Genomic DNA, 226,745 nt, shown 5'->3' with positions numbered 1-226,745 from the left:
TCCACCAAATTCAGAGTGATTCAGTGTCACTCACACACATCGGGGTTATAGCTCAGCTGGGAGAGCGCTTGCATGGCATGCAAGAGGTCCGCGGTTCGATCCCGCGTAGCTCCACCATCTTTCTCAAGAAAGCACCAAGGCCACCGCATCGCGGTGGCCTTTTTGTTTGCCTGTCATTTGGATTTCCCATGATCTCGCCCTTTGCATTTGTCTGGCAAATGGCGCTTCATCCTGTCCGCGAAGGCATCAGCGGCCCTGGCCGCCGCTGACGGGGGTGAGGGGGGGGATTGGCGCCGATGCCGCCATGGCCATGGCGCGGGCTGCACGATGCCATCCTCTGCCGCGTGGCGGTTGGCTCGTTCGGCAGCCTGCGATGGTGCTTCACCCTGTCCGCGAGGGCGTCAGCGGCCCTGGCCGCCGCTGACGGGGGGGAGGGTGGGGATTGGCGCCGATGCCGCCATGGCCATGGCGCGGGCTGCGCGATGCCATCCTCTGCCGTGCGGCGGTTGGCTCGTTCGGCAACCTGCGGGATACGCTATCCGGTCCCTGATGTCAGCACCGGGTTTCCCCGTCGGCAGGGTGCCAGCCCCCCGGGAAAGGGGTGAGACGGGGCAACAGGGCATTTATTAATCCCATGATGTGGCCTTTTGCATTTGTTTTTCAAATGGCCCTGGCACAAAAAAAGCCCGCGATCATCGCGGGCTTTGCACCTGGCATCGAGGATGCCGCGTCTTAGCGACGGCGCCGCCAGGCGAGCGGCAACAGGGCCAGCAGCAGGGCGCCCATGGCGCCACCCCCCCCCTGGCTCGCTTCCTTGAGCTTGAGGTCGACGATGACGGGGTCGTGGTCCGAGGCGCTGAAGGGGTTGTCCGACTTGATGAGATCGCCGGTGTAGGCGCTGCCATATTCGAACAGGTTGCTCTCGAAGGAGTTGATGTGCCAGTCGGCCACCGCCACCACCTTGTCAGCCAGCGCCGGGTTGGCGAGGGCGTAATCCAGGGTGCCGAGCTCGGCCTCGTAGCTGTAGGAGATGGCCTTCTCCTGGTTGAACTTGACGTTCAGATCCACCAGGCCGTAACCCTTGGCCACCGTCTGGCCCATCTGTTCATAGGGCTTGTCGCCGATGTAGGTGTGGGAGGCGGAGCGGATCTGGCGCTCCCCCGCGACCGGCGCATAGTCGGTCAGCACCCGGATGGGATCCTCCTTGGCGTAGGAGTTGAAGTCCCCCACCAGCAGCACCTGCCCCGGCATCTTGCTCACCGCCTCCCCCAGCACCTTGGCGGCGCTCACCCGAAACTCGGTGCACTTGCCCTGCAGATCCGCAGGCTCCGTCTTGCCATCCCCATTTTCATAGCAGCCCGACCCCTTGGACTTGAGGTGGTTGACCACCAGGGTCAGGGGGGCGTCGCTGCCCGCCACAGTGAAGCGCTGGACCAGGGAGTCCCGCTGACCGGCGCTCTTGGTGACGCCGCCCGTGGTGTAGCGCTGCTGGGGCAGGGGGATGACGTCGGCATCCCCGCTCGGGGTGAGCAGGGCGGGGCGGTAGATCATGGCCACCATGATGGCGTCGCCGCCAAAGAAGCGATCCTCCGTGAGCAGGGCCTTGGGCAGGGTGACGAAGGCGTAGTGCTTGCTCGCCTCCTTCTGCCTGGCGTTGAGGCTCTCCACCAGATCGTGGAGGGCGGCGTGCTCGTCAAAGCCGTTGTTCTCCATCTCCATCAGGCCGAGCAGGTCGGCGTCCATTTCGGTGATGGCGTTGACGATCTTGGCGCGCTGCAACTGGAACTCCTCCAGGCTCTTGGCGCCGCGGTTGCAGCCCTTGGCGCTGTCTGCATCCGCCTGATCCGCGCAGAGCACGTTGAGGGCACCCCCCACGCTGGAGTGGCTGGTGAAGTAGTTGAGCACGTTGAAGCTGCCGATGCGAAGGTCAGTGCCATCCAGGCGGGCCGGGGCGCTCTGGCGGTCGTTGTCGCCGGTGCGCAGCAGATCCCCCGCGGTGATGGTCTGATCCCGGGGCACGATCAGGCGGTACTCGTTGTAGCTGTAGCCGACCATGGCCTCCAGATTGACCGGGGCATCGCCGATGCGCAGGTAACCCTGCTCCGGCTCCCAGGCGGGCAGCCAGGGGAGCTTGCCGTCCCCCGCCTTGACGTCCGACTCGAGGAAGACGCGGTTGCTGGCGTTGGCTTCGGCCAGCGCCACGGCCTCGGGGCTGCTTGCCACATGGAGCTGGGTCGGCTTCATCAGCGGGGCGCCGTGAGCGAGCACCAGGTTGTTGCGCCGGGCGGCATAGTCGTAGCTGAAGTTGCGGCTTATCTTGAGGGCGCTGTCGGCGTCAAGGCGCACCCGCATCCCTTCGTGACGCTCAAGGGCCCGGGCCAGGGTTTCCCCCTCCAGTACCCGCAGCGCCGTGGCGGCCGGGGCGGTGCCCTGGGCCAGGGTCGTCAGGCGCGGCGTGCTGCCGTCAAACAGGGGCTTGAGCTGGGTGTGGCCGTAATACTCCTCGACCTTGGCCTCCAGACAGACCAGGGCGCCCGGCTGGATATCCGGGTACTTGCTGGTGAAGTTCTTGTCGTTGAGGTAGACGAAAATGCCGTCCGACGTCTCGGGGTTGCCGTCCCCCTGCACATCCAGCAGGTAGAAGCCCTTGTTGAGGCTTTCCCCCAGACCCGAGACCACCGCCTTGACCGAGACGCTCTGGGCGCTTTCGAACTGATCGTCCGGGACGAGGGGGCTCTTGTCGCCGCTGCCCTGGATGGCGGGGATGGGGGTGAGGGCACTGTCGGCCGGGCAACTGAAGCCGGCGGCGTAGAGAGAGGGGGACGCGAGCGCGAGCCCCACGGCCAGCGACAGCAGGGTAGGTGTTCCTTTCATGGGTATTCCTTTTTTTATTTTTGCCAGTGTTTCCATAGCCTTGGCATCGTGGCCAAGGGCGCGCATTGTCACATTTCTGGCAGCTCTGACCAGTGAACCAACGCACATTATGAGGAGACAAAGGAGCCCATTTGCCATTTTTTGACGTGGCTAACAGTTTGATATTGATGATCTATTTGTCATCAGGTGGGAGCGAAAAGTGTGAGGCGGCCAGCATTCACATATTTTCCTTCGAGAATAAAGATTGAGCAGTGGTCACTTGCTTCCTATACTCGAGCCGTTCCTCACGGAACCCAGGCAAAGGGCAAACCGGCAGTGATGCCGGGACGCAAAGCCTCCGATCTGTCCCATCCGGGCCAGACAGCGGGGTTACCCAGGGTGACTTGAGGGTTTGTGGCCCGTCCATGGCCTGTTGTCGCTCCCTTGTTCCCTGTTGCGATTGCGCTTTTCCCGGCATTGAAGCCAAGACAAAACAAGGAAGATAACAATATGCAACAGATCTTGAGGCCCAGCAGGCTTGCCATGCTGGTCGCCCTTGCGGCCGTCCCTGCCTGGGCGCAGGCCGCTTACCCCGCCTATCAGGCCGGCACCGCCTACAAGGCTGGCGACATCGTCAGCAACGCAGGCGCCCTCTATGAATGCAAGGAATTCCCTTACTCCGGTTGGTGCGGCGCGTCCCCCTATCACTATGCCCCCGGGGTGGGGGTGGTCTGGGCCGATGCCTGGAAGCTGTATGGTGGCGAGGTGCCGCCACCGTCCCTGGTCGTCGCCATCGGCTCCCCCGCCGTGGGTGCCAGCGTCAGCGAGGGGGCCAGTGTGGCCCTGGCGGTGACGCTGAGCGGCCCGGTCACGGCGCTCGCCCGGGTGGAATACCTCATCGACGGCGCTCTGGTCGCCACCGCCACGGCTTCTCCCTGGAGTGCCAGCTGGTCTGCTGCCGGTGCGGGCAATCACGCCCTCAAGGCCCGGGCGCTGGATAAAGACGGCAAGGTGCTGAGCGAGGCGGATTCGAGCTTCAAGGTCGCCGCCGTAGTGGCGCCAGAGGCGCCCAGGGTGAGCATCGCAAGCCCCGCCGCCGGTGCCAGGGTGACCCTGGGCCGCGCCCTCACCGTGAGCGGCAATGTCACCGACGCCAATGACGACGTCGCCAAGGTCGAGCTCTTCGTGAATGGCCAGAAGGTGGGCGAGGACACCAGCGCCCCCTGGCAGCTGAGCTGGACGCCCCAGAACAAGGGGCTGACCGGCCTCAAGCTGGTGGCGACCGACAAGACCAACCGCTCTGGCGAGTCGGCCCAGGTGGACGTGCAGGTGGAAGAGGCGGCGCTGCCCCCCACCGGCGGCAACCTCTCCTGCGACGTGCGCCAGATCTACCGCGCTGACGGCAGCGAGTGCATGGGGGATGACCACGGCCGCCGCGTCATCGGGTATTTCACCTCCTGGCGCACCGGCAAGAACGGCCTGCCCGCCTACCTGGTGAGCGACATTCCCTGGGACAAGATCACCCACATCAACTACGCCTTCGCGGCGGTGGACGAGCAGAGTCACACCATCAAGGTGGATGACGCCGCCACCAAGCTGACCTGGAACGGGGTGCCGGGCGCCGAGATGGATCCGGAGTTTGCCTATCAGGGTCACTTCAACCTGCTGTCGAAGTACAAGAAGCAGTACCCGGACGTGAAGACCCTCATCTCCGTCGGGGGCTGGGCCGATACCCGCGGCTTCTACGCCGCCACCACCAAGGGCGACTGCTCGGTCAACACCGCCGGCATCAACGCCTTTGCCGACTCGGCGGTGGGCTTCATCCGCCAGTACGGCTTCGATGGGGTGGATATCGACTACGAGTACCCCACCTCCATGAAGGATGCGGGCAACCCCAACGATTTCCCGCTCTCCAACCAGTGTCGCGGCAAGCTCTTTGCGAACTATGAAGTGCTGATGAAGACCCTGCGCAACAAGCTCGACAGCGCCGGCACCGAGGACGGTCGCAAGTACATGCTGACCATCGCCTCGCCGGCCTCGGCCTACCTGCTGCGCGGCATGGAGAACTTCCAGGTCACCCAGTACCTCGACTACGTCAACCTGATGACCTATGACTTCCACGGTGCCTGGAACCACTTCGTCGGTCACAACGCCGCCCTGTTCGACAACAAGGCGGATCCCGAGTTGTCCCAGTGGGGGGTCTACACCCAGGCCCAGTTTGGCGGCATCGGCTATCTCAACTCCGCCTGGGCGGCCCACTACTTCCGTGGTGCCCTGGCGGCGGGCAAGATCAACATAGGGGTGCCCTATTACACCCGTGGCTGGCAGGGGGTCACCGGTGGCACCCACGGTCTGGGTGGCAAGGCGGCGCTGCCGAGCCAGAGCGATTGCCAGCCTGGCACCGGTGGCAGCACCATTCCGTGCGGCAACGGGGCGGTGGGCATCGACAACATCTGGCATGACCTTGACAAGAACGGCAAGGAGATTGGCGGTGGCGCTGTGCCCATGTGGCATGCCAAGAACCTGGAGCACGCGGCCAGCCTCGGCATCACCACCCTGCCGAGCTACGGCCAGGCCTGGGGTCTGGATCCCAACAACCCGGCCCACGTGATGCAAGGCCAGTATGTGCGTTACTACGACGACAAGGCCCATGCGCCCTGGCTCTGGAACGAGCAGAAGAAGGTGTTCCTCTCCACCGAAGATGAAGAGTCCATGGGTCACAAGCTCGACTACATCGTCAAGCGGGGCCTGGGGGGCGTCATGTTCTGGGAGATGGCGGGGGACTATGACTTCGACGCGGCCAAGAACGAGTACGTGATGGGCAGCACCCTCACCAGCCTGGCGTATGAGAAGTTCAGCAAGGCCGACAAGGCTGCCCTGAAGCAGAATGATCTGCCGGCTCCGGCCGCCCAGCTCGACATCGGCGTGAGCCTCTCCGGCTTCAAGGAAGGGGACTCCAACTACCCGATCAACCCGACCCTCAAGCTCACCAACAAGTCGACCCAGACCATTCCGGGCGGCACCCGCATCGAGTTCCTGGTCCCCACCTCCACCTCAGACACCATCACCGACCAGAGCGGCATGGGGCTGAAAGTGGTGGAGAGCGGTGGCAACCAGAACTCGGACGGCATCGCCAATGAGAAGGACTTCCACAAGGTGGCTCTGACGCTGCCGGCCTGGAAAGCCTGGACGCCGGGCACCGACGTGGAAGTGGCCATGACCTACTACCTGCCGGCCGCCGGCGTGCCGAGTGGCATGCGCCTGATTGCCGGCAGCCAGACCATAGGCCTGAAGTCCGACTTCCCGGCCCTGGCCGAGGCGGTGCTGGGCAGCAGTGGCGGTGGTGACGGCGGCAGCGGTGGCACCACCTGTGCCAGCCAGAACGTCAACCCGGCGGACTACAATGCCTATCCGACCTGGCCGCGCGGGGATCACGCCAATGGCAACGACCGCATGACCAACGGCAAGGCGGTGTGGCAGGCCAACTGGTGGACCAGCAGCGAGCCCAAGGCGGGCGATGGCAGCTGGAAGCTGGTGTGCAGCTACTGAGTTGTCCCGGCTGCTGTACCAGCAGCGAACTCAGAGTGGGCGACGGCAGCTGGAAGCTGATGTGCAACTACTGAGTTGTCCCGGCTGCTGTACCAGCCGCGAGCTCAGAGCGGGCGACGGCAGCTGGAAGCTGGTGTGCAGTGACTGATGACCTGTTGAAGGGGTTGCCCCCTCCCAACGCAACGATCCAATCCGGAGCCCAGGCTCCGGATTTTTTTGTGCCTTGTATCAGGAGAAGGAGGGGGAAAAGGGCAGGGGAGTGACCATAAAAAAGACCGCTCCGAAGAGCGGCCAATTGCCACCAAGGCAATCTGCGGGGTGACCCCCTTGTCGATGTGTCGCGGCCCGGATGCCGAGTCGGGGAGATCCCCGCCCCGCCCCGCCAGCCGGGCCGCGCAGCTTTATTGGGTGACGGCGCCGCCCTGCTGCTCTTTCAAGAAGCTGATCCAGGGGGAAGCGCGACCACTGACGTTGCCGTTCTGGGCGGCCTGAGTGAAGGCGGAGAGCGCCTCCTTGGGCTTTTGCTGCTCAAAATAGGCGACCCCGGTCAGGAACTTCAGGTCCGCCCGCTGCTCGCCGCTGGCGTTGGCGGCAGGTTTGGCGGCGAAGGCCACCAGATCCTGGTAGCGCTTGCTCTGGATCATCATGCGCGCCATCTTGAGCTGCAGCTCGGCATTGGGGGCCAGCTTGTAGGACTTGGCCAGGGTGTCGATGGCCGGGTCCAGCTCCTTGGCCTGATGCCAGTAGTTGGCCAGCGTCTTGTAGTTGGCCGCGGTGCTCTCGATCTGCCCCTCCTTCATGGCCTTCTCCATCACGCGGGCGGCGCGGTGGGGAATGCCGGCGAAGGCGAGGTAGTTGGCGAGCCGCTGCAACTCGTTGGCTTCGGTCAGCATGCCGAGGTTGTAGGCCCCTTCCAGTGCCGCCAGGGCCTTGGCATCATTGCCCGCCTGCATGTGCATGGCCGAGAGCTGGGTCCAGTACTTCTTCTTCTCCGGGTAGCGGTCCACCAGGGCGGTCAGCACCTCGGTGGCCGGCTTGTACTGTTTCAGCTCGTAGTGGGCCGCCATCTTCAGCAGGTACCAGGACTCCGGCGCCTTGCCCGCGGAGAGCTTGATCGCGTTGTCCACCGCCGGAATGGCTTCCCGGTACTGCTTGAGCTGCACATGGGCGTTGGCCAGGGTGATGTAGGCGTGCGGGGTCGGCTTCTCGTCCTTGCCGAGGTTTGCGAACCACTCCTTCATGGTGTTGATGGAACCCTTGAAGTTCCCCTCCGCCATGTAGAGCTGGGCCAGGTTGTAGCGCACCTGCTGGGCCACCGGGGGCGGCAGGCCGCCGGTGGCGATGGCGTCGGCGAAGTACTTGGTCGCCTGACCGTACTTCTCCTGCTGCGCCGCCACGAAGCCCAGGGTCTGCAAAATGACCCCCTTGTCGTAGACCCGCTCGCCAGCGCCGGACAGCGCCTCCTGCAGCTTGGCATTGGCCTCGCCGTATTTCTTCTCGGTGATCAACGCCTGGGCCTTGTTGACCGCGCGGTAGGCGCGGTCAGACAGGGCGGGTTGTTCGGCGGCCCAGGTGGCGGTGCTGAGCAGCACCGCCATGGCCACCGGGGCGAGGATCAGGGTATGTAACTTTTTCATCGCCACCCTCCTTAGTTGGTCGCAAACTCGATCTCTTGCTGCATGCGACTGGCCTGCGGCTTGCCGTCCACCATGGCCGGCTTGAAGGTCCACTTGGCAATGGTCTGGCGCGCCGCCTTGCCGAGGTCATAGCTGCGGGGCTCTTCCTTGACGATGCGGATGTTGCTCACGGTACCGCGCTCGGTGACGGTGAACTCCACCAGTACCTTGCCGGATGCGAGACCGGCCAGGGCTGCCTTGCGGGGCATCATGGGCTCGAAGGTCGCCATCGGGATGGCGCCGTTGTTGCCGCCCATGCCGCCGCCACCGCCGCCGGTGCTGTAGGCACCCAGGGCGTTGCCGCCACCGATGTTGACCGGGATGTCGAGTTTGGGCATGTCCATGGGGGAGCTCTCCATCTGCGGCCTGTCCGTGCTCGCCACCTCCATCTCGGGCGGGGGCGGCGGGCGGTTCGGGGGCGGCGGCTTGGGCAGTTCCCGTTGTTTCTCTTGCAGGGTCTCCTGAGGCTTGAGGCGGATGAAGTCGGTCATGGTGACGTCCTCCCGCTCCGTCAGCTCCCGGTGATCCGGCGTGATGAGCTTGTTCATTCCCAGAAACAGGAAGAACACCACCACGCAGGAGACCGCCAACGATATCAGGTATCTCATAGGGCTCGCTCCGGCATCAGCTGCTCTTGCTCGCCGCGATGGAGATGTTCTGGACACCGGCCATGCGGATCTGGTCCATGACCTGCACCACCAGCCCGGAACGGGACTCGGTATCGGCCTGAATCACCACGGCGCTCTCCGGGTTCTCCGCCCGCAGCCGCTCGATGTTGGCGCGCACGGCACCCACTTCGACGACCCGTTTGTCGACCCAGACCTGACCGTTCTCGCGGACCGCGACCATGATGTTCCCCTTCTTCACCGTCTCGGCCGTGCTGGCGCTCGGGCGGTTGATCTCCACGCCGGACTCCTTGACGAACGAGGTGGTGACGATGAAGAAGATCAGCATGATGAACACGATGTCCAGCATGGGGGTCAAATCGATGGCCGCCTCGTCAGCACCGCTGTCGCTGTGACGTTTTCTCATGGCAAAAAACTCCTTGCTTGTTCTGTGCCCCGGCGGGCATGGCCCGGCCGGGGATGTGCATCCTGCATCAGCCGTGTTTCAGGTTGTCTTCCAGCTTCTGCACCGCCAACTTGGCCTTGTGATCGAGCTGGTTGACAAAAAACAGGCCGGAAAGGGCGGCAATCATGCCCGCCATGGTCGGTACCGTCGCCTTGGAGATCCCCGAGGCCATCGCCCGCGGTGAGCCGGTGCCGGTAATGGCCAGGGTGTCGAACACCTGCACCATGCCCACCACGGTCCCGAGCAGCCCCATCAGCGGGCAGAGAGCGATCAGCACCTTGATGACCGGCATCCCCTTGTCCACCGCCATGGCGACCCGGGAGACCAGCTCGCGGCGGATCTGCCTGGCAGACCAGGAGAGGTGATCGGTGCGGGCCAGCCAAGTAGCCTTGGTTTGCTTCACCTGTTTGGGGTAGACCGCCATGAAGTAGAACCAGCGCTCCAGCAACAGGGCCCACATCATCAGGGTCAGGAAGAACAGGGCGACCAGCACGTCGCCCCCCAATCCCAGAAACCGGCGGACCGACTCGACTTCTTCAATCAACCAGAACCACATGGGTGACTCCTTAGGCTGCGGCTTTGGCGGCGTGCAGACGTTCCTGGTAGCGGGCGACGAAACCGGCGCTCTGCTCTTCCAGCACCTGGATCAGACGACGGCTCTGGGTCTGCACGATGGTGTAGAGGAACAGCATGGGCACGGCGACCACCAGACCCTGCATGGTGGTGACCAAGGCTTCGGAGATACCACCAGCCATCAGCTTGGGATCGCCGGTACCGAACAGGGTGATGGCCTGGAAGGTGGCAATCATCCCGACCACTGTCCCCAGCAGACCCAGCAGCGGCGCGACCGAGGCGATCAGCTTGATGATGCTGATGCCCTTCTCGAACTTGGGCACGTTGCGCAGGATGATCTCGTCGAGCTTGGATTCCAGATCCTCGATGTTGTCGCCACGATGGCTCTGGTAGGCCCCCAGCATCTCGCCGATGGGATTGCCCTTGATGATCTGATCGGATTTGAGCTGCTTGCGCATGGATCCGCCGATGAGGGAGAGGCGAGCGCCGCAGAACAGGGCCAGCAGGGTACCGAGCACGCCGAGCACCATGATGACATAGCCCACTTCACCACCCTGGTCGATCCGCTCCTTCAGGGTCGGCGACTGCACCAGCAGGGAGAGGATCACGCCGCGGGACGGGTCGACGAAGATCGGCTTGACGCCGCCGCCACCCTGTTCAAAGTCGGCGATGGGTTCCAGCACCCCTTTGTCGGGTTGGCGGGGCAGCTGTTCGAACTTGCCGGTCTCCGGCACGAAGGTGAGGTACTTGCCTTCGGAGACGGTGTTGAACTCACCGATCTGGGTGACGGTCTTCTCGGCCTGGTTGCCTTCGCCATAGACCACGGTGGCCGGGATCTGGCTCACCTTGCCACCGTCGACCATGCGGCTGAGGGTGGTGGTCCAGAAGGCGGTCAGGTCATCGCTGGAGGGCAGCTCCTTGCTTTCGGCCAGGCGGGTCAGCAGGGCGGTCTGCTCCGGATGCTCGACCCGGCGGGCAGAGGCGTTGAAGATCCCCTTGAACTCGCCGGCGAACTGGCGCAGCACGCCAAACATCTCGCCCATGTTGCCGGAGCGCTGGCGCAGGGTCTCGGTCAGCTCGGTGAGCTGCTTGTCGTTGGCATCGAAGGTGGCCTTGAGCTTTTCGCCCCTGGCGACTTCGGCGGCGAGATCCGCCTTGGCCTTGGCGAGCAGGGCCCCTTGTTCGTTCTTGTCAGCCAGGAAGCGGGCTTCCCGCTCCTTGTTGAGCTGGGATTCGCTGGTGCTGGCGGCCTTGACCTGATTGAGCAGGGCGTTGAGATCCACCGGCTTCTCGGCGGCGGTCACCGGCAGGGTGACCAGGGTAGCGCCCGCGATCAGCGAGGCGATGGCAAGTTTGATTCCTTTCATGATGCTTTCTCCGCAGTTTGAACCGGCAGCTTGATGAGGGCGGGGGGCGCCTGCTTCTTCGCGATGCGAAGGCCTTGTTCAACCGCACTGCGATACTCCTGGGGCAGTACTTCCCACTGGCGGGTCTTCTTGTTCCACATGCCGGTCTCGTTGCCATCCGGGGACTGGTAGAGCAGGGCGATGCGGCCGACCCGCAGGAACTCGTAGGTCTTCTCGTCCCCATCCTTGTCCAGGCTCGCCTTGTAGGCTTCGATGGTGCGGCTGAAGCCCTCCTCGATCTGGTAGGCCTCGAGGATCTTGCGGTACTTCTCGGAGATGGTGACATCGGCCCGGTTCATGAGATCGGTCAGGGCCGCCACGCGGTCCTCACGCTCCACCTTCTGGAACGGCAGGTCCAGGGAGACGAACTGCTCGAGGGAGTCGATCATCTTGAGCATCAGGGGCACCACTTCGGTGCTGGTCTGGTCGATCTGGGCGATCTGCTTTTGCATGGAGGCGAGTTCGGCGCTCTGGGAGTCGACCATCTTGCCCACTTGCTCGTTGTAGGTGCGCAGGCTGTCCACCTGGCGCAGGGCGGCCTTGTACTGGGCCAGGGCAGACTCGGCAGACTCGGCGTAGCTGTCGATCTTCTGCTGGGAAACTTTGGATGCATTGTCGGTGGCGGCTTGAGCGTCCACGGCCTGACCTGCGGTGGCGGCACTCAGATTGAAGCTGGTCAGCAAGGCAGCCGAAATCAGGCTGCCGAGGAGCGCTTTCTTCATTGTAGTTGTCCTTGTTTTCATAGGATTACCCTATCTCCGTAACTTCCTTGGGACCTTGGGCAAAGCCGGCCCGAGCGGGCCGGCTTGTGGTTTGCTGGTGGATTAGAACTTCTGGCTGTAGTCGAGGTAGTAGATGCGACCGTCGATGCTGTAGAGCTCGTCGTCATAGGTGAAGCCATCGCTCTCGAGGGACGGGCCCACGTTGAACATGTTCTTCACGCCGACCTGGATCTTGCCGTTCCAGGGCGCTTCCACGCCGACGTTCAGGTTCCAGGTGGTCTGGGACGCGATGTGGCCCACTTCCTCACCGGTATCGGCGATGTAGTCCTGGCTCTGGGAGTCGATGTAGTTCGCGCTCAGGTAGGTATCCATGTTCCACCATTGGGGAACGTTGACACCCACACCGGAGCTGAAGCGCATCTGGGGCAGACCGTTCTGGCCGATCTTGTCGATGATGGGACCACCGGCGTACAGACCTTCCTTGTATTTCAGGATGTAGGTACCGCCCAGGTCATAACGCACGGTGGCGTAGTTCAGGTCGTAGGTGTAATCCACCTTCAGGTCGAGGCCGGAGGTCTCGAGGGTCCCCAGGTTGACCATGGGAGCGATGGCGTTGCTGATCTTGCCCTGGCTGTTGCGGGTGATGCTGCTGGAGCTGCCGCTGTTCAGTTCGTCATAGATGAGAGACTGCAGGGAGTTCAGCTGGATCACGTCCTCGATCTTGATGGTGTAGTAGTCCAGGGAGAGGTTCAGGTCATCCACCGGGCTGTAGGCCACCCCGAAGTTCCAGGTGTCCGCGGTCTCTTCCTTCAGATCCTCGTTGGAGGTACGGGTGGTGTCGTACTGGCGGTTCGGGCAGTCAGCCGCGGAGATGCCGTTGGCCTCGCAGTAGACGTAATCCTTCGCCCAGTCGGCAGAGAAGGAGTCAGCCGAGTAGAGATCGCTCAGGCTGGGGGCGCGGAACGAACGGGACCAGGAGGTGCGCAGCATCAGGTTGTCCAGCGGCTGGTAACGCAGGCTCGCCTTGGGGGAGAAGGCGCTGCCGAAGTCGCTGTACTTGTCGAAGCGACCGGCCACGTTCAGCTCGATCTGCTCGGTGATGGGCACCAGGGACTCGATGTAGGCGGCAGTCACGTCACGCACGCCACCGGAGGAGTTGCCGGAGGAGCCGATGATGTTGCCGGCTTCGGACTGGGCGTCGTATTTGTCGGCATAGACCCAGTCGTTGTACTCGGCACCGGCGTACCAGCTGACCGGACCGGCCGGCAGTTCACCCATGTCCCACTGGACACCGGCGTACCACTGGTAGAAGTCCATGGTGGAGCGGCGGCTGGTGTCGGCGGCCATGGAGGCCGTGGTGGAGGCGTCGAACTCGCCACCGACGAACTTGCCGTCGGCGACCGCCTGCTGGGCAGCGGACTTCAGCACGTAACCGGTGCCGTTCTCCTTGTTGTCGGTCTTGGAGTACATGTAGCCGGCGTTCCACTGCATGTCGCCGACGCTTTCGGTGGCGATGGTGCCTTCGAAGCCGAGGTTCATGCTGCCGGTGGTGTCGGTGACATAGTTGTCACGGGGGCCGACGTTGCTGAAGCGGTAGTAGGCGTAGGCAGCCTCACCCAGACCCTGGGTGGCGGCGGCATCCAGGCCGTTGTCGGCGAAGAACTGGGCGTTCTTCGGGTTGGCCGGGTCAATGGTGAAGGCACCGGCGGCCGGGGCGAAGCGGCCGAAACTCTCGACCCGGGAGCCGATGATCTGCGGCACGAAGTCCACGTTGTCGTTGATGTGGTAGCGACCGTTCACGTACAGGGTGTCACGGCTGCGGGAGGCCGTGGTGGCCGCGACCTGGCCGTAGTTGAAGTTACAGCCGCCCTCGAACCCGACGAAGGGCTCCTTGCATGAGCCGTCGGCATTGGTGGCGCCGGCCAGGGGGCCGTATTTCCAGATGGGGTCGCCGTTGGCGTCAAGACCCGTGATCCCTTCCACGTTGCGGCCGTAGGGGCTGGGGGAGTCGTTGCCCTGTTTGGAGAGATAGTCACGATCCCGAGCGTAGATGACGTCCTTCTTGTCGTGCTCGTAGACCGCCATCAGGGAGCCCTTCTCGCCGGCCACCCCTGCCACGATGGAGCCGCTCTTCTCGTCGCCGCCCTCTTCGCTCGGGGAGCCGATGCGGCCCTGGAAGTCCAGCCCTTCGTAGCCCTCTTTGAGCACCACGTTGATCACGCCACCGATGGCGTCGGAACCATAGATGGCGGAGCCGCCGTCCAGGTTGACCTCGACCCGCTCAACGGCGGCCATGGGGATGGTGTTGAGGTTGATGGAGGTGCCGCCCATGGTGGGGGAACCCGCTACCCGCTTGCCGTTCAGCAGAACCAGGGTACGCTCGGAACCCAGGCCGCGCAGGCCGACGGTGGATTGGGACTGGAAGGAGCTGCCGGAGGCAGGGGAGACGCCGCCAAAGGAGTTGTAGGAGGCTTGCTTGAGGTAATCGGCGACGGTCTGCTGACCGGATTGCTCGATTTTCGCCTTGGTCACGGAGACGACCGGGGTGGCGCCTTCCACATCGACCCGGGAGATCCGCGAGCCGGTGACCTTGATTTTTTGCAGTTTTTCTACGTTCTGGCCCTCTTCGGCCAGGACAGGGGTGGCCACAACTGCCGCGCTCGCCAAGGCAAACGCTACGGCAGCAGAGAGTCTGCTTTTCCTAAGCATCGCTAGTATCCTTCCTGATTGTTTATTGTTTGCTTCCATTACCGCCCTCGTTGGAGCGGTGCGTAAGGCTTATCAAGGTTTGGTGATGGACGTCAAATGGAGCGGCGGGGATGGGGGCAGCAGAGGGAATTAGATGGGAATATGCACTTGATGGAATATTTTTGGCGTTTTATTCCGTAAATGCCGCGTCAAATTATGTAAAGATGTTGTTAAGTTCGATTTTTACAATTTTATTGATTATTTTTGAACTTATCGATAAGTCGCTTGTCACTCCGGTGCCGATATCGAGAAAACGGTTTTTTGCAGTATTTTCATCTGCTTTTATGGCGAGAGCGTTTTCCGGGGAACGGAGGGTGGGGGAGGCTATCCCTCTTCTTTTATAGGTAAATGAGAAAATAACCCAACTTATCCTTAACTTGTTGATTTTATTCTGTTTGATATGGATTAAAACACCTGTGTAATTAATTTTTTAATAATTAAAATCGAGTTTGACGGGTAGGCGTAGCAGTTTTTTATATTGAAGTTGGGTTTTTTGGAAAAAATCATTCGCGGGATATGCTGCGGGGGGACATTCCCGGTCGCAGACAGGGTTCTACTTGATTTTTGTTGCAGAGCTTTTACAGTGACCGAGCCGGATTGTCTGCCAATGCCAGTCAATTCAGTGAGTAATGCCAGGTAAGGATAGGCCCGTCACCGGATGTGACTGGCCATAAAAGAACAACAAGGACGAGGTTCCACCATGCTGTCGTATTTCCTACGTCGGATGCTTTTGATCATCCCGACGTTTCTCGGTATCACCCTGCTCGTCTTCACCATCACCCGCTTCGTGCCGGGCGGCCCGGTCGAGCGCATGCTGCTGCAGGCGCAGGTCTCGCAAAACGAGTCCGGCCGCTCCAGTGGCAGCAAGGGGGCGCAGGCACTCTCCGACGAACAGATTGAAGAGCTCAAGGCGTTCTACGGCCTCGACAAGCCCATGCTGGTCGCCTACTGGGACTGGTTGCAGAAGCTGGCGGTGCTGGATCTCGGGGAATCGACCCGTTATTACGAGCCGGTGTGGGATCTCATCAAGGAGAGGTTGCCGGTGACCGCCTTCTTCGGGCTCGCCACCTTTCTGCTGAGTTATGCCGTCTCCATCCCGCTCGGTGTGGCCAAGGCGCTCAGGCACAACAGCCGCTTCGATTCCCTGAGCTCCATGCTCATCTACATGGCCTATGCGCTGCCCGCCTACGTGGTGGGGATCTTCCTCATCACCGTCTTTGCGTTCCATCTGGAGTGGCTGCCCATGGGGGGCTTCCCGGGGGACGAGTTTGACGGGATGGAGAGCAGCTGGGATCAGATCCGCACCGTCTTCGCCCACGCCCTGCTGCCCCTCATCGCCTACGCCATCGGGGATTTCGCCATCCTCACCATGACCATGAAGAACAGCCTGATGGAGAACCTGTCGGCGGATTATGTGCGCACCGCCGTGGCCAAGGGGTTGCCGTTTCGCAAGGCGGTGACCGATCACGCCATGCGCAACAGCCTGATCCCCATCGCGAGTCACCTGGGGTCTGTGCTCACCGTCTTCTTCGGGGGCTCCTTCCTCATCGAGACCATCTTCAACATCGACGGCATCGGCCTGCTCGGTTACGAGGCCATTGTCGAGCGGGATTACCCCACCGTCATGGGTATTCTGGCCATCACCTCCATGCTGATGCTGGTGGGCAACATTGTCTCCGACATCTGCGTTGCCCTGGTCGATCCTCGCGTGCGGTTTGGAGAGTGAGCATGAACCTGAATCCGGTAACTCTGAAAAAACTCAAGCGCTTCAAGTCGATAAAGCGCGGCTACTACTCCTTTGTCATCTTTTCGGTCCTGGTGGTCATCTCTCTGCTGGCGGAATTGCTGGTCAACAGCCGGGCCCTGGCGGTGAGCTATCAGGGGGAGCTCTATTTCCCCACCTATGGGGATGTGATCCCGGGCCAGCACTTCGGGCTCGACTACGAGTACGAGACCAACTACCGCCAGCTCAAGAGCCAATTTGCGAAGGAAGGGAAGGGGGACTGGGTGTTGCTGCCCCTGGTCCCCTGGAACCCCTATGAGCAGGACTTCAAGGAGGAGGCCTATCCGCCCTATGCCCCGAGCCTGGTGGAGCGCCACTTCCTCGGCACCGACACCAGCGGTCGCGACGTATTGGCACGGCTGGTCTACGGCTTTCGCATCGCCATCGGCTTTGCCTTCATCGCGCTGGTGGCGAGCTATGTCATCGGGGTCAGCATCGGCTGCATGATGGGGTTCCTCGGCGGTCGGTTCGATCTCCTGATGCAGCGTTTCATCGAGATCTGGTCCCAGGTGCCCTTCCTCTACGTCATCATGATCCTGGTCTCCCTGGCCAAGCCGAACTTCGGCCTGTTCGTCGGCATCAACGTGCTGTTCGGCTGGATGGGGATCACCTGGTACATGCGCACCCTCACCTACAAGGAGCGGGCGCGGGACTACGTGATGGCGGCGCGGGCCCAGGGGGCGAGCACCCGGCGCATCATCTTCAACCATATTCTGCCCAATACCCTGATGATGATCGTCACCCTGGCCCCGTTTGCCGTGGTGGGCAACATCTCCACCCTGACGGCGCTGGACTACCTGGGCTTTGGCCTGGCGCCGCCGACCCCGAGCTGGGGGGAGCTGCTCTCCCAGGGGATCAACAACCTCGACGCCATCTGGATCGTGAGTTCGGTGGTGGCGGCGGTGAGCCTGGTGCTCATCATGGTCTCCTTCATCGGGGAGGCCATCCGGGAGGCGTTCGATCCGCGCAAATTTACCCGTTATCAGTGAGCGGTGGCGCCTTGCCAGGGCACATCGACAGGACCCTTAATGAAGACGCCCCCAGTGCAGGGGCATGACCAGGAAGTCAAACATGAACAATAAAATCAAATGGACAGGTGCTCTCTTTCTGCTGTTGAACGGATCCTGGGTGTGGGCAGCCAGCCTGCCCGCGGATCTGACGTGGGAGACCAACGACACCGACCCCGTGTTCGCCTCTCCCAAGGCGCTGCCCGGCGGCAACCTCAATCTCTTCGTCGACAGCTTCCCGCTGACGTTTCGCACAGTGGGGCCGGATTCCAACGGCTCGTTCCGTTCCTTCATCCTCGACAACCAGATGAGGCTCATCAGCTTCCATCCCAACACGGGCAACCCCATTCCGGCCCTGGCGAATGCCTGGGCCATCGCGCCGGACAGCCAGACCGTCTATTTCAGGCTCGACCCGCGCGCCAAGTGGTCCGACGGCAAGCCGGTCACCGCCGATGACTACACCTTCGGCTACGAGATGATGCGCTCCAAGGACATCAAGGGCCCCTGGTTCAACAACTACTACACCACCGAGGTGGTGGCGGTGGAGAAGATTGACGACCACACCATCCTGGTCAAGGCGGGCAGCCGCAAGGCCAAGCTCGATCTCCTCAACACCACCGAACTGTGGCCCCAGCCCAAGCACTACTACAAGATGGGCCCGAACTGGGTGAAGCAGTACAACTGGGCCGTGGTACCCACCACGGGCCCCTACGTGATGAGCGACGTGAAGAAGGGCAAGTCCGTCACCTTCAGCAAGCAGAAGGAGTGGTGGGCAAAAGACGATCGCTACAACCAGCACAGGTTCAACCTCGACACCATCAAGGTGCAGGTGATCCGCGACCACAACATCGCGTTCCGCCACTTCCTCAAGGGGGAGCTGGACACCTTCGAGATGATCCTGCCCAACTGGTGGCATGAGAAGGCGGTCACCCCGGAGTACAAGCAGGGATACGTGCAGAAGGTGATGGCCATGACCGACACCAAGCAGGGGGGGCAGGGGGTTCACCTCAACGTGGCCAATCCCAAGCTGGCGGATCTCAACGTGCGGCTCGGCATTCAGCACGCCTTCAACATCGACAAGATGATAGAGACGGTGCTGCACGGCGACTATGACCGCGCTACCACCTTCGGCTCTGGCTTCGGGGCCTTCACCGACATCGCGCTGCCGGAGCGGGCCTACGACATCGCCAAGGCACGGGAGTACTTCGCCAAGGGCGGCTACGGCAAGCAGGGGCCGGACGGCATCCTGCAAAACGACAAGGGAGAGCGGCTCACCCTGGCCCTCACCTACACCAGCCAGGAGCACTCCAAGCGGCTGACCGTGCTCAAGGAAGAGGCCAAGAAGGCGGGCCTGGAACTGGAGCTCAATCTGGTGGATGGCGCCACCGGCTTCAAGGTGATGCTGGAGAAGAAACACGAGGCGGCCTGGCTTGGCTGGGGGGGCGGCGGTCTCTATCCGCAATACTGGGAGTCCTTCCACTCCGACAACGCCAACAAGCCCCAGACCAACAACCTGTTCAACGTGGCTGACAAAGAGCTCGACAGCCTGATCGACGCCTACAACGTCGAGTTCGACATGGACAAGCGGGCCGCGCTTTCCCACCAGATCCAGCAGCGGATCTATGATCTCGCCATCTTCGTGCCCGGCGTTCAGCTCAACTACGTGCGAGCCAGCAGCTGGCGCTATGTGATGCTGCCGGAGGTGCCCGCCACCCGCAACACCCCGGATCTGCTCTACTGGCCCATGGATGGCTACCCCCACAGCAGTGGCGGCCTGCTCTGGATCGATCCCAAGGTGAAGGAGGAGACCCAGAAGGCCAAGGCTGACGGCAAGGCGCTGGCCCCCATCACCCTGATCGACAAGACCTATGCACATCATTGATGTGGCCCAGAAGGGAGCAGCAGTCATGCCCAACACACAGGCCACCGCCCCCGGCACCAGCGATCATGAGGGGCAGTCTCTGTCCCCCATCCTCGAGGTGCGGGATCTCGAGGTGGAGTTCGCCGTCGACGACGGCAAGATCAAGGTGCTCGACGGGGTCAGCTTCCAGGTCGCCCCGGGCAAGACCCTGGGGATAGTCGGCGAGTCCGGCTGCGGCAAGAGCGTCACCTCGCTGGCCATCATGGGGTTGCTGCCAAGGCCCCACGGTCAGGTGGTGGCGGGCTCCATCCGCTTTCAGGGGGAGGAGCTGCTCAATCTGCCGCCGGAGCAGATGTACAAGGTGCGTGGCAACCGTATCTCCATGATCTTTCAGGAGCCCATGACGGCCCTCAACCCGGTGCAGACGGTCGGCGATCAGCTGATGGAGGTGTTTCGCCTCCACCGCCCCGATTACAGCAAGGCCCAGCGCCGTGACGCCGCCATCGCCATGTTGCAGAAGGTGGGGATCCCCGAGCCTGCCCAGCGTTTCGCGGCTTATCCCCACAATCTTTCCGGCGGCATGCGTCAGCGGGTGATGATCGCCATGGCGCTGGCCTGCGAACCGGCCCTGCTCATCTGCGACGAGCCGACCACGGCGCTCGATGTGACCATCCAGGCCCAGATCCTGGATCTGATGAAGGAGCTGCAAGCCCAGACCGGCATGGCCATCATCTTTATCACCCACGATCTCGGGGTGGTGGCGGAGCTGTGCGACGAGGTGGTGGTGATGTATGCCGGGCGTGCGGTGGAGCGGGCCGATATCTATGAACTGTTTGACCACCCGCGCCATCCCTATACTCATGGTCTGATGGCCTCGATCCCGCGTCTGGAAGATGTGCCAAAGAGCCTGCTCAAGACCATCAAGGGTCAGGTGCCCGCCCTGCACGAGATGCCGGCGGGGTGCCGTTTCTCCAACCGCTGCCCCCATGCCACGCCCCTTTGCGTGGAGACCATACCGGTGACCGAGCAGTTGAGCGAACGCCACGGGGTGGCCTGCCACCACTGGAAGGAGGTGAGCCTATGAGCGGCCTGGTGTGGGGACGGGGTGTCGCAGGACAGCCAGGCGGCGGGAAGGCGACCAGGTCGTTTGCTGCCATGAATCGTCGGGGATGGAAGTCATGACCAGCTTGTTGTCGGTAAGCAATTTAAAGCAGCATTTCAAGATGGGTGGCGGTTTCTTGCGCAAGCAATACACCGTCTACGCGGTGGATGGCATCAACTTTGATCTCAGGCAGGGGGAGACCCTTGGCCTGGTGGGGGAGTCGGGATGCGGCAAGTCCACCCTGGGGCGTTCGTTGCTCAAGCTGTTCGAGCCGACCGCCGGCTCCATCACCTTCGAGGGGCGTGACATCACCCACCTCTCGCCCAAGGAGATGCGATCCCTGCGTCAGGAGATGCAGATCGTGTTCCAGGATCCCGCAGAATCCCTCAACAGCCGCCACACGGTGGGGCAGATCCTGGAGGAGCCCTTCATCATCCACGGCAAGGGCAACGCCGAACAGCGCCGGACATGGGTGCAGGAGCTGCTGGAGAAAGTCGGCTTGCCCGGCAGCGCGGTGGATCGCTACCCCCATGAGTTCTCTGGTGGCCAGCGCCAGCGCATCGGCATCGCCCGCGCCATCGCCCTCAAGCCCAAGCTGCTGGTGTGTGACGAGGCGGTGTCGGCGCTCGACGTGTCGGTGCAGTCCCAGATCGTGAACCTGCTGCTCAATCTGCAGCGGGAGATGAACCTCGCCATCATCTTCATCGCCCATGACCTGTCGGTGGTCAAGCACATCTCGGACCGGATTGCGGTGATGTATCTGGGCCGGATCGTCGAGCTGGCCGAGGCCCAGGCACTCTACCTGGCACCGCGCCATCCCTATACCCAGGCGCTCATCTCCGCCATTCCGGTGCCGGATCCGCGGCGGCGCAGCCAGCGTATCCTGCTGACGGGAGATGTGCCGTCCCCCATCTCGCCGCCGAGTGGCTGCCACTTTCACCAGCGCTGCCCCCATGCAACGGATCTGTGCCGCACCCGCTCGCCCGCCCTTGAGGCGTGCGGCGGGCAGGGGCATCAGGTGGCCTGCCACTTCCCCTTACCCGTGCAGGAGGCGGTGCCGTTGGGAAAGGCGATATGATGCCGGCGCCCGCCACGTCGCGACCGGCATCGCTGCAAGGTGGCACCAAGAAGGCGCAATAGAGGCGGAAACGGGATAAAAAATGGGGCCTGCGGGCCCCATCTTCATGGTTGGAGTTCAGGTTTGGCCGTGGGAATTCTGGCCCGGGCAGGACAGCGCCCCGATGGGGGTGGCTGCTGTGTGGATTGCTGAGTTGTTTTGTAGTTTTATTACGTTGCTAATTTCAACTTCCGGACAGGCGATATCAGGCGCCATAACGGAAGTAGTAATTGCGGGTTGCAGGCGCATAAGTGTCTTTCTCTTCAGCACCTTTCTTGCTGGTTGCACCCTTCAGGTGGAACAGCACTGCCAGATTCTCGAACATATGATAACCTCGTTTCTCTGTGGTTCATGGGTTGTGTGACCTTGGTCACGTTCTGATCCTAGGGGCATATGTGAGCTGGATCAACTTTTTGTGTTGTAAATTTACATAAATCATGGAAAGGGTTTTCAAATGCAGACCTGTTCATGGATACGGTTTCATGCCAGTGCCACGTATGGAGTCGGGGATATGAGAGAGGTGGCCGAGGAGGGAGCACAAAAAAGATGCCCCGCACGGGGCGGGGCATCGGTATGGTCGTGAGCTGGCTTACTTGGCCGGGATATGTTCCAGCACGTGAACCAGCAGTTGCCAGAAACGCTCGACCGCCGGGATGTGTACCTTCTCTCCCGGTGCATGGGCGCCACGGATGGTCGGGCCGAAGGAGACCATGTCCCAGTCCGGGTAGGCGCTCTTGAACAGACCGCACTCGAGGCCTGCGTGGATCACCATGACGTTCGGCATCTCGCCAAACAGGGTCTGGTAGCTGCTTCGCACCAGTGCCATGACCGGTGAGTCAACGTTCGGGGCCCAACCCGGGTAGGCGCCGGTGAACTCGCAGCTGGCGCCGGCCAGGGTGAACAGGGAGCGGGTCATCTGCTCGATGTTCTCGCGACCGGAATCGATGAGGGAGCGGATCAGGCACTGCACATAGACTTCCCCCTCGAGTGTCTTGATGACACCCAGGTTGGTGGAGGTCTCGGTCACGCCCGGGATGGCGTCGCTCATGCGCATCACCCCGTTCGGGCAGGCCATCAGGGCATCCAGCAGGCGGCTTTGCAGGGACTCGCTCATGAGCTGGACCGGTTTCTCCCGGGCGGTGAGCAGCACGGTGAGGTTGGCCTCGGTGGCGGCCAGCTCGCTTTGATAGATGCCGGCGTAGCGGTCTACCAGAGCCTTGAAGTCAGCCACGCTGGCGGCGGGCACCAGCAGGCTGGCGCGGGCCTCGCGGGGGATGGCGTTGCGCAAGGTGCCGCCACTGAGATCGCCAAGGCGCACCCCCAGCGGTTCGGCGGCCTTGAGCAGACGGACCAGCAGCTTGTTGGCGTTGCCGCGGCCGCGATGGATGTCGACCCCGGAGTGGCCGCCGCGCAGGCCCTTGACCTGCAGCTCGAAACCTTCACCCTCGGTGGCAGCGACCCGCTCCAGGGGGAAGCGGATATTGGCATCGACCCCGCCGGCGCAGCCCATGTAGACCTCGCCATCCTCTTCGGAGTCGGTATTGAGCAGGATCTCGCCCTCCAGCCAGCCCGCTTCCAGACCGAAGGCGCCGGTCATGCCGGTCTCCTCGTCGGTGGTCAGCAGCACTTCCAGCGGGCCGTGCTTGATGGTCTTGTCGGCCAGCACGGCCAGGCAACCCGCCATGCCCATGCCGTTGTCGGCACCCAGGGTGGTTCCACGGGCGGTGACCCATTCGCCATCGATGTAGGCATCGATGGGATCGGTGGTGAAGTCGTGCTGGGTGTCGGCGTTGGCCTGGGGCACCATGTCGATGTGGGCCTGCAGCACCACGGCCTTGCGGTTTTCCATCCCCGGCGTGGCCGGTTTCTTGATGATGATGTTGCCGACGGCATCTTGCTTGACCGCCAGGCCTTCTCCCTGGGCCCATGCGACGATCCAGGCGCTCAGCTGGGCTTCGTGCTTGGAGGGGTGGGGGATGGAGCAGATCTGCTCGAAGAATTGCCAAATCAACTTGGGAGACAGAGAACTGAGCTGTGCCACGTCGGGACTCCTTACCAGCATGGAAAATGTCGGGCCCCACTCTGCGGGCCGGGGAAGAGGATAACGATAATACAGTCAATCACGCAAAAATGTGAGCGATCAGCGCAAATGACGCTCTGCTTGTGCTGGGAAAGGGAGCATGGATGGCGAACTTCACTGCCTGCCTTATTCGTGTCAGCACAACATCAACTTTGTGATGTTGGTCACAAAAATATTGTCTTTTTGGCGCCGGGTGGTAAATTAGCCGCAGTGGCCAGCCCACTTGTCAGGATGACAATCAATGCCTCCAGGGAACCGAAGCAAAGCAAGTGCGCCTCCATGGAACCGAGTGTCAGTTCAAGGATGTGAACCCGCATTAAGGTACGTAACTTGTTAAGCAATCAGGAGTTTATGATGTCAGGCAGCAATTCAACCTATTGGTTTGCCCAATCTCTCTATACCCAGGGTTTCAACTACCCGAATCCCTACGCCACCCGCCGTTAAGGCTCGCAGGCGTCACAGGTAACAGCAGCAGGTGTGTGAGGATCCTCTCCTCCCCCTGCTATTTTTTTGCCCGAATGTCATGGAATGTGTGTCAAACGGCTAACCTGTCGGTGTCGCCGGAGCCTTCCCAAAAGGGCGACAGAGCGGAAGATGGCGGACATTTCCTGTTTTTCGCATACGTTTGCCGCTCAATTTATCCATAAAGAGTGCTATCATACCGGCCCAACAGCCGGCCCGAGATCGGGAGTCCACCCGAGATGGCCGCCAGCTACATCCCATCCCTGTTCGCATTGCATCCGTTTTTGCCGCCGAGGCGTCAGCCCCGAGGCCGAAAAAGTGCAAGCAAAATTCGGGAAACGGGGTGCCAGAATTGACCTGAACCCGTCTCTTTGCCGGGTTTCACCTCATAAGTGATTGCTTTATAACTCGTTGAGATCGATAGCATGCCAAAAAAGTTCTATGTATCGTGGGATAACCTGCAACGCGAAGCGCGCCGTCTGGCCCGTCGTCAACTGCCTGTCAGCCAGTGGAAAGGGATCATCGCCGTCAGCCGCGGTGGTCTGGTGCCTGCGGCCCTGATGGCCCGCGAACTTGGCATTCGCAATGTCGAAACCCTCTGCATCTCCAGCTATGACCACGACAACCAGCGCGAGCTGGTGGTGGTGAAGGCTGCCACCACCGCAGGTGACGGCGAAGGCTGGCTGGTGGTGGACGATCTGGTGGACACCGGCGGCACCGCCAAGGCGATCCGCGAGCTCTACCCCAGAGCCAAGTTCATCACCATCTTCGCCAAGCCCATGGGCGAACCCCTGGTGGATGACTTCGAAGTCGCCATTCCGCAGGATACCTGGATTGAACAGCCCTGGGACATGGCGCTGGAGTTCGCCAAGCCGATCTGCGACGAAGCGTAATCGCCGCACCGGTCGCGACCAGTGACTCCCCGGCATTCGGGAGCGGACTGATCCGTCGTGATGCAAGGTTGACCACATTGAGCCCCTTTTGGGGCTCAATGCGTTTCTGGTGTGGCTGCTCGATGTGAAAAGTGGTTAAGATGGGACATTGTTTGAGACAGAAGAGCCACCATTTTGGAACCAAACGACGATACCAATCTGACGGAAAAGCTGTTTACCCGGGTCAAAAAGGTATTGGAAACTTCCGAAGTCTCCAACTCGAGCCCCGTCGACGAGCAAGACAGCGCACTGTCTGACAGCTTCATCGATGGCGCCCTGTCGCCCCGCTGGTATCGCCTGCTGCGCAGACCGACCTGGGCCTGGCAGGGGGCCGATCCCGTCGAGGTGGAGCAGACCCTGGCGCACATCGCCATGGGGCAGGGGGAGCGCAGTCACGAACGCTATCTGGACACCATCAAGGGCTATGTGCCCGGCAACTGGGTCTATGAGTGGAGTCAGCTCGCCGGCCGTTATTTCAATACGGGGAGGACGCTGCTGGGGGAAGGGGATCGCGCCGCGGCGCTGAAGAGCCTGCTCAAGGCAGTGCGCTACTACTCCATCGCAAGCTACCCCCACCTCAAGCACGACGAGCTGGCGGATCAGGCCCAGTTGCTCGGCAACATGGCCTATCGCGAGGCCGGACGCCTGTTCAAGGTGCCCCTCAAGGAGTTGCAGGTCCCGTTTCGGGGCAAGACCATCCAGGGCTACCTGCATCTGCCCACCACCGAGAAACCTGTGCCCCTGGTCATCGTCAGCGGTGGCATCGATTCGCTTCAGGTGGACTTCCTCAACTTCTATTTCAAGTGTCTCGAGCCCCACGGCATCGGGATGCTCTCCCTGGACATGCCGGGCACCGGCTATGCCGAGCACTGGCCCCTGGTGCAGGACACCAGCCGCCTGCACCAGGCGGTGCTCAACTACCTCTCGGAGGTGGCCTGGGTCGATCACCAGCGCATCGCCATGGTGGGGTTCCGCCTCGCCGGCAATGTGGCGGCCCGTCTCGCCTTCGTCGAGCCATTCAAGCTTCGGACTGTGGTCTGCATCGGTGCCGGCATCAACCAGGTGTTCACCAATCAGGAGATGTTCGCCCGCTGCCCGCGCATGATGCGCGACGGGCTGGCGAACCGGCTGGGGGCGGACGCGGCCCAGTGGGATCTGCTGCGCACCAAGTGTCAGGTCTTCTCCCTCAAGACCCAGGGATTACTGGGGAGTCGCACTTCCGTGCCGATATTGAGTATCGGGCACAAGAAAGATTTTATTTGTCCCGAGCAGGATGTCCGGGCATTGGCCGCTGCGAGTCGCAACGGCAAGGCGGTGGTGTTTGACAAGCAGCCACTGCTCGAGGTCTATGATGAGGCACTGAAAGAGACGGTAGATTGGCTCAAAAAGCACTTATGTACATGATATAAAACTAAAAATGTAACATCACCATGTGATGGTATGGCTTGTTCAACAGGGAGGTTAGCATGTCAGAAAGAGTGACTTACAAGCGATTGCTGCGGCAGTTCGCGGCCATTGGCCCCTATTTGCGTGAAGACCTGTGCGAGGAGGGCCGCTACCGCTTTGACTGCCTGTCCGTCTGCGTCAGCGCCAAGCCTGCCCCGGACAAGCGGGAGTTCTGGGGCTGGTGGCTGGTGCTGGAGCAGGAGGATCACAGCTTCAGCTACCACTATCAGACGGGGTTCTACAACGCGGACGGGGAGTGGATCGACAAGGCGCTGCCCAAGAAGCATCAGGCGGAAGTGGAACGCACCCTGCAACATTTCTACAAGCTCATCAGCGGCAAGTTGACCCAGCTGGAGTGCACCCTCTCCCCCGCGAAGCAGGTGACTGCCGAACTGAGCGTGACGGCAGCCTGATCCCCAAGCCCCGCATCTTCCCGGTGCGGGGTACCCCGATGCTTTGTCACCGAGCCCGCAACTGCCTGGCGAGGCTTAATTGCCTTGCAGGGCAGGGGTGCCGTGGGTATAAAGGGATTCCTTACTTTTCTAACCCTTCGTTCCCATGGAAAACAGAACCATAGTCGTCAAACTGGGCACCAGCGTGCTCACCGGGGGATCTGCCCGCCTCAACCGTGCCCACATGGTCGAGCTGGTCAGACAATGTGCCGCCTTGCATCGACACGGGCACCGTGTCGTGCTGGTCACGTCGGGGGCCATCGCCGCCGGTCGTGAGCATCTGGGCCACCCTCCGCTGGCGCCTACCCTGCCGAACAAACAGATGCTGGCGGCGGTGGGTCAGACCCAGCTCATCCGGGTATGGCAGGACCTGTTTAACCTCTACGGGCTGCACATCGGCCAGATGCTGCTGACCCGCGCCGACCTGGAAGACAGGGAGCGCTACCTCAATGCCCGCGACACCCTGCGCACTCTGCTCGATCACCGCATCATCCCCGTCATCAACGAGAACGACGCAGTGGCCACCGCCGAGATCAAGGTGGGGGACAACGACAACCTCTCTGCCCGTGCGGCCATCCTGGCGGATGCGGACTTGCTGGTCCTGCTCACGGATCAGAAGGGGCTCTTCACCGCCGACCCGCGCACCAACCCGGATGCCCAGCTCATCGAAGAGGTGCAGACCATCGACGACACCCTGCGCTCCCTCGCCGGTGACAGCGTGAGCGGTCTTGGCACCGGTGGCATGGCCACCAAGTTGCAGGCGGCCGACGTGGCACGCCGCGCCGGGGTGGACGTGGTGATCGCCACCGGCCAGATCCCGGAAGTGATCGGCCGCCTCGCCGCCGGGGAGCGGGTGGGGACCCTGTTCCCGGCTCTGGCATCCCCCCTGGAAGGGCGCAAGAGCTGGATCCTGGCAGGGCCCCCTCCTCACGGCGAAGTGCAGGTGGATCAGGGGGCCGTGGCCGCCATGCAGGAGAAGGGCTCCAGCCTGCTGCCCAAGGGCATCGTCGCGGTGAAGGGAGATTTCGTGCGTGGCGACGTGGTGCGTATCCTGGATCCCAAGGGGAGCGAGCTGGCTCGCGGTATCTGCCGTTACGACCATCTGGAGCTGGATCGGCTGCGGGGGGTCCACTCGGATCAGATTGAACAGGTATTGGGTTACGGCTATGGGGCCGTGGCCATCCACCGTGATGACATGGTGCTGCTCTGAACAGGGCGGCACCGCATGAACAAAAGGGAACTGTGATGAGTCTGGAGAAAATGGGGCAGGCGGCCCGTGAAGCCGCCTATCAACTGGCCACCGTCAGCACGGCACAGAAGAACCGGGCGCTGGCGGCCATCGCCGATGAACTGGAAGCACGCAGTGCCCAGATCCTGGCGGCCAACGAGAAAGACATCGCCGCCGGGCGCGAGGCGGGGCTCACGGAAGCCATGCTGGATCGCCTGCTGCTCAACCCGGCGCGCCTGGCCGGCATAGTGGCGGATGTGCGCAAGGTGATCACCCTGGATGATCCGGTCGGGGCCGAAATCGACAGCCGGGTGCTGGAGAATGGCCTGCGCCTCTCCCGTCGCCGGGTGCCCATCGGTGTCATCGGCGTCATCTACGAGGCGCGCCCCAATGTCACCATCGACATCGCCAGCCTCTGCCTCAAGACCGGCAACGCCAGCATTCTGCGCGGCGGTCGCGAGACCTTCCACTCCAACCTGGAGCTGGTGCGGGTGATCCAGCATGCCCTGGCAGCGTCCGGCCTGCCCGAGGCGGCGGTGCAGTACATCGACAATCCGGACAGGGCGCTGGTGGCCGAGTTGCTGCGCCTCGACCGTTACGTGGACATGATCATCCCCCGCGGCGGCGCGGGTCTTCACAAGATGTGCAAGGAGAACAGCTCCATCCCCGTCATCATCGGCGGGTTCGGTATCAGTCATATCTTCGTGGACGAGAGCGCCGATCTGGCGCGTTCCCTGGCGGTCATCGAGAACGCCAAGGTGCAGCGCCCCTCCGCCTGCAACGCCCTCGATACCCTGCTGGTACACGAGAAGGTGGCGGCCACCTTGCTGCCGCAACTGGTGGCTCTGATGAACGAGCGCAAGGTGACTCTGGTGGGTGCGCCCAATGCCATGGCGCTGCTGGCTGGCAGCGACAACCTGTGCGACGCGGGGCCGGAAGATTTCGACACCGAGTGGCTGGGGCTGACCCTGGGGGTCAAGGTGGTGGCGGACGTCAACGAGGCGCTCACCCATATGCGCGAGCACAACGCCGGCCACTCCGATGCCATCCTGACCAACTCCCTCGCCAATGCCGAGCGTTTCGTCAACGGGGCCGGTTCGGCGGCGGTCTATGTCAACGCCTCCACCCGCTTCACCGACGGCGGCCAGTTTGGCCTCGGGGCCGAGGTGGCGGTCTCGACCCAGATGCTTCACGCCCGTGGCCCCATGGGGCTGACCGAACTCACCAGCTACAAGTGGGTGGGGCAGGCGGATTATCTCAGCCGTGCCTGATCCAGGCACGCTCAGCAAGCAGGACAATGCCGACTCAGGTCGGCATTTTTGTGCTTTTTTATTGCCCGCAATCAATGGCTTGCATATAACTATCCAGCAGGATGCGGTGTCACCCGGGGCATCAGACCAGCGACAGCAAGGGGAGCAACTTCAAGGATGAAGGGACAGGATAGGAGTGCGTGGTGGGGCAGCCTCTGGCTGAGCCTGCCACTGCTGCTGGGGGCGCTCTGTTTCAGCGGCGCCAGCCACGCCAGCTGGGACCAGGATCTCTATCGTCAGCTCGGGCTGGCGGGCAAACTCGACAGCCGCGTGTTTCGCAAGGCCCTGGACGGTTACCAGAGCGTGCGCCACAAGCGAAAACCCATTCTCACCATCATCGACTACAGCAAGCCCTCGACCATGCGCCGGCTGTTCGTCATCGACGTCAAGCGCCACAAGCTGCTCTACCACACCTGGGTCAGCCACGGCCGCAATTCGGGGGAGCTGGCCGCCCGCCAGTTCTCCAATCAGATGAATTCCCGGCAAAGTTCCCTCGGGGTCTACCGCACCGCCGAGACCTATCAGGGCAAGCACGGTTACTCCCTGCGTCTCGACGGCCTCAGTCCCGGCAAGAACAGCAATGCCCGCAAGCGCGCCATCGTGGTGCACGGGGCGGATTATGCCAGCCCCAGGCATCTGCAGAAGTTTGACAAGCTGGGGCGCAGCTGGGGATGCCCGGCCCTGCCAAGGGAGCAGTCCAGGGCGATCATCGACACCATCAAGGGAGGGAGCGTCATCTATGCCCATGGCTGAGAGCCTGCCCGCGAGTGTGCTGCGATGAGCATCTCATGGCAATGAACAGCAAAAAGGCCAGCATATGCTGGCCTTGGCGCATCAGGTGGGGATTATTTGCGGACCACCAGCACAGGGCAGGGAGCGTGGCGCACCACGGATTCCGCCACGCTGCCCACCAACAGGTGGGTGATGCCGGAGCGGCCATGGCTGCCCATGACCACGAGATCCACCTTGTCTTCCTTCGCCTGGAGGACGATTTCATCGGCGGCGCGGCCAAAACGGACCTCGAATTTGGCCGGAATGGGCAGGCAGGCGACCAGTTCCTTGAGCTGGCTCTTGGCCTGGCGTTCCATCTCGTGGGTGATCTCGATGGCCGTCATGTGCAGGATCTTGTAGCTGTCGAAGCCGTGCAGCTGATCCACCACGTGGACCAGTTTGAGCTCGGCCTGGTGGGTGTTGGCCATGAAGACGGCGTAGTCGAGCACCGCTCTGGACATCTCGGAGAAATCGACGGGGCAGAGCAGGGATTTGATGGTTGGCATGAGAATCTCCCCTCAAGTTGGGCTACTAATGAATCTTGTTTGCCATGATACGCTGTGGGGCGACAATAACCCTCGACCCGCTCGCAAAATGGGGAAAATGTCGGCCGGGACTCTGTTTTTCTATGCTATCTGTATGCCTGAACGGGCCGTCCGGCGGTGAGCATCTGCCGAGTGCCATATCACTGAGGATATTCATGGTTCGTCTTTTTCTGTTCTGTTGCCTGCTGATCACCTCGTTCGTGCGGGCAGACACCATACACGTCTATTGCGACGACTGGCCCGGCTTCTGTCATCGGGACGGCAAGGGGGTCTATCTGGATGTGGTTCGAGCCATCTATGAACCCCTGGGGCACGAGGTGAAGCTTCACATGGTGCCTTACAAACGGGCACTGGCGGTGGTGTCGCAAAAGGAGGGGGACATGGCGATGGGGGTCTATCGGGGAGAGGTGCCCGGGGTCCATCAGCCCGACTACCCCGACTCGGCGGACTACGTGAGCGCGGTGATGCAAAAGCGCTGGCTGCCGCACTGGGCAGGGGAGCACAGCCTCAAGGAGCAGGAGGTGCTCTGGCTGAGGGGGTGGGCCTTTGACAAGTTCATTCCGGAGCCGATGCGCTGGTTCGAGATAGACAGCCACGAGATGGCGCTGCAATTGCTGATCAAGGGGCGTTACCGCTACTACCTGACCGACGGCGCCCTCTACCCCGAAGGCTCCCTTCCCCCCGAGCTGGTACAGGTATTCCTGCGCTGGATCCCGACCTACCCCATCTTCGCCGATACCCCGAAGGGCAGGCAGTTGCACGGGCTCTGGGATCCCGGCATGCGCACCCTGATAAGGCAGGGCAAACTGGCGGAGATCTATCGGCAGAACAAGCTCTACGACTACTACCAGGACTTTCTCAGGGAGCAGGTGGTGCGGGCGAACAAGCCACAGCCCTAGCTGTCGGGCCTGATGCCGTCATCGGGCCCCGCTTGTCCTGCCTCAGCCTTTGGCTCTGAGCGTCTTGGCCAACCGGTCATAGAGGATGACGTTGACCGAGGCGGTGAGGTGCATGCAGCCTGTCGGTCTGGCCACATAGATAACGTCTTGTCCTGCCTCAGCCTTTGGCTCTGAGCGTCTTGGCCAACCGGTCATAGAGGATGACGTTGACCGAGGCGGCCAGGTTCATGCAACCCTGAGTCGGCACATAGATGACCTCCTTCACCGCCGCGAAGCGGGCGGGTTCCAGGGTGCCATCCTCCGGGCCGAAGATGTAGAAGGCTCTCTCGGGGTGCACGTAATCCGGCAGGGGCGTGGCCCCCTCGATCAAATCCACCAGCACAGGGGTGCAGCCCTCGGGCACGAAGTCCAGCAGCTCCTCGACCCCGAGCAGGGGGATCTTCTCCACCATCTGCTTGGTGTCGGTGACAAAACGGCGTGCCAGCTCGAAGCGCAGCCCCGTGTAGTAGACCTCGTCCGCCCCGTAGCAGCCGGCGGCCCGCATCACGGCGCCCACGTTCTCCGGGGATTTGGGATTGACCAGTCCGATGGCGCAATAGTCCTCTCCCTCCCGGGCATCTGCCCGGTGCTGCCCGGTGGCGCCTTCATCTGACACTTTCATCTCTCTCTCCTGTGTGGCGGCGCATTATACCCCCGGTGGGCCCCTTGCCCAGCGTGCGGGGCGGATTCCCGCAAGGCGGGCCCAACAAGGGGGCGGCTGCACCGTGGCGGCGCAGCCCGACCCCCTGATGCGCAATGGCGTCGCCCCTTGCATCCTGGCGCGGGGTTTGCAGTCACTTCCCCATACAAGACGATGAGGCATCCGGACAAAGGCGTCCGTCCCCGCAGGGGGGCGGACGCTTTTTTTATGGGCCCCTCGTCAGACACATGACAAGGAGCAAGGGAATGAAGACCACCTGTGCCTATTGCGGAGTGGGGTGCGGCATCCGGCTGAGCCGGGAGGGTGACAACTGGCAGTTGCAGGGGGATGAGCAGCATCCGGCCAACGGCGGCGCCCTGTGCGTCAAGGGGGCCAGCCTGCTGGAGAGCCTGGCCTTTCCCGACCGCCTGCTCTATCCGCGCTGGATGGGGCAGCGCATCGGCTGGGAGGAGGCCCTGGACACCCTGGCGGAGCGTTTTGCCGCCATCCTGGCCGAGTCCGGGCCGGGTGCCATCGGCATCTATCTGTCGGGCCAGCTCACCACCGAGGATTACTACGTCGCCAACAAGCTGATGAAGGGGTATCTGGGCAGTGCCAACGTGGACACCAACTCCCGGCTCTGCATGTCGTCGGCGGTGGTGGCCCACCAGCGCGCCTTCGGGGAGGATCTGGTGCCCGCCTGTTACGAGGATCTCGAGCTCGCCGATCTGGTGGTGCTCACCGGTGCCAACACCGCCTGGACCCATCCCGTGTTGTTTCGCCGCCTGCAGCAGGCCAGGGCGCGGCGCCCCGAGCTCAAGCTGGTGGTGCTGGATCCCCGCCGCACCATGACGGCGGAGCAGGGAGATCTGCATCTCGCCCTCAAACCCGGCAGCGACGTGACGCTCTGGAACGGCCTGTGCCGCTTCCTGCTCGATGTCGATGGCTGGGACAAGGCTTATGTGGCGCAGCACGTGAGCGGCTTCGAGGCGTTGGCGGGGGCGCTGGACGACCCCGCCTGGCAGTTGGACGAGGTGGCCCGCAGCTGCGGCCTCTCCCGCAGCGATCTGCTCGGTTTCTACCAGCTCTTTGCCCGTACCCCCAAGACCGTCACCCTGTTCTGCCAGGGGATCAACCAGTCCAACCAGGGGGTGGACAAGGCCAACGCCATCATCAACGCCCACCTGATGTGCGGTCGCATCGGCAAGCCGGGGGCGGCTCCCTTCTCCATGACGGGGCAACCCAACGCCATGGGAGGGCGCGAGGTGGGAGGGCTCGCGACTCAGCTCGCCGCCCACATGGGCTTTGGCGAGGCCGAGTGCGATCGGGTACAGCGCTTCTGGGGAAGCCCGACCATGGTGCGCGGGCCGGGGCACAAGGCCGTCGAGCTGTTCGAGGCGGTGCACCGGGGGGAGATCCGCGCGCTCTGGGTGCTCGGCACCAACCCGGCGGTCTCCCTGCCGGACGGCAACCGGGTGCGCGAGGCCCTGAGCCGCTGCGAGCTGCTGGTGGTCTCCGAGGTGACGGCCAACACCGACACGGCGCGCCTCGCCCACCTGCTGTTGCCTGCCGCCGCCTGGGGAGAGAAGAGCGGCACCGTCACCAACTCCGAGCGCACCATCAGCCGCCAGCGCGCCTTCCTGCCCCTGCCGGGGGAGGCCAGGCCCGACTGGTGGGCCCTGACCCGGCTCGCCCGTCGGCTCGGCTTTGGCGAGGGGTTCGCCTATGAGCACGAGCACGAGATCTTCTGCGAGCATGCCGCCCTCTCCGGATTTGAGAACGACGGATCCCGCCAGTTCGACATCTCCGGGCTGGCGGGTCTCACCCGTGCCGAATTCGAGGCCCTTTCTCCCCTGCGCTGGCCCGTCAACGCCGACTGGCCCCGTGGGCGGGATCGCCTGTTCGAGGATGGGCGCTTTGCCACCCCGGATGGTCGGGCCCGCCTGCTGCCCCTGGCCCAGCGCTTCCCCGAGCAGCCAGAAACGCCCCCGCTTGCAGGGGCTGTCTCCCTGCTCCTCAACAGTGGCCGCCTGCGGGATCAGTGGCACACCATGACCCGCACCGGCCACGTGCCCCGGTTGCAGGAGGCCGAGCCCTGGCCCAGGGTGCGAATGGGGGCCGCCAGCCTGCTGGCGCTTGGCGTGAAGGAGGGGGATCTGGTGCGCCTTTGCAACGGGCTTGGGGAGGCGCTGCTGCTGGTGGGGCTGGATGAGGGGCTCAGGGAGGGGGAGGCCTTCCTGCCCATGCACTGGACCGACAGCCAGTGCAGCCAGGGGGCGGTCAACCGCCTCATCGCCCCCGTGGTGGATCCCCTTTCCGGCCAGCCGATGTTCAAACAGGGGCGGGTGCAGGCCAGGGCGCAGCTCACCCGCTGGCAAGGGCTCTGGTGTGGCCGTGGTGAGTGGCGCGAGCCGGTGGACTGGTGGGCCAGGCGCCCCCTGCCCGAGGGTAACTGCACCCTGCTGGCCTCCTGGTCAGAGAGCACAGAGAGCCTGTGGCAACGGCTGGGGGCCGAGGGGCACTGGCTCAGGCTGCCCATGAAGGAGGGGTGGCTGGCCGTGGCCCTGGCAGGGGATCGCATCGAGGGCATCTTGCTGGTGGGGGGGCGGCGCCCGGACATCAAGGTCGACCTGCTGGCCAGTCTGCTCGGCACGCCGCTCCAGGCGGGGGCCCTGAGCCAGACCCTGAGCCAGGCCCTGGCCGGGGAGAGCCGGCTGGTCTGCTCCTGCCTGCGGGTCTCGGAGCAGCGCATCGTCGATGCTATCACCCGGCAGGGGGTGAGCGAGCTGGCGGGGCTGCAGGCCCTGCTCGGCTGTGGCAGCAACTGCGGCACCTGTCTGCCCGAAATCGACAAGCTGTTGATCAAACATGTTTTCCTGGCATCCGCTTAGTGCGGTGCCAGGACACAAGGAGCCTGAGATGAGCCAAATCAGTCTGGTGGGAGCGGGCCCCGGGCCCCTCGAATTGTTGACCCTGCGCGCCCTGCACCGTCTGGAGGCGGCAGAGGTCGTGGTCTATGACCGCCTGGTGGGGAGCGAGATCCTGGCCCGCATTCCCCACGGTGCGGCCCGCTTCGACGTGGGCAAGCGCTGCGGTGAGCCGAGCCCGACCCAGGAGGAGATCAACGCCCTGCTGCTGGCCCTGGCCCGCACGGGCAAGCGGGTGGTGCGCCTCAAGGGAGGGGATCCCCTGGTGTTCGGGCGCGGCGGCGAGGAGGCGCTGCACCTGGCCCGGCACGGCATCGAGGCCGAGCTGGTGCCGGGGATCACGGCGGCCCTGGGGTGCGCCGCCAGCAGCTTCATTCCCCTGACCCACAGGGGGCTGGCCCGCTCTCTGACCCTGGTGACGGGGCACCTGATGGACGAGCGCGACTATCAGGGCTGGCAGGGGCTGACCCGGGCGGGCCACACCCTGGTGTTCTACATGGGGCTGGAGCGGGCGGCCCGCATTCGGGAAGGGATGTTGAGGGCGGGGGCCCCGGGCGCGCTGCCGGTGGCCCTGGTGGTGGCTGGCTGCAGCCCCCGCCAGCAGGTGCACGAGGCCACGCTCGATGGCCTGGAGCAGGCCGCCCGTGCCCTGCTGGGCCAGAGCCCGGTGCTGATCATCATGGGGGAGGTGGTGCGGCTGCGCGCCGAGCTGCAGGGGCTGCTGACGGAGGCCCTGGAACGGGTCGCCTGAGGGGCGATTTTCCCTCTACCCCCACTACCTCCTGATAGATAAAAAGGAGGTAGATTCAAAGAGTTGGCCTTCATGTTGCGGTATTTTCGCCAGACAGAACGCGATCGTCGCCGGCAAGGAGCGCCATGACCACTTTTTCCACCCGGGGCCAGGACGGCCCCGCTTCCCGGCTGTTGATCCACGCCGATGACCCGGGCCAGGCGAACCGCCTGGCCCTGCTGGTCAGTCACTACGGCCATCAGCCCGGGATCCTCGATACCCGCCAGTTGCTGACTCCGACGCAGAGGGGGGATGCCCTGCTCGTCAGTTGCCGCCAGTTCAGCGCCGAGGTACGCCTAGGCCTCTCCCTTTGGCCCGGCCTGCCGCGCCTCTTGTTCTGCGAGCGGCTGGGGGGTGATACCCAGCTCGCCCTGTTGCAGCAGGGGGTGTTGCTGGTGCCCCACCCTTGCGGCGAGCGTGAGCCGGTGGAGCAGTGGCTGCGCCTGGCCCGCAGTCAGCTCGCCATGGTGCAGGCCCTGATGCAGACCGAGAGCGAGCTGCGCCAGAAGCTGGAGGATAGGCGGCTCATCGAGCAGGCCAAGGGACGCCTGATGCGCCATCAGGGGCTGGACGAGGACGAGGCCTATCGCCTGATGCGCAGCACCGCCATGAGCCGTCACCTGAGCCTGGGGGAGCTGGCGCGGCAACTGCTGCAGGCTTTGCCCGCCTGAGCGCTCCCGTGGCCAACCGTTTTGGTGCAACTGCGCCTAATTGAGGCAAATTTGAGGGAGGATCAGGGCTCCACAGGCCGCAAAGGGCCGCCTGATGCACCCTGGAGGAGCTGGCACGGAAAGTGAATAACAAAAACACGATAGCAATGAAGTCACGATGCGCAGTGAGGGGCCGGTCAGGTCACTCACCCGCAACAGGGCAAAGAAGCCCCGCCGATCCCGGATCGGCGGGGCTTTTTTTTGGTCGCGACGCACCTTGGGTCGCAGCGCTGCAACGAGGTGGCACTGCGATTCCAGGCAGCCTGGCGCCATGGCCCTGACCCGGAACCGAGGGAGGAGATGCAATGAACGGACGACAAGGATGTGCGGGGCTGCTGCTGGCGGCGCTGTCGCTGCCGGTGCTGGCACTGGGAGCCCCGGAGCAGGAGGAGCTCAGGCTCGGCTTCATCAAGCTGACCGACATGGCGCCGCTGGCGGTGGCCTACGAGCGGGGCTATTTCGAGGATGAGGGACTCTACGTCACCCTCGAAGCCCAGGCGAACTGGAAGATCCTGCTGGATCGGGTGATAGACGGCGAGCTGGACGGTGCCCAGATGCTGGCGGGCCAGCCCCTGGCGGCCCACATCGGCATCGGCACCCAGGCCGAACTGGTGACGGCGTTTGCCATGGATCTCAACGGCAACGCCATCACGGTGGCCAACAGCGTCTGGGCCGCCATGGCGCCCCAGTTGCCCAGGCCGCAGGCGGGCCAGGTGCCGCCCCCGGTGAGCGCCGCCGCCCTCAAGCCCGTGGTGGCGGAGTATCGCCAGGGGGGCAAGCCCTTCAACATGGGGATGGTCTTCCCCGTCTCCCCCCACAACTACGAGCTGAGGTACTGGCTGGCGGCAGGCGGCCTGCACCCCGGTTTCTATGCACCCAAGCTTGGGGACAACTCGGGCCAGCGCCAGGCGGACGTGCTGCTGTCGGTGACGCCGCCCCCCCAGATGCCCGCCACCCTGGAGGCGGGGACCATCGCCGGCTACAGCGTGGGGGAGCCCTGGAACCAGCAGGCGGTCGCCAGGGGCATAGGGGTGCCCGTCATCACGGATAACGAGATCTGGCGCAACAACCCGGAGAAGGTGTTCGGCGTCACCCGGCAGTGGGCCGAACGTCACCCCAACACCCATGTGCGGCTGGTGAAGGCGCTGCTGCGGGCGGCCTGGTGGCTGGATGCAGACGACAACGGCAACCGGCGCGCGGCGGCCAAGCTGCTGGCCAGACCCGAGTACGTGGGGGCGGACGAGCAGGTGATCGCCAGCTCCATGACCGGCACCTTCGAGTACGCCAGGGGGGACAAGCGCCAGGTGCCGGACTTCAACGTCTTCTTCCGCCACCACGCCACCTATCCCTACTACTCCGACGCCATCTGGTATCTGACCCAGATGCGGCGCTGGGGCCAGATCCCCGAGGCCAGGCCGGACGCCTGGTTCGAGCAGGTGGCCAAGGCCGTCTATCAACCGGATGTCTATCGCCAGGCCGCCGAGGCCCTCATCGCCGAGGGCAAGCTCAAGGCCAGTGACTTCCCCGACTTTGCCAGCGAGCAGGGCTATCGCGGCCCCCAGGATGGCTTCATCGACGGCCTCATCTACGACGGCCGCCACCCCAACGCCTACCTGCAACAGTTCGCCATCGGCCTCAAGGGCGATGAGCGGGTGCAATGAGCAAGGAGATCCCGATGAAACGACACACATGGCCCCTCATCCATTTAAAAGCCATCAACTGGAAAATCATGGTGCAGCCCCTGCTCGGCGTGCTGCTCTTCCTCGGCCTCTGGCAGTGGGGGGCGAGCCAGGTGCAGACCAGTCTGGGCACCCTGCCGGGGCCGCTCGCCACCGCCAGCCAGCTCTGGTCCCTCGGGCAGGAGCATCTGCAGGAGCGGGAGAAGGCGGCGGCCTTCCTCGAACGCCAGCAGGTGCGCAATGCGGCAAGGCAGGCGGCGGATCCGGCGGCCGAGGTGAAGCTGCGTCCCTACACAGGACGCCCCACCTTCTTCGATCAGATAGCCACCAGCCTGCTCACCGTGCTGTGCGGCTTCGCGCTGGCGACCCTGATCGCCATTCCGTGCGGGGTGCTGCTCGGCATGAATCAGGGGCTCTATCGCGCCGCCAACCCGGTGATCCAGTTGCTCAAGCCGGTGTCGCCGCTGGCCTGGCTGCCCCTCATCACGCTAGTGGTGAGCGCTCTGTATGCAAACCCCACCCCCTGGCTCGCCAAGTCCTTCCTCACCTCGGCCCTGACGGTGACCCTCTGCTCCCTCTGGCCGACCCTGATCAACACGGCGGTGGGGGTGGCGGGGCTGGATAGCGACCTGCACAACGTCAGCCGGGTGCTGCGCCTCTCCTTTGTGACCCACGTGCGGCGCATCGTGCTGCCCGGGGCCCTGCCCATGATCTTCACCGGGCTGCGGCTCTCCCTGGGGGTGGCCTGGATGGTGCTGATCGCGGCGGAGATGCTGGCCCAGAACCCGGGGCTCGGCAAGTTCGTGTGGGACGAGTTCCAGAGCGGCGGCTCTGCGTCTCTGGCCCGCATCATGGTGGCGGTGATCACCATAGGCCTCATCGGCTGCGCCCTGGACAGGGGCATGCTGGCCCTGCAGCAGTGGTTGTCCTGGGACAAGCGCCAGGTACTGCGTTAATCACATTTCTATTCAGGCAGGAGAAGAGCCAATGAAGAGTTATCTGGAGATAAGCGACGTCGGCATCTCGTTCGAGACGGAGCAGGGCAGCTTCGAGGCCTTGAGCCGGGTCAACCTGCGCATCGAGAAGGGGGAGTTCGTCTCCCTCATCGGTCACTCGGGCTGCGGCAAGAGCACGGTGCTCAACCTGGTGGCCGGGCTGCTGGAGCCGACCCTGGGCGGCATCATTCTCGATGGTCGCGAGGTGGCGGGCCCGGGGCCCGAGCGGGCCATGGTGTTCCAGAACCACGCCCTGCTGCCCTGGCTCAGCGTCCAGCAGAACGTGGCGCTGGCGGTGGCCCAGGTGGAGTCTGACAAGCGGGCGGTGGCGGAGCGGGTGGACTACTACCTCTCCCTGGTGCAGATGGATCACGCCAGCCAGAAGATGCCCCACGAGCTGTCGGGGGGGATGAAGCAGCGGGTCGGCATCGCCCGCGCCCTCTCGCTCTCCCCCAAGGTGCTGCTGATGGACGAGCCGTTCGGCGCCCTCGATGCCCTGACCCGGGCCCATCTGCAGGACGCGCTGATGGCGATCCAGGCGGAGCTTGGCAACACCGTCATCATGATCACCCACGACGTGGACGAGGCGGTGCTGCTCTCCGATCGCATCGTCATGATGACCAATGGCCCCAGCGCCACGGTCGGGGAGATCCTGACCGTCGACCTGCCAAGGCCCAGAGACAGGGTCGCCCTGGCGGACGATCCCCACTACCACAAGCTGCGCCAGCAGGTGCTGCGCTTCCTCTACGAGAAGCAACGCAAGGTGACCCCCCTCAAGGCAGCCGGGCAGGTGCGCAGCAAGCTGCGCGCCTGAGCCCGCCGGATTCAAGGAAGAGAGACATGACTGACAAAGAGCAACAGTGGGTGACAGAGGACGGCATGGGCCTGCTCGGTTGCCAGAACAGTGGTTCCGCCGAACAGACCGCAAAGCAACGGCTGCTGGTGGTGGGCAACGGCATGGTGGGTCACCACTTCGTCGAACAGCTGGTGGCGGCGGGCGGCCTCGAGCGGTTCGACGTGACGGTGTTTGGCGCCGAGCCTGACGCCGCCTACGACAGGGTGCACCTCTCCGAGGTATTCGGCGGCAAGGCGCCCCAGGCCCTGCGCATGGCCGACCCCGCCTGGTATGAAGAGAGCGGCATTGCGCTGCGGCTGGGGGCCGAGGTGGAGGTGCTCGACCGGGCGGCCCGCACCCTGACGCTGGCCAACGGCGAGCAGTTCCCTTACGACCGTCTGGTGCTGGCGACCGGCTCTGTCCCCTTCGTGCCCCCCATCCCCGGTCATCAGCGGGAGGGCTGCTTCGTCTATCGCACCCTGGGAGATCTCGCTGCCATCCGCGATGCCTGCGCCCAGGCCCGCAGCGGCGTGGTCATCGGTGGCGGCCTGCTGGGGCTGGAGGCGGCCAACGCCCTGCGCCTGCTCGGCCTCAAGACCCAGGTGGTGGAGTTCGCCCCCAGGCTGATGCCAGTGCAGCTCGACGAGAGCGGCGGCGCCGTGCTGCGGGACAAGATCCAGGCCCTCGGGGTCGAGGTGCTGGTGGAGAAAGCCACCGAGTGCATCGAGCAGGGGGAGCAGGCCCGTCATCGCCTGCGCTTCAAGGACGGCACTCACATTGAGACCGACGTGCTGCTGTTCTCCGCCGGTATTCGACCCGCCGACACCCTGGCCCGGCAATCCGGGCTGGAGGTCGGGGAGCGCGGCGGCATCTGCATCGACGACGGCTGCCACAGTTCGGATCCCGCCATCCTCGCCATCGGCGAGTGCGCGCTCTGGCAGGGGCGCATCTTCGGCCTGGTGGCTCCCGGCTACCAGATGGCCCGGGCCGCAGTGGCCAGTCTGTGCGGCGGCGAGACCCGCTTTATCGGGGCCGACATGTCCACCAAGCTCAAGCTGATGGGGGTGGACGTGGGCTCCATCGGCGATGCCCACGCCAACACCGCCGGCGCCCAGGAGTTGCTGCTGCTGGACAGGGTCAAGGGCATCTACAAGAAGCTGGTGACCGACGGCGAGGGCAACCGCCTGCTCGGCGCCATCCTGGTGGGGGACGGGGCCGATTATGAGCGGCTGCTGCAGTACTACCAGAACGGGGTGGCGCTGCCCCAGCCGCCGCTCTCCCTGCTGGTGGGGGAGGCAGGGGCCGCCCCCGCGCCCCTGGTGCTGCCGGACAGCGCCATCCTCTGCTCCTGCCACAACGTCAGCAAGGGGGACGTGGTGGCCGCCGTTCGGGCGGGCAATCACGAGCTGTCGGCGGTGAAGAGCTGCACCAAGGCCGGCACCGGCTGCGGCGGTTGCAGCAACCTGCTCAAGCAGGTGGTGGATCAGACCCTGGCGGACCTTGGCGTCGAGGCGGACAAGGGGTTGTGCGAGCACTTCGCCTACGGCCGTCAGGAGCTCTATCACCTGGCCCGGGTGGGCGAGCTGAAGAGCTTCGAGGCGCTGCGGGACAAGCATGGCCAGGGGCTGGGGTGCGACATCTGCAAGCCAACGGTGGCCTCCATCCTGGCGTCCCTCTGGAACGAGCACGTGCTGGAGAAACCCCACCGCGCGTTGCAGGATACCAACGACGCCTTCCTTGCGAACCTGCAAAAGGACGGCACCTATTCGGTGGTGCCGCGCATCCCGGGGGGAGAGATCACCCCGGAGGGGCTCATCACCATTGGCGAGGTGGCGCGCAAGTACGGCCTCTACACCAAGATCACCGGCGGTCAGCGTATCGACTTGTTCGGCGCCCGGATCGACCAGCTGCCTGCCATCTGGGGCGAGCTGGTGGCGGCGGGCTTCGAGACCGGTCAGGCCTACGGCAAGTCGGTGCGCACCGTGAAGTCCTGCGTGGGTTCCACCTGGTGTCGTTACGGGGTGCAGGACTCCATGACCCTGACCCAGACCCTGGAGCACCGCTACAAGGGGCTGCGGGCACCACACAAGCTGAAGTTTGCGGTCTCCGGCTGCACCCGGGAGTGCGCCGAGGCCCAGAGCAAGGACATCGGCGTCATCGCCACCGAGCGGGGCTGGAACCTCTATGTGTGTGGCAACGGCGGCATGCGGCCGCGCCACGCCGACCTGTTCGCCACGGATCTCGACGAGCAGACCCTGATCCGTTACATCGACCGGCTGCTGATGTTCTATGTGCGCACCGGGGACAGGCTGCAACGCACCTCGGTCTGGATGGAGAACATGGAAGGGGGGCTCGACTATCTCAGGTCGGTGATCATCGAGGACAGGCTCGGCATCGGTGCCGAGCTGGAGGCCATGATGGAGGGGATAGTCGGCACCTGGCAGTGCGAGTGGAAGAGCACATTGGCGGATCCGGACAAGCTCAAGCTGTTCGAGGCCTTCGTCAACCGGCCCGAGGACGAGACGCCGCCGCGCCGTGAGGAGCGGGGGCAATGGGTGCCGGATATCGCTGTCAAGGAGGTGGTATGAGCGGGGGCAACGGGTTGCACGCCCGCCATCAGTATCAAGGAGGTGGTATGAAGGATGACAAGGACGATGCACAGCTCTGCGGGCAGTGGCACCGGGTATGCGAGCTGGCGGCGCTGCCGGAGCAGGCCGGGCGCAGCGCCTGGCTGGAGGGGCGGGTACTGGCGCTGTTTCGCCTCGGGGAGCATGTCTATGCCCTGGACGGGGTGGATCCCCTGGCCGGCGTCGCGGTGCTGGGGCGTGGCCTGGTGGGGGATGCGGGGGGCGAACCCGTGGTGGCCTCGCCGCTGTACAAGCAGCGCTACGCCCTGATGGACGGTCGCTGTCTGGACGATCCTGCCCTGAGCGTTGCCTGCTGGCCGGTGCGGCTGGAGGGGAGCGAGGTCTGGGTACAGCTGGGGTGAGTGGCCCATCTGAAAACCATGTTGTGATCGCCGGGCACTGCCCGGTGATTTTTTGTGCGCGACCCGACATTTCTTGTACAAGAGGATGGCGGGAAAACGTTTTTCGGAAATAATGGACAAACGTTTGCAACTGGATGTTTGTCTATGACGGAACGTGAGCAAGAGATCCTCGCCCTGCTGCGCCAGGATCCCATGATTGCCCAGCAGGAGCTGGCGGACAGGCTCGGCATCAGCCGCTCCGCGCTGGCGAGCCACATCTCCAGCCTGATGCGCCAGGGCTATGTGCAGGGGCGCGGCTATGTGCTGCGCGAAGGCCCCTACGCCGTGGTGATAGGCGGCGCCAACATGGATATCTGTGGCTGCAGCCACGACAACCTGCGCATCGGGGATTCCAACCCGGGCCGGGTACGCACCTCCGCCGGCGGGGTGGGGCGCAACATCGCCGAGAACCTGGCGCGCCTTGGCACCGACACTCGCCTGCTGACTGCGGTGGGCAACGATCAATACGGCCACCACCTGCTGGAGGTGAGCCAGCGCGCCGGGGTCGATGTGCGCCAGGTGCTGGTACTGGAGGGTCAATCGACCTCCTGCTATCTCAGCCTGCACGATGGCAGCGGCGAGATGAGCTGCGCCGTCAACGACATGGGGATCATCGAGCAGCTCACCCCGGCCCGGCTCACCCCCCTGAGCGGTTTTCTTGGCGCGGCCCGGCTCTGGGTGCTCGACACCAACCTCGCCACCCACACCCTGGACTGGCTGTTCGAGCGCCAGGGGGAGCACATCATCTTCGTGGACACAGTGTCGGTGGCCAAGGTGGAGAAGATCCGCCCCTGGCTGCACCGCATCCACACCCTCAAACCCAATCGCACCGAGGCGGAGCAGCTGTGCGGCTTCACCATCGGGGGGCCCGACACCTGGCCCATGGCGGCGGCCTGGTTCCACCGCGCCGGGGTGCAGCGGCTCTTCCTGAGCCTGGGGGATCAGGGGATCTTCTATAGCGACGGGGCCTGCCAGGGCCATCTGCCCGTGCTCGGCAGCCCGGTCGTCAACGTGACCGGCGGCGGCGATGCCTTCATGGCAGGGCTGGCCCACGCCTGGTTGCAGGAGCAGGGCATCATGGAGACAACCCGGTTCGCCCTCGGTTGCGCCGCCCTCACCGTCAATTGTTCCGATACCGTCTTTTCCGGCCTATCCAAGGCCGCCGTTGAACGCATGCTGGAGGAGTACCCATGTTGAACGCTTACCTCGATATCCAACCTGAAGTTGCCGCCGCGCTGGCCGCCGGCAAGCCGGTGGTGGCCCTGGAGTCCACCATCATCTCCCACGGCATGCCCTATCCGCAGAATGTGGAGACGGCGCGCCAGGTGGAGCAGGTGGTGCGGGACAACGGCGCCGTGCCGGCCACCATCGCCATCATCGATGGCCGCCTCAAGGTGGGTCTGGATGCGGGGGCCCTGGAGGCGTTGGGCCGTGCCGGGCACGCCGCCACCAAGTGCAGCCGTCGCGACATCCCCTTCGTGCTGGCCAACAAGGGGCTGGGGGCGACCACGGTGGCCTCCACCATGATCATTGCCGCCATGGCCGGGATCCGGGTGTTCGCCACCGGTGGCATCGGCGGCGTGCATCGCGGCGCCCAGGAGACCTTCGACATCTCGGCTGACCTGCAGGAATTTGCCCAGACCCCGGTGGCCGTGGTCTGCGCCGGTGCCAAGTCGATCCTCGACATCGGTCTGACCCTGGAGTACCTGGAGACCCAAGGGGTGCCGGTGATCGGCTACCAGACCGAGGAGCTGCCCGCCTTCTACACCCGCGAGAGCGGCTTCAAGGTGGATTACCGCCTGGAGAGCCCGGCGGCGATCGCCGAGGCACTGCGTCTGAAGTGGGAGCTGGGGCTGGCGGGGGGCGCCGTGGTGGCCAACCCGATCCCGACCCAGTTTGCCATGCCCAAGGCCGACATCGACGTCGCCATTGCCCAGGCACTGCGAGAGGCGGACGAGCAGGGGGTGAAGGGCAAGGCGTCCACCCCCTTCCTGCTGGCCCGGGTGTGCGAGCTGACCGGTGGCAACTCCCTGGCGGCCAATATCCAGTTGGTGCTGAACAACGCCGCGCTGGGGGCGCGCATCGCTGCCAGCCTGTGATCGGTCGTCCGAGTGTGCGAGCTGACCGGTGGCAACTCCCTGGCAGTTAATGTCCAGCGGGTGCTGAACAACGCCGCGCTGGGGGCGCGCATCGCTGCCAGTCTGTAAACACCTTTGCGAAAGATGCAAAAGAGGGCCGGCAGGCCCTCTTTTTATTGCGTTAATCGGTGAAGTGACCCCCTTATTCCAGCACCAGTCGCCCGTTGAGAGGCTGGACGGGGCGGTTGTTGGGGTGGTGCATCACCGCCTTGAAGGCATCGATCTGGGCCTGGCTGGCCTGTACCGGCTCCTTCATCACCAGCCAGCGCACTCCTTCCGAGCAGGGTGGGGTGGTCAGGGACCCGCTGAAGCGGTAGTAGTCGTGCTGGGCGGGCAGCAGTTGCTCTGCCGAGATGGGTTCCTTGAAGGCATGGATCTCCCCCGCCTTGGCTGGCAGCACCTGCCAGGCCTGGCTCAGGGCCCCATTGGCCTGGCCCGGCTCGAACATCACGGCGACCACCGCCAGCTCCCCCTTGTCATTGGCATGGACCAGGTGACCCTCCAGGGGGTAGGACCTGCCTTCGATGAGGTTTTCGCTGGGGGCGTGGAAGTGGAACTGCTTGAGCTCGAAGTGCATGCCGTCGAGCTCAAGGGTGCTGCCGGGGGCATAGTTGACCTGCACCGTGTGGCCGTTGTTGACCAGCGTCTTGCCACCCGCCTGATAGTGGAACTGCAGGGGGGCCAGATCGGCCTTCACCAGACCCGAGAGGTTGACCGGCGACTGGTTGCTGCCGGCACACTGGCCATATTCCGGGGTCAGGCTGGCCCATTTCGCCGGGCCGGCCTCGCCGCTGTATTCCCAGTGTGTGGTGGCGGCAAAGGCGGCAGGGCAGAGCAGCAGGGCGCCAGCCAGCAGGGACTTTTTCATCATGCATCCTTATCCTGATTGAAAAGCACGGCCATTCCTGGCCTTCCGGCAGGAAGGCCAGGAATGGCATCGTTGGAAACGCAGGGTACGCGGTGCCAGACCGGATTAATTGTTATGAAAGGTCTGTCGTCATCGTTATTTGAAGCGTGGCATGAGGCTGCGTCATGATGTATTCCGGCAACGGGGCACGCTTATTCATGAAGGAGAAATCCTGCGGGCATTTTCGCCATGAACGGCCCCCTTTCATGGCGCCCCAAATAGATGACGGGCTGATTCTAGAGGGCTTTTCATGGCTTCGTTTGATCTCGAGCAAACAAGCGCGGACTAATTATCGGGCTTGAGGATCCCTTATTTCGCTGGGATTTGTTCGATATTCCCTGACCCGGCCAGGGGAGTGCGTGGCGGGAGCCGGGCGCTGCGCTGACAGAGTGCCTCGGTGTTGACCCCTTATCTCTCTGATTGTGCTGGAGAAATTCCTCCCTCAGCACAGTGACGGCGGGATGACAATCCCCCGGTTGGCGGCGCCTTGTTTGCGGTTTTGCCGTCCTCTTCACATTTCCGGATTGCTCGCTATTTGTGCGATTGCCTTACTCATCCGACCTGGTGTCAAATCACTCCGCCTAACACAAGGAGTGGCATAATAATGAATAATATCAATAAATTAGTTCTGGCTATCGGATTCACTCTCACCACCTTCCCGAGCCTGGCGGCGGGATTCCAGTGCGGGGAGCACGTCACCCTGGGGGTACCCGGTCAATCCAGTCAGCTGTTGTGCCGGGAGGGCTATGCCGCCGGGTACAACTACGACACCAAGGTCTCTGACTGGGTCTCTTACCGGATGACGGCCGCCAGCGCCCAGGGTCAGGTGCCGCGCAAGGATGCCTTCGCCGAGGACAAGGAGGTGCCGGTGCAGTTTCGCGCCACCCTGTCGGACTACAAGGGCTCGGGCTATGACCGCGGCCACCAGGCACCGGCGGCGGACATGCGCTCCACCGCCAACACCATGAAGCAGAGCTTCCTGCTCACCAACATGACCCCGCAACTGCCGGCGCTCAACCAGGGGGCATGGCGCATCCTGGAGGAGAAGACCCGGCAGTGGGCCATCACCTACAAGAGCGTGCAGGTGATCACCGGCCCCATCTTCACCCACTCCGATGGCGCCATCGGCAACGGCGTGACCGTGCCCCACGCCTACTACCGGGTGGTGATGGATCTGGCGGGCAAGCGGGCCATCGCTTTCATCCTGCCGCAAGAGAACGTCTCGGCCAGTCGGCTGGCGGACTATGTGGTGACGGTGGATGAGGTGGAGGAGCAGACCGGGCTCGACTTCTTTACCGAGCTGCCTGACGAGGAGGAAGAGGCCATGGAGTCGCGGCTGTCGGCCATGTGGGGCGGTTAGCGCGTCCGGCAGGGGTAACAGGGGCCCAGGCCCCCGTTACCCACACGGGCCTCCGGCCATTGTCATGGCCCCTGGTACAGGGCCAGTACAGCTTGGGTCTGGCATCGGGCCCTTATCATGACTCCTTTTTTCAGGAGGCATCATGTCAGCGCTGTTTTCCCTTCACTCCTCGTCCACTCTTGCCCGCGCGTTGCGCATCTGCGTACCCATGGCGCTGCTGGGGGCTGCTGTTCCCCCGGCCATGGCCGACGAGGATATCCGCTTGGGGCAGACCATTCTGCTCGGGGTCGGCGATCATCCCGCCATCATTCCCATGCTCGCCTGCCGGCCGACCAAATCCATCATGGTCAAGGCAGGGCGGGAGTTGACCCTGGAGCGGGTCAAGGTGTTCTACGGCAACGATCGCAGCAAGACCCTCTATTTCGACAAAGTGTTGAGAGAGGATCAGGAGTCGGGGTGGCAATCCCTCGGCAGCCGACTCTGCATCAAGCGCATCGAGGTGTACGGCAATTCGGAAGGGAGCAGGGCGGGGGTCAAGGTGTACGGGCGCAAATGAGCAAAGGGCGGGGGAAATCCCCGCCCAGTGCTTATTTCTTCGGGCGGAACGGTTTGATGATGGCCTCGTCGCACTCGAGATAGGGCCCTTCCATCAGGTCGATGCAGTAGGGGATGGCGGGGAAGACCGCATCCAGGCACTCGCGGATCGATTTGGGCTTGCCCGGCAGGTTGACGATGAGCGAGCTGCCGCGCAGGCCGGCGGTCTGGCGCGACAGGATGGCGGTCGGCACGAACTTGAGGGACTCGGCCCGCATCAGCTCGCCAAAGCCCGGCATCATGCGATCGCACACCGCCTCGGTGGCCTCCGGGGTCACATCCCGCCTGGCCGGCCCTGTGCCCCCCGTGGTAACGACAAGGCAGCACTGCTCATCGTCCACCAGCCGAACCAGGGTCGCCTCAATCTGATCCTGCTCGTCGGGGATCACCTGATAGACGGACTCCCATTCCGAGGTCAGGTAGGCGTTCAGGGTGTCGATGATGGCCTTGCCGGAGAGATCTTCGTAGATGCCTGCACTGGCGCGATCGCTGACGGTGACGATACCGATTCTTGCCTTGCTCATGGTCTGCCCTTGGTTGCCGCAATAAAGTGGTAAATAAAATAACATAATCAGTGAGATATGTTAAACCGCCGGATGGTACAAGGGGAGGGCATCGAGCCTGGGAGAGAGTCGAATGAAAAACAATTTTGAGAAAAGTCCGTTAATAAGGAATAAGGCCGAGAAAAATGACGCTGAAATTTTATAAAAAAACTGACGCAGGCCGGATTCGGTTAATTTCATGAATCATAAGGAATAAATAATTTTTTCCGCCAACGATGCGCAATTCGTGCCAAAAACCGGACTCCTGTGGCTCGGCGGTGAATGACCCAAAATCGCCACCATCCTATATAACCTTCCCTAGGGACAGTGAAATAGTGATGTGCCCGGCGTCGTTCCATTCCATGGGCGAGGTCCGGCCAGGAGGGTATATGGAGCTGCCTGATTTCGATACCCTGAAGTACTGGGCGCTGGCCGAGCCGGAACGACTCGACGCGCTGCTGCACCAGCAGATAGAGACCCTGATCGCCCAGGTGGGGCCAGAGCGGCAACGTCGGCTGCGAGGTCTGCAATTTCGCATCGACTGCCAGCGCCGCCTGGCCAGAAACAACCTCGACAGCTGCATCCGGATAGCCAACATGATGCATGACTCCGTCTACGCCATGCGCCAGCACATTCTGGATCTGCAGAACGAATCTTGTCAGGAAATGGCAGAGCCCCCGCTGCCGGATAATGTGATAGCGTTTTCCAGTTATCTGAAACGGAAATAATTAAAGGCCCTGTTCAAGATATAAAAAAACAGGGTGTTTATTAATTTGTCTCACCCCTTCTCAAACAAGTTGTTAAGCAAGTTGGGTGAATTGTTTTTTATTTGCTGCAAATATTCCCCTGGCGGCTGAATAATAGTGACCAGTGCCCGCAGTCCGATAGAGATGGATGAAGGTGTATTTATTTTGGGGTAATATCCAGACACATTTCATCTTGCTATGACTCAAAGGGATCATGAGAAGCATCACACCAGGAAGGGTGCTGTCGCGAGAGCAGCAGACGGAGATCACCCGGATCATCGTCAAGGCGGGCCAGATGCTGGCCCAGTTTGGGGCGGAGAGCCGCATCATCGAGCAGACCACGGTCCGCCTGGGCATGGCGCTCGGGCTGGAGAGCGTCGAGATGGCCATCTCTTCCAGCGCCATCGTCCTCACCAGTCTCTACCAGGGCAGTTGCGTCACCACCACCCGCCGGGTGCGGGAGCACGGCATCAACATGCAGGTGGTGTGCGAGATCCAGCGCATCTGCATCATGACGGAAAAGTCGCTTATCGGCGCGCGCGAGGTACGTCAGCGCCTCGAGGCCATCACGCCGTTCCACTATCACCCCTGGCTGGTGGTGCCCATGGTGGGGCTCTCCTGCGGAGCCTTCAGCCTGCTGTTTGGCGGTGACTGGCCCATCTTCCTGGTGACCTGCTGCTCGGCCTCGGTCGCCATGCGGGTGCGCCAGCTCATTGCCCGCCATCACCACAGCCCCCTCATCAACTTTGCCGCCACCGGGTTTATCGCCACCCTGCTCGCCTCCAGCGCCACCTTCTTCGGCTTGGGCGAACAACCCTATCTCGCCATGGCCGCCAGCGTGTTGCTGCTGGTGCCGGGGTTCCCGCTCATCAATGCGGTCTCCGACATGGTGAAGGGTTACTTCAACATGGGGCTGGCCCGCTGGGGCACGGCGACACTGCTGACCATCAGCGCGGCCATAGGGATCATCCTCGCCATGTCGGTGACGGGTATCTGGGGGTGGAAAGTATGAAGATCTTTGACGTTGTATCGACCCTGTTGATCGGGGCAAACCGGCTATCCATCAGCGCGCGGAACCATATCGGGATCATGCTCGCCATGTCGGTGACCGGTATCTGGGGGTGGAAGGTATGATGGAACTGCTCTGGCTGCTGGGCAAGGATGCCTTCTGGTCGGCCATTCCGGCGGTGGGCTTTGCCATGCTGTTCAACGTGCCGCCACGGATGCTCAAATATTGCGCCATGGGGGGCGCGTTGGCCCACAGCCTGCGTACCCTGCTCATCCACTACGGCATGCCCATCGAGTGGGCCACCCTGGCAGCGGCGACCACGGTCGGCTTTGTCTGTGTCTACTGGTCGCGCCGCCTGCTGGCACCACGCCCGGTGTTCAGCGTCGCCTCCATCATCCCCATGATCCCGGGCAGCTATGCGTTCAAGACCATGATCGCCATCGTGGAGCTCAATATCTCCGGGGTGACCATGGAGCTGCTTCAGAGCGCGGTGGAGAACGGCCTCAAGGCGCTCTTTATCGTGGGGGCACTGAGTTTCGGTTTGGCGATCCCCTCTCTGGTCGTGTACCGTAACCGCCCCATTATCTGACGACGGTGCGAGAGGTTGACCCCATGATGATTTCCATGATTGCCGCCATGGCCCAGGACAGGGTGATCGGCCTGGACAACCAGATGCCCTGGCACCTGCCGGCGGATCTGGCCCACTTCAAGCGGGTCACCCTGGGCAAGCCGGTGCTGATGGGGCGCAAGACCTTTGAATCCATCGGACGGCCGCTGCCCGGGCGCCGCAACCTGGTGATCAGCCGCAATCCCGACTACCGGGCCGACGGCGTGGAGGTCATCGACTCGGTGGAAGCGGCGCTGGCGCTGCTGGCGGGCAGCGACGTGGCCGAGCTGATGGTGATCGGGGGGGGACATCTCTACGGCCAGCTGCTGCCACGGGCCGACAGGCTCTATCTGACCCGCATCGATCTGGCGGTGGAAGGGGACACCCGCTTCCCGGCCTTTGACGAGGACGACTGGTCCTGCATCGAGCGCGAGTCCCATCAGCCTGATGAGAAGAACCCCCATCCCTACTGTTTCGAGACCTGGCAGCGGCGCTGAGCCTTCTGATGCCATGAAGAGCCCCTTGCGACAGCCGGGGGCTTTTTTGTGCCCTGTTACTGCAAAGAGAAGGGGGCTGAACCGGCATGGCTGAAGGTGCCTGAAGCAATATCCGGAATGCGTGACATTAAAATGATTAGAAATGTAATTAAATAACCATTTGTCGCTCCGATGGGGGCCGTCCTCCCCACCCTCTCTTTTCGCCTGCTACTAACGCCTTTTAATCATTAATGAAATGTGCTGCAAGTGCATCGCTGCTGTAGCGGTTCTGTCTGTTATAGGCGTTTCTATCGTGATTTAATGGATTTTTATGAATAAAAATAACCAATAAAAATCAATGGCTTAAATTTAAACCTTCCAGGTTGGCTTCAATTGGTTCTTTTGCTTGGGCGTGAAATTGCTTAGTGTTAAAAGCAATTGGCTCACGTTCGACGGTTTGCCAGGCAAGGCGTCGGCCAAGAAAAAAGGACAATATGACAGTCAAACTCGAGGTCAAATCCCTCTACAAAATCTTCGGCGATCAGCCGGATAAAGCGTTCAAATTGCTGGCGAAAGGGCATGATCGCGCCAGTATCCTGAAAAAGACCGGACAGACCCTGGGGGTCCAGGATGTCAATCTGGCCATCAACGAAGGGGAGATCTTCGTGGTGATGGGCCTCTCCGGTTCGGGCAAATCCACCCTGGTGCGTCTTTTCAACCGGCTGATCGAGCCGACCCGCGGCCAGGTGCTGATCGATGGCGAGGACATCGCCGCCATCTCGGAGCGCGAACTGCGCCGGGTGCGCCGCAAGAAGATCAGCATGGTATTCCAGTCCTTCGCCCTGATGCCGCACCTGAGTGTGCTGGAAAATACCGCCTTCGGGCTGGAGCTGGCCGGTGTACCGCTGGCGGAGCGCCAGCAGAGCGCCCGTCAGGCGCTCCATCAGGTGGGGCTGGGGCAGTGGATAGAGGCTTATCCGGATGCCCTCTCCGGCGGCATGAAGCAGCGGGTCGGGCTGGCCCGGGCCCTTGCCAATGACCCCGACATTCTGCTGATGGACGAAGCTTTCTCCGCGCTGGATCCCCTGATCCGCACCGAGATGCAGGATGAGCTGCTCAAGCTGCAGGCCAGCCAGCAGCGCACCATCGTCTTTATCTCCCACGATCTGGACGAGGCAATGCGCATCGGCGATCGCATCGCCATCATGCAGGATGGCCAGCTGGTGCAAGTGGGCACCCCGGACGAGATCCTGAACCAGCCCGCCAACGACTATGTGCGCGCCTTCTTTCGCGGGGTGGATCTGGCCCATGTGTTCAGCGCCCGCGACGTGGCCAGCCGCAAGCAGGTGCCTCTCATCAAGAAACACACCACCGACGGGCCGGGCAACGCCCTGCGCCAGCTCAAGGAGCTTGAGCGGGAGTTCGGGTACGTGGTGGATCGCAGCCGTCGCTTCCTCGGGGTCGTCTCGGTGGAGTCGCTCGGTCAGGCGGTAAGGGCCAAAGGCAGCCTGGAGCAGGCGTTGCTGGCGGACATCCAGCCCATTCTGGCGGACACCGCCCTCAATGAACTGATCAGCCAGGTGGCGGCCGCTCCCTGTCAGGTGCCCGTGGTCGAGGAGGATGGCACTTACCTCGGCCTCATCTCCAAGGCCAATCTGCTCAACACCCTGGACAGGAGTACCCCGGCATGAAGCTGATGAATCCCCATTTCTTGCTGAGCGGGCTGCTGGCCCTGGTGCTGCTGGCGAGCCCTTCCCTGCGGGCCGATGAGGTGGCGGCAGACCCCTGGAGCGCGCCTGCATCCACCGAGGTGTCCGATCCCTGGGGCAGTACCGACACCCAGGCCACCGACTGGCAGAACCAGATCGAAGCCGCCGACACCACAACCGCCATCGACTGGCTGGATCCCTTCCAGCAGGCGCTGGTGCCGCTGGATACCTGGGTGGAAGGGGGCATCGGCTGGCTGGTGGAGAACCTGCGGCCGCTGTTCCAGCTGATCCGCGCACCGGTGGAGCTGACCCTGAACGCCATGACCCATCTGCTGCAGACGGTGCCCTCCACCCTGATGATGGGGCTCCTGGCCCTGCTTGCCTGGCAACTGGTGAACGGCCGCATGGCGCTCGGCACGCTCGTATCTCTTGTGGGGATCGGGCTCATCGGGGCCTGGTCCGATGCCATGGTGACCCTGTCCCTGGTGCTGACCTCGCTGTTCTTCTGCGTGCTGCTGGGGTTGCCCACCGGCATCCTGCTGGCCCGCAGCGAGCGGCTCTCCACCTGGACCCGGCCGCTGCTGGATGCCATGCAGACCACCCCGGCATTCGTCTACCTCATCCCCATCGTGATGCTGTTTGGCATCGGCAACGTGCCCGGGGTGGTGGTGACCGTCATCTTCGCCCTGCCGCCCATGATCCGGCTCACCATGCTGGGCATTCGCCAGGTGCCCACGGATCTGGTGGAGGCGGCCCACTCGTTCGGTGCCAGCCCCTCCCAGTTGCTGTTCAAGGTTCAGCTGCCGCTCGCCATGCCCACCATCATGGCCGGGGTCAACCAGACCCTGATGCTGGCGCTCTCCATGGTGGTGATCGCCTCCATGATCGCGGTGGGGGGCCTCGGCCAGATGGTACTGCGCGGCATCGGCCGGCTCGACATGGGGCTCGCCTCCATCGGCGGCCTCGGCATCGTGCTGCTGGCCATCGTGCTCGACCGCCTCACCCAGGCGATGGGGCAACCGGATCGCACCCGTACCGGCCGCTGGTATCAGCACGGCCCCGCCGCCCTGCTGCTGCGCCTGGCCGGCCGTGACAAGAAAATCGATTACAAAGGAGTAAACGCATGAGACAGACCACCAAAGGATTGACCCTGGGCACATTGCTGCTGAGTGCTCAACTGCTGAGCCCGCTCGCCATGGCCAGCGCCGAGTTGCCGGGGGAGGGGGTTCGCGTTCAGCCCCTGCAGAGCTCCTTGCCGGAAGAGGCCTTCCAGAGCCTGCTGGTGAGCAAGCTGATGGCGCGTCTGGGTTACGATGTCCAGCCCGCCCAGGAGGTGGACTACAACGTGGCTTATGCCTCGGTGGCCCAGGGAGACGGCACCTTCCTCGCGTTCAACTGGGTGCCGCTGCAGGACAACAAGTACGAGCAGGCGGGAGGCGACAAGGTGTTCTTCCGTGAGGGCACCTATGTGGCCGGTGCCGCCCAGGGGTACCTCATCGACAAGAAGACCGCGACCCAATACGGCATCACCAACCTGGGCCAGCTCAAGGATCCCGAGGTGGCGGCGCTGTTTGACGGGGATGGCGACGGCAAGGCCGACCTCATTGGTTGCAACCCCGGCTGGGGCTGCGAGGGGGCGATCAACCATCACCTCGACGCCTTTGGTCTGACCCCCACGGTGGCCCACAAGCAGGGCAACTACGCGGCGCTGATCGCCGATACCCTGGCTCGCTACCAGGCCGGCAAGCCGGTGCTCTATTACACCTGGACCCCCTACTGGCTCAGCAGCGAACTGGTGCCGGGCAAGGATGTGGTGTGGCTGGAAGTCCCCGCCGACGCCCCGGATGCGGCCAAGACCCGTTTGCCGAACGGCAAGAACTACGGCTTTGCGGTGAACACCATGCATATCGTTGCCAACAAGCGGTTTGCCGAGGCCAATCCGGCCGCCGCCAAGCTCTTCTCCATCGTCAAGCTGCCGCTCAATGACATCAACGTGCAGAACGGCCTGATGAACAAGGGGCAGAACAAGCCGGCGGACGTGGAACGTCATGCCGACGCCTGGCTCAAGGGCCACGAGGCACTGGTGAACGACTGGCTGAATCAGGCGCGCGCCGCCGCCATGTAATGAGGGGTACGTCGCCCTTCTGCGCAAAGAAAAACGCCCGGCAGTTGCCGGGCGTTTTTTGTGGGCGGGCGCAGCACATGGCCGGGCCGGGGGATCAGATGCCGGAGCCGTCGCTCTCGCCACCTTCCTCATGCAGGCCGCACTCGCGCTTGAGGCCGAAGAAGCGGGTCTGCTCCTCGCTCATGCCGGGCTCCCACTTGGCGGTGGTGTGCACGTCGCCGACCGAGAGGTAGCCCTGCTCCCACAGCGGGTGGTAGGGGAGGTCGAACTCCTTGAAGTAGTAGAAGACGTCCTTGTTGCTCCAGTCGATCACCGGCAGGAACTTGAAGCGACCGCGCTGGATGGCCAGCACCGGCAGCTTGCCCCGGCTGCCAGACTGCTCACGGCGCAGGCCCGAGAACCAGGTGCGGGCACCCAGCTCGTTCAGGGCGCGGTCCATGGGCTCCACCTTGTTGAGCTGGTTGTAGCGGGTGATCCCCTCCACCCCCTGCTCCCACAGGAGGCCGAAGCGGGCCTCCTGCCAGGCCGGGCTGAGTTCGGCCCGGTAGATTTTGAGGTTGAGCGCGAGACGCTCGGTCAGCTCGTCGATGAAACGGTAGGTCTCGGGGAAGAGGTAACCGGTGTCGGTCAGCACCACGGGTACGTCGGCCCGCTCGCGGCTCACCAGGTGCAGCATGAGCGCCGCCTGGATGCCGAAACTCGACGACAGCACATGCTCCCCCGGCAGGTTGGCCAGGGCCCAGCGCACCCGCTCGGGGGCGCTCATGGCGTCCAGCTCCCGGTTGAGGGGGGCCAGCACCTCGACCTGCTCCTCCCGGCTCAGGGCCAGCAGGTCGTCGAGGTCGAGCCGGCCGTCGGCGGTGCGCGCCAGCCGGGCTGTATCAGTCTGTTCAGGCTGCATAGAAGTCCCTCGCGGAGTCGATAACCGGGGCGATGATGCCGGCGCGAATGACAAAATCGCCGAAGCACTCGTCCGGGTTGCGATCCTTGGCCCAGCGGCCGATCAGGGCGTCCAGTTCGGCCAGGATCTGCGGCTCGGTGATGTTCTCCAGGTGCAGGCGCGGGATGCGGGTCCCCTCAAGGTTGCCCCCCAGGTGCAGGTTGTAGCGACCCGGCGCCTTGCCCACCAGACCCACTTCCGCCAGCATGGCGCGGCCGCAGCCGTTGGGGCAGCCGGTGACCCGGAAGATGATGGCGTCATCCGCCAGGCCGTGCTTGGCCAGCAGCCCCTCGATGTCGGTGACGAAGGCAGGCAGCATGCGCTCGGCCTCGGCCATTGCCAGGGGGCAGGTGGGCAGGGCCACACAGGCCATGGACTGCTTGCGCTGCTCGCTCACGCCGTCATCCAGCAGACCGTACTGGCGCGCCAGCGCCTCAATGCGTGCCTTCTCGCCGGCAGGCACGCCCGCGATGATGAGGTTCTGGTTGGCGGTGAGGCGGAAGTCCCCCTGATGCACCTTGGCGATCTCCAGCATGCCGGTCTTGAGGGGCTTGCCCGGGAAGTCCAGCAGGCGGCCGTTCTCGATAAACAGGGTCAGGTGGTGCTTGCCGTCGATCCCCTCCACCCAGCCGAAGCGATCGCCACGACTGGTGAATTCATAGGGGTGAACCGGCCCGAACTGGATGCCGGCGCGGTTCTCCACCTCGGCCTTGAAGGCCTCGACCCCCACCCGTTCAAGGGTGTACTTGGTCTTGGCGTTCTTGCGGTTGACCCGGTTGCCCCAGTCGCGCTGGGTGCTGACCACGGCGGCCGCCACCTCCAGCACGTGGGAGAGCGGAATGAAGCCAAAGTCGCTCGCCTTGCGCGGGTAGGTGGTGGTGTCGCCGTGGGTCATGGCCAGACCGCCCCCCACCAGCACGTTGAAGCCCACCAGCTTGCCGTGTTCTGCAATGGCCACGAAGTTGAGATCGTTGGCGTGGATGTCCACATCGTTGTGGGGCGGGATGACCACGGTTGTCTTGAATTTGCGCGGCAGGTAGTTGGAGCCCAGGATCGGCTCCTCGTCACCCCCCAGCTTCTCGCCATCCAGCCAGATCTCCACGTAGGCGCGGGTCTTGGGCAGCAGGTGCTCGGAGATCTTCTTGGCCCACTCGTAGGCCTCCTGGTGCAACTCGGACTCCACCGGGTTGCTCGTGCAGAGCACGTTGCGGTTCACGTCCCCCGCGGTGGCGATGGAGTCGATACCTGTGCTGTTGAGGGTCTGGTGCATCAGCTTGATGTCGCGCTTCAGTACCCCGTGGAACTGGAAGGTCTGGCGGGTGGTCAGGCGGATGCTGCCGTACATGCTGTGTTCTTCGGCGAACTTGTCGATCACCTGCCACTGGGCCGGGGTGATGATGCCGCCGGGCAGGCGGGCGCGCAGCATGACGTTGTGCAGGGGCTCCAGCTTCTGGGCGGCGCGCTCCGGGCGGATGTCGCGGTCATCCTGCTGATACATGCCGTGGAAGCGGATCAGCTGGAAGTTGTCGCCGTTGAAGCCGCCGGTGAGCGGGTCCTGCAGATCTTCGGCGATGGTGCCGCGCAGGAAGTTGCTCTCGCGCTTGAGGCGTTCGTTGTCAGCCAGCGGCCCTTCGACCGGTCCCGGAATAAGTTGTTTGCTCATCAATAGACATCCCTTTGATAACGTTTGGCACGACGCAATTCGCTCAGATACTCTTCTGCTTCCTCACGGCTCTTGTGGCCGTGTTCCGCAATCACTTCCAGCAGGGCTTCCTGCACATCCTTCGCCATGTGGTTGGCGTCGCCACACACATAGAAGTGAGCGCCTGCTTCCAGCCACTGGTAGAGCTCAAGCCCTGCCTCGCGCAGGCGGTCCTGCACATAAATCTTGTTGGCCTGATCCCGGCTGAAGGCCAGGGAGATCCTGGACAGCAGGCCCGATTTCACATAACGCTGCCACTCCACCTGATAGAGGAAGTCCTGGGTGAAGTGGGGGTTGCCGAAGAAGAGCCAGTTCTTGCCCTCTGCCCCCTGTGCTTCCCGCTCCTGCAGGAAGGCGCGGAACGGGGCAATGCCGGTGCCCGGCCCCACCATGATGACGGGGGTGTCGGGATTGGCGGGCAGGCGGAAGTTGTCGTTGTGCTCCACGAACACCCGGACCTCGGCATCTTCCGGCAGACGGTCCGCCAGATAGGAGGAGGCGCCGCCGCTTCGCACTGTGCCATCTTCTTGGCGGTAGCGCACCACGCCGACGGTCAGGTGCACCTCTTCTTCCACCTCGCTCTGGGCGGAGGCGATGGAGTAGAGGCGGGGGGTGAGGGGGCGCAGCAGTGCGATCAGTTGATCGGCACTCAAGGAAGCCGGGAAGCGTTTCAGTACGTCCACCACCTGGGCGCTGGCCACCAGGGCGTTGACCTGGGCCTTGTCACCGGCCAGATCTTTGAGCGCCGCGTTGTCCGTGATCTCGGCGAGGCCAGTGATCAGGCCCCCGTGCAGCCGGGTCAGCTCGTAGTGACGGGTCAGCGCCTCGCGCAGGCTGCCATGAGGGGTAGCCTCGTCACCGGTCAGACCGGCCAGGACCAGCACTTCCCCCACGAGATCGGCGTCGTTGTCGAACCAGATGCCGAGCGCATCCCCCGGTTGATAGGTGATGCCGGACTCTTCCAGGTTGATCTCGATGTGACGGATGTCCTTGGTGGAGTCGCGGCCGGTGATCTTCTGGTTCACCGAGAGTCTGGCCGGGAAGGGGTTCTCCTTGTTGTACTGGCTGTGGCCGACGGCGGCCTGCACCGAGCCCGCCACGCTGGCAGTCGCGGCGCCGGCAGAGAGGGTGGCGGCGACCGCCGCAACGGCCTGCTCGCCCCAGGCCTTGGCGGCATCCTGATAATCCACATCGAGGCTAGCTAGCTCATGGATGCGCTCGGCCCCCGCTTTGGCGAGGAAACCATCGAAATCCTTGCCGGTCTGGCAGAAGAACTCATAGGAGCTGTCACCCAGCCCCAGCACGGCAAACTTGAGCCCTTCCAGCTTGCCGACCTTGCCTTTTTTAAGCTGCTCGAACAGATCGACGGCGCTCTCGGGGGGCTCCCCCTCCCCGTAAGTGCTCACTACCACCAGCAGGTGGCTCTCTTTCTTGAGCTGCTTGGGTTTGTAGTCCGCCATGGAGGTGAGGGTCACCGGCAGGCCGCGGGCCTCGGCCTGGGCCTTGATGGCGCTGGCCACGCCCTTGGCATTCCCGGTCTGGGAGCCGTAGAGAATGGTCAGGCTGCCGCCGGGAGCCGCGGCTTCTGCGCCTGCGCTCGCCACGGGCTGGACGCCCGCCTGGGAGAGGCCGTAGAGATAACCGCTGACCCAGGCCAGTTGCTGGGTATTGAGGGTGGTGAGAACTTGGTTGAGCTGGCGCTGCTGTTCGTCAGAGAGCGGGCTCAGGATGGGGGCTGTCAATGGCATCACACATGTCTTCCATGGTCTGATTTTTGGTCAGGGTAAGGGGTGTAATGAATAACAACAAAGAATAAAAATATCTTCTTTATGCGATTTATGAATTTATAAAGCCAAAATCCATCTCAGCCCCGGTGCGCCCGTGATATAAAAATGGCCTTGCCGAGCCCCCTGTCCCGGGGATCTCTCATGTCCCAAGGAGCAACCATGTCCCGTCTCTATCATGTCAACGCCTTCAGCCATCACCCCTTCGCAGGCAACCCCGCCGTGGTGGTGCTGGGGGAAGCGCGGCCCGACGCCGAGCTGCAGGCCATGGCAGCGGAGTTCAACCTCTCTGAGAGCGCCTTTCTGACCCAACTGGGGGAGGGGCATTACGGATTGCGCTGGTTCACCCCGCAAGTGGAGGTGGACTTGTGCGGCCATGGCACCCTGGCGGCGGCCCATGTGCTGTGGCAGACGGGGGAGGTGGCCGAAGCTCAGCCCATCCGCTTCGCGACCCGCAGCGGCGAGCTGGTGGCCAGGCGCGAAGAGAGCTGGATCTGGCTCGACTTCCCGCGCATTGCCCTGGCGCCCCTCGAGCTGGATCCTGCCTATGGGGCGGCTCTTGGCTGCCAGCCGCTGCAAACCCTGGCGGCCGGGGCCAAGTTCCTGCTTGAGCTCGCCAGCGAGGAGGCGGTCCGCGCGCTTACCCCCGATTTTCACGCCCTGCGGGCGCTGCCGGGCCGGGGGATCATGGTGACGGCGCCATCGAGCCGGAAGGAGGACGACTTCGTCTCCCGCTACTTCGCCCCCTGGGTAGGAGTGGACGAGGATCCGGTGACCGGCTCCAACCACTGCGCCCTGGTGCCCTTCTGGGCCGAGCGGCTCGGCAAACGGCAATTGCGGGCCCGCCAGATCTCGGCCCGGGGTGGGGATCTCAGGCTGGAACTGCAGGAGGGGCGAGTGCTGATGGCGGGCCGGGCACTGACCCTGTGGCAGGGGGAGTGGCTGCTGCCGCCGGCCTGATAAGCGGCAAGTTGGTGGCGTATTGAAGGTTCGCCACCGGTTGTGTCCGTCATAAAAAACGCCCCGCAATTGCGGGGCGTTTTGATTGCCATGGACGGCAGCGTTTTGCTGCGGCCCTGTTTCTGCGGCGCTTACTTTTGTGGACGCAAGGCCGGGAACAGGATGACGTCGCGGATGGTGTGGCTGTTGGTGAACAGCATCACCAGACGGTCGATACCGATACCCTGACCGGCGGTCGGCGGCAGACCGTGTTCCAGCGCGGTGACGAAGTCGGCGTCGTAGAACATGGCTTCGTCGTCCCCTGCGGCTTTCTGGTCAACCTGGGCCTGGAAGCGCTCGGCCTGATCTTCCGCATCGTTCAGCTCGGAGAAGCCGTTGGCCAGCTCGCGGCCGCCGATGAAGAATTCGAAGCGGTCGGTGACGTCCGGGTTCTGGTCGTTGCGGCGGGCCAGCGGGGAGACGGCGGCCGGGTACTCGGTGATGAAGGTCGGTTGCAGCAGCATGTGTTCCACGGTCTCTTCGAAGATCGCGGTGATCACGTGGCCCAGCTCCCAGCTCTTCATCAGCTCGATCTTCAGACCCTTGGCGACGGCGGTGGCCTTCTCAAGAGTGGCCAGATCGTCACGGGTCACACCCGGGTTGTACTTCAGGATGGAGTCCACCATGGAGAGGCGCTGGAACGGCTGACCGAAATCGATGGTCAGGCCCTCTTCGCCCTCTTTGGCGTAACGGATCTTGGTGTCGCCCAGGATGTCCTGTGCCAGGGTGCGCAGCATCTCTTCGGTGAGATCCATCAGATCGATGTAATCGGCGTAGGCCATATAGAACTCGAGCATGGTGAACTCGGGGTTATGGCGAACGGAGATGCCTTCGTTGCGGAAGTTGCGGTTGATCTCGTAGACACGCTCGAAACCACCGACCACCAGACGCTTCAGATAGAGTTCCGGAGCGATACGCAGGTACATGTCGATGTCCAGCGCATTGTGGTGGGTGATGAAGGGACGTGCGGAGGCGCCACCCGGGATGACTTGCATCATGGGGGTTTCCACTTCCATGAAGCGCTTGTCATTCAGGAACTTGCGAATGCCGGCCACCACCTTGGTGCGGGTCACGAAGGTCTTGCGGGACTCTTCGTTGGCGATCAGGTCCAGGTAACGCTGGCGGCAGCGGGCTTCCTGGTCGGTCAGACCCTTGTGCTTCTCGGGCAGCGGGCGCAGGGCCTTGGTCAGCAGGCGGATGGTGGAGACGTGTACGGAGAGCTCACCGGCGTTGGTGCGGAACAGGGTGCCCTCGACACCGACGATGTCACCCAGATCCCACTTCTTGAACTGCTCGTTGTAGAAGCCTTCCGGCAGGTCGTCACGGGTCACGTAGATCTGGATCTTGCCAGCCATGTCCTGCAGGGTCGCGAAAGACGCCTTGCCCATGATCCGGCGGGTCATGATGCGACCGGCAATCTTCACCTGTTTACCCAGGGCGACCAGCTCGTCATTGCTCTTGTCGCCGAATTCGGCGTGCAGATCGCCGGAGAGGCTGTCACGACGGAAATCGTTTGGGAAGGGGTTGCCCTGGGCGCGCAAGGCGGCCAGCTTGGAGCGACGCTCAAGCATCTCGTTGTTCAGTTCGAGAGTCTGGTCGACTTCCGGGGTGGTGGTTTGTTCAGACATGGTGATTCCTGCTGCTCTGTTTACAGGCCTGATTTCAGGCTGGCTTCGATAAACTTGTCCAAGTCGCCGTCGAGTACCGATTGGGTATTGCGGGTTTCGACGCCGGTGCGCAGATCCTTGATACGGGAATCATCCAGTACGTAGGAGCGGATCTGGCTGCCCCAGCCGATGTCGGACTTGGTCTCTTCGAGGGCTTGCTTCTCAGCGTTCTGCTTTTGAATTTCCAGCTCGTAGAGCTTGGCCTTCAACTGCTTCATACACTGATCTTTGTTCTTGTGCTGGGAACGGTCGTTCTGGCACTGCACCACCACGCCGGTCGGCACGTGGGTGATACGCACCGCGGACTCGGTCCGGTTGACGTGCTGACCACCGGCACCGGAGGCGCGGTAGACATCGATGCGAAGATCAGCCGGGTTGATCTCGATCTCGATGTCATCATCGATCTCGGGGTAGACGAACACGGAGCAGAACGAGGTGTGGCGACGGCCGCCGGAATCGAACGGCGACTTGCGTACCAGGCGGTGCACGCCGGTCTCGGTGCGCAGCCAGCCGAAGGCATACTCGCCGGTGAACTTGATGGTGGCGGACTTGATGCCGGCCACGTCGCCCTCGGAGCATTCGATGAGCTCGGGCTTGTAGCCGTGGGCATCGCCCCAGCGCAGGTACATGCGCAGCACCATGTTGGCCCAGTCCTGGGCCTCGGTGCCACCGGAACCGGACTGGATATCGATGTAGCAGTCGGAACCGTCGTGCTGACCGGAGAACATGCGACGGAACTCGAGATCCACCAGCTTGGCCTCCAGCTCGTCCGCTTCGACCACGGCTTCGTTGAAGGTCTCTTCGTCTTCGCCTTCGACGGCCAGGCTGACCAGCATCTCGACGTCATCGACGCCCTGGGTCAGGGTATCGATGGTGCTGACGACGTTCTCCAGGGAGACGCGCTCCTTGCCCAGCGCCTGTGCGCGCTCGGGTTCGTTCCAGACATCCGGCTGTTCCAGCTCGGCATTGACCTCTTCTAGACGCTCTTTCTTGGCGTCATAGTCAAAGGTACCCCCTAAGCAGCTCGGTCCTCTCAGACAGCTCCTTAAGCTTGTTTAATACAGGATTGACTTCAAACATCGTGAAAACTCTCGGGGTCGATGTGATTTAAAAACGGGATATTCTAGCCAATTGCAGAAGGAATAAACAGGGTTGGCTGGCCCCGCTCTTTTTCCTGCTCCAATTTTCCGCAGCATTTTTAAAATTTCCGCGTAAAATATCGTCACTCACGCCATTCTCCGCTTCAGTTTTGCGCAGATTGGCCGCTAACAACACACAGTGCCACGCACTCCCGATTGATCCTGTTCCCGACCCCCACAAGAAGAAAACACGATGAAAAACCTATCACTCAAGCAGAAGATACTGTTGTCTGTGGTCATCGCCTTGTCACTGGTGATCCTGCTGCTCTCCTGGCAGAGCTACACCAGCCAGAAATCCATGCTGCTGCAAGGCAGTCAGGAACAGGTGCAGCGCCTTGGCAGCCAGCAGGCCGCCAGCGTCAGCGACTGGCTTGCCGCCCGTCGTGACGTTATCCAGGCCCTTGGCAACAAGGCCGGTGCCGAGCCCCTCAACGCCCTGCAACAGGCCCAGGTGTCCGGCCGTTTCCAGCTCACCTATTTTGGTGAGGGCAGCGGCAAGATGAACGACTCCGACCCCTCCATCAACCGCGACGGTTACGATCCCCGCTCCCGTGGCTGGTATCAGGAAGCCATGGCCAAGGGCGGCATGATCGTCACCAAACCCTACCTCGACGTGGCCTACAACATTCTGGTGGTGACCCTGGCCCAGCCTGCCCAGGGCGGCGTGGTGGGGGGGGATCTCTCCATCGCCTCCCTGGTGGATGACATCACCAAGATGAAGCTGCCTGCGGACGGCTTCGCCATCCTGATGCACAAGGATGGCACCGTCATCGCCTACAAGGATGCGGCCAAGGCGATGAAGCCAGCCAGCGAGATCGACAACGATCTGACCAATGCCCTGATCGAGCAGAGCAAGGCGAGCAACAGCCTGGTGCCTGCTTTCTTCGACAACGAGGGGCGTGACAAGCTGCTGTGGGCGACGGACATTCCGGACACCGACTGGGAGCTGGTGCTGGTACTGGACAAGAGCACCCTGGAGGCGCCGCTCTCCTCCCTGCTGATGACCCAGCTCGGCCTGGCCCTGCTGGTGCTGGTGGGCAGCATTCTCGCCATCTCCTGGCTGGTCAGCCTGCTGCTCGGCCCCCTCACCAAGGTGTCCCAGGCCCTGGCCCGCATCGCCGACGGTAACGGCGATCTGACCCAGCGCATCAAGATCGACGCCAATGACGAAGTGGGCCAGCTCGCTGGCAGCTTCAACCGCTTCGTGGGCAGCCAGCATCAGCTCATCGCCAACATCCGTCAGCTTGCCAACGAGCTGAACGCCGATGCCGAACGCAGTCTGGTGACCAACCAGGCCGCGGTGGAAGAGCTGCAACGCCAGCAACAGGAGGTGACCATGGTCGCCACCGCCGTCACCGAGATGGCGAGTGCCACCATGGAGATCGCGGGCAACGCCGAGAACACCGCTGCCGCCGCCCAGCAATCCGCCCAGAGCAGTGAACAGGGCAAGATCCTGGTAAACCAGACTCGCCAATCCATCAACAACCTGGCCGAGGAAGTGGGGCAGGCGACCGGCGTCATCGGCGAGCTGAGCCGTCACGCTCAGGCCATCTCCGGCATCCTCTCCACCATCCAGGGCATCGCCGAGCAGACCAACCTGCTGGCGCTGAACGCGGCCATCGAAGCGGCCCGTGCCGGCGAACAGGGTCGCGGTTTCGCCGTGGTGGCGGACGAGGTGCGGGTGTTGTCGCGCCGTACCCAGGATTCCACTCAGGAGATCCAGTCCACCATCGAAACCCTGCAACAGACCACGGCCCGCGCGGTGAGCCTGATGCAGACCAGCCAGGGGCTGGCGGACAACAGCGTGAAGGATGCCGACGCTGCCGCTGCGGCCCTGGAGGAGATCACCCAGGCCGTCAGCCTCATCTCCGACATGGCGGGCCAGATCGCCACCGCCGCCGAGGAGCAGACCCAGGTGACCGGTGAAATCACCCAGAACACCACCGCCATCAAGGATGTGAGCGACGAGATCACCGCTTCCGCCATGCGCGACCTGGATCAGGCGCACAACCTCAAGGGGCGTGCCACCAACCTGAACCAGCAGGTGTCGACCTTTATTTTGTAAGGAAGGTCAGGCCGCAGTCCTACCTACCGTGGCGTCAGTAAAAAGCCCCGCACCTTGGTGCGGGGCTTTTTGTTGCCTGTCGTCGGCCCCTTGGTGGGGGTCGGGGCAGCGTCCAGGGACCAGCAAGCAAAGAGCCCACCGCAAGGTGGGCTCTGTCATACGGGACCTGCGTCCGGGATCACAGGAAGGGCAGGGCCAGGAACAGCTTGATCACCACGGCGTTGATGATGTCGATGAAGAAGGCACCGACCATGGGCACCACCAGGAAGGCCAGGTGGGAGGGGCCAAAGCGCTGGGTGATGGCCTGCATGTTGGCAATGGCAGTGGGGGTGGCGCCGAGGCCGAAGCCGCAGTGACCCGCCGCCAGCACGGCCGCATCATAGTTGCGCCCCATGACCCGGAAGGTGACGAAGATGGCGTAGAGCGCCATCGCTACCGTCTGCACGGCCAGCAGTATGAAGATGGGCAGGGCCAGGCTTGCCAGCTCCCACAGCTTGAGGCTCATCAGCGCCATGGCGAGGAAGAGCGACAGGCTGACGTTGCCGAGCAGGGAGACCTCACGGTCGCTCACTTCGTGCCAGTTGAGCAGGGTGAGCAGGTTGCGCAGCAGCACGCCGACGAACAGCACGCAGACGAAGATCGGCAACTCGAAGACGCCGCCCTTGAGGTAGAGGGCCAGCATTTCGCCCCCTTTCAGGCTGATGGCGATGAGTGCCAGGGTCTCGATCAGGCTGAAGGTGGTGAGCGGGCGCTCCATGTCCGGCATCTCGAAGCCCTGGGGGGCGCCGTCACGGTTGTGCTCCTCACCGGGCACCTGCACTTTCTTCACCAGATAACGGGCCACCGGGCCGCCGATGAGGCCCCCCAGCACCAGGCCGAAGGTGGCACAGGCAATCGCCAGCTCGGCGGCGGATTGCACGCCGTATTTCTCGGTGAAGATGGAGCCCCAGGCCGCCCCGGTGCCGTGGCCGCCGGAGAGGGTGATGGAGCCGGCCAGCAGCCCCATGTGGGGATCCAGCCCCAGCAGGGTGGCCAGACCCACCCCCAGGGTGTTCTGCACCAGCAGCAGGCCGGTGACCACCAGCAGGAAGGTGGCCACCGCCTTGCCGCCGCGCTTGAGGCTGCCCAGATCGGCGGAGAGGCCGATGGAGGCGAAGAAGGTCAGCATCAGGGCCGTCTGCAGGCTGGTATCAAATTGCAGTTCGATCTGCAGGGTGGAACGCAGCACCAGCAGCACCAGGGCAACCACCAGGCCACCGGCCACGGGTTTGGGGATGTTGAAAGTGCGCAGGGGTCCTATCTTGTTGACCAGCAGGCGGCCAAGCAGCAGCACCAGGGTCGCGGCGACCAGGGTGGCGTAGGCATCAAGTTGTAGCATTCAGTGCTCCCATGTTGATCGGCTGTGTCTTTGGCGAGAAAGACTCACGGATCCAGCCGGGATGAAACAGAGTGGCGAACGCGCCAGTGACAGAGGGGCCGCAGCCCCGTCCCTCTGCAAAAGAGGGGGTCGACACGAGCCCGTGTTCGTCGGGCGTCCAGATGAGATTTGTGAAAAATCCGCCGGATAATAGCAAAAAACACCAAGTACATCCACATATGTCACATTAATGATTAAAACATGGTGTTAACATGGCATTTAAAACTGCCTCGCCGAGTGTGCTCCGGATCGCAACAATGCTGCTGCCGCTGTCATTTGCAGCGGCACTCTTTATAATTCGCCCGGTTCCGCCCCCACGGGAGGACACAGACCTTCAAGAGGTCTGCTGATGACCGATATTGAGCCCGCCCGCACCATCTGAAGGACGGGGGCTGTATCGGTTGAGCCCTGTTTGATTTGCCGGTTTCCAGTCCAGAGAGAGGAGAGGGTGTGAAGAAGTCCATCTACATTGCCTACACAGGCGGCACCATAGGGATGCAGCGTTCCGACCACGGTTATGTACCGATGGCGGGCTTCATGGAGGACTGTCTGGCACGGATGCCCGAGTTCCATCGACCGGAAATGCCCGATTACCATATCCACGAATATGCCCCCCTCATCGACTCTTCCGACATGACGCCGGCAGACTGGCAGCGCATCGCCGAGGATATCAAGGGCAACTACGACAAGTACGACGGTTTCGTCATTCTGCACGGCACCGACACCATGTCGTTCACCGCGTCTGCGCTCTCCTTCATGCTCGAAGATCTGCACAAGCCGGTCATCATCACCGGCTCCCAGATCCCCCTGGCCGAGCTGCGCTCGGACGGTCAGCAGAACCTGCTCAACGCCCTCTATATCGCGGCCAACTACCCGATCCACGAGGTGACGCTCTTCTTCAACAACCAGCTCTATCGCGGCAACCGCAGCAAGAAGGTGCATGCCGACGGCTTCCACGCCTTCGACTCGCCCAACTACCCGCCCCTGCTCAATGCCGGTATTGCCATCTCCCTGGAGGCAGGTGAGCTGGGCGTGCCGTGCGATCGCCCCCTGGTGCTGCACGACATCACCCCCCAGCCCATCGGGGTGGTGACCCTCTACCCGGGGATCTCGGCTGAGGTGATAGCGAACATCCTGCAACAACCGGTGCGTGCGCTGATCCTGCTCTCCTTCGGGGTGGGCAATGCGCCCCAGAACCCGGCCATGCTGGCGCTGCTCTCCGAGGCATCAGCCCGGGGCGTCATCATCGTCAACCTGAGCCAGTGCCTGCACGGCAAGGTCAACATGGGGGGCTATGCCACCGGCAACGCCCTCTCCCGTGCGGGAGTCATCTCGGGCTTTGACATGACCGCCGAGGCGGCGCTCACCAAGCTGCACTTCCTGCTGAGCCAGGATCTGCCGGCGCCGCGCATCCGCGAGCTGATGCAGCAGTCCCTGCGCGGGGAGCTGACCCCCTGAGAAACTGTCCACGACCTTACTGCGAAGCCGTGATCAAGGCTCATGTGCTGCTCGCGTGTTTGTGAACCAGAGGCTTACGTATATCTATACGCATCGGTTCCTGCGCTGCTCTTCACCTTGCTGACGTCTTCGCGCGACAGGCCGTGAACAGCTGCTGACCTCCCTGCCATGGGGGAGAGGGGAAAAGAAAGGGGAGCCATATTGGCTCCCCTTTTTAGTCGTGGCGGGCGGGTCAGTCTCAGTGGCTAAGGTCGACCCGCACTATCTCTTCCTCATCGCGATACTGGCGCTTGAGCTCGCTCTTGCTCTTCATCACGATCTCGCCGTCACGGCCGATGTTCATGTGCTCGGGGTTCTCAAGGTGCATCGCCTGCCAGGCCATCACGGCCTGCAGGGAGGTGGCCTTCTGCTCCTCGGTCAGGGCCTTGCCATCCGGCCATTTGCCGAGCTCGACCGCAGTCTTGAGCCGCTCGTACACCTCTTTGGGCATCTGCGCTATCGCTTGTTGAAACGTCACTTGCTGAGACGACATCCGGCCTCTCCTTGAAAATTGAGCCATGAACGTGGGGTCAGGCGGGCAGATCCTGTCGGACTATACCGGTAGATCCTGGCGAACTACGCCAGCCATCTGCTCCATCACCCGCACTACCTGACAACTGTACCCGAACTCGTTGTCATACCACACGTAGAGCACGCAGTGATCCCCCTCGGCGATGGTGGCCTGGGAGTCGACGATGCCCGCAAAACGGGAGCCCACCATGTCGGAGGAGACCAGCTCGGTGCTGGCGCTGAAGTCGATCTGGCGATGCAGGGCCGAGCTCAGTGCCATCTGCTGCAGATAGGCGTTGAGGCTCTCCCGATCGGTGGTCTGTTCCAGCGAGAGGTTGATGATGGCCAGGGACACGTTGGGTGTGGGCACCCGGATGGCGTTGCCGGTCAACTTGCCCTTGAGCTCCGGCAGCGCCTTGGCCACCGCCTTGGCGGCGCCGGTGCTGGTCATCACCATGTTGAGGGCTGCGCTGCGACCGCGGCGCTCGCCCTTGTGATAGTTGTCGATGAGGTTCTGATCGTTGGTGTAGGAGTGGACCGTCTCCACGTGGCCGTGGCGGATGCCGTACTTGTCCTGCATCACCTTGAGCACCGGGGTGATGGCGTTGGTGGTGCAGGAGGCGGCGGAGACTATCTTGTCATCCGGGCCTATCACCTCGTGGTTGACCCCGAACACCACGTTCTTCATCTCCCCCTTGCCGGGGGCGGTCAGCAGCACCCGGGCGGCGCCGCGGGCCTTGAGGTGCTCGGACAGCCCCGCCTCGTCACGCCAGACGCCGGTGTTGTCGACGATCAGCGCATTGTCGATGCCGTAGGCGGTGTAGTCGATGTCGGCCGGGCTGTTCGCATAGATCACCTGGATGAAGGTGCCGTTGGCGATGATGGCGCTGCGATCACTATCCACTTCGATGGAGCCGTTGAAGGGGCCGTGCACCGAATCGCGGCGCAGCAGACTGGCACGCTTCTCCAGATCCCCGTCGCGACCGCCGCGCACCACGATGGCGCGCAGGCGCAGGGAGTTGGCGGCGCCGGTGCGCTCGATGAGCAGACGGGCCAGCAGGCGGCCGATGCGACCGAAGCCGTAGAGCACCACGTCGGTCGGGGCGGGCACGGCACTGCGGTTCAGGGCCGGTGCCAGCTTGGCGCGCAGATAGTCCTCGATGCCGGCTTCATCCTGGTGATCCTGCCAGTAGCCCACGGCCAGTTTGCCGAGATCGACTTCGGCGGCGGTGGGGTTCAGGGCGACGATGGCGCGCAGGAGAGGGAAGCTTTGCTGGATGGGCAGCGGGGTGCCCTGGTGGCGGCGAACGACCCGGTGGGCCTTGAGGATATCGATGGTGGAGGCGTTTTGCAGCGGGCGTCCGTAGAGGGTGATCTCTATCCCTTGCTGTCGGTAGAGGCGACCTATCAAGGGTTGCATGGCTTCGGCGAGCTCCTGGCTCTCCTGCCACGCCTGCAAGTAGTGCTCGTGGGTCATTAACCAGATCCTTTTATTTCACGTTGTTGAAGCAAGTTGCCTGGGCAAATTGAAATTCGTCGAAGGCAGATCAGTGTAGGGCTGATGGTTTCGTTATATTATTCTGCAATCGCGGCCTTATACGGCGCGCGCATTGTAATGGATATGTAGCCTGTTTGCTAGTTGGCGGTGGCCGGTGCGGGTTGCGATTGTTATCAACCAGATGTGAACCATGACCCTATTCTCACAGCGTCCGTTACTGCTTTCCCTCGCTTGTTGCCTGACGTTGACGGCCTGCGACGACGACAGGATCCACAACATCTGCTCCCAATATCCCGCCCTGTGCGCGGACCTGGTGGACGACGGCTGGTGTCGCTATGAGCGCAGCGACGTCATTCGCGGTCGTTACTATCTCCAGGAAGAGGGGACGGACAGGCGCAAGTACGATCTGATGCGCGGCCTGGAGCGTTATCTGCAGTGCGCCGAGCACTCCACCAATATCGAGTACAAGCGTGCCAGGGAGCAGAAGAGCCCCAGAGTGGAAGGGATGCTGGCCGCCGGCCGTCAACTGGAGCAACTGGACGCTCAGACCCGGGGTTCCCAGGATCCCTACCTGCTGCTCTGGCACTGGACCAACAACACCAGTCCCGAGGCCCGCGCCAGCTTCCTCGCGCAGGAGGGGACGCCGAGCCTCGAGGAGCCCGAGCTGCAACTGGCGCTCGGCGGCATTTATGCCAAGAGCGAGCCCGAGAAGGCCATCAGGCTGATGCACCATGCGCTCTCCCTCTATCGGGAGGGGGACAAGGTCAACAGCCGGATCCTCACCGCCCTCAGCACCCTCTACATGGGGCAGAAGCGATTTGATCAGGCCTATCTGTGGGGCAAGGTGAGCGAGTCATTCCAGGAGAGCCCCGAGGTCTCCGCCACCCGGCTCGGCATTTACCATGCCATCGGCAAGGAGGAGCAGGAGACGCTGGACGACCAGGCGGCCACCATCGTCGATGCACTCAGGCAGGGGAGCTACCGCACACCATGAATCCGACCCTGTCAGAAGCCCGGGAGTGGGCCCATCCCTTCGATATCCGCCTCGTCCACGGCCAGATCCGCGGCGAGGACAGGGTGCTTGAACGGGCCACGGTGAGGGCCGTGGTGATGCGTGGTGATCAACTGCTGCTGGTGCACTCCCGCGTCAACGGGGATCTCATGTTCCCCGGTGGCGGCATCGAGCACGGGGAGGCGCACGATGCGGCCTTGGCCCGGGAGCTGCGGGAAGAGTGTGGCGCCGAGCTGGTGGCCGTGGGCCCCCTGCTGGGAGAGACCCGGGAGTATCGTGCCGCGCGCGAGCCGGATTACGATGCCTACTGCATCCGATCGTCCTATTACCTCTGCCGGGTCGGGGAGGACTGGAGTGCACCGCGCCCCCAGCCCTACGAGATCCGCCTCGGCTTCACGCCGGGCTGGTTCCCCCTGGCCGAGGCCCTGCAGACCAACAAGACCCAGCTGGCGGGTCCCTGTCCCCAGTGGACGGCGCGAGAGACCCGGGTGCTGGCAGAGTTGCACCGCTGGCAAGCGTCCGGCTTGCTGACCTGACAAGGCCGCTTGCCCCATAAAAAAACCGCCTGTCGGCGGTTTTTTTATGGCTGTCCCCGGCGTCAGGGGAGACAGACCGGGCAGAAGGCGTAGGTGCCCTGGGGATCGTTGAAGCGGGTCAGCGGGTCCAGAGTGCGGTTCATCTCCAGCAGCGCCTTGCCAAGCCCGGCGGGCAGCCAGCTTTGCAGGTGCGGGGCCAGCGCCTGGGCGCTGCTGTCAAACAGCTCGCGCAGGAACTTGTCCCTGGCCGACTCTTCCGGTGCGATGGGGGTGACCTGCCAGCTCTTGAGGTTGGCGAGATCGGCGGCCGCCTTGAGGGCGTCATCCAGATTGCCAAACTCGTCCACCAGCCCCAGTGCCTTGGCATCCTGCCCGGTCCAGACCCGGCCTTCGGCGGCTTTTTCCGCCTCTTCCGGGCTAAGGCCCCGGCCCTTGCCCACCAGGCCGACAAAGCGCTGATAGGTGTCTTCCACACTCAGTTGAATGGCTTCACCCACGTGATCCGGCAGGGCACGGGTCAGCCCGACCCCCACGAAGTCGGTGGTGCCGACGCCGTCGGTGTGTACCCCGTACTGGGAGAGCGCCTTGTCGATGGTGGCGAACATGCCGAACACCCCGATGGAACCGGTGAGGGTGGTGGGGGAGGCGAAGATCTTGTCTGCATCGGCGGAGATCCAGTAGCCACCGGAGGCGGCGTAGCTGCCCATGGAGATGACCACCGGCTTGCCCGCCTGTTTCAGGGCCAGCAATTCGGCGCGGATCTGCTCGGCGGCGAAGGCGCTGCCGCCCGGGCTGTCCACCCGCAGCACCACGGCTTTCACCTGATCGTCACGGCGGGCCTCGGCCAGCAGATCGGCAAGGCTGTCGCCACCGATGGTGCCGGCAGGCTGGACGCCATCCATGATGGCGCCGCTGGCGGTGATGAGGCCAACCTCATCCTTGCCGCTCTGGGGGTACTGCTCCGGGATGGCGGCCAGATACTCTTTCAGGCCCACGCCCTTCCAGCCGTGATCATCGGCCTCGCCCACTTCCTTGATCACCGCCTGGGTCATTTCGTCGCGGGTGGCGAGCTGATCCACCAGACCGTTGTCGAGGGCGTAGCTGGCCGCATTGCCACCGGCCTTGCGCAGCAGTTCGAGGAAGTGATCCTTGTTCGGTGCCACGGCATCCGGTTCGATCTCCCGCTGCTCCGCCACGTCGGCCACATAGGATTGCCACAGCTGATCCAGCCAGCGCTGGTTCGCCTCCTTGCTCTCGGGGGACATTTCGTCCCGGGTGTAGGGCTCGACGAAGGACTTGTAGGTGCCGACCTTGAAGACGTGCGGGGTGATGTTGAGCTTCTCCAGTGCCGACTTGAAGTAGGTCTGGTAGACACCCAGCCCCTCGATAAGCACGGCACCACTCTGGTTGAGCAGCACGTGGTCGGCGTGGGCGGCGAGCAGATAGGCCCCCTGGCTGTAGTAGTCCGCCATGGCGATGACCGGCTTGCCGCTCTCCTTGAAGGCGTCGATGGCGGCAGTCACCTCCTGCAGTTTGGAGAGGCTGGCCCCTTGCAGACCCTGGGGTTTGATCACCAGCGCCTTGATGCGATCGTCATTCCCCGCGCTCTTGATGGCCCACAGCAGATCGGAGAGGACGATTTCGCTTGGCTGCTCGTCCCCCTTGTCCATCTGCCTGAGCAGTTGCACCGTGGGATCGGTCTGGGTGCGTTGTTCTACCAGCACACCGGAGAGATTGAGGGTGAGCGCCCCCTCGATGGGGGTGCTTGGGGTCTCGCTCTGGCTGACGCTGAAGACAATGACCAGCACGACGAGAAGAAACAGCAGGTTGACCAGCATCAAGCGGGTAAAGTTGAGCAGGCGCCAGAGGCTGCGAAAGAGCCATCCCAGACCTTTGAAAATAGACATAGCTGCGTTGTCGCCCTGTTAATGGGTTGAGAGCAGCCATTATTAACCAGTTGCGCAGCCAATTGCCATTTCCCCTTGAGTCGACTGCCCCCCACCACTTCGGAACACGGCTGTTCGCTGAAAAAATGTCCAAACATTTGTTTGAAAAAGAGTTTTCGATTCTTTACTCTAGCTCCAGTTTGATAACAAAAAATTAACTGAAAGGCCCGATGAGCCGACCCCATCTCCACCCACCCCCTTCTTTTTACTGCCCGTCACCCGAGGCAGCCAGGAAGGCTGGAGCATGACCCCGTGCACATCGACCTCGACAAGGAGTGCATCATGAGCCGTTATCCCACGCTGCTGACCCCCCTCGATCTGGGTTTTACCCAGTTGCGCAACCGCGTACTGATGGGGTCCATGCACACCGGCCTCGAGGAGGAAAAGGGGGGCTTTGACAAGTTGGCCGCCTTCTATGGCGAGCGGGCCCGTGGCGGGGTCGGTCTCATCGTGACCGGCGGTATCGCCCCCAATTTGCGGGGGCGGCTGGTGCCCCACGGCTCCCAGCTGAGCTTTCCCTGGCAGGTAGCCAAACACCGCAAGGTGACCGAGGCAGTGCACCGGGAAGGGGGCAAGATAGCGCTGCAGATCCTTCATGCGGGCCGCTACGCCTACCATCCGTTCAGCCTGGCGCCGAGCGCCCTCAAGGCTCCCATCTCCCCGTTCAAGCCGCGGGCCATGAGCGAGCGGCAGATCCGCGGCACCATTCGCGACTTCGCCGCCACTGCGGCGCTGGCCAAGGCGGCCGGTTATGACGGGGTCGAGGTGATGGGCTCGGAAGGCTATCTCATCAACCAGTTCATCTGCGAGCGCACCAACAAGCGCACCGATGGCTGGGGCGGCAGCAGTGAAAACCGCATGCGCTTCCCGGTGGAGATTGTCCGCGCCATGCGGGAGCGGGTGGGCACGGATTTCATCATCATCTTCCGCCTCTCCATGCTGGATCTGGTGGAGCAGGGCTCCTCCCTTGAGGAAGTGATCGCCCTTGGCCGGGCACTGGAGCAGGTGGGGGTCACCCTCATCAACACCGGTATCGGCTGGCACGAGGCGCGCATTCCCACCATCGCCACCAGCGTGCCGCGCGGTGCCTTCAGCTGGGTGACCGCCGAGCTGAAAAAGCACCTCAAGGTGCCCCTCATCACCACTAACCGCATCAACACCCCCGAGGTGGCGGAGCGCATCCTGGCGGGGGGGGAGGCGGACATGGTCTCCATGGCGCGCCCCTTCCTGGCGGACCCCGAGTTCGTCATCAAGGCGGCTGAAGACAGGGCGGACGAGATCAACACCTGCATCGCCTGCAACCAGGCCTGCCTCGACCACGTGTTCAAGCAAAAGCGTGCCTCCTGCCTGGTCAATCCCCGCGCCTGTTTCGAGACCGAGTTGACGTTTGGCCGGGTGCCCCAGCCCAAGAAGCTGGCGGTGGTGGGGGCGGGTCCTGCGGGGCTGGCGTTTGCCTGCTATGCCGCCGAGCGGGGCCATCAGGTGAGCCTGTTCGATCAGGCGAGCGAAATCGGCGGCCAGTTTAACTTTGCCAAGCAGATCCCGGGCAAGGAGGAGTTTCAAGAAACCCTGCGCTACTTCGCCAAACGGCTGGAGAAGTGCGGCGTTGAGCTCTATCTGGGCCAGCGCCAGAGTGCCGAGAGCCTGCTGGGCGGCGGTTTTGACGAGGTGATCCTCGCCACCGGCATCCGCCCGCGCACTCCCAATATCCCGGGTATCGAGCACCCCAAGGTGTTGAGTTATCTGGATGTGCTGCGGGATCACAAACCAGTCGGCCAGGCAGTGGCGGTCATCGGCGCCGGCGGCATCGGCTTTGACGTGGCCGAATACCTGGTTGAGAAGAGAGGATCACCGGATGCCGCAAGCCATCGCGATCACTGGCTCAAGGAGTGGGGCATCGACAAGCAGCTCGGCGAGCGCGGCGGCCTGACTACCCCCGAAATTGATGCGCCCGAGCGCCAGATCTGGTTGCTCCAGCGCAAGGAGAGCAAGGTGGGCGACGGCCTTGGCAAGACCACCGGCTGGATCCATCGCACCGTGCTCAAGAATCGCAAGGTGCAGATGCTCTCCGGCGTCCAGTACCTGCGTATCGACGATGCCGGGCTTCACATCCAGGTGGGCGACCAGCAGCAGTGCCTGCCGGTGGATCAGGTGATCATCTGTGCCGGACAGGAGCCCCTCAAGGAGTTGCAGGCCGGTCTGCAGGCTGCTGGCAAGCCGGTGCACATCATCGGCGGTGCCGACGTGGCCGCCGAGCTGGATGCCAAACGCGCCATCCGGCAAGGGGCGGAGCTGGCTGCCGTCATCTAGCCTCCCGACCCTTTCGTATCCTGACAAACCCCTGAACCTCAGGGGTTTTCTTCATCTGGTGCTGTGCTAAGGTAGCGCCATCATCGCCTTTGACAAGGAACTGCCCCATGGATGCCCTCCATCTGTTACTCAATCGCCACTCTTGTGGTCGTCTGGCCGAGCCTGCCCCGAGTGGCGAAGTGCTCGACAATATCCTCAAGGCCGGGCTGCGGGCGCCGGATCACGGCACTCTGACCCCCTGGCAGTTCATTCTGTTCGAAGGGGAGGGGCGTGAGCGCCTGGGGACATTGCTGGCCGATGCCGCCCATGCCCGTGGCGAGGATGCGGACAGTGTCGAGAAGTGCCGCGCCGCGCCACTGCGTGCTCCCCTGGTGATCGCGGTGGCGACCCGTTATCAGGCGCACCCCAAGGTACCGAAACTGGAGCAGGAGCTCTCTGCCGGTTGCGCCCTGATGGCGATGCAGATGGCGGCCCAGGCCCAGGGCTTCAACGGCATCTGGCGCTCCGGCTGGTTCATCTTCGACGAGCAGATCCATGGTGCACTGGGGCTGGCACCGGAGGATCAACTGGTGGGCTTCCTCTACCTTGGCACCCCCATGCTGGAGGCCCGCAAGCTGCGCGAGTTGCCCATTCAGGACTTCGTGCGCAGCTTCTGAAGCGCAGAACGCCAAAAGCCCTGATTATTCAGGGCTTTTTTGTTTTCTGACAAAGCCGTCAGGCTGTACTGATAAATGCGCACTTGCCAAGAGGGTAGAAGGGGGTTGGCCGGACATTTTTTGAATTGTGAGAGATTCTTCTCACTCCTGGTTTATTACGCTATGTAAAACGTTTGCGTCACGTTATTATCCCACTGCCAGTTTAGAAGGTGACCCCTTCTAATTTTCTGCGATGAGAGTCGCAATTCCGTAGCACCTTTTTAGAGCCCAACGTCTTGATGACATTGGGCTTCATTTTTGCGGGATCGGCACGTCAGCGTTCTTTCTCCTCTGCCTCTCTTCTGCCTCTTCTCTACCTCACCTTGTCTCTTTCCGGCGATCTTTTGCACAGCCATTGATGTGGTCTCGATTGGAATCAGGATCAGGGTCAAATATCCTGCATTTGCAGGTGAAATCCGGCCCGGGATCCGCCAGCATCGGCAGAGACAAGAGAGCCAGAGGCTTCCCTTCAATGTCGACTGCCCGCACCTTTGCCATCCGGAGGCCATATGTGGTTCAACCGCAAGCTTGAAAAAGAGAATCAACAGCTCAGGGAGACGATGCTTCTCAAAGAGCAGCAGCACCAGAGCGAACTGGCCGAATTGCGCGCCACCATCGGTGAATACGAGCACATGCAGCGCACCAGCCGGGAGCGTGGCGATCTCTTCAATCAGGTGATCTCCTGCCAGAACCAGGGAGGTGAGATGCTGCAGAGCGTGCGGGAAGCGCTGGCCGGCAGTGCCGAGCACCTGATGGCGGAAAAGGGAGCGCTCTGCGAGCTGGATCAGCTCTTTGCCCAGACCCGGGGCGCCATCACCCGTCTCTCCAATCGCGCCCATGCCATCACGGATGAGGCGGCTCGCAGCCTCGTAGCCGTCCATCAGCTCGATGCCAGCACATCCGCCATCAACCAGTTCGTGACCGCCATCCAGGGCATTTCGGATCAGACCAACCTGCTGGCACTCAATGCGGCCATTGAGGCGGCCAGGGCCGGTGAGGCTGGCCGTGGATTCGCCGTGGTCGCCGATGAGGTGCGTCAGCTGGCGAGCAAGGCTCATGAAGCCAGCAGCCAGATAGAGGTGCTGGTCAGACAGATAGTGGCCCAGGCGCAGGAGATCAAGTCCATCATCGATGACAACCAGGCCAGTGCCGCCGAGGTGGCGACCTCTTCCTCCCAGATCGATGTGGTGGTGACCCAGGTGCTGGCACAATCAGGCCGGATGCAGCAGGTGATCCACAGTGCTGCCTCCACCTCCTTCCTCAATACCACCAAGCTGGATCACGCCGTCTGGAAGAACACCATCTATCGGCTCATCGATCAGCAGCATTTTCACGAGCCGGTGAGCGACCACGCTCAGTGCAGGCTGGGCAAATGGTATTTCGAGGGGCAGGGTGCGGAGCTCTTCGCCCACAAGCCGGGCTTTCGTGAACTGGACGGGCCCCACAAGCGGGTCCACGAGAGCGGCAAGGCCGCCCTGCACGCGCGCGAGCAGGGGGATATCAAAAGCATGGTCGAGCAGCTCAAGACCATGGAAAACGCCAGCATGCAGGTGGTGCACTGCATCGACCGCTTGCTGGAAAGCGCCTGAGCGAGCCTCGGGCCTTCCGCTCAACCTTTGACTGGCAGCAGCCGTGCCGGGTTGCCTGCCACCCTGGCACCGGCAGGTACATCTCTTGTCACGACCGAGCCCGCACCCACGACGGCTTCCCGCCCTATGGTGACGCCGGGCAGCAGGATGGCGCCGCCGCCAATCCAGACCCTGTCTTCGATGGTGACCGGCAGCGCCGTCTCAACCCCCTGAATACGCTCATCGGCGTCCAGCGCATGGGCGGCGGTGTAGATCTGCACGTTCGGCCCAATCATTACCTCGGCGCCGATGCGAATGGGGGCATTGTCCAGCAGGGTGGCCCCCATGTTGATGTAGCTGCCCTTGCCAAGGTAGATGTGGCGGCCATAGGTGCAGTAGAGGGGTGGGCAGATGAAGGCGCCCTGGGCCAACTCGCCGACGATCTGCTGCAGCAGCGCCAGTTGTTCATCCTCCTCGTCGCTGCGATTGAAGCGGCGGTACAGGCGAGCCGTCTCCCGGCGTAACAGATCCAGCTCTGGTGCCATGCAGTTGTAAGGCTGGCTGGCGATCATCTTCTCGTATTCGGTCATGACTGGGCCTCGATGGGGTGGAGGAAGAGAGGATAAGCCATCGGGGGGCAGAGAAGCGTGAGGCTCTCCCCAGAGTGGGCAGAAGGAGAATGGGCGTCCGGAAACGGCAAGGGCACCCTGGGGTGCCCTTGCCGTTCAGCGACCTAAGTGTTGCCGCCATGGCCTGTTGCTTGTCAGCCGAGTGTGCGGCTGATGGGTTGGCAACTGCCGTGGCTTGTTGTTTATCAGCCGAGTTTGCGGCCGATGGGTTGGCAACTGCCGTGGCTTGTTGTTTATCAGCCGAGTGTGCGGCCGATGGGTTGGCAGCCACCGTGGCTTGTTGTTTATCAGCCGAGTTTGCGGCTGATGGGTTGGCAGCCACCGTGGCTTGTTGTTTATCAGCCGAGTTTGCGGCCGGAGAGGCGGCACCACTCTTCCTTCACCGCAGTCGGGTCCATGTCGAACCACTGGCCATAGATGGTCTCCAGCTCCGGCGCCTGGCTTTCCAGCACGCCGGAGAGGGCCATCAGGCTGCCCGCCTTGCCGTGGCCGGCGATAAGCGGCGCCAGTTCCCGCAGCGGGCCGGCCAGGATGTTGGCGACCACCACGTCCGCTTCGACGTCTTGCGGCTGATCCGCCGGCAGGTAGAGTTCGATCTGGTCGGCAACGCCATTTCGCTCGGCGTTGTCACGGCTGGCCTGGATGGCCTGAGGATCGATGTCGATGCCGATGACCCGGGCAGCCCCCAGTTTCAGGGCGGCGATGCCGAGGATGCCGGAGCCGCAACCAAAGTCGACGACGGTTTTGCCGGCCAGATCCAGCCCGTCCAGCCACTGCAGGCAGAGCGCCGTGGTGGGGTGGGTACCGGTGCCGAAGGCCAGGCCCGGGTCCAGCATGACGTTGACCGCATCGGGGTTCGGCACGTCTCGCCAGCTCGGGCAGATCCAGAGCCGCTCGCCGAACTGCATGGGGTGGAAGTGATCCATCCACTCGCGCACCCAGTCCTTGTCTTCCAGCTGTTCGACCTTGTAGCCCACGTCTTCGCCGAAGATCTGCTGGAAGAAGGCGATGGTGGGAGCCGGATCGGTTTCGGCGTCGAACAGCCCCATCACTTCGGTCTCGCCCCAGAGCGGGGTTTCACCGGGCATGGGCTCATAGACGGGCACATCCTTGGCATCCATAAAGGTCACCGCCTGGGCCCCACGCCCCAGCAGCATGTTGCTCACCTTGTCTGCGGTCTTGGCAGTGGCGTTGATTCGAATTTGTATCCAGGGCATGGCGTCGGCTCTTCATAAATGTGAAACCGCGGGATTCTATCATCATGGGCCCGTGCTGTCGTGGTTTGACCATGGCCTCATGGGGAAGGGAGGCAACCCTGCCAAGTTGGCACGGTTAATGTATTCCTTCATGGGTGACGGGAAGCAACTTGTTCCCGCTGAATGCTTTGCTCTATGAAGTTCCGTCATCTTTTTTCAGCCACCTTCGGGTGGCTTTTTTTATGCCGGTGCGCTGAAAAGCGGTTAATTGGGAGGGAAAAGCAGAGATTGGCACGCTATCTGCAAAGTTACAGATGTCCTGCATAAGGATATGTGTGTGATTGTTACCCCAACGTTCAGGTTTTTAGGGCCATCCCGACGGGATGGCCTCTTTTTTTATGGTTTTTTCGGGGGAGATGCCCCGTCAGGGACAAAGGTTACCTGCGAGGCTGTGCACTCTTGGGGCTTGTCACTGGTGATTTCACCCCATGATGGTGCATTTATTTACCTAAAAGGGAATAGGCTGGACGGTAAGGCCCGCCTGGGCTGTGCCTCAGCGATGGAAGCCGCTCATGTCGATCACCAGCTTGCCCACCATGCGACCCGCTTCCAGCTCGGCATGAGCCCGGGCCAGGGTGAGGGGCGTCAGTTCGGGCACCACCTTGCTGAGGGTGGTCTTGAGCACCCCTTCATCGACCAGGGCCGCGACCCGGCCGAGCAGGTTGTGCTGCTCTATCATGTCCGGGGTCTGGAACAGGGAGCGGGTAAACATGAACTCCTGGCTGAAGGTGACGCTCTTGGGTTTGAGCAGACCCAGATCCCAGGGTTCACTGGACTCGGCGATGGTGCAGATGTGGCCAAACGGACGGATGAGGCTGGCCATGGTGTTCCAGTGCTGCTCGGTGGCGTTGGTGCAGAAGATGGCATCCACCTCGCTGATGCCGAGTGCCTTGAGCTCCGCCTGCAGATGGTGATGGCTCACCACCTGGTGGGCCCCCATGTCCAGGCACCATTCCCGGGTTTCGGGGCGCGATGCGGTGGCGATCACCTCCATGTCGGTGAGCTGGCGGGCGAGCTGGATGGCGATGGAACCGACTCCGCCGGCGCCCCCGATAATCAGCAGTCGCCCGGTGCTTTCGCGGGTGAGGCTCATGCGCTCGAACAGGGTTTCCCAGGCGGTGATGGCGGTGAGCGGCAGGGCGGCGGCTTCCAGATCGGTCAGGGTGACTGGGGCGATGGCGGCGATGCGCTCGTCCACCAGTTGCAGGGCGCTGTTGCTGCCCGGGCGGCTGATGTCGCCGGCATACCAGACCCTGTCACCGGCCTTGAACAGGGTGACGTCGCTACCGACGGCGATCACCTCGCCCACGGCGTCCCAGCCCAGCACGCGAGGGTTGCTTTCGACCTTGTCCTTGGGGGCACGTACCTTGGTGTCGACCGGATTGATGGAGGTGGCGTTGACCCGTACCAGCAGATCCCGCGGGCCCGGTGTCGGATCGGGCAGATCGCTCTCGATGAAGCAGTGGGGGTGGTTGCTTGGCAGATAGTGAGTCAGGGCGATGGCTTTCATGGCTTTTCCTTTCAAATAGCAGTGTTCGGGATTGCCACTCACTCTAGTCTGGATGATTATCAAGATTAAGATGGGTAATTGGTAAAGACTGTTTGAATATATGAACAATGTCGAACTGGAGTTGATGGGGCTGTTCGCCACCGTGGTGGAGCAGGGGAGCTTCACCGGGGCGGCCGAGGTGCTCGGCATGCCCAAGTCCTCGGTGAGCCAGAAGATCTCGCGCCTCGAATCCCGGCTCGGGGTGAGGTTGCTGCAACGCACCACCCGCAGGCTCAGCCTGACGCCCCAGGGGGAGGTCTATGTGGCCCATTGTCAGGAGCTGCTGGCACTGGCGCGCAGCGCCAATCTGGCGATGGCGCGGTTGCGCGCGGCTCCTGGAGGGCGGGTGCGGATCACTGCTCCCGAAGCCACGGGAACCTTGCTGCTTGGCCGGATACTGGCCGAATTTCGCGCCCTCTACCCCGAGGTGGTGCTGGAGCTAACCCTTTGCGATGAACAGCTGGATCTGGTGGGGGAAGGTTACGATCTGGCGCTGCGGGCAGCGCCGCTGAAAGATTCCAGCCTCATCTGCCGGCGCATCGGCCAGGTGGCGCGCCATCTGGTGGCATCTCCCGGTTACCTGGCGGCCAACGGGACGCCGCTCCAACTCTCGGAGCTGGCCGGACACGCCTGCCTGGTACATGGCTCCTTGCCGGTGTGGCCATTGCAGGAGGGGGGCTGGCGCCCTCGCGGGGCCTGCCAGAGCAACAGCCTGTTGGCGCTGCGAGAGCTGGCACTCCATGACGGGGGGATTGCCCTGCTGCCGGCCCATGTCTGCGGCGACGATCTGGCGGCGGGGCGACTGCTCAAGGTGCTGCCGGATCTCCTGGTTCCGGTGAACCCCTTCTATCTCATCTACCCGAGCCGGGAACACCTGGCCCCCGCCCTTCGCAGCCTGATGGACTTCGTGGCCGAGCGTCTTCCCTTTGCCTGATCACTGGTGCTGGCCAAGGGGAGCCTGAGCCGGTTCGAGACCGAGCGGGACCGACTGGCGTTCCGCCAGCATGCGGATCTGCCCTTCGATGAGGCCGGCATGGGGGCCGAGCACCAGCACCAGCTGATGTTCGTTCAGCACGACCCAGGAGAGGCAGCCCAGTCTGGCCAGGCAGGATTGATCCACCAGGGCCATGTCGCGAACCCGCAGGCTGAGGCGGGTCAGGCAGACGCTCATGGCCTGCAGGTTGTCCATCCCCCCCAGCATCTTGAGGTACTGGATAGCCAGCATCTGGGGATCGGTGGGGGCCACGGTCGCGAGCCGGGAGAGATCCTCGGCGATGGGCTTGCCCGGCAGACTGAGGGGAGCGTGTTCCAGCAGCCGGTAGAAGAGCAGGGCATAGACGACGAAGAAGAGGATGCCCAGGGGGATGAGCCAGAAGCTGTGCAGACCGGCGTGGTAGCTCAGCACCAGGTCCAGCAATCCGGCAGAAAAGTAGCTGCCCACCTGGATGTCGAGCCCGCTGCAGATGGCCAGCGACAGCCCGGTCAGCAGGGCATGGGCCAGAAATAGCCAGGGAGCGGTGAAGGCAAACAGGAACTCGATGGGCTCCGTGATGCCCACCAGTGCCGAGGTGAGCGCCAGGGTGAGCAGCAGCCCTCCCTGGGGCAGTTGCTGCATCCGCTGGCGATGGATCCAGATGGCAAAACAGGCACCGGGCAGGCCGAACATGATGACCGGATAGAGCCCGGCCACATAGCCTTCATGCAGTGGCTGGGCGGTCGAGAGGGCTTGCAGGTTGCTCTCCCCGAGCCCGATGAGGCTGCCCAGCACCTGGTGCAGACCGAGGGGGATCAGCAGCCGGTTCAGCACGCCGTAGCAGAAGGCGCCAAATGGCGTGGTGAGCAGATCGGAGGCGAGCAGGGTGAGCCCCTGTTCCAGCAGCGGCCAGAGGATGGAGAGGGGGATCACCAGCAGCAGGCAGGCCAGCGCCGAGAGCAACATGCCCGGCAGATCTTCCTGCAGGGGGCGCAACCAGCCCGGTAGCCGCAGAGCGCGGGCCCGGGAGCAGACCATGGCGGTGACGAGCCCGGCCAGCAGGCCGCAGATCATGTCCGCATGCAGCCCGGGCACCAGGGTGCCCAGCGCCGAGCTCAGCAGCAGGAAGTTGACCGCACCGGCGAGCGCCTGAGCTCCTTGCCCCTGGCGACTCAACCCGAAGGCGATGGCCACCGCATAGATGAGCGGCATCTGGCTGAACAGGGCGCGACCGGCGAGGGAGAGCACGGCGAGATCCAGCACGTCCGGCTGGCCGAGCCGGTGGAGCAGGGCGGCCAGGGGCAGGATGGAGACGGGCAGCAACAGGGCATAGCCGAGGCGCTGCAGGGACTGGGTCAGGATCTTTCTGGCGTTCTGGACTGGCATGGGGGCACGGTATTTGTGACGTGGCGCACATTTTACCCGTGAGCCCCCATTTGGGAATAGGCGAGCCTTCCTTTATTGATCCTTTTCTTAATTTTGATCAAACAATCGACGGACACGCTGATCCGGGGCAGGAGTGAGCAGGCTGACCAGGACAAAGGCCGCCAGGCCAAGGGCCAGGCTCGGGACGATGGCGTGCAGACCGGCCACCTTGATCCCCCACTGGCTCAAGGTACCGTAGCAGAGGATGCCGCAGACCATGCTGGCCAGGGCTCCCGGGCCGTTGGCCCTGGACCAGTAGAGGCCGAGCACCAGGGGCCAGAGGAAGACCGCCTGCAGGCCGCCGAAGGCGAGCAGGTTGAGCCAGATGATCATCTCGGGGGGTTGGAGCGCCGCAAGCAGCACCAGGGTACCCAGGATCAGGGTGCAGAGCAGGGAGAGGCGCGGCACCCGGACCTCCAGCTTCTCCTGCCTGGGGTTGAGGTAATTGAGGTAGAGATCTTTCACCAGGGTGGCGGAGGCCTGGATCAGCTGGGAGTCGATAGTGGACATGATGGCCGCCATGGGGGCCGCAAGGAAGACCCCGGCCAGCCAGGGGGGGAGCACCTCCATCATCAGGGAGGGCATGATCTTGTCCGGGCTGTCCATGCCGGGCAGGATGGCGCGGCCCAGTGCCCCGGCCAGGTGCATGCCGAACATCAGCAGAGCGCAGACGATGGTGCCGATGAGGATGCCCCGGTGCAGCGCCTTGCTGTCCCGGTAGCCAAAGCAGCGCAGCGCCGAGTGGGGCAAGCCCACCACCCCGATGCAGACCAGCACCCAGAAGCTCAGCATGAAGGGTTGGGTCAGCATGTCGCCGGCCCCCTGGGGGCTCACCAGCTTGGGATCTATCTCCTTGAGCTGGTGGACAAGATTCGGCAACCCGTCACCGGCGATGAGGATGCCCGCCAGCAGGGCGCCAGTGCCGATGAGCATGACGATGCCCTGCAGGGCATCCGTCATCACCACGGCGCGAAAGCCGCCGATCACCGTGTAGAGCAGCACGCAACTGGCAAACAGGAAGAGCCCCTGCTGATAGCTGAGGCCGGTCGCCGTTTCCAGCAGGCGGGCGCCGCCGATGAACTGCACCACCATGGTGGCGATGAAGGCGAGGATGATGGTGACCGAACCCAGCACGACCACCGCCCTGCTCTGGTAGCGGGCCCACAGCATGTCGTTGATAGTCACCGCGTTGACCCGGCGGGCGATGATGGCGAACTTCTTGCCAAGCACCCCCAGGGTGAGCCAGACAGTGGGCAGCTGGATCATCGCCAGCAACACCCAGCCGAGGCCGACCTTGTAGGCGGCACCCGGCCCGCCGATGAAGGACGATGCAGAGGTATAAGTGGCCACCAGGGTCATGGCGAGCACCAGCCCCCCCATGCTGCGGTTGCCGATGAAGTACTCCTGCATGAAGTTGCCGCCGGTCCGGTGGCGACTGGCCCAGAAACCGACCCCCAGTACCAGCACAAGATAGATGCAGAGCGGCAGCATAAGCTCAAGATTCATGGGGTGGTACCTCGCTATCCAGGGGAATATCGACGAACAGGCGATCCACCATGAGGGCGCAGAGGCCGATGAACAGCAGCGGCATCAGGATGCAACTGAGCAGGAACCAGAGGGGCAGGTCCCACAGCTCGAGATCCTCGGGGATGAAATAAGCCGAGCCATACCAGGCGACAAAGTAGAGCAGGGTCAGCAGCAGGCAGAAGGCTGCTTCCCGACGGGCGAGTGCGAAACGGTTCACTGTGGCCTCCGACGAGTGAGCGGGGCGCAAGAATAACAAAAAAGGGCCATGTCGCCATGGCCCTTTTTTACGTTGGCGATCCGGGTGGATCGCGCAATATCCCGATGAAAGGGGTCTTTGCAGACCCGACTTCTTGTGCAGGGAGTGGCTGCTCATGCGGCCACCGTGCTCAATGGGCCGGGCCTCAAGCCATTACAGACCCAACTTCTTGTGCAGGTAGTGGCTGCTCTGTGCTGCCACCGTGCTCAATGGGTCGGGTCTCAAGCCATTACAGACCCAACTTCTTGTGCAGGTAGTGGATGTTGGTGCCACCGTGCTGGAAGTTTTCGTCCTTCATGATCTCTTTTTGCAGGGCGATGTTGGTCTTGATCCCTTCCACCACCAGCTCGTCGAGGGAGTGACGCATGCGGGCGATGGCCACGTCGCGGTTCTCCCCATAGCAGATCAGCTTGCCGATCATGGAGTCGTAGTAGGGGGGGACCTTGTAACCCGCATAGATGTGGGATTCCCAGCGCACGCCCAGGCCGCCCGGCGCGTGGAAGCGCTGGATGAGACCGGGAGAGGGCAAGAAGGTGGCCGGATCTTCGGCATTGATCCGGCACTCGATGGCATGGCCACGGATGCGGATGTCCTGCTGGGTGATCGACAGGGGCTGACCGGCGGCAATGCGCAGCTGCTCCTTGATGAGGTCGACGCCGGTGACCATCTCGGTGACCGGATGTTCCACCTGGATACGGGTGTTCATCTCGATGAAATAGAACTCGCCGTTCTCGTACAGGAACTCGAAGGTACCCGCACCGCGGTAGCCGATCTCGAGACAGGCGCGCACGCAGCGCTCACCGATGAACTTGCGCATCTCGTCGGTGATGCCGGGGGCCGGCGCCTCTTCCACGACCTTCTGGTGACGGCGCTGCATGGAGCAGTCCCGCTCACCCAGATAGAGGGCGGTACCCTGACCGTCAGCCAGCACCTGGATCTCGATGTGGCGCGGGTTCTCCAGGTACTTCTCCATGTAGACCATGTCGTTCTTGAAGAACTGGCCCGCTTCGGATTTGGTCAGCGCGATGGCGGAGGCCAGTTCGGCCTCGTTGCGCACCACGCGCATGCCGCGACCACCACCGCCACCGGCGGCCTTAATGATCACCGGATACCCGATCCGCTTGGCGATGGCGGCGTTGCGCTTGGCATCGTTGTCCACCGGGCCGTCGGAACCGGGTACGCAGGGCACGCCCGCCTTCTTCATCGCCTCAATGGCGGAGACCTTGTCACCCATCAGGCGAATGGTCTCGGCGCGCGGGCCGATGAAGATGAAGCCGGATTTCTCGACCACTTCGGCGAAGTCGGCATTCTCGGAGAGGAAGCCGTAGCCCGGGTGGATGGCGACGGCACCGGTCACCTCGGCGGCGGCGATGATGGCCGGCACATTGAGGTAGGACTCACCGCTGGCAGGTTTGCCGATGCAGATGGTTTCGTCCGCCAGGAGCACATGCTTGAGCTCCCGATCGGCAGTGGAGTGAACGGCCACTGTCTTGATCCCGAGCTCTTTGCAGGCGCGCAGGATCCGCAGGGCAATTTCACCGCGGTTGGCGATGACTACTTTGTCCAACATGGGTGGCATTTTCCCTTATTCGATGATGAACAGCGGCTCGTCAAACTCGACGGCCTGACCATTTTCAACCAGGATCGCTTTGATCACGCCGGCCTTGTCAGACTCGATTTGGTTCATCATTTTCATGGCTTCGACGATGCACAGGGTGTCGCCGACATTGACGTGCTGACCGACTTCCACGAACGGCTTGGCTTCCGGGCTGGAGGAGCGGTAGAAGGAGCCCACCATGGGGGAGCGCATCAGATGACCGCTTGGGGCGGCATCGGCAGCAGGTGCAGCGGCTGCTGCCGGAGCAGCGGCAACCGGTGCGGCAACCTGAGCTGCGGCCTGGGGCATGATCATCTGCGGGGCAACGCTAACCTGGCCGGAGAAATTACGGCTGATGCGAACGGACTCTTCCCCTTCGGAGATTTCCAGCTCGGCGATGCCGGACTCTTCAACCAGTTCAATCAGCTTCTTGATTTTGCGGATATCCATTAGCATTCTCTTTCTTCTTTATCTGATCAGTGATTATCAAGCCGCGCGCAACTGATGCACGGCCGCGGTTAAAGCGAATTGGTAACCATCGGCACCCAACCCGCAGATCACCCCCTTGGCGACATCAGACAGATAGGAGTGATGACGGAAGGGCTCCCTGGCATGAACGTTTGACAGGTGAACCTCGATAAAGGGGATGGCCACACCCAGCAGGGCATCGCGCAGGGCAACGCTGGTATGGGTGAAGGCGGCGGGATTGATGATGATGAAATCCACCTGGCCCATGGCCTGATGGATGCGGCCGATCAGCTCGTGCTCGGCATTGGATTGCAGATGTTCCAGGGTGACACCGAGTTCGCTGGCGCTGCGCGTCAGATCGGCGACGATCTCATCGAGCGTCTTGCTGCCGTAGATTCCCGGTTCCCGCTTGCCCAGCAGATTCAGATTGGGGCCGTTAAGCAGGAGGATTCGGTGATGTTGCGACATATTGAGTACATCCTCGATGATTATGCTGCTATCTATCAGCTATCTTTGGACTACCAAAAATCTAGCCAATTTTTGCACAAATCGGTGTGCCCTGACACACAGATTTCGCAATTATATTGATTTCGTGAAAATTAGCAGCATTTTACTGGTCTAATCTCTACATCTGGCTATTTATTGGCCTGGTTTGCCCGCAAGCCCGGCCTGCCACCGAACTCTGCTCTGTCCGGATCCCGAAGACAACAAAGCCGGCACGTGGCCGGCTCTGTTTACGTGTGGAAGAGACTCACGCCGCTTCCGACTTCTCGCGGATCAGCTTGTCCACGACCCCCGGATCCGCCAGGGTGGAGATATCCCCCAGGCTGTCGGTTTCGCCGGTGGCGATCTTGCGCAAGATACGCCGCATGATCTTGCCGGATCGGGTCTTGGGCAGCCCCTCGGCCCAGTGGATCACGTCCGGGGTCGCGATGGCGCCAATCTCCTTGCGCACCCACTCCTTCACTTCCTTGTGCAGCTCGCGGCTCGGCTCTTCCCCGGCGATCAGGGTGACATAGGCGTAGATGCCCTGTCCCTTGATCTCGTGGGGAACACCCACCACCGCCGCTTCGGCGATCTTCGGATGGGCCACCAGAGCGGACTCGATTTCGGCGGTGCCCATGCGGTGGCCGGAGACGTTGAGTACATCATCCACCCGGCCGGTGATCCAGTAGTAGCCGTCCTCGTCGCGACGGGCACCGTCGCCGGTGAAGTAGCGACCCGGGAAGGTGGAGAAGTAGGTCTGCTCGAAGCGCTCGTGATCGCCGAACACGGTACGCATCTGGCCGGGCCAGGAGTCGGTGATCACCAGGTTGCCCTCGGTGGCGCCCTCCAGCGGCTCACCCAGGTTGTCCACCAAAGCAGGCTGTACTCCGAAGAAGGGACGGGTGGCCGAGCCGGGCTTGAGCGCGGTGACGCCGGGCAGCGGAGTGATGAGGATGCCGCCGGTCTCGGTCTGCCACCAGGTGTCGACGATGGGGCAGCGCTCGTCGCCGATGGTGCGGTAGTACCACTCCCAGGCTTCCGGGTTGATGGGTTCACCCACCGACCCCATGATGCGCAGGCTGGTGCGGGAAGTGCCTTCGACAGCCTCCTTGCCCTTGGCCATCAGTGCGCGAATGGCGGTGGGGGCGGTATAGAGGATGGTGACCTGGTGTTTGTCCACCACCTGACTCATGCGGTTGGTGGCCGGGTAGTTGGGCACCCCTTCGAACATGACGGTGGTGGCGCCGTTGGCCAGCGGCCCGTAGACCAGATAGGAGTGACCGGTGACCCAACCCACGTCGGCGGTACACCAGTAGATGTCCTCTTCGTGGTAGTCGAACACGTACTTGAAGGTGAGGGCGGCATAGACCAGATAGCCGCCCGTGGTGTGCAGCACACCCTTGGGCTTGCCGGTGGAGCCGGAGGTGTAGAGCACGAACAGGGGATCTTCGGCGCCCATGGCTTCGGGCGGACAATCCGGGCTGGCGGCGTTGACCGCATCATGCCACCAGATGTCTCTGTGCTCGTGCCAGGCCACGTTGCCACCGGTGCGCTTGAGGACGATCACCTTGCTGACCTTGGTATCCGGGTGGGTAAGGGCCTCATCCACGTTCTTCTTGAGGGGGATGGGGCGACCGCCTCGCAACCCCTCATCGGCGGTGATGACGATGGAGGCGCCGGAGTCGATGATGCGGCCCGAGAGCGCCTCCGGCGAGAAGCCGCCGAAGACGATGCTGTGCACGGCCCCGATGCGGGTACAGGCCAGCATGGCGATGGCCGCCTCCGGCACCATGGGCATATAAAGGCAGACCATGTGGCCACGCTTGACCCCCTGGGCTTTGAGCACGTTGGCAAACTTGCACACTTCGGCGTGCAGTTCGCGATAGGTGATCTTGCGATCTTCGGCCGGGTTGTCCCCTTCCCAGATGATGGCGACTTTGTCGCCGCGCTCGCTCAGATGACGATCCAGGCAGTTGGCCGAGACGTTGAGCAGACCATCCTCATACCACTTGATGGAGACGTGGCCCGGATCGTAGGAGGTGTTCTTGACGCGGGTGTAGGGGGCCATCCAGTCGAGGATCTTGCCCTGCTCCCCCCAGAAGGCGTCCGGATCCTGCACCGATGCCTGATACATGGCTTCATAACCTTCCTTGTCCAGCAGGGCGCCGTTGCCGATGTGGGCCTTGACCGGGTAGACCTTGCTCTCGCTCATCTCTCACTCCTGTGAATACATTTTCTTAATGATTGAGTAACAACTTATACCTTTGGTTCCCGAGGGCAATTAGACTTTTGGATAGCGACGAAGATAGCGGCCCGGAAGGCCATGATGAGGAAGGAGAAGGGAGCCATGGGCTCCCTTCTTTGCGTGCGTGGTGGCGCGGCCAAGGCTCAATGGCGGAGGGGGAGCAGGGGAGGCAGGCTGGGTTCTGGCAGGGGATGGCTGAACAGGTAGCCCTGTCCCTCTTCGCAACGCAGGGATTGCAGGAACTGGCGCTGGGGCTGGGTTTCTATCCCTTCCGCCGTGACGGCCATGCCGAGGGAACTGGCCAGCTGGACTATGGTCCGGCACAGCTCGCGGCTGTGCTTGTCGTCGGGCAACGCCTGGACGAAGGCCCTGTCTATCTTGATGCGATCGATGGGCAGGCTCCTGAGCAGGCTCAGGGAGGAGAAACCGGTGCCGAAGTCGTCGATGGCGATCTGCACCCCCAGCGCCTTGAGACGGGTGAAGAGCCGCAGACTGTGATCCACGCTCTGGATGATGCTCTCGGTCACCTCGATCTCCAGCCGCTCGGCAGGAAAACCGGTCTCGGCCAGAATGGCTGTCACCCGCTCCACGTAGTCGTGGGAGCGCATCTCCCTGACCGACACATTGACCGAGAGCCTGGGCACGGCGAGCCCTTCGGTTAGCCACTGCTGCCCTTGCCGGCAGGCGGTGCGCATCACCCATTCGCCCAGTGGTTCGATGAGACCGCACTCCTCTGCCACCGGAATGAAACGGTCCGGGGATATCATGCCAAGGCTGGGATGCTGCCAGCGGATCAGGGCCTCCAGGCCGCTGAGATGACCATCCGCCAGATCCGTCATGGGTTGGTAGAGCAGGCGAAACTCTTGCTGCTCAATGGCCTTGAGCAGTCCCTGCTCCAGCAGCATCCGCTCCCTGGTCTGTGCCGTCATGTCGGGGGAGTGGAACAGATAGCCGTTGCGGCCACGGCGCTTGGCTTCATGCATGGCGTTGTCCGCCGCGCTGATAAGGCTGTCCGGGGTCTGGCCATGCTCCGGATAGAGGGAGACGCCGATGCTGGCGGAGAGCCTCACCCGCTCCTGGGCGATGTCGGCGGGATCGTGCAGCCTGCGTTGCAACCCCTCGATGAGACCCAGCAGATCCTGGGTGTCTCTGATGGCGGGCAGCAACACCAGAAATTCGTCTGCCCCCAGCCGGATGGCGATGTCTCCGGGGCGCAGGCAGTGGCGAATGCGGTCTGCCGACAGCTTGAGCAGCAGATCGCCGGCACTGTGCCCCAGGTTGTCGTTGATGAGCTTGAAGCCGTCGAGATCGATGAACAGCAGCGCCAGGACGTGGTGGTTCACCCTGGCCGTCTCTATCTCCAGGGTGAGGCGCTCTTGCAGTAGATGGCGATTGCCGAGATCGGTGAGAGGATCGTAATAGGAGAGGTGCTGCAAGCGGGCTTCGGCCTGATAGAGACGCAGTGCATGAAGGTGGGTCATCTCCTGCAGGCCGGGGGACGCGGGTGCGTCGAGGTGGGTGCTTGTCTGTACGGACTCCCTCATCACGAGGAAGATGCCGCTGAAGGTGCCCTCCTCATCCAGCACGGAGCTGACGCTCACTTGCCAGCGTGCCGGGGAGGCCGCGCGGGAGAGACCGACCATCTCCACCTCAAATGTGCATCGGGGGGGACCTTGCCGCAGTTGCTGAAACAGCGGGAGCAGCTGGGGAGTCTGGGCAGGGACAATGTCGAACAGCGTCTTGCCCGGGTGCTCTGCCCGCGCGAGGCCGGTCAGTTCGGCAAAGCGTCCGTTGACGTCGCGACACCTGAATTCGTGATCGAAGACCCCAATCCCGACGGGCGCCTGGGCGAACAGCTGTTGCAACTCGTAGGGAGAGAGCGGGCCTGACAAATGCCGTGTCGGAACCGATTCGGGCAGCACTTTTTCCATGGGGGCTCCTGAATTGATTGCTTTGTCATTTGGACGACTGTGTCAGTATGGCAGGAAGTGTCAGGAGAGAAAGAAAGTGTGAGAAGGGTGTGAAATCAACGAGATGTCAGCCTTTCTGGCGGCCAAACGCCTGGATCCCGCGAACAAATACCAGCCAGCCCACCAGATGAAACGGCAACGCCATGGCGTAGAGCACCAGCCAGTGGCTCTCGGTGCCGCTGCTGTTGATGAAATCTGTCCAGGCGGCGAGCAGGGCCAGCATGCCCGCTATCTGGAAGCGGCGACGCAGCACCACTTCCACCCCGAGATTGGCGAGGTAGAGGGTCAGCAGGATGCCGGCAAAGCCGGTGAGCTGGGCGGTGCCGTAGAGCGCGCGGTCCGGGTTGAACAGCAGCGTCACGAGGGGAGTGAGACCCTGATCCAGCGGGATCAGGGCCAGCAGCCAGCATGCGATAAGAAGCAGGGCTGTCTTCATGCCGGGCTCAGTCGGCGGACGGTGCCGGTTTGACCAGGGAGAGGTAGTTGGCGTCCATCTTGAGGAACACCCCCAGCAGGCGGGCACTGGCACCGTAGAAGCCAAACGTGTCGGCGGCCCGGCAGGCCTGCTCGAAGCGCTCGAACCAGCCCAGCAGGTGACCGTGCAGCAGGGACTCCTGCTCGCCAAGCCACGCCTCGCGCTGGTCGGCGGTGGTCGACTCGGCGGCGCGGATGATGAGGCTGCCCATCAGATCCAGCTCGATGGCCAGATGATCGGCAGGCTCATTGTACTTGTCGCTGACATTGATGCCGAGGCGATCGAGGCGTGCCTGCATCTCGGTCATGGGGGCCTGCATCAGCTGCTTGCCTTCGCCCCGGTAGAGGGATTCGTAGGGCAGGGCACCCTGCCCGGGAGCGCTCAGGAACAGGCCGGCGAAGTCGGCGGCCAGCGCCGTCTGGCGCTCGGGGCGCACCAGCAGGCGGGCGATGGCGTCGTTGAGCTCGGCCACGGCTTCGCGCATGGGGTCGAGAGTAGAGAGGCTCTTCAAGAAGCTGCGCACGTCATAGGTGTCGTATTCAGCGATCTGTGCATCACTGAGTTCGGCAGCAAACAGGGTGGAAAACCACCAATAAAGCTCGGCCCGGCGTTCGCTGGTCGCCATGAATTCCTGCATTTTTCCTCCGTGGATGACAATCGGGAGCCTTGATGGCCCCCGATTCTAACGACTTTAAAAATAAAGGAAACTCATGGGGCCTTTTGGCCGGATAGCGCCAGGAGAGGGGGTCGCTATTGCGGGATCACCGTGGGCGACGAGGAGGCCGACCTACTCCTCGACGCGATAGAGCACCTGCTTGCAACGGGGGCAGATGTGCTGGCGGCGGTAATCCATCTGGTGCACCAGGCCGACCTCCCGCTGCTGATGATGACCGCAATGGATGCAGAAGATGAGATCCCCGTCGGCGGCGCCGGGATGGGCCGCCAGGTACTGCTCCCGGGTGGGAAGTGTCTCCCAGTTGGCGGTGCAGGCACCCTTGCGGCTGGCGGTGTAGTAGACCCAGTAGAAGAGAGCGAAGACCGCGACAATCACGAACAGCATCAGATGATCCATCATGGCGTTTCCCCTTGTGTTCCGGGATGGCAGGGAGCGACACCCGCTCGTGCAGATGTCCCATGGCCTAAAGATGTTATCTGTTAGTAAATGCTATATCCATGATCTGGCTCTGGTTTCTATCGCCTTGCCCGGGAAGCGGGGACGATCGCTGGAGCCGGATTGCGGGTGTGTGGAGGTCGGGGGGATGAGCGAAGCCAGGGGGCGGGATTCGAAATTTGCGACGTATTTTACATTTTATAAACAATTTTTTGGGTGGTTGGACTGTCTCTTTGATCCAGCTCACGTTACAATGCGCGGGCCCACTTCACCTATCGCGCAAACGATTTTCAGGAGATAAACGGATGTTGAAACGTGACATGACCATCGCCGGCTATGATCCAGAGCTGTGGCAGGCCATCACAGACGAGACCCGTCGTCAGGAAGAGCACATCGAGCTGATTGCGTCCGAGAACTACACCAGCCCCCGCGTCATGGAAGCCCAGGGCTCCCAGTTGACCAACAAGTACGCCGAAGGCTACCCGGCCAAGCGTTACTACGGCGGTTGCGAGTATGTGGATGTGGTTGAAACCCTGGCCATCGAGCGCGCCAAAGAGCTGTTCGGTGCCACCTACGCCAACGTGCAGCCACACTCCGGCTCCCAGGCCAACAGCGCCGTCTACATGGCCCTGCTGCAACCGGGCGACACCGTGCTCGGCATGAACCTGGCCCACGGCGGTCACTTGACCCACGGCTCCCCCGTCAACTTCTCCGGCAAGCTGTACAACATCATCCCCTACGGCATCGACGAGTCCGGCAAGATCGACTACGACGAGATGGAGCGCCTGGCCGTTGAGCACAAGCCGAAGATGATGATCGGCGGCTTCTCCGCCTACTCCGGCATCGTCGACTGGGCCCGCATGCGCGAAATCGCCGACAAGATCGGTGCTTACCTGTTCGTGGACATGGCCCACGTGGCCGGTCTGATTGCCGCCGGCGTCTACCCGAACCCGGTGCCCCACGCTCACGTGGTCACCTCCACCACCCACAAGACCCTGGCCGGTCCGCGCGGTGGTCTGATCCTCTCCGCCGCGGACGACGAAGATCTGTACAAGAAGCTGAACTCCGCCGTTTTCCCGGGTGGTCAGGGCGGCCCGCTGATGCACGTCATCGCCGGCAAGGCCGTGGCCTTCAAGGAAGCGCTGGAGCCCGAGTTCAAGACCTACCAGGCCCAGGTCGTGAAGAACGCCAAGGCCATGGCGGCGACCTTTATCGAGCGCGGCTACAAGATCGTCTCCGGCGGCACCGACAACCATCTGATGCTGGTTGACCTGATCGGTCGCGAGCTGACCGGCAAAGATGCCGATGCAGCCCTCGGCAAGGCCAACATCACCGTCAACAAGAACTCGGTACCGAACGACCCGCGTTCCCCGTTCGTGACCTCCGGCGTGCGTATCGGCACCCCGGCCATCACCCGCCGCGGCTTCAAGGAAGCCGAGTCCATCCAGTTGGCCAACTGGATCTGCGACGTGCTGGACAGCCACGACAACGAAGAAGTGCTGGCGACCGTGCGCGAGAAGGTGCTGGACATCTGCCGCCGCTTCCCGGTCTACGCATAATCAGCCTGACCTTCAGGTTGAAGACCAATGCCACCCTCGGGTGGCATTGTTTTTTGCAGCGCCTGGCAAGATGAGACAGAGGTGACCATGTGCAATGACATGGAAGAGGACGTGCTGGAGGCGTCACTGCGGCAGACGGTTCGCGCCCAGTACCACTTTCGCGCCAGCGAACAGGGGCTGCTGGCCTGGGATGTGCGCCGTTTGATCCGGCTGAGCCGCAACCTGCCGGTGCAGGCGGTGGCACTCGGCGAGATTGCCGAGCTTGACCGCGACCACTGGTACGGCCATGGCGACGCCACGCCCACGGTGCGCAGCGTGGTGGCGCATTGCCAGCTCATGATGGCGGCGGATCTCGCCTATCCCATCCTGCTGGACAGCGCCGGTCGGGTGATGGATGGCATGCACCGGGTGGGTAAGGCGCTGATGCTGGGCCACAGCCATGTGGCTGCTCGCCGGTTCGCGGCGGATCCTGCCCCCGATTACCAGGATTGCGACCCCGAGGCGTTGCCCTATGACGACTGAGTCCTGCCCGAAGGTCTGGCTGGTTGTCCCTTGTTTTCATGGGCTTTTACCGGCTCTGGATGGCCGTGTTACACTGGCCGGCCTAGCGCCAGCCCCCGGGGCCTGCGCCCATTTTCATCCACGCCGGAGGTCAGATGCATTGCCCTTTCTGTAGTGCCGTTGATACCAAGGTGATCGATTCCCGTCTGGTGGCCGAGGGCCATCAGGTGCGCCGCCGTCGCGAATGCCTGCTCTGTCACGAGCGTTTTACCACCTTCGAAATGGCCGAACTGGTCATGCCCCGCGTCATCAAGTCCAACGGCTCCCGCGAGCCCTTCAACGAAGACAAGCTGCGGGCCGGCATTCTGCGGGCGCTGGAGAAGCGGCCGGTGAGCATGGAGGCCATCGAGAAGGCGGTCAACCACATCAAGTCCCGCCTGCGGGCCACCGGCGAGCGTGAAGTCGCCTCCCAATTAGTGGGCAATCTGGTGATGGATGAGCTCAAGAGCCTGGACAAGGTGGCCTACATCCGCTTTGCCTCCGTCTACCGCAGCTTTGAAGACATTCGCGAATTCGGGGAAGAGATCGCCAAGCTGGAGAAGTAACGCCGGCCTGTCGCTCCCTATGTGAATAAGAGAGGGGCTGCCGTTGCGGCAGCGCCAGTTGTTACACCAGTGAGACATCCAGATAGCGCATCGTTGCACTGGTGAAAGAGTATGAGGGCGTGCGGCCGCATCCTGCGATGTGTGTGTCCGTCGCCATGGCGTCAGATGCCATGGCCGATCTGCCCGAGAAGGCGTGCGGCAAGCGCGTACACCCTATTTTCTTGTCCCATCGGATGGCCGTGCCACCGGGGACAGGTTGCTGGACACAGGAGCCCGGATGTTTAGTCAAGACGATTACCAATGGATGAGCCGGGCCCTCGAACTGGCCCGGCGCGGCCGTTACACCACGGCCCCCAACCCCTGCGTCGGCGCCGTGCTGGTGAAGGCCGGCGTGGTGGTGGGGGAGGGCTGGCACAAGCGGGCCGGTGAGCCCCATGCCGAGGTCTATGCTCTGCACGCGGCAGGGGAAGAGGCCCGCGGTGCCACCGCCTATGTGACCCTGGAGCCCTGCTCCCATCATGGTCGCACGCCGCCCTGCGCCGAGGCGCTCATCAAGGCCGGGGTGACCCGGGTGGTGGCTGCCATGGTGGATCCCAATCCCCAGGTGGGCGGGCGCGGCCTGCGGATGCTCTCCGAGGCGGGGATCAAGACCGATTTCGGCCTGCTGGCCGCGGAAGCCGAGGCCCTGAACCCCGGTTTCTTCAAACGGATGCGCACCGCGTTTCCGCTGGTGACGGTCAAGCTGGGGGCGAGCCTGGATGGTCGCACCGCCATGGCGAGTGGCGAGAGCCAGTGGATCACCTCTCCGGAGGCGCGCCGGGACGTGCAGCGGCTGCGGGCACGTCACGATGCGGTCCTCTCCAGCGCCGAGACCGTGCTGGCGGATGGCGCCTCCCTCACCGTGCGCTGGGACGAGCTGCCCCCCTCGGTCAAGGCGGTCTATCCCAAAGAGACCCTGCGCCAGCCACTGCGGGTCATCGTGGATTCGCAAAACCGGCTCACCCCGGATCTGCCCCTGTTCCAGAGCGAGAGCCCGGTACTGCTGGCCCGCCACAAGGCATCCGGTGAGTGGCCCGCCTGGGTGCAGCAGCTGGAGGTGCCGCTGCTGGATGGCAAGCTGGATCTGGTCAGCCTCTTCATGCTGCTGGCCAAACAGAACGTCAACTCGGTACTGGTGGAGGCGGGGCCACGGCTGTGCGGTGCCCTGCTGGAGAAGGGGCTGGTGGACGAGCTTGTGCTCTATCAGGCGCCCAAACTGATGGGGGATGAGGGGCGCGGCCTGTTCCATCTGCCGGGGCTGACCCGGCTGTTCCAGGCCCCCAAACTCAACCTCAAGGATGTGCGCATGCTTGGCCAGGATATTCGCATCACTGCGAAAATAGCCTGATTTTTCAATGTTCACGGGGGCATCCGTCGCCCCCGTCATCAGCAAGGTGATCTGCATGTTTACCGGAATTATCGAAGCGGTGGGAACCCTGGCCGAGCTGCGTCGCCAGGGGGAGGACATGGCCCTCACCGTGCACGCGCCGACCCTGGACTTCAGTGACGTCAAGCTGGGCGACTCCATCGCCACCAACGGCGTCTGCCTCACCGTGGTGGCGCTCGGGGATCACAGCTATACCGCCGACGTCTCCCTGGAGACCCTCTCCCGCACCGGTTTTTCTGCCGCCAAGGTGGGGGATCCGGTCAACCTCGAGAAGGCGTTGATGCCCACTTCCCGCCTCGGCGGCCACCTGGTCTCCGGCCACGTGGACGGTATCGGCGAGGTGAAGAGCAAATCGTCCAGCGGCCGCGCCATCGAATACTGGATCAAGGCGCCGGGGGAACTCTCCCGCTACATCGCCGAGAAGGGGTCGATTGCGGTGGATGGCATCAGCCTCACCGTCAACGCCGTGCAGGGGGATCTGTTCCGGCTGACCATCGTGCCCCACACCGCCCAGGAGACCACCATCGCCCGCTGGAAACCCGGCTACCGGGTCAACCTCGAGGTGGACCAGATAGCCCGCTATCTGGAGCGGCTGATGACGGGCAAGCGCGAGCAGAGCAGTGCCTCTACCCTGACCCTGGAGAAGCTGGCCCAGTCCGGATTCTTGTGAGCCGTTTTGACGGGAAAACGCGGTTCTGTGATCCCGCGCGGATTGAAACGGGGCCGCGTGCCCCCATCTAGAGCACAATACGCAGTATCAAGTCGAGCCGACTGGCTCAATCCCCAAGCATGTTGATGGAGTAGCCCATGGCGCTGAGCACGACCCAGGAAATCATTGCCGATATCAAGGCTGGCAAGATGGTGATCCTGATGGATGACGAAGACAGGGAGAACGAAGGGGACCTGATCATGGCCGCCTCCTGTGTCCGCCCGGAAGACATCAACTTCATGGCGCGCTACGGTCGAGGCCTCATCTGCCTGACCCTGACCCGGGATCGCTGCAAGCAGCTGGCGCTGCCGCTGATGGTCGATCGCAACAATGCCCAGTTCTCCACCGCCTTCACCGTCTCCATCGAGGCGGCGGAAGGGGTGACCACCGGCATCTCCGCCGCCGACCGCGCCGTCACCGTGCAGGCCGCGGTGGCGCCCCATGCCAAGGCCGCCGATCTGGTGCAGCCCGGCCACATCTTCCCGCTGATGGCGCAGGATGGCGGTGTGCTGACCCGCGCCGGCCACACCGAAGCGGGCTGTGATCTGGCCCGGCTGGCCGGCTTCGAGCCAGCCTCCGTCATCGTCGAGATCCTCAACGAAGACGGCACCATGGCCCGGCGCCCGGATCTCGAGATCTTTGCCGAGCAGCACGGCATCAAGCTCGGCACCATTGCCGACCTTATCGAATACCGCAACCAGCACGAGACCACGGTAGAGAAGGTGGCCGAGTGCAAGTTGCCCACCGAATATGGCGAGTTCGACCTCGTCACCTTCCGCGACACCATCGACAACCAGGTGCACTTCGCCCTGAAGAAAGGGGACGTGAAGGCCGACCAGCCGACCCTGGTACGGGTGCACCTGCACGACGTGCTGAGCGATCTGCTGCTCACCGACCGCCACAGCGCCCGCAGCTGGCCGCTGCCCAAATCCATGGCCCGCATCGCCGACGAGGGCGGGGTGCTGGTGATCCTGGGGGCGGAAGCCCATGGCGCCGAGCTGCTGGCCCGGGTCAAGGGTTTTGAAGCCGCCGACAAGGGGCTGGCACCGGAAGGGGCCAAGTGGCAGGGCACCTCGCGCCGGGTCGGCGTCGGCTCCCAGATCCTCAAGGCGCTGGGGGTCGGCAAGATGCGCTTGTTGAGCTCTCCCAAGAAGTACCATGCCCTCGGTGGCTTTGGTCTGGAAGTGGTGGAGTACGTCGGCGAGTAAGCGCTGCGTACGGTTGAATTCATCACCATGGCCGCCCGTTGCGGCCATGGTTTTTTGTCGCGGCTCTGTTGTGCTAGAATGCGTGCACTTTTGAGCCCGGCCCCTAATTGATTGCACAGAGACAGGATTTCCAATGAAGATTATCGAAGGAAATATCGCCGCTCCCGAGGCGCGTGTTGCTATTGTCGTTGCCCGTTTCAACAGCTTCATCAATGACAGCCTGGTGAACGGCGCGCTGGACGTGCTGAAGCGTCAAGGTCAGGTCCAGGAGAGCAATCTGACCCTGGTGCGCGTACCGGGGGCCGTCGAAATTCCCCTGGCGGCCAAGAAGCTGGCCAAGAGCGGTCAATACGACGCCATCGTCGCACTCGGCACCGTCATCCGCGGCGGTACCTACCACTTCGAACTGGTAGCGAGCGAGAACGGCAAGGGTCTGGCCCAGGTAATGATGGAATACGACATTCCCGTTGCCTTCGGCGTGCTGACCACCGAAAACATTGAACAAGCCATCGAACGCGCCGGTACCAAGGCGGGTAACAAGGGTGCAGAGGCTGCACTGAGCGCGCTCGAAATGATCAACGTCCTGAAACAACTGGACGTGTAACGAGGAGAAATGCATTGAAACCGTCCGAGCGCCGTAAGGCCCGCCATTGCGCCACCCAGGCCATCTACCAGTGGCAGATGACCCAGGCCAACGTGGGCGACATCGAAGAGCAGTTCAAGATCGATCAGGACACCAAGGGTGTGGACCTGAACTATTTCCGCGATCTGCTGTTCGGGGTTGCGGTCCACTGCAACGAGCTGGACAAGGTGTTCGCGCCTTTCCTCTCCCGTCCGCTGGAAGAAGTGGACATGGTGGACAAGGCGATCCTGCGTCTGGCGACCTACGAGCTGACCCGTCGTGAAGATGTGCCGCCGCGCGTGGTGATCAACGAAGCGATCGAGCTGGCCAAAGCCTTCGCCGCCGATGACAGCCACAAGTTTGTCAACGGCGTCCTGGACAAGGTGATCAAGACGCTGCCCAAGCGCTGATCCTGCTGTCCGTCAGCAATTAAGAGAGGAGCCAGCTTATTGCTGGCTTTTTACTGTATGGGTGAATTTGAGCTGATTGAGAAGTACTTCAAGGTCCCCCACGCCCGCAAGGACGTGGTGATGGGCCCTGGAGATGACTGTGCCCTGCTGACCCTGCCCCCCGACGCCCAGTTGGCGGTGAGCACGGACACCCTGGTGAGCGGCGTGCACTTCTTCCCCGACATGGATCCGGTGGATCTCGGCTACAAGGCGCTGGCGGTCAATCTCTCCGATCTGGCCGCCATGGGTGCCGAGCCGCGCTGGGTCTCCCTGGCCCTGACCCTGCCCGCCATCAACGAGCGCTGGGTCGCCGGTTTCGCCGAAGGGTTCCTCGAGCTCGCCGAGTACTACAACGTGGCGCTGGTGGGGGGAGACATGACCCGCGGGCCCCTCTCCATCACCGTCTCGGTGAAAGGATCGGTCCCGGCAGGTCGCGCCCTGATGCGCAGCGGCGCCAAGGCCGGTGACGGGGTCTACGTGACCGGTACCCTGGGAGATGCCGCCCTGGCGCTCTCCCACCTGCTGGGCAAGCGCACCCTCAACGAGAACCAGCTGGCGGCCGTGCTGCCGCGCCTCGACCATCCCCATCCCCGCATCCTGGCCGGTCAGGCCCTGCGCGGGCTGGCCAGCAGCGCCCTGGATCTCTCCGACGGCCTGGCGTCCGATCTCGGCCACATCCTCAAGGCGTCCGGTGTGCGGGCCCAGATCGATCTCAATCTGCTGCCCCTCTCCCCCGTGTTGCAGGATGCGGTGCCGGCCATGGATGCCTGGCAGCTGGCCCTGGCCGGGGGCGACGACTACGAGCTCTGCTTCACCGTGCCCCAGGAGCATCACGGCGCCCTGGACACGGCGCTGGCCAATTGTGGCGTGAAGTTCACCCGTATCGGTCGCATCCTGGCCGGGGAGCCTGGCATCGACTACCTGCAGGACGAACAACCCGTCGAACTGCACCTCAAGGGCTGGGATCACTTCGCATGATGTCTTTCAAGATAAAGCCCGAGCTGACGCGGCTGAACCTTAAAAACCCGCTCCACTTTCTGGCGGTGGGGTTTGGCTCCGGCCTCTCCCCCAAGGCGCCGGGCACCATGGGGACCCTGGCAGCCATCCCGCTCTATCTCTTGGTGAGCGGGCTGCCGACCTCCTGGTTCATCGCCCTGCTGGTGGTGGGTTTCGTGGCGGGCATCCGCATCTGCCAGAGCGCCACCGACGCCATCGGGATGCCGGATCACGGGGCTATCGTCTGGGACGAGGTCATCGGATTCGGGGTCACCATGATTGCGGCCCCGGCCGGCTGGGAGTGGGTGCTGGCGGGCTTCGTGCTGTTTCGCCTGTTCGACGTGCTCAAGCCCTGGCCCATCTCCTGGTTCGATCGCCGCATTCACGGCGGGCTTGGCATCATGCTGGACGATCTCATCGCCGGCCTGTTCGCCCTGGCCTGCATGCAACTGCTTGCCCACTGGTGAGGGGAGGCGGCTCCCGAACGCCCTCTCGCTGTTTTTCACTCCTCTCCTCTTGCAAAGAGGCCGGATATACCGCACACGCAGGCCCTGAGGGGCCTGCGTTTTTTTGTATGCAATCCCTCCCGGCTTGCCGTGCCGGCGGGCCTGTGGCCCAGGTTGATCCTTCTGCATTGTCCCTATTTAGCTCTGCCTATTTTTCCTTACTCCGGATATGCTGCCGTCAAAAAATCATTTCACATAAATATTCACTACTCATTCGAAGCTGGTCAGCATAATGCTTATAGTGAATAAGATGGTTTGTTGCTATTTTGTTGAAACATAATTGGTTGATGGTCTCGCATTGCCAGCGTAATCTCTGGTAATGTGACTTTTATCGACATTTTAACCCCAGGGTGTCGGCATTCTCTGGGCAAAGTATTGCGAAATTGTATAACTGGATCATTTACACCCGCGGGCAAACCGACTAACTTACTCGCGGGTTATTCCAAAAAAATGCAAAAAACCCGCCCGGATCGCTGGTTTGGCTGCCTCATGGATTGAGCGTTAATTACACAACAACGGCTCTCGAGCAGTACCAAGGCACAACCAGCATCTGCGGCTGATTTACGGACGAATTATTTGGGACGGATGTCCCCCGCAGAGGTAACCATGTCCTTGCTTGAAGTCAAAAACTTGCGGATCGAGTACCCCTCCCGCTACGGGGTGCTTGCCGCGGTCAAGGATCTCTCTTTTTCTGTTGAAAAGGGCGAGATCGTCGGCGTCGTCGGTGAGTCCGGCGCTGGCAAATCCACTATCGGCAACGCCGTCATCGATCTGTTGAGCCCGCCCGGTCGCATCGCCCGTGGCGATATCTACCTCAACGGCGAGCTCATCTCCGGCAAGAGCCAGAACGAGATGCGGGCCATTCGTGGCTCGCGCATCGGTTTCATCTTCCAGGATCCCATGACCTCCCTCAATCCGCTGTTCACCGTGGAGCAGCAGCTGGTGGAGACCATCCTCGCCAACACCGACCTGTCCCGCGAGGCGGCCTTTGCCAAGGCCCTCGAGCTGATGGGGGCGGTGGGGATCCCGAACCCGGACGTGCGCATCAAGCAGTATCCTCACCAGTTCTCCGGTGGCATGCGCCAGCGGGTGGTGATCGCCATCGCCCTCTCCGGGGATCCCGAGCTCATCATCGCCGATGAGCCGACCACGGCGCTGGACGTCTCCATCCAGGATCAGATCCTCCAGCTCATCCGCAACCTGTGCAAAGAGCGCCAGGTAGGCTGCATGCTGGTGACCCATGACATGGGGGTGGTCTCCAACGTCACCGACAAGGTGGCGGTGATGTACCGCGGCGATCTGGTGGAGTTCGGCACCACCGAACAGGTGCTGGGCCGCCCCAATCACCCCTATACCCGCAGCCTCATCTCGGCGGTTCCCCGCTCGGATGTGAAGCTGGTGCGCTTCCCCCTGGTCTCCTATATCGAGGATGCCGGTGCGGCGGATACCAGCATCGATCTCAAGACCCACTGGCTCGGCCAGAGTCAGGACGAGCGCACCTATGAAGGCGCGCTGCTGCGGGTGGAGAACGTGGATCTGAAGTTCGTCACCAAGGATTCCATCTTCCCGAGCCGCCGCCAGTACGTGCGGGCCTGCAACAACATCAGCTTCGAGATCTTCGAGGGTGAGACCTTCGGTCTGGTGGGGGAGTCGGGCTCCGGCAAATCCACCATCGCCCGTGCCATCACCGGGCTCTATCCGCCCGACACCGGCAAGATTGTCTTCGAGGGGATCGATCTCACCGCCCTGAAAGGGGAGCACGAGCGTCGCCCCCTGCGCCGCCAGATGCAGATGGTGTTCCAGAACCCGTACTCTTCGATGAACCCGCGCATGAAGGTGCGTGACATCATCGCCGAGCCGATCCGCTTCCACCGCCTCGCCGAGAGCGAGCGGCAGATAGAGCAGATCGTCGGGGACCTGCTGGATCACGTGGGCCTGGGCCGCGGCGCCGGGGTCAAGTATCCCCACGAGTTCTCCGGTGGCCAGCGCCAGCGCATCTCCATTGCCCGCGCCCTGGCGACCCGCCCGCGCTTCCTCATCTGCGACGAGCCGACCTCGGCGCTGGATGTCTCGGTGCAGGCCCAGATCCTCAACCTGCTCAAAGACTTGCAACAGGAGCTTGGGCTCACCATGCTGTTCATCAGTCACGATCTGCCGGTCATCCGCCAGATGTGCGACCGCATCGGTGTGATGCAGCACGGTCATCTGGTGGAAGTGGCCGAGACCGAGAAACTGTTCACCAATGCCGAGCATGAGTACAGCCGCAAGCTGATCTCCCTCATGCCGGAATTCAAGGGAATGTCCCGCGAGGGGCTGGAAATCGCAAGCTAGGAAAGCACCGGTTCGCCGGTTTGTCTGTCAATAAAAAGCCAAAAGCATGGAGAAAGACATGAAGAAAGGATTATCCAAGATCGCCATGGCGCTGTTCGCCGCTGGTCTCGCGTTCAACGTTTCTGCTGCCGACATCAAGGTCGCCGTCGCGTCCGACGCCACCTCGCTGGACCCGCAGGAGCAGCTCTCCGGTCAGACCCTGGAGATGTCTCACCTGGTGTTCGACCCCCTGATGCGTTACACCCAGGATCTGCAGTTCGAGCCGCGTCTGGCCGAGAAGTATGAGCGCATCGACGACAAGACCGTCCGTTTCCACCTGCGCAAGGGTGTGAAGTTCCACTCCGGCAACGACTTCACCGCCGATGACGTGGTATGGACCGTCAACCGTCTGAAGGCCTCCCCGGACTTCAAGGCGATCTTCGACCCCATCGCCGAAGCCAAGAAGGTGGATGATTTCACCGTGGATCTCGTCACCGCCAAGCCGTTCCCGCTGGTGCTGCAGACCGTCACCTACATCTTCCCGATGGACTCCAAGTTCTATAGCGGCAAGACCGAGGCGGGCAAGGACAAGGCCGAGATCGTGAAGAACGGTGACTCCTTCGCCTCCACCCATGTCTCCGGTACCGGTCCGTTCAGCGTCAAGTTCCGCGAGCAGGGCGTGAAGCTGGAATACGTGCGCAACGCCAACTACTGGGACAAGGCCTCCAAGGGCAACGTCGAAAACCTGACCGTGGTACCGATCAAGGAAGACGCCACCCGTGTTGCAGCCCTGCTGGGCGGCGACGTGGACATGATCTACCCGGTTGCCCCGAACGATCTGGAGCGCGTGAAGAACGGCAAGGATTCCCAGCTGGTCACCCTGTCCGGTACCCGTGCCATCATCATCGAGCTGAACCAGAACACCAACCCGGCGCTGAAAGACAAGCGCGTGCGTCAGGCGATCAACTACGCCATCAACCAGGTGGGCATCGTCGACAAGATCAACAAGGGCTTCGGTACCCCGGCTGGCCAGCTGAGCCCGAAAGGCTATGCAGGCTACAACGAGGCGCTCAAGCCCCAGTATGATCTGGCCAAGGCCAAGGAGCTGATGAAGGAAGCCGGTTACGAGAAGGGCTTCAAGATGAGCTTCATCTCCCCGGCTGCCCGCTACGTCAACGACGTCAAGATTGCCCAGGCCGTCTCCGCCATGCTGTCCAAGATCAACATCAAGGTGGATCTGAAGACCATGCCGGTGGCCCAGTACTGGCCGGAGTTTGACAAGTGCGCCGCTGACATGCAGCTGATCGGCTGGCACTCCGACACCGAAGACAGTGCGAACTTCTTCGAGTTCCTGACCTTCACCAAGGATGCCAAGACCGGCATGGGTCAGTACAACTGCGGCGGTTATGCCAACGCGGAAGCTGACAAGATGGTGATGGAAGCCAACACCGAGACCGATCCTGCCAAGCGTGCCGCCATCCTGCAGAAGGTGGAAGCCATGCTGATCGACGACGCCGCCTATGTGCCGCTGCACTGGGAAGACCTGGCCTATGGCGCCAAGAAGAACGTCGACATCAAGCCGGTGGTCAACGTGATGAACTTCCCTTATCTGGGTGACCTGGTGGTCAACAAGTAAGCGAAGCGCTTAAGGAAGGACCCGGCGGGGCACCCATGGTTGCCCCGCCATTAACAGAAGCCTGTGCCAAGACACAGGCCACGTAGAAGGACAAGCATGTTTACATTCCTGCTGAAACGGTTCTATCAGGCCGTGATAGTGATGTTCGTCATCAGCCTGGTCGCCTTCTCCATCCAGGACAACCTGGGGGATCCGCTGCGCGAGCTGGTGGGACAATCCGTCTCCGAGTCCGTGCGCCAGGAGCTGCGCGACAAGATGGGACTCAATGATCCCTTCCTCGTGAAATACAGCCGCTTCTTGAAGAACGCGGTACACGGGGATCTGGGCACTTCCTATTTCTTCAAGCGACCAGCCCTCGAGGTTATCCTCGACAAGCTGGTGGCTACCCTTGAGCTGGTGTTTGCCGCCGCGCTCATCATCGTCGTGGTCTCCATTCCGCTGGGGGTTTATTCGGCGATAAGACCGCGCAGTTTCCTGACCAAGCTCATCATGGCGGTGAGCAGCATCGGCATCTCGATCCCGGTCTTCCTGACCGCCATCATGCTGATGTACCTCTTCTCCATCCAGCTGGGCTGGCTGCCGGCCTATGGCCGTGGCGAGACTTACAACCTGCTGGGCTGGGAGTCGGGATTCTTTACCTGGGACGGTATCCTGCACCTGGTGCTGCCTGCGGTCTCCCTCTCCTCCATCATGCTGCCGCTGTTCATCCGGCTGGTGCGCTCGGAGATGCTGGAGCAGCTCTCCTCCGAGTACGTCAAGTTTGCCCGTGCCAAGGGGCTGGACAACAACAAGGTCTACTACCAGCACGCCCTGAAGAACACCATGCTGCCGGTCATCACGGTGGGCGGTGTGCAGATCGGGACCATGGTGGCCTACACCATCCTGACCGAGAGCGTGTTCCAGTGGCCGGGGACCGGCTTCCTCTTCCTTGAGGCGATCCACCGGGTCGATACGCCGCTGATCACTGCCTACGTCATCTTCGTCGGCCTCATTTTCGTGGTGACCAATACCCTGGTCGACCTGCTCTACGGGTTGATCAACCCGACCGTCAACCTGACCGCCAAGGGGTAACAGATGACTAATGCTGTAACTGCAAGCCCAAGCCGTTGGGCACGCTTCAAAAATTCCGACATCGTCTACTACTTCCTGCGGGACAAGGTAGCCATGTTCAGCTTTGCGGTGTTTGTGGTCTTCGTGCTGGCGGCTCTGCTGGCACCCTGGATCGCACCGCACAACGTCTATGACCAGACCAGCTTCGATCTGATGGATGCGGAGCTGCCCCCCTCCTGGCTGGAAGGGGGCGAGGCCCGCTTCTGGCTCGGGACCGACAACCAGGGACGCGACATCTGGAGCACCATCCTCTATGGCGCCCGCATCTCGCTGACCATTGGTCTGTTCGCGGTGGGGCTGCAGCTGGTGCTCGGTATCGTCATCGGTCTGATGGCCGGTTACTTTGGTGGTCGCATCGACAACCTGCTGATGCGCTTTGCCGATGTGCAGCTGTCGTTCTCCACCATGATGGTGGCCATCATCATCTCCGCCATCTTCCAGGCGACCTTTGGCTCCGAGTTCTACTCGAAGTTCGCCATCCTGATGCTGGTGGTGATCATCGGTATCGCCGAGTGGCCCCAGTATGCCCGGACGGTGCGCGCCTCCGTGCTGGCGGAGAAGAAGAAGGAGTATGTGGAAGCGGCTCAGGTGATGGGGTTCCGCGCCCCGCGCATCATGTTCCGCCACATTCTGCCGAACTGCCTGTCCCCCATCCTGGTCATCTCCACCGTGCAGGTGGCGAACGCTATCATGAGCGAGGCGGCCCTCTCCTTCCTGGGTCTGGGGATGCCGGTTGATCAACCGTCCCTGGGCTCGCTCATCAGCGTGGGCTTCAACTACATCTTCTCCGGCTCCTGGTGGATCACCGCCTTCCCGGGCCTCTGCCTGGTGGTGCTGGTGCTGGTGATCAACCTGCTGGGTGACTGGCTGCGGGATGTGTTCAACCCGAAGATCTACAAGGGCTGATAAACCTCTCCACGAACTGGCTGCGAGGCCGTGATCAAGGTTCATGTGCTGCTCGCTTATGTGGAACCAAGGAGTGCTCACGTATGTCTCGGTTCCTGAGCGGCTTGTAACCTTGTTGACGGCCTTCTCGCGACAGTATGTGAACAGGGTTGGTCCGGCACAGTGAATAACAAAAAAGGGCGCCATCAGGCGCCCTTTTTTATTGCTTGCGATAACCCTTGTCAGGCCTGCAGCCAGCTCTCGATGCGGGTCTGAATGCCCACGCTGTCCAGCCCCAGCAGGGCGTAGATCTCATCCTGGGTGCCCTGCTCGATGAAGCGATCCGGCAGGCCGAGGTTGAGCACGGGTTTGCACTGCTTGCAGCCCATCAGCAGTTCGTTCACCGCAGAGCCTGCACCGCCCATGATGGCGTTGTCCTCGAGGGTGACGAACTGATCGTGGGAGGCGGCCAGGGAGAGCACCAGCGCCTCGTCCATGGGTTTGACGAAGCGCATGTCCACCAGGGTGGCATCCAGCGCCTCGGCGGCTGCTCTGGCCTGTTGCAGCAGGGTGCCGAACGCCAGGATGGCGGTCCCCTTGCCCTCGCGAACGACACGTCCCTTGCCGAGGGGCAGGGCCTGCATCTCGCTCTCGGCCTGGATACCGGTGCCGCTGCCACGGGGGTAGCGCACCGCCGCTGGCCCGTTGCACAGATAGCCGGTGTAGAGCATCTGGCGGCACTCGTTCTCGTCGGACGGGGTCATCACCACCATGTTGGGCACGGTGCGCAGGAAGCTGATGTCGAACGCACCCTGATGGGTCGGGCCGTCGGCCCCCACCAGACCGGCCCGGTCGATGGCGAAGAGCACCGGCAGGTTCTGCAGCGCCACGTCGTGGATCAGCTGGTCGTAGGCACGCTGCAGGAAGCTCGAATAGATGGCGACCACGGGTTTCTGGTCGGCGATGGCGAGACCGGCGGCGAAGGTGACCGCATGTTGCTCGGCGATGGCCACATCGAAGTAGCGATCCGGATATTGCTGGCTGAATTTTACCAGACCGGAGCCTTCGCGCATGGCGGGGGTGATACCGACCACGCGCTCGTCCTTTGCGGCGATGTCGCACAGCCACTGACCGAAGATGGCGGAGAAGGTGGGTTTGCCACCGGCGCTCTTGGGCAGGGCACAGTCATCCGGGTTGAATTTGGGGACGGCGTGATAGCCGATGGGATCTTTTTCCGCCGGCTCGTAGCCCTTGCCCTTCTTGGTCTTGACGTGCAGCAGCTGGGGACCCTTGAGGTTGCGCATGTTGCGCAGGGTTTCGACCAGGGCGTGAATGTCGTGACCGTCGATGGGGCCGATGTAGTTGAAGCCGAACTCCTCGAACAGGGTGCCGGGTACCACCATGCCCTTGAGGTGCTCCTCGGCCCGCTTGGCGAGCTCCTTGACCGGCGGCAGACCCGCCAGCACCTTCTTGCCCCCCTCGCGAATGGTGGTGTAGAGCTTGCCGGACATCAGCCTGGCGAGGTGATTGTTCAGGGCCCCCACGTTCTCGGAGATGGACATCTCGTTGTCGTTGAGCACCACCAGCATGTCCTTGTGGACGTCGCCGGCGTGATTGAGGGCCTCGAAGGCCATGCCGGCGGTGATGGCGCCATCACCGATGACCGCGACCACCTTGCGGCCAAGCCCTTCGCTTTCGGCCGCCACCGCCATGCCGAGCGCTGCCCCGATGGAGGTGCTGGAGTGGCCCACGCTGAGCACGTCGTACTCGCTCTCTTCCCGCCAGGGGAAGGGGTGCAGTCCATCTTTCTGGCGAATGGTGTGAATGCGCTCCCGTCGTCCGGTCAGGATCTTGTGGGGATAGGCCTGGTGGCCCACGTCCCACACCAGCCGATCGAAGGGGGTGTTGTAGACATAGTGCAGGGCAACCGTCAGCTCGACAGTGCCAAGGCCGGAGGCGAAGTGGCCGCTGGAGCGGCTCACCGAGCGCAGCAGATACTCGCGCAGCTCGTTGCACACCACGGGCAGCCGCTCGAAGGGGAGGGATCGCAAATCGACCGGCGTGTCCGCGAGGGCCAGGTTGGGGAAATCGCTAATATCAACGCTCATATTGTTACTGTTATCCAGCGTTTAGTGGGTTCGCTCGATGATGTAATCGGCAAACGCTTCCAGAATGTCGGTATTGTAGGGCAAGGATTGCAGGGCTGTTAAGGCCTTGTCATGCAGTTCGCGAGCCAGCTCACGAGCATTGTCGAGTCCGAGTAGGGCCGGATAGGTACTCTTTTCCAGCGCCAGATCCGAGCCTTGCGGCTTGCCCAGGGTGGCAGTGTCGCCCGTGATGTCGAGGATGTCGTCCTGCACCTGGAAGGCGAGTCCGATGGCGGCGGCATAGGTTTGCAGGGCGGTGAGGGTGGCGGGTTCCACGTCAGCCTTGCACAGGGCGCCGAGGGTCACGGCGCACTCGATGAGGGCCCCGGTCTTGTGGCGGTGCACCTGCTCCAGCTCGGCGAGGCTGATCCGGCGCCCTTCGGCGTCCAGATCCAGTGCCTGACCGCCGCACATGCCGAGATAGCCGGACGCGCGGGCCAGGGCACTCAGCATCCGCACCCGGTTGGCCATCAATGTATCGGGCATGGGGTGGTCGGCCAGAATGGAAAACGCCAGGGTCTGCAGGGCATCGCCCGCCAGGATGGCTGTGCCTTCATCGAAGGCCTTGTGTACGGTGGGCTGACCACGACGCAGGTCGTCGTCGTCCATGGCGGGCAAGTCGTCGTGCAGGAGGGAGTATGCGTGAATGCACTCCACGGCGGCGGCGGGGCCATCCAGCAGTTCGCTCTTGACGCCCAGCATCTCGCCGACGGCATAGACCAGGAAGGGGCGCACCCGTTTTCCACCGAGCAGCAGGCCGTATTTCATCGCGTCCCGCAAACGTGGCGCCATGGCGGGCAGGGCGTCAAGCTGTGCCGAGAGGCAATCGTCGATGCGGCGCCGATGCAGGCGGGAGAAATCGTCCAGGGTCACTCACTCCTCTCCTTGTTCTGCTCGAAAGGGGACCGCTTGCTCGCTGCCATCGGCCTGGGTCAGGAGGATCTGGATCTTCTGTTCGGCCTGTTCCAGCTTCTGCTGGCCGGCACGCACCAGATGGATGCCCTGTTCGAATTGTTTGAGTGCCTCCTCGAGGGGGAGCGAGCCCTGTTCGAGTTGATGCACTATGGTTTCCAGCTCTTCCAGGGTGGCATCAAAACTCAGACGGTCGATTTTTTTACTGGCCATGTCCATCCTCGGGGATTGAAAAAAACGGCTCATCTTAACATCGACCGGCCACAGGGGGGAGGCAGAAAAACGCGGCGTCCTCAAACTATCCTGACCCTGGCCGATAAGAATGGGCATGCAACCACGCATTGCCGATCGGCGATTGCGGTGTACCGGGCTTGCTGCCGGGGACGCAATAGCAGAAAATTCAACGCAATATAATGAGACGGCACGTTCGGCGACAGGAGTAGGGATGTGGATTTAGGGAGTCTGATAGGCTTGGTGCTGGGGTTCGGGGTCGTGGTGTACGGCATGTTGCTGGGCGGCCCCATGAGCATGTATGTGGACATGCCATCGGTCTACATCACCATACTGGGGTCCGTGTTCATCTGCATGATGAAATTCAACCTCGGCCAGTTTCTGATGGCCTTCAAGGTCGCGGGCAAGGCCTTCATGTACAAGGGGGACAAGCTCGACGATCTCATCACCAAGGCGGTGGAACTGGCGGATGCGGCCCGCAAGGGGGGCTTTCTGGCCCTGGAGGCGGCGGAGATCCCCAATACCTTCATGAAGAAGGGCATCGACATGCTGGTGGACGGCCATGATGCCGACGTGGTGCGTGCGGTGATGGAGAAGGACATCGAACTGACGTCCGAGCGTCACGCCACAGCCATCAAGGTGTTCCGCTCCCTGGGGGATCTCGGTCCGGCCATGGGCATGATCGGTACCCTGGTGGGGTTGGTGGCCATGCTGGCCAACATGAGCGACCCCAAATCCATCGGTCCGGCCATGGCGGTGGCCTTGCTGACGACCCTGTATGGCGCCATCGAGGCCAACATGATTGCCATCCCCATCGCGGACAAGCTGGAACTGCGCAGTGGCGAGGAACAGTTGAGTCGCACCCTGATCCTCGACGCCATCATGGGGATCCAGGATGGACAGAACCCGAGGGTGATCCAGGCCATGTTGCAGAACTACCTGAATCAGTCCAAACGCAACAACGGGACCGAATAGGAGCGCACAGATGGCAAAGTGCAAGTGCCCGCCTCCCGGATTGCCCGGTTACATGGGAACCTTCGCGGATCTCATGTCTCTGCTGATGTGCTTCTTCGTGCTCTTGCTCTCCTTTGCCGAGATGGATGTGCAGAAGTTCAAGCAGATCGCCGGTTCCATGGAGAAGGCGTTCGGGGTGCAGAACATCCTGGAGGTCAAGGATATCCCCAAGGGAACCTCCGTCATCGCCCAGGAGTTTCGTCCTGGTCGCCCCGAGCCGACGCCTATTGACACCATCATGCAGCAGACCATCGACATGACCCAGACCGAGCTGGATTTCCAGCCTGGGGATGCGGACAAGGCGGGCGGACATGACAAGACCGAAGGCCAGCAGAGCGGTGGCGATACCGCCCAGGAGGCCCAGAAGGCGCAGGAACAGTCCAACACCCTGGCCAAGGCACTGGCGGAGCAGATGCAGGCCCAGATCCAGGATGGGGCCATCGAGATAGAGGCGCTGGGTCAGCAGATCATCATTCGCATTCGCGAGAAAGCGGCGTTCCCGGCGGGATCCGCCTTCCTGCAACCCCAGTTCTGGCCGGTGATCCGCAAGGTGGCTGCGCTGCTCAAGGATGTGCCGGGGGAGATCACCGTCTCCGGCCACACCGACAATGTGGCCACCGAGGACGAGTTGTTCCAGTCCAACTGGGAGCTTTCATCCCAGCGGGCGGTGGCGGTGGCCCACCAGATGATCAAGGTGCCCGGTTTTGACGGCAATCGTCTGGTGGTGCAAGGGATGGCGGATTCCCAGCCGCTGGTGCCCAACAACAGCCCGGAGAATCGGCGCATGAACCGACGTGTCGAGATCGCCATCATGCAGGGCAAACCGACGGTGTCGGCTCCGCTTGGCGTCTCGGAATCCAAGTAACGCTGGCCCAAAGCGGGATCCCGCTCGCAGGGGCTGACATGGATTTTGTGGCGGCTTCATATTAAGATGCCCCATCCGAACCGACAGCTGCGGCTCTCTTTTGATTGCCGCAGCTTCTCTTTATAAAGCAACCCAGGTTTCGACTATGAATCATACTCCGATGACTGTTCGCGGCGCTGAAAAGCTGCGTCAAGAGCTCGATTATCTCAAGACCGAGCTGCGTCCCCAGATTATCGAAGCGATTGCTGATGCCCGTGAACATGGCGATCTGAAAGAAAATGCCGAATACCATGCCGCCCGCGAGCAGCAGGGTTTCTGTGAAGGCCGCATTCAGGAAATCGAAGGCAAGCTCTCCAATGCCCAGATTATCGATGTCACCAAGATTGCCAACAATGGCCGCGTCATCTTCGGCGCAACCGTGACTCTGCTCAAAAGTGAAACGGAAGAGGAAGTGGTCTACCGCATCGTGGGAGACGACGAGGCGGACATCAAGCAGAACATGATCTCCGTGAACTCCCCCATTGCCCGCGCCCTGATCGGCAAGGAAGTGGATGACGTTGCCATCGTCAAGACGCCGGGTGGCGATGTGGAGTACGAGATCCTGGAAGTTGCCTATCTCTGATTGAATGTCGGGGAAAGAGACAGGGGAGCCGGGCTCCCCTGTTGTCTTTAGTCACCCTGATAGGCCTGGACGAAGGCGTCCTGGTGGCGCTGGAAGAGCCAGTCCCGCAATTGTTCCTGATCCTCCTTGCCCAGTCGGAACTGGACGGCCCAGTCATGGTGATGTTGATTGGCATCCACGTGCCTGATGAGGGTGCCTGTCATGGCCAGGGGAGGGAGCTCCTCGATGCGAAGGTATCCGCCAAGTGGATCTCCCTTGGCAGAGGAGTCCGGCAAGCCGGCCACGATGAGACCGCCAAGGGAGAGGCTGTATACCTCGTACTCCGCGTCTTCGGTGCAGAGCACGGCCTTTTCGTCGAGTCGCCAGGCGCGCAGATGGGGCGAACCCAGCTCGGTAATGGTCGGTGCGGCGATGCGCAGCTCGGCGTGGCCCTCCTCTGCATGGGTGCAGTGGAGCGGGAAACGCAATTGGTAGCCGGCGATGCGGGCTTCGAGTGTCAGAGGCTTGGCTCGCTGCAACAGGCTTTGGAGAGGAAGGGGCAGGGTGCCGCGCAGGTATTGGCTGGTGGCAATGTCTTCATCGTTTCCCAGGTTCCGCAGCATGGCCAGTTCTTCATCGGTGAGGAGCTGATGCTTGTCCATAGTGGGTGTCCGCGACTATTCATCGCAGGTTAAGGGCCTGACAACTATTTTGGCAAGCGACTTGGGAAGAAGGGAAATGAAGGAAAGAGCGAATGCTCTTTCCTGTTACTTGCGCGGCAACTGGATCTTGGGCTCTTTGGCCTGACGGTAGATGGTCAGTACATGGCCCATGCTCTGTACCTTGATGGCGCCGGTCTCGCGAACGATGGCATCCATCACCAGCTGTTTCATCTCACGATCTTCAGACGCAACCTTAACCTTGATCAGCTCGTGGTGGTTCAGCGCCAGATCGATCTCGGCCAGCACCCCTTCGGTCAGACCGTGTTGTCCCAACAGGACGACCGGCTTCAGACTGTGGGCCAGGCCCTTGAGGTACTGTTTCTGTTTATTGTTGAGAATCATGGCAATTTCTTCATAAGTCAGGGTTGAAAGGGGCGTATTCTACCCCCACTTAGCCCTTAATACTAATAACCCTTGTGGTTTTTTAAAGTCGACAATCATGACCCAGAAAAAACGTTCCCCCAGTTCAACCCGCTGGTTAAAAGAACATTTCGACGACCAATACGTCAAGAAAGCCCAGAAGTTGGGACTGCGCTCTCGCGCCGTTTTCAAGATCGATGAGATCCAGGGCAAAGACCGGCTGCTCAAGCCGGGGATGACAGTAGTGGACCTGGGGGCTGCTCCCGGTGGCTGGTCCCAATTTGCCATCGACCAGGTCGGTGACAAGGGGCGCGTCATTGCGTGCGATATTTTGCCGATGGATTCCATTGCCGGTGTCGATTTCCTGCAAGGGGACTTTCGGGAGGAAACTGTACTCGGCGCCTTGCTTGAGCGAGTCGGCCCCGACAAGGTGGACGTCGTCATGTCCGACATGGCGCCCAACATGAGCGGCACCCAGCAGGTGGATCAGGCCCGTGCCATGTACCTGGTGGAACTGGCGCTGGACATGTGCAATCAGGTCCTGAGCAGTAATGGCAGTTTTGTAGTCAAGGTGTTCCAGGGGGAGGGGTTTGATGCCTATCTCAATGAAATACGTAGACTTTTCTCTGTCGTCAAGATTCGAAAACCAGACTCGTCCCGTGCCCGTTCACGAGAAGTCTACATTGTGGCTACCGGTTTTAAACTGTAGTACCCTAACCCTCATCGTTAACTGTCAGTCTGCGAGGTCATTGATTTGAGTGACATGGCGAAAAACCTAATCCTGTGGCTGGTCATCGCCGTCGTGCTGATGTCGGTGTTCAATAGCTTCAGCCCCAGCGATACCACCAGTCGCCAGCTGGACTATTCCAGCTTCGTGAAAGAAGTGACCCAGGAGCAGATCCGTGAAGTGCGGATGGATGGCAAGGTCATCAATGGCGTCAAGCGCACCGGTGAACGTTTCACCACCATCATTCCTGCGCCGGATCCCCAACTGCTCAACGACATGCTCAACCATAACGTCAAGGTGATGGGTGAGAAGCCGGAAGAACCGTCCCTGATCACGTCCATCTTCATCTCCTGGTTCCCGATGCTGTTGCTGATCGGTGTCTGGGTCTTCTTCATGCGTCAGATGCAGGGCGGTGGCGGCAAGGGTGCCATGTCGTTCGGCAAGAGCAAGGCTCGCCTGATGAGCGAAGATCAGATCAAGACTACCTTCGCCGACGTAGCCGGTTGTGACGAGGCAAAGGAAGAGGTCAAGGAGCTGGTCGACTATCTGCGTGACCCGACCAAATTCCAGAAGCTGGGTGGCAAGATCCCGACCGGCGTCCTGTTGGTAGGTCCTCCCGGTACCGGTAAGACCCTGCTGGCCAAAGCCATTGCAGGCGAGGCCAAGGTGCCGTTCTTCACCATTTCAGGTTCGGATTTCGTGGAAATGTTCGTGGGTGTCGGTGCCTCCCGGGTGCGTGACATGTTCGAACAGGCCAAGAAATCCTCCCCCTGCATCATCTTCATCGACGAGATCGATGCGGTCGGTCGCCAGCGTGGCGCCGGTCTGGGTGGTGGTCACGATGAACGTGAGCAGACCCTGAACCAGATGCTGGTTGAAATGGATGGTTTTGAAGGCAACGAAGGCATCATCGTCATCGCCGCCACCAACCGTCCCGACGTACTGGATCCTGCGCTGCTGCGTCCGGGTCGTTTCGACCGCCAGGTCGTGGTCGGCTTGCCGGATGTTCGCGGTCGTGAGCAGATCCTGAAAGTGCATATGCGCAAGGTACCGCTGGCGGATGACGTCAATCCGGCGCTGATTGCCCGTGGTACCCCTGGTTTCTCCGGTGCCGATCTGGCCAACCTGGTGAACGAGGCTGCCCTCTTCTCTGCTCGCGAGAGCCGCCGAGTGGTCTCCATGCTGGAGTTCGAAAAGGCGAAGGACAAGATCATGATGGGGGCAGAACGTCGCTCCATGGTGATGAAAGAGTCCGAGAAGGAGATGACGGCCTATCACGAAGCGGGTCACGCCATCATTGGTCGCGTGGTGCCGGATCATGATCCTGTCTACAAGGTCTCCATCATTCCGCGCGGCCGTGCGCTGGGTGTGACCATGTACCTGCCGGAGCAGGACCGCTGGAGCCACTCCAAGCAGCATCTGGAGTCCATGATCTCCAGCCTGTATGGCGGTCGTCTGGCGGAAGAGCTGATCTACGGTGCCGAGAAGGTATCGACCGGTGCATCCAACGACATCGAACGTGCGACCGACATCGCCCGCAAGATGGTCACCCAGTGGGGCATGTCCGAGCGTCTCGGCCCCATGCTTTACGCAGAAGAGGATGGTGAAGTCTTCCTCGGCCGCAGCATGGCCAAGGCCAAGCACATGTCTGACGATACCGCCCGCATCATCGATGCAGAGGTCAAGCAGGTCATCGATCGCAACTACGATCGTGCCAAGCAGATCCTGCTGGACAACATGGATGTGCTGCACACCATGAAAGATGCATTGATGAAGTACGAGACCATCGATGCCAAGCAGATCGACGATCTGATGGCGCGTCGCGAAGTGCGTGCACCCAGCAACTGGCATGATGAGCATGGTGACACCCCGCAAGGTGGTGCCAGCGTGAACAACGGGCCGGAGGCCAAGGCGCCGGCTGAAGAGGGCAATGCACCTCTGAGTGACATCGACAAGGCGAACGATGTCCCGGCCAAATAAGTTGCCATGATACAAACCCCGGGCTTGCCCGGGGTTTTTCTTTGCACGAAGAGTTTGCCGTTCTTGTTGGAGGTAGTTGAAGCAATGCAGTTAATCAGCAAGGGACGTACCCTTTCTCTCGACCGTCCCCATGTCATGGGCATTCTCAATGTGACGCCGGACTCCTTTTCAGATGGTGGCCGCTTCAAGCAGATCGATCTGGCGTTGGGTCATGCCCGCGACATGGTGGCCGATGGGGCCACCCTTATCGATATTGGTGGCGAGTCGACCCGCCCGGGCGCCCCCGACGTGAGCGAGCAGGAGGAGCTGGACAGGGTCATCCCCGTGGTGGAGCGCATGGTCGCCGAGCTGGATGTGATGATCTCCCTCGATACCTCCAAGGCGATTGTCATGCGGGAGGGTTGTGCTGCTGGTGGTCACCTCATCAATGATGTCCGCGCCCTGCAAGAGCCGGGAGCGCTGGGCGCGGCGGCCGAGGCTGGCGTACCGGTATGCCTCATGCACATGCAGGGGCAGCCCCGTACCATGCAGGTGGAGCCGCACTATGACGATCTGGTGGGAGAGGTGAGAGCCTTCTTTGACGAGCGGATTGCCGCTTGTCTGGGGGCCGGTATCCCGCGTGAGCATCTGGTACTGGATCCAGGCTATGGCTTTGGCAAGACGCTGGCGCACAACTATCAGCTGTTGGCCCAGCAGGCGTCACTGCTCGATTACCAGCTTCCGCTCTTGGTGGGCATGTCACGAAAGTCTATGATAGGCAACCTGCTTGACCGCCCGGTAGCCGAGCGGTTGGCTGGTAGTCTGGCCTGTGCCCTGATCGGGTTGCAACATGGCGCCAGGATCATCCGGGTGCACGACGTGCGGGCCACCATGGATGTCTTGCGTACAGGCTGGATGACCATGACGGGACAAGATTTCATATCCAAATAGAAAAACGAGAAACAGACAATGACCAGAAAGTACTTCGGCACCGACGGCGTGCGCGGCAAGGTGGGTGAATACCCGATCACCCCGGATTTCGTCATGAAACTGGGCTGGGCCGCCGGCAAGGTGCTCTCCAAGAAAGGGACCAAGAAGGTGCTGATCGGCAAGGATACCCGTATCTCCGGTTACATGCTGGAGTCGGCACTGGAGGCGGGGCTCTCCGCCGCCGGTCTCAAGGCCATATTGATGGGACCCATGCCCACCCCGGCGGTTGCCTACCTGACTCGCACCTTCCGTGCCGAAGCCGGTATCGTCATCAGTGCATCCCACAACCCCTATTACGACAACGGCATCAAGTTCTTCTCCGCCGACGGCACCAAGCTGCCCGATGATGTCGAGCTGGCCATCGAAGCCGAGCTCGACAACGAACTCAAGTGCGTGGAGTCCGCGGAGCTTGGCAAGGCGCAGCGCATCGATGATGCGGCTGGTCGCTACATCGAATTCTGCAAGAGCACCTTCCCCTCCAATCTGAGCCTGGAAGGGCTGAAAATGGTGGTGGATTGCGGTCATGGTGCCACCTACCATATCGCCCCTTCCGTCTTCCGCGAGCTGGGTGCCGAAGTCATCGCCATCGGCTGCAGCCCGGATGGGCTCAACATCAATGACGGTGTCGGTTCCACCGCACCGGAGGCGCTGGCCGCCAAGGTCCAGGAATGCAAGGCAGATCTCGGCGTCGCCTTCGACGGTGACGGCGACCGTCTGGTGATGGTGGACAGCACTGGTTACATCATCGACGGGGATGAGATCCTCTACATCATCGCCCGGGATGCCCTGCGCCATGGCCGTCTCAAGGGCGGTGTGGTGGGCACCCTGATGGCCAACATGGGGCTGGAGCTGGCGCTTCAGACCCTGGGCATCCCCTTTGCCCGTGCCAAGGTGGGTGACCGCTACGTGCTTGAAATGATGAACGAGAAGGGCTGGCGCATCGGGGGCGAAAACTCCGGTCACATCATCTGCCTGGATCAGACCACCACGGGGGATGGTATCGTCGCCGCCCTGCAGGTGCTGACGGCCATGCGCAGTGCCGAGATGCCGCTTGCCAAATTGCGTTCGGGCATGAGCAAGTTCCCGCAAGTGCTGGTCAATGTGCGCTTCGCCGAAGGCAAGGATCCGCTGACCTCCAGTGCCGTTCAGCAGGAAGTGGCGGCAGTGGAGCTGGAACTGGCCGGCCGTGGCCGGGTGCTGTTGCGCAAATCCGGCACCGAGCCCCTGATCCGGGTCATGGTCGAAGGTGAACACGAACAGCAGGTGCGCGATATGGCAGAGCGCATCGCCAAACAGGTCGAATCGGCGTTTTAATGAACAACCAAGGCGGCTTTTTAGTCGCCTTGGTTGTATCTTGTTCAAACGATTCGAAAATTTGAAAATAGCACTTGTCAGCTGAGCATCCTCTGGATATTATCAGCCCCGCTTTCGCAAGGGAGTTGCCGATGGGACATCGCAAGCCGTTTGTAGCAGCCAACTGGAAGTTACACGGTAGTAGGTCGCAGTTAGAGCAGTTTACGAGTCAGTGCACAGAACGCATTGATGAAGACGTAGATGTGGTCTTGTGTCCATCCCATGTGCATCTCGGTTTCACGGCCGAACTGCTCGGTGAGCAGGGAAGAGTGAAGCTGGGGGCTCAGAACGTGAGTCAGCACAGACAGGGCGCTTATACGGGTGAAATCTCGTGTGAGATGCTGGTCGAGGCAGGTTGCCGATATGTACTTGTTGGCCACTCCGAGCGCAGGCGTCTCTTTGGTGAGACCAGTTTTATCGTCGCAGAGAAGTTTGCGGCAGTCAGAGCAGCAGGTCTGATACCCATACTTTGTCTGGGTGAGTCAGGAGCAGCGAGGCAGGCAAGAAGAACCTTCGAGGTGATTGCCGAGGAACTGGACATCGTCATAGAGAAAAATGGCGCGATGGCTTTCGATAATGCTATCATCGCCTACGAGCCAATCTGGGCTGTAGGTACAGGTAAATGCGCCACACCCGAGCAGGCACAAGAGGTTCATTCCTTTATTCGCAGTCGCTTGGCGGAGGATACTCCGGTAATAGGTGAGAAAGTCAGAATCATCTATGGTGGGAGCGTGACACCGGCCAATGCACAAGATTTGTTTGCACAGCCCGATATTGATGGCGGTCTGATAGGCAGGGCAAGTCTTGATGGCGAGGCGTTTTTAGGAATAGTTGAAGCGGCAAAGGGTGCAAGTTAAATGTACGAGATTCTTTTGGTCGTTTATCTGCTGGTATCGCTGGCTCTGATTGGTCTGGTGATGATTCAGCAAGGTAAAGGGGCTGATATGGGCGCCTCCTTCGGCGCAGGGGCATCGAATACTGTATTCGGCTCCGGTGGTTCAGGCAGCTTCCTGACCCGCACAACAGCGATTTTGGCTACTCTGTTTTTCTTGATTAGTCTGGTTCTGGGTTCTATGTCCAGCAACAAGGTCAAGCAGGGTAGTGAATGGGAAAATCTGCAACAGACTCAACAAGTTGAGCAGAGCAAAGCGCCAGTGAAGAAAGATACTGACGTTCCCGAATAAGAGTTTTGCCGTGGTGGTGGAATTGGTAGACACGCTATCTTGAGGGGGTAGTGCTCTAGGGTGTGCGGGTTCGAGTCCCGCCCACGGCACCAATTAAGCAGTGAACCCGGGTAACCGGGATGTTATAGCCGCTGAGTCTTGTCTCACGAGAGTGAAGTGGCTATAATCTCGCACGATTTCGGACGCGGGGTGGAGCAGCATGGTAGCTCGTCGGGCTCATAACCCGAAGGTCGTCGGTTCAAATCCGGCCCCCGCAACCAAATTTCACGCATTTCCTACGCTCAGGAAGGCGGTCGCTGCGAGGCGACAATCAGGGTAAAGCGCCAAGCCCCGATTTGACATCGGGGCTTTTTGTTATGTGCAATTTACTCTGAATCTATTTCTATCTGGGCTATATGCCCTTTTTTCGTTTTTCGGAGGGTGACTTTGGCTACGTTGGAACAACGTTTGACCGATCTGCTCGAGGCTCCGGTCGTTGCCTTGGGTTTTGAACTGTGGGGTATCGAGTTTATCCGTGCGGGTAAGCACTCGACCTTGCGCGTTTTCATCGACTCGGAGCAAGGCGTGACGGTGGAAGACTGTGCCGAGGTGAGCCGCCAGGTCGGCGCCATCATGGATGTCGAAGATCCCATCACCGAGGAGTACTACCTTGAGGTGTCTTCCCCGGGTCTGGATCGTCCACTGTTCAAGGTCGCCCAGTTCGAAAAATACGTTGGCCAGGAGGCGGCGGTAACGCTTCGGATGGCAACAAACAACCGCCGCAAGTTCAAAGGCGTAATCAAAGCCGTGCAGGGGGACATGATCACTCTGACGGTAGATGGTAAGGACGAGGTGTTGGCTTTCACCAATATCCAAAAAGCGAACATAGTGCCGAACTTTGGTTAACGAGGCTATCGGATATGAATAAAGAGATTTTGCTGGTCGTTGACGCTGTGTCCAACGAGAAGGCTGTCCCACGCGAGAAGATTTTCCAGGCTCTGGAGACTGCGCTGGCGACTGCGACCAAGAAAAAATACGAAGGCGAGATTGAAGTGCGTGTCGAGATCGATCGCAAGACCGGTGACTATGACACCTATCGCCGTTGGGTCGTGGTGGCCGATCAGGCTTCCATGGAGAACCCGTACGGGGAAATCACTCTCGAAGCCGCTCAGATCGAGCAGCCGGATATCCAGATCGGCGACTATGTTGAAGACCAGATTGACTCTGTGACCTTCGACCGTATCACCACCCAGACCGCCAAGCAGGTCATCGTGCAGAAAGTGCGCGAGGCCGAGCGTTCCCAGGTCGTTGACCAGTTCAAGGACAAGGAAGGCACCATCATCAGCGGCGTGGTCAAGAAGAGCAACCGCGACAACGTGATCCTGGATCTGGGCAGCAATGCCGAAGCCGTGATCTTCCGTGACGACATGTTGCCCCGTGAGACCTTCCGTCCCGGCGACCGCATCCGTGGCCTGCTCTACGCCGTGCGTCCGGAAGCCCGTGGTTCCCAGCTGTTCGTCAGCCGCTCCAGCCCGGACTTCCTGAAAGAGCTGTTCCGCATCGAAGTGCCGGAAATCGGCGAAGAGATGATTGAAATCATGGGCGCTGCCCGTGATCCGGGTTCCCGCGCCAAGATCGCGGTGAAGACCAACGATCGTCGTATCGACCCGATCGGTGCCTGTATCGGCATGCGTGGTGCCCGCGTTCAGGCCGTCTCCGCCGAGCTGAGCGGTGAGCGTGCCGACATCGTGCTGTACGATGACAACCCGGCCCAATACGTGATCAACGCCATGGCGCCAGCCGATGTGGCCTCCATCATCGTCGATGAAGACAACCACACCATGGACATCGCCGTGGAAGCCGCCAACCTGGCCCAGGCCATCGGCCGCAACGGTCAGAACGTGCGTCTGGCCTCCCAGCTGACCGGTTGGGAACTGAACGTGATGACCGTCGAGGACATGCGTGCCAAGCACCAGGCCGAGAACGACCGCATCATGAACCTGTTCACCAGCACCCTCGATATCGACGACGATTTCGCCGGCCTGCTGATGGAAGAGGGCTTCTCCACCCTGGAAGAGATTGCCTTCGTCCCGGTCAACGAGCTGCTGGCCATCGACGGTCTGGATGAAGACATGGTCGAAGAGCTGCGCAAGCGTGCCAAGGATGCCCTGACCACCAAGGCCCTGGCCAAAGAAGAATCCTTTGAAGGCGTCGAGCCTTCCGAAGAACTGCTCAATCTCTCCGGCCTCGGCCGTGAAATGGCCTATGCCCTGGCCGCTCGCGGTGTCGGCACCCTGGAAGATTTGGCAGAGCAAGGTATCGATGACCTTGCCGACATCGAAGAGTTGACCGCCGAGAAGGCAGGTGAGCTCATTATGGCTGCTCGCAATATCTGTTGGTTCGGAGAAGAGCAGTCTGAATAAGGTCAAACGGAGGAAAATGAATGGCAGAAGTATCAGTTAAGCAACTTGCCACTGACATCGACACGCCGGTTGATCGTCTTCTCCAGCAGTTTGTCGATGCCGGCATCGTGAAGAGCAAGGCCGACGACATGGTCAGCGAGTCTGAGAAACAGACTCTGCTGGCACATCTGAAGAAACAGCATGGAGGTGACGAGGTCACCGCACCTGCTCGCATGACCTTGCAGCGCAAGACCAAGAGCACCCTGAGTGTTCAGGGGACTGGTGGCAAGAACAAGGAAGTGCAGGTAGAAGTGCGCAAGTCTCGCACCTATGTAAGACGCTCGGCGCTGGAAGATGAACAGCGCCAGGCGGAAGCCGAGGAAACAGCGCGTTTGGAAGCAGAAGAAAAAGCTCGTCGCGAGGCCGAAGAGAAGGCCCGCCTCGACGCTGAAGAGAAGGCTCGCCGTGAGGCTGAGCAGGCTCGTCGTGAAGCTGAGGAAAAGGCGCGGATCGAGGCACAACAGAAGGCTCGACAGGCTCAACAGCCCGCCAAAGCAGCCGTTAGCACAGCTCAGCAAGAGGCAGAAAAGATGGCCAAGCGCGAAGCAGAAGAACTGAAGCGCCAACAGGAACAGACAGCTTTGCAAAAAGCTGAAGAACTCGCCGCGAAGAAAGCCGAAGAGGCTCGCATCATGGCGGAACAGAATGCGGCCCGCTGGGCTGAAGAAGAAGCGGCTCGCGCCAAAGAGAGCAGCGATTACCATCTGACCACCAACAAGCACGCGCAAGCGGCCGAAGATGAGTTGGATCGTAAGGAAGAGACCAGCCGTCGCACGGCTGCCGCTGCCAAGGCGCCGAAGAAGGTCGGCCGTCGCGAAGACGACCGCAATGACCGCAACTCCCGCGATCCCCGTGCCCGCAAAGGCAAGCGTGGCAAGATGGCCATGCCGAACGCCATGAAACACGGCTTCAACAAGCCGGCTGCCGTGGTCAACCGTGACGTCGTCATCGGCGAGACCATCACAGTGGCGGAGCTCGCCAACAAGATGGCCGTCAAGGGCGTTGAAGTCATCAAGGTGATGATGAAGATGGGTGCCATGGCCACCATCAACCAGGTGATCGACCAAGAGACCGCTCAGCTGGTCGCAGAGGAGATGGGTCACAAGGTAGTGCTGCGCCGTGAGAACGAGCTGGAAGAGGCGGTACTGTCCGATCGTGACGAGACCTCCGAAGCCAAGCCGCGTGCGCCGGTCGTGACCATCATGGGTCACGTCGACCACGGCAAGACCTCGCTGCTGGACTATATCCGTAAAGCCAAGGTCGCCGCAGGCGAAGCCGGTGGCATTACCCAGCACATCGGTGCGTACCACGTACAGACCGACAGCGGGATGATCACCTTCCTGGATACCCCGGGTCACGCGGCGTTTACCTCCATGCGTGCTCGCGGTGCCAAGGCGACCGACATCGTGGTGCTGGTTGTTGCAGCTGACGACGGCGTGATGCCGCAAACCATCGAAGCTATCCAGCACGCCAAGGCGGCCGGTGTGCCGCTGGTTGTTGCGGTGAACAAGATCGACAAGCCTGAAGCGGATCCGGATCGCGTCAAGACCGAGCTGGCCCGTTACAACGTCATGTCCGAAGACTGGGGTGGCGATTGCCAGTTCGTGCACGTCTCCGCCAAGTCTGGCGAAGGCATCGACGACCTGCTGGAAGCCATCCTGATCCAGGCCGAAGTGCTGGAGCTGAAAGCGGTGGTTGACGGCATGGCCAACGGCGTCGTGATCGAATCCTTCCTGGATAAAGGTCGTGGTCCGGTTGCCACCGTGCTGGTACAGGAAGGTACTCTGCGTCAGGGCGACATCGTGCTGTGCGGTCTCGAATACGGCCGTGTGCGCGCCATGCGTGACGAACTGGGTCGCGAGATCAAGGAAGCGGGTCCGTCCCTGCCGGTGGAAATTCTCGGCCTGTCCGGCGTTCCCTCTGCCGGTGACGAAGCCACCGTTGTGCGTGACGAGAAGAAAGCCCGTGAAGTGGCGCTCTACCGTCAGGGCAAGTTCCGCGAAGTCAAGCTGGCTCGCCAGCAGAAGGCCAAGCTGGAAAACATGTTCGCCAACATGACCGAGGGCGAAGTGTCCGAAGTGAACGTGGTGATCAAGGCCGATGTACAAGGCTCTGTGGAAGCGATCTGCGATGCGCTGGTCAAACTCTCCACCGACGAAGTGAAGGTGAAGATCGTGGGTTCCGGCGTAGGTGGCATCACCGAAACCGACGCGACCCTGGCCGCGGCTTCCAGCGCCATCCTGGTGGGCTTCAACGTCCGTGCCGACGCTTCTGCGCGCAAGGTCATCGAATCCGAGAGCCTGGATCTGCGTTACTACTCCGTCATCTATGACCTGATCGACGAAGTGAAGCAGGCCATGAGCGGCAAGCTGGCTCCTGAGTATCGTCAGGAGATCATCGGTCTGGCTGAAGTGCGCAGCGTCTTCAAGTCGCCGAAGTTCGGCGCCGTTGCCGGCTGTATGGTTACCGAAGGTGTGGTCAAGCGTTCCAACCGCATTCGCGTTCTGCGTGACAACGTGGTTATCTATGAAGGGGAGCTGGAATCCCTGCGCCGCTTCAAGGATGACGTCAACGAAGTTCGCAACGGCTACGAGTGTGGTATCGCGGTCAAGAACTACAACGACGTGCGTGAAGGCGACCAGATCGAGGTGTACGAGACCGTTGAAATCCAGCGGACTCTGTAAGCCGAGCGTTAGACAAAATAGGGGGCCGCGGCCCCCTTTTATCGCAGGATAGAATATGGCCAGAGAATTCAGCCGGACCCGTCGGGTCGGGCAGCAGATCCAGCGTGAAATCGCGCTGATCCTGCAGCGCGAGGTGAAAGACCCGCGCATCGGCATGGTGACCGTCTCCGACGTGGAGGTCTCCAAGGACCTCAACTATGCCAAGGTTTATGTCACCTTCTTGCAACTGGAGAATGACGCCGAGCGCATCAAGGAAGGGCTCAAGGGCCTGACCGAGGCTGCCGGTTACATCCGCAGCCTGCTGGGCAGCGCCATGCGTCTGCGGGTGGTGCCCGAGCTGCGTTTCTACTACGACCAGACCCTGGTCGAGGGGATGCGCCTCTCCAACCTGGTGACCAACACTGTGCGTGAAGACAAGCGTCGCATGACTGAAGCCGGTCGTGACGAAGAGCAATCCGCACCGGATGACACGACTGAGGATAACGCCTGAGATGTCTCGTAGACGTCGTTTCAAAGGCCGTGACGTACACGGCATCCTGCTGCTGGACAAACCGACCGGCCTGACTTCCAACGATGTGTTGCAGAAGGTCAAGCGGATCTACAACGCCGCCAAGGCTGGCCATACCGGCGCCCTGGACCCCCTGGCCACCGGCATGTTGCCGATCTGCCTCGGGGAGGCCACCAAGTTCTCCCAGTATCTGCTGGAAGCGGACAAGCGCTATGAGGTGACCGCCAAGCTGGGCGAGCGCACCAATACCAGCGACTCCGACGGCGAGGTGGTTTCCACCCGCCCGGTGAACGTGGCGGTGGGCACCCTGATCGAGGCGCTGGACCAGTTCCGCGGCCCCATCATGCAGGTGCCGTCCATGTACTCCGCCCTCAAGCACAACGGCCGCCCGCTCTACGAATATGCCCGTGAAGGGATCGAGATCGAGCGGGAAGCCCGTCCCATCACCATCTTCGAACTCAAGCTGCTCGGCTTCGAGGGGGACGAGGTGAAGCTGGAAGTGCATTGCAGCAAGGGTACCTATATCCGCTCCCTGGTGGACGATCTGGGGGAAGTGCTGGGCTGTGGCGCTCACGTCACCCAGCTGCGTCGCACCCAGGTGGCGAGCTACCCCTACGAGCGGATGCTGACCCTGGAGCAGCTCGAGTGTATCTTCGAGCAGGCCAAGGCCGAAAGCATTCCGCCACGGGAGCAGCTGGATCCCCTGTTGCTGCCGATGGACACCGCCGTGGCCTCTCTGCCCGAGGTGAACATGCTGGTCGCCGTGGCCGCCTATGTGAACCAGGGTCAGGCCGTGCAGGTGGCAGGTAGCCCCCAAAGTGGCCAGGTCCGCATGACGGTTGGCCCGGAGCGCGAATTCATCGGGGTTGGCGAGATCGATGACGAGGGGCGCGTGGCGCCCAAGCGTCTTGTTCGCTACCACGACGAGGAGTGATCCTCAGGCGGTATCGGTCTGTCACGCGTCTTTCCCGTTGCGAAAAGGGGCGGGGACGATTATGATATCGCCCTCATTTCACGGCTGAATTAGAGATTGGCTGTGAACCTTTAAACACTCTACTGGAGTAATACCATGTCTCTAAATGCTGAGATCAAAGCTCAAATCGTTGCCGACAACGCTCGTGGCGCCAACGACACCGGTTCCCCCGAAGTGCAAGTTGCCCTGCTGACTGCCCAGATCAACCATCTGCAAGGTCACTTCAAGGAGCACGCCAAGGATCACCACGGTCGTCGCGGTCTGCTGCGCATGGTTTCCCAGCGTCGTAAGCTGCTGGACTACCTGAAGCGTAAAGACGTTCAGCGTTACGCTGCTCTGATCGCCAAGCTGGGTCTGCGTCGTTAATCGACCATCAGATTTCGCAAAAAAGGGGAACCGCGAGGTTCCCCTTTTTTATTGCCCGTTTCAAACAGGATGCAGGCCGTTGCCTGCCTCACAGAATTGACGTCCGCGCTTACCTTTTGATGCGAATCAAGTATACTTGCACGCGAATTTAAAGCGCCAAATTGTTAAAAGGAAATTCACGTGAATCCTATTGTAAAGTCATTCCAGTACGGTCAACACACCGTCACACTGGAAACCGGTGTGATGGCCCGTCAAGCCACTGCGGCCGTCATGGTCAGCATGGACGATACCTGTGTCTTCGTGACTGTCGTTGGCAAGAAAGAGGCCGATCACGGCCGTGATTTCTTCCCGCTGACCGTCAACTATCAGGAGCGTACCTATGCTGCTGGTCGTATCCCGGGTGGTTTCTTCCGTCGTGAAGGCCGTCCGAGCGAGGGTGAGACCCTCATCTCCCGTCTGATCGACCGTCCCATCCGTCCGCTGTTCCCGGAAGGCTTCCTCAATGAGGTTCAGGTGGTTGCCACCGTCATGTCCGTGAACCCGGCCGTTTCTCCCGACATCGTTGCCATGATCGGTGCCTCCGCGGCCCTGGCCATCTCCGGCATCCCGTTCGGCGGCCCGATCGGTGCAGCCCGCGTGGGTTACATGAACGGCCAGTACGTGCTGAACCCGACCACCACCGAACTGCCCCAGAGCGATCTGGATCTGGTGGTTGCCGGTACTGCCAATGCGGTGCTGATGGTGGAATCCGAAGCGGCCATCCTCTCCGAAGAGGTGATGCTGGGCGCCGTGGTCTACGGTCACGAGCAGATGCAGACCGTGATCAACGCCATCAACGAATTCGCTGCCGACGTCGGTACCAAGCCCTGGGACTGGACCCCGCCTGCCGTCAACGAAGCGCTGAAAGCCAAAGTTGCCGAACTGGCCACCGCTGAACTGGGTGAAGCCTACCGCATCACCGAGAAGGCTGTTCGTTACGAAACCATCGCAGCCATCAAGGGCCGCGTGGTCGAGCAAGTCATCGCATCCGGCGTGGAAGAAGATGCCAAGAAGATCGGCGAAGAGTTCCACAGCCTGGAGAGCCGCATCGTCCGTGGTCGCGTCGTACGTGGTGAGCCGCGTATCGACGGTCGCGATCCGGAAATGATCCGCGCCCTCTCCGTCGGTACCGGCATTCTGCCCCGTGCCCATGGTTCTGCCCTGTTCACCCGTGGTGAAACCCAGGCCATCGTGGTGGCCACTCTGGGTACCGAGCGTGACGCCCAGAACATCGACGAGCTGACCGGCAACCGTGCCGATCGCTTCATGCTGCACTACAACTTCCCGCCCTACTGCGTCGGCGAGACCGGCATGATGGGCAGCCCGAAGCGTCGTGAAATCGGTCACGGCCGTCTGGCCAAGCGTGGCGTTGCTGCCGTGATGCCGAGCGCCGCCGAGTTCCCGTACGTGGTGCGCGTGGTCTCTGAAATCACCGAATCCAACGGCTCCTCCTCCATGGCGTCTGTCTGTGGTTCCTCCCTGGCGCTGATGGATGCCGGTGTGCCGATCAAGGCCTCCGTTGCCGGTATCGCCATGGGTCTGGTGAAGGAAGAAGAAGGTTTCGTCGTGCTGTCCGACATTCTGGGTGACGAAGATCACCTGGGCGACATGGACTTCAAGGTAGCCGGTACCAGCGAAGGTGTGACCGCGCTGCAGATGGACATCAAGATCGAAGGCATCACCAAAGAGATCATGGAGATTGCCCTGAAGCAAGCTCGTGGCGCTCGTCTGCACATCCTGAAGGTGATGGACGAAGCTATCCAGGCTCCCCGTGCTCAGATCTCCGATTTCGCACCGCGCATCCACACCATCAAGATCAATCCTGAGAAGATCAAGGACGTGATCGGCAAGGGTGGTTCCGTGATCCGTGCACTGACCGAAGAGACCGGCACCAACATCGAGCTGGATGATGACGGTACCGTTCGCATCTCCGCCGTGGCCAACGAAGCCGCCATGGAAGCGATCCGCCGCATCGAGGCCATCACCGCCGAGATCGAAGTGAACCGCATCTACGAAGGCAAGGTCGTGCGCCTGGCTGACTTCGGCGCCTTCGTCAACATCCTGCCGGGTAAAGACGGTCTGGTGCATATCTCCCAGATCACCGATGCCCGCGTACAGAACGTGGCCGACTTCCTGAAAATCGGTGACGTGGTGAAGGTGAAGGTACTGGAAGTGGACCGTCAGGGCCGTGTGCGTCTCTCCATCAAGGAAGCGAACGCACCGACCGAAGCGGCTGCTGCTCCTGCTGCCGTTGCCGTCGAAGAGCCGGCTGCCGAATAAGGCTGCCGTATGTGAAAGAGCCGACCCTTGGGTCGGCTTTTTTGTGCCTGTCGCCCGGCATGGCGCAGATTGTCTCCTTGTTCCTTTTGGCGCCCCTTGATATAAGGGACGACCCCGCTTCGTTGGCAAAAGGAATTGCAGCATGTCATGGGCCTACCTCAGGCAGTTTCCTTCCCTGGTCTGGATCGTCATCCTGGGCACTTTCATGGTGCGTACCACCTTCTTCATGGTCTGGCCCTTTCTCTCCATCCTGCTCTACCGTGACTACGGACTTTCGGCGACCCTGATAGGCCTGATCCTGGGGGCTACGGCGGCGCTTTCCACGCTTGTCAGCTTCTATGGCGGCTGGCTCTCGGACAAATGGGGGCGGCGCAACATCCTGCTGTTCGGCTGCCTGGTGTCCGCCGCCAGTGTGGCCCTGCTCGGCCTCTCCCACCAGGTGGGCTGGCTGGCACTCGGGGTGATCGGCAGCGGACTCTCTTACGGACTCATCGACTCACCGGGCAAGGCACTGATGGCCGACAATCTGGCCGAGCCCAAAGCCCGTGAGCTGGCGCTGCACCTGCGTTATTTCCTGCTCAACCTGGGGGCGGCCATCGGTCCTCTGCTCGGCGTCACCTATGGCCTGAGTGCGCGTCAGGAGACCTTCCTGTTGCTCAGTGCCAGCTATCTGCTGCTTGGCATCGTCTTTGTCATCGGGTTCAGGCTGGCGGGTTGCCACACCAGCCAGGCGGCCGGGCCCGGCATGCGTGCCGTGCTGCGGGTGCTCTGGCAGGACAGGGGGTTTCTGCTGCTGATCATGGCCAATCTGCTGCTGATGTTGGTCTACGCCCAGTTCGAGTCGCCCCTCATCCAGTATCTGACCCGCGCGGGGACGCCGGAGGTGGAGCGGCTCATCGGCTGGCTGGTGACGACCAATGCGCTGACCATAGTGATGCTGCAGTTCCCCCTGCTGCACCTGACTGCCCGCTGGTCCACGCGGCGCAAGCTGCAACTCGGGGTGGCGCTCTTTCTCGGCGCCCAGTTGCAGTTTGCGCTGGGGGATACCGCCATCTGGTGGCACTGGATAGTGGCGGTGATCCTCCTGAGCGTCGGGGAGTGCATCCTCTTCCCCTTGCTCAATGTGCTGATCGATCAGATGGCGCCTGGTCATTTGAAGGGGAGCTATTTCGGGGCGGCCTCCATCTCCGGACTCGGGGTGGCCATGGGGGCCTTGCTGGGAGGCTGGGTGCTGGCCCACTGGGGCGGGAGCTGGCTTTACGCCCTGATGGCGCTGCTCTGCCTGGTGATCCTGATGCTCTATGGTCTGAGTACCCGGACCTCGCGCCCAGCACTGGTCCGGGCCGGGCCCTGACGGCTAGAAGGTTAGCACCTTGTCGGCGGCCAGAGTCCATTGGGCAAGCAAGGGGAGGGTGCCTATCTCTATGCCCTCGACAAGGGGTAGCGGGGTGATGCCGCGCGCATCGGTGCAGCTCTTGCAAAGCCGGATCCGGGTGCCCTGAGCCAGCAGTATCTCCAGCATCTGGCGCAGGTTGTAGCCCTCGGCCGGAGCCTGCCCGGCGAGGGCCGCAGTGACGGCATCCGACATCAGGAAGAGGTTGAGGTCTACCTTCCCCTCCTCTTTGAGGGCGATGCCGAGGCGCAGGGCATTGAACAGGGACTCGCTGCCATAGGGGGCGCCGTTGGCAATGATGAGAATGTGTTGGGTCATGTGGCTCTCCTGATTGAAAGGGCCATTGTAGCTTTGGCGAAAGCGGCCCGGCATGATGCAGAGCACACTCTGTCGTAGCCCGGCCCCGTGTGTCTTGACCTCACACAGGGAGTCAGGTCTCATGGACGGCCATCCAGTATGACAGAACAAAGAGGTTGTTATGTGGAAGATCGCCGGAATAGGCTTATTGTTGTTGGCCGGACAAGCCTATGGTAGTGAAAACATCGGCTGCAAGGCCAGACAGCAGGCCGTGGCGGATCAGCTTGCGTTCGCCAGGGCGCACAACAACCAGGAGCAGGTAGCCGGCCTTGAGCGGGCACTGCGCAACCTGGAGGCCCATTGTACCGATGCCGGGCTCCTTGAGGAGCAGCAACGCAAGGTAGTCAAGCAGAGGGAAGAAATGGAAGAGCGGCTGGCCGAGTTGCAGAGCGCACGGGTATCGGGCAAGCCGGACAAGATTGCCAAGAAGCAGTCCAAGCTGGAGGAGTCCCAGGCCGAGTTGCTGGAAGCCCAGCGCGAACTCGAGGCGCTGCAAAAACTGGTCAAACCCTGAGGGAAGGGCAGCGCAATAGAAAAAGCCGGGCATGCCCGGCTTTTTCTATTTCTGGATAATACACCCGCGAGTGTCAGACACTGACTGCCTGTGCATCCGCACGAATTTCTCCATCAACTGATCTTCGGTTTCCACCCTATGGACGGGATCCCGGAGGATGCCGTCCATGGGGCGCAGACGCTGATGCAGGTGCTACAGCTACTGCCTGTGCATCCGCACGAACTTCTCCATCCGCTGATCTCCGGTTTCCACCCTATGGACGGGATCCAGGAGTATGCCGTACAAGGGGCGCAGACGCTGATGCAGGCGTTACTGCCTGTGCATCCGCACGAACTTCTCTATCAACTGATCTTCGGTTTCCACCCTATGGACGGGATCCCGGAGGATGCCGTCCATGGGGCGCAGACGCTGATGCAGGTGCTACAGCTACTGCCTGTGCATCCGCACGAATTTCTCCATCAGCTGATCTTCGGTCTCCACGTGGGCGGGATCCCAGATGATGCAGTCGATGGGGCAGACGCTGATGCAGGTCGGCTTCTCATAGTGGCCGACGCATTCGGTGCAGCGATCCGGGTCTATCTCGTAGATCTTGCTCCCCAGGGTGATGGCCTGGTTCGGACACTCCGGATCGCACATGTCACAGTTGATGCACTTGTCGGTGATGAGCAGTGCCATCTCAGGCCGCCGAGTGAGGTTGACGGGTATCCTCGCGCTCGCCGAGGTTGCGCAGCAGGATGCCGTAATTCACGTCGATCTCCTTGGGAACCGGCACGTAGACCACGTGGCCGTTACCCGGCGCGGTGTCGATGAGCTCGCCCTTGCGGTTCTGCATCTGCTCCAGGTTGAAGCTGAGGTTGCCCTGGGGGGTCATCAGCTCCAGGCTGTTGCCCAGCAGGAACTTGTTCTTCACCTCGACTTCGACCATGTCACCGTTGCGACCGGTGATCTCGCCGACGAACTGCTGGGTGTCGGAGACGGAGTAACCGTAGTCGTAGTTCTGGTATTCGCTGTGGTTGTGACGGCGCAGGAAGCCCTCGGTGTAGCCGCGGTGGGCCAGGTTCTCGAGGGTGCCCATCAGGGTCGGATCGAATGGACGGCCAGCCACCGCATCGTCGATGGCCTTGCGATAGACCTGTGCGGTACGGGCGCAGTAGTAGAAGGACTTGGTACGGCCTTCGATTTTCAGCGAATGAACGCCCATTTTGGTCAGGCGCTCGACGTGCTCGACGGCGCGCAGATCCTTGGAGTTCATGATGTAGGTGCCGTGCTCGTCTTCAAACGCGGTCATGAACTCGCCCGGGCGGTTAGACTCTTCCAGCAGCACCAGGGCATCGGTCGGCTTGCCTGCGCCCAGGGTCGGATCCACCTTTTGCACGGCGATGGGCTCCTGGCGGTGGACGATCTGGCCCACGTCATCTTCCTTGCCCTCGTGCACCTTGTACTCCCAGCGGCAGGAGTTGGTGCAGGTGCCCTGATTGGGGTCACGCTTGTTGATGTAGCCGGAGAGCAGGCAGCGGCCGGAGTAGGCCATGCACAGCGCCCCGTGGACGAAGACTTCCAGTTCCATCTCCGGCACCTGCATGCGGATCTCCTCGATCTCGTCGAGAGACAGCTCGCGGGAGAGGATGGCACGGGTCAGGCCCATCTGATGCCAGAACTTCACCGTGGCCCAGTTGACCGCGTTGGCCTGCACCGAGAGGTGGATAGGCATGTCGGGGAAGGCTTCGCGCATCATCATGATGAGGCCGGGATCGGACATGATGAGTGCATCCGGCTTCATATCCACCACGGGGCGCATGTCGCGGATGAAGGTCTTGAGCTTGGAGTTGTGGGGCTGAATGTTGGCCACCACATAGAACTGCTTGCCGAGGGCATGGGCCTCGTTGATGCCGAGCTGCAGATTCTCGTGATCGAATTCGTTGTTGCGTACCCGCAGGCTGTAGCGCGGCTGGCCCGCATAGACGGCGTCTGCGCCATAGGCATAGGCGTAGCGCATGTTCTTGAGGGTTCCGGCAGGGGAGAGCAATTCTGGTCTGAACATGTTGGACTCTTTTATCTGATTGCAAATCAGGACGGCGCCACCTGATGGCGTCGTGTGGGTTCATCGGTGGCGCGACCGTCTTCGACGCACGGCCATCCGATGGGGGTACATCGGAGCAGGAGGTGACTCGATACTCCGGATATACGGGGTGCGAGATTGTACTCGTGACCGCCTCGTCATGCAATTTGGGACGGCCTTGGCATGCCTGCGCCATGTTCATTTTACGCTCAGACTGGGGTTGCTAGAGTGCAAGGGGTGAAAGATGCCCCCGAGTTGGCGGTGAAATGGATCTTTTCGGCGAAAAAGACCATCTCCAAGTTGAAATTTTGCCCTGCTCGGGAAAGAATGCGCGCTCGGTTGTTGGTCCCCGGTGACGGGCCCACAAGAGACCGATGATGAGCAGGGCAAAGGCCCACAGGAACAGGAAACCATACAGGAATTTTATGAATCCCCTTCGCATTGCCGCTTCGGCTCTTTTATGTACGCTGGCGCTGGTCAGCCAGCAGGCCGCCGCCGTTGAATACCAGCTGCCTGCAGCCAACAGCCGCCTGATCGGTGAGAACCAGGAATACGTGGTGCCCGCAGACAACCGTCCGCTGGAGCAGATCGCCTCCGACTTCCAGCTGGGTCTGACCAACATCATGGAAGCCAACCCGGGCGTCGACCCCTACCTGCCCAAGGCGGGCAGCACGCTGATCATTCCCCATCAGCTGATCCTGCCCAACGCTCCCCGCGAAGGGATCGTCATCAACGTGGCGGAGATGCGTCTCTACTACTACCCGAAGGGCAAGAACGTGGTGCATGTGCTGCCCATCGGCATCGGCCAGCTCGGGGTCAACACCCCTGAGAACTGGATCACCAAGGTTGAGCGCAAGCGTGCCAACCCGACCTGGACCCCGACCGAGAATATCCGTCGCCGCTACGCCGCCCAGGGCAAGACCCTGCCCGCGGTCTGGCCGGCCGGCCCGGACAACCCCATGGGCCTGCACGCGCTCTACATCGGCAACCTGTACGCCATCCACGGCACCAACGCCACCTTCGGCATCGGTCTGCGGGTGAGCAGCGGCTGCGTGCGCCTGCGCGCCGACGACATCAAGTACCTGTTCGATCACGTGCCGGTCGGCACCCGCGTCCAGTTCGTCAACCAGCCGGTCAAGACCACGGTCGAGCCGGATGGCGGTCGCTACATGGAAGTGCACGAGCCGCTGTCGCGCACCGAGGAAGAGTTCAACTCCACCGCCTCCGTGCCGCTGCCCATGACCCCGGCGACCACCCGCTTCATCGCCCACGCTGACAGCGATTCCAACGTGGTCAAGCAGGTGCTGGAACAGCGTACCGGCATCCCGACCCGCCTCAATCCAGAGGCGTAATGGCCGGCAAGTGCAGTTAAACAACAACGGCGACCTGATGGTCGCCGTTGTTGTTTCTGCGTATCCGGACGTCAGCTGGCTGGTGGGGCATAGAGGGCCAGCCAGTTGCCTTCGGTATCCTCGATGATGACCCGGGATCCATGACCACTGCCGATGCTGTGCAGAGGCTCCAGCACCCGCCCGCCGAGCCGTGGGACCAGCAGCTCCGCCTCCTGCAGCCTGTCACCGAGGGAGAGATAGATGAGGGGACCGGCACCGCCGGGCTGGTGATATTTGTCCATGGGGCCGAGACAGGCCGCCGCGTTGCTGCCGTCGTGGCGCAGCATGGCAAAGCGCATGGTCTCTTCCTGGATGGGGGTGACCTGCACATCGAGCAGGGCCGAGTAGAAGTCCATGGCACGATCCAGATCCCGTGTCGGAATGTCGGCCCAGACCAGGGTGTTGTCCATCGTCGTATTCTCCAGAGTTTCCGGCCAACGCGGTCGGTGGCTCTTTGAGGTTAGAAGTGGCTGTCGGGGGGCGCCATGGATAAAAAAACGGCGCCTGATGGCGCCGCTTGAAGGGGGAAGAGCCGAGTAAGGCTCCCCCTCTTATTTGCCGGCGATGCTGAGCCCGCCAAAGCGGATCAGCGGGGCATAGAAGTCCTTGCCATCGTCGTGGTGCAGCTGGTTGCCGACCGCTTCCAACTCCCCGAGCAGGCGATAGAAGTTGCCCGCCACCGTGATGCCGCGTACCGGCGCCACGCGCTCGCCATTTCGGCAGAGGAAGCCGGAGGCGCCGAACGAGAAGTCGCCGCTCACCGCATCGGCCCCGGAGTGCAGGCCGTCCAGCTTGACCAGCTCCAGGTACACACCGCTTTGTACCTCGGCCTCGCCGTGGGGGCCGAGCCCGAACACCAGGTGACGAGGGGCCACGTCCAGGGCACTGCGGGCACTGCGGGCGGCTGCACCGTTGCTCGTCACGCCGAAGTGGCGGGCGGTGGCGCTGTTGTGCAGCAGGGTCTTGAGCTCCCCCTCGCCGATGAGCAGGAGATCCGAAGTGGCGGCCCCTTCGCCGTCAAACGCCTTGATCTTCATGCCCCCCGGCATATAGGCACGACTCTCCAGGGTGAGCCAGCGAGAAGCCACGCTTTGGCCCAGCTTGTCGCGCCAGGGGTTGATCCCCTGCTGGGCCCACTTGCCAGACAGTGCGGACTGGAAGCAGCCAAACAGGCTGGCAAAGCAGTGGGTGCTGAAGATGACGCTGTAGCGACCGCTTGGCACCGCCTCACCCATCAGCAGGCCATCGGCCACGGCGTGGATCTGGCGGATGAGAGGCTGGCTCTCCAATTCGTCGAAGCGCCGTGCGTACTGTCCCTGGTAGTGCATGGACTGGCGGCCCTCCCGCTCGATGAGAGCGGAGCTGTGGCAGCCGACGCTGAATTCCTGATGTTCACAGATGCTGCCCTGGCTGTTGGCAAGCCAGAGGCGGCTCTCCCCCTCGAAGAAGCCGTTGTAGGGGGCGCCGGTCACGTCCGGCAGGGCCAGCATGTCGGACTCGAGGCGCAGGGTCAGGGCGATCTTCTCTTCCACCGCCGTGGTGTCGGCCTGATGTATCTCGGCGCAGTCGGTGATGAGCCTGCTCTGCTGCACTGTGATGCGCTGATCCGGGTCCACCTTGGCGAAGCGGCTCGCATCGAGCGCATCTTGCACCATGGCGTCCAGGGCCGACGCGTCGAGGGACTCGGAATAGGCGATGCCGACCCGGCCTTCCTTGATGAGGCGAATGCCGATCTGCTGGCTGCTGGTGACCTTGTATTCACTGAGTTCGCCCTTGTCGGCCTTGAGGGAGAAGGCCTTCTCCTGATTGGCGATGATGTCGGCCTCGGCACCCAGATCGGCGACCTGGTCCAGCAGACGGGCAAGCAGTTGGTTCATGTCGAGTTGGCTCATCAGGCGTTCCCTCCGACCAGGATATTGTCAACCTTGAGCGGCGGCTGGCCGACCGAGGCGGGAATGGATCCGGAGACCGAGCCGCACATGCCGGCGGAGAGGGCCAGATCGCGCCCCACCATGGAGATCTCCTTCAATACCTGCGGGCCGGTGCCGATCAGGGTGGCCGACTTGAGGGGCCGGGTGATCCTGCCCCCCTCGATGAGGTAGGCCTCCTGCACGTTGAAGTTGAACTCGCCGGTACCGGGCTGCACAGAGCCACCCCCCATCCGCTTGGCATAGATGCCGTGTTCCACGGTTGCCAGCATGTCGTCGAGGCTGTAGTTGCCCGGTTCGATATAGGTGTTGCGCATGCGGGAGGCGGGGGCGAACTTGTAGGATTCCCGGCGCCCGGAACCGGTGCGGGCGTAGCCGGTGCGAAGGGCCCCCATTCTGTCCACCAGGAAGCCGGTCAGCACGCCATCCTTGATGAGCTGGGTGTGCTGGGTCGCCATCCCCTCGTCATCGACGTTGATGGAGCCCCAGGCGTTGCCCTGCAAGCCCTCGTCCACCGCGCTGACCGCGGGGTTGGCGATGAGCTGGCCCATCTTGTCGTGGAACACGGATGCCTTCTTGGCCACCGAGGTGGTCTCCAGCAGGTGACCGCACGCCTCGTGGAAGATGACGCCGCCAAAGCCGCTCTCCATGATGACCGGCAGCTTGCCGCTAGGGCAGGGGGCGGCTCCCAGCTTCACCAGTGCCTGGCGGGTGGCGGTGAGAGCCAGCTCGCGGGGATCGATGCTCTCGGCATGTTCCCATCCCTTCATGGCACCGGGGGCTTCATAACCTACGCTCTGCTCGCCCCCGTCCAGGGCGATGGTCTGGGCCATGATGCGGTTGTAGTGGCGGCGATCGCTCACCTGCACCCCTTCGCTGTTGAAGATCTCCACCTCCTGCTCCCAGCCGAGCACGTTGCCCGAGAACTGGCTCACCTTGTCGCTCTCGGCGCGGGCCGCAGCGTCCATGGCATGCAGGTAGGCGATCTTCTGCTCCAGCAGCTTGTCGGCCGACAGCGGCAGAGCGATCGGGTTACGGTCGGTCAGGCGGGTGAAGTCAAAGGCGGTGGCGGTGACCACGGGGTCACGCCTGTCCTTGGCCGCCAGCAGGGTAACGATGCGCAAGAGCTCGTTGCGATCGGCCAGGTTGGTGTAGCCGTAGAGCACCTTGTGGCCGTAGCACAGGCGAACGCCGATACCGAAGTCGAGACCACCGCTGATGTTCTCTATCTGGCTGGAGAGCAGGCTGAGCTGGCTGCGGCGCTTGCGCTCCACAAACAGCTCGGCGAAATCGGCACCCAGCGCCAGCGCGTGATCGAGCACGTCGCGGGCGATGGCGGGGGCCAACAGGGAGAATGAAGTCATAGAATATCCTTTTCTGGTCTGTCCGTTTGCTTCCGACACCCGGCGTTGTGTTGTTATGGGGTGTCGACCTCATTGTTGCAGACCAGAAGCAAAAAGTCGCTATAGCGTCAGCCGATGATACCAAACGAGAAAATCGGTGCGATTTATGCGCCCGGCAGCCCGAGCGCAGGCTACCGGCAGGGGAGGTTGGCGCCGCTCATGGCGCTCGTTTTATATGAGGTCGACCCACTGCTCGATACGGGGTCGGTCTGGTCGTCCATTGGCTGGCGTCGTCGAACATCCAGGCGATCAGGATCAGAGCAGTTCGTGGATCTCGTTCAGGATCTGGTCGACCCACTGCTCGATACGGGACTCGGTCTGGTCGTACTGGTTGGCGTCATCGAGGGCCAGCCCGACGAAGTGACGGCCATCGTCGATGAGCGCCTTGGAGGCGTCAAACTCGTACCCCTCGTTGGGCCAGTAGCCCACCAGCTTGACCCCCTTGGGGACCAGCTGATCGTGCAGCAGGCCGAGGGCATCCTGATACCACTCCCCATAGCCCAGCTGATCGCCCATGCCAAACAGGGCGATGATGCGTCCCTCCAGATGCAGGTCGGCGATGTCTTCCCAGCGAGATTCCCAGTCCTCTTGCAGCTCGCCGAAGTCCCAGGTGGAGATGCCCAGGATCAGGATGTCGTACTCCTGCATGCGTGCGAGGGGCACATCCTTGATGTTGTGGAGATCGACCAGCTCGGGGCCGATGAGGGCGCGGATCTTCTCGGCGGCCATCTCGGTGTAGCAGGTGGTGGAGCCATAAAACAAACCTATCTTCATCGCTCTTCTCTTGATCGCAGTCGGCAAGGGGCGTGACCGGCACAGCGGCGCCCGGGGGGAGGGCGCCAGTCTAGCAGATTGCGCCGGGCTCTTCACCGCCTGAGGGGATGTGCAGCCTTGCCTTGCGGCCCGGGTGGGTCGGCACGTTACAATGGCGACCTGTTTCCCTGAGCGCGGCGCACCATGAGCAAAGCAGAATCCCATCCCCTGATCGAGCCGTTTCTCGACGCCCTCTGGCTGGAGCGGGGGCTTTCCGACAACACGGTCAGCTCCTATCGCACCGACCTGGAAAAATTTGCCCTCTGGCTCGATGAACAAGGCGGTTCCCTGCTGCTGGCGGGGCTGGATGACATCCAGCACTACCTCGCCTGGCGGGTGGACCATCAGTTCGCGGCCAGCAGCACGGCCCGTTTCCTCTCGGCCCTGCGCCGCTTCTACCAGTACCTCAATCGCGAGAAGCTGCGCAGCGACGATCCCACCGTGCTGCTGGAGGGGCCAAAGCTCCCCAAAAAGCTGCCATCGGATCTGAGCGAAGCCGAGGTGGAGGCGCTGCTGCAAGCGCCCCTGGTGGACGACCCGCTGGAGCTGCGGGACAAGGCGATGCTCGAGCTGCTCTACGCCACCGGGCTGCGGGTGTCCGAGCTGGTGGGGCTGACCGCCGAACACGTCAGCCTGCGCCAGGGGCTGGTGCGGGTGGTGGGCAAGGGCAACAAGGAGCGCCTGGTGCCCATGGGGGAGGAGGCAGTGCACTGGCTGGAGCGCTACTATCGGGAGGGGCGCACCCTGCTGCTGGGTGGCACCAGCTCGGACGTGGTGTTCCCCTCCAAGCGGGCCCGGATGATGACCCGCCAGACCTTCTGGCACCGCATCAAGCTCTATGCCCTGAGAGCCGGCATCAGGGGGGAACTCTCCCCCCACACCCTGCGTCACGCCTTCGCCACCCACCTGCTCAATCACGGTGCCGATCTGCGAGTGGTGCAGATGCTGCTGGGCCACGCGGATCTCTCCACCACCCAGATCTATACCCACGTGGCCAACGAGCGGCTCAAGGCACTGCACGGCCAGCACCACCCCAGAGCCTGATCGCCTCACCTGCCTTGCAACAAAAAACCGCCCGAAGGCGGTTTTTTTCAGCACACGACAGGGAGGAAACGGTTATTTCCCCTGCTGGGATTTCAGCAAGTCGCGGATCTCGGTCAGCAGCTCCTGATCCTTGGTGGGGCCGGCCGGGGCAGCGGCTTCCTCTTCCTGCTTCTTCTTCAGGGTGTTGATGGCCTTGAGCCCCATGAAGATGGCGAAGGAGATGATCAGGAAGTCGATACAGGTCTGGATGAACTTGCCATAGGCGATGACCACGGCAGGAGCATCCCCTTCGGCGGCCTTCAGGGTCACGGCGAGATCGCTGAAATCCACGCCCCCCAGGATCAGCCCGATGGGGGGCATGATCACGTCTCCCACGAAGGAGGAGACAATCTTGCCAAAGGCGGCACCTATGATGATACCGACCGCCATGTCGATCACATTGCCCCTGGATGCAAAGGCCTTGAACTCTTGAATCAGACTCATTTTTCCCCCTAGAAATGGACGACATGCCACCTGAGTGCACGTCGATTTGAATAATAAAACATCAGCAAAACAGAGGGATGACTAAAGATGTCTCCCGTCGTCCTGATTAGCTTGCGGGGCTCAAGCCCGATTGGCAACCTGTCATCCCGTGATTTTTTCTTGCGGACGTTATTAATCGATCACTAATTAAGGTCTTTGGGAGAGGGAATTGTCTGGGTTACCTTATGAGACCCTTCAATCATGCCAAGTGAATGAGCTGATGCGATATTTACTGCTGGGAATGATGCTGCTGTGCGCTTTTGCGGCCAGCGCGGGGATGGACCCCCATGTGTTGAAACAGACCATAGAGCAGCGCCTCGGTGTGCAGGTCTACCTGGTGGACGAGACCCCCATGCCGGGCCTCTATCTGCTGGGCACGGCCCAGGGACTGCTCTACAGCGATGCCAGGGGAGACTATGTGCTGCAGGGCTCCATGCTGGATCTGGCCCACGACATGAGAAACCTCACCCGGCTCAGCCAGCAGCAGCAACGCAGGCTGGCGCTCTCCCAGATAGGGGAGGCCCGGCTCTGGCTCAAGGCCACCCCTGAACGCCACCGCCTCACCCTGTTTACCGATCTCGCCTGCGGTCCTTGCCGCATCGCGCTGGAGGAGTTGCCCCGCTTGCAGGCGAGGGGCGTGAGCGTGCAACTGCTGCCTGCGCCTGTCGCCGCCTCGGATCAGGCTAGCTGGTGCGATCCCGGTCTGCTGCGCGAACTCAACTTCAGCGATCGTTTGCCTGAGAGCGGCTGTAATGCGATCCTTGCCCATCATATCGGCCTGAGCCAATGGCTCGGGATCAAGGCGTCACCGAGCTGGGTCCTGCCCAATGGCGACCTGGTGCGCGGTTACCAGAGCCCCGAACAACTGCTCAAGATACTGGATCACATCAATGCCCCTGCAAATCCGTCGTCGTCCGCGAGTTGATGATTCCCATCTGCCCGCCACCCTGCACCCGCTGCTTCGCCAGATCTTCGCCAGTCGCGGGGTCGAAGACCCTGCCCTGCTGGAGCGCAGCGCCAGCTCGCTGCTGCCGCCCCAGCGTCTGTTCGGCATGGCGCAGGCGGTGCCGCTGCTGGCCGAGGCGCTGACGGCGCAAAAACGCATTCTCATCGTCGGTGACTTTGACTGCGACGGCGCCACCAGTTCGGCGCTGTGCGTGCTGGCTTTGCGCGCCATGGGTGGTCGTCACATCGATTTTCTGGTGCCCAACCGCTTCGAGTTCGGTTATGGCCTCACCCCGGAGATCGTCGAGCTGGCGGTGGCCCGCGGCGCCGAGTTCCTGATCACGGTGGACAACGGCATCTCCAGCATCGCCGGGGTGGCGGCGGCCAAGGCGGCAGGCATGCAGGTACTGGTTACCGATCACCATTTGCCGGGTCAGGAGCTGCCTGACGCCGACGCGATAGTGAACCCCAACCAGCATGGCTGCGACTTCCCCTCCAAGTCCCTGGCCGGGGTCGGGGTCGCCTTCTATCTGATGGCGGCCCTCAACACCCATCTGCGACAGAGCGGCTGGTATGAGCGCCATGGGCTGCGCGCGCCCAACGTGGCGGATTACCTCGATCTGGTGGCCCTCGGCACCGTGGCCGACGTGGTGGCGCTGGATGGCAACAACCGCATCCTGGTTCATCAGGGGTTGCAGCGGATCCGGGCCGGCCGTTGTCGCCCCGGCATCCAGGCGCTGGTGGATGTGTCGGGCCGCGACGGTCGTCGCCTGTGCGCTGCCGATCTCGGCTTTGCGCTGGGGCCGCGCCTCAACGCGGTGGGCCGGCTCGATGACATGTCCCTCGGAGTCGCCTGTCTGCTCTGTGACGACATCAACCTGGCGCGCCAGTTCGCCTCCGAAATGGACAGCCTCAACCAGGAGCGCAAGGAGATCGAGCAGGGGATGCAGCAGGAGGCGCTCGCCACTTTGGAGCAGATCCGTTTTCGTGACGGCGAGGTGCCCTCCGGCATCGTGCTGCACCGAAACGAGTGGCATCAGGGGGTGGTGGGGCTGGTGGCCTCCAAGGTGAAGGAGAAGTACTACCGCCCGGTCATCGCCTTTGCCGAGAGCAGCGAGACCGAGCTCAAGGGCTCTGGCCGCTCCATCCCCGGGGTGCACCTGCGCGATGCGCTGGAACTGCTCGATACCCGCCACCCCGGCTTGATGGGCAAGTTTGGCGGCCACGCCATGGCGGCCGGGCTGACCCTGCCCAAGGCCAATATCGAGGCCTTCGGCCGTGCCTTCGAGGCGGTCATCGGCGAGCTGGTGACCCCTGAGCTCTTGACCGGGGTGCTGCTCACCGATGGCGAGCTGCTGCCGGACGAGCTCACCCTCGAGCTGGCGGAGCTTATTCGTGCCTCCGGCCCCTGGGGTCAGGCCTTTCCCGAGCCGCTGTTTGACGGGGAATTCGTGCTGGTGCAGCAGCGGCTGGTGGGGGAGAAGCACCTCAAGATGATGCTGACCACGGATTCCGGCCACGCGGTGGATGCCATCGCCTTTGGCGTCGACTTGCAGCGCTGGCCCGATGCCTCGGTGAAGCGGGTGCGGCTGGTCTACCGGCTCGGCGTCAACGAGTGGCGTGGCAACCGCAGCGTGCAGTTGTTGGTGGAGCATCTGGAAGCCGCCGGCCTCTGATCCCGCGAGTCTCTCTTGCTGTCGATGACGGCCACCTCAGGGTGGCCGTTTTTTTATGGTGTGAACCCGGATGTTGTCGTTGACCCGTCTATTGCTTCACAGTTTAAGCTTCCCTTCATCGGGTCACGGACCCCACTGCGAGTCGCTGTCATGAAAATATCCGAACTGGCCCGGCGCTGCGGCCTGGCCCGCTCCACCCTGCTCTATTACGAGAAGCTGGGGGTGATTGCGGGCACGAGGGGCGCCAACGGCTATCGCCACTACGACGATGACGATCTGCAGCGGCTGCGGATGGTACAGGCCCTGCAGGCCGGCGGGCTCAGCCTCAAGCAGTGCCTCGCCTGCCTGGCGGGCGAGCTGGAGCAGGCAACGCTGGAAGCCCGGGTCAGGGAGCTGGATGAAGAGCTGGCGCGGATGCAACGCGCCCGGGATCTGCTGGCGGATCTCGCCGGTTTGCGTGCGCACTCCGGCGACGAGTTCAAGGCCTGGCAGCGGCAACTGCAGCATCAAGCCCCGCAGGCCTACTTTGCCTGGGTGATGAAGCAGGGATTCAGTGAAAAAGAGCGTTACCACCTGCAGTGGCTCAGCAAAGACATGAATGAACATGAACGTTATATCCGGGATTTCAAGCTGCTGCTGGATGGCATGAGCTATTGGGGGCCGGGCGATAGCCTCTTCACCCAGCAGCAATTTGCCGCGCTGCCCAGCCAGCCTCGCCGGATCCTCGACATGGGCTGCGGGCGCGGCGCCGCCACCCTGGCGCTGGCACAGGTGACGGACGCCACCATCGTAGCCATCGATCTGGACGAGGAGGCGCTGGCCGCCGTGGCTCGTAGCGCCAGTGCGGCGGGGCTGAGTCAGGTCACTACCCTGCGCGCCAACATGGCGGCGCTGCCGGCAGATCTGGCCCCCGCCGATCTCATCTGGGCCGAGGGGAGCGCCTACACCATAGGGGTGGCCAATGCGCTCAAAGCCTGGCGGGCGCACCTTGCCGGCCCTGATGCCTGCATCGTGCTGAGCGACCTGGTGTGGCTGACGGACACGCCGCCAGAGGAGGCGTTGGCGTTCTGGCAGCGGGATTATCCCGCCATGCAGACCCTGGCGGGCCTGCTCAAAACGGTGCAGGAGGCGGGTTATCGCTGCCTGTGGCACACCCCGTTGCCGCAAAGGGCCTGGGACAACTATCTGGACCCCATCGAGCGCAATCTGGCGCGCCACCGTGCCGAGCTGGGGGATAGCCCCGCCTGGCAGGATCTGAGCCGGGAAGTGGCCATCCACCGCCAATACCTGGGCAGCTACGGTTATGTGATCTGCTGCCTGCAGACAGTCTGATCAGGCCATCCATTGCAAGATAACAAACGGAGAAAACCTATGAACATCATCATTCGGTCCGAAACAGGCGCCGATCACGACGCCATTGAAGCGCTGACCGTGGCCGCGTTCCTCAATGCCCCCCATACCGATCACAACGAGCAGCTGATCGTGCGTGACCTGCGCCAGGCCGGGGCACTCAGCCTGTCGCTGGTGGCGGAGCAGGCGGGGCGGGTGGTCGGCCACCTCTGCTTCTCGCCGGTCACCATCAGCGATGGCAGCCCGCACTGGTATGGTCTTGGTCCCATTTCGGTCTCTCCTGCGCTGCACGGCAAGGGGCTGGGGTCACGGCTGATGGAGGTGGGTCTGGCCGAGCTCAAGGGGATGGGGGCGGCTGGCTGCGTGGTGCTGGGGGATACCGGCTTCTACGGCCGTTTCGGTTTCGTGCCCGAGTCGGGGTTGACGCTGCCCGGCGTGCCAGCCGGGTACTTCATGGCCTGCTCGTTCGGCGCTGCCATGCCCAGTGGTGAAGTGCGCTACCACCAGGCCTTCCAGCAGGGGTGAGCCCTCACCTTGGGGAAGATGAAAGTCGCTTTCTCAAGGTGGTGCAACCTTGTCGGTTTTAGGGAATGGGGCGGTGTTTAATATCAACCTTTCTGATATCTCATGGTGGAAAATGCAATAAGTGACGGTATTGTGATATATTCCACCTGTAATTTTTCTTGACGGACCGCCCCCTTGTCATCCTCTCGCCGCCCCTCGTCATGGCCGATGGTGCTTGCCATCGCCTGCCTTCTCTGGCTTGCCGCTGCTGCGGCGGCAGGGGTCGTTGCAACTAAGGGAATGGAGACGCAAGGGCAGGAGCGGCCGATGCTGTTCCATGAGCCAGCGAACCCGGGGCTTGCCGACAACGTCAGCCTGCCGCCCGCCTCCCAGTGGCGGCTTGGTTTCGAGCAGGGACGGCGACTGGAAGGGGCCGCTCATGCCGAGCTCTACCAGATGCTGCTGGCCTGGTTCCAGCACGAGATCCTCGGCCTGCTCTGTGGCCTGCTGTTCTTCCTGCCCCTCATCTACCTAAGGCAGCGGCCCGACTACTTCGGCGCTCTGCACACACGGCGGCTTCGCTGCCACCACCTGCAATATCGCTTCTGCCAGGGCGACTAGGTTCACCAGCCGGGCGCCCGCCTGTTTGATCCCCGTCATTGAGTACCGCTGACCGGGCTGCTCGGCAGTCTGGCGGCTGCCGTGGTCATTACCGGGTGCTGCGCCAGCTCTCTCTGTAAACGTCATCTTCGCGACTGGCCGTTGGCCGGGCGCGGACGTGCTCTTATTGCAACCAAGTGGTGAACTCATTCATGGACTATTACGTCAATCTCTTCATCCAGTCGATCTTTGTGGAAAACCTGGCGCTGGCCTTCTTCCTTGGCATGTGCACCTTCCTGGCCGTCTCGAAAAACATCAACACGGCCTTCGGTTTGGGCATGACGGTGCTGGTGGTCATGGTGATCGCCATCCCCCTCAACAACCTGATCTACCGCCATATCCTGCGTCCCGAGAGTACCTTCCTCGGGGAGTTTGATCTGGGCTTTCTCGATTTCATCGTCTATATCGGGGTGCTGGCGGCGCTGGTGCAGGTGATGGAGATGGTGCTCGACAAACATTTCCCGGCGCTCCATCACGCGCTCGGTATCTATCTGCCGCTGCTGACGGTGCACTGCGCCATCTTCGGCGGGGTGATGTTCATGGCCCAGCGGGATTACGACTTCATCGAATCTGTGGTCTACGGGGCGGGCTCAGGGCTGGGCTGGCTGCTGGCCATCGTCGCCATTGCGGGGTTGCGCCAGAAGATGAAGTATTCGGATGTGCCCGAGGGGCTGCGGGGGATCGGCATTACCTTCATCGTGGCCGGGCTGATGTCCCTCGGCTTCATGTCTTTTTCCGGCATCTCGCTCTGAGCCATGGGCCGGGTGGTGGCCCAATGAAGGTGCTCAATCCAGACGCTTTGCCATGTTGTAGCCGGTGATGGTGAAGCCCAGCGCCTGATAGAGCGCCAGTGCCCTCGGGTTGTCATGGGCCACCCTCAGCTTGATCTGGCGGATGCCTAGGGGGGTGAGCTGCGCCTCCAGGGCGGCCATGGCAGCCTTGCCGAGGCCGCGACCACGATGGGGCGGTGTCACATAAAAGTCGTAGATGAAGGTGGTGCCGGCGGCGCCGTCGATGGCGTGCCAGAGATAGCCCAGAGGCTCGCCCGGTGCGTTCGAGGCTTCAGGTACCATGGCGAGCAGGTGATGACCCGGGGTGGCGACACCCAGTGGCAGGAGCTGCTGCAACGAGGCGTCGGCCTGACGGTGGGCGTCAGGCAGCGCCATCCCGTGGTTGTTGGCAAGATCCTGGGCGTAATCCTCGATGAAGTAGTTGCGATAGGCGGGAAAGTCTGCGTCACGCAGGGGGATCAGGCGAACGGTGAGAGTCGGCATCCGGCACAGCACTCCAGAGAAGGGGAGTGGCCACGTTACGCCAGAACGGCGCCAATCACAAAGGAACAACCGCTGCCTGCGAGGTGACGGCGATAAAAAAGAGCGCCCAGGGGCGCTCTTTTTTCTGCCAGCAGGAAAAGAGGCTTATTTGACCTCTTCCCCCTTGGCTTGCAGGTCTGCGTGGTAGGAGGAACGCACGAAGGGACCGCAGGCGGCGTGGCTGAAGCCGAGATCCATGGCCACATCCTTGAGTTCGTCGAACTCTGCGGGCGGCACATAACGCTTCACCGGCAGGTGGTGGCGGCTCGGTTGCAGATACTGGCCCAGGGTCAGCATGTTGACGCCGTGCTCGCGCAGATCCTTGAGCACCTCGACGATCTCCTCGTTGGTCTCGCCAAGGCCCATCATCAGACCGGACTTGGTCGGCACGTGGGGGTGCATCTCCTTGATGCGGCGCAGCAGCTCCAGAGACCACTTGTAGTCGGCGCCCGGACGGGCAACCCGGTACATGCGCGGGGCGGTTTCCAGGTTGTGGTTGAAGACGTCAGGCGGGGTCTCGCGGAACACCTCCAGCGCCTGCTCCATCCGGCCACGGAAGTCCGGGGTCAGGATCTCGATGCGGGTCTGGGGGCTGTGCTCGCGGATCTCGCGGATGCAGTCGGCGAAGTGCTGGGCACCGCCGTCCCGCAGATCGTCGCGGTCCACCGAGGTGATCACCACGTACTTGAGGTTCATCTCCTTGATGGTGAGTGCCAGCTTCTTCGGCTCCTCCGGATCCAGCGGCAACGGACGGCCGTGGGCCACGTCGCAGAAGGGGCAGCGGCGGGTACAGATGGCGCCCATGATCATGAAGGTGGCGGTGCCGTGGTTGAAGCACTCCGCCAGGTTGGGGCAGGAAGCCTCTTCACACACAGAGTGCAGCTTGTTTTTGCGCAGGGTGCTCTTGATGTGCTCGATCTTCTGGCTCGACGGCGGCAGCTTGATCCGCATCCACTCCGGCTTGCGCAGCACTTCCTCGTTGGGATCCGGCATGAATTTCACCGGGATCAGGGCCATCTTGTCGCCATCGCGCAGCTTGACGCCCGGCTCCATACGAACGGGTTTGCTCATGATTCACTCTCGGTGTTTGTTATTGTCTGGTTGACGGTCACCAGGGGCCTCGCGGCTCCCTCGTGACCACGGGGCATGGGGTTGCTCATGCCGCCTCTTCGGTATTCGTTATCTCTTGGTAGCCAATCAGGCGGGCCAGCTCCGTCACCAGCAGGGACTGTGCCTCGGCGACGCTCTGCGGGCCGCCCAGGGTGCTGGTCTGGGTCATGGCCATGCCCGCATAGCCGCACGGATTGATGCGCAGGAAGGGAGTCATGTCCATGTTGACGTTGAGGGCCAACCCGTGGAACGAGCACCCCTTGCGAATGCGCAAACCCAGGGACGCCAGCTTGGCTTCCATGCCCAGATCGCTCTTCACGTAGACGCCCGGGGCATCGGCCTTGGCGTAGGCCTCGATATTGCTTTTGGCGAGCGTGTTGATGATGGCGGTTTCGAGGCAGGTCACCAGCTCCCGTACAGAGAGCTTGCTGCGGCGCACATCCACCAGCACGTAGAGCACCAGCTGGCCCGGGCCGTGATAGGTCACCTGGCCGCCGCGATCACTCTGCACCACCGGGATGTTGCCCGGGGCGAGCAGGTGTTCGGCCTTGCCGGCCTGACCCTGGGTGTAGACGGGGTCATGCTCCACCACCCAGAACTCGTCCGGGGTGTCGGGGGTGCGATTGTCGGTGAACGCCTTCATGGCGTCCCACACCGGCTGGTAGGGGCGACGGCCCAGCTGTCTGACGAGCAGTTGGCCGGCTGACGGTTGTGGCTCGGCGGGCGTTTCGAGTGACATCTTTCCTCACTGGCGGCGCGGTGTCGGTACGGTCGCCACTGCGACCGGGCGGCAAATAATCAGTCGCCCCGGTGGCGGGGCGAGAGAGGCAACTTACAGGACGTAACGAACCAGCTCGATCTTGCCAAGGGCGGTATACATGGCCTCGATGTGTTCCTTGCTCTGGGCGGTGACCGTCACCCGTACCGAGTGATAGTTGCCCTTGGAGCTCGGTTGAACGGTCGGGCTGTAGGTGCCGGGAGCATGTTGCTGCAGCACTTCCACCACCATGTCGGGCAGGGCGGGATCGGCCACGCCAAGCACCTTGAACGGGAACTTGCAGGGGAACTCCAGCAGTTCATCAAACTTGGTATTCATCTACTTCACCTTTCTGGGTCGCCGGGAAGCGACGTCATCTTTACGTCTTTGAGGGCCGCCGAAACGGTCCCCTCATCTGCCCCCAGGGGGCAGTTCCCAGTCTATATGGGCATGAGCCGCCTCGGGATCAAGACCCGGCGGTGCGGCAAGACGTGGAAATGCTGCTTTTTACCACAAATCGTCAGTCGGCGGAACCTGCAGATTACAGGGTTATTGACTGGACAGACCGCAAAAGACAGCAGCGGCGCCTGTTGGCGCCGCTGCTTGAGGAAGGGTCTGTTACTTGAACCAGCTGGAGACCAGCATCACCAGGTAATCCCACAGGCGGCTCATCAGGCCACCTTCCTGCACCTCTTCCAGGGCAACCAGGGGAACCTGCTTGATCTCCTTGTCTCCTTGCTTGAGGTACACGGTACCGACGCGCTGGCCCTTGGCCAGGGGCGCCTTCAGCTCGCTTTCCAGCTGGAAGTCCGCCTTGAGGTTGTTGCCCTGGCCACGGGTGACCAGCACGGAGACGTCCTTGTCGACCCCCAGCTTCACTTCAGACTTGTCGCCCATCCAGATCTTCTGGGTGACCAGTTCGGTGCCCGCCTTGTAGGGGGTCAGGCTCTGGAAGAAGCGGAAGCCGTAGGTGAGCAGCTTCTTGCTCTCGGCGGCGCGGGAAGCCTCGCTGTTGGCCCCCATGACCACGGCGATCAGGCGCATGCCTTCGTTGTTGGTGGCGGAAGAGACCAGGTTGTAGCCGACCTGGCTGACGTGACCTGTCTTGATGCCGTCAACCTGCAGGGATTGGTCCCACAGCAGGCGGTTGCGGTTGTGCTGGGTGATGCCGTTGAACACGAAGGACTTCTGGGAGTAGATCTTGTACTCCTCCGGCTGATCGTGGATCAGAGCCTGACCCAGGCGGGCCATGTCGCGGGCGGTACTGTAGTGGCCCTCTTCATCCAGGCCGTGGGGGTTCTTGAACTGGGAGTCCTTCATGCCGAGCTTGGCGGCCCAGGCGTTCATCAGGCTGGCGAAGGAGTCGGTGCTACCTGCCAGGTGCTCGGCCATGGCGACGCAGGCGTCGTTGCCGGACTGGATGATGATGCCCTTGTTGAGATCATCGACGGAGACCTGCTTGCCCACCTCGATGAACATCTTGGAGGAGTCGGAGTAGTTCTTGGACCAGGCGTTCTGGCTGATGGTCACCATGTCGGTGCCCTTGATGTTCCCCTTGTGCAGCTCGTCGCCGACGATGTAGGAGGTCATCATCTTGGTCAGGCTGGCGGGTGGCAGACGCTCGTCGGCGTTCTGCTCGGCCAGCACCTGGCCGGAGAAGTAGTCGATCAGGATGTGGGCCTTGGCGGAGATCTCGGGCGCGGCAGGCACCACCATGGGGGCGCTGTTCAAAGTGGGGACCGGCTGGGCACTCGGCAGGGCCGAATCCGGGGTCGGAACAGGCTGGTTGGCCTGAGCGGTGGCGCTTAACAGGGAGGCCAGAATAACGGAGCGGGCAAATTTGGACATCTTGAAATTCCTGGTGCCTGGATGGGTTGTACCCAAGTTGAAAAAAAGCGGGCCCCACTATACCAGATGTGCGTGTCGGTCATAGTCCGAGATGCGACCTGGACGGGATTTTATGGGATGGTCCCCGACCTCGCGTCGTATCCCGGCGCGAGGTCGGGGCGGGTATCAGGGCACGATGAAGGCCTGCTCCAACCCACCCTGGCGGATCTGCTCGAGCAGGGGGGCCTGCTTGTCGCTGGCCACGGGCCCGAGCAGGACGCGGAAGACGGCGCCATGTGCCACCACCTGGTACGGCACGCCATAGCGCTGGGTCATCACCTTGCCCATGGCCTCAGCTCGCGCCTGCGAGCCGCTGGCGAGCACCTGGATCATCTTGCCCTGGGTCGCACCGGCCTTGGGGGGGGAGACGGTGGTGGTCGCCGTGGCGGCAGGAGCAGGAGCAGGAGCAGGAGCAGGAGCAGGGGCGGCCTTGGCCGGTGCCGTGGGGGCCGGCGTCTCGTTCACGAAGGAATTGGCGGCTGGCGCCGCAGGCTCCATGGGCGTCATCGGGGTCATGGGCACCATCTCCACCATCTGATCCGGCTGATCGGTGATGAGTTCGAGGCGCACCCGGGCCTCACCCCCTTCCACCATCTCCAGCTGCGCGGCGGCGGCGTGGGAGAGATCGATGAGGCGATCGCTGCCGAAGGGACCGCGATCATTGACGCGTACTATGGTCTCCAGACCGTTGTCCAGATTGGTGACCCGCACGTAGCTTGGCAGGGGCAGGTTGCGGTGGGCGGCGCTGAACAGGGTGCTGTCCTGCACGTCGCCGCTGGCAGTCTTGTTGCCGTCCAGATCCCGGGAGAGCCAGCTGGCAGTGCCTTCCTCGCTGTAGTGCTTGATGTCGCGCCACACCTCAAACTTCTGCTTGCCGATCCAGTAGTCCCGGTTGCCGCTCTCGCTCATGGGTTCGGGGCGGGGAATGGCGCCGGTCGCCTGGGGGATCTCGATGACCTGGGGCTTCTCCTGGGCGACGGGCTCTGGCGGCAGCGGCTGGGGTTCGGGTTGGCTGCTACAGGCGGCCAGCAACAAGGTCAGGCTGAGGGGAAGAAGTTTGTGGCTGTAATGCATAAGCGTCCTGGATTGCTTGACTGAGTTGATGCACCGCCATCGCATAGAGAGGGCTGCGATTGTAGCGGGTGATCACGTAAAAATTGTGGCGCGCGACCCAGTATTCCGGTCCTTCGGCCTGCTCCATCGCCAGCAGTTTTACCGGCGTCTCGGGTGACGGCGGTGTGGCGACTTCAATGCCCGCAGCGGCCAGCTCTGCCCAGCGGTGTCTTAGCTCGGGCTCGGGTGCAAGCAGGGTACCTACTGGCGCCAATCCGATCAAGGCGGGCTCCACCACCGGCTCGCCCCAGCGCCAGTGGTGCAGGGCGAAGTAGTTGGCCACGCTGCCGATGGCATCTGCCGGGTTGGCGAAGAGATCCCGCTTGCCGTCTCCGTCGAAGTCGACCGCGTAGTGGCGGTAGCTGGAGGGCATGAACTGGCCCATGCCCATGGCGCCGGCATAGGAGCCCTTGAGATTGGTGAGCGGCCACTTCTCTTCCCGGGCAAGCAGCACCAGCTGGGCAAACTCCTTGGCGAAGAAATCCGCCCGTTCGGGGTAGTGGAATCCCAGGGTGTAGAGGCTGTCGAGCACTGGATGGCGCCCCATCTGTCGACCGTAAAAGGTCTCGATGCCGATGATGGCGACGATGAGGGAGGCGGGGACCTGGTAGGTCTGCTCGGCCCGTGCCAGGGTGGCGGCATGGCGCTGCCAGAATCCCACTCCGTCCCGGATGCGCTCCGGGGTGACGAACAGCGGCCTGTAGCGGTGCCAGGGCTTGGCTTCCCAGGGGCGGCGAATGGTGTCCAGCACCTCCTGGCGCAGGCTGGCCTGGGCGGCGGCGGCCTGCAACTCTGCCAGCGGTACCTGCTGCTGCTCGGCCAGCAGGCTGAGCCGGGCCGGCGAGACGGCAGCACCCGCCGTCAGGGTACACAGAGATAGAGCCAGCCAGCCGAGCCGCATCAGGCGAGCAGCCGCCTGTGGGTCTGGATGGACATCAGAACGCCGAAGCCCGCCATCAGGGTCACCATGGAGGTGCCGCCGTAGCTCACCAGTGGCAGGGGAACCCCTACCACCGGCAGGATGCCGCTTACCATGCCCATGTTGACGAACACATAGACGAAGAAGGTCAGGGTCAGGGCGCCCCCCAGCAGGCGTTCGAAGCTGTTCTGGGCCTGCATGGAGATAAACAGGCAGCGGCTGATGATGTAGAGGTAGATGACCAGCAAGAGGGCCACTCCCACCAGACCGAACTCCTCGCTGAATACGGCGAAGATGAAGTCGGTGTGGCGCTCTGGCAGGAATTCGAGCTGGGACTGGGTGCCTTGCAGCCACCCCTTGCCGAACACGCCGCCGGAGCCGATCGCAATCTTGGACTGGATGATGTGATAGCCGCGACCGAGCGGGTCCTTCTCCGGGTCCAGCAGCATCAGCACCCGCTGGCGCTGGTAGTCGTGCATCAGGAAGAACCAGAGTACCGGCATGAAGGCGCAGATGAGCAAGACCGCGAGCCCGATGAGCCACCAGCTGATCCCCGCCAGGAAGATGACGAAGAAGCCGGAAGCGGCCACCAGGATGGAGGTGCCGAGATCGGGTTGGGCCGCGATCAGCAGGGTGGGCAGCAGCACCATCACCAGGGCGATCATCACATGGCTGAACTTTGGCGGCAGGGAGTGCCGGCTGAGCCAGGCGGCCACCATGATGGGCATGGAGAGTTTCATCACCTCGGAGGGCTGGAACTTCATGAAGCCGAGATCGAGCCAGCGCTGGGCCCCCTTGCCGATATGGCCGAACACGTCCACCGCGATGAGTAGCAGCACCACCACCGCAAACAGGGGCACCGACCAGCGGGCATAGAGGGAGGGCGGCAGCTGGGCTATGCCGATCATCAGACCGAAGGCCAGGGCGCCGCGCACCAGCTGGCGCACGATGGAGTCGAGATCCTGGCCCGAGGCGGAGTAGAGCACCACCATGGAGAGGGCCATCAGGGTCAGCAGGCCGAGCAGCAGCGGCAGGTCGATGTGCAGCTTGTACCAGATGCTCTGCTGGCGGGCAGAATTACTCATTGGGAAACGACCTCACTCGGTTGGGACGGCTTTCCGGTGCCGGTGGCAACTGGGGTTCCGGCGGGAGCAGATAGGCATCCAGCATGTGGCGGGCGACCGGTGCCGCCATGGCGCTGCCGCCCCCGGCGTTCTCCAGCACCAGGGCGACGACCGCCTTGGGTGCCTCGAAGGGGGCGAAGGCGACGAATAGGGCGTTGTCGCGGTGCTCCACCTTGGTGGTGGCCGCGTTGTAGACCTGGTTCTCTTTCAGGCCCACCACCTGGGCGGTGCCGGACTTGCCCGCCGCCTTGTAGGGGGTATTGGCGAAGGCGCGGCGCCCCGTCCCTTCGTGGCCGTTGATGACGCGCCACATGCCGTCCTTGGCCACCTGCCAGTAGGTATCGCTCTTGGCGGCGATGGCCACGTTCGGGTTGATGGGGGCGTTGACCACGCCATCGGAGGAGGCGGTGCTCTTGAGCAGGTGCGGCGTCACGTCGTGACCGTTCTGGGTCAGGATGCTGATGGCCTTGGCGAGCTGGATCGGGGTGGCGCTCCAGTAGCCCTGGCCGATGCCGATGGAGATGGTGTCCCCCTGATACCAGGGTTGACGCCAGCGGGCCATCTTCCAGTCCCGGGAGGGCATGACGCCCCGGGTCTCTTCATAGAGGTCCACGCCGCTGTACTGGCCGAAGCCGAACTTGGTCATGTAGCTGTTGATCTTGTCGATGCCGACCCGGTAGGCGAGATCGTAGAAATAAGTGTCCGCAGACACTTCGATGGCGCGATAGACGTCGAGCCAGCCGTGGCCCCAGCGGCGCCAGTCCCGGAACTTCTTGGTGGTGCCCGGGATGGAGAAGCTGGGCCCGCCGAAGTAGCGGTAATTGGGGGTGATCGCCCCCTCGTTGAGCCCCATCACCGCCATCATGGGCTTGACGGTGGAGGCGGGGGCATAGATGCCCTGGGTGGTGCGGTTCACCAGCGGCCGGGCGGGATCGTTGAGCAGCGCCGAGTAGTTGGCGCTGGAGATGCCGGTCACGAACAGGTTGGGGTCGTAGCTCGGGCTCGACTCCATGGCCAGGATGGCGCCGGTGTTGGGTTCCATCATCACGATGGCGCCCCGGCGGCCGGCCAGCAGCTCCTGGGCCTTCAACTGCAGGCGGATGTCGATGTTGAGGTAGATGTCCTTGCCGGGCTCGGGGGGCTGGAATTTCAGGGTGCGCACCACCCGGCCGCGGTTGTTCACCTCGACCTCCTGATAACCTGCCACGCCGTGCAGCTGATCCTCGTAGTACTTCTCCACCCCCTGTTTGCCGATGTCCTTGGTGGCGGCATAGTTGGCGAGCTTCTCCTCCTTCTCGAGGCGCTCCACGTCACGGGTGTTGATCTTGGCCACGTAGCCCAGGGCATGGGTCAGGGTGTCGCCGAACGGGTAGTAGCGCTTGAGGTAGGCCTCGATGCTGGCCCCCGGGTAGTTGTGCTGGTTGACCGAGAAGAGGGCGACCTGGTATTCGGTCAGCTTCTCGAACAGGGGCACGGGCTTGAAGCGGCGCTGACGCTTGACCTCGGCCAGGAACTTCTCCTTGGTCCCCTCCGGCAGGGCCAGCAGGGTGATGAGGTCGTCCGCGGTCTTCTCCAGGTTCTCGGTCTCTTCGGGCACGATCTCCAGGCTGTAGACAGGGCGGTTTTCCGCCAGCAGGACACCGTTGGCGTCGTAGATGAGGCCACGGGGCGGCGCCACCGGTACCACACGGATGCGGTTGTCGTTGGATCGGGTCTGATAGGTTTCGTAAGACTCTACTTGCAGGTAGTAGAGGTTAGCCAGCAGCACCAGCATGAGGGTGACCATGCCGATGTAGGCGACCAGGGTGCGCCGGAAGAACAGACGTCCCTCGGCACTGTGATCGCGCATTTCAATGCGATTCTTCAGCATGCCGTTACCTTGTGGCTGACGTGCGGGTGAGAGAGGAGAAATGCATGCTCAGGGTCGGCATGGGTCACTCTCTGTGATAAGGGTGATTGGTGGTGATGCTCCAGGCGCGGTAGAGGCTCTCGGCCACCAGTACCCGCACCAGGGGATGGGGCAGGGTCAGGGGCGAGAGCGACCAGCTCTGCTCCGCGGCAGCCTTGCACTCGGGGGAGAGCCCCTCCGGGCCACCCACCAGCAGCGCCACATCCCGGCCATCCAGCTTCCAGGCTTCCAGTTGCACGGCGAGCTGCTCCGTGGTCCAGGGCTTGCCCGGAATGTCCAGGGTCACGATACGGGAGCGGCCGGCGGCGGCCAGCATGGCTTCTCCTTCCTTTTGCAGGATGCGGGGAATGTCGGCATTCTTGCCGCGCTTGCCTGCGCCGATCTCGACCAGCTCGAACGGCATGTCTTTGGGGAAGCGGCGACGGTACTCTTCGAAGCCATGCTCTACCCAGGCAGGCATCTTGGTGCCCACGGCAATCAACTGGATCTTCATCTTTGGTTACGCTGTCGCCCTTTATTGCGAATTGACCTGGGCGGCGCCGCTCCAGAGTTTTTCCAGCTGGTAGAAGTCGCGGTACTCATCCTGCATCACGTGGACGATGACCGACCCCATGTCCACCAGCACCCACTCGCCGGTGAGTTCCCCTTCCACGCTCAGCAGGTCGAGCCCCGCATGACGGGCCTCGCTGGCGAGGTTGTGGGCGATGGCACTGACGTGACGATTGGAGTTGCCGGAGCAGATGATCATGGTGTCCGTGATGCTGGATTTGCCGCGCACATCGAGGGTGATGATGTCGCGGCCTTTCATGTCATCGATCTTGTCGACGATAAAGGCGAGCAATTCTTGGCCTTGCAATGTCTTCTCCTATCTTCCGGCGCCAGAGGGCGGCGGATTATATCATGGTCACTCCCGTTTCCCAGCCTGGCAAAGGGAGCATCGCCCGGGGAGGCGTCCCGTGGGGGAGGGGCCCCTTGACGATCACTATAGTGTGCAACCCGGCCTGGCAATAGTCAGGGCCGGGCCCGGTGCGCCCGGACATGTCGGCTGATCCGCCTGCGTGGCGCCGTTTACTGCGTTGCCGATGAGCGGTAGAGCCCGTGGCGCCGGATATAGTCGGCGACCGGGTTGGGCAGCAGGTATTTGGGATCCTGGCCTGCCGCGAGCAGGGCACGCAGGCGTGTGGCCGACAGCTCGACGGGCAGGTTGTCACAAAGCCAGACATGACCGTGGCGCTGGCGATGGAGATCCTGAATATCCCGGGTCTGGTGGCGGGCCAGCAGCTCGGCCACCTGGACGGGATAATCCGGTTGCCAGCCTGGGCGGCAGCTCACCACCAGATGGGCGTAATCGAGCAACTCCTGCCAGCGGTGCCAGCCCGGCAGGCCGAGCAGGGAATCCATCCCCATCAAAAAGCAGAGCGGGGTGTCCGGCAGCTCGCTCCTCAACTCGACAAGGGTGTCGATGGTCCAGGAGGGAGTGTCGCGCCTGAGCTCCCGCTCATCCACCACGAATCCCAGGTTGTCCGCCGCAGCCAGCGCGACCATGGCGAGTCGCTGCTCGCTGGAGCAGAGCGGATTGGCCCGGTGGGGCGGGATATGGTTCGGGAGCAGGCGCACCTCGGCCAGACCCAGGGCGTCCCGTGCCTCGATGGCGGGCCTCAGGTGGCCGATGTGAATGGGATCGAAGGTGCCGCCGAGGATCCCGATGGGCGCTGTCAGCATGATTCCGTCTCCAGCAGGGGGAGCGGGGTACCGTCACGAAAGCCGAGGGCGATGGTTTGCAGCATCAGCCAGGCCTGCTCGGTGTCGAAATGGCGCTGGGCATGGTCCAGCTGGGCCATCAGTTGCCAGAGTTGCCGGATCTTGGGGAAGGGAAGCCGGGTCAGCGCCTGCTGGATGAGTTGCTGGCGACTCTGCCAGATGCGCAGGCGGCTGAAATGCTCCACCAGGGGCTGTCCGGCGCGGGCGGCCAGCGCCAGTTCGGTGAGCTGCTCCAGTTCGCGGCACAGGGTCCAGGCCAGCATGCCGGGTTCGGTGCCCTCGGCGCGCAGGGCCAGCAGGATGCGCTGGGCCCGGTTCACCTTTCCTTCCAGCAGGGTATCGACGAGCTGAAAGGGAGTGAAGTGGGCGTGGCGGATGATGGTCTCCTGCAGATAGGCGACGCTGATGGGCTGGGGCGGGGAGAGCAGGGTCAGCTTCTCGATCTCCTGGCTCGCGGCCAGCAGGTTGCCCTCGTAGGCGTGGCACATGAAGTTGACCGCATCCGGCAGTGCCTTGAGGCCGAAGCGCTGAAAACGGGCGCTCATCCAGCGCGGGAAGAAGCGGGGCTCGGGGTGGTTGACCGGCACATAGGTGCCGCTCTGGCTCAGCTTGTCGAACCAGGCCGCCTTCATCTGGGTCTGGTTGAGGCGGGGGCCCGAGAGCACCAGCAGCAGGTCGGGGTGGAGCTGCTTGCCAATGTCGCTGATGCGGGCGGCGAGATCCTTGTCGATCTTGGCGGGCAGCTCCAGCTCGATGATCTGGCGGGCCGAGAACAGGCTCATGGCCTGGCAGGCATCGTAGACCTGGTTCCAGTCCAGCCCCTGTTCCACCACGAAGCTGTGGCGCTCATCGAAGCCCTGTTTGCGTGCCACCTGACGCACGGCGTCGACAGCTTCCAGTTTGAGCAGGGGCTCGTCCCCAAAAATGAGATAGCAGGGCTTGAGCCCTGCCTTGAGATGATCCGCAAACTGCTCGGGATAGACTCTCATCAACACCCTCTCATCAAGATACGCGCATCAGAACTTGACCTGACTGAGCTGGCGAATAACCAGGTTGGCGGCCTGCTCCTGCATCTCCTTGCCCAGCTGCTCCTGCTCGCGGGAGGAGGCGAGTGCCGCATCCGGCTTGTTCAGGAAGCTGCGGTTGAAGGTGATGGGGAAGACCTGGGTCGGTTTGCCCGGCATGACCACGGTGAACTGGGTGCTGTAACTGAGCAGGTATTCGCGGTCCTGGCCGATGGAGTCGACGGAGGCGACCTGGCTGCGGCTACGTACCCCGGCCAGGGTCAGCACCGGGATGCCCTCCTTGTCGGCGAGTTCGACGCCAGCGGCCTTGAGACGGGTGGTGACCAGCCGGTAGAAGTCGCTCTTGTTGTCACCGACCACTTTCATGGTCATCAGCTCGGGGGGAATGGCGGTGCCCCGCATCTGAAAACCGCAGGCCTGCAGCAGCAGTCCTGCCAGCACGATGGCCATCCAGCGCGTGAAGATGGTGCCCATAAAAAATCCTCTTTGCATGAAGGGAAGAGCGGCGGGCGCAGGGCCCGCCGTCATCATCCGTGTGTCGTCAGCCCCTGGCCCAGACCGTCGGCCGCCGCCAGGGGAGGCGTCATCAGTTGGCCACGATGTTGAGCAGTTTGCCCGGCACGTACACGACTTTGCGCACGGTCAGACCGTCGGTGAACTTCTGTACGGACGCATCGGCCATGGCCAGCTTCTCGACGTCGGCCTGGCTTATCTCGGCCGGCACGGTCAGCTTGCCGCGCATCTTGCCGTTGATCTGCACCACCACCAGCTTCTCGGTCTCGACCATGGCTGCTTCGTCAGCCACCGGCCAGGCCGCGACATCGATGTCCCCTTCCTTGCCCAGCATTTTCCACAGCTCGAAGCCGATGTGCGGGGTGATGGGGTAGAGCATGACCACGACCGCTTCCAGCGCTTCCTGCATCAGGGCGCGATCCTGAGCGTCACTGCCCAGTTTGGCCAGGTTGTTCATCAGCTCCATGATGGCGGCGATGGCGGTGTTGAAGGTCTGACGGCGACCCACGTCGTCGCTCACCTTGGCGATGGTCTTGTGCAGCTCGCGGCGCACGGCTTTCTGGTCGCTGGTGAGGGCGGCGACGTCCAGTGCGGCAACGGCGCCACCGGATACGTGCTCGAAGGTGATGCGCCACAGGCGACGCAGGAAGCGCTGGGCACCTTCCACGCCGGAGTCGGACCATTCCAGGGTCATCTCGGCCGGGGAGGCGAACATCATGAACAGACGGACGGTATCGGCGCCGTAACGCTCCACCATCAGCTGCGGGTCGATGCCGTTGTTCTTGGACTTGGACATCTTGGTCATGCCGGAGTGGATCACTTCACGACCCTCAAGGTCGACCGCCTTGGTGATGCGGCCCTTGTCATCACGCTCCACCTTGACGTCGAGGGGGCTGACCCAGACGTTGCCGCCCTTCTCATCCTTGTAGTAGAAGGCGTCGGCCAGCACCATGCCCTGGCAGAGCAGACGCTTGAACGGCTCGTCGCTGTTCACCAGGCCCGCATCGCGCAGCAGCTTGTGGAAGAAGCGGGCATAGAGCAGGTGCATACAGGCGTGCTCGATGCCGCCGATGTATTGATCCACCGGCAGCCAGTGGTTGGCAGCCGCCGGATCCAGCATGCCCTTGTCGTAGTCCGGGGAGCAGTAGCGGGCGTAGTACCAGGAGGACTCCATGAAGGTGTCGAAGGTATCGGTCTCGCGGAATGCTTCCTGGCCGTTGTAGGTGGTCTTGGCCCACTCGGGGTCGGCCTTGATGGGGCTCTGGATGCCATCCATCACCACGTCTTCCGGCAGCAGGACCGGCAGCTGGTCTTCCGGAGTCGGCACCACGGTACCGTCAGCCAGGGTCAGCATGGGGATGGGAGCGCCCCAGTAGCGCTGACGGGAAACCCCCCAGTCGCGCAGACGGTAGTTGACGGTGCGCTTGCCCTTGCCGAGCCCTTCCAGCTTGTTGGCGATGGCATCGAAGGCACCCTGGAAGTCGAGACCGTCGAATTCGCCGGAGTTGAACAGCACACCCTTCTCGGTATAAGCCGCTTCGCTCACGTCGACGTCGCCATCAACCGGCTTGATGACCGCCTTGATCTCGAGGCCGTACTTGGTGGCGAATTCGTGGTCACGCAGGTCGTGACCCGGTACTGCCATCACGGCGCCGGTGCCGTAGTTCATCAGCACGAAGTTGGCGACCCAGACCGGCACCTTGCGGCCATCCAGCGGGTGAATGGCGTAGAGGCCGGTGGCCATGCCCTTCTTCTCCATGGTGGCCAGTTCAGCTTCGGCCACCTTGGTGTTCTTGCACTCTTCGATGAAGGCGGCCAGCTCCGGATTGTTCTGGGCTGCTTGCAGCGCCAGCGGGTGACCGGCGGCGATGCCCACATAGGTCACACCCATGAAGGTGTCCGGACGGGTGGTGTAGACCTCGAGGTGCTCGGCCTGACCGTCGATATTGAAGCTGATGTTGACCCCTTCGGAGCGGCCAATCCAGTTGCGCTGCATGGTCTTGACCATCTCAGGCCAGCCTTCCAGATTGTCGATATCGTTCAGCAGCTCTTCGGCGTAGTCGGTGATCTTGATGAACCACTGGGGGATCTCTTTCTGCTCCACCGGGGTGTCACAGCGCCAGCAGCAGTTGTCCACTACCTGCTCGTTGGCGAGCACCGTCATGTCGTTCGGGCACCAGTTGACGGAGGAGGTCTTCTTGTAGACCAGGCCCTTCTCGTAGAGCTTGGTGAAGAACCACTGCTCCCAGCGGTAGTAGTCCGGCTTGCAGGTGGCCAGCTCCCGATCCCAGTCATAACCCAGACCCAGCATCTTCAGCTGGTTCTTCATGTATTCGATGTTTTCGTAGGTCCAGGGGGCCGGCGCCGTGTTGTTCTTGATGGCTGCGTTTTCTGCCGGCAGGCCGAAGGCGTCCCAACCGATGGGTTGCAGCACGTTCTTGCCATTGAGCCGTTGATAACGGGAGATCACATCACCTATGGTGTAGTTGCGAACGTGCCCCATGTGTAGACGACCAGACGGATAGGGGAACATGGAGAGGCAGTAGAACTTTTCCTTGTCTACTTTCTCCACCGCCTTGAAGGTTTTCTTGGCATCCCAGTGCTTCTGCACTGCTGGTTCTATGGATTGGGGAACGTATTGCTCTTGCATTGGTGACATCCGGATCTGTGAAATGAATAGATAAAACGGCTGGGAAATCCCGATAGAATACCCATATCCTGCGGCGGCAACAACCGCCAGCATCCGCCCGGTCTCGGGCCAGGTCCGGTACCCGCGAGGATTTGCAGAGCCGCAAGAGCCGCGAGAGTCGCAACGAAGTGAGAATGGCAACCGCCGCCCGTATCCGCCGAGCCCGAGGTCAGGGTCTGGCTCGATCGGGATTCAGCAGAGGAGTGATGGCCATGGACAAACGTCGACAAGGGTATGAAGCCTTTATCGCCCAGCTCAAGAAGCAGTGGGAAGAGACGGAAGCGTTTCAGGGAGAGCGCCTCAACCGGATGATCGCCAAGGTGCAGGCCTATCTGGAGGCGGCCGGGGATCTGACCCAGGACGAGCTGGCGCTGATCGCCGAGTATGTGAAGCGGGATCTGGGCAACTATGACGAAGGGCGCAAGGATGAGCAGGTGGAGGAGTCCGCCTTCATGCTGGCACTCAAGGACACCGCCTGGTCCTGGCTGGCGGACGTGACCGACCGTACCCAGGTGGAGTGGCAGGAGTTGGCGGACGAGCTGGAGCACAAGGGGGTCTACCGTGCGGGGGACTGGGTGGGACTCGGGGTGCTGGTGTGCGATCACTGCGAGTGGCGCCATACCGTGCTGCATCCAGAGCAGCTTGGCACCTGCCCGGAGTGCGGGGCCGATGAGTATCACCGTGAGCCGCTGTCTCCTTGAGCCGCCAGACTGTGCCAAGCCATAAGCCAAACCATAAAAAGAGGCGCCCAAGGGCGCCTCTTTTGTTTATCGGGGTTGTGTGGTCTTAGCCCTTGCGCGCCCAGGGGTGGGCGCGGGGGCGCAGCCACAGGGCCAGCCCCAGCAGGGCGGCGGCCAGGCCATACATGGGCCAGCTGCCAAAACGCAGATAGGGGGTCTGGCCGTGGGCGGGGCGTACCTCGGCACGCAATACTCCAGCCTCGAACTGCGGGATCTGGGCGATGATGCTGCCGTCTATCTCGGTGACGATGGTGATGCCGGTGTTGGTGTCGCGCAGCAGCGGGCGGGCCAGCTCCAGGGCGCGCATGCGGGCGATCTCCATGTGCTGCCAGGGGCCGATGCTGGTGCCGAACCAGGCGTCGTTGGAGACGGTCAGCAGGAAGTCGGTATCCGGCTGCACGTTGCGGCGCACCTCGTCCGGGAAGATGATCTCGTAACAGATGGCGGCGGCAAACTTGAGCCCCTTGGCGATCAGGTTCGGCTGCACCTCGTCACCCCGGCTGAAGGAGGACATGGGCAGGTTGAAGAAGGGGGCGATGGGACGCAGCAGATCTTCAAAGGGCACGAACTCGCCGATGGGCAGCAGGTGGTACTTGTAGTAGCGGTTCTTGTGCTCGTAGTAGTAGGACTCCTTGCCCTCAGCATCCTGCACCCCCATGCCGAGCACGGTATTGAAGAAGCGCTGCTGTTTCAGATCGTAATGGATGATCCCCGCCAGCAGGCCGGTGTCGTTCACCTTCATCGCCTTGTCCAGGCTCTCCAGATAGGTACCCATCTCCTTCTCGATGGCCGGGATGGCGGACTCCGGCCAGACGATGATGTCGGCATCCTGGTTCTCGCGGCTGAGATCCTGATACTTGCGCACGGTCGGCACCAGGGCCTCCGGATCCCACTTGAGGGACTGCTCGATGTTGCCCTGCACCAGCGCGACCTTGACCGGCTCACCCCGGGTCACCCAGCTCAGCTGCATCAGCCCCTGGGCGGCGCCCACCAGGGCGACGGGGAGCAGCAGCCAGGCCGGCTTGCGGTGCTGCCATACCAGCCAGAGGGCGGAGGCGGTGAGCAGCAGGGCGAGGGTGATGCCTTGCACCCCGAGAAGGGGAGCGAAGCCCTTGAGGGGGCCGTCTATCTGGGTGTAGCCGAACCAGAGCCAGGGGTAGCCTGTCATCACCCAGCCCCGCAGCCAGTCGGCCATCAGCCAGAGCGCCGGGAAGGCGAGCAGCCAGCGGCTCCAGTGGCGGCCGGCAAAGAAGCGGGCGAAGAGCCAGCAGGCCAGGGTCGGGTAGAGGGAGAGATAGGCGCAGAGCCCGGCCAGCAGCACGAAGGCGGCCGGCAGCGGAATGCCGCCAAACTCCGTCATGCTGACGTGGATCCACCACTGCCCGGGCAGGAACAGACCCATGGCGTAGCCGAAGCCGCGCCAGGCTGCCTGTTTGGGGGTGGCCTTGTCCAGCAGGGCGTAAAGGCCGAGCAGGGAGGGGATCACCAGGGGCCAGTAGCCGAAAGGGGAGAAGGCCAGCACGGCGATGGCGCCGCTGGCAATGGCAAACAGGCTGGTCAGGAGTTTCGATTTCACGGGGGATCGGGGCTCGAATTGGACTGAATGGAAACACAATGGCCGACATCTTAACCGCAAACCGGGTCAACGGCGAGCCTCGCGGTCGGCGTGGGCCAAGTGGCGGTAGCGCGGCGGGAGGGAGGCAAAAAAAGCGCCCCTGACGAGAGGGGCGCGGGATGTGCGTGGTGCTGGGCGGGATCAGGACTCCGGCTGCGCCGCCGCATGATGCTCGGGGATCTTCACCTGCAACTGTTGCAGGCGACGGCGATCGGCGTGCATCACCTTGAACAGGTAGCCGTCGAGTTCGATCTCTTCACCCTTCTTGGGCAGGTGGCTGAAGGCGTGCATCACCAGACCGCCGACGGTGTCCACCTCTTCATCGCTGAACTGGGTGCCGAAGAAGTCGTTGAAGTCCTCGATCTCGGTCAGCGCGCTCACCGAGAAGACCCGCTTGCTGATGCGGCGGATCTCTTCCGGCTCGTCCTCGATGTCGTCGAACTCGTCGTCAATCTCGCCGACGATGAGCTCCAGAATGTCCTCGATGGTCACGAGACCAGAGACACCGCCAAATTCGTCCACCACGATGGCCATGTGGTAGCGTTCTTCCCGGAACTCCTTGAGCAGGCGATCGACCCGCTTGCTCTCCGGCACGATCACCGTGGGACGCAGGATCTTCTCCAGCTGGAGCGGCTCGCTGGCATGCTGGCCGCCAAACCCGAACGGCAGCAGATCCTTGGCGAGCAAGATGCCCTCCACGTGATCCTTGTCTTCGTTGATCACCGGGAAGCGGGAGTGGCCGGATTCGATGATGACCGGCAGGAACTCGTCCACCGGCTGGGACTTCTCGATGGTCACCATCTGGGAGCGGGGGATCATGATGTCACGCACGCGCAGCTCGGCAATTTCGAGCACGCCCTCGATCATGTCCTTGGTGTCCTGATCGATGAGGTCCCGCTCTTCGGCATCGGCGATGACCTCTACCAGATCGTTGCGGTCTTTTGGCTCGCCCTGGAAGAGTTGGCTGAGTTTGTCGAGCCAGGTTTTCTTCGGCGAGCCGGTACTAGGGTGATCGTCGGTCATTTTCTCTCTTGGTTACTCGTATGAACACACTTGAAATCGTTGTGGCTATATGAGGATGGGCATCGGCTGTTTCAAGACGATGACCATCCGGTTCGTTACTCTTCGTCGTTCAGATAAGGATCGGCGAAGCCCAGTTCCTGCATGATGTCGCGCTCGAGCTGCTCCATCTCCTCGGCTTCCTCGTCCTCGATATGGTCATAACCTAGCAGATGCAGACTGCCATGCACAACCATGTGAGCCCAGTGGGCCATCAGGGGCTTGCCCTGTTCGACGGCTTCGGCCTCGACCACCTGGCGGCAGATCACCAGATCCCCGAGCAGGGGCAGCTCGAGACCCGGTGGCGCCTCGAAGGGGAAGGAGAGCACGTTGGTGGGCTTGTCCTTGCCGCGATAGGTGTGGTTGAGCTCGCGGCTCTCCGCCTCGTCCACCAGGCGCACCGTCACCTCGGCCTCGGGCTGGAAGCCCAGAATGGTGCCGTCGAGCCAGCCTTGCAGCTGGGCCTCGGTCGGCAGGCCGTCCGGGCTGGCGCAGGCCAGTTGCAGATCCAGGGTCACGCTCATTGGGCACTCTCTTTGCTGGTGTTCTCGTTGCGGGGAGTGGCTGCGCTCTTCTCGGCCGCCTGCTGGGCATCGAATGCCTCGTAGGCCTGCACGATGCGGGCCACCACGGGATGGCGCACCACGTCCTTGGACTCGAAGAAGTTGAAGGAGAGACCATCGACCCCCTGCAACACCTCCAGGGCGTGGCGCAGACCGGATTTGGTGCTGCGAGGCAAGTCCACCTGGGTGATGTCGCCGGTCACCACCGCCTTGGAGTTGAAGCCGATGCGGGTCAGGAACATCTTCATCTGTTCCGTGGTGGTGTTCTGGGCCTCGTCCAGGATGATAAAGGCGTCATTCAAGGTTCTGCCTCGCATGTAGGCAAGCGGCGCCACCTCGATGACATTGCGCTCCATCAGCTTCTCCACCCGCTCGAAGCCCAGCATCTCGAACAGGGCGTCGTAGAGGGGGCGCAGGTAGGGGTCCACCTTCTGGGAGAGATCGCCGGGCAGGAAGCCGAGCTTCTCACCGGCTTCCACCGCCGGGCGGGTCAGCAGGATGCGGCGGATCTCCTGGCGCTCCAGGGCATCCACGGCGGCGGCCACGGCGAGATAGGTCTTGCCGGTTCCGGCGGGCCCGATGCCGAAGCTGATGTCGTGGCGCACGATATTGGCGATGTACTGGGCCTGGTTCGGGCTGCGGGGCTTGATGAGACCGCGCTTGGTCTTGACCGTGACCTCCTTGCCATACGGCAGGGAAGGGGCGGGGTCGTCGTCCTGCTCCAGCACGCGGGACTCCTGCACCGCCAGGTGCACCATCTCGGGGGTGATGTCGCTCACCTTGCTCCCCTTGAGGGGTTGGGTTTCCACATAGAGGTGCTTGAGGATGACGGCAGCCGCCTCCACCTGGGCCTGCTTGCCGATCACTTGGAAGTGGTTGTCCCGGTAGCTTATCTCGATGCCGAGACGGCGCTCCAGCTGCTTGAGGTTGTCGTCAAAGGGTCCGCACAGGCTGGCGAGGCGCTGGTTGTCGGCGGGTTCCAGATGCAGATTCAGGGTGGAGATGTGTCGGCTCAAGGTGTCCTCTTATCGGTTGTTCCCCCGCCAGGGGGCGGGGGAGAGAGTCATCAATGGGGTCTGAAGGCCGCAACGCCCAGATCATCGGGCACGTTGTCAGGACGACGGGCGAGGATCTCGCTCGGGGCCGTGGCGATGCGCAGGTTCATTTCGTCCTCGCCGCGGATGAAGCGGCCGCGCAGGGAGTAGGGGCGTACGTCGGTGATCTCCACGTCGGCGAAGCCGCCGATGAGGCGGTGCGGCCCCTCGAAGTTGACCACCCGGTTGTTTTCGGTGCGGCCACTGAGCTGCATGGGATCCATCTTGGAGGGTCCCTCCACCAGGATGCGCTGCACCGAGCCCAGCATGGCGCGGCCGATGAGCATGGACTGGTGATTGATGCGGTTTTGCAGTCGAGTCAGGCGGGCCTTCTTCACTTCCATGTCGACGTCATCGGGCAGGTCCGCGGCCGGGGTGCCGGGGCGCGGGCTGTAGATGAAGCTGAAGCTCATGTCGAAGTTGATCTCCTCGATGAGTTTCATGGTGGCCTCGAAGTCTTCGTCCGTCTCGTTCGGGAAGCCGACGATGAAGTCGGAGCTCATGGTGATGTCGGGACGCACGGCGCGCAGGCGGCGGATCTTGGACTTGTACTCCAGCACGGTGTGCGGGCGCTTCATCATGGTCAGGATGCGATCCGAGCCGCTCTGGATGGGCAAGTGCAGGAAGCTGACCACCTCGGGGGTATCACGATAGACCTCGATGATGTCGTCGGTGAACTCGACCGGGTGGCTGGTGGTGTAGCGAATGCGGTCGATGCCGTCGATGGCAGCCACCAGGCGCAGCAGTTCGGCGAAGGTGCAGACCTCCCCGTCGAAGGTCGGCCCCCGGTAGGCGTTGACGTTCTGGCCGAGCAGGTTCACTTCGCGCACCCCTTGCTGGGCGAGCTGGGCGATTTCATAGAGCACGTCATCCAGCGGCCGGCTCACCTCCTCGCCACGGGTGTAGGGCACCACGCAGAAGGAGCAGTACTTGGAGCAGCCTTCCATGATGGAAACGAAGGCGGTCGCCCCCTCGGCACGGGGTTCGGGCAGGTTGTCGAACTTCTCGATCTCGGGGAAGGCGATGTCCACCTGGGCACCGCGCCCCTCCTGCACCTGCTTGATCATGGTCGGCAGGCGGTGCAGGGTCTGGGGTCCGAAGACGATGTCCACATAGGGCGCCCGGCTGCGCAGGTTCTCCCCTTCCTGGGAGGCGACGCAGCCGCCCACCCCGATCACCAGCCCCGGTTTTTTCGCCTTGAGCTTCTTCCAGCGACCGAGCTGGTGGAACACCTTCTCCTGGGCCTTCTCGCGGATGGAACAGGTGTTGAGCAGCAGCACATCTGCCTCTTCCGGCTCCTCGGTAAGCGTGTAGCCATTGCTGGCATCCAGCAGGTCCGCCATCTTGGACGAGTCGTACTCGTTCATCTGGCAGCCCCAGGTCTTGATATGAAGTTTCTTGCTCATTGCTTCTCGTGACTGGTTTTGAAATCGGCAGGGTCAAAGGACCGGCCATTTTACTCCGCAATCCCGGTGCTGACCAGTCTGGGCCCGCCCGTCGCCATCAGGGCCGGCTTGTCGTCGGCAATTGCGCATCCCCCTCACTGTTTCTGCCGCCTCCTTGCGTTATCATGCCCCATTCGGTTCGGCCCTTGCCCCTTATCGCGGGGACTCCTTGCAGGAATCAAGTTATGGAACAGTGTGATATCGCCATCGTCGGCGCCGGCATGGTGGGCGCCGCCACCGCCTGCCTGCTGGCGGCAGAGGGGCTCTCGGTACGGGTCATCGAGACCCGGTTGCCCGAGCCCTATGCCCCCGAGCAGTCGCTGGATCTGCGGGTTTCCGCCATCAGTCAGGCCTCGGTGGCGCTGCTGACCCGGGCCGGTGCCTGGCAATATCTGCAGCAGATGCGGCTGTGCCCCTATCGCCGGCTGGAGACCTGGGAGCTGGACGGCTTCGCTACCCGCTTCGACGCGGTGGATCTCGGGCTGCCCCAGCTCGGCTACATCATCGAGAACCGGCTGATCCAGCTCGCGCTGCTGAAAAGGATGGAGGATTACCCGACCATCCAGACCCATACCCCGGCGGCGGTGACGAGCCTGCGCCAGAGTGCGGATGACGCCGTGCTGACTCTGGATGACGGCACCGAGCTGCAGGCGCGCTGGGTGCTGGCCTGTGATGGTGCCGAATCCCACACCCGGCGATTGGCCGGCATCGGGGTGTCGCGTTTCGAGTACCGCCAGCACTGCATGCTGATCAACATCGACACCGATTTTGCCCAGGAAGACATCACCTGGCAGCAGTTCACCCCGAGCGGCCCGCGCGCCTTCCTGCCGCTGCCGGGCCGCCATGGCTCCCTGGTCTGGTATGACAGCCCGGCCCGCATCCGGGCGCTGGCCGCCATGAGCAACGAGGCCCTGGCCGTCGAGGTGCGCCGCCACTTCCCGAGCCGCCTTGGCGGTTTCACCGTGACGGCCAAGGGGAGCTTCCCCCTGGTGCGCCGCCACGCCAACGACTATCACGCCGGGCGAGTGGTGCTGCTCGGGGATGCGGCCCACACCATCAATCCGCTGGCGGGGCAGGGGGTGAACCTCGGTTTCAAGGACGTGGCCTGCTGGGCCGGGTTGCTCGGCAAGGCGGGGGCGCAGTGGCACGAGCTGGCGCTGGCCGGGCGTTACGAGGGGCGACGCCGCCCTGACAACCTGCTGATGCAGTCGGGGATGGATCTCTTCTACGGGGTCTTCAGCAACGAGATAGGCCCCCTCAGGCTTGCCCGCAACCTGGCGCTGAATCTGGCGGACAAGGCGGGCCCCCTCAAGGAGATGGCGCTACGCTATGCGCTTGGGCTGGTATGAGGCAGTGCGTGGCACTGCCAGGTGCCAATCGGGTGGCATATCAATCCGTGTGATGGTGACAGCCGGTTTTTTATATGGCCGCGAGGAGTGATCCAGGCGGCGCAGGGGCAAAACGGCCTCAGGCAAGGGGGGAGTACACCATGAACAAGGCATTGCTGGTGATCGATTTCATCAACGACATCGCCCACCCGGACGGGCGCATCGCCGCCTCGGCGGCCCAGGTGATCGAGCAGGACGCCATTGCGCACGCCAACCAAGCGCTGGCTCATGCCCGCGCTCACGGCTGGCTGGTGGTGCTCATCAAGGTGGGGTTTGACGAGGGCTATCTGCTGCAACCCAAGGGCTCCCCCATGTTTGGCCGTGCCCGGCAGTTCGGGGCCCTCTCCCTGGCGGACAGCGGCACCGACTTTCACCCGGAGCTCGATGTGCAACCCGGGGATCTGGTGCTGACCAAACCCAGGGTCAGCCCCTTCTACGGCACGGCGCTGGAGCCTGCGCTACGGGCCAATCGCATCGAGCATCTCTATGTGTGCGGCGTGAGCACCAGCTGGGCCATTCAGGGGGCGGTGCGAGATGGTCACGATCGGGACTATACCATCACCATCCTGGAAGATGCCTGCGCGGCGGCGGATGCCGCAGAACACCAGGCTTCCCTGCGCATGCTCGGTCGCATTGCCGAGATCATCAAGGTCGCGGAGCTGGCGGAGCGGGACTGAGCCCGGCCATCCTCTCCTGCAGGCATCTCATGCATCTCATGCGGGCTCGGGGTGCGTTTCTCTCACCATGGCGAGGAAGCGATCCCGGATGGGATCGGCAAATTCCGGGTTCCACACCAGGCTGATTTCCCATTCCGACCAGGGGCCGGAGAGAGGGTAGAGGGTCACCTCCTTGCCCGCGATGAACCCCACGCTGCGCGGCAGGATGGCGTTGCCGATACCGGCGGCCACCAGGGCCACCAGGGTCTGGATGTCTTCCGCCTCCTGAATGAGACCGGTCAGCCGGTTGGCGCCGAGAAAGCGGGCGATCTGCTGGCTGAGACCCGGGCAGCGATGGCCCACCATCTGCAGCAAGGGATCGCGGATCAGCGCCCGCTCCAGGTCGAAGTCCGGCCCTGCCACCTGGGTGGGGACGGCCAGCACCAGTCTGTCCGTCAGCAACCTGTGTTCCCTCAGTTGTGGCGCATCAGGCCGTCGCATGAAGCCCAGTTGCAGCCGACCCGCCAGCAAGTGCTCCTGCTGGATGGCGGAGGTGGTGTCCCGCAGGTGAACCAGCACGTCGGGGGCCTGCTGTTTGAAACGGGCCACCAGGGAAGGGGCCAGTGCGAAGCTGGAGAGCCCGAACCCGATGTTGAGGCGTCCGGCGGCACCGCTTGCCAACGCCAGGGCATGCCGCTCGAATCCCTTGCCGTGATCCACCAGAGCCTTGGCCTGGGGCAGCAACTGTAGGCCGATGGCGGTCAGCTCGGCCCCGTGGCGGCCCCGGTTGAACAGGGTGCAGCCGAGGGCCTGCTCCAGCCCCTGGATCTGCTTGGTCAGGGCCGGTTGTGTCACAAAAAGCCGGCTGGCCGCCTCCCGGTAGTTGGCACTCTCGGCCAGCATGACGAAGGCCTGCAATTGTCTCAGGTCGAATCTCATTCCATTTGGTTATCCAATGTGGCGATTTATTGATTATAAATTATCTAATCTCCTTGTTCTAATGGTCTCGAAACGGGCCTGCTTGCCCGCTGTACAGCCACAAGGAGTCATGTCATGTCGAGCGAACGCTATCTGTTCTTGATCAAGGGGAGCCTGGTGATGGCTCAGCCGCTGGCCGCACCGGAGACCGGGGAGCTGCTGACCAGCCTGTTGCAGCAGGGGTTCGTCGTCGCCCCCTTGCCGGTGTGGGCCAGCAATGCGGAGCAGGCGCTCGCCTGTTACGAGGCCGCTGCCCAGCGGCAGGTCTTCGCCGATGCGCTGGCGGGGAGAGCCCTGTGAGCGCGGTGCGCGTGAGGGCCGCGGCCCTGCTGCTGGACATGGATGGCACCCTGGTCCACTCCACCGGCGACGTGGAAGTCGTGTGGCGGCGCTGGTGTCAGCACCATGGGCTGGATCCCGCTCCCGTGCTCGCCATGTGCCACGGCGTGCGCTCACGGGAGGTGATAGGGGCCCTGGCTCCCCAGCTGGACATGGCGGTGGAGGTGGCCCTGCTCGACGATCTGGAGATGGCATACGCTGCGGCGCCGATGCCCCTGGACGGTGCCCGGCGACTGCTCGAACAGCTGCCATCGACGCGCTGGGCGCTGGTGACCTCCGCAAGCCGGAGGGTGGCAGAGCACCGGCTGCTGCACGCCGGATTGCCGCTGCCCCGTCTCCTGGTGTGCGCCGGGGATGTGGTACGGGGCAAGCCGGATCCCGAGCCTTATTTGCTGGCTGCCAGCCGGTTGGGACTGGCTCCGGCCGATTGCCTGGTGTTCGAGGATGCGCCAGCGGGCATCGCCAGCGCCCTGCAGGCGGGTTGCCAGGTGGTGCAGATGGGGGGAACAAGGTGGTATGACGACAGGCTCAAGGGCTGGCTGCGGGACTGGCGCGGGATCGAGATCGAGGTGGCATCGGACGGGCTCCATCTTCATCTGCTCGCCCCGCAGCCGGCAGAGGCCGGATGATGACGACAAGAGCCACGCCATTCAGGTGCCGCAAGATTGCCCGACGCTGGGGGAAGCCTGCTCGGCCGAGTAGCGTTCCACCCGGTTGCGGCCATTGTGCTTGGCCAGATAGAGCGCCTGATCGGCGCGAGAGAGCAGCTCGTCCAGATTGAAGGGGCCCTCTCTCTGGGAGGCGATACCGATGCTGACCGTGATGCAGACGGCGGGCTCGGCTCCATTTTCTTCCCCTGGCTGCGCGACGATTTTTCGCAGCCGCTCGGCCACCGCCATGGCCTGCTCCTCGCTGAGGCCGGGCAAGATGGCCACGAATTCCTCTCCCCCCAGGCGACAGAAGAGGTCCCCCGGTCGAAGCTGGTCGCGCACCCGGGCCGCGAAGCCGCTCAACTGGTTGTCCCCCTCTTCGTGACCGTGACGATCATTGATGCGTTTGAAATGATCGATGTCCAGCATGCAGATCGCCACAGGGTAGCGCTGCACCGTGAGGTGCTGGAGCAGTTCGTTGGCGGCCGACCAGAAGCCGGCCCGGTTCAGCGCACCGGTCAGGTGATCGTGGTGGGCCAGGTGTTTCATCTCCCGCAGCAGGCTGTTGCGGGCCGCCATGATGCTGGCGGCGGTCAGGGGGGTGAGAGCGATCAACATGACCCCTATCCGGACGGAGAACATCCAGTACTGGGTCTGGACATCGTGATTGATGACGAGGTGGCCGTTTGAGAGGGCGATCAGGATCAGGGTGCTGTAACTCAGGGTCAGCAGGCTGGTGGCGAAGACGGAGTAGGTGACGGCGCACCAGAGCAGTGCCGGTACCGGGAAGGCGATGGATCCCGGCCCCTCGATGAGCAGGGTGAGCAGCAGGGAGGCCACCAGGCTCAGCAGCGGCATCAATCCGGTCCAGGAGAACTCGGTGCGGTAGAGGAGGGTGCGCCAGGGGGGCACGCTGTCATGGGGAGGCAGTGTCAGGAGCACCGGCAGTATGGTCATGTAGTTCACCAGCTCGCTGGCAAACCAGAAGCCCAGCCCGTAGAGCGGGGGGCCCAGAGACAGGATGGGATTGATGATGGCGCCGACCACGCCGGCGGCGAGGGAGGCGGCCAGGGTGTTTCGCAGCAGGAGCACGAGGGAGGTGGGGCGCCTGAGGAGCTTGTCGGCAGGCGCGAGCCGATGCATCAGCAGATACCCGACGCCGATGCCGGCCAGGTTGCCGCAGGTCAGCAGGATGGTTTTGAACAGGGGCTCACCGGTGAAGAGGGCGGCGAGAAAAAAGCCCAGTATGCCGCCGGCCCAGCCCGCCGGGGTGGCCAGGCGTGGATAGCGCACCATGCAGCCGAGCAGGACCGCATTGGCAGGCCAGAAGGCCGCCAGCAGGTTGGGGGGGCGGGTGAAGATGCCGATCAGCGAGAACAGCAGTACCAGGGCGGCGACACACAACAGAGCGGACAAGGGCGTCAATGTGCATGAGGTACGTTGGCGTGCGATGTCCCCCATGGGGACCTCCTGACAAGAGAGGGTTTGCTCAGAGTATGGCTGGCACGTGACAAGGGTGAACGAGTGCGAGATGAAAACGCCCCCTGGTGGAGGGGGCGTGAAGGCTTACTTGAAGACCCGGAAACGCACGTCGTCGTCGATGAAGGTCTTGTCGCCGGCAGGTTGCTCTATGCTGCCAAAAGGCATCTGGGCACGGAGCAGCCAGCTGGCGGGCAGGTCCCACTCCTTGCGCACCGCATCGTCGATGAGCGGGTTGTAGTGTTGCAGGGAGGCGCCGATGCCCTCCTGGGCCAGGGTGGTCCAGACCGCGAACTGGGCGATCCCGGTGGCATGTTCGGACCAGATGGGGAAGTTGTCGGCATAGAGAGCGAACTTCTGCTGAAGATCCTCGATGACGGCGGTGTCTTCGAAGAAGAGCACGGTGCCAGCCCCGGCGCGGAAGCTGCCGTTGATCTTGGCTTCACTCTGGGGATAGGCCTCCGGCGGCACTATCTTCTTGAGCTCCGCCTTGACGATGTCCCACAGCTTGTGGTGCTGCTCGCCGAACAGGATGACGGCGCGGGAACTCTGGGAGTTGAACGAAGAGGGGCTGTGCTTGACGGCATCCTTGATGAGGGCGGTCAGCTGGGCCTCGGAGTGGGTCACCCGGTTGCCCAGGGCATAGATGGTACGACGTGCTTTGATCTGTTCGATAAACGGACTGCTCATAACATCTCCTTGGTTGATGAATCATCACCGCCAGCGTTGCCGACAAAGGTCATCTGGCTCCGATTTCTCGAGTCATCGACTATAACACCTTGCGGGCAATAAACCGTCAACGACGAGTAATGACTGTTTCTACTTTTTATGGATATTCACATGACGGATGTGAATATGGCCGCGAGACACCTTGATATCTTTTTTGTCATTAGCAGTGGATGTTAATGACTTCAATCAATATCTTTTGCAGATTTTTAATCTATAAAATTCATAAAATATGACATTTTATAGAGGGTGGCATGACGGCGGCGCTGATCAAGGAACGCTATTACATACTGACTCCGCTGTCGTTTCTTCTGGGAGGGCTGGTGCTGATCGCCACCCTGTTGCTGGCGGCAGCCAGCTACTTGAGCAGCATCGACAAGACGGTGGCGGGTTACGGTCACATGCTGGCCGCCCTCGACGCCACCCTGTTCCAGGACATGGCGCAGGACAACCGCCGCCAGCTTGGCGTGCTGGAGGCGTCCCTGGACAAGCAGGCCATCGCTGCCGGGGCATCGGCCATCAATCCCATCTGGCCCATTGCCCATCAGTTCAAGTACGACGCCCACTTCCTCTATTTCTACAATGCGCGCACCCATCGGCTCGACGGCTATCCCGACTGGCAGCAACCGGAGGGCTACCGGGCACAGGCGCGGCCCTGGTACCAGACCCTGTCCGGCGAGGGTGATGATCTCGTCTGGTTCGGTCCCTACCCGGAGTTCGATTCGGCCCGGCAGGTACTGACTCTCATCAAGCGGGTCAAGGATGATGAGGGGCAACTGCTTGGGCTGCTGATGGTGGACATGTCGTTCAGCGCCTTGCAGGGGGCGTTGCACCGGGCAGTGGGTGAGGATCCGGTGGCCCTCTACATCACCGAGCGCAAGGGCGGCAAGCTGGTGGTGGGGCACAATTTGTCGCTGTTGCCGCCCCGTCTCGAGCGGGAGACGCAGGCGGTCGGCCTGGACGGGTTCTGGGCCGGTCGCCACCTGCAACACGCTCTGGAGGGGATGGAGTGGGATCTCAACGTCTATCTCCCCCCCTCCCATTTTCATGAAAACCTGCAAGACACCCTGCTGATGGTGGTGCTGCCCGCCCTGGCATTGCTCTGCATCTGGCTGTGCAGCCTGTGGTTTCTGGTGCGGATCTTTCGCCAGGAGCAGGCGCTGGTGCAGGGCTCGCTCAGCGGCCTCATCCGGGATGAGGCGCGAAAGGAGATCCAGCGGCGTCAGCGAACCTGGTTCGTGCACGGCAGCCTGGGAGAGATAGAACAGGTGCGAAACAGCCTGCTGCAAGGGCAGGATGCCCTGCTCCACGACCCTCTCACCGGCATCCTGAACCGGCGAGCTTTCGATCAGCAGCGGGCGGGGCTGGAGCAGGCGGGGACACCCTACTGGCTGGTGTTGTTCGATGTGGACAACTTCAAGCGCGTCAACGACAGCTGGGGACACGGTGTGGGGGATGCGGTGCTGTTTCGGGTGGCCACCATCATGGCGAGAACCCTGGGGGATGAGCAGGTCTACCGCATCGGGGGCGATGAATTTGCGGCCTTGCTGCCCTGGGAGCAGGCGGAGGTGGAATGCCGCCTGACCCACCTGCTCGGTCGGGTGAAGGCCCTGAAATGGCGGGAGTTCGCCGACGCCATCACCCTGAGCGCCGGCGGCGCGCGCTATCCGGATGATGCCCTGACGCTGCTCGAGCGGGCCGATGCCTGCCTGTACGAGAGCAAGCACCAGGGGCGGGATTGCTGGCATCTGGCGGCGTCGTCGCCCGTTGACGGGGAGGTTGTGACAGTATCTGTCTGACGGTGATCGCTGCAAAAAAGGGCCTTTGGGCCTAGAAAAGGGTCATGACGGGGATGATTTCTCGTGTGACCTTTTTTTTTGATGTGGTTTCAGGTGGTTAGCCTGCTTTCTTGCATTGTGTCGCGAACCGGAGACAGGGAGGGCTGGCCGTGAGGTGCCCCTTGCGGCAGTGGCGCAGGTCAGGGGGCTTTGTATAGTGCAGGGAAAAATAATCAATCATCAGGTTTGACAGGAGTACCCCATGAAAATGAAACCGTTTGGCATGAGCGCACTGGCGCTGCTGGGGGCGTTGCTGTTGGGCACAGGACAGGTGCAGGCATCCGAGACCCTCAATACCATTCTCGGCGGCGGAGCCGGCGGGGTGGCGGGCACCATGATCGGCAAGGAGCTGGGTGGCGACACCGGCGCCCTGGTGGGGGCAGCCCTGGGGGGCGCGGCCGGTGGTGCGGCCACGGCCAATAGGGGCAACAAGAACGAAGCTGCGCTCGGCGGCGCCGTCGGTGCCCTGGGCGGGGCTGCCATCGGCAAGAGCGTGGGGGGCGATACCGGTCGCCTGATCGGCGCCGGCATCGGCGGGGCAGGTGGCTCGGCCATCGGTGCTCGCACCGGCGACACTCACGAGTCCAACAACGATTACCGGGGCGGCCATCGCTACCGGGGTGACAACGGCTATCACCGTGGTCACCACAAGCATCACAAAAAATACAAGAAGCACAGATGGCATGACGACGATTGATCCCGTCGCACACCAGAATAAGGGGCCCCATGGCCCCTTTTTCGTGGCCGTGGTCTGGCCAAGGGGCTGACGAGGTGGTCGGCCGGGCGCCTCAGACCAGCCGGTGCTGGCGCCTGCCAAGGGAGAAGGCGTTGATGTTGTCGATGAGCTGATCCGCGAGGCGCTGCATCGACTCTTCGCTGGCCCAGGCCACGTGGGGCGTCAGGATGAAATTGGGGTAACGCAGGGCCTGCATCAGGGGGTGATCCGGAGGCGGCGGCTCGACGCTCGCCACATCGAAGCCGGCGCCCCCCAGACGGCCGTTGCCGAGGGCTTCGAGCAGCGCCTGCTCGTCCACCAGGCCGCCACGGCCCACGTTGATGAGCAGGGCACCCGGTTTCATCAGGGCCAGCTCCCGCTCCCCGATGAGATGGCGGGTGTAGGGGGTGAGCGGGCAGTGCAGGCTGATCACATCCGAGCTTTGCAGCAGGGCATCCAGGGGCAGTCTGTCGTCATCCCCCGGGGAGCCGACCTGGCTCTGGGCATAGTAGACCTCCATCCCGATGGCGCTGGCCCGCTGTCCCAGCGCCTGTCCCAGGGTGCCCTTGCCGATGATCCCGAGGCGCTTGCCATGCAGATCCGTGATGGGGTGGTCGAAGAAGCAGAACTGGCCGCTTTGCTGCCAGCGCCCCTCCAGCAGGGACTGGCGCCAGGCGAACAGGTTGCGCGACAGGGCGAGCATCAGGGCCATGGCGTGCTCGGGGACGGAAGGGCCCGAGTAGTTGCGGATATTGCACACGGCGACATTGGCGGCGCGGCACGCCTCCAGATCCAGGTTGTCGCTGCCGGTGGCGGCCAGGGCGATCAGGCGCAGTTCGGGCAGCTGGGCCAGTTCATCGGCCCCGATGCGCACCTTGTTGATGATGGCGATGCTGGCGCACTTGAGCCGCTCCACCACCTGATCCGGCGCCGTGGTCGGGTAGCTTTGCCAGTGATGGGGAAAATCGGGGCGGCGCAGATTGATGCCGGTGTCCAGGGTGTCGCTGTCGAGAAACACGATTTGCTGCATGAAGCCTCCTGCCATTGGTTCGGACATGATGCCAAACATGGAGGGCGGCTGACCAGCGCGGTGGCATCGGGTCAAGTCCGATGGGGAAGGCAAAAGGCGGGTGGCTGTGCCTCGGAGGGACTCAGATCCAGCCCAGGTGCGTCAGCCAGCCCTGGATACGCCCCGGCGTCTCCTCCAGATCCATCAGGGCATAGGGGCGGTAGTTGAGCTTGTGGCTGCGGCGGCTCTCGCTTCTGCGGGCTTCGGCCGCCAGCAGGGGCCAGCGTCCTCCCTCCTCCTGATAGAGATCCAGGGTAGGGATGCTGCCCTGGGCTATCTGCTTGGCGAGGGTCTGGTTGCTCAGCTGGTTGGGGAAAAAGCCGTCGAGCAGCACCAGGGCATCGGGGGCGGGCAACTGTTCGCTGGCGATGAGGTTGGCGGCCCAGGCGGCGCTGGTACCCTGGGCCAGCAGCAGCTTGAAGCCCCCCTCCTGCAGCTTGGCATCCCCCAGCTTGCTGATGCGGGAGGCAAACTGCTTGCGAAAATCGTCGATGACCTGCTGTTTCTTCTCGGCGGCGGGGTCGAGCTCGGTCTGCTGCGGCGAGGGGAGCAGCAGCAGGGTATCGAAACCGAGCCGACCGAGCTCCCGGGTCAGTTGCCACAGCTGGCCGCTGCGCTGCCAGTCGGGCAGCAGGATGACCAGACCCACGTAGTTGTCGCTGTCGTGCTTGGCAAACAGTACCTGTTGCTTGTCCACCCTGGTGCTGTCGGGTATTCCCTGCCAGTCGCTGCTCTGCCAGTAGTCGGGGGGAACCAGGGGGGCTGGATCCGGGGCGGCGCCTGACGGTGCCTGCCCGGCGCCGTGGGCGGCAAAAGCAAGCAGGGTCAGCAGCAGATAGGGGCGAAATGTCATGGGGGATCCTCCAGCACTCCCTCATAGCGGCCTCGCCGGGGGTTTCTTTAGGGCAAGGGGGCACATCGGCATCGGCGGTGGCGAAGAGGGTCTGACCGGCGGGCCGGACACGGGCCCGGGATTGTTCCAAATGGCAAAGCATTCCCGGTTTTGATTGTTCCATCCCGTGACCCATACATGGTTCAGTAAGGGCAGACAGACAGGGGGCCGGGGCATGTCGCCACTGGCCGCAGGCGGAGAATTCTCCCCCCTGTCTCGTCAGAACGAGAGGTTCACCCTCACTTTCCATCGACAGGGAGCGTTATCGCCATGAGCACCTTGGTTCACTTGCCCATCCTCGACCTGAGGCAGCTGGATGCCTCGCCCGACGCCCGGGCCGATTTTCTGGCATCGTTGCGCGATGCCGCGAGAGAGACGGGATTTTTCTACCTGACCGGCCACGGCATCGATCCCGAGCTGCAACAGGAAGTGCAGCAGCTGTCGCGGGCCTTCTTTGCGCTGCCTCTGGCGGCCAAGCAGCAGGTCGCCATGATCCACTCTCCCCATTTTCGTGGCTACAACCGACCGGGGGCGGAGCTGACCCGGGGTCAACCCGACTGGCGAGAGCAGTTTGATATCGGTGCCGATCGCCCTGCCTTGCCGCGCGCGGCGGGCGACCCGCCCTGGTGGCTGTTGCAGGGGCCGAATCAGTGGCCGGAGGCGCTGCCGACACTGCAACCCGTGCTGACGCACTGGCGTGGGCAGATGACCCGGATGTCCCGAACCCTGCTCGGGGCTTTTGCCGAGGCGCTCGCACTGTCGCCAGATGCCTTCGATGCCCTGCATGGAGAGCGTCCGAACGAACATATCAAGCTGATCCGCTATCCCGGTGAGCGGGGCGCCACCCAGGGGGTCGGTCCCCACAAGGATTCGGGCTTCCTGAGCTTCCTGCTGCAGGATGACCAGCCCGGCCTGCAGGTGGAGGTGGCGCCGGATCACTGGATCGATGCGCTCCCGCTCCCAGGCACCTTCGTGGTCAACATCGGTGAGCTGCTGGAGCTCGCCAGCAACGGCTACCTGCGGGCGACCGTGCACCGGGTGGTGCCGTCGGCACCGGGGCAGGAGCGTCTTTCCATCGCCTTCTTCCTGGGGGCCCAGCTCGACGCCGTGGTGCCCGTCTATCCGCTGCCCGAGGCACTGGCCCGTGAAGCCAGGGGGCCTGCCACCGACCCGCACAATCCGCTGCTGCGGGAGGTGGGCTGGAACTACCTCAAGGGGCGGCTGCGTTCCCACCCTGATGTGGCACTGCGCCACCATGCCGATCTGTTGCCGGCGCCCCGGGCGCTGGCGGTCGGCGAAACCACCCATTGATTGCATGGCAAGGAGCACAAGATGAACAAGCACGGACTGTTTTCCCTGAGCGGCCTGGTATTGGCCCTCGGACTCTCTCTCTCCGCCCAGGCAGCCCAGGCGCTGCGGGTTGCCGCGGATCCACTGCCCCATGCGGATATCCTCGGCGAGGTGAAACGCCAGGACCCTTCGCTGGATCTGCAGGTGATCGAGCTCAGCGGCGGCATCAATGCCAATGCCCTGTTGGTGGCGGGTGATGTGGATGCCAACTACTTCCAGCACGTCCCTTACCTGCGGGATCAGGAGAAGGCGCTCGGCACCGAGCTGGTGGTGGCCGCGACCGTACACGTGGAGCCTCTTGGCATCTATTCGAAGAAGTTCAAGCACCTGAGGGAGGTACCGGAAAAGGCGGTGATCGCCCTGCCCAACAATGTCACCAACCTGAGCCGGGCCCTCTATCTGTTGCAGCACGAGGGGCTCATCACCCTCAAGGCCGGCCATGAGGATCCGGCGCGGGATCTGGCGACGGTGCACGACATCGCCACCAACCCCAAGGCGCTCAAGATCCTGGAGATCGAGGCGCCGCAGCTGCCGCGCTCCCTCGACGACGTGGATCTGGCGGTGATCAATGGCAACTATGCCCTGGAGGCGGGGTTGGAGCCTGCTCGCGATGCCCTGGGGCTGGAGAGCGCCCAGAATAATCCCTACGCCAACATCCTGGTGACCACCCCGGCGCTCAAGGATGATCCGCGGATCCGCCAGTTGGCGCGGGACCTGGAGTCCAGGGCGATCGCCGACTTCATTCGCAAGAGCTACAAGGGGTCGGTGATCCCGGTGGCCGGGCGGCAGTCATGATAGTGCTGGAGGGGCTCGGCAAGCAGTACCCGGGGCACGGGCAACCCGCTCTGGAGGGAGTGTCGCTCGAGATTCCGGATGGGGCCATCTACGGCATTCTCGGGCGCAGCGGCGCGGGCAAGAGCACGCTCATTCGTTGCCTCAATCTGCTGGAGCGGCCAAGCCGGGGCCGCATCCTGTTCGATGGCCGCGACATCACGGCCCTGGAGGGGGCGGCCTTGCGCCGCCACCGTCAGGGGACCGGCATGATTTTCCAGCACTTCAATCTGCTGCACGCCCGCAGCGTGGAGGAGAATGTGGCGGTCCCGCTGGAAATCGCCGGTGTGGCGCGCCGGGAGCGGGCTGCCCGGGTCAGCGAGCTGCTGGAACTGGTGGGGCTTGGCGAGCACCGTCGCGCCTTTCCCTCCCAGTTGTCGGGGGGGCAGAAGCAACGAGTGGGCATCGCCCGCGCCCTGGCCGCCAATCCGCGCCACTTGCTCTGTGACGAGGCGACCAGTGCCCTGGATCCGGAGACCACGGAGTCGGTGCTGGCGCTGCTTGCCGACATCAACCGCCGCCTCGGGATCACCATAGTGCTCATCACCCACGAGCTGGAGGTGGTCAGGGCCATCTGCGATCACGCGGCATTGCTTGAACGGGGTCAGCTGGTGGAAAGCGGCGCTCTGGGCACCCTGCTGGCCAACCCCGACTCCCGCGTGCGGCAGGCCCTGTTGCCGGATCCCGAGATCCTGCGGCGTTTCATGGCGCGTCACGGGGTCACAGAGGAGGTGCGTTTATGCAGAGTCGCCTGAGTGCAGATGCCTTGCTCGAACTGATGTATCAGGGGTCGCTCGAAACGCTCTACATGGTGGGAGTGGCGGCCGTGTTCACCCTGTTGCTGGGGCTGCCGACCGGGGTGCTGCTGGTGGTGACCCGTCCCGGGGGCGTGCTGCCCTTGCCCCGTCTCAACATGGTGCTGGGGATCGGTATCAACATCGGGCGGTCGCTCCCCTTCGTGGTGCTCCTGATCGCCCTGATCCCCCTGACCCGGCTGGTGGTCGGCACCTCACTGGGCAGCACCGCAGCCATCGTTCCCATCACTCTGGGGGCCTTCCCCTTCTTTGCCCGGGTGGTGGAGAGCGCCCTTGATGAGGTGGACAAGGGGCGCGTCGAAGCCGTGCTCGCCATGGGGGGCAGCGGCTGGCACGTGGTCGTCAAGGCGCTGCTGCCCGAGGCCTTGCCGGCGCTGCTGGCCGGACTCACCCTGACGGTGGTGATGCTCATTGGCTTCTCTTCCATGGCGGGGGTGGTCGGTGGTGGCGGGCTCGGGGATCTGGCGATCCGCTATGGCTACCAGCGCTTTGACGACAAGGTGATGGCAGGGACAGTGGTCATGTTGCTGCTGCTGGTGCAACTGGTACAGGGGGTGGGGGACAGGCTGGTGCGGGCACTGGCCCATCGCCGCTAGGGGCACGGCTTCTCATCAGGCCGGCCGTGAGGTGCCAGCCAATAAAAAAGCGAGCCTTGGCTCGCTTTTTTTGCAATCACATCAAGGGGTCAACTTAGTTGACGCGACGCTTGAATTCACCGGTACGGGTGTCGATTTCGATCTTGTCACCGATCTCCACGAAGGCGGCAACGGCCAGCTCGTAGGAGGTGCCCTTCAGGCGGGCAGGCTTGGTCACTTTACCGGAGGTGTCGCCACGGGCGGCCGGCTCGGTGTACTCGACTTCACGCACGATGGTGGTCGGCAGTTCTACGGAGATGGCTTTCTCGTTGTAGAAAGTCACTTCGCAGAGGTCTTCCATGCCGTCTACCAGGTAGTTCAGGGCATCACCCAGGTTGTCTTTCTCGACGTCGTACTGGTTGTACTCGGTGTCCATGAAGACATACAGCGGGTCGGAGTAGTAGGAGTAGGTGCACTCTTTACGCTCCAGCTGAACGACTTCCAGCTTGTCGTCGGCCTTGAAGACGGTCTCGGTGGCGCTGCCGTTCAGCAGACCCTTCAGCTTCATCTTGACCACGGCGGAGTTACGGCCGGATTTGTTGAATTCAGCCTTCTGGACCACCATCGGCTCGGTGCCGATCATGACTACGTTACCAGCGCGGATTTCCTGTGCGGTTTTCATGTAAAAAATTCCTGTTCGTGAAACGGACGGATAAAAACTGCCAGATTATATACGGCTTTCTAAAAATTTCACCAACCTCGTGACGAGATCCCCGTCCGCCAGCAGCCTCTGTGGCCAGGTGCGCCCATGTTGCTGCCATATGGCCGCGTATTGCGGCCATTGTGCCCAGAGTTCACCCGTATGCTCCCCCCGGTTGAGGGCATGGTTGAAGCGGCGCAGCCACTGACCGGCCGGCGCTGGCAAGGGGGAGAGGTAGTGGTCGAGAAAACCGTCCAGCTTGACCATGTGGGCATCCTCTTCCTGCTGGTAGATATGCCAGAGGAAGGGGCGCCCCGCCCACTGGGCCCGCACGAAGGAGTCCTCCCCGCGCACCAGGTTGAGATCGCAGCTCCACAGCAGGCGATCGTAGCCCCTCTGATCGGTCATCGGCAGCAGCTTGATGGTGAGGTTGCCCGCCTGGAGCAGATCTCCGGCCCGGGCACCGGGAATGGCCGCTGCCAGCCCTGCGCCGATAAGCACGTCGTCGAGGGAGCGCCCCAGCGGCAGCAGCAGGGTGACGGGGGTGACGCTCTGGCGCCAGCCCTCGACCAGGCTCCTGAGCGCCTCGCTCTCGTAGGTAAAGAGGCTGACCCGCAGCTCGTCTTCTCGTTGGGGTGGCAGGCCGAGGCTGGCCCAGTAGGCGGCCAGTCCCGCTTCATCCTGCTGCCAGCGCTCGCGCTCGACGATGAGGCCGTGCTCGCACAGCAAGCCGCCGGTTCTGGCGGTGAAACCCGGGAAGAAGAAGTACTTGTCGAGGCGCCGGCTGCCGACCTGCTGGGGCGAGGCGAGGCCATGGCAATCCTCGACCCAGCTCTCGGCCGAGAGGTATTCGAGGTTGATCCAGCAGGGGGGCGTGGTCTGCTCGGCCATGCGTTCGATAAAGGGGGCGGGCAGCTCGCAGGCAAACGCCTCGATGACGACCCTGGCCGGGGTCATGTCGGCGGGGAGGCGCTCGTGCCAGTGCTGGACATAGATGCCATCGACCCACTGACCGTCCTGTGCGGGGTCGAGCGCCGGGCAGATGCGGGCGAAGCTAGCCAGATCGTCCACCCAGAGCCGCACCTGCACCTCACTCTTCTGCGCCGGGAGCGCGCCTTCCTGTTTGAGCTGGCGGGCGAGTCGCCAGGTGACGCCGATGTCACCGAAGTTGTCGACGACGCAGCAGAAGATGTCCCAGTCGAACGGGGGGAGAGGGCTTGTCATGGCGCGGGATCCCAGATGCAAAAAAACCGGTGCGCAGGGTAGCACACCGGTTGGCTGGCTTCTAACGGTCGGCTCGGGGCCGAAGGAGGAACTTACTCCTTGCCGTAGACGTTGTTCTCCTGCTCGCGCACCCGGATGAAGGTGGTGCGTTTGGTGAGCTCTTTCAACTGGCTGGCACCCACATAGGTGCAGGTGGATCGCACCCCGCCCAGGATGTCGCGCACCGTGTTCTCCACCGGGCCGCGGTAGGGCAGCAGCACGGTTTTGCCTTCGGAGGCGCGATACTCGGCGACGCCGCCGGCGTGCTTGTCCATGGCGCTGGCCGAGCTCATGCCGTAGAACTTCATGAAGGGCTCGCCATCGACCTCGACGATTTCACCGCCGCACTCTTCGTGAGCGGCCAGCATGCCTCCCAGCATCACGAAGTCGGCGCCGCCGCCGAAGGCTTTGGCCACATCCCCCGGGCAGGTGCAGCCGCCGTCACCGACGATCTGGCCACCCAGGCCGTGGGCCGCATCGGCACACTCGATGATGGCGGAGAGCTGCGGGTAGCCGACCCCGGTCTTGACCCGGGTGGTGCAGACCGAGCCCGGGCCTATGCCCACCTTGACGATGTCGGCGCCGGAGAGGATCAGCTCCTCCACCATCTCGCCGGTCACCACGTTGCCCGCCAGGATGACGTGGTTCGGGCAGGCCTCGCGGATCTTGCGCAAAAACTCGACGAAGTGCTGGGAGTAGCCGTTGGCCACGTCCACGCAGATGAAGCGCAGGGCGCTGGACATCGCGAGGATCTGGCGTGTCTTGGTGAAGTCCTCCTCCGAGGTGCCGGTAGAGACCATCACATGGCCCAGCAGGGCCGGGTCGGTCTCATTGACGAAGGTTTGCCACTGCGCAAGGCTGTAGTGCTTGTGCACCGCCGTCATCATCTCGAAGCTGGCCAGGGTACGCGCCATGGCGAAGCTGCCGACGGTATCCATGTTGGCGGCGATGACGGGCACGCCCTGCCATTGGGTCTGGGTGTGCTTGAAGGTGAACTGGCGGGTCAGGCTGACTTGGGAACGGCTCTTGAGAGTAGAGCGCTTGGGGCGAAACAGGACATCCTTGAAACCGAGCTTCAAGTCTTCTTCGATACGCATTGCGAATTCCTTATTGAGCCTTGTGTGAGAGGTCACTTTGCAGTGGCAACTTTTCGGCAGGCGCAAAAAAACCGGTGGTTTTCAGGCCCTCCGGTTTACAGCAGTGTAGGCAAAAATCCCGTCAGAACAAGACTGATAATTCACGCACCGCTGTGGTAGCCTTTGGCGTCACAACCTGAGGATGGCCGCCAGCGTCATCCAGCACCCTGTTCTCCCCTCGTTTTCCTGCTGCATTCCCCACTCACGCGCCGTGCCCGGCATGGATTGTCGCCTGTTGGCACCGCGTCCAGAGCCCGCTCCCCTGCACGCCAGAATCCGGTTGACCCGGCAGTTGGCTGTGATACATCTGGGCGCAAGACTGACAAGGCGAGAGAGCAAAATGGGCAAGAGAATGGTGGCGGCGGCCATGATGTGGGCGCTGTGCGGCAGCGCGATGGCGGCCCAGACCAGCTATGGCTGGATCGAGAAGGGGGTGCTGATGCCCTACGGAGTGGCGGTCAAGATGAAGCTCGATACCGGTGCCCTCACTTCGTCGCTGGATGCCCGCGACCTGAAGCATTTCAAGAAGGATGGCAAGCCCTGGGTGCGCTTCAACCTGGTGCTGACCGATGCCAATACCGACAAGGTGGTGCGCCGGAGCGTGGAGCGACCTGTGGAGCGCAGCGTGACGGTGCGCGGGGCGGGCGGCATGGAGCAGCGCCCGACGGTGACCATGTCCGTCTGCGTCGGGGACCAGGTCTACAAGGAGTGGTTCACCCTGCGGGATCGCAGCAAGATGATCTACCCGGTGCTGCTGGGGCGCCGTCTGCTGGCGGAGCTGGGACCGGTGGATTCGAGCCGGACCTTCACTGTACAGCCCACCTGCGACTAGGGTGGTGCAGCCATGAAAAACGGGGGCCTGGCCCCCGTTTTTCATGGCGTGCGCAAAGGCTGACCCCTCATGCCTGGCGAGAGGCGGGCAGCAGCACGCTCACTTCGAGCCCCCCTTCAGGCCGGTTGTGAATGTCGAGATCCGCTCCGTGAAGCTGGGCGATGCGCGAGACGATGGCCATGCCAAGGCCCACGCCATCCCCCTGCTGGGGATTGACCCGGAAGAAGCGCTCGCACAACCGGGAGAGGGCGGCGGTGGGGATGCCGGGGCCGTTGTCCCGCACATCCACTCGGATCCGGTTGCCCACCAGGCTCACCACCACGGCGACCTCGCCGCCCACCTGGGTGTAGCGCAGCGCATTGTCGATGAGGTTGCCGAACATCAGCTCCAGCAACATCGCCTGTCCCATTACCTGCACCTGTTCGGCGCCCTCCAGGGACAGCTGCTGATCCTTTTTCAGGGCGATGGGGGCCAGGGTCGCCAGGGTGCCCTGCAACAGGGGGAACAAGGGAAGGGCGGTGAGGGCCGGGCTCTGCTGGTTGTCGATGCGGGCCTGGGTCAGCAACTGGCGGATCAGCCGATCGCTGCGATCGAGGGCCAAGAGCATCTTGCGCAGTGCCTGCTCCCGGCTCTGATCATCCTCGGCCGTCATGGCGTTCTCGCTGTGGATGCGCAGTACCGCGAGGGGGGTGCGCAGCTCGTGGGCGGCCTCGTTGGTGAACTGTTTCTCCCGATCCAGAGTGTCAGCGAGGGCGTGCATCAGCCGGTTGATCTCCCCCACCAGCGGCGTCAGCTCCTCGGCCTTGATGGCGAGATTGAGGGGGCTCAGGTTGGCGGGATGACGCTCGCCGATGGCTTGCGCCAGCTGGTGCAGCGGTGACAGCCCCCGGGTGATCAGCCACCACAGCAGACCGAGCAGGAAGGGCAGGGTGATGAAGAGGGGCAGCATGGTGAGGGTGGCCATCTTGCTGGCCAGCTCGCTGCGTTCGTCATCCCGCTCCGCCACGATGAGCCAGGTCTGTTCACCTTCGTTGTAGAGGGTAAAGGTGCGCCACTCGTGGTGATCCTTGGTCTCGCTGTTGAAGCCCCGCTCCAGGGTGGTCAACGGTTGGGCCGGGGCATTGGGCGAGCGCAGCAGCACGGCGCCCTGCTCGCTCAGCAACTGGAAGTAGAGGTTGTGTTCGAATTCATGGCCATAGGGGGTGAACTCGTTGTCCTGGCCGAACTGGAAGAAGCCGCCCTTCTCGATGTGGGGCGTCTCGGGGACGGCCTGCACCCACTCCTGGTACACGGTGCCGTTGCGCGGCAGCTCGCCGCTCTGCTTGAGATAGCGGCTGAGCAACTGGTTGGTGATGCGGGCGGACTGGGCGAGACGGGCATCAAACAGCTCTTCCATCTCGTGGTTGGCCTGCAGGTAGCCGATAAGGCCGCTGATGGCGAGGCTGAGGCTGACCAGGGCCAGGATGCCGGAGAGCAGGAAACGGCGGATGGAACGGACACGGCTCATGGGGCGGAGGCTCCTCTTGCGCCCTGGACGTCGAGCTGGGGCACGATGTAACCGACGCCGCGAATGTTGCGGATGAGCTCGGGGAAGAATTTCTTGCGCAGGTGGTGAATGTGCACCTCCACCGCGTTGCTCTCTGCCCCCTCGTCCCAGCCGTAGAGGCTCTGTTGCAGTTGATCCCGGCTCAATACCCGGCCGCTCTGGGTGATGAGCTCCTGCAACAGCTTGTACTCGTGGGGGGTGAGCTTGACCGGCTCGCCCCGATAGGTGACCTGTTGTGACGCGGGGAAGAGCTGCAGCTCCCCGTACTCCAGCACCGCCTGGGCCTGCCCCTTGCTGCGCCGCACCAGGGCGCGCAGCCGGGCGTTGAGCTCCTGCAGGGCGAAGGGTTTGACCATGTAGTCGTCGGAGCCTGCATCCAGCCCCAGTACCCGGTCGTCCAGGGCATCACGGGCGGTCAGGATGAGCACAGGCAGGGTCTGCCCCTCCCGGCGCAACTTGCGCAGCAGGCTGATGCCGTCGATGTCCGGCAGGTTGAGATCCAGGACAAGGGCGGCAAACTCCTCGCTCTTGAGCGCCGAGAGGGCCGGCATCCCCTGCTGGAGCCAGTCCACCGTGTAGCCGCTGCTGCGCAGGGCATCCACCATGCCGTCTCCCAGCATCACATCATCTTCCACCAACAGGATCCGCATTGTTCTCTCCCTCAAACGACACTGCCCACCAGTATGCAAGCTGGTGGGCAGAGTTGAAATAGCGCACTGTGCTGCTTGTGTTTACAGCTTGGCGAGACGCTCGCGAATTTCCATTCTGCGGCCCTCGTCCGCCACCTCGCGGCCAGGGCGGGCCGGGGCGGCCAGGGCCTTGTCCAGATAGACCTTCGCCTGTGCCTTGTCACCCTGATCCAGCAGGAAGTCGCCGTAGAAGAAGTTGGGGTCGATGCCGGTGGGATTGATGGCCAGCGCCTGCTTGAGCAGCTTCTCCGCCTTCTCGTCGTCACCAAAGCCCACCGGCCAGCCCGGCACCTGGTAGTAGAGGGAGCCCAGGCTGGTGTAGGCCGAGCCTTCCAGCGCCTTGGGATCCTGCTTGATGGCGATCTCGAGCTTGGCCTTGGCCTCCTTCACCAGGCCAAGGGCGCCGAGGCCGCCCTTGGCCCCCGCCCAGGTGCTCTTGACGATGGCGGACCAGATCAGCAGATCGGTGCGAAATGCCTCCTTGGCGCTCGCCTCATCGGCCTTGGCACTCAGGCTCTCCAGGCAGCTCTCCTTGGCTTTTCCGGTCTGCTGGTACTGGCAGTGGGCCCACTCCTGCTGAATGGTGGGCAGGGCATCGGCGGCCTGGGCCAGACCGCTTGCCAGCAGGCCTCCCAGGGCGAGCAACAGGGGGCCGTGACCAAATCGGGGACGGAAAGTGGCGTGCTTCATCTCAATGTTCCTTCTCGTTTGTCGCACAGGCGGGATCGCTCCTGTGATCGGGGGCTGGGGAGGCGGTGCGGCGGGCGTGGCGCTCGATGATCGGGCGCTGCTTGGCCAGGGCCATGTCCACCAAGGCGGGCAGCAGGCCGTTGAGCCGCACAAAAAGCTTTTCCGGCCAGCCGAGCCAGCGGCGGCGCGTTTCGTTGCACAGGGCGATGACGGCCTCCTCGGCCACGTCCTGTGGGCTGTCGGTCCGGGTGCCGAGCTCGGCATTCATGGCATAGGCCGCCTCGGAATTGAGGTGGGTGCGGGTGGCACGGGGGGCAAAGTGCAGCACCTTGATGCCGGTTCCCTCCAGCTCCCTCCCCAGAGACTCGCTGAAGCCGCGCATGGCGAACTTGCTGGCGCAATAGACGCTGTAGCCGGCAAAACCGATGGCCCCGAGGCTGGAGCCGATGTTCATGATGATGGCGGGCTTGCGCAGCCGGGGCAGCAGGGCCCGGGTGAGCTGGATGGGCGCCTCGACGTTGAGCAGCAACTGGCGTGTCACCTGCTCGCTGCTCTGATCCTCCAGCCAGGCGAACTGGTTGCAGCCTGCACTGTTGATGAGCACGTCCAGCCCCTCGTCCAGGGCCGGATGTTGCAGCAGCTGCGCCCGTTCATGGGGAGAGCCGAGATCGGCCGTCACCGTCTGGTGGCGATCCGGATGAGGCAGCTCCCGGCGCAGGCGCTCCAGGGCGCTGGCCCGACGACCGTGCAGCAGCAGATGGGCACCCTGGGCCGCCAGTTCATGGGCCAGGGCTTCACCAATGCCGCCACTGGCGCCAGTCAGCAGTATGCGTTTGCCTTCAAGCTTCATTGGCAGGATCCCGTGAGCTGATAGAGCATGTCGCCATAGAGGCGGTAGACCACCTTGGCGGCGTGAATGATGGCGGCCTGATCGGCGGCATCTTCCACCCGGTTCATCAGGGATTCGAAGAATTTGAGGTGCTCCTGGTCCAGGGCCCCGTGGGAGCTCAGGTAGCTCATGGCTTGAGGTGGCAGACCCAGACCGCTCTTGAGCTGGTCGGCGACGGTCAGGGCGATGGCGACGCTGGTGCCTTCCAGCACCTGCACCATGCCGAAGAAGCCCATGGGGTTGCCGCGCTGGATCTGATCGTAGAGGAAGGCCACCAGCAGCTCGATGGGCAGGCCCGGCTGGCCGTGGCGCACCGCCTCGGCATCACCGCCGCAGGCACGGATGTCGTTCAGGATCCACTCCTGATGGCCGTACTCCTCGTCGATGTACTCCCTGATGGCGCCTCGCACCCATTCGTACTCCTGCCCCAGTTTGCCGCCGGTGGCCATCAGGAGCGGCACCGTGTGGCGCACGTGGTAGTAGGCCTGTGCCAGGAAGGCGAGGTAGGTGTCACGGCTGATGTCGCCGCGGCGGCAGGCCTCGATGATGGGGGCGTTGAACAGGCGTTCGCGTTCGCAGGTGGTGGCTTGTTGCAGGGTCTGGTAGAAGCTCATGAGGTCTCTCCTGTGAGGCATTGGCTGATCTGCCGGGAAAAATGGTGATAAATCTCGTTGCGACGGGGGCGCCCGTTGGCCGTCAGGAGGCCAGGGAGCTGATCCAGGGCGACCGGCAACCAGTGATGGATGCGGGCGTAATCGGGCAACTGCTGGTTGAGCCGGGCAATCTGCTCTGGCAATTGGGACTGGCTGCCCGGCAGCGGCTGGATAAGGGCCACGTTGGCGGGCTGACCATCACCGAAGATGACGATGCGGGCGATGGCCGGGCAGAGCTGGGCCTGGGCTTCCACCCACTCCGGGGAGAAATTGCGGCCAAAGGCGGTGATCTGCACGTTCTTCTTGCGCCCTGTGATATGGAGATAGCCCTCCTCGTCGATCCGACCCAGATCCCCTGTGGCGATCTGGCTGCCCGTCTCGCCCTCTTCCCCCAGGTAGCCCAGCATGGCGCTGCCGCTGACCATGACTTCGCCGTCTGCGGCGATCGTCACCTGGCAGTGGGGCAGAGGCAGGCCGACGCTGCCGGGACGATCCCCGTGGGGGCCGTTCAGGGCGACCACGGAGCCGCATTCGGAGAGACCGTATCCCTCGTAGACCGGCAGCCCCGCCGCACGGGCGTGAGCGATGAGTTCGGGGGCGACCTTGCCGCCGCCCACGGCGACGAAGCGCAGGGTGCCGAGCTGTGTCGCCAGGGCAGGGGTATTGAGGCACAGGGCCAGCAGCAGGCGCAGCAACTCGGGTACCAGCACCAGGCTGTGGCTGGGCCAGCGCAGCAGTGCCTGGGCCAGGGCTGCAGGATCCAGCTTGCTGGAGCCCGAGAAGCCGAGTTCCCCCAGGGAGGGGATGCGGCTGCAGGCGCCGGTCAGCAGCGGTACATACAAGCCGGTCAGGTTCTCCAGCAAGGTGGTGAGGGGCAGCAGGGTCAGGTGCTTCTCAACCCGGGCAGGGGCCACCCGCAGGGCAAGGGATCCGCAGACCGCCGTCATCTGTTCCAGCGACAGGCAGACGCCCTTGGGTTGCCCCGTGGTGCCAGAGGTATAGGTGATCTTGGCGGTGCCCGCTGGCAGCTCGGGGAGGCGGGCCGGGATGCGGCGCCACAGGGGCACGGCCTGCTCATCGGGCCTGCCTGCCATGAGCACGAGGGGCGAGCCGGCTTGCCACCCCTGGTGCTCCGGGCCGACCAGGGCGTCGGCTCCGCTGCTTTCAAGCAGCCACGTCTGCTGCGCCGGACTGAAGAAGTGGGGAACCGGGATGACCACGATGCCGGCCCAGGTGCAGGCGAGATCGATCAGCGCCCAGGGCAGGCCATTGTCGAGTTGCAGGGCCAGGCGGCGGATGCCGGCCCCTTGCAGCACTCCTGCCAGTTGCTGGATCTGCTGCCACAGGCTCTGGTAATCCAGCTCACCCTGGCTGCCTAGCAGTGCAGGCTGGAGCGGGGTCTGGCTGGCATGGTGGGCGATGGTGTCGAACAGCGTCATTGCGCGCACCTCCTGTCGATGTCGGCATGGTTAAAAAGGCGGGGCATGGGCCCCAGCAGGTTGAGCAGCAGGCTGCTCTGTGCGAGCACCTCGCGCCCCTGGTTGATGTCGCCTGCCATCACCTTGGGCTGGCAGCGGTAGTATTCGCCCCAGGCGCTGGCATCCTCTCCCACCTGATGGGCCTCTGCGAGTGCCAGCTCCACCGGGTTGAGACGCAGGCGGGTAAAGCTGTTGCGCAGCTTGGCAGTGCCGGTGAACACCACGTAGTCCAGGGCGTTGTCACACAGCAGACGGCACAGCGCGGCAAACATCAGGCGGGCGTGACCCGGTTCGCTGCAGGCAAGATTGCCCACTTCGATGATGCGGTGGCGGGCCGGACGTACCCCGAGACGGGTCTCGATGGCGGCCTCGACAGGCTGCTCCAGATATTGCTCCAGATAGAGAGGTTGCTCGTGCTCGCCATGGCAGGCCTGGTTAAGGCCGCAGGCACCGACCAGCACGCCATCTGCCCGGTAGAGCCCAAGCAGGCAGGGCAGGAAATGGGGAATGCGGGCGTTGAACTCGAGGGTATAGGCGGCCTGGATATAGGTTTGCAGCGCCATGACCTGCTGCGGGGATTCGGCCAGGATCAACCGGTAGGGGGCTTGGATCTCGATGGTCATGGTTGGCTCCTTCTCTTGCGATGGGATGAGAGTAAAAGGGCAAACTTAAGAAACCCTTAAGGCGCAAAAAAAGACGAAAAAAACTGGCGGGGGGTGAACGGGGGTCGATGGGGGCACCAGACAAAACAGTTGCCAGCAGCGGGCGTGGCAGGCAATCTGCCCCGCTGTCGCCACCCGAGGAGCTGCCATGTCATCCCCTGTTCACTGTCCCCTGTGTCTCTCCCCTCGGCACCATGCCCTGCCGGTGGCGGGCAAGGGCTATTACCGCTGCCTGGCGTGCGAGCTGGTCTGGATGGACGAGGCGGACCACCTGGACGAGGGGACCGAGAAGGCGGTCTATGACGGGCACGACAACCGGGTGGACGATCCCCGCTACCGGGCCTTTCTGATGCGTGCCTTTGGCGAGGTGCTGGCCCGGGTGTCGCCTCCTGCCAGCGGCCTCGATTTTGGCTGCGGCCCCGGGCCTGCCCTCATCGCCATGGGGCGGGAGGCGGGCTTCGAGATGGCGGGCTACGACAAGTTCTATGCCGACGACCCAGAGTGCCTGACAAGGCAATATGACTTCATCACCAGCACCGAGGTGATCGAGCACATCGCCACCCCCCGCGCCGTGCTGGACACGCTCTGGGGCTGCCTCAAGCCCGGCGGGGTGCTGGTGTTGCAGACCCAGCGGGTACTGGGGGACGATCGCTTCAAGACCTGGCGCTATCGCCACGATCCCACCCATATCGTCTTCTTCGCCGAGGCCTCGTTCCGTGCCCTGGCGGCCCGCTGGCAGGCAGAGGTCGAGTTTCCTCATGCCGATGTGGCGGTGTTCACCAAACCCTGAGCCGGGCGTTTTCATTTGGCCATGAGTTGGGCATGCTGGTGGCCTGATACCCAGGAACGGATGCCCCTATCTCCATGTCGATCCCCCACCTCTCATTGCAAGACGCTCGCCACCTGCAACTGGCGGCCCAGGGGCTGCTGACCCCGCGCCGCGCCAGAGCAACCCCCGCCGACCTGCTCGCCTGCATTCGCCGCATGGCGTTGCTGCAGATAGACACCATCTCCGTGGTGGCCCGCAGCCCCTATCTGGTGCTGTTCAGCCGTCTCGGCCACTACGATCCGCGCTGGCTGGAACAACTGCTGGCCGATGGTGACCTCTTCGAATACTGGGCTCATGAGGCCTGTTTCGTCCCCCGGGAAGATTACCGGCTGCTGCGCCATCGCATGCTGGATCCCGCCGCCATGGGCTGGAAGTTCTCCGCCCAGTGGCTCAAGACCCACGGCGGCGAGATAGCGCAGATAGTCGAGCGCATACGCCAGGATGGCCCGGTGCGGGCGGCAGACTTCGAGCGCAAGGGGGACAAGGGCAACGGCTGGTGGGACTGGAAGCCGGAGAAGCGCCACCTGGAGGTGCTGTTTACCGCAGGCCAGCTGATGGTGTGCGAACGGCGCAATTTCCAGCGGGTCTACGATCTCGCCGAGCGGGTCATGCCGGAGTGGAATGACGAGCGGGATCTGCCGAGTCCTGATCTCGCCCGGCGGGACATGGTGCGAGCCAGTTGCCGGGCGCTGGGGCTGGTCAAGACCGGCTGGGTGGCGGATTACTATCGCCTTAAACGGGGGAAATACGACGCCCTGCTCCACCAGCTGGCGGACGAGGGGGAGCTGTTGCCGGTACGAGTGGAGGGGTGGCAGCACGGAGCCTTCGTTCACGCCTCCCTGGCCGATGAGCTGGTCCGGGCCCAGGCGGGCACCCTCAAGGCGAGCCACACCGCCGTGCTCTCGCCCTTTGACCCGCTGGTGTGGGATCGCAAGCGGGCCAGCGAGTTGTTTGGCTTTGACTATCGCATCGAGTGCTATACCCCGGCCCCCAAGCGCCAGTACGGTTATTTCGTGCTGCCGTTGCTGCATCGCGGCAAGCTGGTGGGCAGGATGGACGCCAAGGCCCATCGCAAGGAGGGGGTGTTCGAGGTCAAGAGCCTCTATCTGGAAGACGGGGTCAGGGTGACCCGGACCCTGGCCCAGGATCTGGGCAAGGCCATCCAGAAGCTGGCGCAGTGGCACCAGACCCCGACCCTGCGCTACGGCGCCATCCCTGCGCCCTTGCTGGCTCAATGGCAGGAGGTGGCACGCTGAGGAAGGACGCCTACCCTCGCATCAAGCCGGGCAGCACCAGCGCAACGGCTGCGGCGATACGCGCGCGGATGTCGCTGCCCGGCGCCAGCAAGCCGAGCGCCATCTGGCGCAGCGGCTCCGCCATGGTCATCGCCAACAGCAGGTCGCTGGTTTGGGCGGCGTCCAGCTCCCGCAGCCAGCCCAGTTGCTGCTGGCGCTGCAGCCACGCTGCCAGCGTCGCTCTGCCACGGGCAATACCGTTCTCCTGATAGGCCGTCAGCAGGGCATCCCGCCCCGTGAACTCATGCTGCAGCAGCCGGAACATGCCCACCGCCGGTGCGCTCAGCACCTGATCTGCAATCGCCTGCAAGCCCTGCTCCAGCATCTCTCCCAGTGCCTCGGGGTGGGTTGCATCCTGCTCGAAGGCCGGCTGGAAGGCATCGGTCCAGCTGCGCACCGCCTGCGCTACCAGCTCGTCGCGATTGGCGGCGAAGCGGTAGAGGGTCTTCTTGGCAACCCCCGCCTCTTTGGCCACCGCATCCACGGTCGCAGCGCTGTAGCCTCCCTTGAGCAACAAGGTCAGCGTCGCCTCGGCGAGGGCGGCGCGAAGGTCGGCTTCCGGGGTGACCGGACGGCCTCGTGAGCGTGTTTCTTCATCGTTCTGGTGCGACATATGGGCTCCTGGAAAGCATTGACAGACCCAGCATACAGGCATAGCGTAATTTAAGAAACGAATTCCGTTTCCTAAATTTATCGGAGTCATATCATGCATCCTTCTGCCCTGTTTGCCCCCTGGGGCGTCAATGACATCAATGAGTTGCTCAGTCCGCAACCCCTTCGCCTGGAAATGGGTCTGACCCGCAGCACCGACGGCCTGCTGACGGTCGCCATCCGCACCGATCTGCACGGCTGCAAGGGGCGCATGCTGGATTGGTGGTTCACCTTCTTCGAGACGACCCAGCACATCAGGTGGTGGCACCCCCACGATCATGTCGAGCACCGGGGCTGGGATCATCACTGGAAAAAAGGGGAGCGCTTCGTGGGAGCCAGCATAGAGGCTGTGGAGTGGCTTGCCGAGCTGCCGCCGGTGGCAGCTCGCCTCAAGTTCCACGGCGCCGAAGAGGTGTTCGCCCCGCAATCGCTACAGGAGGCGCGGGAGACGCAGGCTCTCTCTGCCGCCATCTGCGCCCGTATCGGCTTTGGCGATGAGGTGGCGCTGGATGAGCAGGGGGCGCCGCTGGATGGCGAGATGCTGCACCTGGCGCGTGATACCCCATACGGCTGTGTGCTGCGCAGCCGCTTCCTGCTGGGCAAGGCCTGCACCAATCCGCTTGACGAGGTGCCGGACGAGATAGGCTTCAACCTGATGCGCCACTGCTACAGCGAGTTCAGTTATCTGGCGCAGTTTCTGCCGTCGCTCTACTACGCGGAAAACGGCCGTGAACCGGCTCCGCGACTCTGGTGACGGATGCCGAACGAGCGCGCAGGCCAGCTGCCGGGTGGAGATGAGCCGCGGAAGATGGTCATAAAAAAACCGGGCACTGGGCCCGGTTTGTCATGCAGTCAGGATGTGCTTACTGGAGCACCAGCACCATCAGCAGGCCGACGGTGATGGCGGACACCAGGAATGCGAAGCCATAGAACACATAGTGGTGCAGCTTGGTGGTGTGGATCCCCAAGTCATGCAGGCCGTGGTAGATGCGGTGCATGCCGTGCCAGACGGGCAGGGCGATGATCACCAGCAGGATGCAGGCACCCCACCAGGAGCTGGCGAATGCCAGCACGCGCTCGTAGCTCATGGTCTCCACGTCCATGATGCCCATGGGCACCAGCAGACCTGTGATGAGGACAATGACCGGCAGCAGCATGGCAACCACCATGCCACCCGCACCAAACAGACCCCAGTAAATTGGCTCGTCAGAACGTCTCATATTTTTTCCTCAAATCATGATTGAGTGATCGTGGCCAACGTTTCTGAGTGAGAGCCCGGTACCAAACAGACACCAATAACCGGGTTCGTCAGAACGTCTCATGGTTTTCTCCTCAGGCCACGATGATCAGGACAAGCAGGGATACCGCCGCCAGCGCCACATACTGGGCGATGACGATCGGCTTCTCCGGCACCAGGTCTTCGCCACGGAAGATGCGCATGGCTTTCGGTGCCAGTGCGAACCAGGTCTTGGCGTGGAACAGGCAGGCTGCCAGGGCGATGACGTGGAACAGGATGGCAATGGGGCTTTGCAGGGATTCCAGCCAGCCGTTGAATGCCTCCTGACCCTGTACCAGGCGCAGCAGACCCCACATCAGCACGACGGCGTAGATGGAGACGAAGATGCTGGTGCCTTCGCGGATCATGTAACCGGTGTAGAAGGCATTCTTCAGCCACCAGTCTTTTTTCATCTCGCGCACGTAGGGCTTACGTTTGCTCTCAGTGTTGTTCATGGTCTCACTCCTGGTCTCAATCCGGCTTGAACATGGCGATCATGTAGTCCTTGGCGCTCTCGACCTTGCCAAGCTGGATGGCGGCGGCCGGATCCACGCCCTTCGGGCACACTTCGGAGCAGTAGCCCACGAAGGTACAGCCCCAGACGCCCTCGTCCTGGCTGATGATCTTCATCCGCTCCCTGGATGCGCTGTCGCGGTTGTCGGCGTTGTAGCGATAGGCCAGTGCCAGGGCAGCCGGACCGGTGAACTTCTTGTTGATGCCATATTGCGGGCAGGCCGCGTAGCACAGACCGCAGTTGATGCACATGGAGAACTGGTGATACTTCGCCATGTCAGCCGGGGTCTGGGTGTACTCGCCATCGCACAGATTGCGCGGCTCGGACGGGATGATATAGGGCTTGATGCTCTCCAGCTTCTCGATGAAGTCGGACATGTCGACCACCAGATCGCGCTCGATGGGGAAGTTGTTGAGCGGTTCGATAGTCATCTTGCCCGGCAGGTAATCCCGCAGGAAGGTCTTGCAACCGAGTTTCGGAATGCCGTTGACCATCATGCCGCAGGAGCCGCAGATCGCCATCCGGCAGGACCAGCGGAAGCTCAAGGTGGAGTCCAGATGATCCTTGATGTATTGCAGCGCATCCAGCAGGGACATCTCTTTGAGGTAGGGCACCTGGAAGGTCTGCATCCAGGGCTCGTTATCCTGCTCGGGACGGTAGCGCAGGATTTCAATTTCGATCATCTCAGCCATTCTTCTTAGCCTCGTCTTGTTTCTCACCCTCGGAACCGTACACGCGCTTGGCCGGTTGGGATTTAGTGATCTTCACATCGGAATAGTCGATGGTCGGGGCCCCTTCGCCGTTGTAGAAGGAGAGAGTGTGCTTGAGGAAGTTGACGTCATCGCGCTCCTCGTAACCGTCCAGACGCTGGTGGGAACCGCGGGACTCTTTGCGGTTGATGGCGGAGTGCGCCATGGCTTCCGCCACGTCCAGCATGTAGCCCAGCTCGATGGCGTACAGCAGGTCGGTGTTGAAGACCGAGGACTTGTCGTTGATCTTGATCTTCTTGTAACGGGCTTTCAGCTCGTTGATCTTGTCGATGGTGCCCTGCATCAGCTCTTCGGTACGGTAGATACCGACACCGGCTTCCATGGACATGCCCAGTTCGTTGCGGATATCCGCCGGGTTTTCGGTGCCGTCGATGTCCAGCAGGGATAGGTGCTGCTTGATGAGCGCCTCGGCCTTGGCGACCAGCGCCTGGGTGTTGCCGTGTTGCTGGGTGGCGGCAAACTCGGCTGCCTGCTCACCGGCCACCTTGCCGAAGACCACGATCTCGGACAGGGAGTTGGAACCCAGACGGTTGGCGCCGTGCAGACCGACGGAGGCACATTCGCCAGCGGCATAGAGACCGGCCAGACGAGTGGCGCACTTGCCGTCGGTTTCGATGCCACCCATGGTGTAGTGGGCGGTCGGACGTACCGGAATCGGCTCTTTCACCGGATCCACACCCACGTAGGCCTTGGCCAGTTCGCAAATGAAGGGCAGACGCTCTTTCAGGTACTTCTCGCCAAGGTGGCGCAGGTCGAGGTGAACCACGTCGCCCATGGGGCCCTGGATAACGCGGCCTTTTTGCTGCTCCTGCCAGAAGGCCTGGGAGAGACGGTCGCGCGGACCCAGCTCCATGTGCTTGTTCTTCGGCTGGCCGACGGGGGTTTCCGGGCCCAGACCGTAATCTTGCAGGTAGCGATAGCCATCCTTGTTGAGCAGGATGCCACCCTCACCACGACAACCTTCGGTCATCAGGATGCCGGTGCCCGGCAGACCGGTCGGGTGATACTGGACGAACTCCATGTCCCGCAGCGGTACGCCGTGGCGGTAGGCCAGGGCCATGCCGTCACCGGTGACGATGCCACCGTTGGTGTTGTAGCGATAGACACGACCTGCGCCGCCGGTGGCCAGCACCACGGACTTGGCCTGGATGAAGCGGGTGATGCCGTTCTGGATGTCAAAGGTGACGACACCCTGGACACGGCCATCTTCCACGATGAGATCCAGACAGAAGTGCTCGTCGAAGCGCTTGATGGTCGGGTACTTGATGGAGGTCTGGAACAGGGTGTGCAGGATGTGGAAGCCGGACTTGTCGGCGGCGAACCAGGTGCGGGGGATCTTCATCCCGCCGAAACGGCGCACGTTGGCCTTGCCGTCCGGTTTGCGGCTCCAGGGGCAACCCCAGTGCTCCAGCTGGATCATCTCGTTGGTGGCGTTGTTGACGAAGTACTCGACCACGTCCTGCTCACACAACCAGTCACCACCGGAGACGGTGTCGTTGAAGTGGTTTTCCAGGGAGTCGTCATCACGAACGACGCCTGCGGCGCCACCTTCGGCGGCCACGGTGTGGCTGCGCATCGGATAGACCTTGGAAATCAGGGCGATCTCCAGCTCCGGGTGGGCTTCTGCAATGGCGATTGCGGCACGCAGGCCACCGCCACCGGCACCGATGATGGCAACATCGGTCTTGATAATATCCACATCTGCCTCCTTAGGGATAGATTTGCTGGGCACGATTTTGCTCTATGAAAAAAATTCAGGCTTGATGCAAGTCAAACTGCTTTGTTTTAGTGCTTGGCAACGGTGATTTTTATTACAACCACCCCATTCCTTGGATGAAAATGCCGTCATTATCGCCATCCATCAGTGATCTGGATCAGCCGTACTCGCTACTCTGGTGATTTTAACTCCAAGATTATACGTAGTTTTCTTTCAAAAAAATGAGAAATGCCTCTCTTTTTGGGTATTGCCCATAAAGTTTTTAAGTTTTTTATCAAAACAGTTTAATGATAACTATTATCACGATGACATATCGAGGTTAGGCATCAAAAAAGTAATGCGAATATAGCCATGACAGACTGGGCCCGTCTCCCACACATGGGCAAAAGGAGATGTCGATCACAGGGTTGAGGGTCTCGAAAGGGGATTATAACCGTTGAAACAAAAAGGGTTTATAAAAAAGGGGCCTGAACGGCCCCTTTCTTCCCATGGTCGATCAGATGCGGAACATGCCGACCTGATTATTCAATTCACCTGAAATATTTTTAAGCTGGGCCGACAGATTGCGGGAGCTGTCCGCATCCACTGCCAGCTCGTCCGAGACATCCTTGACCGCCTGGATGTTGCGGCTCACCTCGTCGGTGACGGCACGCTGTTCCTCGGCGGCGCTGGAGATCTGGGTCGCCATGTCGGAGATCTGGTTGATGGAGGTGGTGATCTGCTCCAGCGCCTGGGTCGCATCGTTGGCATCTTCCACGCTGTTCTGGGCCAGCAGCTGACCCTCGTGCATGGTACTGACGGCGCCCTGGGTGTTGCGCTGCAGGGTCTCGATCATGCTGCGGATCTCGACGGTGGAGCTGTGGGTGCGCTGGGAAAGCACCCGCACCTCGTCGGCCACCACGGCAAAGCCGCGTCCCTGCTCGCCAGCCCGGGCGGCCTCGATGGCGGCGTTGAGCGCCAGCAGGTTGGTCTGCTCGGCGATGCCCTGGATGGTGGAGAGGATGGTGTTGATCTCCTGGGCGTTCTTCTCCAGTTCCTGAATGATGCCGGAGGCCTGCTTGACCTGGGTGGCGAGATCCGTGATGGAGCGCTGGTTGCGGGCAATCACCTGCTTGCCGTGCTCGCAACTGCTGGAGGAGCTGCGGGCCGCTTCCGCGGTCTGCTCGGCGTTGCTGGCCACTTCGACGGCGGTGGCGGACATCTCGTGCACTGCTGTCGCAATCTGGGAGATCTCGTTTTGCTGGCGGGCCAGCCCCTGGTTGGATTTCTCCGCCATGTCGTGGGAAGACCTGGCCTGCTGGTTGAGCTGGGTGGAGGAGTTGGAGATGTCCTGCACCATGACGTGGATGCGCTCGATGAAGGTGTTGACGTGCTTGGCGACGGTACCGACCTCGTCTTCACGCTCGATCTTGATGCGACGGGTGAGATCGCCGTTGCCGCGGGAGAGATCGGCAATTGCCTCGCCCAGGGTTTTCAGCGGCGCCAGGGAGCCGTTGATGGCGACATAGGAGAAGCCCGCCACGATGAGGATGGTCAGCAATCCCTGAATGAGGGCGGAGGTGACCATGCGGGAGACGGACTGGTAGGCGACCGCTTCGTCCACCACGATGCCGAAATACCAGTTGGTGTTGGGGATCTCGGTGAGGTCGAATACGCTTGCCTTGCCGCTGATATCCATCTCGGAGATGGTGTTGTCATGGGCCAGCTCGTTGACCTTGGCTGCCGTCAGCTCCGGGGAGATGGCGGTGGCGGGTTTGAGGGTCAGATCCTTGTCCGGGTGGGCGATGATGGTGCCGTTGCTGTCCACCAGAATGGCATAGGTGCCTTCCGAGTTCATGGCGAGTACGTCTTTCACCAGACCGTCGATGGAGACGTCACCGGCGATGACGCCGTCGGTGTTGCCACGACTGAAGGGCTCGGCGATGGTGATGATGAGCTGGCCGGTGGTGATGTCGGCATAGGGAGCCGTGATGGCGAGCTTGCCGGCGGCCATGGCGTCCTTGTACCAGGGGCGCTGGCGCGGATCATAGCCGGCCGGCAGATCGGTCGGCTTGCTCTGGATCATCCGGCCATCCTTGGTGCCCACGTAGACGAGATCGAAGTTGCCCGCATTCATGGACTGGGCCAGGTGGCTGAGGGGCTCGTCTTCCTTGGCGAAGGCTTCCTTGGTGGCGGTGACGAGATTGATGCGGGCGTCGAGCCAGCGGGAGATCCCCTTGACGTTGGCGACCGAGCTGTCGTCGATGAAGCTCCAGATCAGCCGCTGGGTTTCACTGCGCAACTGGGAGGTGTTGTACCAGACCTGCAGGCCGGTGATGACCAGAATGATGGCCCCGATGGAGAGGACCAGCTTGTTCTTGATGGATAGGTTCATGTTTACATCCTTGTGAGCGTCAGTCAGAGATCCATGGTGTTTGTTATTGTTATGAGCCAACTCTGTATCGGCTGGCTATGGACTTTATGTATCCCGGTGCACCGCATTTTTTCAATTCTTTTCACCTCCTTGTGGCCTGCCAGGCCGCGCCGATACTCAGCTGAATCGATCTGGCCGGTTGGTGAAGATGCCATCGACACCCATGCTGGCGAGGGCGCTCCCATCACTCACTTCGTCGACTGTATAGACCAGGATCTTGAGCCCCCGGCGATGGGCATCCGCCACCAGGGTCTCGTCGACGAAATCCACGTCGCAGTTCAGTGACCAGGCCCCCAGCGTTTCGGCGAAGGCGGCGCCGTCGAGGGGCAGGCTGGCCGTGAGGGCGCCGATCCTGATTTCCGGTCGCAGTCCCTTGAAGCGTAACAGCTCGGGATGATGAAAGGAGGAAACGATCCAGTGCGCCTGGGTAAAGCCAAGCTCGGCCTCGGCCCGCCTGGTCAGGGCGGCCACCGGCTCGGCGGTGTGGGCGCCCTTGAGCTCGATGTGCAGTTCGCAGCGCCCCGCCACCAGTGCCATCACCTGCCACAGGGTCGGGATCCGCTCCCCGTCCCCTGCATCCAGGCTCGCCAGGTACTCCCGGGATTGCCCGGTCAGCACACCCTGGCCGTTGGTGCAGCGCTCCAGCCGCCGGTCGTGGAAGACCCAGAGCTCTCCGTCGGCCAACTGCACGTCCAGCTCGATGGCTTTGGCACCCAGATCCAGCGCCAGGCTCATCGCCTTGAGGGTATTCTCCGGGGCCAGGCCGCTGGCACCGCGATGGGCAATGATCTGCATGATGGCTCCTGTTGTCGTCTTTGGGGGCTTCATCCCCGGCTCATCCGGATGTCGATCTGCTGATGTGGCAGATGCATGCCGACCTGGCCGAGTTTCTCCAGGATCAGGGAATGTACCTCATGCGTAATGGGCATCCGGTGATCCATGTTGTTGACGTAGAGCCGGATCTCGTAGATGAGGGCCGAGTCGGTGAACTCGATGAGGAACACCTCCGGGGCGGGCGTATCCAGCACCAGGGTGGATTCGCGCACGCTCTGCTCCAGCAGTTGCTGTACCTGCTTGGGATTCTGGGTCAGGCCGATGCGAATGCGCAAGCGGACCCGGGTGATGGCATCGGACAGGGACCAGTTGATGAACTGCTCGGTGATGAAGGCCTTGTTGGGGACGATGATCTCCTTCCTGTCCCAGTCCACTATGGTGGTGGCGCGGGTCTTGATCTTGGTGACGGTGCCGGTGAGATCCCGGATGGTGACGGTGTCACCCAGGCGGATCGGTTTTTCGAACAGGATGATGAGGCCGGAGACGAAGTTGGCGAAGATCTCCTGCAACCCGAAGCCCAGCCCCACAGAGAGTGCCGCCACCAGCCACTGGGTCTTGGACCAGTCGATGCCGAGCATGGAGAAGCCGGTGAGAGCGCCAATCAGCAGTACCAGGTACTTGCTCACCGTGGTGAGGGCGAAGCCGGTGCCGGGGGAGAGGCTCAGGTGCTGGAGCAGGGTGAGCTCCATCAACCCTGGCAGGTTGCGGGCGGTGACCACCGTCAGGATGAAGGCGAAGACGGTCAGCATCAGATCCTGCAGGGTGATGGCGGAGAGCTGCTCGATGCCGGCCACCTTGCTGCTCACCTGCCACACCTCGATGCTGCTGAGGAAGCTGAATGCCGAGTTGAGATCCGACCATTGCACCACCACCAGCATGGTGAAGCCCAGCATCAGCAGGGTGCGCACCAGGCCGAGGGACTGGGCGCTGATGGTATCCAGATCCAGCTCGGGCTCCTCCACCACATCGGGGATCTCGGAGCTGAGATCGTCCTCTTCCCGCTCCCGCTGCGCCAGGATCTCGGCCCGCTTCTGCTTGGCGCGATCGAAGGCGAGTCGGCGGCGCTGGATCAGCATCCAGCGGTGGGCCAGATAGTAGACGAGCAGGCAGCCGAGCCCCGCCAGCAGGCTCAGCTCCAGCTGGCGCAGCAGGGTGCGGGAGGTGTAGAAGTAGCCGAACAGGGCGCCCAGCACCGCCAGCAGCGGGGCCAGCATCAGGCTGTTCCAGATGAAGTGGTGCAGCAGATGGGGCTTGGTCATGTCTGCCTGACCCCAGGTGAGGGGCAGTTTTTCCCGGTTGAGGCGGGCAAAGAAGAGCAGCAGCCAGAGGGCCCCGATGATGAAGGCGAGGCGTCCCAGGGAGTCGTAGAAGGCGTGCTCCTGATAGCTGCTCGCCATGCCCTGCACGAAGAAGCTCGGGATCAGCACCAGCAGCAGGGTACGAAATTGTCCCCATACTCGCTGCACCCGCTCCTTCTGCCAGCGGAAGTGGAGGATGAGGATCCCCTTCTCCAGGGTGAGGTGGCGCGCCACCAGCAGGGCCAGCAGCAGGAACCAGATTTCACCCAGGCCCCGGGCCACCGCCACCGCGAAGGGATATTGCCAGGCGCCGTCCAGGAGGCCGTGCACCATGAGCACCATGGCGGGCAGCGGCAGGGCGGCGAGGACGGAGCGCACCAGCAACCGGCTGGTGAGGCTGAACTTGTCCTGGGTTACCTTGCCGATGCGCGGGGCAATGTACTGGCTGTATTGAATGAGGTGGCGGGCCAGTTTCAGCCAGCACCAGGCCAGCCCCAGCAGCCCGAGGCCAGCCAGGGTCAGGCTCAGGGGGTTGTTCTCGGCGATGGCCCTGGGCAGTTGCAGCCAGTTGGCCGGATTGAAGGCAAGGCCGAGGGCGGCCGGGACGCCGAGCAGCACCGCCGGGCTCAGGGGGCGCACGTCCGGCATCCAGAACAGATGGCTGGCGCTGAGTTCGCGGATCTCGTCGATCTTGCTGTTCTGGCGGCTGTAGAGCAGCTTGAGGCGGGTCTGCTCCTGAATGAGGGTATCGGAGGCATCGTTGAGCCGGGTCAGCAGTTGCCGTCTCGCCTTGAGCAGGTTGTCCAGCACGGCGCGCTGGGCCCTGTCCAGGGTGATGCCGTCTCCACTGAGCAGGCTGTTGCGCAGTTGCACCGGATCCTTCAGGGCATCCTGCTCGGTCTCGTACTGGTATTTGGCCATGCGCGCCTTGACGATGGCGGACTCCAGCCGCTCCAGCGGGAAGTAGGCGGGCAGATCGGCCAGCTTGCTGCGCAGGTTCTCGCCGTAGGCGTTGCTTATCTGCAACCACTCCAGCTGTTCGCGCACCGAATTGACCAGCTCGTTGAGCCCGGAGAGGGAGGTGTCCACCCCCCGTTGCTCGTCCTGCACCCGTTCAATCTGGTCCTCGAGGGCCCCCAGTTGCAGGGAGAGGGCCTGGTTTTGCTGCTGTTGCTCCTGCAAGAGGGGGAGGTCAGAGGTGAGCTGGCGGCGCAGGCGTTCGCTTTCGGCCAGGGCCTGCTCGGTCTTGTCCCGGCGCAGCTGGTTCTGCTGGGCAAGCAGACTGGTCTGCCACTCATCCTCGTCGGTGATGGCGAGGTTGAGCTCCTGCAGCTTGAGCTTGCCCAGATCGTTGCGCTGCTGGGCGGAGAGCTGCTCCAGCTCCAGCATCTGGATCCGGTCGGAGAGGCTCTGCTCCTTGAGGCGGGTGGCCAGTTGCTGGGCCTCCTGCAACCTGTCCGACTCGTTGCTGAAGCTCAGGCGATCGAGCAGGGAGCGGGTCTGGAGCAACTGCTTGCGCAACTCGTCGACCCGCAGGTGATATTCCTGGCCCGTGCTCTCAAGCTGGTTGAGGCTGTCGGTCACCGCCTGACGCTCCTTGCGCAGGTTGAGCTGGCGGTTGCTGCTCAGGCTGATGGCCTGGCGAAGGGCATCCTCCTTGAGGGAGGAGAGGGACGGGCGGGACTGGGGCTGATAGTTGTGCAGCCCCTCCTTGAGACGGGCGGACTCCTTGGGGTAGTCGATGAGGATCTGCTGGTAGGCCTTGCCCTGTTCCCGGTAGCGCTGGGCATCCCGGGCATATTGCAGGGCCTGCTGGTAGCTCTCCCGCAGTTGCTGGTTTTCCGGGGTATCCGTCTTGGGGACGCTTTGCAGCAGCTCCTCTACCTGAGTGATGGCATCATCGGCCTGGACAGCGGAGAAGGGGAACAGGCTGAGACAGAGCATCAGACAGAGCAGGCGTTGCAACATGGCGCACGTTTCCGTTCAGGAGAAGTCGCCCTAGCCTAAAGCAGGGGCCGGGGCGGGTAAAGCCCTCAAGATGAATGATCCACGGCACAAATAACGGGTGATCCGGGTCTTGTTTGGCTATTATTCTGGCCGTTCCCCTTCATTGAGCAATTTATGTCCTCCGTCGATCTGGGCACGGCCCCCCTTTCCCGCCTCTTCTTGCGTTACGTCACCCCCACGGTGGCCGCCATGCTGGTCACCGGCATCTATGTCACCATTGACGGCATCTTCGTCGGCCATATCCTGGGCCAGGACGGGCTGGCCGGCATGATGCTGGCGTACCCCATCTGCGCCGTGCTCTATGCGGTGGGGGCTCTTATTGGCATGGGATCCTCGTCGCTGGCCTCCTTCTATCTGGGCAAGGGGGAGCAGGCCAGGGCGCGCCACATCGTCGGCAATGCCCTGGTGATGGTGCTCATCGCCTCCGCGCTGCTCGCCTTCATTGGCATTCGTTACGGCGAGGCCATGCTTGTCTGGATGGGCGCGCAGGGGGTCATCTTCGACGCAGGCTTCGCCTATCTGCAGTGGTACGCCTGGCTCGGGGTGTTCGCGGTGCTCTCCATGGCCTTTACCGCCCTGCTGCGCAACGACGGGCGACCCGGCCTCACCACCTGGATCCTGGTGGGGGGCGGCGTGCTCAACGTGCTGCTCGACTACCTGCTGATGGCGGTGATCCCCTGGGGGCTGGCGGGGGCCGCCATCGCGACCATGCTCTCCCAGGCGGTCACCGGAGGCCTGTGCCTGTGGCACTTCTTTACCCCCCGCAGCCAGTTGCGCATTCGCTGGGATACCCTGGTGCCCGACTGGCGGCTGATGGGGGAGACATTGCGACTCGGGGTGTCGAGTTTTCTGATGTACCTCTACCTCTCGGTGGTGCTGGCGCTGCACAACAAGGCGCTGCTCTCGGTGGGCACTTCGCTGCACGTGGCCGCCTATGGGGTCATCAGCTACAGCGAGGCCTTCTTCTATCTCATCTTCGAGGGGATCGCCATGGGCATCCAGCCCATCGCCAGCTTCAATGCCGGGGCGGGCAACTGGTCGCGAGTGCTGCGGGTGCGCAACCTGGCATTGGGAGTGACCATGGCGGTGGCACTGTGCGGGATGATCCCGCTGTATCTGTGGCCAGAGGCAGTGGTTTATCTGTTTGCGGGGGACAATGCTGCCCTGTTGCCGGTGGCCAGCCTCGGTATCTGGCTCTACTTCTGGGGGCTGCCCATGGAAGGCTTGCTGCTGGTGGGGGCCACCTATTTCCAGGCCATCAACCGGGCCCGCATCGCTTCCCTGCTCACCGGCGGCAAGCTGGTGCTGATTGGCGGTTTCCTGTGGGGCTTCTCCTCCCTGTGGGGAGTGGCCGGTGTCTGGCTGGCGCTGCCCACTTGCAGCACTCTGCTGGTCCTGGTGATGTGGCGGGCGATGAGCAGGGAGGGGCGCCAGCACAGCGCTGCCTGAGATGTGGTCATGCGTCCATGAAAAAGGCAGCCAAGGCTGCCTTTTTCATTCCCTGCCTGTGGGCGGCAGGTCGCCGGCCTCAGGGCTTGAAGGCACCGATAAAGATGGCGGGGTCGACGCGGGCGTCGTTGAGGCTGACGTTCCAGTGCATGTGGGGACCGGTGGCGCGGCCGGTGGCGCCGACCCGGCCGACGATGCCGCCGCGGGGCAGGCTCTGGCCCAGCTTCACGTCCACCTTCGACATGTGACAGAACATGCTGATGAGGCCCTGGCCGTGGTCGACGAACACCGTATTGCCGTTGAAGAAGTAGTTGCCGATGAGGATGACCTTGCCAGCGGCTGGTGCCTTGATGGGAGTGCCGGCTCCGACCGCGAAGTCGAGGCCGGAGTGGGGGTTGCGCTCCTCGCCGTTGAAGAAGCGGCGCAGCCCGAAGGGGCTGGAGAGCGGGCCCTGGACCGGCTTGTCAAACAGCAGGTTGCTCGGCTGAGCCGGGCTGAAGGTCTGGTAGGCGCGGGTCTGTTCGGCAAGCTCCCGGTTGATGCGGGTCATGTCTTCGGCCAGCGGATTGACCTGGCGGCTGTTCTTGAGCTTGATGTGCTGCTCACGGTAGTGCTTGGTGCCGACCGTGAAACTCAAGGTGCGGCCATCGCTGGTGGTTACCTGATGGGGGCCGGGCGGGCTCTTGAGCGGGATGCCGACGATGGCGATCCACGTCTTCCCGTCTTCCTGTACCACCAGCACAGGCTTGTCCTGATAGCGCACTGCGGGCGCCTTGGCCCCGCTTCCCAGTGGTACCACGGCCACGCCCCCCGGCACCGGGTGGTTGAGCAGGCGGCTGATAAACCCCGGTTCGGCGTGAAGCGCAGGGCTGCCGAGCAGCAGGAGAAGAAAGAAGAGGCGGCGCATGATGGCTCCATCGGATCAGGGGGAAAGCAAGAGGGGGGAGATGATGCCACATTCTGGCGGTGCTGTCCGTCAACCGTGACCATGGGGTGCATCAGAGGTTGCCTTGTAGAGGGCGGAAATGAGAATTTCATGCTATTTACTAGAGTGTCATTAAAGGTGTCTTTGAATGACACCTACCGCGACAAGGTTGTGAAGCTCTGGCAGGGGTACCGTAGTCGCCAGCGACATCCAGGGATAGATGGAGGTTGTGATGAAGACGAAAGCGCTCTCGATATTCGGACTCGCATTGGCGATCGTGACGATGCCCGCCGTTGCCTTCAACGGGGTCATTACCATCAACGGGGAAGTGACCGCAGGTACCTGTGCCATCGCGGTCAACGGGGGTACAGCATCGGCGACCGTCACCCTGCCCACCGTCAGTACTAATGCCCTCGGCAGCATAGGGCAGACCGCAGGGGCGACCGGTTTCAACCTCGCCCTCACCAGTTGCCCGACCACGGGCTCGGTGCGCGCCTACTTCGAAAACATCGGCGTGGAGCAGACCTCGGGCAATCTCAGCAACAAGGCCGTCGCGTCGGGAGGCAAGAATCCGGCGCAAAACGTGGAAGTGCAGATCCTCTCTGCCAACAGCACGCCCATCGACCTGAGGACCAATACAGGCAACAACGTGCTGGTGAACTTCAGTGCTACCGGCGGGGCAACGCTTTACTACAGCGCCCAGTACATTGCCACCGGGGCCGTTGGTGCGGGTCTGGTCTCGGCAGACCTCATCTACTCTCTGGATTATCACTGAGTCATGCGCCATGAGCTCTTTACTTGCCCACGTTTTCGCCAGGACAAGGAGTGGCTGGTGGTGCTGGTGCCTGCTGCTCCTGCCCTGGTTTAGCTGGGGACATGTGCAGATCTCGGGGACCAGGGTCATCTATCCAGCCAGTGCGCGGGAGGTCACGCTGGAGCTGACCAACAAGGGAAGCGCTCCCTCGTTGGTGCAGGTGTGGCTGGACGCCGGTGATCGTCGCATCCGGCCCGGCGCCGAGGCGCTCCCCTTCCTCATCACGCCCCCTATCACCCGCATCGAAGCCCGTCGTGGCCAATCCTTGCGCCTCGCCTATGTGGGAACGGGGCTGCCCCAGGATCGTGAATCCGTGTTCTGGCTCAACGTTCTGGAGGTACCGCCGAGCGTGAAATCGACCCAGCCGGGCCAGAACATGGTGCAACTCGCCTTTCGTTCCCGGATAAAGCTGTTCTATCGGCCAACTGGGCTGCCGGGCAACGTGGAGCGTGCCGCCCATCAGCTCAGCTGGCGCCTGATCCGCCAGGGGCAAGGCTATGCACTGCAGGCTCACAATCCAAGCCTCTATCACGTCAGCATCAGCAATCTTGAACTGCTGACAGCCCAGTCGAAACGCTACAGCAATCTGAGCGGCGGCATGGTGGTACCGGGTGGCAGCTTCGACTTTCCCGTGGAGCACCTTTCCGGAGCCGTCAATGTCAAGAAGGTGACCTTCCATTGGCTCAACGATTACGGTGCTCGCGAGGTGGGCCAATTCGTCTTCCATTGAGCTCGGTGGATGGCGGCGCTTGCCTGCTCATGAATCTGGTACGCGGCAGCCCTGTCGCGACGTTCAAGATGCCTATCTCATGCCATTTCCCCCCGGGTTTATGCTTCCCTGTATCGATTTGTTGGTTGCTTGTGCTGGGGGGATGGGGAGGGATGGTCATGGCCGATGAACCCGTCGCAGAGGTCCCCCCCTCCGCAGAGGTCGAATTTGACAACAGCTTGCTGGACAGTCTGGGGATCAACATCGATCTGGCCCGCTTCTCCCGCGCCGATTTCATTCCTCCCGGTCGCTATTCTCTCGAGATTACCCTCAATGGCCGGGAGCGCCTGAATCAGCAGGTGGAGGTGAGAGCAGGGACGGACCCCGGTACTCCCAGATTCTGTTTTCAGCCCGATCAGTTGACGCAATGGGGTTTGCTCCTCGACAAGCTGCCCGATCAGCCGTCAGTGAAGGCGCAACTGGCACAGGATTGCATCGAGGTCAATGCCCTGGTGCCGGGAGCCAGCTTTACCTTCGACCTTGCCAGCCTGAGCGGTGATCTCAGCCTGCCCCAGGCCTACCTTGGCCGGGTCAGGCGCGATTATGTCGGGCCGGATCAATGGGTACAGGGGATAAATGCCGCCTTCGTCAGTTACAACGCCAATCTGTACTACAACGACCAGGATGACGGGGGCGATCCGGTCAGCAGCAGCGTCAATCTCAACACGGGTCTCAACCTGGGGGCCTGGCGCCTGCGCCACAACGGTTCCTGGCAAGGCACATCTGGCGGGGGGTATCTGCCCCTCAACAGCTATGTGCAGCGGGATGTCACCTCCCGCACGGCCCAGCTCACCCTGGGAGAATATTTCACACCGGGGGACAGCTTCGACAGTGTGCCTTTCACCGGTGTGCAGATCGCCAGCGACGACGCCATGCTGCCCGACTTCGAGCGGGGTTTTGCTCCCGTGGTGCGCGGGGTGGCCCAGAGCAATGCCAGGGTCACCATACGCCAGGGCGATGCCCTCATCTATGAAACCCAGGTGGCGCCGGGGGCCTTCGCCATCGACGACCTCTATGCCACCAGTTTCGCCGGCGACCTGGATGTGACGGTCACGGAGGCAGATGGTAGCGTGCAGCGCTTCACCCTGCCGTTTTCCTCCGTGGTGCAGATGCTGCGACACGACACCTCCCGCTTCAGCCTGACTCTGGGACGTTATCGCAATGATGCCGGACCAGACGGGCCTGATTTTCTGCAAGGCACCTATCGACACGGCCTGTCGGACACCCTGACTCTCTACGGGGGAACCATAGCCGCAAAACAGTATGCCGCTCTGCTGGGGGGGGCGGCCATGGGGTCCGATTACGGCGCCCTGGCCCTCGATGTCACCGGTTCCTGGGCGAGTGATTTACCCTCGGGCGCGGATCTGCCTCCCTCCCTGTCCGGCCAGAGCTATCGCCTTACTTACAGCAAGCAGATGGATTTGACCCGAACCTACTTCACCCTGGCTGCCTACCGCTTCTCCAGCGAAGGCTATCTCGACCTGAGCGATGTGGCGGCGATGCAGGCTGGCGCACTGGATCGTCTGCAGCGTGAGCGCAATCGCTTCCAGCTCAACATCAACCAGCCCGTGGGGGAGTGGGGTGATTTCTATTTCAATGGCATCCGCCGGGATTACTGGAGCGGTCAGGGGGAGAGCAGCAGCCTTCAGTTCGGTTACAGCCGGGGATTTGACTGGGGCAGTTTGACCTTGTCGGCCAGCCACTCTCTGGAAGAGGGGACTGGCGATCAGTACGTACTGAGCCTGAGTATCCCCATCGGTGACAAGCTGGGGGCTCCGCGCCTTGGCAGTACCCTCTCCTATCAGAAGGGACTGGGGACCAGCACCAGACTGGATCTCAACGGAGGCTCCGGGGATGGGCGCTTCTACTACGGGGTCTATGGGAGCCAGGGGCCTGGGGGAGCTGACAGCACCCGGGGGTATGGGGCCAATGTGCAGTATCAGACGGCGTTCGCCCAGTTGGGACTCAGTACCAGCCAGGGGGAGGGGTATGGCCAGTACGTGGCCTCGGCCAAAGGGACCTTGCTGGTGCATGAAGAGGGCTGGGTGATGGGGCAAACCCAGGGAGAGACCATGGCGCTGGTGGAGGCCAAAGGTGCCCAGGGAGCCAGGGTGAGCCACGGCATCGGCAGCGAGGTGGATGGAGATGGCTATGCGGTGCTGGCCGGGCTAAATCCCTATCGCACCAACGTCATCGGGCTGGACCCGACCGGTTTGCCACTGGATGTGGAGATCGACGGCAGCGCCCGTATGGTGGCCCCCCGCCGGGGCGCCATCGTGAAACTCGCTTATGAGACTCATGTCGGGCAACCACTGCTCATCAAGGCCGAGCGACACGATGGCAGCGCCCCTCCTTTCGGGGCCGACGTGGTCGATGACCGGGGGGGATCGGTGGCCGTGGTCGGGCAGGGAGGGCTTATCTTCGTGCGTGGCGAGCAGGGGACGCTCTACGTCCAGTGGGGGGAGTCAAGCGATGAAGGGTGTCGCCTCGACTATCGGATGCCCCCGCCGGATCCGGCCATGCCCTACCAGCAGGTGGCGGCGCGCTGCATCGACATGGAGACGGGACCATGAACGGCATCCGTGATGACCTGCACTCGCGCGGACGTGGGAGCAGGGTAGGGGTGACAAGCTGTTTTGTTCTGTTCGGGGCCCTCTTGTGGACCCAGGGGGGGGAGGCCGCGATTCGGCTGATGCAGACCCGTCTCGTCCATCAGGGGGGCGAGGCCGCCCTGATGGTTCGCAACGACGGCACCGGACCCAGCCTGATGCAGGCCTGGGTTGACCTGGGAGACGAGCGCCTGGGGCCTGGCGAGGTGGCGACTCCCTTTCTGGTGCTGCCGCCCGTGATGCGACTCGGACCAGGCAGGGGGCAGACACTGAGGGTGATCGGAGGAGAGCAGAACCGGTTGCCCCGGGACAGGGAGTCCCTGTTCTGGCTCAACGTGCTTGGCCTGCCCCCCAAGGCCCATGCCACCGAGGGGAGTGTCCAGCTGGCCTATCGCACCCGTATCAAGCTTTTCTACCGCCCCCCCGGTCTTTCGGGCTCCGTGGCTGGGATGGTCCGCCAGCTGAAGTGGCAGATCCTCTCCGAAGGCGGGCTCGGTGTCACCAATCCGGGCCCCTTCCACATCAGTCTGAGCGAAGTGTTGCTGACGATGGGGGACTGGCAGCTTGCCTGGCGGGAGGGGGGCGTACTGCCACCCTACGGCACTCTGCACCTGCCCATGGGGGTTGTCCCGGCGGGGGCGAGTGGCCGGCTGCGCTGGATAGACGATGAGGGCAGCTATCGTGAGGAGCCCTTCATGCCGCTCAGAAGCCAAGGAGGTCACCATGAGTGATGCAACCGGTCGTCATGGCCCCGACTCCCTGTTGATGGGGGCGCTGTTGCTGGGGGCCGGACTCTGGCCCGGGGAAGGGAACGCGGTGAACGGCCAGTGCACCAGCCCCTTCGTGGCCACCTTGCCGCTCACCGTCAGCGATCTCTATCAGCCAGGTGATACCCGCAGTGCGACCTTCGCCACCACGGGCACGGCCAGTTGTGATTGCATCGGTATCTCTGTCGGGTTGCTGGTGACGGCCTACTACCAGGGCACCACCAGCCTGCCCACCGTCTCCGATCCCCTCGGTACTCTCATCAAGCTCAATTCCTATCTCGGTCTCAAGGTGGAGTTCAATGCGGCGGGGGGATACCAGAGCGTCCCCTTCAACACCACTACCACTGGGCTTCTGAGTGCCTGTGTGGGCGGGCTACTCAATGTCTCCCTGCTGGGGGGGATCAGCGTGAACGGGGGGCGAGCAACCCTGAAACTGCTCAAGGGGATCACGGGCACCCAGACCTTCAGTGGCACCGTGGCCCAGCTGTTCGTGCGACGTGGCAGCCTGCCCGATACCAGTCCGGCCAATGCGTTCAGCACCCTGGCGATGAACATCACAGTCACCTCGACCCCCAGTTGCCAGTTCCCCGCCGGTACCAGCATTCCCATCGATCTGGGCGCCGTGGCCCAGAGCGCCTTCATCGAAGGGGAGATCCCCAGGGGCTATGCGCCGCGCAGCGTCAATGTGAGCGTGACCTGCAGTCAGATCCCGAGCGACTACGTGGTGCCGCTGCGCTACAGCTTCTCGGGGGTGCTCGCGAGCGACAACCGCTTCATTACCACCAGCCTGGCCGGTGTCGGGGTGGGCATGGTCGAGCAGGGTGCCCTGACCCCTATTCCATTCGATACCGCCATCGCGGTACCCTACTCGGCGGCGACCCAGGCCACCGACTACAAGGTGAGGCTCTACCCGACCCGGCTGCCGGGCCAGGTAGTACGCACCGGCCCCTACACCGGCACCATTATGGTCACGGTGAGCGTGCCCTGAGGAGACGCCGCTTCGCCCCTATTTTTCGACGAGGTCAATGATGAACAGTGACAGGGCCCTGCGCCACGAACCCAAACGCCATGGCATAGGACAGGGCTGGATCTGGATCCGCACCGGATTCGACATCTTCAACAAGGGGATGGGTGCCAGCGTGGCCATGATAGTGCTCTGGTTTGTGGTGGGCATCGTGCTGGATCAGCTGCCGGCGGGGGGCTTGATCTCCCAGTTGCTCTACATGGTGTGGGGGGCTGGCTGGGTGGCGGTGGCGCGGCGGGGGCACCATGGGGAGGCGCTGCAGTTTGGCGACTTCTTTGCCGGTTTCCGCCATCGGTTGACCCCCTTGATGCTGGGGGGCCTGATGGTGCTCGGCCTCATCATGGGGATCCTGATGATCTGCGTGTTCCTGCTGCACCAGTGGGGACTCACCGGCCTGTTGTCCGCGGATCCGGGCTCCCTGGCGCTGACCCCGGAGCAGGCACAGGGCTTCCTCGTCTGCGCCCTGGTGGGATTGGCACTGTTCGTTCCCGTGCTGATGGCCATCACCTTCGCCCCCGCCCTTATCCTCTTCCATCAGGTCGGGGTCTGGCAGGCAGCCAGGCTCAGCTTCAAGGGATGTCTGCGCAACATGTGGCCCTTCCTCTGGTGGGGGCTGCTCGGGGCCGTGCTGATCTTCTTTGGCGCACTCCTGATGCTGGTGGGCCTGCTGGTGGTGCTGCCTGCCATCAACTACTCCATTTATGCCGCCTATCATGACATCTATCTGGAGGATCAGGAGGCCGAGGAGGGAGAGACCCCGGTCAAGGCATTCGGTTTCGAAGCCTGACCGGCACAGGATGGAGCAAAGAGGGGCCGCGAGGCCCCTTTTTTGTGCGGCTCGCAGGGATCAGAGAGAGGGAGGGGCTTCCTGCCACAGGGGATCGTCCGCCATCCGCTCCACGAGAAAGTCGAGGAAGCTGCGCAGCAGGGGGGACATCTGTTTGCGGGTGCCATAAACGGCATAGACGCCGAGGCGCTTGGGCTGCCACGGGGTGAGCAGGGGGACCAGGGCGCCGCTTGCCAGATGGGGGTGAACCGAGTAGGCGGGTTGCAGGCTGATCCCCGCCCCGTCCAGGGTGGCGGCCAGCAGCAGGTTGGAGATGTTGGCGCTGAGGTTGCCGCTCACCGGGACGGATTCGGGACCATCGGGCCCCAGAAACTCCCACAGGCTCTTGCCGAAATAGGTGTAGGTGAGGCAGTTGTGCAGTGCCAGATCCTGCACCTGCTGCGGCGGGGCATGGCGGGTCAGGTAGGCGGGGCTGGCGCACACCACCGAGTGGCAGGTGCCGAGCCTGCGGGCCACCAGGTTGGGATCGAGGTCGTTGGTGATGCGCAGGGCGAGATCGATTCGCTCCTCCACCAGATTGACCGTCCGGTCCAGCAGCAGGATGTCGATCGCCGTGCCGGGGTAACGGGCCAGGTAGTCGTTCGCCGTCCCGACCAGCAGGGCTTCGGAGAGAGAGTAGCTGCTGGTGATGCGCAGTTGCCCCTTGGGGGCCTCGTCATGGCGGATGGCCAGGTGTTCCATCTCTTCCCCCAGGGCCAGCATGGCTCTGGCCCGGTTCAGCGCCTCTTCTCCCGGCCCGGTCAGGCTCAGCCGGCGGGTGGTGCGGTGCAGCAATCTGGCCCCCATCCAGCGTTCCAGCTCGGCCAGGTAGCGCGACACCATGGCACGGGACATCTCCAGTTTCTCCCCGGCGCCGCTCAGGCTGCCCTGTTCCACTACGCAGACGAAGACCCGCAATGCGGTCAGCCTATCCATCTTGTGCCCCTATATGCTCGATTTGTGCAACAGTGATGCACCTATTATGCGGTATTTGTATCGATGGTGATGCAATAAACTGCGCTCATTCCATTAATCCACACCGATGAGCGTTATCTGATGAACAACACACTGCGTACCCTGACCCTGACCAGCCTCCTGATGACGGGATCCGCCCTGGCGGCCCCCCTGACCGTGACCGTCTACAACCCCGGCGAGAAGGCGATCTTCCCCGTCTCCTCCTCACTGGTAACCGGTGACAAAGAGGCCATCCTGATCGATGCCCAGTTCGACGTGCAACATGGTCAGGCGCTGGTGGACATGATCAAGAAGAGCGGCAAGAAGCTGACCACTGTCTATATCAGTGCCGGTGACCCCGACTTCTACTTCGGTCTGGAACCCGTCATGGCTGCGTTCCCGGATGTCAAGGTGTTGGCCGACCAGCATGTGGTCGACCATATCAAGCAGACCAAGGATGCCAAGCTGAGCTACTGGGGCCCGATCCTGGGCAAGGATGCACCCAAGAGCCTGACCGTGCCGCAAGTGATGACGGCCAGCCACCTGACGCTGGATGGCGAGAAGATTGACATCAAAGAGATGAACACCCCGAATGCCTACCTCTGGGCCCCTTCCATCAAGACGGCCTTTGGGGGTGTGCCGGTCTACAGCGGCGTGCACGTCTGGATGGCGGACAGCCAGTCCAAGGCCGCTCGCAACAACTGGGTCAAGGCGCTGAACAAGCTGCTGGCCCTGAAACCCGAGCGCGTGGTGCCGGGTCACTTCCTGGGGACTGCGCCCAAGGGTACCGAAGCCGTGACCTTCACCCGTGACTACGTGCAGCGCTTTGAGCAGGAGCTGGCCAAAACCAAGCACTCCGGCCAGCTGATTGAAGCGCTGAAGAAGGCTTACCCCTCCCTGCCTGTCGACGATGGCCTGGCCATCGGTGCCAAGGTCAATACCGGCGAGATGAAGTGGTAACTCCCTGACGCCTACTTCCCTGTGTTTTTTACCGGGCCCGAGTGCCCGGTTTTTTTATCCAGCCTTGAAGCGAGAATGATGATGAACGAAGCGCAAACAACCCTCCATTATGTCTATGACCCCCTCTGTGGCTGGTGCTATGGCGCCGCCCCCCTGCTGAAAGCCGCTGCCGAGATCCCGGGCCTTCGCATCGAACTGCATGGGGGTGGCCTCTGGATGGGCGCCAGGCGCCAGGCCATGGGCCAGCCCCTGCGGGACTATGTGCGCCCCCATGACGAGCGCATCCACGCCCTCACCGGACAGCGCTTTGGTGAGCGCTACTTCAACGAGCTTCTGCTCAACGAGTCGCTGCTCCTTGACTCCGAGCCGCCCATACGCGCTGTGCTGGCGGTGAGCGAGCTTGGCGGCGACGGCCTTGCCTTGTTGCACCGCATCCAGGAGACCCACTACCGGGATGGGGAATGGGTCGGTTCCCCGACGCGGCTGGCGGCGCTCGCGCGGGAGCAGGGGGTGACACCGGAAGCATTCGCCCTGGCCTTTGGTCGGGTCGATCTTGTGGGCCATCTGGCCACAAGCCAGGCGTGGCTGCGCCGGCTCGGCGGGCAGGGGTTCCCGACCCTGGGATTGATGCAAGGGGAGCGCGTCGTTGCGCTGCCTGTCTCCTCCTATCTGGGAGAGCCAGCGGCGTTCGCGGATCACATCACCTCCCTGATGGGGTGAGTCTCTCGCCCATCGCCTGCGGCTTGTCAAAGGAGAGGGAGAGGGCAGACCCGTCTGCGCGCCTCCCTTGTCCCCCGCACCGTTCTTGTGCATGCTATCGGCCTCATTGAACGGCAGGATGCAGTACCTATGAACCTTCGCGATCTCGAATATCTGGTAGCGCTGGAAGAGGAGAAACACTTTCGCAAGGCCGCGGAGCGCTGCTTTGTCAGCCAGCCGACCCTGAGTGGCCAGCTGCGCAAGCTGGAAGATGAACTGGGGGTGATCCTCATCGAGCGCACCTCCCGCAAGGTGTTGTTTACCCCGGCCGGCGATGCCATGGCCCGTCAGGCGCGCAAGGTGCTCAAAGAGGCGCGAGAGCTCAAGAGCATAGGCCAGCACTTCGCCGAGCCCATGTCCGGCGAGATCCACATCGGTTTCATTCCCACCGTGGGCCCCTACCTGCTGCCCCACATCATCCAGGATCTGCGTGAACACTTCCCCAAGCTGGAGTTCTACCTCTACGAAGATCAGACCCAAGTGCTGCTCAAGCGGCTGGAGGAGGGGGAGCTGGATTGCCTCGTGCTGGCGGAGCTGGAAGGGATGGAGGGGTTTGGCGCCATCCCCCTCTATCAGGAGCCCATGTGGCTGGCCGTGCCTCAGCATCACCCGGAGGCGAGCGCCAAGGCGGTGCCCCTGCACAATCTCAAGGGCAAGAAATTGCTGATGCTGGCCGACGGTCACTGCCTGCGGGATCAGGCGATGGGTTTCTGTTTTGCCGCGGGCATCGGTGAGGATCAGCGCTTTAAGGGCACCAGTCTGGAGACCTTGCGCAACATGGTCGCCGCCGGCAGCGGCATGACGCTGGTGCCCAGGCTCGCCGTGCCCGCCAACCCGGAGGAGGGGGGCGTCAGCTATCGTCCGGTAATCAACCCCGTGCCGGGGCGCACCATCTCCCTGCTCTATCGTCACTACTCGGTTCGCCGCCCCTGCTTCAATGAGCTGGCGGCCCGCATCTCGAGTCTGATGAAAGCCCTGCTGGGCTGACGCAGCCCGCTCGTCATCCCGAAACAAAAACCGGCGCCTGGGCGCCGGTTTTTGTTGTTTCCAGGGGGACCTAGAAGATGTCGTCGGTGGAGACGGGACCGTCTGTGGTCGCATCGTCACCGCCATACACCTGGTTGCCATCGGAGATCTGGCTCGCGTAGCGGGTGGGCTCTGTGCCCTCTTTGAAGAACTCCTCCGTGGTACTGCCATCGGCGCGATTGGTCAGCAGACCGGTTTCACGATCGATGCGGACCTGCATGATCCCTTCGGGGACCGGCATCTTGCGCTCGGGCACCTGTTGCAGAGCCGTCTTCATGAAGTCAATCCAGATGGGCTGGGCGGCACCGCCGCCAAACTCGGCCCGGCCCAGACCGCGCTGGTGGTTGTCAAAACCGATCCAGGAGGTGGCCACCAGATTCGGGGTATAGCCGGAGAACCAGGCATCCCGGGATTCGTTGGTGGTCCCCGTCTTGCCCGAGATGTCGTGACGCTTGAGGTCACGGGCTGCCCGCCAGCCGGTACCACGCCAGCCATTGCCACCCCAGATGGCGGTGGTCAGGGTGTCGGTGATGAGGAAGGCGCTCTGGGCACTGATGGTCTGCGGTGCCATGTTGTTGGGCACGACAGGATCGATGGGGCACTGGGCCTTCCAGTCTGCCGTGGTATTGGCATAGGCATCCGCGCTGTCGAGACCGGCGGCGGCCAGCACGCCGCAGTCGCGGCAGGCGGCGGCCGGGTTGGCCTCGAACAGGGGGGTGCCGAAGCTGTCGGTCACTTCGGTGATGAAGTAGGGGGTGACCTGGAAGCCGCCATTGGCCAGCACCGAGTAGCCGCGCACCACTTCCAGCGGGGTGAACTCCGCCGCACCCAGCGCCAGGGATTCGTTGGCAGAAATGTGATCACGGGCGAAGCCGAAGCGGGTCAGGCCGTCGATATAGGTATCCAGCCCGATGGCGCGCATCAGCCGGACCGACATCACGTTCTTGGACTTGGCAAGGCCGAGGCGCAAGGTGGTCGGCCCTTCATAGATGGCGGGCGAGTTCTTGGGCTGCCACATGGGGCCCTTGGCAGGATCCCACTGGTTGATCGGTGCATCGTTGATGAGGGACGCCAGGGTATAGCCCTGCTCCAGCGCGGTGGCATAGAGGAACGGTTTGATGTTGGAGCCGACCTGACGACGGGCCTGATCGACCCGGTTGAACTTGGAGAGCTCGAAGCTGAAGCCGCCGACCAGGGCCTCAATGGCGCCGTCTTGCGGGTTCATGGCCACCAGGGCGGCGTTGACGTCGGGGATCTGGGAGAGCAGTAACTCTTCCCCTTTCTCCCTGACCCAGATCTGGGCGCCGACTTTGAGTACATCCCGCGCCGATTTCGGGGCAAAGCCCTGGCGATCGTCGGTGATGAAGGCACGCGCCCACTTGATGCCATTCCAGCCCAGTTCGGCCTGTTTGCCATTCTTGAGCACCAGGGTGGCGCTCTTGTCGCCGAGCTGGGTGACCACGGCGGCCATCAGGGGCTGATAGGTCGGCTGCTTGGCCAGATGGGCCATGATCTGCTCGTAGTCCCAGGCCGTTTCACCGGCTTTCCACAGCAAGGCGGTCGGGCCACGGTAGCCGTGGCGGGTGTCGTAGTCGAAGACACCGTCCAGCAGCGCCTGATGGGCGGCGCGCTGACGCTTGGCGGTGACGGTGGTGTAGACGTGCAGCCCCATGGTGTAGGCATCTTCACCAAACTGCTCCACCATCTTCTGGCGCACCATCTCGCTCAGATAAGGGGCGTTCAGCGTGGTCTCGGCACCGTGAAAACGGGCCTTGACCGGCATCTTGGAGGCTTCGTCATACTGGGCCTGGGTGATTTTGCCGGTTTCCAGCATGCGACCCAGTACCACGTTGCGGCGGGCGAAGGCGCGCTCCGGGGAACGGATCGGGTTCAGCATGGAGGGTGCCTTGGGGAGACCCGCGATGATGGCGATCTCGTCCAGGGTCAGATCCTTGACCTCCTTGCCGAAGTAGACCTGGGCGGCCGCGCCGACCCCGAATGCCCGGTAGCCGAGGGGGATCTTGTTGAGATAGAGGGTGAGGATCTCGTCCTTGGAGAGGTTCTGCTCGATGCGCCAGGCGAGGAACACCTCCTTGATCTTGCGTACAAGAGTCTTCTCATTGCTCAGGAAGAAGTTGCGGGCCACCTGCTGGGTAATGGTACTGGCGCCCTGACGCGCCTGGCCGGAGACGGCCCAGACGGTGGCGGCACGGATGATGCCGATGGGGTCTATGCCCGGGTGCTCATAGAAGCGGGCATCTTCGGTGGCGAGTACGGCATCGATCATGGACTGGGGAATTTCGTCCAGCCGCAGGGGGATGCGACGAATTTCGCCAAACTGGGAGATCAATTCCCCGTCCCGGCTGTAGACCTTCATGGGGGTAGCCAGTTTGACATCGCGCAGGGCGCTGACGTCCGGCAACTGGGGCTTGATGTAGAAGTAGATGCCGATGAGGCTGGCAACGCCCAGCACAGCACCCAGCATCATGACAATAAACAGGCGAACGAGCCATTTCAGCATGGAAGAACTACCAATCGTCTTAAAATTAGCCAACGGGCGCAGAGTATAGCCTTTTTACCCTCGCGGATTCGAGGTTTTCCTGTCCGCAAACAGGCGACCCCGAGAAGAGGCGGGAGGGTAGCACTCCAGGGCACAATTACCAAGGGGGCCGCAATCAAGGCCGAAAGGAGAGGGGCGTCAACTTTTGACACAAACTTTATGACATTGATAGATAGAGCATTATATTGAGTTAAGCCGTCACATCATGACGCGCTGTCCTACAATAAGTCCGAAAACCCAATAACGCATGGATGTGTATATGTTTGGGCTATTAAGTAAGGGATCCCTCGTCTCCATGGCGGGCATTGATTTTGGCAGTCAAACCATCAAGGCCGTCACCATCAGCGGACGTCCCGGCAAGGTGCACCTCGGCTCGGTTGCCGAGATCCCCATGCCAAGAGGAACGCTGGTCGACTATCAACTTCAGGACATTGAACGGGTCAGTCAGTCCCTCAAGTCGCTCAAGCGGCTCGTGCAAGGGGATTGCCAGAACGTGGCCACGGCCGTGACCGGTTCCAACGTCATCACCAAGATCATTCAGGTCGATACCAACATCAACGAGAGCGAGCTGGAGAACCAGGTTCACCTGGAGGCTGAGCAGCTCATCCCCTTTCCCCTTGATGAAGTGAGCCTGGATTTTGAAATCCTCGGCATGGCGGGCGACAACGGGCGTCAGGAGGTCCTGCTCAGTGCCGCGCGGACCGAAAGCGTCAGTGGCCGGGTCAGTGCCCTGACGGAGGCAGGCATGACGACCATGGTGGTGGATGTGGGGGCCCATGCGCTCGGACGCGCCGTGCTGGCCTGCCTGCCCGACCTGCAAACCTCGGAGAAACCGGTTGGCATCGTCGACATCGGTGCCAGCGCCCTGACTTTCGCCGCCCTGTTACGGGGCCAGGTCATCTATTCCCGGTTGCAGAATTTTGGTGGTGATCAATACAGCCAGGCATTGGCCTCTTTTTACAGCATGAGTATGGAAGAGGCGGAACTGGCCAAGCTCCAGGGCTCCTTGCCTGCGGATCATGAGGTGGATGTCCTGTTGCCTCACCTCAGCACCCTGGTGTTGCAGATACGGCGCAACGTGCAGCTGTTTTGCAGCTCCTCGGGGAACAAGGAGCTCTCCAGGCTGGTGCTGACCGGAGGGGGGAGCCTGCTGCCGGGGCTGGCCGGACAAATCGGCAGCGAGCTTAACTGCGAGGTGCTGCATCCCGATCCCTTTGCACTCTTTGGCAAGCCGCAGGGAGAGGGGGGGCTGACTCATGGAGCCAAGTACATGACGGCGCTCGGGCTGGCACTGAGGAGCTTCACACCATGTCAAATATAAACCTTCTGCCCTGGCGGCAGGCTCGGGCGCAGCGTCAGAAGAAACAATTCGGTATCCTGTTCGGTCTGTTCCTGGCGGGGACGGCAGCCATCGCCTTTGCTGCAGACTGGCTGGTGCAGCAGCAGATCGGTTACCAGCAGCAGCGCAATCAGCGGTTGCAGCAGGAGATGGCAACCCTGGACACCCAGCTTGGGGAGATCAGGCTTCTCAAGGAACGGCGCAAGGAGTTGATTGACCGCATGCAACTCATCGAGCAGTTGCAGATGCGCCGCAACATCCCTGTACGTCTGTTCAATCAGCTGCCGGTGCTGGTCCCCAACGGGGTGTATCTTGATAGTCTTGCTCTGCAAAACAACAAGATAGACGTGAAGGGAAAGACCGAAGCCTATGGCAGGGTAGCCAGCATGATGCGCCGAATCGACGGTTCCGGCTGGCTGACACAATCCCAGCTCAGCACCATCTTCACGGCCGAGGTGGCCCCCATCGCCCTGAGCCAGTTCTCCATGATGTTCCAGATTGCCACGGCGCTACCCAACGCGGCTAAGGGGCAAAAATGAACCTGCAACAACTCAACGACCTGGATCTCAATGACATTGCCCGCTGGCCGCCGATCGCCAAGGGCATCTTTGTCTTCTTCTGCTGTGCTCTGCTTGGTGGGGCACTCTATTACTACGTGATTGCCAATTCCCTGGCGGCCCTGGGTCGTGAAGCCGCAAAAGAGACTGAGCTCAAGGGACAATTCGAGAGCAAGGCCATGCTGGCCGC

At 62.6% G+C, this 226,745-nt stretch carries 204 protein-coding genes, 4 tRNA genes and 1 riboswitch (2 of these 209 cut by a window edge); of the genes, 113 read left to right on the top strand and 95 right to left on the bottom strand.

What is annotated here, in order from left to right:
• Positions 1-7, top strand: a tRNA-Ala gene (locus AB5Y51_RS20555) (it extends 69 nt beyond the left edge of the window).
• Positions 8-41: 34 nt separating this feature from the next.
• Positions 42-117 (top strand) — tRNA-Ala (locus AB5Y51_RS20550).
• 615 nt (positions 118-732) lie between these two features.
• On the opposite strand, the gene AB5Y51_RS20545 is transcribed toward AB5Y51_RS20550, so the two are convergent.
• Positions 733-2,874, bottom strand: a complete 2,142-nt coding sequence (locus AB5Y51_RS20545; RefSeq protein ID WP_368179103.1) for an ExeM/NucH family extracellular endonuclease — start codon at positions 2,872-2,874, stop codon at positions 733-735.
• A 293-nt stretch (positions 2,875-3,167) separates the two neighbouring features.
• Positions 3,168-3,251: riboswitch (cyclic di-GMP riboswitch) on the top strand.
• Positions 3,252-3,396: 145 nt separating this feature from the next.
• On the opposite strand from AB5Y51_RS20545, the gene AB5Y51_RS20540 reads away from it, so the two are divergent.
• Complete coding sequence (locus AB5Y51_RS20540; RefSeq protein WP_368179111.1) at positions 3,397-6,402, top strand: glycosyl hydrolase family 18 protein; 3,006 nt, start codon at positions 3,397-3,399, stop codon at positions 6,400-6,402.
• A 401-nt stretch (positions 6,403-6,803) separates the two neighbouring features.
• Here the strand turns inward: AB5Y51_RS20540 and AB5Y51_RS20535 are convergent, their stop codons facing one another.
• The 7 genes from AB5Y51_RS20535 to AB5Y51_RS20505 all read right to left on the bottom strand — a co-directional run bounded on the left by AB5Y51_RS20535 (position 6,804) and on the right by AB5Y51_RS20505 (position 14,559).
• Positions 6,804-8,039: a lipopolysaccharide assembly protein LapB gene (locus AB5Y51_RS20535; RefSeq protein WP_042014300.1), complete on the bottom strand. Its 1,236-nt coding sequence runs from the start codon at positions 8,037-8,039 to the stop codon at positions 6,804-6,806.
• A gap of 11 nt (positions 8,040-8,050) precedes the next feature.
• Positions 8,051-8,686, bottom strand: a complete 636-nt coding sequence (locus tag AB5Y51_RS20530; RefSeq protein ID WP_039040356.1) for an energy transducer TonB — start codon at positions 8,684-8,686, stop codon at positions 8,051-8,053.
• A gap of 16 nt (positions 8,687-8,702) precedes the next feature.
• Positions 8,703-9,110 (bottom strand): biopolymer transporter ExbD, encoded by a 408-nt coding sequence (locus tag AB5Y51_RS20525; RefSeq protein WP_005327075.1) that lies wholly within the window; start codon positions 9,108-9,110, stop codon positions 8,703-8,705.
• A gap of 67 nt (positions 9,111-9,177) precedes the next feature.
• Positions 9,178-9,705, bottom strand: a complete 528-nt coding sequence (locus tag AB5Y51_RS20520; protein WP_041212455.1) for a MotA/TolQ/ExbB proton channel family protein — start codon at positions 9,703-9,705, stop codon at positions 9,178-9,180.
• 10 nt (positions 9,706-9,715) lie between these two features.
• A complete protein-coding gene (locus AB5Y51_RS20515) occupies positions 9,716-11,089 on the bottom strand; it encodes a MotA/TolQ/ExbB proton channel family protein (protein ID WP_041215711.1) in 1,374 nt (457 codons plus the stop codon).
• On the bottom strand, positions 11,086-11,850 hold the full coding sequence (locus AB5Y51_RS20510) for a DUF3450 domain-containing protein (protein ID WP_277856665.1): 765 nt from the start codon (positions 11,848-11,850) through the stop codon (positions 11,086-11,088). Before AB5Y51_RS20510 ends, AB5Y51_RS20515 begins: the two co-directional genes overlap by 4 nt.
• A 102-nt stretch (positions 11,851-11,952) precedes the next feature.
• Complete coding sequence (locus AB5Y51_RS20505; protein ID WP_039040352.1) at positions 11,953-14,559, bottom strand: TonB-dependent siderophore receptor; 2,607 nt, start codon at positions 14,557-14,559, stop codon at positions 11,953-11,955.
• Positions 14,560-15,298: 739 nt separating this feature from the next.
• Between AB5Y51_RS20505 and AB5Y51_RS20500 the strand changes: the two genes are divergently transcribed.
• The 5 genes from AB5Y51_RS20500 to AB5Y51_RS20480 all read left to right on the top strand — a co-directional run bounded on the left by AB5Y51_RS20500 (position 15,299) and on the right by AB5Y51_RS20480 (position 21,429).
• Positions 15,299-16,324: an ABC transporter permease subunit gene (locus AB5Y51_RS20500; protein ID WP_010675471.1), complete on the top strand. Its 1,026-nt coding sequence runs from the start codon at positions 15,299-15,301 to the stop codon at positions 16,322-16,324.
• 2 nt (positions 16,325-16,326) lie between these two features.
• On the top strand, positions 16,327-17,370 hold the full coding sequence (locus AB5Y51_RS20495; RefSeq protein WP_042865049.1) for an ABC transporter permease: 1,044 nt from the start codon (positions 16,327-16,329) through the stop codon (positions 17,368-17,370).
• 82 nt (positions 17,371-17,452) lie between these two features.
• Positions 17,453-19,270 carry an extracellular solute-binding protein gene (locus AB5Y51_RS20490; protein ID WP_368179101.1) on the top strand — a complete coding sequence of 606 codons (1,818 nt, stop codon included), beginning with the start codon at positions 17,453-17,455 and terminating at the stop codon, positions 19,268-19,270.
• Positions 19,271-19,295: 25 nt separating this feature from the next.
• Positions 19,296-20,333, top strand: a complete 1,038-nt coding sequence (locus tag AB5Y51_RS20485) for an ABC transporter ATP-binding protein (protein ID WP_041212968.1) — start codon at positions 19,296-19,298, stop codon at positions 20,331-20,333.
• A 94-nt stretch (positions 20,334-20,427) separates the two neighbouring features.
• Positions 20,428-21,429 carry an ABC transporter ATP-binding protein gene (locus AB5Y51_RS20480; protein WP_368179099.1) on the top strand — a complete coding sequence of 334 codons (1,002 nt, stop codon included), beginning with the start codon at positions 20,428-20,430 and terminating at the stop codon, positions 21,427-21,429.
• A gap of 628 nt (positions 21,430-22,057) precedes the next feature.
• Here the strand turns inward: AB5Y51_RS20480 and AB5Y51_RS20475 are convergent.
• The gene (locus AB5Y51_RS20475; protein WP_201925289.1) at positions 22,058-23,509 is read right to left on the bottom strand and encodes an aminoacyl-histidine dipeptidase; all 1,452 of its coding nucleotides are present in this window, start codon (positions 23,507-23,509) and stop codon (positions 22,058-22,060) included.
• Positions 23,510-24,435: 926 nt separating this feature from the next.
• Here AB5Y51_RS20475 and gpt point away from each other — a divergent pair.
• The 6 genes from gpt to AB5Y51_RS20445 all read left to right on the top strand — a co-directional run bounded on the left by gpt (position 24,436) and on the right by AB5Y51_RS20445 (position 30,131).
• Positions 24,436-24,903, top strand: coding sequence for a xanthine phosphoribosyltransferase (gpt, locus tag AB5Y51_RS20470; RefSeq protein ID WP_039040347.1), 468 nt, complete (start codon positions 24,436-24,438; stop codon positions 24,901-24,903).
• Between the two features lie 174 nt (positions 24,904-25,077).
• Entirely contained in the window at positions 25,078-26,346 is a 1,269-nt protein-coding gene (gene frsA, locus AB5Y51_RS20465; protein WP_010675462.1) for an esterase FrsA, read from the top strand.
• Between the two features lie 62 nt (positions 26,347-26,408).
• Positions 26,409-26,801, top strand: a complete 393-nt coding sequence (crl, locus tag AB5Y51_RS20460) for a sigma factor-binding protein Crl (RefSeq protein WP_042883291.1) — start codon at positions 26,409-26,411, stop codon at positions 26,799-26,801.
• A gap of 145 nt (positions 26,802-26,946) precedes the next feature.
• Positions 26,947-28,050: a glutamate 5-kinase gene (gene proB / locus AB5Y51_RS20455; protein ID WP_048207022.1), complete on the top strand. Its 1,104-nt coding sequence runs from the start codon at positions 26,947-26,949 to the stop codon at positions 28,048-28,050.
• A gap of 32 nt (positions 28,051-28,082) precedes the next feature.
• Positions 28,083-29,339, top strand: coding sequence for a glutamate-5-semialdehyde dehydrogenase (locus AB5Y51_RS20450; RefSeq protein WP_323921375.1), 1,257 nt, complete (start codon positions 28,083-28,085; stop codon positions 29,337-29,339).
• Between the two features lie 156 nt (positions 29,340-29,495).
• Positions 29,496-30,131, top strand: a complete 636-nt coding sequence (locus AB5Y51_RS20445) for a murein L,D-transpeptidase catalytic domain family protein (protein ID WP_042016892.1) — start codon at positions 29,496-29,498, stop codon at positions 30,129-30,131.
• Positions 30,132-30,223: 92 nt separating this feature from the next.
• Here the strand turns inward: AB5Y51_RS20445 and AB5Y51_RS20440 are convergent, their stop codons facing one another.
• On the bottom strand, positions 30,224-30,655 hold the full coding sequence (locus tag AB5Y51_RS20440) for a universal stress protein (protein WP_041212463.1): 432 nt from the start codon (positions 30,653-30,655) through the stop codon (positions 30,224-30,226).
• Positions 30,656-30,849: 194 nt separating this feature from the next.
• Here AB5Y51_RS20440 and AB5Y51_RS20435 point away from each other — a divergent pair, with 194 nt between their 5' ends.
• Positions 30,850-31,593, top strand: coding sequence for a hypothetical protein (locus AB5Y51_RS20435; protein WP_041212464.1), 744 nt, complete (start codon positions 30,850-30,852; stop codon positions 31,591-31,593).
• Positions 31,594-31,750: 157 nt separating this feature from the next.
• Here the strand turns inward: AB5Y51_RS20435 and AB5Y51_RS20430 are convergent, their stop codons facing one another.
• A complete protein-coding gene (locus AB5Y51_RS20430; protein WP_368179096.1) occupies positions 31,751-32,254 on the bottom strand; it encodes an RNA methyltransferase in 504 nt (167 codons plus the stop codon).
• 284 nt (positions 32,255-32,538) lie between these two features.
• Here AB5Y51_RS20430 and AB5Y51_RS20425 point away from each other — a divergent pair, with 284 nt between their 5' ends.
• From AB5Y51_RS20425 to AB5Y51_RS20380, 10 genes are all read left to right on the top strand, one after another.
• Positions 32,539-35,163, top strand: a complete 2,625-nt coding sequence (locus tag AB5Y51_RS20425) for a molybdopterin-dependent oxidoreductase (protein ID WP_368179094.1) — start codon at positions 32,539-32,541, stop codon at positions 35,161-35,163.
• Positions 35,164-35,191: 28 nt separating this feature from the next.
• Positions 35,192-35,950 (top strand): uroporphyrinogen-III C-methyltransferase, encoded by a 759-nt coding sequence (gene cobA / locus AB5Y51_RS20420; protein WP_010675453.1) that lies wholly within the window; start codon positions 35,192-35,194, stop codon positions 35,948-35,950.
• A 125-nt stretch (positions 35,951-36,075) separates the two neighbouring features.
• Positions 36,076-36,660 (top strand): ANTAR domain-containing response regulator, encoded by a 585-nt coding sequence (locus AB5Y51_RS20415; RefSeq protein ID WP_042865056.1) that lies wholly within the window; start codon positions 36,076-36,078, stop codon positions 36,658-36,660.
• A gap of 344 nt (positions 36,661-37,004) precedes the next feature.
• Positions 37,005-38,360, top strand: coding sequence for a CmpA/NrtA family ABC transporter substrate-binding protein (locus tag AB5Y51_RS20410; protein WP_182935306.1), 1,356 nt, complete (start codon positions 37,005-37,007; stop codon positions 38,358-38,360).
• Positions 38,361-38,374: 14 nt separating this feature from the next.
• A complete protein-coding gene (locus tag AB5Y51_RS20405; protein ID WP_368179092.1) occupies positions 38,375-39,334 on the top strand; it encodes an ABC transporter permease in 960 nt (319 codons plus the stop codon).
• Positions 39,335-39,365: 31 nt separating this feature from the next.
• Positions 39,366-40,187: an ABC transporter ATP-binding protein gene (locus AB5Y51_RS20400; protein WP_010675449.1), complete on the top strand. Its 822-nt coding sequence runs from the start codon at positions 39,366-39,368 to the stop codon at positions 40,185-40,187.
• A gap of 26 nt (positions 40,188-40,213) precedes the next feature.
• Entirely contained in the window at positions 40,214-42,796 is a 2,583-nt protein-coding gene (gene nirB, locus AB5Y51_RS20395) for a nitrite reductase large subunit NirB (RefSeq protein WP_368179090.1), read from the top strand.
• 47 nt (positions 42,797-42,843) lie between these two features.
• Entirely contained in the window at positions 42,844-43,197 is a 354-nt protein-coding gene (nirD, locus tag AB5Y51_RS20390) for a nitrite reductase small subunit NirD (RefSeq protein ID WP_048208634.1), read from the top strand.
• Positions 43,198-43,341: 144 nt separating this feature from the next.
• Positions 43,342-44,433, top strand: a complete 1,092-nt coding sequence (locus AB5Y51_RS20385) for a PfkB family carbohydrate kinase (protein WP_042014421.1) — start codon at positions 43,342-43,344, stop codon at positions 44,431-44,433.
• Positions 44,427-45,335 (top strand): pseudouridine-5'-phosphate glycosidase, encoded by a 909-nt coding sequence (locus tag AB5Y51_RS20380; RefSeq protein WP_368179088.1) that lies wholly within the window; start codon positions 44,427-44,429, stop codon positions 45,333-45,335. Before AB5Y51_RS20385 ends, AB5Y51_RS20380 begins: the two co-directional genes overlap by 7 nt.
• A gap of 181 nt (positions 45,336-45,516) precedes the next feature.
• On the opposite strand, the gene AB5Y51_RS20375 is transcribed toward AB5Y51_RS20380, so the two are convergent.
• Entirely contained in the window at positions 45,517-46,242 is a 726-nt protein-coding gene (locus AB5Y51_RS20375) for a carbonic anhydrase (protein WP_039040335.1), read from the bottom strand.
• A 643-nt stretch (positions 46,243-46,885) separates the two neighbouring features.
• Between AB5Y51_RS20375 and AB5Y51_RS20370 the strand changes: the two genes are divergently transcribed.
• Positions 46,886-47,641, top strand: a complete 756-nt coding sequence (locus AB5Y51_RS20370; RefSeq protein WP_201894386.1) for a DNA/RNA non-specific endonuclease — start codon at positions 46,886-46,888, stop codon at positions 47,639-47,641.
• A 208-nt stretch (positions 47,642-47,849) separates the two neighbouring features.
• The gene (locus AB5Y51_RS20365; protein WP_029314779.1) at positions 47,850-48,197 is read left to right on the top strand and encodes a DUF2541 family protein; all 348 of its coding nucleotides are present in this window, start codon (positions 47,850-47,852) and stop codon (positions 48,195-48,197) included.
• A gap of 31 nt (positions 48,198-48,228) precedes the next feature.
• Here AB5Y51_RS20365 and mog read toward each other — a convergent pair whose 3' ends face one another.
• On the bottom strand, positions 48,229-48,759 hold the full coding sequence (gene mog, locus AB5Y51_RS20360) for a molybdopterin adenylyltransferase (protein ID WP_368179086.1): 531 nt from the start codon (positions 48,757-48,759) through the stop codon (positions 48,229-48,231).
• 407 nt (positions 48,760-49,166) lie between these two features.
• On the opposite strand from mog, the gene AB5Y51_RS20355 reads away from it, so the two are divergent.
• From AB5Y51_RS20355 to proX, 7 genes are all read left to right on the top strand, one after another.
• A complete protein-coding gene (locus AB5Y51_RS20355; RefSeq protein ID WP_010675440.1) occupies positions 49,167-49,505 on the top strand; it encodes a DUF3135 domain-containing protein in 339 nt (112 codons plus the stop codon).
• Between the two features lie 232 nt (positions 49,506-49,737).
• Complete coding sequence (locus tag AB5Y51_RS20350) at positions 49,738-50,535, top strand: threonine/serine exporter ThrE family protein (RefSeq protein ID WP_113068892.1); 798 nt, start codon at positions 49,738-49,740, stop codon at positions 50,533-50,535.
• 118 nt (positions 50,536-50,653) lie between these two features.
• Positions 50,654-51,121 (top strand): threonine/serine exporter family protein, encoded by a 468-nt coding sequence (locus AB5Y51_RS20345; RefSeq protein ID WP_052816098.1) that lies wholly within the window; start codon positions 50,654-50,656, stop codon positions 51,119-51,121.
• A 23-nt stretch (positions 51,122-51,144) separates the two neighbouring features.
• The gene (gene folA / locus AB5Y51_RS20340) at positions 51,145-51,636 is read left to right on the top strand and encodes a type 3 dihydrofolate reductase (protein ID WP_319892452.1); all 492 of its coding nucleotides are present in this window, start codon (positions 51,145-51,147) and stop codon (positions 51,634-51,636) included.
• 473 nt (positions 51,637-52,109) lie between these two features.
• Entirely contained in the window at positions 52,110-53,306 is a 1,197-nt protein-coding gene (gene proV, locus AB5Y51_RS20335) for a glycine betaine/L-proline ABC transporter ATP-binding protein ProV (RefSeq protein ID WP_010675435.1), read from the top strand.
• The gene (gene proW, locus AB5Y51_RS20330) at positions 53,303-54,451 is read left to right on the top strand and encodes a glycine betaine/L-proline ABC transporter permease ProW (RefSeq protein ID WP_042014434.1); all 1,149 of its coding nucleotides are present in this window, start codon (positions 53,303-53,305) and stop codon (positions 54,449-54,451) included. The genes proV and proW overlap by 4 nt, the downstream gene beginning before the upstream one ends.
• On the top strand, positions 54,448-55,449 hold the full coding sequence (gene proX / locus AB5Y51_RS20325) for a glycine betaine/L-proline ABC transporter substrate-binding protein ProX (protein ID WP_041212478.1): 1,002 nt from the start codon (positions 54,448-54,450) through the stop codon (positions 55,447-55,449). The genes proW and proX overlap by 4 nt, the downstream gene beginning before the upstream one ends.
• 94 nt (positions 55,450-55,543) lie before the next feature.
• Here the strand turns inward: proX and AB5Y51_RS20320 are convergent, their stop codons facing one another.
• The 3 genes from AB5Y51_RS20320 to AB5Y51_RS20310 are packed head-to-tail and all read right to left on the bottom strand — an operon-like array spanning position 55,544 to position 59,839.
• On the bottom strand, positions 55,544-56,350 hold the full coding sequence (locus tag AB5Y51_RS20320; protein ID WP_368179084.1) for a phosphoadenylyl-sulfate reductase: 807 nt from the start codon (positions 56,348-56,350) through the stop codon (positions 55,544-55,546).
• The gene (cysI, locus tag AB5Y51_RS20315; RefSeq protein ID WP_042865065.1) at positions 56,340-58,052 is read right to left on the bottom strand and encodes an assimilatory sulfite reductase (NADPH) hemoprotein subunit; all 1,713 of its coding nucleotides are present in this window, start codon (positions 58,050-58,052) and stop codon (positions 56,340-56,342) included. The genes AB5Y51_RS20320 and cysI overlap by 11 nt, the downstream gene beginning before the upstream one ends.
• A complete protein-coding gene (locus AB5Y51_RS20310; protein ID WP_368179109.1) occupies positions 58,052-59,839 on the bottom strand; it encodes an assimilatory sulfite reductase (NADPH) flavoprotein subunit in 1,788 nt (595 codons plus the stop codon). Before AB5Y51_RS20310 ends, cysI begins: the two co-directional genes overlap by 1 nt.
• A gap of 198 nt (positions 59,840-60,037) precedes the next feature.
• On the opposite strand from AB5Y51_RS20310, the gene AB5Y51_RS20305 reads away from it, so the two are divergent.
• The gene (locus AB5Y51_RS20305; protein ID WP_368179082.1) at positions 60,038-60,835 is read left to right on the top strand and encodes a PhzF family phenazine biosynthesis protein; all 798 of its coding nucleotides are present in this window, start codon (positions 60,038-60,040) and stop codon (positions 60,833-60,835) included.
• 131 nt (positions 60,836-60,966) lie between these two features.
• Here the strand turns inward: AB5Y51_RS20305 and lysS are convergent, their stop codons facing one another.
• Positions 60,967-62,445 (bottom strand): lysine--tRNA ligase, encoded by a 1,479-nt coding sequence (gene lysS, locus AB5Y51_RS20300; RefSeq protein ID WP_223937765.1) that lies wholly within the window; start codon positions 62,443-62,445, stop codon positions 60,967-60,969.
• A 77-nt stretch (positions 62,446-62,522) separates the two neighbouring features.
• Positions 62,523-63,621 (bottom strand): peptide chain release factor 2 gene (gene prfB, locus AB5Y51_RS20295; RefSeq protein WP_102948437.1). Its coding sequence is split into 2 segments (ribosomal slippage): positions 62,523-63,545 and positions 63,547-63,621, totalling 1,098 coding nucleotides; the frame shifts between segments, so codons are not numbered across the junction.
• Positions 63,622-63,873: 252 nt separating this feature from the next.
• Here prfB and AB5Y51_RS20290 point away from each other — a divergent pair.
• Positions 63,874-65,745 (top strand): methyl-accepting chemotaxis protein, encoded by a 1,872-nt coding sequence (locus AB5Y51_RS20290; RefSeq protein ID WP_041215693.1) that lies wholly within the window; start codon positions 63,874-63,876, stop codon positions 65,743-65,745.
• Between the two features lie 178 nt (positions 65,746-65,923).
• Here AB5Y51_RS20290 and gltS read toward each other — a convergent pair whose 3' ends face one another.
• Complete coding sequence (gene gltS, locus AB5Y51_RS20285) at positions 65,924-67,123, bottom strand: sodium/glutamate symporter (RefSeq protein ID WP_041215692.1); 1,200 nt, start codon at positions 67,121-67,123, stop codon at positions 65,924-65,926.
• Positions 67,124-67,612: 489 nt separating this feature from the next.
• On the opposite strand from gltS, the gene ansA reads away from it, so the two are divergent.
• The gene (gene ansA / locus AB5Y51_RS20280) at positions 67,613-68,620 is read left to right on the top strand and encodes an asparaginase (protein WP_010675424.1); all 1,008 of its coding nucleotides are present in this window, start codon (positions 67,613-67,615) and stop codon (positions 68,618-68,620) included.
• 238 nt (positions 68,621-68,858) lie between these two features.
• On the opposite strand, the gene AB5Y51_RS20275 is transcribed toward ansA, so the two are convergent.
• Both AB5Y51_RS20275 and AB5Y51_RS20270 read right to left on the bottom strand, forming a co-directional pair.
• Positions 68,859-69,152 carry a YeaC family protein gene (locus AB5Y51_RS20275; protein WP_213319660.1) on the bottom strand — a complete coding sequence of 98 codons (294 nt, stop codon included), beginning with the start codon at positions 69,150-69,152 and terminating at the stop codon, positions 68,859-68,861.
• A 60-nt stretch (positions 69,153-69,212) separates the two neighbouring features.
• Positions 69,213-70,646, bottom strand: coding sequence for a glyceraldehyde-3-phosphate dehydrogenase (locus AB5Y51_RS20270; RefSeq protein ID WP_323902002.1), 1,434 nt, complete (start codon positions 70,644-70,646; stop codon positions 69,213-69,215).
• A 211-nt stretch (positions 70,647-70,857) separates the two neighbouring features.
• Here AB5Y51_RS20270 and AB5Y51_RS20265 point away from each other — a divergent pair, with 211 nt between their 5' ends.
• Both AB5Y51_RS20265 and AB5Y51_RS20260 read left to right on the top strand, forming a co-directional pair.
• Positions 70,858-71,661, top strand: a complete 804-nt coding sequence (locus AB5Y51_RS20265; protein ID WP_042014444.1) for a DUF2989 domain-containing protein — start codon at positions 70,858-70,860, stop codon at positions 71,659-71,661.
• Positions 71,658-72,215, top strand: a complete 558-nt coding sequence (locus tag AB5Y51_RS20260; protein WP_319904509.1) for an NUDIX domain-containing protein — start codon at positions 71,658-71,660, stop codon at positions 72,213-72,215. The genes AB5Y51_RS20265 and AB5Y51_RS20260 overlap by 4 nt, the downstream gene beginning before the upstream one ends.
• 62 nt (positions 72,216-72,277) lie before the next feature.
• Here the strand turns inward: AB5Y51_RS20260 and sppA are convergent, their stop codons facing one another.
• Complete coding sequence (gene sppA, locus AB5Y51_RS20255) at positions 72,278-74,122, bottom strand: signal peptide peptidase SppA (RefSeq protein WP_045525758.1); 1,845 nt, start codon at positions 74,120-74,122, stop codon at positions 72,278-72,280.
• Positions 74,123-74,443: 321 nt separating this feature from the next.
• Here sppA and AB5Y51_RS20250 point away from each other — a divergent pair, with 321 nt between their 5' ends.
• From AB5Y51_RS20250 to AB5Y51_RS20240, 3 genes are all read left to right on the top strand, one after another.
• Positions 74,444-76,471, top strand: a complete 2,028-nt coding sequence (locus AB5Y51_RS20250) for an FAD-dependent oxidoreductase (protein WP_368179079.1) — start codon at positions 74,444-74,446, stop codon at positions 76,469-76,471.
• 107 nt (positions 76,472-76,578) lie between these two features.
• Positions 76,579-77,127, top strand: coding sequence for an NAD(P)H nitroreductase (locus tag AB5Y51_RS20245; RefSeq protein ID WP_010675416.1), 549 nt, complete (start codon positions 76,579-76,581; stop codon positions 77,125-77,127).
• Between the two features lie 599 nt (positions 77,128-77,726).
• Positions 77,727-78,755, top strand: a complete 1,029-nt coding sequence (locus AB5Y51_RS20240; RefSeq protein ID WP_323941989.1) for a methyl-accepting chemotaxis protein — start codon at positions 77,727-77,729, stop codon at positions 78,753-78,755.
• 20 nt (positions 78,756-78,775) lie between these two features.
• Here AB5Y51_RS20240 and AB5Y51_RS20235 read toward each other — a convergent pair whose 3' ends face one another.
• The 3 genes from AB5Y51_RS20235 to AB5Y51_RS20225 form a co-directional block, all read right to left on the bottom strand.
• Positions 78,776-79,324 carry a sugar O-acetyltransferase gene (locus AB5Y51_RS20235; RefSeq protein ID WP_041215687.1) on the bottom strand — a complete coding sequence of 183 codons (549 nt, stop codon included), beginning with the start codon at positions 79,322-79,324 and terminating at the stop codon, positions 78,776-78,778.
• A 377-nt stretch (positions 79,325-79,701) separates the two neighbouring features.
• Positions 79,702-80,580 (bottom strand): 50S ribosomal protein L11 methyltransferase, encoded by an 879-nt coding sequence (gene prmA / locus AB5Y51_RS20230; protein WP_368179076.1) that lies wholly within the window; start codon positions 80,578-80,580, stop codon positions 79,702-79,704.
• Positions 80,581-81,112: 532 nt separating this feature from the next.
• Positions 81,113-82,129 carry a zinc-binding alcohol dehydrogenase family protein gene (locus tag AB5Y51_RS20225; protein ID WP_368179074.1) on the bottom strand — a complete coding sequence of 339 codons (1,017 nt, stop codon included), beginning with the start codon at positions 82,127-82,129 and terminating at the stop codon, positions 81,113-81,115.
• Positions 82,130-82,229: 100 nt separating this feature from the next.
• Here AB5Y51_RS20225 and AB5Y51_RS20220 point away from each other — a divergent pair, with 100 nt between their 5' ends.
• Positions 82,230-83,102, top strand: a complete 873-nt coding sequence (locus AB5Y51_RS20220) for a LysR family transcriptional regulator (protein ID WP_042014452.1) — start codon at positions 82,230-82,232, stop codon at positions 83,100-83,102.
• Here AB5Y51_RS20220 and AB5Y51_RS20215 read toward each other — a convergent pair whose 3' ends face one another.
• The 11 genes from AB5Y51_RS20215 to AB5Y51_RS20165 all read right to left on the bottom strand — a co-directional run bounded on the left by AB5Y51_RS20215 (position 83,103) and on the right by AB5Y51_RS20165 (position 94,665).
• Positions 83,103-84,527, bottom strand: coding sequence for a PTS transporter subunit EIIC (locus AB5Y51_RS20215; protein WP_113068883.1), 1,425 nt, complete (start codon positions 84,525-84,527; stop codon positions 83,103-83,105).
• Positions 84,528-84,614: 87 nt separating this feature from the next.
• Entirely contained in the window at positions 84,615-86,072 is a 1,458-nt protein-coding gene (gene panF, locus AB5Y51_RS20210) for a sodium/pantothenate symporter (protein ID WP_042014456.1), read from the bottom strand.
• Entirely contained in the window at positions 86,062-86,310 is a 249-nt protein-coding gene (locus tag AB5Y51_RS20205; RefSeq protein WP_039040309.1) for a YhdT family protein, read from the bottom strand. Before AB5Y51_RS20205 ends, panF begins: the two co-directional genes overlap by 11 nt.
• A 268-nt stretch (positions 86,311-86,578) precedes the next feature.
• The gene (gene accC, locus AB5Y51_RS20200; protein ID WP_010675406.1) at positions 86,579-87,919 is read right to left on the bottom strand and encodes an acetyl-CoA carboxylase biotin carboxylase subunit; all 1,341 of its coding nucleotides are present in this window, start codon (positions 87,917-87,919) and stop codon (positions 86,579-86,581) included.
• Between the two features lie 15 nt (positions 87,920-87,934).
• Complete coding sequence (gene accB, locus AB5Y51_RS20195; protein WP_010675405.1) at positions 87,935-88,396, bottom strand: acetyl-CoA carboxylase biotin carboxyl carrier protein; 462 nt, start codon at positions 88,394-88,396, stop codon at positions 87,935-87,937.
• 36 nt (positions 88,397-88,432) lie between these two features.
• Complete coding sequence (gene aroQ / locus AB5Y51_RS20190) at positions 88,433-88,882, bottom strand: type II 3-dehydroquinate dehydratase (protein WP_039040307.1); 450 nt, start codon at positions 88,880-88,882, stop codon at positions 88,433-88,435.
• 283 nt (positions 88,883-89,165) lie between these two features.
• Positions 89,166-91,112 (bottom strand): acetate--CoA ligase, encoded by a 1,947-nt coding sequence (acs, locus tag AB5Y51_RS20185; RefSeq protein WP_323891525.1) that lies wholly within the window; start codon positions 91,110-91,112, stop codon positions 89,166-89,168.
• A 176-nt stretch (positions 91,113-91,288) separates the two neighbouring features.
• Positions 91,289-93,076: an EAL domain-containing protein gene (locus AB5Y51_RS20180; protein WP_368179071.1), complete on the bottom strand. Its 1,788-nt coding sequence runs from the start codon at positions 93,074-93,076 to the stop codon at positions 91,289-91,291.
• 106 nt (positions 93,077-93,182) lie between these two features.
• The gene (locus AB5Y51_RS20175) at positions 93,183-93,551 is read right to left on the bottom strand and encodes a hypothetical protein (protein WP_045525778.1); all 369 of its coding nucleotides are present in this window, start codon (positions 93,549-93,551) and stop codon (positions 93,183-93,185) included.
• Between the two features lie 7 nt (positions 93,552-93,558).
• Positions 93,559-94,227: a molecular chaperone TorD gene (gene torD / locus AB5Y51_RS20170; protein ID WP_039040303.1), complete on the bottom strand. Its 669-nt coding sequence runs from the start codon at positions 94,225-94,227 to the stop codon at positions 93,559-93,561.
• Positions 94,228-94,377: 150 nt separating this feature from the next.
• Entirely contained in the window at positions 94,378-94,665 is a 288-nt protein-coding gene (locus AB5Y51_RS20165) for a hypothetical protein (protein ID WP_010675399.1), read from the bottom strand.
• Between the two features lie 341 nt (positions 94,666-95,006).
• On the opposite strand from AB5Y51_RS20165, the gene glyA reads away from it, so the two are divergent.
• The 14 genes from glyA (at position 95,007) to AB5Y51_RS20095 (ending at position 109,244) form a co-directional block, all read left to right on the top strand.
• Positions 95,007-96,260, top strand: coding sequence for a serine hydroxymethyltransferase (gene glyA, locus AB5Y51_RS20160; RefSeq protein ID WP_010675397.1), 1,254 nt, complete (start codon positions 95,007-95,009; stop codon positions 96,258-96,260).
• An 87-nt stretch (positions 96,261-96,347) separates the two neighbouring features.
• Entirely contained in the window at positions 96,348-96,782 is a 435-nt protein-coding gene (locus tag AB5Y51_RS20155; protein ID WP_368173169.1) for a hypothetical protein, read from the top strand.
• Between the two features lie 134 nt (positions 96,783-96,916).
• Positions 96,917-97,366 carry a transcriptional regulator NrdR gene (gene nrdR, locus AB5Y51_RS20150; RefSeq protein WP_010675395.1) on the top strand — a complete coding sequence of 150 codons (450 nt, stop codon included), beginning with the start codon at positions 96,917-96,919 and terminating at the stop codon, positions 97,364-97,366.
• 277 nt (positions 97,367-97,643) lie between these two features.
• Positions 97,644-98,753, top strand: coding sequence for a bifunctional diaminohydroxyphosphoribosylaminopyrimidine deaminase/5-amino-6-(5-phosphoribosylamino)uracil reductase RibD (gene ribD / locus AB5Y51_RS20145; protein WP_039040300.1), 1,110 nt, complete (start codon positions 97,644-97,646; stop codon positions 98,751-98,753).
• A gap of 55 nt (positions 98,754-98,808) precedes the next feature.
• Positions 98,809-99,462 carry a riboflavin synthase gene (locus tag AB5Y51_RS20140; RefSeq protein WP_041212973.1) on the top strand — a complete coding sequence of 218 codons (654 nt, stop codon included), beginning with the start codon at positions 98,809-98,811 and terminating at the stop codon, positions 99,460-99,462.
• Between the two features lie 137 nt (positions 99,463-99,599).
• The gene (ribBA, locus tag AB5Y51_RS20135) at positions 99,600-100,709 is read left to right on the top strand and encodes a bifunctional 3,4-dihydroxy-2-butanone-4-phosphate synthase/GTP cyclohydrolase II (protein WP_039040299.1); all 1,110 of its coding nucleotides are present in this window, start codon (positions 99,600-99,602) and stop codon (positions 100,707-100,709) included.
• Between the two features lie 133 nt (positions 100,710-100,842).
• Positions 100,843-101,313 (top strand): 6,7-dimethyl-8-ribityllumazine synthase, encoded by a 471-nt coding sequence (gene ribE, locus AB5Y51_RS20130; protein ID WP_010675391.1) that lies wholly within the window; start codon positions 100,843-100,845, stop codon positions 101,311-101,313.
• Between the two features lie 14 nt (positions 101,314-101,327).
• The gene (nusB, locus tag AB5Y51_RS20125) at positions 101,328-101,741 is read left to right on the top strand and encodes a transcription antitermination factor NusB (RefSeq protein WP_010675390.1); all 414 of its coding nucleotides are present in this window, start codon (positions 101,328-101,330) and stop codon (positions 101,739-101,741) included.
• 57 nt (positions 101,742-101,798) lie between these two features.
• Positions 101,799-102,758, top strand: coding sequence for a thiamine-phosphate kinase (gene thiL, locus AB5Y51_RS20120; RefSeq protein WP_039040298.1), 960 nt, complete (start codon positions 101,799-101,801; stop codon positions 102,756-102,758).
• Positions 102,755-103,243, top strand: coding sequence for a phosphatidylglycerophosphatase A (locus AB5Y51_RS20115; RefSeq protein ID WP_010675388.1), 489 nt, complete (start codon positions 102,755-102,757; stop codon positions 103,241-103,243). The genes thiL and AB5Y51_RS20115 overlap by 4 nt, the downstream gene beginning before the upstream one ends.
• A 645-nt stretch (positions 103,244-103,888) precedes the next feature.
• Complete coding sequence (locus tag AB5Y51_RS20110; protein WP_010675387.1) at positions 103,889-105,613, top strand: ABC transporter ATP-binding protein; 1,725 nt, start codon at positions 103,889-103,891, stop codon at positions 105,611-105,613.
• A 58-nt stretch (positions 105,614-105,671) separates the two neighbouring features.
• Positions 105,672-107,228: an ABC transporter substrate-binding protein gene (locus AB5Y51_RS20105; protein ID WP_103259665.1), complete on the top strand. Its 1,557-nt coding sequence runs from the start codon at positions 105,672-105,674 to the stop codon at positions 107,226-107,228.
• Between the two features lie 96 nt (positions 107,229-107,324).
• On the top strand, positions 107,325-108,299 hold the full coding sequence (locus tag AB5Y51_RS20100; protein WP_010675385.1) for an ABC transporter permease: 975 nt from the start codon (positions 107,325-107,327) through the stop codon (positions 108,297-108,299).
• Between the two features lie 3 nt (positions 108,300-108,302).
• Positions 108,303-109,244: an ABC transporter permease gene (locus AB5Y51_RS20095; protein WP_029314771.1), complete on the top strand. Its 942-nt coding sequence runs from the start codon at positions 108,303-108,305 to the stop codon at positions 109,242-109,244.
• Between the two features lie 221 nt (positions 109,245-109,465).
• On the opposite strand, the gene dxs is transcribed toward AB5Y51_RS20095, so the two are convergent.
• From dxs to xseB, 3 genes are read right to left on the bottom strand one after another with little or no spacing between them, the layout of a single operon-like run.
• Positions 109,466-111,331, bottom strand: coding sequence for a 1-deoxy-D-xylulose-5-phosphate synthase (gene dxs, locus AB5Y51_RS20090; protein WP_043153238.1), 1,866 nt, complete (start codon positions 111,329-111,331; stop codon positions 109,466-109,468).
• Between the two features lie 21 nt (positions 111,332-111,352).
• On the bottom strand, positions 111,353-112,243 hold the full coding sequence (gene ispA / locus AB5Y51_RS20085) for a (2E,6E)-farnesyl diphosphate synthase (RefSeq protein WP_041215676.1): 891 nt from the start codon (positions 112,241-112,243) through the stop codon (positions 111,353-111,355).
• Positions 112,244-112,495 (bottom strand): exodeoxyribonuclease VII small subunit, encoded by a 252-nt coding sequence (gene xseB / locus AB5Y51_RS20080; protein WP_010675381.1) that lies wholly within the window; start codon positions 112,493-112,495, stop codon positions 112,244-112,246.
• A 234-nt stretch (positions 112,496-112,729) separates the two neighbouring features.
• Here xseB and pomA point away from each other — a divergent pair, with 234 nt between their 5' ends.
• The 3 genes from pomA (at position 112,730) to greA (ending at position 115,014) form a co-directional block, all read left to right on the top strand.
• Complete coding sequence (pomA, locus tag AB5Y51_RS20075; protein WP_029314770.1) at positions 112,730-113,488, top strand: flagellar motor protein PomA; 759 nt, start codon at positions 112,730-112,732, stop codon at positions 113,486-113,488.
• 10 nt (positions 113,489-113,498) lie between these two features.
• Entirely contained in the window at positions 113,499-114,392 is an 894-nt protein-coding gene (locus AB5Y51_RS20070; RefSeq protein WP_042878323.1) for a flagellar motor protein MotB, read from the top strand.
• 145 nt (positions 114,393-114,537) lie between these two features.
• Positions 114,538-115,014 (top strand): transcription elongation factor GreA, encoded by a 477-nt coding sequence (greA, locus tag AB5Y51_RS20065; RefSeq protein ID WP_010675378.1) that lies wholly within the window; start codon positions 114,538-114,540, stop codon positions 115,012-115,014.
• A gap of 47 nt (positions 115,015-115,061) precedes the next feature.
• On the opposite strand, the gene AB5Y51_RS20060 is transcribed toward greA, so the two are convergent.
• Both AB5Y51_RS20060 and yhbY read right to left on the bottom strand, forming a co-directional pair.
• Positions 115,062-115,655, bottom strand: a complete 594-nt coding sequence (locus AB5Y51_RS20060) for a PilZ domain-containing protein (RefSeq protein WP_368179068.1) — start codon at positions 115,653-115,655, stop codon at positions 115,062-115,064.
• Positions 115,656-115,760: 105 nt separating this feature from the next.
• Entirely contained in the window at positions 115,761-116,057 is a 297-nt protein-coding gene (gene yhbY / locus AB5Y51_RS20055) for a ribosome assembly RNA-binding protein YhbY (RefSeq protein WP_010675376.1), read from the bottom strand.
• 97 nt (positions 116,058-116,154) lie between these two features.
• On the opposite strand from yhbY, the gene rlmE reads away from it, so the two are divergent.
• The 16 genes from rlmE (at position 116,155) to AB5Y51_RS19975 (ending at position 132,933) form a co-directional block, all read left to right on the top strand.
• Positions 116,155-116,784 carry a 23S rRNA (uridine(2552)-2'-O)-methyltransferase RlmE gene (gene rlmE, locus AB5Y51_RS20050; RefSeq protein WP_010675375.1) on the top strand — a complete coding sequence of 210 codons (630 nt, stop codon included), beginning with the start codon at positions 116,155-116,157 and terminating at the stop codon, positions 116,782-116,784.
• 45 nt (positions 116,785-116,829) lie between these two features.
• Positions 116,830-118,782 carry an ATP-dependent zinc metalloprotease FtsH gene (gene ftsH, locus AB5Y51_RS20045; protein ID WP_042865085.1) on the top strand — a complete coding sequence of 651 codons (1,953 nt, stop codon included), beginning with the start codon at positions 116,830-116,832 and terminating at the stop codon, positions 118,780-118,782.
• A gap of 84 nt (positions 118,783-118,866) precedes the next feature.
• The gene (folP, locus tag AB5Y51_RS20040; protein WP_167824694.1) at positions 118,867-119,712 is read left to right on the top strand and encodes a dihydropteroate synthase; all 846 of its coding nucleotides are present in this window, start codon (positions 118,867-118,869) and stop codon (positions 119,710-119,712) included.
• A gap of 18 nt (positions 119,713-119,730) precedes the next feature.
• Positions 119,731-121,065, top strand: a complete 1,335-nt coding sequence (glmM, locus tag AB5Y51_RS20035) for a phosphoglucosamine mutase (RefSeq protein WP_042014473.1) — start codon at positions 119,731-119,733, stop codon at positions 121,063-121,065.
• 131 nt (positions 121,066-121,196) lie between these two features.
• A complete protein-coding gene (gene tpiA / locus AB5Y51_RS20030) occupies positions 121,197-121,961 on the top strand; it encodes a triose-phosphate isomerase (protein ID WP_104452435.1) in 765 nt (254 codons plus the stop codon).
• Positions 121,962-122,288, top strand: a complete 327-nt coding sequence (gene secG, locus AB5Y51_RS20025; protein WP_010633113.1) for a preprotein translocase subunit SecG — start codon at positions 121,962-121,964, stop codon at positions 122,286-122,288.
• Positions 122,289-122,295: 7 nt separating this feature from the next.
• Positions 122,296-122,380, top strand: a tRNA-Leu gene (locus tag AB5Y51_RS20020).
• Between the two features lie 91 nt (positions 122,381-122,471).
• Positions 122,472-122,548 (top strand) — tRNA-Met (locus tag AB5Y51_RS20015).
• A 166-nt stretch (positions 122,549-122,714) separates the two neighbouring features.
• Positions 122,715-123,173 (top strand): ribosome maturation factor RimP, encoded by a 459-nt coding sequence (gene rimP / locus AB5Y51_RS20010; protein ID WP_010675370.1) that lies wholly within the window; start codon positions 122,715-122,717, stop codon positions 123,171-123,173.
• Positions 123,174-123,187: 14 nt separating this feature from the next.
• Positions 123,188-124,690 (top strand): transcription termination factor NusA, encoded by a 1,503-nt coding sequence (nusA, locus tag AB5Y51_RS20005; protein WP_010675369.1) that lies wholly within the window; start codon positions 123,188-123,190, stop codon positions 124,688-124,690.
• 20 nt (positions 124,691-124,710) lie between these two features.
• Positions 124,711-127,413: a translation initiation factor IF-2 gene (infB, locus tag AB5Y51_RS20000; protein ID WP_041212506.1), complete on the top strand. Its 2,703-nt coding sequence runs from the start codon at positions 124,711-124,713 to the stop codon at positions 127,411-127,413.
• 55 nt (positions 127,414-127,468) lie between these two features.
• Complete coding sequence (gene rbfA / locus AB5Y51_RS19995; protein ID WP_010675366.1) at positions 127,469-127,903, top strand: 30S ribosome-binding factor RbfA; 435 nt, start codon at positions 127,469-127,471, stop codon at positions 127,901-127,903.
• 1 nt (position 127,904) lies between these two features.
• Complete coding sequence (truB, locus tag AB5Y51_RS19990) at positions 127,905-128,855, top strand: tRNA pseudouridine(55) synthase TruB (RefSeq protein ID WP_010675365.1); 951 nt, start codon at positions 127,905-127,907, stop codon at positions 128,853-128,855.
• Between the two features lie 135 nt (positions 128,856-128,990).
• Positions 128,991-129,260 (top strand): 30S ribosomal protein S15, encoded by a 270-nt coding sequence (gene rpsO, locus AB5Y51_RS19985; protein ID WP_010675364.1) that lies wholly within the window; start codon positions 128,991-128,993, stop codon positions 129,258-129,260.
• A 180-nt stretch (positions 129,261-129,440) separates the two neighbouring features.
• Positions 129,441-131,579: a polyribonucleotide nucleotidyltransferase gene (gene pnp, locus AB5Y51_RS19980; RefSeq protein WP_029314766.1), complete on the top strand. Its 2,139-nt coding sequence runs from the start codon at positions 129,441-129,443 to the stop codon at positions 131,577-131,579.
• A 142-nt stretch (positions 131,580-131,721) separates the two neighbouring features.
• A complete protein-coding gene (locus AB5Y51_RS19975) occupies positions 131,722-132,933 on the top strand; it encodes an MFS transporter (RefSeq protein WP_041212507.1) in 1,212 nt (403 codons plus the stop codon).
• A gap of 3 nt (positions 132,934-132,936) precedes the next feature.
• Here the strand turns inward: AB5Y51_RS19975 and AB5Y51_RS19970 are convergent, their stop codons facing one another.
• Positions 132,937-133,290: a DsrE/DsrF/TusD sulfur relay family protein gene (locus AB5Y51_RS19970; protein WP_010675361.1), complete on the bottom strand. Its 354-nt coding sequence runs from the start codon at positions 133,288-133,290 to the stop codon at positions 132,937-132,939.
• Between the two features lie 160 nt (positions 133,291-133,450).
• Between AB5Y51_RS19970 and AB5Y51_RS19965 the strand changes: the two genes are divergently transcribed.
• Positions 133,451-133,843, top strand: a complete 393-nt coding sequence (locus tag AB5Y51_RS19965) for a DUF1090 domain-containing protein (protein ID WP_368179066.1) — start codon at positions 133,451-133,453, stop codon at positions 133,841-133,843.
• A gap of 426 nt (positions 133,844-134,269) precedes the next feature.
• Here AB5Y51_RS19965 and AB5Y51_RS19960 read toward each other — a convergent pair whose 3' ends face one another.
• Together AB5Y51_RS19960 and yegQ are read right to left on the bottom strand one after the other, a co-directional pair.
• Positions 134,270-134,518, bottom strand: a complete 249-nt coding sequence (locus AB5Y51_RS19960; RefSeq protein ID WP_010675358.1) for a YfhL family 4Fe-4S dicluster ferredoxin — start codon at positions 134,516-134,518, stop codon at positions 134,270-134,272.
• Position 134,519: 1 nt separating this feature from the next.
• Complete coding sequence (gene yegQ / locus AB5Y51_RS19955) at positions 134,520-135,884, bottom strand: tRNA 5-hydroxyuridine modification protein YegQ (protein WP_010675357.1); 1,365 nt, start codon at positions 135,882-135,884, stop codon at positions 134,520-134,522.
• A gap of 443 nt (positions 135,885-136,327) precedes the next feature.
• Between yegQ and AB5Y51_RS19950 the strand changes: the two genes are divergently transcribed.
• Positions 136,328-137,254, top strand: coding sequence for a L,D-transpeptidase family protein (locus AB5Y51_RS19950; RefSeq protein WP_041212511.1), 927 nt, complete (start codon positions 136,328-136,330; stop codon positions 137,252-137,254).
• Between the two features lie 71 nt (positions 137,255-137,325).
• On the opposite strand, the gene AB5Y51_RS19945 is transcribed toward AB5Y51_RS19950, so the two are convergent.
• From AB5Y51_RS19945 to fldB, 4 genes are all read right to left on the bottom strand, one after another.
• Complete coding sequence (locus tag AB5Y51_RS19945; RefSeq protein ID WP_010673739.1) at positions 137,326-137,703, bottom strand: VOC family protein; 378 nt, start codon at positions 137,701-137,703, stop codon at positions 137,326-137,328.
• 141 nt (positions 137,704-137,844) lie between these two features.
• Positions 137,845-139,185 carry a TldD/PmbA family protein gene (locus AB5Y51_RS19940; RefSeq protein WP_368179064.1) on the bottom strand — a complete coding sequence of 447 codons (1,341 nt, stop codon included), beginning with the start codon at positions 139,183-139,185 and terminating at the stop codon, positions 137,845-137,847.
• Positions 139,185-140,585: a TldD/PmbA family protein gene (locus tag AB5Y51_RS19935; protein ID WP_041212515.1), complete on the bottom strand. Its 1,401-nt coding sequence runs from the start codon at positions 140,583-140,585 to the stop codon at positions 139,185-139,187. The genes AB5Y51_RS19940 and AB5Y51_RS19935 overlap by 1 nt, the downstream gene beginning before the upstream one ends.
• A 294-nt stretch (positions 140,586-140,879) precedes the next feature.
• The gene (gene fldB / locus AB5Y51_RS19930) at positions 140,880-141,398 is read right to left on the bottom strand and encodes a flavodoxin FldB (protein ID WP_049636563.1); all 519 of its coding nucleotides are present in this window, start codon (positions 141,396-141,398) and stop codon (positions 140,880-140,882) included.
• Between the two features lie 183 nt (positions 141,399-141,581).
• Here fldB and xerD point away from each other — a divergent pair, with 183 nt between their 5' ends.
• Positions 141,582-142,481, top strand: coding sequence for a site-specific tyrosine recombinase XerD (gene xerD / locus AB5Y51_RS19925; protein ID WP_042014490.1), 900 nt, complete (start codon positions 141,582-141,584; stop codon positions 142,479-142,481).
• Positions 142,482-142,553: 72 nt separating this feature from the next.
• On the opposite strand, the gene mscL is transcribed toward xerD, so the two are convergent.
• Positions 142,554-142,964, bottom strand: coding sequence for a large-conductance mechanosensitive channel protein MscL (gene mscL, locus AB5Y51_RS19920; RefSeq protein ID WP_010673746.1), 411 nt, complete (start codon positions 142,962-142,964; stop codon positions 142,554-142,556).
• Positions 142,965-143,223: 259 nt separating this feature from the next.
• On the opposite strand from mscL, the gene AB5Y51_RS19915 reads away from it, so the two are divergent.
• The 6 genes from AB5Y51_RS19915 (at position 143,224) to nqrE (ending at position 148,890) form a co-directional block, all read left to right on the top strand.
• Positions 143,224-143,928, top strand: a complete 705-nt coding sequence (locus tag AB5Y51_RS19915; RefSeq protein WP_039041117.1) for a disulfide isomerase DsbC N-terminal domain-containing protein — start codon at positions 143,224-143,226, stop codon at positions 143,926-143,928.
• A complete protein-coding gene (gene recJ, locus AB5Y51_RS19910) occupies positions 143,894-145,624 on the top strand; it encodes a single-stranded-DNA-specific exonuclease RecJ (RefSeq protein WP_368179061.1) in 1,731 nt (576 codons plus the stop codon). Before AB5Y51_RS19915 ends, recJ begins: the two co-directional genes overlap by 35 nt.
• Positions 145,625-145,774: 150 nt before the next feature.
• Positions 145,775-146,956, top strand: coding sequence for a MerR family transcriptional regulator (locus AB5Y51_RS19905; RefSeq protein WP_368179060.1), 1,182 nt, complete (start codon positions 145,775-145,777; stop codon positions 146,954-146,956).
• A 39-nt stretch (positions 146,957-146,995) separates the two neighbouring features.
• Complete coding sequence (locus AB5Y51_RS19900; RefSeq protein WP_368179058.1) at positions 146,996-147,499, top strand: GNAT family N-acetyltransferase; 504 nt, start codon at positions 146,996-146,998, stop codon at positions 147,497-147,499.
• Between the two features lie 306 nt (positions 147,500-147,805).
• A complete protein-coding gene (locus AB5Y51_RS19895) occupies positions 147,806-148,099 on the top strand; it encodes a hypothetical protein (protein WP_010673751.1) in 294 nt (97 codons plus the stop codon).
• A 191-nt stretch (positions 148,100-148,290) separates the two neighbouring features.
• Complete coding sequence (gene nqrE, locus AB5Y51_RS19890; protein ID WP_010673752.1) at positions 148,291-148,890, top strand: NADH:ubiquinone reductase (Na(+)-transporting) subunit E; 600 nt, start codon at positions 148,291-148,293, stop codon at positions 148,888-148,890.
• A gap of 33 nt (positions 148,891-148,923) precedes the next feature.
• Here nqrE and AB5Y51_RS19885 read toward each other — a convergent pair whose 3' ends face one another.
• The 15 genes from AB5Y51_RS19885 to leuS form a co-directional block, all read right to left on the bottom strand.
• Positions 148,924-149,412, bottom strand: coding sequence for a GNAT family N-acetyltransferase (locus tag AB5Y51_RS19885; RefSeq protein WP_280094285.1), 489 nt, complete (start codon positions 149,410-149,412; stop codon positions 148,924-148,926).
• Between the two features lie 144 nt (positions 149,413-149,556).
• Complete coding sequence (gene lipA / locus AB5Y51_RS19880) at positions 149,557-150,522, bottom strand: lipoyl synthase (protein WP_039041111.1); 966 nt, start codon at positions 150,520-150,522, stop codon at positions 149,557-149,559.
• A gap of 85 nt (positions 150,523-150,607) precedes the next feature.
• Positions 150,608-151,300 carry a lipoyl(octanoyl) transferase LipB gene (gene lipB / locus AB5Y51_RS19875; RefSeq protein ID WP_041215660.1) on the bottom strand — a complete coding sequence of 231 codons (693 nt, stop codon included), beginning with the start codon at positions 151,298-151,300 and terminating at the stop codon, positions 150,608-150,610.
• A 93-nt stretch (positions 151,301-151,393) separates the two neighbouring features.
• A complete protein-coding gene (ybeD, locus tag AB5Y51_RS19870) occupies positions 151,394-151,657 on the bottom strand; it encodes a DUF493 family protein YbeD (protein ID WP_010673756.1) in 264 nt (87 codons plus the stop codon).
• Positions 151,658-151,936: 279 nt separating this feature from the next.
• A complete protein-coding gene (locus tag AB5Y51_RS19865; RefSeq protein ID WP_039041110.1) occupies positions 151,937-153,166 on the bottom strand; it encodes a D-alanyl-D-alanine carboxypeptidase family protein in 1,230 nt (409 codons plus the stop codon).
• Between the two features lie 165 nt (positions 153,167-153,331).
• Complete coding sequence (locus tag AB5Y51_RS19860; RefSeq protein WP_368179056.1) at positions 153,332-154,279, bottom strand: septal ring lytic transglycosylase RlpA family protein; 948 nt, start codon at positions 154,277-154,279, stop codon at positions 153,332-153,334.
• Entirely contained in the window at positions 154,221-155,219 is a 999-nt protein-coding gene (gene mltB / locus AB5Y51_RS19855; RefSeq protein ID WP_010673759.1) for a lytic murein transglycosylase B, read from the bottom strand. The genes AB5Y51_RS19860 and mltB overlap by 59 nt, the downstream gene beginning before the upstream one ends.
• Entirely contained in the window at positions 155,219-156,322 is a 1,104-nt protein-coding gene (gene rodA, locus AB5Y51_RS19850) for a rod shape-determining protein RodA (protein WP_039041107.1), read from the bottom strand. Before rodA ends, mltB begins: the two co-directional genes overlap by 1 nt.
• On the bottom strand, positions 156,315-158,231 hold the full coding sequence (gene mrdA / locus AB5Y51_RS19845) for a penicillin-binding protein 2 (RefSeq protein ID WP_264786869.1): 1,917 nt from the start codon (positions 158,229-158,231) through the stop codon (positions 156,315-156,317). The genes rodA and mrdA overlap by 8 nt, the downstream gene beginning before the upstream one ends.
• 64 nt (positions 158,232-158,295) lie before the next feature.
• Entirely contained in the window at positions 158,296-158,763 is a 468-nt protein-coding gene (gene rlmH, locus AB5Y51_RS19840; RefSeq protein ID WP_005298242.1) for a 23S rRNA (pseudouridine(1915)-N(3))-methyltransferase RlmH, read from the bottom strand.
• 21 nt (positions 158,764-158,784) lie between these two features.
• Positions 158,785-159,126, bottom strand: coding sequence for a ribosome silencing factor (gene rsfS, locus AB5Y51_RS19835; RefSeq protein WP_010673762.1), 342 nt, complete (start codon positions 159,124-159,126; stop codon positions 158,785-158,787).
• 212 nt (positions 159,127-159,338) lie between these two features.
• Complete coding sequence (nadD, locus tag AB5Y51_RS19830; protein ID WP_368179053.1) at positions 159,339-159,992, bottom strand: nicotinate-nucleotide adenylyltransferase; 654 nt, start codon at positions 159,990-159,992, stop codon at positions 159,339-159,341.
• Complete coding sequence (gene holA, locus AB5Y51_RS19825; protein WP_010673764.1) at positions 159,986-161,020, bottom strand: DNA polymerase III subunit delta; 1,035 nt, start codon at positions 161,018-161,020, stop codon at positions 159,986-159,988. Before holA ends, nadD begins: the two co-directional genes overlap by 7 nt.
• Before the next feature lie 27 nt (positions 161,021-161,047).
• Positions 161,048-161,530, bottom strand: coding sequence for an LPS assembly lipoprotein LptE (gene lptE, locus AB5Y51_RS19820; RefSeq protein ID WP_043153202.1), 483 nt, complete (start codon positions 161,528-161,530; stop codon positions 161,048-161,050).
• A 112-nt stretch (positions 161,531-161,642) separates the two neighbouring features.
• Positions 161,643-164,219: a leucine--tRNA ligase gene (gene leuS, locus AB5Y51_RS19815; RefSeq protein ID WP_368179051.1), complete on the bottom strand. Its 2,577-nt coding sequence runs from the start codon at positions 164,217-164,219 to the stop codon at positions 161,643-161,645.
• A gap of 251 nt (positions 164,220-164,470) precedes the next feature.
• Between leuS and AB5Y51_RS19810 the strand changes: the two genes are divergently transcribed.
• The gene (locus tag AB5Y51_RS19810; RefSeq protein WP_041215952.1) at positions 164,471-164,959 is read left to right on the top strand and encodes a zinc ribbon-containing protein; all 489 of its coding nucleotides are present in this window, start codon (positions 164,471-164,473) and stop codon (positions 164,957-164,959) included.
• Positions 164,960-165,044: 85 nt separating this feature from the next.
• Here the strand turns inward: AB5Y51_RS19810 and lnt are convergent, their stop codons facing one another.
• The 5 genes from lnt to miaB all read right to left on the bottom strand — a co-directional run bounded on the left by lnt (position 165,045) and on the right by miaB (position 170,735).
• Complete coding sequence (gene lnt, locus AB5Y51_RS19805) at positions 165,045-166,574, bottom strand: apolipoprotein N-acyltransferase (RefSeq protein ID WP_266135829.1); 1,530 nt, start codon at positions 166,572-166,574, stop codon at positions 165,045-165,047.
• A 180-nt stretch (positions 166,575-166,754) separates the two neighbouring features.
• The gene (gene corC, locus AB5Y51_RS19800) at positions 166,755-167,636 is read right to left on the bottom strand and encodes a CNNM family magnesium/cobalt transport protein CorC (protein ID WP_010673769.1); all 882 of its coding nucleotides are present in this window, start codon (positions 167,634-167,636) and stop codon (positions 166,755-166,757) included.
• Between the two features lie 95 nt (positions 167,637-167,731).
• The gene (ybeY, locus tag AB5Y51_RS19795) at positions 167,732-168,196 is read right to left on the bottom strand and encodes an rRNA maturation RNase YbeY (RefSeq protein ID WP_039041101.1); all 465 of its coding nucleotides are present in this window, start codon (positions 168,194-168,196) and stop codon (positions 167,732-167,734) included.
• Positions 168,193-169,251, bottom strand: coding sequence for a PhoH family protein (locus tag AB5Y51_RS19790; protein ID WP_041212533.1), 1,059 nt, complete (start codon positions 169,249-169,251; stop codon positions 168,193-168,195). Before AB5Y51_RS19790 ends, ybeY begins: the two co-directional genes overlap by 4 nt.
• Before the next feature lie 50 nt (positions 169,252-169,301).
• Positions 169,302-170,735, bottom strand: a complete 1,434-nt coding sequence (gene miaB / locus AB5Y51_RS19785) for a tRNA (N6-isopentenyl adenosine(37)-C2)-methylthiotransferase MiaB (RefSeq protein ID WP_010673772.1) — start codon at positions 170,733-170,735, stop codon at positions 169,302-169,304.
• A gap of 224 nt (positions 170,736-170,959) precedes the next feature.
• Between miaB and AB5Y51_RS19780 the strand changes: the two genes are divergently transcribed.
• Positions 170,960-172,123, top strand: a complete 1,164-nt coding sequence (locus AB5Y51_RS19780; protein ID WP_368179049.1) for an FAD-dependent monooxygenase — start codon at positions 170,960-170,962, stop codon at positions 172,121-172,123.
• A 140-nt stretch (positions 172,124-172,263) separates the two neighbouring features.
• A complete protein-coding gene (locus AB5Y51_RS19775) occupies positions 172,264-172,839 on the top strand; it encodes a cysteine hydrolase family protein (protein WP_048207110.1) in 576 nt (191 codons plus the stop codon).
• Positions 172,840-172,875: 36 nt separating this feature from the next.
• Here the strand turns inward: AB5Y51_RS19775 and AB5Y51_RS19770 are convergent, their stop codons facing one another.
• Positions 172,876-173,757, bottom strand: coding sequence for a LysR family transcriptional regulator (locus AB5Y51_RS19770; protein ID WP_368179047.1), 882 nt, complete (start codon positions 173,755-173,757; stop codon positions 172,876-172,878).
• 114 nt (positions 173,758-173,871) lie between these two features.
• Between AB5Y51_RS19770 and AB5Y51_RS19765 the strand changes: the two genes are divergently transcribed.
• On the top strand, positions 173,872-174,096 hold the full coding sequence (locus AB5Y51_RS19765) for a hypothetical protein (protein ID WP_010673776.1): 225 nt from the start codon (positions 173,872-173,874) through the stop codon (positions 174,094-174,096).
• Complete coding sequence (locus AB5Y51_RS19760) at positions 174,093-174,764, top strand: HAD-IA family hydrolase (RefSeq protein ID WP_368179045.1); 672 nt, start codon at positions 174,093-174,095, stop codon at positions 174,762-174,764. The genes AB5Y51_RS19765 and AB5Y51_RS19760 overlap by 4 nt, the downstream gene beginning before the upstream one ends.
• A 21-nt stretch (positions 174,765-174,785) precedes the next feature.
• On the opposite strand, the gene AB5Y51_RS19755 is transcribed toward AB5Y51_RS19760, so the two are convergent.
• Together AB5Y51_RS19755 and AB5Y51_RS19750 are read right to left on the bottom strand one after the other, a co-directional pair.
• Positions 174,786-176,246 (bottom strand): diguanylate cyclase, encoded by a 1,461-nt coding sequence (locus AB5Y51_RS19755; RefSeq protein ID WP_336580356.1) that lies wholly within the window; start codon positions 176,244-176,246, stop codon positions 174,786-174,788.
• A gap of 105 nt (positions 176,247-176,351) precedes the next feature.
• Positions 176,352-176,954, bottom strand: coding sequence for a nitroreductase family protein (locus tag AB5Y51_RS19750; protein ID WP_010673779.1), 603 nt, complete (start codon positions 176,952-176,954; stop codon positions 176,352-176,354).
• Between the two features lie 290 nt (positions 176,955-177,244).
• Between AB5Y51_RS19750 and AB5Y51_RS19745 the strand changes: the two genes are divergently transcribed.
• Positions 177,245-178,789 (top strand): diguanylate cyclase, encoded by a 1,545-nt coding sequence (locus tag AB5Y51_RS19745; RefSeq protein WP_368179042.1) that lies wholly within the window; start codon positions 177,245-177,247, stop codon positions 178,787-178,789.
• Positions 178,790-179,030: 241 nt separating this feature from the next.
• Positions 179,031-179,525, top strand: a complete 495-nt coding sequence (locus AB5Y51_RS19740; RefSeq protein ID WP_368179040.1) for a glycine zipper domain-containing protein — start codon at positions 179,031-179,033, stop codon at positions 179,523-179,525.
• A 91-nt stretch (positions 179,526-179,616) separates the two neighbouring features.
• On the opposite strand, the gene AB5Y51_RS19735 is transcribed toward AB5Y51_RS19740, so the two are convergent.
• Both AB5Y51_RS19735 and AB5Y51_RS19730 read right to left on the bottom strand, forming a co-directional pair.
• Entirely contained in the window at positions 179,617-180,573 is a 957-nt protein-coding gene (locus tag AB5Y51_RS19735; protein WP_039041095.1) for a D-2-hydroxyacid dehydrogenase, read from the bottom strand.
• 121 nt (positions 180,574-180,694) lie between these two features.
• Positions 180,695-181,465 (bottom strand): DUF3530 family protein, encoded by a 771-nt coding sequence (locus AB5Y51_RS19730; protein ID WP_039041094.1) that lies wholly within the window; start codon positions 181,463-181,465, stop codon positions 180,695-180,697.
• A gap of 309 nt (positions 181,466-181,774) precedes the next feature.
• Between AB5Y51_RS19730 and AB5Y51_RS19725 the strand changes: the two genes are divergently transcribed.
• From AB5Y51_RS19725 to AB5Y51_RS19710, 4 genes are read left to right on the top strand one after another with little or no spacing between them, the layout of a single operon-like run.
• Positions 181,775-182,815, top strand: coding sequence for an isopenicillin N synthase family dioxygenase (locus tag AB5Y51_RS19725; protein ID WP_368179039.1), 1,041 nt, complete (start codon positions 181,775-181,777; stop codon positions 182,813-182,815).
• 21 nt (positions 182,816-182,836) lie between these two features.
• A complete protein-coding gene (locus AB5Y51_RS19720) occupies positions 182,837-183,649 on the top strand; it encodes a MetQ/NlpA family ABC transporter substrate-binding protein (RefSeq protein ID WP_010673785.1) in 813 nt (270 codons plus the stop codon).
• Entirely contained in the window at positions 183,646-184,440 is a 795-nt protein-coding gene (locus AB5Y51_RS19715; protein WP_010673786.1) for a methionine ABC transporter ATP-binding protein, read from the top strand. Before AB5Y51_RS19720 ends, AB5Y51_RS19715 begins: the two co-directional genes overlap by 4 nt.
• Positions 184,425-185,096 (top strand): methionine ABC transporter permease, encoded by a 672-nt coding sequence (locus AB5Y51_RS19710; protein WP_041212539.1) that lies wholly within the window; start codon positions 184,425-184,427, stop codon positions 185,094-185,096. The genes AB5Y51_RS19715 and AB5Y51_RS19710 overlap by 16 nt, the downstream gene beginning before the upstream one ends.
• 94 nt (positions 185,097-185,190) lie before the next feature.
• Here AB5Y51_RS19710 and efp read toward each other — a convergent pair whose 3' ends face one another.
• The 3 genes from efp to AB5Y51_RS19695 form a co-directional block, all read right to left on the bottom strand.
• The gene (gene efp / locus AB5Y51_RS19705; RefSeq protein ID WP_010673788.1) at positions 185,191-185,757 is read right to left on the bottom strand and encodes an elongation factor P; all 567 of its coding nucleotides are present in this window, start codon (positions 185,755-185,757) and stop codon (positions 185,191-185,193) included.
• A 45-nt stretch (positions 185,758-185,802) separates the two neighbouring features.
• Complete coding sequence (gene earP / locus AB5Y51_RS19700) at positions 185,803-186,999, bottom strand: elongation factor P maturation arginine rhamnosyltransferase EarP (RefSeq protein ID WP_266135834.1); 1,197 nt, start codon at positions 186,997-186,999, stop codon at positions 185,803-185,805.
• Between the two features lie 92 nt (positions 187,000-187,091).
• Positions 187,092-188,135, bottom strand: coding sequence for a GMP reductase (locus tag AB5Y51_RS19695; protein WP_039041089.1), 1,044 nt, complete (start codon positions 188,133-188,135; stop codon positions 187,092-187,094).
• 391 nt (positions 188,136-188,526) lie between these two features.
• On the opposite strand from AB5Y51_RS19695, the gene AB5Y51_RS19690 reads away from it, so the two are divergent.
• On the top strand, positions 188,527-189,006 hold the full coding sequence (locus AB5Y51_RS19690; protein ID WP_041201491.1) for an ATP-dependent zinc protease: 480 nt from the start codon (positions 188,527-188,529) through the stop codon (positions 189,004-189,006).
• A gap of 67 nt (positions 189,007-189,073) precedes the next feature.
• On the opposite strand, the gene AB5Y51_RS19685 is transcribed toward AB5Y51_RS19690, so the two are convergent.
• From AB5Y51_RS19685 to AB5Y51_RS19655, 7 genes are all read right to left on the bottom strand, one after another.
• Positions 189,074-190,513 carry an ATP-binding protein gene (locus tag AB5Y51_RS19685; RefSeq protein WP_183148815.1) on the bottom strand — a complete coding sequence of 480 codons (1,440 nt, stop codon included), beginning with the start codon at positions 190,511-190,513 and terminating at the stop codon, positions 189,074-189,076.
• Positions 190,510-191,202: a response regulator gene (locus tag AB5Y51_RS19680; protein ID WP_041215642.1), complete on the bottom strand. Its 693-nt coding sequence runs from the start codon at positions 191,200-191,202 to the stop codon at positions 190,510-190,512. The genes AB5Y51_RS19685 and AB5Y51_RS19680 overlap by 4 nt, the downstream gene beginning before the upstream one ends.
• An 81-nt stretch (positions 191,203-191,283) precedes the next feature.
• Positions 191,284-191,931, bottom strand: coding sequence for a tetratricopeptide repeat protein (locus tag AB5Y51_RS19675; protein WP_182954757.1), 648 nt, complete (start codon positions 191,929-191,931; stop codon positions 191,284-191,286).
• A 1-nt stretch (position 191,932) separates the two neighbouring features.
• Positions 191,933-192,781, bottom strand: a complete 849-nt coding sequence (locus tag AB5Y51_RS19670; RefSeq protein WP_039039562.1) for an SDR family oxidoreductase — start codon at positions 192,779-192,781, stop codon at positions 191,933-191,935.
• Positions 192,778-193,434 (bottom strand): TenA family transcriptional regulator, encoded by a 657-nt coding sequence (locus AB5Y51_RS19665; protein ID WP_368179037.1) that lies wholly within the window; start codon positions 193,432-193,434, stop codon positions 192,778-192,780. The genes AB5Y51_RS19670 and AB5Y51_RS19665 overlap by 4 nt, the downstream gene beginning before the upstream one ends.
• Positions 193,431-194,912: an AMP-binding protein gene (locus AB5Y51_RS19660; RefSeq protein WP_368179035.1), complete on the bottom strand. Its 1,482-nt coding sequence runs from the start codon at positions 194,910-194,912 to the stop codon at positions 193,431-193,433. The genes AB5Y51_RS19665 and AB5Y51_RS19660 overlap by 4 nt, the downstream gene beginning before the upstream one ends.
• Positions 194,909-195,574 (bottom strand): thermostable hemolysin, encoded by a 666-nt coding sequence (locus AB5Y51_RS19655; RefSeq protein WP_041215639.1) that lies wholly within the window; start codon positions 195,572-195,574, stop codon positions 194,909-194,911. The genes AB5Y51_RS19660 and AB5Y51_RS19655 overlap by 4 nt, the downstream gene beginning before the upstream one ends.
• A gap of 187 nt (positions 195,575-195,761) precedes the next feature.
• Between AB5Y51_RS19655 and AB5Y51_RS19650 the strand changes: the two genes are divergently transcribed.
• Together AB5Y51_RS19650 and AB5Y51_RS19645 are read left to right on the top strand one after the other, a co-directional pair.
• Positions 195,762-196,403: a class I SAM-dependent methyltransferase gene (locus AB5Y51_RS19650; protein ID WP_368179033.1), complete on the top strand. Its 642-nt coding sequence runs from the start codon at positions 195,762-195,764 to the stop codon at positions 196,401-196,403.
• A gap of 74 nt (positions 196,404-196,477) precedes the next feature.
• Positions 196,478-197,698 (top strand): winged helix-turn-helix domain-containing protein, encoded by a 1,221-nt coding sequence (locus AB5Y51_RS19645; protein ID WP_368179031.1) that lies wholly within the window; start codon positions 196,478-196,480, stop codon positions 197,696-197,698.
• 10 nt (positions 197,699-197,708) lie between these two features.
• Here AB5Y51_RS19645 and AB5Y51_RS19640 read toward each other — a convergent pair whose 3' ends face one another.
• Entirely contained in the window at positions 197,709-198,350 is a 642-nt protein-coding gene (locus AB5Y51_RS19640; protein WP_368179030.1) for a TetR/AcrR family transcriptional regulator, read from the bottom strand.
• A gap of 93 nt (positions 198,351-198,443) precedes the next feature.
• Between AB5Y51_RS19640 and AB5Y51_RS19635 the strand changes: the two genes are divergently transcribed.
• The gene (locus tag AB5Y51_RS19635; protein WP_323881670.1) at positions 198,444-199,142 is read left to right on the top strand and encodes a hydrolase; all 699 of its coding nucleotides are present in this window, start codon (positions 198,444-198,446) and stop codon (positions 199,140-199,142) included.
• A gap of 109 nt (positions 199,143-199,251) precedes the next feature.
• On the opposite strand, the gene frdD is transcribed toward AB5Y51_RS19635, so the two are convergent.
• The 7 genes from frdD to mscM all read right to left on the bottom strand — a co-directional run bounded on the left by frdD (position 199,252) and on the right by mscM (position 209,178).
• Positions 199,252-199,608 (bottom strand): fumarate reductase subunit FrdD, encoded by a 357-nt coding sequence (gene frdD, locus AB5Y51_RS19630; protein ID WP_010673803.1) that lies wholly within the window; start codon positions 199,606-199,608, stop codon positions 199,252-199,254.
• A 112-nt stretch (positions 199,609-199,720) separates the two neighbouring features.
• Entirely contained in the window at positions 199,721-200,119 is a 399-nt protein-coding gene (locus tag AB5Y51_RS19625) for a hypothetical protein (RefSeq protein ID WP_010673804.1), read from the bottom strand.
• 16 nt (positions 200,120-200,135) lie between these two features.
• Positions 200,136-200,870, bottom strand: coding sequence for a succinate dehydrogenase/fumarate reductase iron-sulfur subunit (locus AB5Y51_RS19620; RefSeq protein ID WP_010673805.1), 735 nt, complete (start codon positions 200,868-200,870; stop codon positions 200,136-200,138).
• Positions 200,863-202,647, bottom strand: coding sequence for a fumarate reductase (quinol) flavoprotein subunit (gene frdA / locus AB5Y51_RS19615; protein WP_010673806.1), 1,785 nt, complete (start codon positions 202,645-202,647; stop codon positions 200,863-200,865). Before frdA ends, AB5Y51_RS19620 begins: the two co-directional genes overlap by 8 nt.
• A gap of 514 nt (positions 202,648-203,161) precedes the next feature.
• Positions 203,162-205,039, bottom strand: a complete 1,878-nt coding sequence (locus tag AB5Y51_RS19610; RefSeq protein WP_010673807.1) for a methyl-accepting chemotaxis protein — start codon at positions 205,037-205,039, stop codon at positions 203,162-203,164.
• A 156-nt stretch (positions 205,040-205,195) separates the two neighbouring features.
• Positions 205,196-205,873, bottom strand: a complete 678-nt coding sequence (locus tag AB5Y51_RS19605) for a glycerophosphodiester phosphodiesterase (protein ID WP_139737745.1) — start codon at positions 205,871-205,873, stop codon at positions 205,196-205,198.
• Positions 205,874-205,902: 29 nt separating this feature from the next.
• Positions 205,903-209,178 carry a miniconductance mechanosensitive channel MscM gene (gene mscM / locus AB5Y51_RS19600; RefSeq protein ID WP_043156368.1) on the bottom strand — a complete coding sequence of 1,092 codons (3,276 nt, stop codon included), beginning with the start codon at positions 209,176-209,178 and terminating at the stop codon, positions 205,903-205,905.
• 153 nt (positions 209,179-209,331) lie between these two features.
• On the opposite strand from mscM, the gene AB5Y51_RS19595 reads away from it, so the two are divergent.
• Positions 209,332-210,666, top strand: a complete 1,335-nt coding sequence (locus tag AB5Y51_RS19595) for an MATE family efflux transporter (protein ID WP_143237207.1) — start codon at positions 209,332-209,334, stop codon at positions 210,664-210,666.
• 79 nt (positions 210,667-210,745) lie between these two features.
• Here AB5Y51_RS19595 and AB5Y51_RS19590 read toward each other — a convergent pair whose 3' ends face one another.
• Positions 210,746-211,573, bottom strand: a complete 828-nt coding sequence (locus AB5Y51_RS19590; protein ID WP_324036151.1) for a peptidoglycan DD-metalloendopeptidase family protein — start codon at positions 211,571-211,573, stop codon at positions 210,746-210,748.
• Positions 211,574-211,823: 250 nt separating this feature from the next.
• Between AB5Y51_RS19590 and AB5Y51_RS19585 the strand changes: the two genes are divergently transcribed.
• From AB5Y51_RS19585 to AB5Y51_RS19560, 6 genes are all read left to right on the top strand, one after another.
• Positions 211,824-212,366, top strand: a complete 543-nt coding sequence (locus tag AB5Y51_RS19585) for a fimbrial protein (RefSeq protein WP_041215630.1) — start codon at positions 211,824-211,826, stop codon at positions 212,364-212,366.
• A 10-nt stretch (positions 212,367-212,376) separates the two neighbouring features.
• On the top strand, positions 212,377-213,135 hold the full coding sequence (locus AB5Y51_RS19580) for a fimbria/pilus periplasmic chaperone (RefSeq protein ID WP_052455395.1): 759 nt from the start codon (positions 212,377-212,379) through the stop codon (positions 213,133-213,135).
• A gap of 158 nt (positions 213,136-213,293) precedes the next feature.
• Positions 213,294-215,747: a fimbria/pilus outer membrane usher protein gene (locus AB5Y51_RS19575; protein WP_368179026.1), complete on the top strand. Its 2,454-nt coding sequence runs from the start codon at positions 213,294-213,296 to the stop codon at positions 215,745-215,747.
• A 119-nt stretch (positions 215,748-215,866) separates the two neighbouring features.
• Complete coding sequence (locus AB5Y51_RS19570) at positions 215,867-216,514, top strand: molecular chaperone (RefSeq protein ID WP_223955675.1); 648 nt, start codon at positions 215,867-215,869, stop codon at positions 216,512-216,514.
• Complete coding sequence (locus AB5Y51_RS19565; protein ID WP_223955674.1) at positions 216,507-217,538, top strand: fimbrial protein; 1,032 nt, start codon at positions 216,507-216,509, stop codon at positions 217,536-217,538. Before AB5Y51_RS19570 ends, AB5Y51_RS19565 begins: the two co-directional genes overlap by 8 nt.
• A gap of 40 nt (positions 217,539-217,578) precedes the next feature.
• A complete protein-coding gene (locus tag AB5Y51_RS19560; RefSeq protein WP_045525644.1) occupies positions 217,579-218,361 on the top strand; it encodes a BPSS1780 family membrane protein in 783 nt (260 codons plus the stop codon).
• A gap of 60 nt (positions 218,362-218,421) precedes the next feature.
• On the opposite strand, the gene AB5Y51_RS19555 is transcribed toward AB5Y51_RS19560, so the two are convergent.
• A complete protein-coding gene (locus AB5Y51_RS19555) occupies positions 218,422-219,336 on the bottom strand; it encodes a LysR family transcriptional regulator (protein ID WP_202015404.1) in 915 nt (304 codons plus the stop codon).
• Positions 219,337-219,456: 120 nt separating this feature from the next.
• On the opposite strand from AB5Y51_RS19555, the gene AB5Y51_RS19550 reads away from it, so the two are divergent.
• From AB5Y51_RS19550 to oxyR, 3 genes are all read left to right on the top strand, one after another.
• Complete coding sequence (locus AB5Y51_RS19550) at positions 219,457-220,314, top strand: Vmh family MBL fold metallo-hydrolase (RefSeq protein ID WP_202015406.1); 858 nt, start codon at positions 219,457-219,459, stop codon at positions 220,312-220,314.
• A gap of 75 nt (positions 220,315-220,389) precedes the next feature.
• Complete coding sequence (locus AB5Y51_RS19545) at positions 220,390-221,034, top strand: DsbA family protein (protein WP_202015408.1); 645 nt, start codon at positions 220,390-220,392, stop codon at positions 221,032-221,034.
• A gap of 129 nt (positions 221,035-221,163) precedes the next feature.
• Positions 221,164-222,060, top strand: coding sequence for a DNA-binding transcriptional regulator OxyR (oxyR, locus tag AB5Y51_RS19540; protein WP_010673817.1), 897 nt, complete (start codon positions 221,164-221,166; stop codon positions 222,058-222,060).
• Between the two features lie 70 nt (positions 222,061-222,130).
• On the opposite strand, the gene AB5Y51_RS19535 is transcribed toward oxyR, so the two are convergent.
• Entirely contained in the window at positions 222,131-224,620 is a 2,490-nt protein-coding gene (locus AB5Y51_RS19535; protein WP_010673818.1) for a penicillin-binding protein 1A, read from the bottom strand.
• Between the two features lie 298 nt (positions 224,621-224,918).
• On the opposite strand from AB5Y51_RS19535, the gene tapM reads away from it, so the two are divergent.
• The 3 genes in view from tapM to tapO are tightly spaced (each overlapping or abutting the next) and all read left to right on the top strand, a layout consistent with a single transcriptional unit that may run on beyond the window.
• A complete protein-coding gene (gene tapM / locus AB5Y51_RS19530) occupies positions 224,919-225,980 on the top strand; it encodes a PilM family type IVa pilus assembly protein TapM (protein ID WP_041212565.1) in 1,062 nt (353 codons plus the stop codon).
• The gene (gene tapN / locus AB5Y51_RS19525) at positions 225,968-226,537 is read left to right on the top strand and encodes a PilN family type IV pilus biogenesis protein TapN (protein WP_010673820.1); all 570 of its coding nucleotides are present in this window, start codon (positions 225,968-225,970) and stop codon (positions 226,535-226,537) included. The genes tapM and tapN overlap by 13 nt, the downstream gene beginning before the upstream one ends.
• On the top strand, positions 226,534-226,745 hold the 5' end (the start) of the coding sequence (gene tapO, locus AB5Y51_RS19520; protein ID WP_041212566.1) for a PilO family type IV pilus biogenesis protein TapO. The gene runs 385 nt beyond the window's last position; 212 of the gene's 597 nt are visible here — the first part of the coding sequence; the start codon lies at positions 226,534-226,536; the stop codon falls past the right edge of the window. Before tapN ends, tapO begins: the two co-directional genes overlap by 4 nt.

Source organism: Aeromonas sp. R7-1 (genome assembly GCF_040908115.1).
GTDB classification, from domain to species: domain Bacteria; phylum Pseudomonadota; class Gammaproteobacteria; order Enterobacterales; family Aeromonadaceae; genus Aeromonas; species Aeromonas caviae.
Note: the sequence above shows the minus strand (reverse complement) of the source record. Positions and strands in the feature narration are given on the sequence as shown.

Coding starts and splice junctions, on each gene's coding strand:
- AB5Y51_RS19710 (WP_041212539.1), top strand. CDS start 184,425: ATGCAGAGTCGCCTGAGTGCAGATGCCTTGCTCGAACTGATGTATCAG.
- AB5Y51_RS20370 (WP_201894386.1), top strand. CDS start 46,886: ATGAATAATATCAATAAATTAGTTCTGGCTATCGGATTCACTCTCACC.
- AB5Y51_RS20215 (WP_113068883.1), bottom strand. CDS start 84,527: ATGCCAGTCCAGAACGCCAGAAAGATCCTGACCCAGTCCCTGCAGCGC.
- AB5Y51_RS19665 (WP_368179037.1), bottom strand. CDS start 193,434: ATGAGCTTCTACCAGACCCTGCAACAAGCCACCACCTGCGAACGCGAA.
- xseB (WP_010675381.1), bottom strand. CDS start 112,495: ATGGCCAGTAAAAAAATCGACCGTCTGAGTTTTGATGCCACCCTGGAA.
- ribBA (WP_039040299.1), top strand. CDS start 99,600: ATGGCGCTGAGCACGACCCAGGAAATCATTGCCGATATCAAGGCTGGC.
- AB5Y51_RS19570 (WP_223955675.1), top strand. CDS start 215,867: ATGCAGACCCGTCTCGTCCATCAGGGGGGCGAGGCCGCCCTGATGGTT.
- proW (WP_042014434.1), top strand. CDS start 53,303: ATGAAGCTGATGAATCCCCATTTCTTGCTGAGCGGGCTGCTGGCCCTG.
- AB5Y51_RS20530 (WP_039040356.1), bottom strand. CDS start 8,686: ATGAGATACCTGATATCGTTGGCGGTCTCCTGCGTGGTGGTGTTCTTC.
- AB5Y51_RS19900 (WP_368179058.1), top strand. CDS start 146,996: ATGAACATCATCATTCGGTCCGAAACAGGCGCCGATCACGACGCCATT.
- AB5Y51_RS20380 (WP_368179088.1), top strand. CDS start 44,427: ATGTTGAACGCTTACCTCGATATCCAACCTGAAGTTGCCGCCGCGCTG.
- AB5Y51_RS19740 (WP_368179040.1), top strand. CDS start 179,031: ATGAAAATGAAACCGTTTGGCATGAGCGCACTGGCGCTGCTGGGGGCG.
- nadD (WP_368179053.1), bottom strand. CDS start 159,992: ATGCTGACAGCGCCCATCGGGATCCTCGGCGGCACCTTCGATCCCATT.
- AB5Y51_RS19885 (WP_280094285.1), bottom strand. CDS start 149,412: ATGCCGACTCTCACCGTTCGCCTGATCCCCCTGCGTGACGCAGACTTT.
- AB5Y51_RS19555 (WP_202015404.1), bottom strand. CDS start 219,336: ATGGATAGGCTGACCGCATTGCGGGTCTTCGTCTGCGTAGTGGAACAG.
- AB5Y51_RS19950 (WP_041212511.1), top strand. CDS start 136,328: ATGAATCCCCTTCGCATTGCCGCTTCGGCTCTTTTATGTACGCTGGCG.
- tapN (WP_010673820.1), top strand. CDS start 225,968: ATGTCAAATATAAACCTTCTGCCCTGGCGGCAGGCTCGGGCGCAGCGT.
- leuS (WP_368179051.1), bottom strand. CDS start 164,219: ATGCAAGAGCAATACGTTCCCCAATCCATAGAACCAGCAGTGCAGAAG.
- AB5Y51_RS20435 (WP_041212464.1), top strand. CDS start 30,850: ATGGTTCGTCTTTTTCTGTTCTGTTGCCTGCTGATCACCTCGTTCGTG.
- AB5Y51_RS20140 (WP_041212973.1), top strand. CDS start 98,809: ATGTTTACCGGAATTATCGAAGCGGTGGGAACCCTGGCCGAGCTGCGT.
- lipB (WP_041215660.1), bottom strand. CDS start 151,300: ATGTCACTCGAAACGCCCGCCGAGCCACAACCGTCAGCCGGCCAACTG.
- truB (WP_010675365.1), top strand. CDS start 127,905: ATGTCTCGTAGACGTCGTTTCAAAGGCCGTGACGTACACGGCATCCTG.
- gpt (WP_039040347.1), top strand. CDS start 24,436: ATGCCAAAAAAGTTCTATGTATCGTGGGATAACCTGCAACGCGAAGCG.
- rodA (WP_039041107.1), bottom strand. CDS start 156,322: ATGAGTAATTCTGCCCGCCAGCAGAGCATCTGGTACAAGCTGCACATC.
- nirB (WP_368179090.1), top strand. CDS start 40,214: ATGACTGACAAAGAGCAACAGTGGGTGACAGAGGACGGCATGGGCCTG.
- accB (WP_010675405.1), bottom strand. CDS start 88,396: ATGGATATCCGCAAAATCAAGAAGCTGATTGAACTGGTTGAAGAGTCC.
- oxyR (WP_010673817.1), top strand. CDS start 221,164: ATGAACCTTCGCGATCTCGAATATCTGGTAGCGCTGGAAGAGGAGAAA.
- AB5Y51_RS19810 (WP_041215952.1), top strand. CDS start 164,471: ATGGACAAACGTCGACAAGGGTATGAAGCCTTTATCGCCCAGCTCAAG.
- yhbY (WP_010675376.1), bottom strand. CDS start 116,057: ATGATTCTCAACAATAAACAGAAACAGTACCTCAAGGGCCTGGCCCAC.
- AB5Y51_RS19645 (WP_368179031.1), top strand. CDS start 196,478: ATGTCGATCCCCCACCTCTCATTGCAAGACGCTCGCCACCTGCAACTG.
- lptE (WP_043153202.1), bottom strand. CDS start 161,530: ATGGGCACCATCTTCACGCGCTGGATGGCCATCGTGCTGGCAGGACTG.
- AB5Y51_RS20100 (WP_010675385.1), top strand. CDS start 107,325: ATGTTTACATTCCTGCTGAAACGGTTCTATCAGGCCGTGATAGTGATG.
- AB5Y51_RS19720 (WP_010673785.1), top strand. CDS start 182,837: ATGAACAAGCACGGACTGTTTTCCCTGAGCGGCCTGGTATTGGCCCTC.
- frdD (WP_010673803.1), bottom strand. CDS start 199,608: ATGAGACGTTCTGACGAGCCAATTTACTGGGGTCTGTTTGGTGCGGGT.
- glmM (WP_042014473.1), top strand. CDS start 119,731: ATGACCAGAAAGTACTTCGGCACCGACGGCGTGCGCGGCAAGGTGGGT.
- AB5Y51_RS20410 (WP_182935306.1), top strand. CDS start 37,005: ATGAACGGACGACAAGGATGTGCGGGGCTGCTGCTGGCGGCGCTGTCG.
- AB5Y51_RS20275 (WP_213319660.1), bottom strand. CDS start 69,152: ATGTCGTCTCAGCAAGTGACGTTTCAACAAGCGATAGCGCAGATGCCC.
- AB5Y51_RS20260 (WP_319904509.1), top strand. CDS start 71,658: ATGAATCCGACCCTGTCAGAAGCCCGGGAGTGGGCCCATCCCTTCGAT.
- ybeY (WP_039041101.1), bottom strand. CDS start 168,196: ATGAGCGTGACCCTGGATCTGCAACTGGCCTGCGCCAGCCCGGACGGC.
- nrdR (WP_010675395.1), top strand. CDS start 96,917: ATGCATTGCCCTTTCTGTAGTGCCGTTGATACCAAGGTGATCGATTCC.
- miaB (WP_010673772.1), bottom strand. CDS start 170,735: ATGAGCAAGAAACTTCATATCAAGACCTGGGGCTGCCAGATGAACGAG.
- AB5Y51_RS19660 (WP_368179035.1), bottom strand. CDS start 194,912: ATGACGCTGTTCGACACCATCGCCCACCATGCCAGCCAGACCCCGCTC.
- AB5Y51_RS19915 (WP_039041117.1), top strand. CDS start 143,224: ATGCGATATTTACTGCTGGGAATGATGCTGCTGTGCGCTTTTGCGGCC.
- proX (WP_041212478.1), top strand. CDS start 54,448: ATGAGACAGACCACCAAAGGATTGACCCTGGGCACATTGCTGCTGAGT.
- AB5Y51_RS19655 (WP_041215639.1), bottom strand. CDS start 195,574: ATGACCATCGAGATCCAAGCCCCCTACCGGTTGATCCTGGCCGAATCC.
- mog (WP_368179086.1), bottom strand. CDS start 48,759: ATGAGCAAGGCAAGAATCGGTATCGTCACCGTCAGCGATCGCGCCAGT.
- AB5Y51_RS20265 (WP_042014444.1), top strand. CDS start 70,858: ATGACCCTATTCTCACAGCGTCCGTTACTGCTTTCCCTCGCTTGTTGC.
- AB5Y51_RS20115 (WP_010675388.1), top strand. CDS start 102,755: ATGATGTCTTTCAAGATAAAGCCCGAGCTGACGCGGCTGAACCTTAAA.
- AB5Y51_RS19935 (WP_041212515.1), bottom strand. CDS start 140,585: ATGACTTCATTCTCCCTGTTGGCCCCCGCCATCGCCCGCGACGTGCTC.
- tpiA (WP_104452435.1), top strand. CDS start 121,197: ATGGGACATCGCAAGCCGTTTGTAGCAGCCAACTGGAAGTTACACGGT.
- AB5Y51_RS19865 (WP_039041110.1), bottom strand. CDS start 153,166: ATGTCCAAATTTGCCCGCTCCGTTATTCTGGCCTCCCTGTTAAGCGCC.
- AB5Y51_RS20155 (WP_368173169.1), top strand. CDS start 96,348: ATGTGCAATGACATGGAAGAGGACGTGCTGGAGGCGTCACTGCGGCAG.
- crl (WP_042883291.1), top strand. CDS start 26,409: ATGTCAGAAAGAGTGACTTACAAGCGATTGCTGCGGCAGTTCGCGGCC.
- AB5Y51_RS20225 (WP_368179074.1), bottom strand. CDS start 82,129: ATGAAAGCCATCGCCCTGACTCACTATCTGCCAAGCAACCACCCCCAC.
- AB5Y51_RS19735 (WP_039041095.1), bottom strand. CDS start 180,573: ATGCAGCAAATCGTGTTTCTCGACAGCGACACCCTGGACACCGGCATC.
- AB5Y51_RS19770 (WP_368179047.1), bottom strand. CDS start 173,757: ATGAGATTCGACCTGAGACAATTGCAGGCCTTCGTCATGCTGGCCGAG.
- AB5Y51_RS20425 (WP_368179094.1), top strand. CDS start 32,539: ATGAAGACCACCTGTGCCTATTGCGGAGTGGGGTGCGGCATCCGGCTG.
- AB5Y51_RS19750 (WP_010673779.1), bottom strand. CDS start 176,954: ATGAGCAGTCCGTTTATCGAACAGATCAAAGCACGTCGTACCATCTAT.
- gltS (WP_041215692.1), bottom strand. CDS start 67,123: ATGCTACAACTTGATGCCTACGCCACCCTGGTCGCCGCGACCCTGGTG.
- AB5Y51_RS19715 (WP_010673786.1), top strand. CDS start 183,646: ATGATAGTGCTGGAGGGGCTCGGCAAGCAGTACCCGGGGCACGGGCAA.
- AB5Y51_RS19670 (WP_039039562.1), bottom strand. CDS start 192,781: ATGAAGCTTGAAGGCAAACGCATACTGCTGACTGGCGCCAGTGGCGGC.
- AB5Y51_RS20500 (WP_010675471.1), top strand. CDS start 15,299: ATGCTGTCGTATTTCCTACGTCGGATGCTTTTGATCATCCCGACGTTT.
- sppA (WP_045525758.1), bottom strand. CDS start 74,122: ATGTCTATTTTCAAAGGTCTGGGATGGCTCTTTCGCAGCCTCTGGCGC.
- tapM (WP_041212565.1), top strand. CDS start 224,919: ATGTTTGGGCTATTAAGTAAGGGATCCCTCGTCTCCATGGCGGGCATT.
- AB5Y51_RS19775 (WP_048207110.1), top strand. CDS start 172,264: ATGAACAAGGCATTGCTGGTGATCGATTTCATCAACGACATCGCCCAC.
- AB5Y51_RS19755 (WP_336580356.1), bottom strand. CDS start 176,246: ATGGGGGACATCGCACGCCAACGTACCTCATGCACATTGACGCCCTTG.
- fldB (WP_049636563.1), bottom strand. CDS start 141,398: ATGAAGATAGGTTTGTTTTATGGCTCCACCACCTGCTACACCGAGATG.
- torD (WP_039040303.1), bottom strand. CDS start 94,227: ATGCAGGAATTCATGGCGACCAGCGAACGCCGGGCCGAGCTTTATTGG.
- AB5Y51_RS20385 (WP_042014421.1), top strand. CDS start 43,342: ATGACGGAACGTGAGCAAGAGATCCTCGCCCTGCTGCGCCAGGATCCC.
- ybeD (WP_010673756.1), bottom strand. CDS start 151,657: ATGAATACCAAGTTTGATGAACTGCTGGAGTTCCCCTGCAAGTTCCCG.
- rbfA (WP_010675366.1), top strand. CDS start 127,469: ATGGCCAGAGAATTCAGCCGGACCCGTCGGGTCGGGCAGCAGATCCAG.
- AB5Y51_RS19965 (WP_368179066.1), top strand. CDS start 133,451: ATGTGGAAGATCGCCGGAATAGGCTTATTGTTGTTGGCCGGACAAGCC.
- AB5Y51_RS20400 (WP_010675449.1), top strand. CDS start 39,366: ATGAAGAGTTATCTGGAGATAAGCGACGTCGGCATCTCGTTCGAGACG.
- mscL (WP_010673746.1), bottom strand. CDS start 142,964: ATGAGTCTGATTCAAGAGTTCAAGGCCTTTGCATCCAGGGGCAATGTG.
- AB5Y51_RS20110 (WP_010675387.1), top strand. CDS start 103,889: ATGTCCTTGCTTGAAGTCAAAAACTTGCGGATCGAGTACCCCTCCCGC.
- cobA (WP_010675453.1), top strand. CDS start 35,192: ATGAGCCAAATCAGTCTGGTGGGAGCGGGCCCCGGGCCCCTCGAATTG.
- AB5Y51_RS19605 (WP_139737745.1), bottom strand. CDS start 205,873: ATGCAGATCATTGCCCATCGCGGTGCCAGCGGCCTGGCCCCGGAGAAT.
- AB5Y51_RS20320 (WP_368179084.1), bottom strand. CDS start 56,350: ATGCAGCCTGAACAGACTGATACAGCCCGGCTGGCGCGCACCGCCGAC.
- greA (WP_010675378.1), top strand. CDS start 114,538: ATGAATCATACTCCGATGACTGTTCGCGGCGCTGAAAAGCTGCGTCAA.
- AB5Y51_RS19685 (WP_183148815.1), bottom strand. CDS start 190,513: ATGAGCCGTGTCCGTTCCATCCGCCGTTTCCTGCTCTCCGGCATCCTG.
- AB5Y51_RS20440 (WP_041212463.1), bottom strand. CDS start 30,655: ATGCCAACCATCAAATCCCTGCTCTGCCCCGTCGATTTCTCCGAGATG.
- AB5Y51_RS20365 (WP_029314779.1), top strand. CDS start 47,850: ATGGCGCTGCTGGGGGCTGCTGTTCCCCCGGCCATGGCCGACGAGGAT.
- proB (WP_048207022.1), top strand. CDS start 26,947: ATGGAAAACAGAACCATAGTCGTCAAACTGGGCACCAGCGTGCTCACC.
- AB5Y51_RS19780 (WP_368179049.1), top strand. CDS start 170,960: ATGGAACAGTGTGATATCGCCATCGTCGGCGCCGGCATGGTGGGCGCC.
- AB5Y51_RS19585 (WP_041215630.1), top strand. CDS start 211,824: ATGAAGACGAAAGCGCTCTCGATATTCGGACTCGCATTGGCGATCGTG.
- AB5Y51_RS19635 (WP_323881670.1), top strand. CDS start 198,444: ATGCATCCTTCTGCCCTGTTTGCCCCCTGGGGCGTCAATGACATCAAT.
- lysS (WP_223937765.1), bottom strand. CDS start 62,445: ATGCTTGAGCGTCGCTCCAAGCTGGCCGCCTTGCGCGCCCAGGGCAAC.
- AB5Y51_RS19575 (WP_368179026.1), top strand. CDS start 213,294: ATGGCCGATGAACCCGTCGCAGAGGTCCCCCCCTCCGCAGAGGTCGAA.
- AB5Y51_RS19895 (WP_010673751.1), top strand. CDS start 147,806: ATGCTGTTCCATGAGCCAGCGAACCCGGGGCTTGCCGACAACGTCAGC.
- AB5Y51_RS20245 (WP_010675416.1), top strand. CDS start 76,579: ATGGATGCCCTCCATCTGTTACTCAATCGCCACTCTTGTGGTCGTCTG.
- AB5Y51_RS19745 (WP_368179042.1), top strand. CDS start 177,245: ATGACGGCGGCGCTGATCAAGGAACGCTATTACATACTGACTCCGCTG.
- rpsO (WP_010675364.1), top strand. CDS start 128,991: ATGTCTCTAAATGCTGAGATCAAAGCTCAAATCGTTGCCGACAACGCT.
- corC (WP_010673769.1), bottom strand. CDS start 167,636: ATGACCGACGATCACCCTAGTACCGGCTCGCCGAAGAAAACCTGGCTC.
- AB5Y51_RS20545 (WP_368179103.1), bottom strand. CDS start 2,874: ATGAAAGGAACACCTACCCTGCTGTCGCTGGCCGTGGGGCTCGCGCTC.
- AB5Y51_RS20510 (WP_277856665.1), bottom strand. CDS start 11,850: ATGAAGAAAGCGCTCCTCGGCAGCCTGATTTCGGCTGCCTTGCTGACC.
- earP (WP_266135834.1), bottom strand. CDS start 186,999: ATGACAAGCCCTCTCCCCCCGTTCGACTGGGACATCTTCTGCTGCGTC.
- AB5Y51_RS19625 (WP_010673804.1), bottom strand. CDS start 200,119: ATGAACAACACTGAGAGCAAACGTAAGCCCTACGTGCGCGAGATGAAA.
- AB5Y51_RS19860 (WP_368179056.1), bottom strand. CDS start 154,279: ATGCATTACAGCCACAAACTTCTTCCCCTCAGCCTGACCTTGTTGCTG.
- lipA (WP_039041111.1), bottom strand. CDS start 150,522: ATGAGCAAACCCGTTCGTATGGAGCCGGGCGTCAAGCTGCGCGATGGC.
- AB5Y51_RS20405 (WP_368179092.1), top strand. CDS start 38,375: ATGAAACGACACACATGGCCCCTCATCCATTTAAAAGCCATCAACTGG.
- AB5Y51_RS20305 (WP_368179082.1), top strand. CDS start 60,038: ATGTCCCGTCTCTATCATGTCAACGCCTTCAGCCATCACCCCTTCGCA.
- AB5Y51_RS20480 (WP_368179099.1), top strand. CDS start 20,428: ATGACCAGCTTGTTGTCGGTAAGCAATTTAAAGCAGCATTTCAAGATG.
- AB5Y51_RS20505 (WP_039040352.1), bottom strand. CDS start 14,559: ATGCTTAGGAAAAGCAGACTCTCTGCTGCCGTAGCGTTTGCCTTGGCG.
- holA (WP_010673764.1), bottom strand. CDS start 161,020: ATGAGAGTCTATCCCGAGCAGTTTGCGGATCATCTCAAGGCAGGGCTC.
- AB5Y51_RS20290 (WP_041215693.1), top strand. CDS start 63,874: ATGAAAAACCTATCACTCAAGCAGAAGATACTGTTGTCTGTGGTCATC.
- folP (WP_167824694.1), top strand. CDS start 118,867: ATGCAGTTAATCAGCAAGGGACGTACCCTTTCTCTCGACCGTCCCCAT.
- AB5Y51_RS20220 (WP_042014452.1), top strand. CDS start 82,230: ATGAACAATGTCGAACTGGAGTTGATGGGGCTGTTCGCCACCGTGGTG.
- mscM (WP_043156368.1), bottom strand. CDS start 209,178: ATGTTGCAACGCCTGCTCTGTCTGATGCTCTGTCTCAGCCTGTTCCCC.
- AB5Y51_RS20355 (WP_010675440.1), top strand. CDS start 49,167: ATGGAGCTGCCTGATTTCGATACCCTGAAGTACTGGGCGCTGGCCGAG.
- mrdA (WP_264786869.1), bottom strand. CDS start 158,231: ATGCTGAAGAATCGCATTGAAATGCGCGATCACAGTGCCGAGGGACGT.
- nusA (WP_010675369.1), top strand. CDS start 123,188: ATGAATAAAGAGATTTTGCTGGTCGTTGACGCTGTGTCCAACGAGAAG.
- AB5Y51_RS19905 (WP_368179060.1), top strand. CDS start 145,775: ATGAAAATATCCGAACTGGCCCGGCGCTGCGGCCTGGCCCGCTCCACC.
- AB5Y51_RS20535 (WP_042014300.1), bottom strand. CDS start 8,039: ATGAAAAAGTTACATACCCTGATCCTCGCCCCGGTGGCCATGGCGGTG.
- AB5Y51_RS19535 (WP_010673818.1), bottom strand. CDS start 224,620: ATGCTGAAATGGCTCGTTCGCCTGTTTATTGTCATGATGCTGGGTGCT.
- AB5Y51_RS20490 (WP_368179101.1), top strand. CDS start 17,453: ATGAACAATAAAATCAAATGGACAGGTGCTCTCTTTCTGCTGTTGAAC.
- infB (WP_041212506.1), top strand. CDS start 124,711: ATGGCAGAAGTATCAGTTAAGCAACTTGCCACTGACATCGACACGCCG.
- AB5Y51_RS19680 (WP_041215642.1), bottom strand. CDS start 191,202: ATGCGGATCCTGTTGGTGGAAGATGATGTGATGCTGGGAGACGGCATG.
- AB5Y51_RS19550 (WP_202015406.1), top strand. CDS start 219,457: ATGAACAACACACTGCGTACCCTGACCCTGACCAGCCTCCTGATGACG.
- AB5Y51_RS19970 (WP_010675361.1), bottom strand. CDS start 133,290: ATGACCCAACACATTCTCATCATTGCCAACGGCGCCCCCTATGGCAGC.
- ribD (WP_039040300.1), top strand. CDS start 97,644: ATGTTTAGTCAAGACGATTACCAATGGATGAGCCGGGCCCTCGAACTG.
- AB5Y51_RS19975 (WP_041212507.1), top strand. CDS start 131,722: ATGTCATGGGCCTACCTCAGGCAGTTTCCTTCCCTGGTCTGGATCGTC.
- AB5Y51_RS19725 (WP_368179039.1), top strand. CDS start 181,775: ATGAGCACCTTGGTTCACTTGCCCATCCTCGACCTGAGGCAGCTGGAT.
- AB5Y51_RS20515 (WP_041215711.1), bottom strand. CDS start 11,089: ATGAAAGGAATCAAACTTGCCATCGCCTCGCTGATCGCGGGCGCTACC.
- AB5Y51_RS20520 (WP_041212455.1), bottom strand. CDS start 9,705: ATGTGGTTCTGGTTGATTGAAGAAGTCGAGTCGGTCCGCCGGTTTCTG.
- AB5Y51_RS20105 (WP_103259665.1), top strand. CDS start 105,672: ATGAAGAAAGGATTATCCAAGATCGCCATGGCGCTGTTCGCCGCTGGT.
- AB5Y51_RS20270 (WP_323902002.1), bottom strand. CDS start 70,646: ATGACCCACGAGCACTACTTGCAGGCGTGGCAGGAGAGCCAGGAGCTC.
- AB5Y51_RS20235 (WP_041215687.1), bottom strand. CDS start 79,324: ATGACCGAATACGAGAAGATGATCGCCAGCCAGCCTTACAACTGCATG.
- panF (WP_042014456.1), bottom strand. CDS start 86,072: ATGAATCTTGAGCTTATGCTGCCGCTCTGCATCTATCTTGTGCTGGTA.
- acs (WP_323891525.1), bottom strand. CDS start 91,112: ATGAGCGAGAGCAAGGTCTACCCGGTCAAGGCCCACATCGGCAACGGC.
- AB5Y51_RS19595 (WP_143237207.1), top strand. CDS start 209,332: ATGTCCTCCGTCGATCTGGGCACGGCCCCCCTTTCCCGCCTCTTCTTG.
- nirD (WP_048208634.1), top strand. CDS start 42,844: ATGAAGGATGACAAGGACGATGCACAGCTCTGCGGGCAGTGGCACCGG.
- AB5Y51_RS19580 (WP_052455395.1), top strand. CDS start 212,377: ATGAGCTCTTTACTTGCCCACGTTTTCGCCAGGACAAGGAGTGGCTGG.
- AB5Y51_RS20350 (WP_113068892.1), top strand. CDS start 49,738: ATGAGAAGCATCACACCAGGAAGGGTGCTGTCGCGAGAGCAGCAGACG.
- AB5Y51_RS20345 (WP_052816098.1), top strand. CDS start 50,654: ATGATGGAACTGCTCTGGCTGCTGGGCAAGGATGCCTTCTGGTCGGCC.
- nqrE (WP_010673752.1), top strand. CDS start 148,291: ATGGACTATTACGTCAATCTCTTCATCCAGTCGATCTTTGTGGAAAAC.
- mltB (WP_010673759.1), bottom strand. CDS start 155,219: ATGCGGCTCGGCTGGCTGGCTCTATCTCTGTGTACCCTGACGGCGGGT.
- AB5Y51_RS19940 (WP_368179064.1), bottom strand. CDS start 139,185: ATGAGCCAACTCGACATGAACCAACTGCTTGCCCGTCTGCTGGACCAG.
- AB5Y51_RS19730 (WP_039041094.1), bottom strand. CDS start 181,465: ATGACATTTCGCCCCTATCTGCTGCTGACCCTGCTTGCTTTTGCCGCC.
- AB5Y51_RS19620 (WP_010673805.1), bottom strand. CDS start 200,870: ATGGCTGAGATGATCGAAATTGAAATCCTGCGCTACCGTCCCGAGCAG.
- AB5Y51_RS20540 (WP_368179111.1), top strand. CDS start 3,397: ATGCTGGTCGCCCTTGCGGCCGTCCCTGCCTGGGCGCAGGCCGCTTAC.
- aroQ (WP_039040307.1), bottom strand. CDS start 88,882: ATGTCGCAACATCACCGAATCCTCCTGCTTAACGGCCCCAATCTGAAT.
- AB5Y51_RS20485 (WP_041212968.1), top strand. CDS start 19,296: ATGCCCAACACACAGGCCACCGCCCCCGGCACCAGCGATCATGAGGGG.
- accC (WP_010675406.1), bottom strand. CDS start 87,919: ATGTTGGACAAAGTAGTCATCGCCAACCGCGGTGAAATTGCCCTGCGG.
- recJ (WP_368179061.1), top strand. CDS start 143,894: ATGCCCCTGCAAATCCGTCGTCGTCCGCGAGTTGATGATTCCCATCTG.
- AB5Y51_RS20060 (WP_368179068.1), bottom strand. CDS start 115,655: ATGGACAAGCATCAGCTCCTCACCGATGAAGAACTGGCCATGCTGCGG.
- secG (WP_010633113.1), top strand. CDS start 121,962: ATGTACGAGATTCTTTTGGTCGTTTATCTGCTGGTATCGCTGGCTCTG.
- AB5Y51_RS19545 (WP_202015408.1), top strand. CDS start 220,390: ATGATGATGAACGAAGCGCAAACAACCCTCCATTATGTCTATGACCCC.
- yegQ (WP_010675357.1), bottom strand. CDS start 135,884: ATGTTCAGACCAGAATTGCTCTCCCCTGCCGGAACCCTCAAGAACATG.
- AB5Y51_RS20095 (WP_029314771.1), top strand. CDS start 108,303: ATGACTAATGCTGTAACTGCAAGCCCAAGCCGTTGGGCACGCTTCAAA.
- AB5Y51_RS20175 (WP_045525778.1), bottom strand. CDS start 93,551: ATGAAGACAGCCCTGCTTCTTATCGCATGCTGGCTGCTGGCCCTGATC.
- AB5Y51_RS20445 (WP_042016892.1), top strand. CDS start 29,496: ATGAAGGGACAGGATAGGAGTGCGTGGTGGGGCAGCCTCTGGCTGAGC.
- dxs (WP_043153238.1), bottom strand. CDS start 111,331: ATGAGCGTTGATATTAGCGATTTCCCCAACCTGGCCCTCGCGGACACG.
- AB5Y51_RS20495 (WP_042865049.1), top strand. CDS start 16,327: ATGAACCTGAATCCGGTAACTCTGAAAAAACTCAAGCGCTTCAAGTCG.
- AB5Y51_RS20375 (WP_039040335.1), bottom strand. CDS start 46,242: ATGAAAAAGTCCCTGCTGGCTGGCGCCCTGCTGCTCTGCCCTGCCGCC.
- AB5Y51_RS19640 (WP_368179030.1), bottom strand. CDS start 198,350: ATGTCGCACCAGAACGATGAAGAAACACGCTCACGAGGCCGTCCGGTC.
- AB5Y51_RS20430 (WP_368179096.1), bottom strand. CDS start 32,254: ATGAAAGTGTCAGATGAAGGCGCCACCGGGCAGCACCGGGCAGATGCC.
- thiL (WP_039040298.1), top strand. CDS start 101,799: ATGGGTGAATTTGAGCTGATTGAGAAGTACTTCAAGGTCCCCCACGCC.
- rlmH (WP_005298242.1), bottom strand. CDS start 158,763: ATGAAGATCCAGTTGATTGCCGTGGGCACCAAGATGCCTGCCTGGGTA.
- ribE (WP_010675391.1), top strand. CDS start 100,843: ATGAAGATTATCGAAGGAAATATCGCCGCTCCCGAGGCGCGTGTTGCT.
- AB5Y51_RS19960 (WP_010675358.1), bottom strand. CDS start 134,518: ATGGCACTGCTCATCACCGACAAGTGCATCAACTGTGACATGTGCGAT.
- efp (WP_010673788.1), bottom strand. CDS start 185,757: ATGAAAACCGCACAGGAAATCCGCGCTGGTAACGTAGTCATGATCGGC.
- AB5Y51_RS20250 (WP_368179079.1), top strand. CDS start 74,444: ATGAGCCGTTATCCCACGCTGCTGACCCCCCTCGATCTGGGTTTTACC.
- cysI (WP_042865065.1), bottom strand. CDS start 58,052: ATGAGCAAACAACTTATTCCGGGACCGGTCGAAGGGCCGCTGGCTGAC.
- AB5Y51_RS19565 (WP_223955674.1), top strand. CDS start 216,507: ATGAGTGATGCAACCGGTCGTCATGGCCCCGACTCCCTGTTGATGGGG.
- rlmE (WP_010675375.1), top strand. CDS start 116,155: ATGACCCAGAAAAAACGTTCCCCCAGTTCAACCCGCTGGTTAAAAGAA.
- prmA (WP_368179076.1), bottom strand. CDS start 80,580: ATGCCCTGGATACAAATTCGAATCAACGCCACTGCCAAGACCGCAGAC.
- xerD (WP_042014490.1), top strand. CDS start 141,582: ATGAGCAAAGCAGAATCCCATCCCCTGATCGAGCCGTTTCTCGACGCC.
- AB5Y51_RS19560 (WP_045525644.1), top strand. CDS start 217,579: ATGAACAGTGACAGGGCCCTGCGCCACGAACCCAAACGCCATGGCATA.
- AB5Y51_RS20180 (WP_368179071.1), bottom strand. CDS start 93,076: ATGGAAAAAGTGCTGCCCGAATCGGTTCCGACACGGCATTTGTCAGGC.
- AB5Y51_RS19610 (WP_010673807.1), bottom strand. CDS start 205,039: ATGAACCTATCCATCAAGAACAAGCTGGTCCTCTCCATCGGGGCCATC.
- glyA (WP_010675397.1), top strand. CDS start 95,007: ATGTTGAAACGTGACATGACCATCGCCGGCTATGATCCAGAGCTGTGG.
- AB5Y51_RS20415 (WP_042865056.1), top strand. CDS start 36,076: ATGACCACTTTTTCCACCCGGGGCCAGGACGGCCCCGCTTCCCGGCTG.
- AB5Y51_RS19690 (WP_041201491.1), top strand. CDS start 188,527: ATGGTGGCGGCGGCCATGATGTGGGCGCTGTGCGGCAGCGCGATGGCG.
- AB5Y51_RS19695 (WP_039041089.1), bottom strand. CDS start 188,135: ATGCGTATCGAAGAAGACTTGAAGCTCGGTTTCAAGGATGTCCTGTTT.
- AB5Y51_RS19650 (WP_368179033.1), top strand. CDS start 195,762: ATGTCATCCCCTGTTCACTGTCCCCTGTGTCTCTCCCCTCGGCACCAT.
- AB5Y51_RS20525 (WP_005327075.1), bottom strand. CDS start 9,110: ATGAGAAAACGTCACAGCGACAGCGGTGCTGACGAGGCGGCCATCGAT.
- AB5Y51_RS20165 (WP_010675399.1), bottom strand. CDS start 94,665: ATGATGGATCATCTGATGCTGTTCGTGATTGTCGCGGTCTTCGCTCTC.
- AB5Y51_RS20240 (WP_323941989.1), top strand. CDS start 77,727: ATGCTTCTCAAAGAGCAGCAGCACCAGAGCGAACTGGCCGAATTGCGC.
- AB5Y51_RS19765 (WP_010673776.1), top strand. CDS start 173,872: ATGTCGAGCGAACGCTATCTGTTCTTGATCAAGGGGAGCCTGGTGATG.
- proV (WP_010675435.1), top strand. CDS start 52,110: ATGACAGTCAAACTCGAGGTCAAATCCCTCTACAAAATCTTCGGCGAT.
- AB5Y51_RS19590 (WP_324036151.1), bottom strand. CDS start 211,573: ATGCGCCGCCTCTTCTTTCTTCTCCTGCTGCTCGGCAGCCCTGCGCTT.
- AB5Y51_RS20310 (WP_368179109.1), bottom strand. CDS start 59,839: ATGCCATTGACAGCCCCCATCCTGAGCCCGCTCTCTGACGAACAGCAG.
- AB5Y51_RS20070 (WP_042878323.1), top strand. CDS start 113,499: ATGGCAAAGTGCAAGTGCCCGCCTCCCGGATTGCCCGGTTACATGGGA.
- AB5Y51_RS19945 (WP_010673739.1), bottom strand. CDS start 137,703: ATGGACAACACCCTGGTCTGGGCCGACATTCCGACACGGGATCTGGAT.
- folA (WP_319892452.1), top strand. CDS start 51,145: ATGATGATTTCCATGATTGCCGCCATGGCCCAGGACAGGGTGATCGGC.
- AB5Y51_RS19675 (WP_182954757.1), bottom strand. CDS start 191,931: ATGAAGCACGCCACTTTCCGTCCCCGATTTGGTCACGGCCCCCTGTTG.